We start from the raw sequence: 212,532 nt of genomic DNA, 5'->3' as shown, positions 1-212,532 counted from the left end.
AACGAAGCACGGTCATCCAGCGCCTCTTCAAGCTCCGGATCGGACAGTCCATACCATTGCTGCAGCAGCAGCGCCTTGAACATCAGCAGCCGCGGATAAGCCGGCGCCCCGCGCTCCGGTTCCGGCAGGCCGCGCAGCACGCGCTCCACTGCTGCCCAATCGACCAGTTCGCCAATCCGCCTTAGTACCGGATTGGCTTTCCCCTGCCGCGACACCAGCGCGTCCGCAAAGCTCGGTTGCCCCACCTGCCGATATGCCATTCCCGTCCCCTCCAACCGGTCCAGGGAATCGCAGATTCGCCGATTATGCAAAGTTCTCGCTTGCGGGAGAGGGTTGGGGAGAGGGTGTCTCCGCAATGGGACAATCCCCAAGAGGAGAAAGCCCTCACCCGGCGCTTCGCCGTAGCCGAGGCTTTGCCTCGGCGTGGCTTGAGATGACGGCCGCCGGAGGCGGCCTACGCCTCTCCCGCAAGCGGGAGAGGTGAACCACCCGCGGCTTTAGTCACTGCCGGCTCGACAGATTGAAGGCGAGCGCCACCGCGCCTACCAGAACGAGGCTGGCCGCCCAGATCATATCCAGATTGAACCAGCTTCGCGAGACAAACCTCAATCCGAGATAGCGGTAGACCAGCCACGCCAGACATCCGCCCGCGCCGATCATGGCGGCAACGTGCACCAGTGACACCAGCACCGCCATCCCGAGACTTGCCTTCATTAGCGCGCCAGCGGCCTCATGGCCGGCATCGAGTTCGAAGGCCTGGCAGAGACCGAGATAGATCGGCACGAGCATCAAGGCGGCGCCGTGAGCAATGGCAACGGCAGATGACCAGAGCGCCAATTGCGTTTGCGGAATTCGGGCCAGCGCGCGCGGATGACGCCGGTCGATCAGCCGATAGACGCCAAAGCCGATGACGAGAAGGCTCGCACCGATCTGGATCGAGCGCTGCCACTCGGCCAGCACGAGCAGCAGCGCGAACGGCAGCAGAACGAGAAGCGTTGCCAGGAGATGTCCGGCCGCCAGAGCCCACAATGCACGGAAGAGCGCGCGTGGGCTCTTGTCCAGGAGCCCGGCCGAAACGGCGAGCGGCCATCCCATTCCCGGATTGATCCCGTGATAGAGACCGCTCGCAACAAGCGCGAGCCAGAGCCAGCCAAGCGCCGGGCTCGCGTGTCCCCAATCTAGGCCGACGGGTAGCAAAAGGAGTCCGTCGAACAATCGCCGCCCTCCAGCCTGATCTGGTGCGCACGATATCCGTCAGGGAAGGTCACGAAGTAATCCTTGTCGAGCTCGAGGCCGCCGTCGCGACCGACATTGGCCATGACCTCCACGCCCGGAACTCCGTCGGGATAGAACTGGTCATCCCAGGTGGAATAGAGCGAATTGGTCCAGTACACGCGCCTGCCGTCGCGGCTGATCTCGACCATCTGCGGACCTGCCGCGAATGCCTTGCCGTTCGGATGCGGCGTGCGGCGCGCGATGCCGCCGATGTGGACCGAGCCTGCATGCTTTGGCTTGCGCGGATCACTGACGTCGTACTGGCGCATTTCACCCGTTCCCCAGCAGGAGACATAGAGAAAGCGATCGTCCATCGACAGGTCGATATCGGTCACCAGCGGCGGCACGGCGCCAAAGCCCTGCAGCAGCGGCGGGAGCTTCTCCTTTGGCGCGGGCTCGGGCGGGATCGTCGCCGTCTTCTCCACGTGGAATGTCCCGCCGTCTCGCCACCAGGTCCAGATCGATGCTTCGAGATTGGTGGTGTCGACCACGACACCGACGAAGCCGTACTCGCGAACCGGATCATGCGCCGGTCGTACTTCCAGCGCCATCTGATGATTGGCGCCGAGGTCGATGGTCTGGACGTTGCGACGGGCGCGAAGATCCCAGAAGTGGAGACGATGGCCATATTTATTCGCAAGCAGATCTTCCGGGACGATCCCGTTCTCGAACTGCGGCGGCAACGCCCATTCACTCGTCACCATGTAGTCGCGCGGCAGGTTCCACCAGAAATCATAGTGCAGCGTCTGCGGACCGCGGTCGATCTCCCATCGTCCCAGGACCTCGAACGTCTCGCAATCCATGATGAAAACACCTGGAGGACCGTTGGTGCCGTCCTTGCCGCCACCGCCCAGCGTGCTCACATAGATGCCGTCCGGCCCGCAATGGATGGTATGCGGCCGCGAGTAACCGGTCTTCTTGAAGACTTCATCGGGCTCGATGATCTTGTGGATCTTGGCTTTGGTCGGATCCGGCTTGGTGTCGATGATGTAGATCCGCGACGAGCGCAGTCCGGGGATGATGAGATAGCGCCGCTCGATGAAGGCATGTCCGGCGAGTGGCGACAAGGCGGAGGAGCAGGCATTCCAGCCGAAGTGATGAAACTCATCGCCCTTGTTGGGCATCGTCACGGTGTGGACGATCTGGCTGTAGGTCGGCGATCCCGGCTTGACGTCGATGACCGCGAGAGCATCGGGTTTTGAGAAATCTGGACTGAGCAGCAGCGTGTAGGCAAAGTTCTCCGCTGGTGCTTCCATCGCAAGCTTGGGCGATGCGTGAAAGGTGGGATCCGGCCTCATCGTCATGGCACTGCCTCCCTGTTCTGTCGGTTCGCTCCAACCTGGCTCGGGATAACGGCATAATGAAGAGGTGTTACGCGATGTCTCGGGATTGCTCCGCGGGCCCTGGTTGGCGAGCGTATAATATGTCATCGCCGGGCTGCGGGAAACGGGCGGAATCGCGTTAATTCGACGCCGTCGGGCGAGATGGGCTGATGAGATGAGGGATGGTGCTCGAGTGTGCACCTCCCCCTCGCTGTCGTCCCGGCTAAAGCCGGGACGACAGCGGAGTATATTTGCGCCCTACTTCCCCCACCGCAGCGCCAGCGCATCGCGCTCCTTGGCCAGCTCCAGTAGCCCCGCGCGCGTCGCCGGATGCAGCGGCTGGAGCGGATGGCGCACCGTGTCCGACTTGATCACGCCGCCGGCCTGCATCATCACCTTGCAGGCGATCAGGCCGCATTGGCGGTTCTCGTAATTGATCAGCGGCAGCCAGCGCTCATAGGCGGCTTTCGCTTCCTCGCGCTTGCCGGCGAAATAGGGATCGATGATCTGGCGGATGCCGTCGGGATAGCCGCCGCCGGTCATCGCACCAGTGGCGCCAGCGTCGAGATCGGCCAGCAGCGTGATCGCCTCCTCGCCGTCCCAGGGACCCTCGATGTCCTTACCGCCCGCCTCGATCAGGCTGCGCAGCTTGGCAGCGGCGAAGGGCACCTCGATCTTGAAATAGCGGATGTTGGCGAGCTCCCGTGCCAGCCGCGCGAGCAGCTCGACGGAGAGCGGCGTGCCGGCCACCGGCGCATCCTGGATCATGATGGGAATGTTGATCGCGTCCGAGAGCACCTTGAAGAATTCGACGATGCCTTTCTCGGGCACGCGGAAGGTCGCGCCGTGATAGGGCGGCATCACCATCACCATGGCTGCGCCGGCCGCCTCGGCCTGCCGGCTGCGCGCGGCGCAGACGGCCGAGCTGAAATGCGTGGTGGTGACGATCACGGGAACCCGGCCCGCCACATGCTCCAGCACCGTATGCATCACCGTTTCGCGCTCGGCATCGGTGAGCACGAACTGCTCGGAGAAATTGGCGAGGATGCAGAGGCCGTTCGAGCCGGCATCGATCATGAAATCGATGCAGCGACGCTGGCCCTCGAGGTCGAGCTCGCCGCGCTCGTCGAAGATGGTGGGCGCGACCGGGAACACGCCGCGATAGGGGCGCTGGACCTTGTGTTGTGGCGTGACCGGCATCGAACTCTCCATCCCTGATGTCTCTTACGTCTGTCTCAGCGCTCGCGAAGCGAGCCGGCACACAGATGTACCCGCCGCGCGGACCGGCGGCAATGCCCGCGCGACGTTGGATGGAAGAACTGAGAGGGACTACGAGGCGACTACGCGGTCTTCACGGCGCCCAAGAAGCCCTCGACCGCGACGCGGAGACGATCGGCGTCGGCCGACATCTTCTTGACGGAATCCGACAACACCGTGCCGGCGTTGCCGGTCTCCTGGTTCAGCCTGGCGACGCTGCCGATGGTGTCGGTGACCTCGCGGGTGCCTTGTGCGGCCTGCTGGAAGTTGCGCGAGATCTCGGTGGTCGCCGCGCGCTGCTGCTCGACGGCGGCGGCAATTGCCGTCATCTTCTCGTCGATGCCGCTGATGGCGCCGCCGATCGAACGGATGGCGGCCACGGCCTGCCCGGTGGCGCCCTGGATTTCCTCGACCTGGCGCGAGATCTCTTCGGTCGCGGTTGCAGTCTGCGCCGCAAGGCTCTTGACCTCGCCGGCGACCACGGCAAAGCCGCGGCCGGCCTCGCCGGCACGCGCGGCTTCGATGGTGGCGTTCAAGGCCAAGAGGTTGGTCTGGCCGGCAATGGCGTTGATCATCTTCACGACCTCGCCGATCCGGCTCGCGGTCTGGTCGAGGATCTCCACCGTCGCATTGGTCTGCTCGGCCTGCGCAACGGCCTCGCGGGCCTCGCGGGCGCTGGACTGCACCTGCGCGGAGATCTCGCCGACGGATGCGGAGAGTTCCTCGGTCGCGGCCGCGATGGTCTCGAGATTGTTGGTGGCCTGCTCGGCCGCAGAGGAGACCGCCGCGGTCTGGCTGCCCGATTCCGAAACCAGCGAGCGCACGTCAGTCGCAGTGGCATCGAGCTCCTTCGTCGACGCTACGACGCTCTGGATGACCGCCTGCACCGTATCGTCGAAGCTGCGGCAGGCCGCATCGACGGTGCCGGAGCGGGCGAGCTGGAGCGCCTGCTGCGATTCGCGCTCCTGGCCCAGGCGTTCGGCGGTCGCCGCGCTTTCGCGCAGACTTTCGAGCGCGGCGGCCATGGTGCCGAACTCGTCGGGATGCCGGGATTGCGGCACCGCAGTCGCATAGTCGCGCGCGCTGATGCGGGCGATGGCATCGAGAATGGCGCGCACCGGGCGCATGAGGCGATTGCGCACCACGAACACGCCGGCCAGGGTCACGGCCAACGCCAGTAGGAACGCGAGCGACTGCACGATCAGCTTGGTGAGGGCTTTCTGCTGAACCGTCTCCGCGCGTGCGATCGACTGGTCGAGGGCCTTGTTCGCGATGGCGACGATGGACGCGAACGGCGACTGGCACAGCGTGTTCCATTCCGCGGCGGGCATCGCAGGACGGCCGCTGCCGTCGAAGCTTTTGGTCAGCTCGCCGATCTGCTTGAGGACACCGTTGGTCTTGGCGCGCGCCTCCTTGGCCGCGTTGACGAGGTCCGCAGTCACGTCGGGCGCAGCCAGCAACTCGTCCATGCCGGTCCAGCCGGCGGTGACGATGCCGTTCCAGCCGGCCACGGTCTGCCTCTGGGTCTCGTCCAGCGGCTTGGAGCTGTTGACGTTCGGGCGCAGGGTCGAGCACTGGATGCCGTAGCGGTCGCGCACCTGCCAGGCGAGGCGGCGGGCCTGGATCATGCGGGCGATGAAAGGATCGTTCATCCAGGCGCGGTTCGACACCGCGGTGGACGCGAGATTGGCGGTCTCGATCACCTTGGTGACGGCATCGTACCAGGCGGCGGTGCGCTCCACCTTGCGCTCGCCGCGCGGCAGCTTGGCCTCGTCGTAGAACAGCTGGAATTTCGGCGCGGCCTCGCTCCAACGCTGTTTCAGCGTGCTCGCAAGCTCGTCCCGGCGGGCGAATTCGACGGTGGAGAGCGCGGCCATGATGGCGTCAAAGCCGGCCTGCTCTGCCTTCTCGGCGGCGCCCAGCTTGGCGCGCGGATCGTCCTCGCCGAGCAGCGCGCTCTGAGCATCGCCGCGATTGTTGCGCAAGGACAGCACGCCATGGAAGATCGCCTTGTCGGCGTTCGCGAGCCGCTCAGTCTCCAGACTGTCGCTATAGCGGCCGAAGGCCCCGAGCATCTGGATCGCCGTGCTGGTCAGCGCACCGACCGCCAGCAGCGCCATCAACACCAGGAGAAGCGTGCTTACCGATTTCTTAAACATTGCCATGGGTCGGGGCCTACTCGTCACGAATAGGCCACCTTGCATCGCGACATGCCAAGGTTTGGTTAAGGCTTTAATCAAATACCGCGGTTGTGCCTGCCGGTAGGCCGCGTTCCTTCACCCAACCTTGGTGAAATCAGGCGGACGGCGCTCGGCAAAGGCGGTGAATGCCTCGCGCGCTTCGGCGGTGCGCAGGCGCTGCGCGAACTGCTCGCCCTCCGCGTTCATCTGCGCGACCAGCGCCTCGCCATTGCGCATCAGCTTCTTGGTGGCGATGAGCGCGCCGGCCGGCTGGCGGACCAGACGCTGGGCGAGTGCGAGGGCCTCGGCATCGAGCTGGTCGAGCGGCACCACGCGGTTGGCGAGGCCCCATTCCAGCGCGGCCTGCGCCGGGACCGTCTCGCCGAGCGCGAACATCTCGTAGGCTCGGGCGTAGCCGATGCGCGCCGGCATCAGCAGGCTGGACGCCGCCTCCGGCACCAGCGCCAGGCTGACGAACGGCGTCGACAATTGCGCATTGTCGGCGAGCACGACGAGATCGCAATGCAACAGCATCGTGGTGCCGACACCGACGGCGCGGCCCTGCACGGCCGCAACCAGCGGCCGGGTGCATCGCGCCAGCGACTGGATGAAGCGCACGACGTTGCGGCTGCCTTCCGACTTGCCCGCAGCGACCGCTGCGAATTCGCCGACGTCGTTGCCGGCAGTGAACATGTCGCCCTCGCCGCGGATCAGGATCACGCGGGCCGACGGATCGAACTCGGCGGATTCGATGCTGTCGGCGAGCTTGCCGTACATCGCATCCGTGAGCGCGTTCTTCTTGTCGGGGCGCGCCAGTGTGAGGATGAGAATTCCACCATTGCTCTCGATCCGGACGTGCTCGGTCATTCCTCTACCCCTCTTGGAAACTTGTCCTGAATGCTCGTCAGCCAGCGCGCGACGATGTCGATCTCCGCACTGGTGAATCCTTCCGTCAGCGCCGCGTTGACTTCCGCGGCGCCTGCTTTCGCCTGCGCCAGCGCGGTGCGCCCCTTCGGCGTCAGCCAGATCCGCCAGGCGCGCCCGTCCTCGCGGTCGGCTCGCCGTTCGATCAGTTTGGCGGCCGCCGTGCGGTCGACGAGGCCGGAAATGCCGGCCGGGCCAAGATCGAGCGCCGCGCCGGCCTCGCCCATCAGGACGCCGTCCTGTCGGCCGAGGATGAAGAGCAGCCCGGCCTGCGCCGGCGTCACCTCGCTCTCGGGCCGAGCCGCCATCCAGCGCTGCAACCGGCGTTGCGCGACGCTCAGCAGGTAGATCAGCCGATGGTGCGTGGGTGCACCGACATTATTTCGCATGCGAAATATCTAGCTGAGCGCAAGGCGGCTGTCAAACGAGCCGTTTCGCTACGGCGCACAGGTAAAGCTCGAGGCCTCCGTCACCGGGCCGCTCTTGTAGTGCGGCCAGGCCGGCCAGCGGCACAGCGGCAGCGCGCGGGTCACCGCAAACGACGGCGCCTCGACCTTCTGCTCGGTGACTTCGAGATCGCCGGGCGCCTTGCCGTTCTCGACCCAGTCGACCAGCGCGCTCAGCATGTCGACATTGGCCGGCGCCCCGGAGCCGACATGGTCGACACCGGGGGCGGTGTAGAGCCGCGCAAACTCGGCCGTCTCGGCCTTGCCGAGCTTGCGCTCGACGCTCTCGAAATAGCGGATGCCGGCATAGGGGCTCTGTGCGTAGTCGGCCATGTGCTCGAGCATGATCAGCCGGCCGCCGCGCATCCGGAAGCGGCTGAGATCGGGATCGGTCGAATCCATCAGCTTGGAGACTTCGAGCAGCCGCGCCTTGTGCTCCTCCAGCTTGTAGGTGGTGACGTCGAGCTTGGGATCGCGCGCGAACACATATTGAATGCCGCCGGCACCGTAAATCCAGGCGATGCCGTTGTTGGGCGCAGGCGGCTGCGCGGGTGGCGCGGTGCCGAGCCACCAGGCCACCCAGCCGCCGGTCGGGCCGATTGCCGGCGTGTCCTCGCCGGAGATGCCCCAACCCGGATAATCGTCGAGACCATTGGCGAGCGCGAACGGGAATTTGTAGGTGCCATGCAGCGTGTTCACGGCCTTGATCTGCGCCTCGGTGAGGCACTGATGGCCGCTCTGGCCCGCCGCGCAGCGCAGCATCTCGACCTTGAACGCCGCCTTGCAGGCGACAGGATCCTGCACCAGCGCATCGTCGGAGCCATCGGCCTTGTCGCAGGCCACGCGCACGGCATCGCCGACGAGCTTGACCTGCGCCGGATTGATCCAGCCCTCGCCCATGGTCGCGAGACCCGAGCGGGTGCCGGCATGCTGCAAGCCGACCCAGTTGATCACGGGCACACGGGCGAAGATGCCGTCGAAATCGTCGGGGTAGCGCTGGGCCATGGTGAGGCCTTCGCGGCCACCCTCGGACGAGCCCATGAAATAGATCTTGTCCGGCTTCCTGCCGTAGGCGCGCTGCATCAGCGCGACGGCGGCATCGCGCACCTTCTTGTAGGCGCGATGGGCGAAATTCTCGAACGCCTCATCGTTGAGCGCGAACAGCTGCGGTGGCTCGCCCTGCTTGGTCTCGTGGCCGGAATCGGTGCCATAGGTGACGAAGCCGCGCGCCAGCGGTGACGGCTTGTCGAACGGATAGGCCGGCGGCAGCGCAAGTCCCGTGATCAGCACGCCATTAAAACCGCCGCCGCCATATTGCAGCGAGCGCCCGTTCCATTCGCCGGGAAGGTTGACCTGGAATTTGATCGGCGGCGCCTTGGGATCGGTGGGATCGATGTGTCCGAGCACCTTGCAGAAGCGCGGATTGGCCGGCGTGATGCGTCCCGACGGCGTCGGCCCACGCTCGGCGACAGCAAGCTGCGACGGCGCCTGCAGGGTCGCGGAATCAATCTTCACGGCGTCCGTGCCGCCGACGAGCGCCTTGCAGACGGCATCTGCATCTTCCGCCAGCGTCGCCGCCGACGCGCTGCCCGCAGTCAACGCAGCCGCGGTCCCTACGAGCAAGACACAGAGCTTCGCACGCATTTGCGCCATCGTTCCCCCCGTTTTCTATTCTCGTTCGATCCGTCAGGAAGCCGCATTGAAGGCGACCTCCGGCCGGCCGTCAATGACGCGCTAGTGCTCGAACACCAGCCGCGCGCCGACCGTGCCGTCGAGGGCGCGGATCTGCTGGAGCAGCGCGGCTGAATCCTGACCGCCGAGGTCGGCGTCGAGCACGACATAGCCGAGGTCGCCGGCGGTCTCCAGATATTGCGCGGCGATGTTGATGTCGCGCTGGAGGAAGACTTCGTTGAGCCGGCGCAGCATGCCAGGCACGTTGCGATGGACGTGGCTGAAGCGCGCGCCGGAGGGGCGTAAGTGCAGCTGCACCTCGGGGAAGTTCACCGCGCCCATGGTCGATCCCGTGATGAAATAGTCGATCAGCTTGCGCGCGACCTCACCGCCGATGCGCTCCTGCGCCTCCTCGGTCGAGCCGCCGATATGCGGCGTGAGGATGACGTTCTCGAGGCCCTGCACCGGACTCTTGAACCGGTCCGCGTTCGAGGAGGGCTCGACCGGAAACACGTCGACGGCCGCGCCGGCGAGATGACCATCGCGCAAGGCGCGCGCGAGCGCATCGAGATCGACCACGGTGCCGCGGCTGTTGTTGATCAGGAACGAGCCTGACTTCATCGCCCGCAGCTCCTTCTCGCCGATCATGCCTGATGTCTCCGGCGTCTCCGGCACATGCAGGCTGACGATGTCGCTCTGCGCCAGCAGCTCTTCCAGTTTCTCGACCGGCTCGGTGTTGCCGTGGCGGAGCTTGTCGGTTCGGTCGAAATAGATCACGCGCATGCCCATGGCTTCGGCAAGCGTCGAGAGCTGCGAGCCGATATTGCCGTAGCCGACGATGCCGAGCGTGCGGCCGCGGACCTCGCGGCTGCCGGTCGCCGACTTGTCCCAGCCGCCCTCATGTGCCGACACCGAGCGCGGAAAGATCCGCCGCAGCAGCATCACGATCTCGCCGATCACGAGCTCGGCGACGCTGCGCGTGTTGGAGAACGGCGCGTTGAAGACGGGAATGCCGCGCTTGTGCGCCGCGGTGAGATCGACCTGATTGGTTCCAACGCTGAAGCAGCCGACTGCGAGGAGCTGGTCGGCGGCGCCAAGCACCTCGTCGGTGATCTGGGTGCGCGAGCGGATGCCGAGCAGCGACACGCCCTTGAGCGCCCGCCGCAGATCTTCGCCGTCCAGCGCCTTGGTCAGGCGCTCGACATTGGTGAAGCCCGCGCTTTTGAACAGGTCGACAGCGCTGTCATTGACGCCTTCGAGCAGCAGCGCCTTCGCATTCCGCTCGGGGCTTTGGCCTGGGGCTGGCATGGTGTCTCCGTAAGTAGCAGCTTTGCCGCAGCTCATAGACCGCGGACGGTCCGCGGCACAATAGGGATTGGATGCGGGGAGAAGATGGCGGCGGCCGGTAAGCAGGGAGGCACCGCTCTCAGCTTCAAAGTCGTCCTGGCGAAAGCCAGGACCCATTATCCCAGACGCCTGGTGTCCGGCAATCTGGGGCCACGAGATCCCCAGACAACACGGGACGGTGGTAATGGGTCCTGGATCAGCGCTCGCTATCGGACAACGCTACGCGTTGCCAAGCGCTCGCTTGTCCAGGACGACGAAGAAGATTTGTTGCGCGGCAACAGAGTCAAATCACATAAAACCCGTGCGTTCCATCCCGGCGGAGCTGCTCGACGAGACCATACTCCCAATCCAGATAGGCCTGCATCGCGGCTTGCGCGACGTCGGTGCCTTCATAGGGCCGGCGGTAGCGATGCGCCGGATCGGGCTTGGGCAGCAGGCGCGGCGGACCAATTTCGAGCGCACCGTCATAGCCACCTTCGAGCACATAGACCTCCCAGCCCATCTGCGCCAGCCAGGACGCCGTCATGTCGGCACGCACGCCCTTGTCGTCGGTCAGGAGGATACGCGCCCCGCGCACCGGCGCGGCCATGTCGGTCTCCTGGACCAGCTGGCCGCCGGGATAATGACGGAAGCCCGGCAGATGGCCTGCGGCATATTCCTCGGCGTCGCGCACGTCGAAGCGATAGAGCGTGCGATCGGTCTGCGCGACAAGCGCCGCCGCCTCGCTCGCGCCAATATGACGAACACCGGCGCGATAGGCGACGTCGCGGGCATTGGCCGAGCCGCCTTCGAACGGCCCGATCGCGCCGCGCCTGTCAGCGCCGTGATCGAGCGTGTGGCGCGCCAGCGTCCAGCCGATGGTGCCGTTGCGCAGCGCGCGCACCTTGTTGGGCACGCCGGCATTGATCAGCGATTGGGTGCCGATGATCGAGCGGGTGCGGCCGGCGCAGTTGACGATGATGGTGGTTTCAGGGTCGGGCGCGGCCTGCCCGGCCCGCAGCACCAGCTCCGCGCCGGGCACGCTGACCGAGCCCGGAATGTTCATGGTGGCATATTCGTCGAAGCGGCGAACATCGAGAATGGCGATGTTGGCCTTCTCGGCAATGAGTTTTGCCACCTCGTCGGCGCTGAACGAAGGCGTGTGGCGGCGCGCCTCGACCAGTTCGCCAAATGCTTTTGAATAGGAATTGACGTCCTCGAACACTTCGTAGCCCGCCGCGTGCCAAGCCTTTAGCCCGCCTTCGAGCACGCTGATGTTGCTGTAGCCGAGCGCGGCCAGCCGTTCGGCCCCGGTTGCGACCAGCCCCTCGCCGTCATCATAGAGCACGATCGCCACGTCCTTGCGCGGCAGCCTGACCTCGGCTTCGACCGCGATCCGGTCGGCAGCCATGTTGGCGGCGAACAGCGGATGACCGGTCGCGAACGCCGCCTCATATCTGAGATCGAGCAGCGCGATCTCCTCGCGCAGGAGCAGCGCGCGGCGGATCTCGGCGGCAGTGACGGTGGGAAGCTTCATGGCGTGGACCTTGACGAGAGAGGTCATGCGCTTTTGAACGATTGTCGCGCGCTTGGCTAGCCTACGCGTCCGCTCACTCGCCCGGAACGAGCCGCCCGAGCGGCGGCTGCGCCGGGCGCCGCAGCTTGCGGCGTGACATATAGAGCTGAATGCCGGTGACGGCGAACAGCGGCATCAAGGCCGCGGCAATCATGAAGGCGAGCTTGCCGGGCCAGCCCAGGATGGCGCCGCGGTGGATGTCGTAAATGGCCGCGATGACCTTCTCGCCGAACGTCTTGTCGGAATAGCGCTCCGCGGAAGCCAGCTGACCGGTGACCGCGTCGATACGAAACTCGTCGCGCGTGGCCTCGAGCGTCATGTCCGTCCCCCACGACCGGATCCGGATCACCGTGCCGGGGCTCGCCGGCAGCGTCAGCAAAGCCCTGGCGAAGCGGCCGCCCTCCTCGCGCTGGAACGTCGTCCATGCCTGATCGAAGCCGATCGGCTGCGCCGGCTCGGGACGGCCGGCCGCGCGCGGCGGGTTTGCGGGCATCATCTTCGCCGCCGGGCTTTGCCGCCGCGACAACAACCACACGACGCCATCCTTGTACCAGTCGAACGAGTACCAGAGTCCGGTGAGCGTCATCACCAGATAGATCGGCAGGACCCAGGTGCCGATGACGGCATGCAGTGACCGGTGCAGGCCGCGGCCACTGAGCGAGAGATTCGGCTTCAGCCACATCTTCGCGCGGCCGGCGCGACGCGGCCAGCGCAACACGAGGCCAGAAACCAGCATCACGATCAGGCCGAGTGCGGCCGCGCCGGTGATCTGACGTCCCCAGCCCTTGGCGTCTCCAGGGATGAGCAGCCATCGATGCAGCCTGCGCACGGTTGTGAAAAATTCTTCGCCGCGCGGCGAGCCCAGCACGCGTGCGTCATAGGGGTCGACATAGAGCGAGGCCGGCCTCCCGCCCTGCTCGTCGCGCCCGAAGCGGACACGCACCGCCGCGGACGGATCGCCCGACAGCATGACAGCCGAGACTTTGCCAACGTCCTGCGTTGCCTTCAGCCGTGCAACCAGCTCGTCCGGCATCAGCGCCGGCGCGGGCCGCGGCACCACCAGCATGATGCCAGCGTTGAGATGGTCGACGATCTCGTCCTCAAAACTCATGATCGCGCCGGTCAGCGCGATCAAGGCGAGCAGCAGCGCGAGCGCGAGCCCCGCGATGGAATGGACCTGAAGCAGGATGGACTTAAAGGCAGGCCAGGACTCACGCATCGGCACCGACCCCTCTGGTCGGGACGATCCGCAAATCGGCTTCGGCGCGCTGCGGCCCCATCACTAGAACTTCACCGTCGCCGACAGCGAGAAGCGACGCGCGTCACCAGCAGCACGGCCGCTCCGATGAGAAGACCTGCACGGCTCTTGCCGGCGTGGGGTCGACGACCGTTCACGCGCAGGCCGTCCAGATGAGCAGGCACGTTCGATTCACTTCCAAGTCAGACACAGCATTGAAGCTGGCGCGTCTAACAGACACGGTGCGCGAAGAGAACCGTCGGCGGAGTTGAATCGCTCTAGTGTTGAACGGTTCTAAGAACGGAGCGGCAGCGGACGGCAATCTCCAATTGCCGTCGTGCCAACCGCGACACGTCGTGCGCGCGTTCGCGGCGACGTGTAACGATTTTGTGCGGTCTCACGCGATCGCGGGTGCCGTCAACTCGTCAAGCTTGCGCTTGAACGCGGAGCCGTCAGACGAGGCGCGGAGCGGCGGACGCACGCGCAGCCAGGCGGCATCGCCGGTCTGCGCCGCCAGGATCGCCTTCAGCGTCGCGGTGAACGACGGCGTCTTCAGCACGATGTCGATCGCGGCCTGCATGCGCGCCTCGACATCCTTGCCCTCGACCATGCCCTTGACCAGCTCGGGCACGACATTGGCCATGCCGCAGATGGTGCCGGCGCCGCCGGCAGCGATCGCTCGCGTGATATCGGCTTCGTTGCCGACGGTAATGGCGAGCTCGGGCGCGGTTTTGCGGAACGCCTGGAATTGCTTGAAGTCGCCACTGGAGTCCTTCAGGCCGGCGATAATCTTGCCGTAGCGCTTGCGCAAGCTCGCGGCGACGCTGGTCGGAATCGCAACGCCCGACGTCTGAGGGATGTGATAGAGATAGGCGCGCAGTCGATCGTCGGCGACGCCGTCGATGATGGCGGCGAAGGCATCCTCGATGCCTTCGGGCGTGACGCTGCGATCGAAGTAAGGCGGCAGCAACAGGACGTGGCGCAGGCCGAGGCCGAGCACGGCGCGCGTCAATGCGATGCTGTCGGTGATGGCGGGGAAGCCGCCGCCGATGCCGATGCGTTCCGGGGCAACGCCGGCCTGGAGCACGGCTTCGATGGTCGCGATGCGCTCGGCGACGTTGAAGGAGGCGCCTTCGCCCGTGGTGCCGAACAGCACGACGCCGTCGACGCCCTTGCCGAAGAGCTGCCTGGCGTGAGCCGCGAGCTTTGTCGAATCCACGCTGCCGTCGGCCGCCAGCGGCGTCGCCGACGCCACCCAGAACCCGCGAATTGCCTCCGTCATCACACCGCCCTTTGCTGCGACCTCGAGCGACGCCTCTGATTTCCAACGGATCTCAAAGCGGCTAATCGAGCCTTGTTTTTGCTTTACTTTCCATCTTGTACCTTACATACAAGATAGAAGCAAATCCTTTCAGCGCGCCATGGCGCAGTCAGATCTAAGGAGGTCTCGCATGGACATGGTGACCCCGAATGAGCGTCCTGACCAACTGCTTGGCGCATTGCGCGACAAGCTCGGCGCGGCCGCGGTGCTGACCGGCAGCGACGTGCCGGCGCGCAATTGCAACGATTGGAGCGCGAGCTTGCCGCAGACACCGCTCGCGGTGATCCGCCCGCTCGATGCGCAGGGCGTTGCCGATGCGATTCTGACCTGCCGGCAGGCGCGACTTCCCTTCGTGCCGCAGGGCGGATTGACCGGGCTGTGCCGCGGCGCCTCGCCGGAAGCAGGCTGGGTCGCGATCTCGCTGGAGCGCATGACCGGGATCGAGGAGATCGATCCTGCATCGGCGACGATGACGGTGAAGGCTGGCACGCCGCTGGAGACGATCCAGAAGGCCGCGGACGAGGCCGGCTTCTTCTTTCCGCTCGATCTCGGCTCGCGCGGCTCCTGCGCCATCGGCGGCAATCTCTCGACCAATGCCGGCGGCAACCGCGTGATCCGCTACGGCATGACGCGCGAGCTGGTGCTCGGGCTCGAAGTGGTGCTCCCCGACGGCACCACCATCATCACTGGCCTCAACAAGCTGATGAAGAACAACGCCGGCTACGATCTGAAGCATCTCTTCATCGGTTCCGAAGGCACGCTCGGCATCATCACCCGCGTGGTGCTGCGGCTGTTTCCCAAACCGCGCTCGACCATGGCCGCGCTCTGCGCGCTGAAGGATTATGCCGCGGTGATCGCCCTGCTCGGCGCCGCGCGCAGCGGGCTCGGGCCGCTGCTGTCGGCCTTCGAGGTGATGTGGCCGGACTATTGGGACGTGATCACGACGCGCGCCGGCGTAAAGCCGCCGGTCGCAGCAGGCCACGGCCTCTACGTGCTGGTGGAGGCGCAAGGCACCGACGAGAGCATCGATGCACCGCGCTTCCAAAACTGGCTGGAAGAGCTGATGGAGCGCGGACTGCTGGCGGATGCCGCCGTGGCGCAATCGCTGGCGCAAACGCAAGCCTTCTGGCGCGTGCGCGACATCTGCGCCGAATTCGGCCAGGTGCTGGGGCCGCACATCTCCTACGACATCGGGCTTGCGGTGGCGCGGATGGACGAGTTCGCGACGCGCTGCAAGGCCGCACTCGCAAAAGGCATCAAAGGCTGCGAGAGCGTCTATTACGGCCATATCGGCGACGGCAATCTGCATCTCGTCTCCTGGGTCACGGGTCTCTCCGTCGCGCAGCAGCCGAAGGAGGAGATGGACGCGATCATCTATGGTCTGGTGCGCGAGATGGGCGGCAGCGTCTCCGCCGAGCACGGCATCGGCACGCTGAAGAAGAAGTGGCTGGATCATGCCAGGAGCGAGCCCGAGATCGCGCTGATGCGAACCCTGAAGGCCGCGCTCGATCCCGAGCATCTGCTCAATCCCGGCAAGGTGATCTGACCGGAGAGCCCATGAAGTCGCTGAAGCTCGATACGCCGAAATCGCTGTCGCAGCGGGTGATGCAGCGGCTGCGCCAGGCCATCATCGACGGCGAGTTCGCGCTCGGCGCTGCCATCTCCGAGGAGATGGTGGCAAATTCCTTCGGCGTCAGCCGCACGCCGGTGCGCGAGGCGATGGGCCTATTGCAGGCGCAGGGGCTCGTGGTGATCCGGCCGCAGGTCGGCAGCTTCGTGTTCACGCCGAGTGCGGAAGACATCAACGCGCTCTGTACCTTCCGCATCGCACTCGAGCCGAAAGCGGCCGAGCTCGCCTTCGGCCACGATCGCGACGGCGCAATCGCGACAATGAACGCAGCGATTGCCGCGATGGAGCCGGCGATCGCGGTAAAAGACAACATCGCCTATGGCCGCGCCGACGCCGCTTTTCACGAGGCGCTGGTCGCCCATTGCGGCAACCGTTACCTCGCCGAATCCTATCAGCTCGTCTCCGGCCGCGTCGCCGCGCTCCGCACCAATTTGACCTCGCCGATCGACGTGCGCACCCGCTCGTCCTTCGACGAGCATCGCAGGCTGCTCGATCTGTTCGCGCGGGGCGAATTCGCGGCCTTCGAAGCGCTGATGACGACGCACATCACCAATTCGGGCGTTGTCTATGCCAAGGCGTTGAAAGTAGAGGCACTGAAAGTGGAGGCGCCGCAGATGGACGCGCCGAAGGTGGATTGAGCGCCGTCACGGTCCCTCCCTCGGTCCCGGCCTGTCCAGAAAATCCAGCGCGGTGTTGATCTGTTCGAGCTGGTGCTCGAGCCTGTCGCGGTCTTCGACCGACTGCGTCGTCTCGAGCTGTTCCACGAGCTTCTGCTTCCGCATCAGCAAGTTCTCTATGACCGTGCTCACAATTCCCCCATCGCCAGAGGCGAAGATCAGGGCAATGTCAAACCCGGACGCGAGCGCGCGCGACCCGGGCCGCATCGCCCCTCCATCAGAATGTTCGCGGAGGCCGATGGTTCCTGCGGGTGAACCACGACGCGATCGCCGAGGTCCGGCAGTTGCTCGCGGGCGGCTGAAGCTTGGCTGGCACCCCGGGGAACCCCGACCTTTCACGCGCCCGTCGGTTGAATTCGGAGCTCCGGGGTCTTATCCGTAGGTCCCCATGGACACCCAGATCATCACCGCCGAAAAACCCCTGATGGCGCAGGCGCGCCCGCGCAAGCCGGCGCCTTTCCTTCCCATGAGCCGCGCCGAGATGAACACGCTCGGCTGGGATGCCTGCGACATCGTGCTGGTGACCGGGGACGCCTATGTCGACCATCCGAGCTTCGGCATGGCGATCATCGGCCGCCTGCTGGAGGCGCAAGGTTTTCGCGTCGGCATCATCGCGCAGCCGGACTGGCATTCGGCCGAGCCGTTTAGGGCGTTGGGCAAGCCGCGCGTGTTCTTCGGCGTCACCGGCGGCAACATGGACTCCATGGTGAACCGCTACACCGCGGACCGCCGTCTGCGCCATGATGACGCCTATACGGCTGGCGGCGAAGGCGGCAAGCGGCCGGACCGCTGCACCATCGTGTACGCGCAGCGCTGCCGCGAGGCGTTCAAGGACGTCCCCATCGTGCTCGGCGGCATCGAGGCCTCGCTGCGCCGGATCGCGCATTACGACTACTGGTCCGACAAGGTGCGCCGCTCGGTGCTGGCCGACGCCAAGGCCGACTTGCTGCTCTACGGCAATGCCGAGCGCGCCGTGGTCGAGGTGGCGCAGCGGCTCGCCGCCGGCGAAGCGCCGCGTGATCTCGACGACATCAGGGGCGTCGCGCTGTTCCGCCGCGTGCCCGAGGATTATTCCGAGCTGCACGCCGACGATCTCGATTCCGCTGATGAGGGTGCAACGCGCCAACGCGGCTTAACCGTAATCCGCCTGCCGGCGCTGGAGCAGGTCGAGCAGGACCGCGAGGCCTATGCGCGCGCCTCACGCGTGCTTCACCGGGAGAGCAATCCCGGCAATGCGCGGCCGCTGGTGCAGCGTCATGGCGATCGCGATCTCTGGCTCAACCCGCCGCCGATCCCGCTGACCACCGGGGAGATGGACGCGGTCTACGATCTGCCTTACGCGCGCGCGCCGCATCCGTCCTATGGCGATGCAAGGATTCCGGCCTGGGAGATGATCCGGTTCTCGGTGACGATCATGCGCGGCTGCTTCGGCGGCTGCACCTTCTGCTCGATCACCGAGCATGAGGGCCGCATCATCCAGAACCGCTCGGAAGGCTCGATCCTGCGCGAGATCGAGAAGATCCGCGACAAGACGCCGGGCTTCACCGGCGTCATCTCCGACATCGGCGGCCCCACCGCCAACATGTACCGGATGGCGTGCAAGGACCCGAAGGTCGAGGCGGCGTGCCGGCGGCCGTCCTGCGTCTTCCCCGAGATCTGCCCGAACCTCAACACCTCGCATGACGATCTGATCCGGCTTTATCGCAAGGTGCGCGAGACCCGCGGCATCAAGAAGGTGATGGTCGCCTCCGGCGTGCGCTACGACCTCGCGGTCGAGAGTCCCGAATACATCAAGGAGCTGGTCACCCATCACGTCGGCGGTTATTTGAAGATCGCGCCGGAACATACCGAGCGCGGCCCGCTCGACAAGATGATGAAGCCGGGCATCGGCGCCTATGACCGCTTCAAGCGGATGTTCGATGCCGCCGCCGAGCAGGCCGGCAAGAAATATTACCTGATCCCCTATTTCATCGCGGCGCATCCCGGCACGACCGACGAAGACATGATGAACCTCGCGCTCTGGCTGAAGAAGAACCGCTATCGCGCCGATCAGGTGCAGACCTTCCTGCCCTCGCCGATGGCGACGGCGACCGCGATGTACCACACCGGCGTCAATCCCTTGCGCGGCGTCCGCCACGGCGGCAGCGACAAGGTCGAGGCGATCAAGGGCCTGCGCCAGCGTCGTCTGCACAAGGCGTTCTTGCGTTATCACGACCCCGACAACTGGCCGCTGCTGCGCGAGGCGCTGAAGGAGATGGGCCGCGCTGACCTCATCGGCTCGCAGCCCCACCAGCTCGTCCCCGCCCACCAGCCCCCCGGCACCGGCAAGGCCGCCGGCACCAAGCGTCCGCTGCGGCCAAGCGGCAGGACGCATCGGTTCACGACCAAGGGCCTGCGGGTGATGAAGTAGCGGGCGAGTGAGCTTTCGTGCCCCCGCAACAAAAAATATCGAAACAACCCCATGCACAGTAGCCGGCCCTAGCGGGATCAACGACTTAGACGCTTTGCAGAGACGTTGACGCGTCGGGCAAAAAGTCGTTGCCCCGTCGGGCAACACAGGCGCATGATGGCATCATCGGACGTATGTAGGGCGTTCAAGCGGCACACATTCCAATTGGATTGTTCGCGAGGAAAGTGACCTCTCAAGCGGCCTCGCCGTCATCTTTATCGGGTCTCGCATCGAATGGCGACAGGTCCATACCGCCAGCTCTGCACAACCCGATGAGCGTTCGCATCTGATCTCTGACCAGCGCAATCGGTTGCTCCGAGGCGATCTCTCTGAGGAGCAGTTCTTCGTCATAGTCGTAATCCGCGGAGTACTGAAGCGCGCCCTTGATCAGCTCAGGAACCGAGTAGCCGTCCCAACCCTCAAAGGGGGTGCGCATGTACGCGATCCGCGCGACAGCATCGCGCTCCGCTGGAGTAAAGCCAGCCGAGGAATGATCTCGCTGCAACAGCTTCTCAAGCCATTGGCGCTGAGGTTCGTACCCGCGCCAACTGTATGGCGCCGCCAACAGAGAATCGATCTTGAGGCGAAGCGCTTCGGCCCCGCGCTGTTCCTTCGGTAGTTGCTTCATCGCTGCCTCTCGGTGAAAGGGGGGACGCGACTGGCAGTGCACAACCTGTGGAGAGGCGGTGAATATAGGTGATTCGAACGGGGCGAGTTGCCGTCAATCGGCAGTAAAGTAAGGCAGCTGTGGACCACAAGAGCCTTTTGTGCGCCTAAGTCCACTACTAGAGCCCGGATGTTCAAAACTCCGCGCCGGATCTTCGACCTTGAGTCTATTTTCCTTTTTCAGAACTATCGACAGTTGCCAGCAGTACGGGATCGATGGCTTAAGCGATTGGCGCACCCGCACTGGACGTGTTCGCGACGCTCATCGACGCCTACGAAGCCGAGCACTATCCGATGGATCCACCCGACCCCATCGAGCCGATCAAATTTCGCATGGAGCAGCAAGGGCTGACACGGCGGGACCTGGAAGAGACCATTGGGACGCGGACCCGCATCGCTGAGGTTCTGAACCGGAAGCGTGGGCTGTCGATTACGATGATTCGCCGTCTTCACGAACGCCTCGGCATCTCTGCCGACGTGCTGATCCGTCCAAGCCAGAAAAAGGCCGCGTAAGGTGACGGCATTGCCGGGTATCGCAAATCACCGCGACCATCCCTAGATTGCCCTCATGAAAAAGATCGGATTCCTCTCCTTCGGGCACTGGACGCCCTCGCCGCAGTCGCAGACCCGCTCTGCTAGCGATACGCTGCTGCAATCGATCGAGCTTGCGGTCGCGGCGGAACAGTTAGGGGCGGACGGCGCCTATTTTCGCGTGCATCACTTCGCGCGGCAGCTGGCCTCGCCCTTTCCGCTGCTCGCCGCCGTCGGCGCCAAGACCAGCAAAATCGAGATCGGCACGGCCGTAATCGACATGCGCTACGAGAACCCGCTCTACATGGTGGAGGACGCCGGAAGCGCCGACCTCATCGCCGGCGGGCGGCTCCAGCTCGGCATCAGCCGCGGCTCGCCCGAGCAGGTGATCGACGGCTGGCGTTACTTCGGCTATCGCCCGGCCGAGGGCCAGAACGACGCCGACATGGGCCGGCGCCATGCCGAGGTCTTCCTCGACCTGCTCCGCGGCGAAGGTTTTGCCGAGCCCAATCCGCAGCCGATGTTTCCCAATCCGCCCGGGCTGTTGCGCCTCGAACCGCACGCGCAGGGTCTGCGCGAACGCATCTGGTGGGGCGCCGGCTCGAACGCGACCGCGGTGTGGGCGGCCAAGCTCGGCATGAACCTGCAGAGCTCGACGCTGAAGAACGACGAGACCGGCGAAGCCTTCCACGTGCAGCAGGCGGCGCAGATCCGTAGCTTTCGCGCCGCATGGAAGGAAGCCGGCCACAGCCGCGAGCCGCGCGTGTCCGTCAGCCGCAGCATTTTTGCGCTGATCGACGATCGCGATCGCGCCTATTTCGGCAGGAGTGGCGAAGGCGAGGACCAGATCGGCTTCATCGATCCGCGCACCCGCGCGATCTTCGGCCGGAGTTATGCAGCGGAGCCGGATGTGCTGATCGAGCAGCTGCGCCAGGACGAGGCGATCGCCGAGGCGGACACGCTGCTGCTGACGATCCCGAACCAGCTCGGCGTGGCCTATTGCGCGCATGCGATCGAGGCGATCTTGACGCATGTTGCGCCTGCGCTGGGGTGGCGGTGACTGCGGTGCGTGCTCCGGCTCGGTGCCGGCGACAGACAAATCGACAAAAAGAAAGCGCCACGACCGCCACGAGAGAGATGCGAGGCATCGCAACCGCTACCATCTCATGAGATGCTGCCCCTTGCTTGTATCTCAAAAATGAGATAAATTGGGCTTGTGCCTTGGCGAGTTGATATCCTCAACGAAACGGTTGCCGCGGAGATCGCCGCTTTGCCGGCCGACATGCAGGCACGCTTTCTGCGACTTGCCGAGCGCATTACCTCGGCTGGCCTGGAAAGCCTGGGCGAACCGCACGTCAAGCACCTTGAAGGGAAGCTTTGGGAGTTGCGCCTGACGGGGCGTGACGGAATTGCGCGCGCCCTCTACGTCACCGCAATTGGCCGGAGAGTTGTCGTCGTGCGTGCGTTCGTGAAGAAAACGCAAAAGACTCCGCGGGCGGAAATCGAACTCGCGTTACGGAGAGCAAATGAGATCGCATGATGATCTCGTTCGAACAATTGAGCGATTTTTGCCCCCGCGCGAGTGGGCGCAACTGGAAAGGACATCACATGACAATCCCGTTCGAGAAGCTCAAGGCTCGTCTTCTTGCGAACCCGAAGGTCAGGGCCGAGTACGATGCGCTCGCCCCGGAATTCGAGATCGCCGCTGAATTGCTCAGGGCTCGTTTGCGGGCCGGTTTCTCACAGTCCGAGCTGGCTGCTCGAATGGGCACCAGCCAATCTACGATCGCCCGACTTGAAAGCGGACAAACCCTGCCGAGCACAAAGACACTTTTGCGCTATGCAGAGGCGACCGGCAGCAAGTTCCGTGTACGACTATCGGCAGCCTGATGCAGCGTCTGCGCGCATGCGATCGAGGCGATCCTGACCCACGTCGCGCCGGCACTTGGGTGGCGGTGACACGAACGGCGATATATCCCTTGGCTCACCCCGTCTTCGTCCCCGTGATGACGGCAAGCGCCTCGACGAAGCGGTCGAGATCGGCCTCATCGGTAAAGAGCGCCGGCGTCACACGGATGCACTGACCCTTGGCGACGCCGGCCCGGCGCACCGTCAGGATCTTGTAGTCGTCCCTGAGCTTCGCGACGACGGCGTCGTTGTCGGCCTTGCTGGTCTTGCCGGCGAGGCGAAAGGACGTGATCGCGCCGTATGAGCCGACTTCATCCGGCGTCAGGATCTCGATGTCCTTGAAGCCGCGGGCGCGGCTCACCCAATAGTCGCGCAAATAGCGCAGGCGGGCTTGCTTTGCCGACGCGCCGATCTGCTGATGCAGCGCCACGGCCGTGGGCACCGTCAGTACCGTCGCGAAATTGACCGTGCCGGTATGCACCCGCGAGCGGATATCGGTCTCGGCAAAATCCTCGTCGCCCATGTCGCGGTCGATGGCGGGGAGACGGTCCTTTCTGATGTAGAGGAAGCCCACGCCGACCGGCGCGCCGATCCATTTGTGCAGGTTGAAGCCGACGAAATCGGCCTCGAGCTCACCCACCTTGAAGTCGATCTGCCCCCAGGAATGGGCGGCGTCGACGATGACGTCGATGCCCTTGGCTTTGGCCATGCGGGCGATCTCGGCGATCGGCATGACGAAGCCGGTGCGATGGCTGACATGGGTGAGGAGGAGAAGTCTTGTCTTCGGGTTCGCCTCGATAGCGCGGGCATAGGCGTCGAGCACGGCCTGGCGGGTGGCGGGCTCGGGCACATCGAACTTGATCACGTCGACGCCGTGGCGCGCCTTCAGCGCGTTCATCGCATACTGCATCGAATCATAGTCGAGGTCGGCGTAGAGCACGCCGTCGCCGGGCTTCAGCCTGTTGTAGCCGCCGATGAGAAGCTGCAGCGCTTCGGTCGCGCCACGGGTAAGCGCGATCTCCTCAGGTGCCGCGCCGACCGCCTCCGCCACCTTGGCGCGCACGGCCTCGAAATCCGCACCCGCGCGCTGCCGCGCGTAGTAGGTGTTCTGATAATTGACCATGTCGGTTTGGCGAATGAACTCGCGCCTCACCGGCTCGGCCATGATGCCCCAATAGCCGTTCTCCAGATTGACGACGTCAGGCGTCACGGCATAGAGCCCCTTCACGGCCGTCCAATAGGCCTTGTCGGTGGCTATGGCGAGGGCCGAACCGGCTGGCTGTGCCGGAAGGCCTTCAGCCGCCATGGCCGGTGCTGCCAGCGACGTGACCGCTGCGGCCGCGAGGCCCTTCAGGATCGACCGGCGGTCGGACGACATTGTCTGAATCAGATGCATATCAGCCTCCACGATGCGCGGCGAAGGGAGCAGCGATCGATAGAGCGCGAATGACGGAGCGATGACAATTCGATGATGCTCGGCCCGCCGGTTACACGCCGACCATTGTCTCGTGGATCGCGTGCTGCGCCGATGGCGCAAGCCGCTGCGAGCGATCTTGAACCGAAGGTCAGGCTGCCGCCCGCCGGAATGGGCGATGCCCATGCAGGCAAGAGCCGCGCTGGCGAAGATTGCCGGCGCAAATGACCGGCGGCCACGCTCAGCTGATGTTCAGAAGGATGCGCCCCGACTTGCCGCTGCGCATCAGATCCAGCGCGTCGTTGATGTCATCGAGCGCGAACTCGTCGGTGACGATGCCGCGGTAACTGACCTTGCCGGCTTCGTCGAGGCGAACGAGACGCGGGATATCGCGCGCCGGCTGGCATTGCCCGCCTTCCGAGCCCTTCAGCACCTTCTCGAAATGGAGCGGCAGCGTGTAGATCTCGACCTTGTCGCGGGGAACACCGACCAGGATGCAGCGACCCTTCTTGGCGGTGATCTCGTAGGCGAGCTCGATCAACCGGCTGACGCCGGTGGTCTCGACGACCTTGTCGGCTCCGTCGGTACCGGTGATGGCCTGAACCTCGGCGGCGAGATCCTTCACCGCGTCGGAGTTGATGGTGTGGGTGGCGCCGAACTGCCGGGCCATCTCGAGCTTGTTGTCGAGACGGTCGATCGCAACGACCGGATAAGCGCCGACCATTGCGGCAAATTGCACGATGTTCAAGCCGACGCCGCCGACGCCGAACACGACGACGGCTTCGCCGATGGCGACCTGCGCATCGTTATTGACGACGCCGAGCGCGGTCGTCACCGCGCAGCCGAGCAGCGGCGCGCTCCTGCGATCGATCGAGGCCGGAACGGGCGTGACGCGATTTTCCGACACCACGGCATATTCGTTGAACGTGGTGACCCAGCCCGCGTTGAGGCGCTTGCCGCGCCAGGAATAGACCGGCGTATTGGACTGGATGCCCTTGCCCGGCCGCCAATGCATGATGACGGTGTCGCCCTGCTTGCAGGAGACGACGCCGGGTCCGGTTTCGACGATGGTCGCCAGCGCTTCGTGCCCCAACAGATGCGGCAGGAACTTGTCGACGCCCTTGACCGCGTCGATCTCGTTGATCTGTGCCCCGCAGATGCTCGACGTGTGCACGTGCGCAAGCACCTGGCCGTGCTCGAGCGTATCCGGCAGGGTGAACTCGTCGACGATCAGCGGCTTGCCGGACTCGACGAGAATCGCCGCCTTGGCTGTCTTGATATCCATGCGTCGCGCCCGGTCACTCGAAATAGATGAATTCGTAATCGCCGGTGTAGCCGAGCTTGCCGTAGAGCCAGATCCATTCCGATGTGTGCAGGATGGATTCCGCCGTCAGCGCCCAGCATTCGAGATTGTGCAGCTCGGCGACGTTGCGGTAGCCCTCGACCATGACGTATTTGTTCTTGCCGACCCGCTCGATCTCCTTGAGCGCCGCCTCGAGCTCATAGAGCCTGAGATTGTGCAGGGTGCCGAGCGAGATGACGAGGTCGAAACTGTCGTCGCCATAGGGATAGACGTCCTGGGCGCGATAATTGAACAGATACGGTTTCACCTGCTCGTGCGCATGTGCGAGGCCGTGTTTGGAGATGTCGAAGCCGACGATCTTCAGGCCCGGCAGGATCTTCTGCATCTCGTAGAACAGAAAGCCCTTGCCGCAGCCGACGTCGAGCACGCTCGACCCATCCTTCAGACCATAGGTCTCGATCAGCGCCTTGGCGACCGGCGCCCAGCGCCCCTCGATGAAGCGGTAGCCGCCATAGCCGAAACGGCGATCACCATCCCAATAATCGGCCTCGTATTCCCGCGCCTTCAGCGAGCAGGCGATCTTGTCGTCGTTCATGCGGCCCATGTAGTCGCGCTTGGTCGCCGTATGCAGCGGCGTCACGATATTCAGGAGTCGTCCCATTGAGCCCTCGGATTCCAACACACGCTGAGATTGTCTCGACCGGCCCTTGGAGCCTTGCGCCGCGACCTGCGACTCGGCCTAGCATTTGTGCCGAAGACCATCATTGTTTCAGATCAATGATGTGGACATCCGTAGCCGCAACCGCCCACGTGTCCAAGCCTCGCCTTTGTTTGGGATGCGAGGTCGGGCGAACCTTGATTCCACGCTCCGCCGCGGTATACGTTCCTCCCATGATGTTCATGTCCACATTCTTCCCGCTGATCTGAACGGTTGACGTCGTTCCGGCGCATCCGCGCCAATCAGATCAGACGGCTGTGCTTGATGCGTAGCCGAACGGAGAATGTGCAATGCCCAAGACCGAGCAGGCTGGCCTGACGCCCCGTCAGGTCCAGAACTTCATCGACGACGGTTTCATCAAGATCGAACATGCCTTCAGCGCCCAGCTTGCAAAGCGGTGCAGGGACGAGCTGTGGGCGGATATTGGCCTGTCGCCGGACGAACCCGAACACTGGACCAAACCCGTTATCCGGGTGGGCGCCAGGGCTTCGCCCCCATTCACTGAAGCCGCGAACGGGCCGTCCCTGCACAAAGCCTACGATCAACTCGCGGGCGAAGGGCGCTGGCTTGCGCCCAGGGCTCTCGGAACCTTTCCGATCCGCTTCCCTTCCGCGGAATCCCCCAGTGATGACGGCTGGCATGTGGACATGAGCTTTGGCACCGCCACTCCGGATTTCATGGAGTGGCGTGCCAATGTGAAAAGCAACGGACGTGCGCTGCTGATGCTCTTCCTGTTCTCGGATGTCGGCCCGGATGATGCGCCCACGAGGATACGGAAAGGCTCGCATGCCACCATCGCGCGGGAGCTGCTGCCCTATGGCGACGCAGGCGCGACGCTCCGGCAGCTCTCTGCCGAGGACTACGCCTCGACCGCAGATTGCGAGGTCGAACTGGCGACCGGTGCGGCAGGCAGCGTCTATCTGTGCCATCCGTTCCTTGTTCATGCCGCGCAACCCCACCGGGGGAAGCGGCCGCGCTTCATGGCACAGCCTCCGCTGCTGCCGAAGGTCGAGTTTGATCCGGCGTTGCCACCTTCGCCGGTTCAGATCGCCATCCGGCAGGCGTGTGGGCTGGCGTTGTAGTCGGACAACATCCGGGACCGCTGGGGCGGCTGATGTTCCGGTTGCTCCCGGCGTTTCACGGGGCAACGGGTTGAAGGGCCGAATGCTGAGTCCGGTGGCACAGGTGTTTGCCGATTGCGTTCGCGAAATTGCCAAGCCGCTTGCCCGCAACCGAGGGCACGGCGTGATGACCGCGGCGAAATCGTACTGAAGCGCGTTGAATTGGAAATGGCGCGCCGTTCAGAACAAAACAACGAACTCATACATAATTGAAATTGCATGTGATTTTTCCTGCTCCAGGCGTTCGACCGCCGTCCGCGCAGACTTCGGGTCCACCCGCTGTCGTCAAGAAAATTCAACACACCTCACGACAGCGTGCACCTTTCGCTCTTGGAACGTAGTATGTTGCCGGAAGCCGTCGACGCTTCGAGACCGAGACTTTCGCGTGGCACTCGATCGCGGCGCTCGAAGAGATGCACTCCAGAATCAAGCTGATGATCGCGGCAGCGGTCGGACGGCGCGGCAAATGGAGGACACGATGGTGTGGCGTGACGACAAGGCCCGGGCAACCCTGATCCGCGATGCAGCAGGCAGCGTGCCAGCAGGCAAGAGCCCCCGGGCCTTTGCCGAGCCTCTGTTCGGCTACACCAATGCCGAGGACCTCGCCAATTACGATGCAGCCTCGCTTGCTCTCCTGGCGGAGCAAGCCTGGGAGCACGTGCAGCGGCGCACAGCCGGCCGCGCCGATATCCGCGTCTTCAATCCGGTGCTGCCCGACGGACGCGAGATTTCCGTGCTCGAAATTCTCAACGACAACATGCCTTTCCTGTTCGACTCCACCATGGCGGAGCTCATCGAGCAGGGCATCGAAGTCACCCTTGTCGCTCATCCGATCATCGCCGTGGAGCGCGATGACCAGGGCAAGCTGCTGCGCTTCTACGGCGAATCACTGCCGGAGGGAGCAAAGGGCACGCGCGAAAGCCTGATTCATCTCCACATCACTCGCCTGGACGCCGATGCGGATCGCAAGACGCTGATCGAGGGCCTCACCAGCACGTTGAACGACGTCCGCGCCTGCGTCACCGACTGGCGCGCCATGCGCGACCGCGTCGAGGAAGCGATCAAAACTTTCTCTTCCAATCCGCCGCCGCTGCCGATCGACGAGGTCGCCGAAGCAAGCCAGTTCCTGCAATGGCTCTGCGCGGACAATTTCACCTTCCTCGGCGTGCGTGAATATCGCTTCTCGTCCGACAGCGATGCGTCCGACGACATTACAACCGGCGAAGGCCTCGGCATCTTGCGCGATCCCGACGTGAAGGTGCTGCGCCGCGGCACGGAAATGGTGGTGATGACGACGGAAATTCGCGAGTTCATGCGCGAGCCGACGCTGCTGATCGTCATCAAGGCCAATGTCTCCAGCCGCGTCCATCGTCGCATCCGGATGGATTACGTGGGTATCAAGCTCTATACGCCCGACGGTCGGCTCGAGGGCGAACTGCGCGTCGTCGGCCTTTTCACCTCGGGCGCCTATACCCGTTCGGTACGACAGATCCCCTATGTCCGCCACAAAGTTTCGGGGGTGCTCCAGCGCGCGGGCTTCGACCCGAGCGGCCATTCCGGCAAAGCGCTCATGCATATTCTCGAAGAATATCCACGTGACGAACTATTCCAGATCGACGTCGACACTCTGAACAATTTCGTCATCGAGGTCCTGATCCTCTACGAGCGCCCCCGCGTCCGGGCGCTGGCGCGGGTCGACAAGTTCGATCGCTTCGTATCCGTCCTCACCTTCATTCCACGCGACAAGTACGACACCAATGTGCGCACGCGTGTCGGCGCCTTCCTGGCGCAGGCCTACAAGGGGACCCTGTCGGCCTCCTACGTAGCATTCCCTGAGGGGGCGCTTGCGCGCGTCCACTACATCATCGGGCGCTATGAAGGCAAAACTCCCCTCGTCGAACGCGCCGCGCTCGAAGCCGGAATCAGCGCCATTGCCGCAACCTGGGCCGACAAGCTGAAGGCCGCGCTCACTGCGTCGACCGATGGCATGCGGGCACGCATGCTCGCCAATCGCTATGCCCAGGCCTTTAGCGGCGGCTATACCGAGGTATTCACGGCAGAACAGGCGATCGCCGATATCGCGACCATCGAGAAGCTCACGCCAGCGCGCCCGGTAACGATTTCCGTTCACCGCTTCGGAGGCGAGGGCAATCCCAGGCGCTTCGGCCTCAAAGTTTTCTCGGACGCCGCACCGCTGTCGCTGTCCTACCGCGTGCCGGTGATCGAAAATCACGGCCTGCGCGTGGTCAACGAACGCACCTATCAGATCGTGCCCGGTAACCGGCCCGCCCCGGTCTGGCTGCACGACATGACGATCGACACCAGCGACGGCCAGCCGATCGAGATCAGCCCGGACTTCAGCCATCGCCTAGAAGCCTCGATCATGGCAGTGGTCACCGACCGCGCCGAATCCGATGGGTACAATGCCCTGATCCTGCGCACGGCCCTGGGCTGGCGGGAAGTCTCGACCATCCGAGCGCTGTCCCGCTATTTGCACCAGATCCGTGCCCCGTTCACCCAGGACTATATGTGGGAGACCTTGCGCAAGAACGCCGCGATCACGGCCAACCTCGTCGCACTGTTCCAGGTTAGCCGCGATCCGCATCTTATCCTTACCGATCGCGAACGTTCAGCGCGCGAGGCAACTCTCCTTGCCGAGATCGAGGAGCAGCTCAAATCCGTCGCCTCGCTCGACGAAGACCGCATCCTGCGCCGCTTCACCAATCTGGTGCAGGCAACCGTTCGCACCAATCTGTGGCAGATCGGCGAGGATGGACATCCGCGTCCGGTGATCTCCTTCAAGTTCGAGGCGCGCCGGATCGACGACTTGCCCGCTCCACGACCTCTCTACGAGATCTTCGTCTATTCACCTCGTGTCGAAGGTATTCACCTGCGCTTCGGCAAGGTTGCGCGCGGTGGCTTGCGCTGGTCCGATCGGCCGCAGGATTTTCGCACCGAAATCCTCGGCCTGGTGAAAGCGCAGCAGGTCAAGAACGCCGTGATCGTGCCGGTCGGGGCCAAAGGCGGCTTCGTACCCAAGCGCCTGCCACCGCCCTCCGATCGCGAGGCGTGGCTAGCGGAGGGCACAGAAGCCTATCGCATCTTCGTTCGTTCGCTGCTCGAACTCACCGACAATCTCGGCGGCGACATCGTGGTGCCGCCCGACCTGACAATGCGGCATGACGGTGACGACCCCTATCTCGTCGTAGCCGCCGACAAGGGCACCGCCACCTTCTCCGACGTCGCCAACGCGATCTCGGCTGAGAAGAACCATTGGCTCGGCGATGCCTTCGCATCCGGCGGCAGCCAGGGTTACGATCACAAGAAGATGGGGATCACGGCGCGCGGCGCCTGGGAGGCGGTCAAGCGCCACTTCCGCGAGCTCGGCACCGACATTCAGACCACGCCGTTCACCGTTGCCGGCGTCGGCGACATGTCCGGCGACGTCTTCGGCAACGGCATGCTGCTCTCGCCGACGACGAGGCTCGTCGCGGCTTTCGATCACCGCGACATCTTCATCGATCCCTCGCCCGATCCGGCGATCAGCTTCCATGAGCGTAAGCGTCTGTTCGACCTGCCGCGGTCGAGCTGGCAGGACTACAACAAGTCGCTGATCTCGCAAGGCGGCGGCGTGTTCTCGCGCTCGCTCAAGGCGATCCCGCTCGCTCCGGAAGCGCGCACCCTGCTGGATCTCGCTAAACCGCAGGCGACGCCGTTCGAGGTGATGACGGCAATCCTGAAAGCGCGCGTGGACTTGCTGTGGTTTGGCGGCATCGGCACCTATATTCGCGCGTCGGCGGAGAGCGACGATCAGGTTGGGGACCGCGCCAACGATCCGATCCGCGTCGCGGGTGGCGACGTGCGCGCGCGGGTGATCGGCGAAGGCGCCAACCTCGGCGTCACTCAGCGTGGCCGCATTGAAGCGGCGCAGAAGGGCGTCAAGCTCAATACCGACGCTATCGACAATTCGGCCGGCGTGAACACGTCCGACGTCGAGGTCAATATCAAGATCGCGCTGGCTCGCCCCGAACGCGAGGGACGCCTCAGCTTCGCTGACCGCAACAGCCTGCTTGCCGCAATGACCGACGAAGTCGGTACGCTGGTGTTGCGCAACAACTATCTGCAGACGCTGGCGCTCTCGCTCGCCGAGCGCAAGGGCGTGGCCGAGGCCGGCTTCCTCGCCCGCCTGATGCAGTCGCTCGAGCAGCGCGGCTTGCTCAGCCGCGCGGTGGAGTACTTGCCCGACGACGCAGCGCTCACCGAGCGCACCCGGCGCGGCCAGTCCCTGACGCGGCCCGAGCTTGCGGTGCTGCTCGCCTACGCCAAACTGACCCTCTACGATGACCTGCTCGTCACCAGCGTGCCCGATGATCCCTATCTTGCCCGCGAGTTGTCTCAGTATTTTCCGCGCGAGATTCAGGACAAGTTCCCGACAGCGGCCGAACTGCATCGTCTGCGGCGGGAGATCATCGCGACCAGCCTCGCCAATGCGGTGATCAACCGCGGCGGCCCGGCCTGTGTCGTACGCCTGATCGACGAGACGGACGCCGATATCCCGACCATCGTCATGGCCTACGTGGCGGTCGATGAATGCTACGGTCTGAAGGGGCTCAATGACGCGATCGATGCACTCGACGCCTGCATCGACGGGCAGGTGCAGCTGTCCCTCTACGCTTCCGTGCAGGACCTCCTGCTCTCGCGCATGGTCTGGTACGTGCGCAATGTCGATTTCAAGGGCGGGCTGGAGGCCGTGGTCGCGCGCTTCGGCCCGGCGATCCGCCAGATTGTCGCCGCGCTCGACACTACCCTGCCGCCGGACTTGCAGGCCGCACGCGCCAAGCGTCGGCAGGACCTGACCGACGCTGGCGTCCCGGCCGGCCTTGCCGGCGAGCTCGCCGATCTCGACGCCCTGGTCTCGGCACCCGATATCGTGACGGTCGCCGAGCGCACCACCCGCCCCATTGGCGACGCCGCCGCGACCTTCTTTGCCGCCGAGGCGAATTTCCGTCTCGACCGCATCATCGCCGCCGCGCGCCACGTGCCGGCAAACGACTATTTCGAACGTATAGCCATCGATCGCGCCGTTGAGCAGATCGCTGGCGCCGAAAGAAGACTGGCCGCGGATATGCTGGCGACCGGCCAGTCCGGCCAGCAGGCCGTCGAGACCTGGCTCGCGGCTCACCCCCAAGCGACGCGCATCCGCAGCTCGGTCGAGGAGATTGCTGCCAGCGGCCTGACGCTCGCCAAGCTGACGGTGGCGGCGAACCTGCTGGGGGACTTGGTCAAGGGCTGAGGGCGTAGCGAGGCAGCGATGTGAAAGGGTCAATGCTGGGCAGGTTGTCAGCCGGCGAATGGAGGAATCCAATGATCCACGCTACTTGCCATACAGCCGATAATGTCCGCTGCATCGAGTTCGATGCCACACCCTGGTTCAGCGAGGCTGACGCTCCGAGCATTATCGACTTGGCCCAACGAGGATGGGCCAGTACCGCGATTGCCGATTCCCTCGAGGGCCGACGCGGATACGAACGGCTGCACGACCTCGTTGAGTATGCGGCGAAGCGACTGCAATCAGAATCCCTGGAGGACCCGACCTGGGAAACCTTCGAGTGCGTCGTCGACGGACCGGAGGCCGTGGCCTGGCTCGAGAAAAACCGACCCGACGTGGTGACAAGGATCCGGTAAGCCACGCAAAGCGCTGCAACGGCGGCGCTTGATTTTTGCGATTGCAAACGAAAGAGATGGCGCTCCCTGGGGACGGGCCAGAAGCGAGTGATTTCAGTGGACTAAAGAACAGTTTTGGGCAGCAACAGCCTCATTGCTTTCCAAAGCGTTTCAGCGTGGCTGCCCAAACGTGCCCTAAAGGCGATGAAAGCCGCGCCTCGCCGCCAATACTGCAGACTCACCGGCGACGACGGCAGTTGAGCAGCTCACCGCGCCTCATACCGCCAGGCACGGTCGCTACGACTGCAAATCAATTCGGGCGTAAAGCTTCACTCATCCAATTTCTTGTTCAGTTCAGGATCGAGCTTGGTCCGGTCGACGGACTGATAGAACGTGATAGGCCTGCATTTTCCGTCGAAATCCGCGAGGACGACGGCAGTCCACGGACTCGTGGTCTCGCCCGAACCGTCGCGGGAGTCCGGCATGACCTTGCGCGCAGCGACGACATACCAAGCGCGACCAGCCGTTGCCGCCTTCGCAGCCGCAGCGAACTCATCCAATATTCCGCGCAGATTTTTGCGCATTTCTTCTTCCGTGTCCCCGCGGAGGTATTTTCGAGACGACTTTCCCGCCTCCCCGTACTCATGCTGAATGTTCAACTGCAGTCGGGCATCGTCCACTTCGATCTTGGTCACCCGTGTCACCGCTCCGCCCTCGCGAAGATAATCTCGCACCCGGACGTCGCAGGCCAAAAATCTGTCCGTGGGCGGCTGAGCGACGCTAGCTGCAGGGGAGACTGCGGCAAGTGTCCGGCTGTGCTTTTTTCGAGGAGCAGCGTCCGCAGGCATCGTGGCGACGGCGACGCTGAGGAGCGCCACGGCGAGCACGACTGGAAGAGGGGCATTCATGAGTGCGCTGCCAATTCGGTCTTTCTAAAACGCGCGGGCCTCGGCATTGGTTCCGCGGCGCGGCCAGGTCGGAGCAATCATGAAGGACCGAAGAAGCGAGCGGCGGCACTTCAGGAACTTTTTCCTCAACACAGTCTTGTTTGTTCTACGACCTTGCGGAGGCGGCTTTTCGACCGTCGGCCGGTCATGGACTCGATACTCATCAAGATCTTCGCCACGGCGCTTGCCTTCAGCCAGGTCACTACCCGGCCGGATGGGATCAAGACTGAGTTCGATGCGGTGCGCGACCGCTCCGAGGTGGCACAGCTTTTGAGTGCCGGCTGCGCCCACATGCGCAAGGCTTTCGACATCGAGGACATCAACCTGGACGATCTGATTGCCACTGCCATGGATGACAAGGAGGCGTTGAGCAGCGAGATCAAGGCGCTCAAAGGACTGAATCTGGCCGACCTCCAGGTGGCCTATAGGCAGTTCTGCAAGGTCGAAAACGTGGAAGACTCTCCGGTCGATCTCGGTCAGGTCATCACCTTCTACAACAGCGCGGTCAAGGATCTGCCCGACGCGGCGCAGCTTGAGCACCTCAGGCTTTCTGGCACCAGCGAAGTCCTCGACAACAAGGGCGAGCAGCTTGCTGAGATTTACGCGCCTAACAACCGCCGCATCTCGGTCAAGCTTGCGGATATACCGGAAGCGGTACGCAACGCATTTATCGCCGCCGAGGACAAGCGCTTCTTCCAACACGCCGGCATTGACGAGCGCGGACTGGTCCGCGCCTTCATCGGCAACTTCACGCACCCGGGCCGGCCGCAGGGAGGCTCGACCATTACGCAGCAGGTCGCCAAGAACCTGCTGGTTGGTAACGACATCACTTACGAAAGAAAATTGCGTGAAATGATCGTTGCCTCGCGGATGGAGCGCGCCCTGACCAAGGCGGAAATCCTCGAGCTCTATCTCAACTCGATTTATCTCGGTCGCGGAGCCTGGGGCATCGAGCTCGCGGCGCGCAGCTATTTCGGCAAACCGGCCAAGGCGCTCTCCGCCGTCGAGGGCGCCCTCCTCGCCGGGCTCGCCAAGGGACCGAACTACTTCAACCCCGACCACCACCCCGAGCGCGCGCGCGAGCGCCTTGCCTACGTGCTCGGCCGCATGCGGGACGACGCCATGATCGACGCCGACGCGGCGAAAGCAGTATTGCCGCAGCTGGTCGAGTACCGGCCGACGCGACGGGACTTCGGCTTTCACTTCGTCGATCACATCGCCCGCGAGGCAAGGTTGGTCGCGGGTCTTGATACTCTCACCAACGCCTCCTACACGGTGCGCTCGACCATCAACTCGGCCTTGCAGCGCGTAGTCGAAGCGACATTGCAGGAGGGCCTCGCGCGGTACGAGCTGAAGACCGGCCGCTACAAATTTGAGGGACCCGAGGCGAACATTTCCGATGCCGTCCGTCGCATTGCGGCAGACCTGAAGGCCACGGAACCGGCTTGGCTCGCGGCGTTGAAGGCGACACGGCTACCTCTCTACGACGTTCACTGGGACTCGGCGGTCGTCCTGGAGAATGCGCGTGGCAAGCGTGGCCACGCGATCAACGTCGGCCTGACCGACGGAAGAATCCTGCCGCTGAACACGTGGAGCGCCGCGATCCAGCGCGGCCTCAAGCCGTACGATGTGGTCTACGTGCAACTGCGCGAAGCCAGGGGCAAGGAAGCGGCGCGTGCCGATCTGCGTATTCGACCGAACGTGCAGGGAGCGGCCCTCGTACTCGGGAACGAAACCGGCCGCATTCTCGCGATGGCGGGCGGCTTTTCGTATCCCGCAAGCCAGCTCAACCGCGTCGTCCAGAGCCTGCGCCAACCCGGCTCCACCTTGAAGCCGCTGACCTATCTCGCCGCCCTTCGCAAGGGATTGCAGCCCAACACGCTGGTGATGGACGAACCCATTACGCTGACACCGATCGGCGCGACGGTCCACCCGCGCCGGGGCGATTTCTGGTCGCCGAAGAACTATGACGGCGGCGCCTTGGGTGCCATTACACTGCGGCGTGCGCTGGAAAACTCCCGCAATCTCGCCACCGTGCAACTGCTCGCGTCCGGTCTCGACGACAGTGCCGAGCGAGGCCTCGACCGGGTCTGCGAGCTCGCGATGGAAGCGCAGCTCTACAAGGACTGCATGCGCTACTACCCGTTCGTGCTCGGTGCACAAACCGTGCGGCTCATCGACCTTGCGGCGTTCTATGCAGCGATCGCCAACGAGGGCGCCCGGCCCCGGCCCCATGCGATCGAAACGATCGAACAGGACGGCCGACCAATCTACCGGCACGATCCGCGTGCGGTGGACTGGATCGGTTCGGCCGACCGCGCATCGTTTTACCAGTTGAAATCAATGCTGCAGGGCGTGCTCGCGCGCGGAACCGCGCGCGTGGTGAAGCATCTTTCGCCCTTTGTCGGCGGCAAGACTGGTACCACTGATAATGCGGTCGACGCCTGGTTCGTCGGCTTCACAAATGACGTTACCGTCGCCATCTGGGTCGGCTACGACAACAGCGATGGCGGGCGCCGCTCCCTTGGCAGCGGCCAAACCGGATCAAAAGTGGCGCTGCCGATGTTCGAGCCGATCGTGCAGGCGGCCTGGGAGCTGCACGCTCCCAAGATGGCATTGAACGGCCCTTCGCGCGAAGCACTGCGTCAGCTCGTTCCTCTGTCGATCGATCCCCATACCGGCGATCCTTCACCGCCCGGCACCGGCCGCGCTTTCACCGAGTATCTCAAGAGAGATCCGTCGGGCAGAATCGACGATACGCAATTTCGGATCGTCTCGCGTGCAGAAAGCTACGCCCATCGTGGCGGCCGTGACGAAGACGACGGACCATTCCAGCAGTGGTCCGACGACAACCGCCATTACGGCGACAACCGGTCGCCTTTTCCATTCCCGACCTGGCGTCTTGGTCCGCGCGAATATCCCTCCTGGCGCGGACCTCCCGATGACGAGGACCGCCTCCCGCGACCGCCGCTCCGAGTCGATCCCGATTATTTCTGGCGGCGGCTGAATTGAGCATTGACCCATGAGACTTCACCGTGCCGCAGTCCTCATCGCCGCCTGCGTGGCCGCTTGCACAGGTGCGGTCGCGCAGGAATTCCAGCTGGAGGACGTGGCCGCCGTCGCCAGCATTCCGATCGCACAGATCAAACCGCGCACCGTCGTCTTCGCCGACCAACGCAACGACAAACTCGCCGATTCTTCGACCGAGCTCATTCCTTTCGACGATTGGGCCCGCTCACGTCCGGTTCAGCGGCGCTTCCTCTCGCTCTTCCCGAGCTTCGTTGAGCCCATGCTCAACCAGCAAACGAAGCTGAAGCTCTCGGTCTACCAGGCGGAGGCCCGGTTTCGACTTCCAAAACCGGCAGCGGCATTGGATCTGTCGCGGTATGCGAATGTCGCGTTCCTTGAGCAGATCGATCCGGCAGTCAAGCACTGGCCGATCACGGCGGTCGATGATGTTCCCAACAAAGACGCGGGCGCCGCGCACAACCGTCCGCCGGATCGCCGCTGGTGCGAGGACGCGAACGCGATCTGCGTGCGGTCCCGCTACATGTTCGAAGGGAAAATTCCGGCGGGCATTCAGCTGGCCAACAAGCTGCGCGAGGAGAGCAAAAGACCGATTCCGGATTTCATCGAGTTCCAGAGTGAGATCATGTTGGTCACGCAGCCGCGCCTTGCCGAACTGCCGACCCTGACAGGCCTCGACTCCCCAGTCACCAGCGCGCTCGAGCAGAACATCTTTTGGGTGAACCAGGTCATCCAGTTCGGCAAGCTGCTTGCGGTTCTGCAACAGCATCCGACCGAGCGGGAAGCCGCCATCGCAACGGTCTACATCCTGATTGCGGTCAGGAACGACGTGCTAAACAAGCAAAGGGAATACAGCAATACACCCGTTCTACGAAACCTCGTGCCCGCGCAACTGCTCATGGGCAAGAGCTCCTTCAACAGCGGCGATTCGCTGAGCGCCGGCCTTCCGAAATACGCCAGAAGCCGCATCAAGGCGATCGCCAACATGATGGAGCGGGAATGAGTAGATCGTGTGCGGCAACGACAAATCGCGTTTGCAGTCGACAGGTGTCTGAGAAACCCCGAAGAACTGGCAAATAGTCTCCGAGCCAGGACAAGACTCCTGCCCGCCACCCCTTGCAAGATCAGTCGATCAAGAGACTGGCACTTCCGATCGGGACTCTCATCCCAAAATGTCACGGAATATCGTGCATTTGGCGCACCACGGCCGATGAAGATGGGCACTATTCGCCGTGGCGCTATGATGGGGCGCCCGCCCAAGCGGTCGAGCTGGATAACCCGCGACGGAATGCGATCTTGCGCTATGCCTCATAGAGCTGTCCTCCCGATTTCGCGGTTGGTCCGGTTACCCTTCGGCTGCTGCCATTTCGACCAATCCCGAGAACGGCGCGATGGGCCAAAGCAGAAGTGAACCCGATTACAGCGAGGTCAACGACCGGCGTGCCATCGAAAACAAGCCTATAGACCAGCAGACCGGGCATCCTCGAAAGGATATCAATGATACTAGCCCCAGGGTGACGGAACCTAGTACTGCAGGCCAACCTGCGTCTGTCCCGACCCACACTGCCGTCGAGAGAGCTCCAATTCCGACAAAACCTCGGATAAGGTGCTCGGTGAGTGAACTGCTGGCGAACATTCTTACTCCTCAGCGCATCATATATTCACGCACGAGCGCTCGACCGCGATGCAGTCGAGCCTTCACAGTTTCTCGGGTTAGCTCCAGCGATTGCGCTATTTCGCTAATCGTCATTTCGTCCACATCCCGCAAAATGAGCACCTGCCGGTAGTGGCTTGGCAGCGACTGGATCGCGGCAGCTATATCGATGCGAAGTTCTGATTCCGGCCTCTTCGAAAGCTGCAAGTCATTTTCCAGCGAAGAGAGGTCGTCGGGAAGGCCCACATGCTGCTTGGCCAATCTCAAGCAAGTTCGATGAACTATCTGAAAAAGCCATAGGGAAAAGGCTCCGGCGCGTTGGAGACGACCAATGCGACGGTACACGATCCACAACGTTTCCTGAACCGCGTCTTCCACATCGCTTGTCGTGCGGCAGGTTCTTCGCGCGTACCGGCGTATCTCGGGCTGCGACATTTTGAGCAGCGTCAGGATGGCGTCAGCGTCCCCGCCTATTGCCGCTTCCATCGTGCTCCGCGATGAAAAAGGTGTGCTCATGGTTCGGCGCGCAGCTTTCGACTTGCTACGGCGCATGCCGGGCAGTATCCGAAAACGCCTGTAAGCCCGGTCAGGACCCCGACACCGGCGATCAAGTATCCAACGGGCATACCTTTAAGACCTAGTAGCCCACAAGCAATCATAATTGCCCCAGCCAAGAGCCGGACCCAACTTTCCCATCCAGCCACGTTCTTCTTGTACAGCATAGCAACCTCCTGCCTTTGTAGCGTCGTTTCTGACGACCCTAGAGACTTAGAGGCTTGAAAAATGAGAAACGGTTCGCGACTCCGAAAAAATAGTCTAAGTTCGGCTGGGGTCAAAAGGCGGTGGGCGGGCTGCGTGAAAAGGTCTGCTCCGGGTCATTCGCGTCGATATTGCCAAGTCCGCCTTCTGGTCCGCTATCGACAATACCCGACCTTACCCACCGAGGGCTGGGCGCGGATCTCGACCGACTAGGACGGCAAGATAAAAGCGACGGTGTCACTCCGTTCCGTCGGGGGTCGTAAGTGTTTGTCTGCACATTGTTTTGGATGGCACTACAGCGGCACCGTATGAAGCGGCCTGGTGCCGCTCGAAGCGAGAAAGTATTCAAAATCAACGTTCCGGCCGCCATCGTTCGCAGCATAGCGTCTTGTTGCGCGTGCTCGGCGGGATGTCCGGCCATGATCGCATGGGAGGCCACTGGCGGACCAACGGAGCGCCGTCAAGGCTCGCGCTGCGCGCGACCGGCTCCGCCGGCTCGCGGCCTTGACTGCAATCCGCTGGCCCGGCTCCTTTGCTTCCATGCGTTCATGGCCTGCTCTGCGCGATCGCGCTCATGCTGCAAACTCAAGCGGCTGTACGACGCCATCGAAAACGGGGTCGCCGACGTCTCCGATCCGCTGCTCAAAGAGCGCGTACCCGAGCTGAAGTCCATCCGCGATCAGGCCCGCGCCGACGCAGAGCGGGCCAAGGGCGCGCTTGATCGGGCTGGGCCGAGCATCACACCCCAGGCACTCAAAACCTTCGCCGGCCAGGCCCGTAGGCGGATGCGAACCGAGGCGGGCGGCTACCGGCGCGACCACCTCCGTGCGCTGGCCCAGCGCGTCGAAGTGGACGCGAAGGAAGTTCGCATCATGGGATCGAAAAGCGTGCTCTTGCGCACTCTCATCGCCGCGTCCGGCGCAAAAACGGCAGGTTTTGGAGTGCCCAGTTTTGTACCGAAGTGGCGCGCCCGGAACGATTCGAACGCCCGCCCCTCAGATTCGTAGTCCGATGCCCTATCCGGCTGAACTACGGGCGCGTTTTCGCGAACAGCGATGGCGGGCTTGGCCCGCGACGCCCCGGTTCGTGAACCGGAATGGCATGGCGGCCGACGAAGATGGGCATCTTGCATCTCCCTGGCCTCCGCCTGTCCGATAGAGAGCGAAGAATGAGACGGCAATTTTCTTTGGTGATTCTCGTTGCGGCTCTGCCGATCCTGTCGGCGTGCGGGCAGCCGGTGCCGGACGACAAGGCCGCTTATGTCGGCGAGTGGCACGCGCAGGCGATGGACGTTGAGCTCACGAAGGACGGGACCGTCCGCTACAAGCGCGTCAGGCGCAATACCACGGCAGGCAGCACCACGATATCGATCGACGCTCCGTTGCGGCGGTTCGAGGGCGACAATTTCGTCGTCGGCATTCCATTTCTCACGGCGACATTCGAGGTATCGACGCCGCCGCACCAGGAGGCGGGGACATGGAAGATGGTGGTCGATGGCGTCGAGCTGACCCGCATTCCCTAGCCGGACTTCTCCGCCGGAAACCTGACGGCCCAACCCCAATGCTCAGAGAACGGCCCTGACTTCAGGCGGGGTCGTTTGCGGAGCCCAGGTCGGGACGAATGCCGTAGCGGCGCAGCTTGGCATAGACGGTGCTCTTGGCGAGACCGAGCGCGGACGCGGCGGCTGCCACATGACCATTGCATGAGCGCAGCGTGCGCGCGATGAGATCGCGCTCGGAAGATTCGGCGAGCGACAGGCCCTGGTCGTCTCCGGCACGCAATTCCGTCTGGGGGATGACGTCGGGCAGGTTCGAAACTTCGATCACGTCCCCGTCCCCGGTCAACATCAGGCTTTCGACCAGATTACGCAGCTCGCGCACGTTACCCGGCCAGTCATAACCTTGCAGGCGCGCAAGCGCCTGCGGCGTGAAACTGCGATCGCCGAGGCCATAGCGCGTCCTTGCCTGAGCAACGAAGTGTTCGACCAGCATCGGAATGTCATCCGGCCGCTCCTTCAAGGGAGGCACGACGACCGGGACCACCGCCAGCCTGTAGTAGAGATCCTTGCGGAAGCGCCGTTCATTGACCTCGATTTGCAGCTCGCGGTTCGTTGCAGCGACGAGCCGGAAGTCCACCCTGCGCGTCGTGGTCTCGCCGATGCGGTTGATCTCGCCGCTTTCCAGCGCCCGCAGCAACATGGGCTGGAGGTCGAGCGGCAATTCGCCGATCTCGTCGAGGAAAAGAGTTCCGCCCGAAGCGGCTTCGATCTTTCCGGCGGAGCCGCCGCGACGCGCGCCGGTGAAAGCACCCTCCACATAGCCGAACAGCTCGCTGGCGAGCAGCTCGCGCGAGACGCTGCCGCAATTGACGACGACGAAGGGACGTTCGCGCCGAGGCGATGCCGCATGGATGCCTTGGGCAAAGATCTCCTTGCCGACGCCGGTCTCACCGAGCAGCAAGACGGGCGCGGAGGTCGCGGCGACGCGACGGCACGTCTCGACCACCGCATGCATCCTCGCATTGCCGTGGACGACGCTTGCGAATGCATGCGTCCCGTCGCGCGTAAACGGCAGGGACGTCCTGCTCGCGGCCACCGGCTTTGGCGCGACCATGACCGTGCCGAGATGTTCACCCTGGTAGACCACCGGCCGCAGCCACTCCTCCTTGATCCAGGCCGGGCGTGAAGTACCCCAGGGACGGTCATCGCTGGTCCCGATCTGAGGAAAGTCAGGCTGGCCCCGTGGCGCGCCGAGGTCGCGCATGATCTGCGCCATCTCGCCGTTGGCCTTGAACGGGCGCCCGGCACTATCGAACAGCACCGTGTGGTGGCGGTCCGCGGCAGGCACCATCCAGAAGCACTGATCAAGCAGCCGGTAGCGGGCGTCCATCTCCATCTGGAGCAGATGTGCCTCGATGCGCGCGGCCGCCGAGATCGCCAGTGCGAGGGCCTGCCGTCCGTAGGAATCGGACAGCCCGGAAATGTCGATGGCCCCGATGACTGCGCCGTCGATGGGATCGCGGATGACGGAGGCCGAGCAGGTCCAGCGCTGGATCCCGGAGCAGAAATGTTCGGTGGCATGGACCTGGATAGCCTGGCCGGTCTGCAGCGCCGTGCCGATCGCGTTGGTGCCGCAAGTCGCCTCACTCCAATTGCTGCCGGGCAACAGGTGCGTCTTCTCCACGGCATTGCGCAGCGCGAGCCTGGTATCGCCTTCCAGGCGCAACACGATGCCATCGGCATCGGTCAGCACCATCACCGTGCCGGTTTCCAGCATGTAGTCGCGCGCCAGCGCCATGGTCGAAGCGCCGGCGTGGACCAGGCGGGTGCGCTTGTCGAGCAGGCGGTGCAGCCGGTCGTCGTTCATCGGCAGAGGCGCCTGGCTGCGCCGATAGTCCACGGCCGATTGCTGGCTCCGCCGCCAGGACTCGTTGATCGCGGGCCGAACGACCTGCCCGCCGGCGCCGCTCCCGGACATGAAGCGCTCCCAGCTGGTCAGGACGGCGCGTTCAATGCCTGGATTGGCAAAGGCTTCCTCCGGTGTCTGCCCCAACACGCTTCCTCCTTTGACGCGCTGAGCGGTCCAAGATCTTCTTGTTGTTGGGGGACCCCAAGCTTTATCGCATGATTTTGAAACCATTCCATGCCGAGGCGCAACTGACAACCGGATCAGGGCGCAACTTAGGCGCGCCTCCGACCGCACTGCGAAAGCCGTGAAGCCGAAAGGCGCGCCGAATGCCCTAACCTGACAACGCGCTTACGCGGCCTTGCGCCGGTGCAGGGCGTCGTAGAAGGCCGTCTCGAAACGCATATATCCGGTGAACGAAGCCGGATCGCCGAACGGCAGGATCTGGGTTGCCCAGTAGCCGCCGAAGCCATTCTGCCGGTCGATCCAGTAGAACAGGTTTGCCAGGCCCGCCCAGCCGAGCGCACCCGCGGGGCGGCCCGTCGGTGCCTCCTCGTCATTGACCATGAACGTGAACGCCCACGATTTCGATTGTCCCGGGAAGAACTCGGCATCGTTGGAGAGCGACTTGATCACGCCCGGCAGCGCCGTCACCTTGAGATCGCCGAGATGGTTCTTTTCCGCCATCTGCACGGTCTCCGCTTTCAGCACACGACCGTGCGGGCCGTTGCCGTCGTTCAACCACATCCGGATGAACCGCATGTAGTCTCCGACCGTGCTGTAGAGGCCGTGCCCGCCCATATGGACCTCGGGGCTCGCCGGCAACTCGAAGTCCATCGGCGTGAGCGAGCCGTCGGCGTTGCGGGCGTGCACGCCGGCAAGCTTGCTACGGACGGCGTCGTTGATCTCGAACGTCGTGTTCGCCATTCCGAGCGGCTTGAAGATGCGCTCGGCGAAGACCTCGCCCAGCCGTTTGCCGGTAATGCCCTCGACGACCTGCCCCACCCAATCGATGTTCGTTCCGTACTCCCACCTCGAGCCGGGATCGAACAGCAGCGGCGTCATGAGCGAGGCCTTGGACGAGGTGATCACGCTCGGCTGTCCGTGCTCGGTCGCCAGGCGCAAATAGTTTTCGTTGAAGAAATCGTAGCCGAAGCCGCCGATGTGCAGCAGCAGCATGCGCGTGGTCACCTCGCGCTTCGGCGCACGCAGCCTGGGCTGGCCCTTGGCGTCGAAGCCGTCGATCACCTGCAGCTTGCCGAGATCGGGCGCATATTTCTTGGCGGGAGCATCGAGATCAAGCCGACCCTCTTCGATCAGCTGAAGGGCGGCGGTGCCGGTGATTGCCTTGGTGGTCGAGAAGATGGCGAAGCTCGAATCGGTCGTCATCGCCTCCGGCTTGTCGCTCCGACGCTTGCCTGCGGCGCCTTCGTAGATGTTGCCGTTGCGATCCGTCACCATGGCGACGACGCCCGGCACACCGTTCCCGTTCGTGACGGTCTCATTGAGGATTGCGTCGGCGTCTACAGCGAATTCCTTGCGCATGTGTTTCTCCGTTCTTTGTTGGCGAGGTGCAAAAAGCGAGGCCGCGCTCACGCGACGGATCGCGCGGCCTTCGCGGGGCTTATTGCTTGGCGAAGCCCTGGTAGCCGGCGGCGGCGACTTCATCGCACTTCTTGCGATAGGTCCCGACGCCGCCGATGTAGGACAGCAGTCGGCGCGGCTTGCCCTCGACGTTGGAGCCCATGTACCAGGAGTGAGTCTTGGTCACGAGAGTCGCGCTCGCGATCTCGTCGTGATGGGCGACCCAGGCATCCTGCGCTTCCCGCGTCGGCTCGATGACGCTCAGCTCGTTCTTGCGCAGATAGCCAATGCAGTCGCTGATCCACTCGACCTGCTGCTGAAGACACGTCGTCATGTTGCACAGCGCGGTGGAGGGTGCCAGCGGCGCGCCGGTCGTGAACATGTTGGGATAGCCATGGACCTGCAACCCCATGGTGGTACGGATATCGCGGCTCCATTCGTCCTTCAGCGAACGGCCGTCGCGGCCGCGGATGTCGATGCGGGTAAGCGCGCCCGATCCGGCGTCGAAGCCGGTCGCAAGGATGATGACGTCGAAATTGTACGTCGTCCCATCGGCGAGCTCGAGGCCTGCGGGCGTGATCCGCTTGATCGGATTGTCCTTGACGCTCACCAGCTCGACATTCGGCTGATGATACGCTTCGAGATAGTTGGTCTCGAGCGGAACGCGATGCGTCCCGAAGCCGTAGTCGGTCGGAATCAGCGTCTCGCACAGTTTCGGATCCTTGAGTCGCGCGCGCATCTTCTTGCGGACGAATTCGGAGATTTCCTCGCTGACGTCCTCCTCGAAGAACATCTCTGCGAACGAGGCGAGCCACAGCCGCAGCGAGCCCTCGTCCCAGATCTTCTCCAGCACCGCATGGCGTTGCTCGCTGGTCAGATCCTTCCAGTTGCCGTTGGTGAAGTCGTACTCGAAGCCGGTGAAGCTGTGGGGGAGCGTCTCGCAGAACTCCTTGAAGCGCGCTTTGTAGGCCTCGACCTCCTTCGGGCCATATTTCGGATTCTTCATCGGGATGATGTATTGCGGCGTGCGCACGAACACCTTCAGGCTGCCGACCTCGCTTGCGATGGTCTGGATCACCTGGATGCCGGTCGCCCCGTTACCGACGACGCCGACGCGTTTGCCGGCAAGATCGAGATCCTGCTTCGGCCAGCGGCCGGTGTGAACGAGCTTGCCCTTGAACGTCTCCTGTCCGGGAAACACGGATGTCAGTGGCGCCGACAGCATGCCGGTGCACGTGACCAGGAATTGCGTGTCAATGACCTCGCCGCTGTCGGTCGTGATCGTCCAGCGCTGCGTCGCCTCATTGTAGACGGCGGAGGTGATCGTCGTGCTGAAGCGGATGTCCTTGCGCAGGTCGAGCTTGTCGGCAACATAATTGAGCCAGCGTTCGATCTCGGGTTGGCCGGGGAAACGTTCGCTCCAGCTCCAGCCCTTGTAGAGCTCTTCGGAGAACAGATACTGGTAGATGTAGGCCTCGGAGTCGAAGCGCGCGCCAGGATAGCGATTCCAGTACCACGTTCCACCGACACCGGTTGCCGCGTCGAACGCCTTGACCTTGAGACCCAGCTCGTCGCGCAGCTTGTAGAGCTGGTAAAGGCCAGCCACGCCCGTACCGATGACCACCGCGTCGAGACTCTCGTGTCGACGTGCGGAATTGGTCTTGTTCCCACTCATGCATTCCTCCCAATCTCGCTTGTTGTCCTCCCCCGCCGCAAGGCGTGAGATGCGAGTGGGAAACGCAGATTGTGTGCCAGCCCCGGCGCGCGGCTCTAAGCACTTGCGATGATTGAGTTTATGGTTTGCCGGCTGCGGCGCGGCGCGTTCGAAAATCGAACTGGAGGAGAGGCGCGAGACCGAAATCTGATCGCGCATGCGCGTTCACGGTTTCCGGAGACCCGTGCAACTCATTCGGCGCAAACGAGGCGGCCCACGCAGGATTCCGCGGGCCTGAAGCAAATTCCTGTCAAAGCCGCAGCGCGTTCACGAGTGCAGCCAGCGCAGCTGGCTGATGTTGACGACTGGGGTAATACATGAAGAAGCCGGGAATTGGCGGCGTCCAATCCTCCAGGACGCGGATGAGCCGACGCTTCGCCAAGTGCTCAGCGACCTGCTCTTCATAGGCGAGCCCGATGCCAATTCCAGCGAGCACCGCCTGAATCACCAAGTGCGTATCGTCGATGATGAGCGGGCCGTTCACGCTGACCGTGACCGACTTTCGTCCCTGCTCGAATTCCCATCGATATGGACCGCTCGGAAGACGCAAGGTTATGCAGCGATGATCATTGAGATCCTTTGGTTTTTGCGGAATGCGTCGTGACGCGAAATAGCGAGGCGATCCAACCACCGCCAGTCGCAATTCCGGCGTGACCCGCACGGCGATCATATCCTTTTGAATGTACTCGCCGAGCTGAATACCGGCATCGAACTCGCCCGCAACAAGGTCTACGGGGCCGGTGACGGTGACAACGTCGAGGATGATGTCAGGATAGGCCTCGACGAATGCCGTCAGCTTCGGCAGCAATACCATCACCGCCGCCGACCGGGACATTACAATTCGAAGGCGCCCTGCAGGTCGCTGACGAACGCTTCGGGCTTTGTTGAGAGCACGATCAATTTGCTCGAGTGCCGGAGACAAGTCGTTCAAAAGGGCGGCCCCTGCAGCGGTTGGCGCGACACTCTTGGTTGTTCGAGCAAGAAGCTGCAGCTCAAGCCGTTGCTCAAGTCTCCGGATCGTATGGCTGAGAGCAGACTGTGACACGCCGAGCTTTACTGCGGCCCGCGTAAAGCTTCGTTCATTCGCGACGACTGCAAAAGCCGTCAGCTCGTTCAGTTCGTTTCTCATGATTTATGAATATCACTCATGACTCTATCCCATGCAACAGGTCTAGCATCATAAGCCGCTTGGCCCTAGGTTCGGCCAACAGGGAGCATGAGGCACCTTCGACACATTCCGGGCGCTTAAGACTCTCGGCACGGCAGGCGGGCCGCGCGTGTCGGTCCGTTGTAACGATTTTTGCGGGATGACTGATGGACACGGATGTTCACGCCTTGCGCTCCCTGGCGCAGACCTATTTCGACGCGGCCTATGAAATGGATGCCGAGAAATTTGCATCCATATTCCATCCCTCGAGTTCCGTCACAAAGGTCGGTGACGATGGCAACGTGGCTGTGACGCCGATTGCCGCGTGGCTCGCAGCTGTCCGCAACCTGAGAGCACCGAAAGAACAGGGCCTCGAACGCGACGACCAGATCGTGTCAATCGACGTCGAAAGAGAGCTCGCGCTCTTGAAGTTGAAATTTCAGATTCCGCCTCGTTACTTCACGGACATGCTGTCATGCTTAAAGGTCAACGGGGCCTGGAAGATCGTTCAGAAGGTGATGACTTCGAAACCGTAACAATTGGCGGAACCTCCGCCACGGAACGGCATGTACGCGGGTCGCGGGAAGGCGTATGGTTGTTGGGTCCTTCTCGCACGACGATCAACATGACGTGGAGGTGGCCATGAAATATGTGCTGCTTGGTAATCTGAGCCCGGAGTGGGCGAGCAAGCAATCGGAGCGGATCGGCAAGGCCAAGGCAAAGCTCGACAATCTGGGTATCAAGATCGAGTCGATCCACTACACGCAGGGCTACTACGATTTCGTCGACATCATTGATGCCCCGAATCCGGAAGCGGTGCTCGCGTTCTCGGTCTGGTACTCGACCCAGGGTCTGGGGCGGATCCAAAGTATGCCAGCCTTCGACGCAAAGAGCTTCGAAGCCGCGATCAAGAACGCAGCAGGCTAAGCGCTGCCGGCTCACGGATCGCAGATCGAGCGACGGCAAGATGAAAGCGACGGTGTCGCTACGGGCCGTTGTGCGCGGCGTTGATGAGACCATCGCGCTTCACGCTCCGATCCACGAGACGATCTATTGCGACTCGACGCTCGAAAACGAGGTGGTCGCCATTGGCGATGGCGTGGCCGTCGCACATGGAGCCGTCTCACGGTTGGCGCCGGGCATCCCGCCGGACCACATTCCGTGGACACCTTGATCCAAGCGGTACTGACCCGCTGGGACGGCAAATGGCTGATCAAGGCGCTCGAAAACGTGACCTTGACGTACCCACGCACCGGCGAGCCGGTCCTGCGAAAGTGACGTCGGCGGAGAGATTTCCGGAGCCGACGCGCGTTGGAGGCGACGATGAAGACGATGGAGGCGAACGTCAGGAAGCTGTTCGAGCAATATGAGAGTATCTCCAAGGCTTCTTTGCGCGGCGACGTCGACATGGACGACGTCGCCGCGCTCTACGCCTCCGAGTTCGTCGCGGCCACGCCGGCCGGCGTGATGACTGGGAAGAACGACGAGCATCTCAAGCAGATCATCGCCGAGGGCTATGCCCACTACCGGGCCGTCGGAACAAAGGAGATGCACATGCGGGGACTCCGCATCTCGCCGATAGACGAACACCATTGCGTCGCCCATGTCGCCTGGAGAGCGACGTATGTCCGCAAGAACCAATCCGACGTCGTGATTGATTTCGACGTCCACTACCTCGTCCAGCAGTTGGGCGCAGAGCCCAAGGTCTTCGGATGGGTGTCGGGGGACGAGCAGGCGCTGCTGAGGGAGCACGGCGTCATTTGACGCTGACTAGGCCCCTCACGCACATCTGATACCGAAATGGCGCGCCCGGAACGATTCGAACGTCCGACCCTCAGATTCGTAGTCTGATGCTCTATCCAGCTGAGCTACGGGCGCGTTTTTCGCAAACAGCGATGGCGGGCATGACCCGCGACGCATCTCCCGGAGGGCCGGGTGCGAAAGAGCGCTCTGACTAGCCGCTCTTGCCGGCGTTGGCAAGGTCCGGGATGGGGAGATTTTTGCAAGGAGATGACGGTCAGCATGGCCATTCCGGGGCTCGCGGAGCGAGAAGTGTGGAATCTCGCGCCGAAAACCTCTGGATTCCGGGTTCGGCGCTTCGCGCCGGCCCTGAATTACGGACTCAGCTCGGCCGCTGGCCGACTTACGCCCTTGCCCGCTCGTTGCGGATGGAGAGCAGTTCCACGGGGCGGTCGGGGATGACGATGCGGAAGGTGGCGCCGATGGTGCCTTCGACGAGGTGGATGTCGCCGCCATGGGCGCGGACGAGCTCGGCCGCGATGGCAAGGCCGAGGCCGCTGCCGCCGGGGCGGCCGGAGGTCTGGAACGCCTCGAACAGGTGCTCCCGGGTCTTCTGGGGAACGCCTGGACCGGTATCGGAAACCTCCAGGATGGCGACGGCGCCCTCGCGTTTTCCGGTGATCCGGATCTGCTGCACCCCGCCATCGCCGGACGAGGCATGGGTTTCCAGCGCCTGGGCGGCGTTGCGGACGAGGTTGAGCAGCACGCGGAACAGCTGGTCGGGATCGGCATCGACCGAAAGCCCGCGCTCGATCGCGGCGACCCAGGCGATCGTGGCATCGCTGGCCAGCCCCGCGGTCTCGCGCACCTCCAGCACCACCGGCTCGATCAGAATCATGCGGCGGTCGGGCGCGGCCTCCTGGGCGCGGCCATAGGACAGCGTCGACTGGCAGAAGGCGATGGCGCGCTCGAGCGAGCGCACCAGCTTCGGCGCAAAGCGCTGCACCCGCGGATCCGGCACGCTGGCGAGCTGGTCCGACAAAAGCTGCGCCGAGGCCAGCAGGTTGCGAAGATCATGGTTGATCTTGGAGACGGCGAGGCCGAGGGCAGCGAGCCGGCTCTTCTGATTCAGCATCGACATCAGATCGCGCTGCATGTCCGACAATTCGCGCTCGGCCACCCCGATCTCGTCGCTGCGCTGGCTCGGCACGATGATCCGCGCCGCGCTCTCGGGATTCTCGTGGAAGCCGACCAGGCTGGCGGTGAGCCGCCGCATCGGGCGCACGAACAGATAATGCAGGGCGAGATAGACGAGGCCCGCGGTCAGCGCCGCGATGATCAGCGCGACCACCACTACGTTGCGCGAGAAGCGGTACATCTGCTGCCGCAGCGGCAGCTCGTCGGTCACAATCTCGATGAATTGGGCATTGCCGACGCCGGGCCCGACGATGCGGATGGCCTGGTTGCCGGTCTCCAGCATCATCCGGAACGAGCCGGTGATTGCGTCCCAGGCCGTCATGTCGCGCAGATCGATGTCGTGCTCGATGGCCGAGGGAAGGTTGTCACTGGCGAGCAGCCGGCGCTGCTGACCCATCTTGATGGCGACGGCGCGGGCATTGATGCTCTTCAAGATCTGCCGCGACAGCGAATCGGGAACCATGCCGAGCGGCGCGGCATCCAGCACCAGTGCTGCCGTATTGGCCGCCGCCACCCGGTCGTTGAGCCGGTTGACCCAGAAGTTGGCGATGGCGGGCACGTAAAGCAGGCTGGCCGCAATCATCACCAGGGGGATGGTGAGCAGCAGCAGCTTGCCTGACAGCCCGAGCCCGCCCGACCCACGCGGCCGCATCGCCGGCTGGTCCGGCTGATCCAGATCCTGGATCGGCTGGCGATCTGTGGCTGCCACGAAATTCGCCCCTGTTGACCTTGGCTGATGCAGGATGCGACCCGTCCCGGGTCCGGTCAAATTACGGATCGCTAATCTGCCGAGGTGAGATGTAAGCGCTGGTAAAGCGAGTCGCCACCTCAAGGGTTAAAAACCCCGCACAAACAGCGATATTCATCGGAAACGCGCGCTTGTGCGGCGTTGACGAAAACAAGGCGCTCCCTTATAAGCCGCGCGAATTGTCCGCGATGACCCGGTGCGACACCGGGAGCGGCTCTCTTGGGGCCGGAAACGGCCCGTTTTGGGCCGCATCTTCGGGACTTTACCATCAATTCTACAGGCAAATTGCCCGGTCAGCGGAGAAAAACCCGTGAAGCGGACTTATCAACCCAGCAAACTGGTGCGCAAGCGCCGTCACGGCTTCCGTGCCCGTCTCGCCACTGCCGGCGGCCGCAAGGTTCTCGCCGCCCGCCGCGCCCGCGGCCGCAAGCGTCTGAGCGCCTGAGCCGGACCCCCTTTTTGGGATTTCATCATGGATCGGCTGAGGCAGCGGGCGGATTTCCTCGCCGTTGCCAATGGCGCGCGGGTGAATAATCCCGCGTTCGTCCTGCAAAGCCGCCGCCGGGACGACGGCGGCCCGATCCGGATCGGCTTCACCGCTTCCAAAAAGAACGGCAACGCCCCCGAGCGCAATCGTATCCGGCGCCGGCTTCGCGAATTGGTGAAGCGGCTCGATCCGGTGTCGATGCAACCCCATCATGATTATGTGCTGGTCGGACGAAGGGACGCGCTCTCGCGCGACTTCGCGACCATGCTCGACGATCTGCGCATAGCATTCACGAGGCCGGCGCGGCATACGGCCAAAGGACCGGCCAAGGCGCGCGGCCAGAGGCCGGATCGCGCCACAGCGACCAGCCGCAAACCGGATTGATGACGAGACAATCGAGATGACCGACAATCGCAATACCATCCTCGCCGTCATTCTATCCGGCCTGGTGCTGATCGCCTGGCAATATTTCTACAACGTGCCGCAGATGGAGAAGCAGCGCGCCCAGCAGCAGGCGCAGACCGAGCTCCAGAAATCCACGCCGCAGCCGACGGCGTCCGCAACGCCGGGTACCACGCCGCAGGCGGGCGGCGCGACTCAGCCCTCGACACCGGCCGCGAACCAGCAGCAGGCCCAGCCGGTCGTTGCCCGAGACGCCGCGATTGCGGCCAGCCCGCGCGTGAAGATCGACACGCCGCGGATTGCCGGCAGCATCTCGCTGAAGGGCGGCCGCATCGACGACATCGCGCTGGTGCAATTCCGCGAAACGGTCGACCCGAAGTCGCCGCCGATCATCCTCTATTCGCCCTCGGGCACGGCGGAGCCCTATTACGCCGAGTTCGGCTGGGTGGCGGCGACGGGCGTGACGGCGAAGATGCCTGATGCCCAGACCGTCTGGCAGCAGGACGGCAGCGGCAGCCTGACGCCATCGACGCCGGTGGTGCTGAAATGGGACAATGGCGAGGGCCTCACCTTCCGCCGCACCATCGCGGTCGACGACCATTATCTCTTCACCATCAAGGACGAAGTGAGCAATGTCGGCAACGCGCCGGTCACGCTCTATCCGTTCGCGCTGATCTCGCGCCACGGCGCGCCGCAGGTCTCCGGCTACTACATCCTGCATGAAGGCCTGATCGGCTATCTCGGCGACCAGGGCTTGCAGGAATACGCCTACAAGAAGATCGACGAAGCCAAGACGGTCAACTTCAAGGCCACCAATGGCTGGCTCGGCATCACCGACAAGTACTGGGCCTCGGCGCTGCTGCCGGACACCAATGCGCAGCTTCAGGCGCGCTTCTCGTCGAACCCGGTCGGCAACGTCCACACCTACCAGACCGACTATCTGCTCGATCCCGTCACCGTCGCGATCGGCGGCACCGCGACCGCGAATGCGCGGCTGTTCGCCGGCGCCAAGGAAGCCGGCGTGGTCGGCGTGTTCCCGTTCGCCGGCCTCGGCGGCTACAACAAGGCGCTGGGGCTCAACCACTTCGATCTCTTGATCGACTGGGGCTGGTTCTACTTCATCACCAAGCCGATGTTCCTCGGCCTCGACTTCTTCTATCGCTTCTTCGGCAATTTCGGCATCTCGATCCTGCTCGTGACCGTGATCGTGAAGCTGCTGTTCTTCCCGCTGGCGAACAAGTCCTACGCCTCGATGGCGAAGATGAAGTCGATCCAGCCGCAGCTGCAGGCGCTGAAGGAGCGCTATCCCGACGACAAGGTGAAGCAGCAGCAGGAGATGATGGAGATCTACCGCAAGGAGAAGATCAATCCGGTCGCCGGCTGTCTTCCCGTGGTGATCCAGATCCCGGTGTTCTTCTCGCTCTACAAGGTGCTGTTCGTCACCATCGAGATGCGGCACGCGCCGTTCTACGGTTGGATCAAGGACCTCTCGGCGCCCGACCCGACCAATTTGTTCAACCTGTTCGGACTGATCCCGGTCGACCCGACCACGATCCCCGTGTTCGGCCACTATCTGGCGCTCGGCATCTGGCCGATCATCATGGGCATCACGATGTGGTTCCAGATGAAGCTGAACCCGACGCCGCCGGATCCGACGCAGCAGATCATCTTCAACTGGATGCCGCTGATCTTCACCTTCATGCTGGCCGGCTTCCCGGCGGGCCTCGTGATCTACTGGGCCTGGAACAATCTGCTCTCGGTGGTCCAGCAGAGCTTCATCATGCGCCGCAACGGCGTGAAGGTGGAGCTGTTCGACAATCTCAAGGCGACGTTCGCGAGGAAGGCGACGTAGGCGCCCTTGCCGGGCGCAAATGCCTCCACATCGTCATGCCCGGGCTTGTCCCGGGCATCCACGTTTTTGGAGGCTCGTTTCGTGACTAAGACGTGGATGGCCGGGACGAGCCCGGTCATGACGAGAGGATAGACCGCTCGCATGAACGACAAGACCGACGAGCGACTGATCGAGGCCGGGCGAAAACTGTTCGCCCGCGACTGGCAGTTCATCTGGGCCTCGCCCTCGATTGCCACGCTGCCGCCGATGGCCGGGCTGGAGATCGCCTTTGCGGGACGCTCCAACGTCGGCAAGTCCAGTCTCATCAACGCGCTGACCGGCCGCAACGCGCTGGCGCGCACCTCACACACGCCGGGCCGCACCCAGGAGCTGATCTTCTTCGAGGTCCCCGGGAAGAGTGACCTGCGCCTCGTCGACATGCCCGGCTACGGCTATGCCAAGGCGCCGAAGAGTCAGGTCGCGTCCTGGACCGAGCTGATCCACAAATTCCTGCTGGGACGTGCCTCACTCGCGCGCGTCTATGTGCTGATCGACTCGCGGCATGGGATCAAGGACGTCGATCTCGAAGTCCTGAAGACGCTCGATCGCTCCGCCGTCAGCTACCAGATCGTGCTGACCAAGGCCGACCAGGTGAAGGCCTCCGAGCTGCAAGCGCGCATCGTCGAGACCGAGGCCGCGCTGGCCAAGCATCCGGCCGCATTCCCGAACGTGCTCGCGACCTCGTCGCGCAGCTCGACCGGCATGGAGGGCTTGCGCGCCGCGATGGCGAAGCTCTTGGAAGAGCGGGCTTCGTGATGGCGGCGCAACGCCTGCTGATTGGGCTTGCCGGTTTGATGGGCGCCGCCGGCGTCGCGCTGGCGGCCGCCTCCGCGCATGGCGCCGATGCGAGCCGGCTGGCATCGGCCAGCGCCATGCTGCTGTTTCATGCAACTGCCATCCTTGCGACCGTCGCGTTGCTCGCGCGCGGCCTTCTGCACGGTGGAATTGGACTTGCCGCCGCGTTCGGCTTCGCAGCTGGCGCCGCATTGTTCGCGGGCGACCTGACCTTGCGGCAATATGCGGGGCACGCGCTGTTTCCCTACGCGGCGCCGACCGGCGGAACGGTGATGATCTTGGGCTGGCTGGCGGTGACGTTGGCGGCGGTGGTGGCCAAGCGCAATCCGTAGCGCCCGTAGCCCGGATGGAGCGCAGCGCAATCCGGGACAGGTGTCTGCGGTACCCCGGATTTCGCTTCGCTGCATCCGGGCTACATATCAGCCACACTTTGCGCCGCGCCCGCCAATCGGATAGAACGCAGGCCGCGTTAGTCCCGCCAGCGAGATCCGCCTCATGACCGACATCTCCCCGCTCGACCAGGCCCGCATCCTGTCCGAAGCGCTGCCGCACATGCAGCAGTATGACGAGGAAACCATCGTCATCAAATATGGCGGCCATGCCATGGGCGACGAGGAGACCGCCAGGAACTTTGCACGCGACATCGTGCTGCTGGAGCAGACCGCGATCAATCCGGTGGTGGTGCATGGCGGTGGGCCGCAGATCGCGACCATGCTCAAGCGCCTCGGCATCGCCTCGGAATTCGCCGCGGGCCTGCGCATCACCGATGCCGCGACCATCGAGATCGTCGAGATGGTGCTCGCCGGCTCCGTCAACAAGCAGATCGTCGGCTACATCAACGAAGCCGGCGGCAAGGCCGTGGGCCTGTCGGGCAAGGACGGCAACATGGTGAAGGCGTCGAAGACGACGCGGACCATCATCGATCCGGGCTCGAACATCGAGAAGGCGATCGATCTCGGCCTCGTCGGCGACCCCGAGAAGGTCGATCTCACTTTGCTCAACCAGCTGATCGGCTACGAGCTGATCCCGGTGCTGGCACCGCTCGCAACCTCCAAAGAAGGCCAGACCCTGAACGTCAACGCCGACACGTTTGCGGGTGCCGTTGCCGGCGCGCTGAAGGCCAAGCGCCTCTTGCTGCTCACCGACGTGCCAGGCGTGCTCGACAAGTCGAAGAAGCTGATCCCGCAATTGTCCGTCAAGGACGCGCGAAAGCTGATCGCCGACGGCACCATTTCCGGCGGCATGATCCCGAAGGTCGAGACCTGCATCTACGCGCTCGAACAGGGCGTGCAGGGCGTCGTCATCATCGACGGCAAGATGCAGCATGCGGTACTGCTCGAGCTCTTCACCAACCAGGGCACGGGAACGCTGATCCACAAGTGATGGGCGAACGCGAGCAGCGGAAGATGGTCGTCATGCCCGGGCTTGACGGGTTGAGACAGCGGAGGCCTGGCCGTTCCGCCCTGACCCGCTTCCTGATGACGCTGCCCGCCGCTGCCGTCTCGTTCGTCTTCTCCTCCGCGCCGGCTTTCGCCGACCTCAAGATCTGCAACCGCATGTCCTATGTCGTCGAGGCCGCGATCGGCATCGACGACAAGGCGGCGACCGCGACGCGGGGCTGGTTCAGGATCGATCCCGCCACCTGTCGCGTGGTGGTGCAGGGCACGCTGACGGCCGACCGCATCCTGCTCAACGCCCGCGCGCTCGGCGTCTATGGCGCCTCCCCGATCCCGCAGAACGGCCGCGACATGCTGTGCGTGGCGCAGGACAATTTCGTCATTGCGGCGGCGCGGCAATGCCGCAGCGGCCAGGCCCAGGCCGCCTTTACGCAGGTGACGCCGACACAAGGCGCGGACGGCAACCTCATTGCCTATCTCGCCGAGGATTCCGAATATGACGACGAGCAGGCGCGCCTTGCCGGCATCCAGCGACTGCTGGTGATCGCGGGTTACGATGTCGGCGCGATCGACGGCGTCGACGGGCCGAAGACGCAAGCAGCGCTGGCCGCCTTCCTGAAGAGCCGCGGGCTGTCGTCCGACGTCGTCTCGTCGCCGAATGTGTTCAAGACCATGGTCGATGCGGTGCAGACGCCCTCCGCGACCGGCCTCACCTGGTGCAACGACACGCCGCACAAGGTGATGGCGGCAGTCGCGAGCGACGACGGCAAGTCGGTGACGAGCCGCGGCTGGTATCGTATCGATCCCAAGACGTGCCTGCATCCTGACGTGACCGGCCAGCCCAGGCAGATCTTCAGCTTCGCGGAAGCTGTCGATGCCGACAACCGCGTCATCAAGCTGAAGGACCGGCCGCTGAACTGGGGCGGCGACAAGCAGCTCTGCACGCGCGAGACCAAGTTCGAGACGAGCGAGCAGATCGATTGCGGCGCGCGCGGATTCGCCGCGACCGGTTTTGGCGCGGTGGACATGTCGAGCGGCAGCAAGACGCTCCGGTTTGCGATGCCGTGAGGGGTGGGATTGCTGTGACGATTGTTGCGGTGACCGCGCCACAAACTCCACCGTCGTCCTGGCGAAAGCCAGGACCCATTACCCCAGGATGGGGTTTGGCGAAGAACGACAACCAGAGTGCCCCATTGATAGGTCACGGCGTATGGGTCCTGGCTTTCGCCAGGACGACGATTGAGGGTGAGGCCACAGCGCCGCCCAACGGATAGAGAGTTTTGATGCCCCTGCCCCGCACCTTCGCCCATGTCGACACCTGGGTGTTCGATCTCGACAACACGCTCTATCCGCATCACGTCAATCTGTGGCAGCAGGTCGATGCGCGGATCGGCGAGTTCGTGTCGAGCTGGCTGAACGTGACGCCCGAGGAGGCGCGCAAGATCCAGAAGGATTATTACCTGCGCTTCGGCACCACCATGCGCGGCATGATGACCCTGCACGGCGTCTCCGCCGACGACTACCTTGCCTACGTCCACAAGATCGACCATTCGCCGCTGGAGCCGAACCCGACGCTCGGTGCAGCCATTGCCGGGCTGCCGGGGCGCAAGCTGATCCTGACCAACGGCTCAGTCGACCATGTCGATGCGGTGCTGGCGCGGCTCGGCTTCGCCTCGCATTTCGACGGCGTGTTCGACATCATCGCCGCCGAGTTCGAGCCCAAGCCGGCGCCGCAGACCTACCGGAAGTTCCTGAGCGACCATGCAGTCGATCCGGCCCGCGCCGCCATGTTCGAGGACCTCGCCCGCAACCTCGCCGTCCCGCACGAACTCGGCATGACCACGGTGCTGGTGGTGCCCGACGGCACCAAGGAGGTGGTGCGCGAGGATTGGGAGCTGGAGGGTCGGGATGCAGCCCATGTCGACCACGTCACGGATGATCTGACGGGGTTTTTGGCGCGGTTGTCGGGGTGAGAATTGCTGTCGTCCTGGCGAAAGCCAGGACCCATTACCCCAGGGCGAGGTTGCCGGGCGAGACTGACACCGCGAATCTTCGTCCAACTACTCCCTGTGGTAATGGGTCCTGGATCGGCGCTCCGCTCTGGACAACGCTGCGCGTTGCCGGGAGCTACGCTTGTCCAGGACGACGGTGGAGCAAGGAGGGCCACAGCGGAGTATGCCTTGACTCCACCGCTCCAAATCCCGAAAAAGCGCCCCAATCCATCAAAATTCCCGCTTTCAGAGGAAATCCCGATGTCCCTTGCAGCCCTCGAATCCACCATCAACGGCGCCTTCGACGCGCGCGAGACCGTCTCGACCACGACCAAGGGCGAGGTGCGCGAGGCCGTGGATCAGGCGCTGGAGATTCTGGACAAGGGCGAGGCGCGTGTTGCCGAGCGCGGCAGCGACGGCAAGTGGAAGGTCAATCAATGGCTGAAGAAGGCCGTGCTGCTGTCCTTCCGCCTCAACGACATGGGCGTCATTCCCGGCGGATCGGGCAAGGCGACCTGGTGGGACAAGGTGCCCTCGAAGTTCGAAGGCTGGGGCGAGAACCGTTTTCGCGATGTCGGTTTCCGTGCCGTCCCCGGCTCCATCGTGCGCCGCTCGGCCTTCATTGCCAAGAACGTCGTGCTGATGCCGTCCTTCGTCAATCTCGGCGCCTATGTCGATGAGAGCACCATGGTCGACACATGGGCCACCGTCGGCTCCTGCGCCCAGATCGGCAAGCGCGTGCACATCTCCGGCGGCGCCGGCATCGGCGGCGTGCTCGAGCCGCTCCAGGCCGAGCCCGTCATCATCGAGGACGACTGCTTCATCGGCGCGCGCAGCGAGGTCGCCGAAGGCGTGATCGTGCGTAAGGGCGCGGTGCTGGCGATGGGCGTGTTCCTGGGCGCCTCGACCAAGATCGTCGATCGCGAGACCGGCGAAATCTTCATGGGCGAAGTGCCTGAATATTCGGTGGTGGTGCCCGGCGCGCTGCCCGGCAAGCCGATGAAGAACGGCCAGCCCGGCCCAAGCACCGCCTGCGCCGTCATCGTCAAGCGCGTCGACGAGCGCACGCGGTCGAAGACCAGCATCAACGAGCTGCTGCGGGATTGATCGGACGCGCATGACCGATGCTCTCTCCATTGCCCGCGATCTCATCCGCTGCCCCTCGGTAACCCCGGCCGATGCCGGTGCGCTCGGGGTGCTTGAAAAAGCCCTCAGCGCCGCCGGCTTCACCTGCCACCGCGTGACGTTCAGCGAGCCCGGCACCGCCGACGTCGACAATCTCTATGCGCGGATCGGCAGCGAGGGCCCGCACATCACCTTTGCCGGCCACACCGACGTGGTGCCGCCGGGCGACGAGAGCGCCTGGAGCGTCGGCGCATTCTCGGGCGAAGTGAAGGACGGTTTCCTGCACGGCCGCGGCGCGGTCGACATGAAGGGCGGCATCGCCTGCTCGGTCGCTGCGGTGCTGCAGCATCTCACCGCCAATGGCGGCAAGCCGCGCAGCGACGGCAAGGGTTCGATCTCGTTCCTGATCACCGGCGATGAGGAAGACGTCTCCATCAACGGCACGATCAAGCTACTGAAATGGGCCGCCGAGCGCGGCGAAAAATTCGACCATTGCGTGCTCGGCGAGCCCTCCAATGTCGAGACGCTCGGCGACACCATCAAGGTCGGCCGCCGCGGCTCGCAATCGGGCACGCTCTATGTCGACGGCGTGCAGGGCCATGTCGCCTATCCGCATCGCGCCTCCAACCCGGTGCCTGATATCGCGCGGCTGATCGTGGCGATCTCCGACGAGCCGCTCGATCATGGCAGCGCCCAGTTCCAGGCGTCCAATCTCGAATTCACCTCGGTCGACGTCGGCAACAAGGCCAGCAACGTCATCCCCGGCGAAGCCCGCGCGAAATTCAACATCCGCTACAACGACAACCACACCCAGGCGAGCCTGCGCGAGCTGGTCGAGACGCGCCTCGCCAAAGCCTGCGGCAACCGCATCCGCGCCCGCATCGTCTGGGAGCCCTCGAACTCCAACGTGTTCGTGACCAAGCCCGGGCCGTTCACCGATCTCGCGGTGTCCGCGATCGAGGAGGTGACGGGCCGCAAGCCGGAGCTGTCGACGAGCGGGGGTACGTCGGATGCGCGGTTCATCTCCAGCTACTGCCCGGTGATCGAGTTCGGCCTGGTCGGCCAGACCATGCACCAGATCGACGAGCGCGTGCCGGTGACGGATCTGGAGAAGTTGACGCGGGTGTATCGGGGGATTTTGACGCGATATTTTGGGTGAGGCGCTGGCGCCTTCCGCTTCGCCCTCACCTGCCACTCCGCTGTCATCGCCCGCGAAGGCGGGCGATCCAGTATTCCACCGAAAGCAGTGATTGAACCGATAGGCCGCGGCGTACTGGATGCCCCGACGGAGCCTGTCATCGGGCTCGCCGGAGGCGAGGCCCGGTGGCGGGGCATGACACCGAGAGCGTGGCGCGGGCGCGCGCGCCTCACATCTCAGTAGTCCACCTTCGCCAGATACAATCCCTCCGGCGGGGCGACGATGCCGCAGGCGGCGCGGTTGCGGGCTTCGAGTGCGGCAGAGAGATCATCCGCGGTCCAGCGGCCCTCGCCGACCCAAACCAGCGAGCCCACCATCGAGCGCACCTGGCTGTGCAGGAACGAGCGCGCCGAGGTGAGAATCGTGATCTCGCGGCCGTGGCGCACGACGTCGAGCTGGTCGAGCGTCTTCTCCGGCGACTTGGCCTGGCACTCGGTGTCGCGGAACGTCGTGAAATCGTGCTTGCCGAGCAGGCGTTGTGCCGCCGCATGCATCGCATCGGCGTCGAGCCGGCGCGGCACGCGCCAGGCGTGGCCGACGTCAAGGGTGAGATTGGCGCGGGTGTTGACGATGCGGTAGCGGTAATGGCGCTTGATGGCCGAGAAGCGCGCCTCGAAGGTCTCGGGGACGATCTCGGCCTCGAGCACCGCGACCGGATGCGGCCGCAGATGCGCATTGAGCCCGTCGCGAAAACGATCCGGCGCAAATTGCTTCGCGATGTCGACATGCGCGACCTGGCCGAGCGCGTGCACGCCGGCATCGGTGCGGCCGGCGCCATGCACCCGCGCGTCCGCGCCGGTCATCGCCTTGACGGCGGCTTCCAGCGCCCCCTGCACCGAGGGCAGCGTCTCCTGCACCTGCCAGCCGCAGAACGGCGCGCCGTCATATTCGATGGTGAGCTTGTAGCGGGGCATCTTGTCCGGTGTCATCGTCCGCGCAGGCGGACGATCCAGTACGCCGTGACGGTTCGGTTCAATCTCAAAAGTCTCGGCGTACTGGATACCCCGCCTTCGCGGGAGATGACAGTCTCAGGTGAATTTCGATCCCGCCTTCAGCGGCACGCCACGCAAAAAGTCAGCGGCCTGCATGCGGGCCTTGCCTTCGCGCTGGAGCTCGATGATGCGGATCGCACCCTCGCCGCAGGCGATGGTGAGGTGGTCGTCGAGCACCACGCCGGGCGCAGCTGAGCCGTTCGCCAATTCACATCGCAGGATTTTGACGCGCGCATTCTCGCTGACGTCCGCGAGCTCAGCCCAGGCGCCGGGGAACGGCGACAGGCCGTGGATGTGGCGCAGCACCGCGCGTGCGGGTTTCGTCCAGTCGATCCGCGCCTCGGCCTTGTCGATCTTGGCGGCATAGGTGACGCCGTCCTCGCTCTGCTTTTTGAGCTGAAGCCCGCCGCGTCCGAGCGCGGCCATGGCGCGGACCATCAAATCGGCACCGAGCCGTGAGAGGCGATCGTGCAGATCGGCCGCGGTCATGCTGTCGGTGATCGCGAGCCGCTCGGCCATGGCGACATCGCCGGTGTCGAGGCCGACATCCATCTTCATCACCATCACGCCGCTCTCGGCATCGCCTGCCATGATGGCGCGATTGATCGGCGCGGCGCCGCGCCAATGTGGCAACAGCGAAGCGTGCAGGTTGTAGCAGCCAAGCTTTGGCGCATCGAGGATGGCCTGCGGCAGGATCATGCCATAGGCGACGACGACCGCGGCATCGGCATCGAAGGCGCGAAATTCGTCGAGCGCCTCCTGCGTCTTCAACGTCTTCGGCGTCAGCACGGGAACGCCGAGTTTTCGCGCAGCTTCTTCAACCGGCGTGGGCTGCAATTGCAGGCCGCGCCGGCCGCCCGGCTTCGGCGCGCGGGTGTAGACGGCCGCGATCTCGTGGCCATGCGCGACCAGCTCGAGCAGCGTCGGCACGGAGAAATCGGGCGTGCCCATGAAGATCAGGCGGAGAGGCATATGAAAACCTGCGAAGGACCAATCGGTGACCGTCATTCCCGGGCCGGCTCGACGAGCCAAACACGGTGCGCAATTGCGCGCCTGAGAACCTCAAGGTTCCGGGTGCGATGCTGCGCATCGCCCCGGAATGACAGAGACTACTCCCCCGCGCGCTTGGCGGCTTTCTCGAACTTCTTCATCACGCGGTCGCGCTTGAGCTTCGACAAATAGTCGACGAACAAGACGCCGTTGAGATGATCGATCTCGTGCTGGATGCAGGTGGCATAGAGGCCTTCGGCATCCTCCTCGTGCACCTTGCCGTCGAGGTCGGTGAAGCGCACACGCACCTTCGCGGGACGCTCGACCTCCTCGTAATATTCGGGGATCGACAGGCAGCCTTCCTCGTACACCGAAAGTTCCTCCGAGGAGGAGAGAATCTCCGGGTTGATGAAGACACGCGGCTCGTGCTTGGTCTCGCCGTTCTCGTCGCGCTTGGCGAGGTCCATGGTGATCAGCCGCAGCGGCTGCGCGACCTGGATCGCCGCGAGGCCGATGCCGGGCGCATCATACATGGTCTCGAACATGTCGTCGGCAAGCTTGCGGATCTCCGGCGTGACCTTCTCGATCGGCTTGGAGATCAGACGCAGCTGCTTGTCGGGCAGGATGATGATTTCTCTGAGGGCCATGGCGGCGATTTAAGCTGCGCGCCGGATGCGGTCAATCCGGCGAGGAACTTCGTTAACCCTCCGCTAACCATAAAACTTCAGGTTTCGTTAACCATAAAAATTAGTGGGTCCTTAACCACCTGCGTTCCCTCTTCGTTCGCGCATTCCGGCGAATCGGGTAGAAGGGGCTGCATGAACGAGATCATTGTCATGCTGGGCGACTGGCCGGTGCGCACGATCGATGCGCTGATCGGCTTCGGCGCCCTCGTCCTCATCCTGCTGGTAGTGATTGCCGTCGTGATCGCGCGCTCCGGGCGGCGCGGCGCGGAACTCGCGATGGCGCATGCGATCCGGGCCGACGAGCTCGAGGAGCGCCTGAGCGAGGTGCTGCGGACCCAGAGCGAGGCCTCGGGCCGGGTCGACGCCATGACCCAGGCGCTGGCCGGCCGCCAGGCCGAGATGGCGCGGGCGGTCAACGAGCGGCTGGATTCGGTGACACATCGCGTCGGCCAGTCCATGGAACATTCGACCCGCAACACCATGGAGAGCCTGCGCGCGCTGCACGAGCGGCTCGGCATCATCGACAGCGCGCACAAGAATCTCACCGACCTCACCACACAGGTGACGACGTTGCGCGACGTGCTCGCCAACAAGCAGTCGCGCGGCGCCTTTGGACAAGCGCGGATGGAGGCGATCGTCCAGGACGGTCTTCCCAAAGGCTCCTACGAGTTCCAGTTCACGCTCTCGACGGGCAAGCGCCCCGACTGCGTCGTGTTCCTGCCCGACCAGCGCCCGCTCTGCATCGACGCGAAATTTCCGCTGGAGGCGATGACGGCGCTGCACGACGCCCGCACCGACGAGGAGCGGCGCATCGCCACGCAGCGCCTGCGCGGTGACGTGATGAAGCATGTCAGCGACATCGCCGAAAAATATCTCGTCACCGGCGAGACCCAGGAAATGGCGCTGATGTTCGTGCCGTCGGAATCGGTCTACGCCGAGATCCATGACGGCTTCGACGACGTGATCCAGAAGGCCTATCGCGCCCGCGTCGTGCTGGTGTCGCCCTCGTTGCTGATGCTCGCGATCCAGGTGATGCAGCAGATCATGAAGGACGCGCGCATGCGCGATGCCGCCGACCAGATCCGCACCGAGGTGATCAAGCTGGGCGACGACCTCGGCCGCCTGCGCGACCGCGTGCTGAAGCTGCAAAAGCATTTTGCCGACGTGAACGAGGACGTGCGGCAGGTGCTGATCTCCGCCGACAAGATCGAGAAGCGCGCCGGGCGAATCGAGGAGCTCGATTTCAGCAAGGCGGATGCGCCCGAAGGCCCACATTTGGTGGCCACCGGTGCGCCGGAGCTGTTTCCGAGGAAGCTCCAGGCGGGGGAGTGAGATTAAGGCACATTGTCATGCCCCGCGCAGGCGGGGCATCCAGTACGCCGTGGCGGTGGTGATTGAATCGAGAGGCTGGTGGTTACTGGATCGTCCGCCTTCGCGGACGATGACAGCGGAGGGGAAGACGGCAGATGAGCGCACGCCACTACTACGTCTACATTCTCGCCAGCAAGATCGGCGGCACGCTCTATATCGGCGTGACGAATGACCTCGTCCGCCGCATCGCCGAGCACAAGTCCAAACTCATCGAGAGCTTCACAGAGAAATATGACGTCGCCCGGCTGGTCTACTTCGAGCAATTCGATGATCCCGAGAATGCGATCAAGCGAGAGAAGCGGCTCAAAAAGTGGAACAGGGCCTGGAAGGTTCGCTTGATCGAGCAGCAGAACCCAAATTGGGATGATCTTTATCCCGGGATAGCCGGGCCACCATGATGCCGTCATGCCCCGCGAAGGCGGGGCCTCCAGTACGCCGCAGCGGGGGTGATTGAGCCGAGACGCTGGTGGATACTGGATCGTCCGCCTTCGCGGACGATGACAGCCAGCGCGCGTTGAGCGCTTTCCACCCCACTAACCGCGGCCAGAGTCTTTTCAAACAGAATCTGCTAACACCACCCCATGACCGCACCCGACGCGACCTCCTCCGCTGGCGCTCCCGCCGCCTCCTGGCGTGACAGCCTTGCCGTGTACCTGCAGCCGCGGGTGCTGATCGTGCTGTTCCTCGGCTTCTCCTCAGGGCTGCCGCTGGCGCTGTCGGGCTCGACGCTGCTGGTGTGGATGCGGGAGGTCGGGGTCGATCTCAAGACCATCGGGCTGTTTGCGCTGGTCGGCACGCCCTACACGCTGAAATTTTTGTGGGCGCCGCTGGTGGATGCGATCCATGTGCCGCTGTTCACCCGCGCCTTCGGGCGGCGGCGCGGCTGGCTCTTGTTCTCGCAGCTGCTGCTGATCATCGCCATCCTGCTGCTGGCGCTCACCGACCCCGCGCGCTCGCCATTCTACGTCGCACTCGGCGCGCTGCTGGTCGCAACCACGTCCTCGACCCAGGACATCGTGGTCGATGCCTTCCGGGTCGAGAGCCTGCCGGAGAGCGAGCAGGCGGCCGGAATGGCCGCTTATGTCGCGGCCTATCGTATCGGCATGCTGGTGTCGACCGCGGGCGCGCTGTTCATCGTCTCCGGCTTCGAGGGCACCGGCATTACGCGCCACTCGGCCTGGATGTGGGGCTATGTGGTGATGGCGGCGATGGTGCTGATCGGGACGCTCACGGCGCTCGTCGCAACCGAGCCTGAGCAATCGACAAAGGCGGAAGCGGCGACGCACGCAGAGCCGGCCTTCCATCGCGTCGTTCAGGCCGCGATCGGCGCCTTCGCCGAATTCCTCTCCCGCAAGGACGCGCTCGCCGCGCTCGCCTTCGTGGTGCTGTTCAAGTTCACCGATGCTTTCTCCGGCACGATGACGGCGCCGTTCGTGATCGACCTCGGCTTCTCGCGCAACGATTATGCTGCGATCGTGAAGGGCGTCGGGCTCGCCGCGACGCTGATCGGCGGCTTTGCCGGCGGTTTTGTCGCGCGGCGTTATTCGCTGGCGACCAGCCTCTGGATCGGCGGCGTGGTGCAGGCGCTCGCCAACCTTTCGTTCTCCTGGCTGGCGTTCGTCGGCACCAGCCAATGGGCGCTCGCCTTCGCCATCACGGCCGAGAACTTCACCAGCGCCATCGGCACCGTGATCTTCGTCGCCTATCTCTCCGCCCTATGCAGGAACCCGCTGCACACGGCGACGCAATACGCGCTGCTCACTGCGCTTGCGGCGGTGGGACGAACGTATCTGTCATCAGGTGCCGGCTTCGTGGCTGATACGACCGGCTGGGCGCTGTTCTTCGTGATCTGCGTGCTGGTGGCGATCCCGAGCCTGGTGCTGCTGGCCTGGCTGCAGAAGCGCGGGCATTTCGAGACGCTGGGGCCGGTGCGGGTTTGACCGCTCACATCTCGCCTCGTCATTGCGAGGAGCTCTTGCGACGAAGCAATCCAGACTTTTTCCGCAGAACGATTTCTGGATTGCTTCGCTTCGCTCGCAATGACGACGGAGAAGGCGTCGCCCGCCCCCTACTGCTTCTTGATCAAGCTCCACTTCGTGATCACGGCCTCGCTCATCTGGCCGGCATCGCTGGCGCAGGCGATCTCGTCGACCTTTACCGAGATCTCCTTGCCGACGAACGATTTCAGCTGCGTGGCCTGCGCATCGCTGGAGGTGACGAGCTGGAAGGTTTCGGGGCCGGTCTCGAGGTTGCACAGCCCGTTCGGCGGCGGCAGGCGGCGCGGCTCGGACGTGATCTGATAAGTCGCGACGCGCTTGCCGTTCTTGGCATCGCGCACCTTCATCGCATTCAGTTCGCCGGAGAGCACGTCGCCGGTGTTGATCGGCTTGCCGGGCTTGGACGGCGGCGGCGTCTCATCGCCCTGCTGCGCGGAGATGGCCGGGCTCACCAGCACCATCATCGTCGCGACCAAAGCCAATCGTGTGGCGAAAAGTTTCGTCATGTCGTCCGTTCCGTAAAGTCTGGATGGCTAGAACAGGGTGCGCTGCCGCATCGCAGCCGATAGCGTACCTTCGTCGAGATAATCAAGCTCGCCGCCGACAGGAACACCATGGGCGAGCCGCGTCACCTTCACATTGGCGTCCTGAAGCAGGTCGGTGATGTAATGCGCCGTGGTCTGGCCGTCCACCGTCGCGTTCAGCGCCAGGATGATCTCCTGCACCTGCGAATCATGCGCGCGCGCCACCAGCGCGTCGATGGTGAGGTCCTGCGGGCCGACGCCGTCGAGCGGCGACAATGTCGCGCCGAGCACATGATAGCGCCCCTGGGTGGCATTGGCGCGCTCCAGCGCCCAGAGATCGGCGACGTCGGCGACGACGACGATGATGGAGGGATCGCGCTTCGGATCGGTGCAGACGGTGCAGGGATTTTGTGTGTCGATGTTGCCGCAGGTCTTGCACACCTCGACCTTGTCGAGCGCAACCTGCAAGGCCGACGACAGCGGCATCATCAGTGCCTCGCGCTTCTTGATCAGATGCAGCGCCGCGCGTCGCGCCGAGCGCGGGCCGAGGCCCGGCAGCCGCGCGAGCAGCTGGACCAGCCGCTCGATTTCAGGACCTGCAACGGCGCCCATCTGCTCTAAGCCATGCTGCTACGATTGCGCGGCAACGACGGTGGCAAACCTCTCCCATAGGGAGAGGTCGCGCCGAAGGCGCGGGTGAGGGGTTCGGTACCCTCGTGGGACCTGAGCCCCCTCACCCGATTTGCTGCGCAAATCGACCTCTCCCCGATGGGGAGAGGTGAGTCGAGATCACGGACAGTTCTATTCAACGAGAAAATCCTATTACTGGCCGAACAGCCCCGGCGGCAGGCCGAGCCCGCCGGTGAGGGCCTGCATCTTCTCCTGCATCGCAGTCTCCGCCTTGCGGCGGGCATCACTGAGTGCGGTGACGAGCAGGTCTTCCAGCACCTCGCGCTCTTCCGCCTTCATCAGCGAGGGATCGATCTTGATCCCCTTTACGTCCATCTTCGCGGTCATGCGCACGGCGACGAGGCCGCCGCCGGAGATGCCTTCGACCTCGACGTTGGCGAGCTGGTCCTGCATCTCCTGCATCTTGGATTGCAGCTGCGCCGCCTGCTTCATCATGCCGAGAAAATCAGCCATAGCTCGCGTGTCCTTGAAAGAGGCTAAGGCGCTATGAATCATCATCGCGCCTTAGCATATTGTTTGCGCATGATCTTATCGGAAAACCGCTTCGCACTTTTCGCTACGCGGCCCTTCGGTCCGGATCATGCGCTAGAGATCGTCGCCGTCGGAACCCTCTAGCGGATCGTCACTGCCATAGTCCGAGTTAATATTGGTTTCCGGCGTCTCGGGGGCAAGCCTGCGGACCTCGACGACCTTCGCACCGGGGAAACGCGACAGCACCTCCTGCACGCGCGGGTCGGCCTCGGCGGTGCGCGCATGCTCCTGCTTCGCGGCCTGGTTCACCGAGCGCAGCGTCGGCTGGCCCTGTTCGTTGGAGACGATCACGGTCCAGCGCCGCCCGGTCCATAGCTCGAACTTCTTCGCGAGCTCGGAGATCATGGTCTTGGAGGCGTTGGGCTCGAGCGCGACTTCCAGCCGGCCTTCCTCGAAGCGGACGAGGCGCATGTCGCCTTCGAGCGCGCCCTTGGTCAGGAGGTCGCGCTTTTGCCCCGCCAGCGCAACGAGCTGGGTGAAGCTGGTGACGCGCAGCACCGGCGCTGCGCCTTGCGGATCGGGCGCCGGCGCCGCCATCTGCGGCCGGGCACCGCCACCGCCGAACGAGGACGGCGAAGATGTCGGCATGCGAACCGGGGCCGTGGAAGCAACCGGCGCCGAAGGCGCGCTGCGCGCGGCACTGCCGCCGCTCACGATCGGCGAGCCGCCGCCGTTCTGCTCCAGCATCCTGATCGCTTCGTCCGGCGTCGGCAGGTCGGCGACATAGGCGATGCGCACCAGCACCATTTCGGCGGCCGCGGCGGGACGCGTCGCGGCCTGCACCTCGGTGATGCCCTTGAGCAGCATCTGCCACATCCGCGACAGCACGCGCATGGAGATCTTCGAGGCGAAATCCTTCGCGCGAACCCGCTCGGTCTCGCCATAGGCGACGTTGTCGGCGGTCGCCGGAACGATCTTCACGCGGGTGACGAAATTGACGAACTCGGCGAGGTCCGAGAGCACGACGATGGGATCGGCGCCGACGTCGTACTGGTCGCGGAACTCCCTGAAGGCGGCCGCGATGTCGCCGCGCGTCAGCGAATCGAAGAGATCGATGACGCGGGTGCGATCAGCGAGGCCCAGCATCTGCCTGACGGCATCGGCCTTCACCTGCCCCGCCGCATGCGCGATCGCCTGGTCGAGCAGCGACAGGGAATCGCGCACCGAGCCTTCGGCGGCGCGCGCGATGATGCCGAGCGCCTCCGGCTCGATCTCGACGCTTTCCTTGGCCGCGATGTTGGCGAGGTGCTTCATCAGCACGTCGGCCTCGACCCGGCGCAGGTCAAAGCGCTGGCAGCGCGACAGCACGGTGACTGGAACCTTGCGAATCTCCGTCGTGGCGAACACGAACTTGGCGTGCTCCGGCGGCTCCTCCAGCGTCTTCAGGAACGCGTTGAACGCCGCCGTCGACAGCATGTGGACTTCGTCGATGATGTAGACCTTGTAGCGGGCGCTGGCGGGTGCGTAGCGCACGCTGTCATTGATCTGGCGGACGTCGTCGACGCCGGTATGCGACGCCGCGTCCATCTCCAGCACGTCCATGTGCCGGCTTTCCATGATCGCCTGGCAGTGCACCCCCAGCGCCGGCATATGGATGGTCGGGCCCTTCACCGAACCATCCGGCATCTCATAGTTGAGCGCACGGGCGAGAATGCGCGCAGTGGTGGTCTTGCCGACCCCGCGGACGCCGGTGAGGATCCAGGCCTGCGGAATGCGCCCGGTCTCGAACGCGTTGGAGACGGTGCGAACCACCGCCTCCTGGCCGATCAGATCATCAAAAGAGGAAGGACGGTATTTGCGCGCCAGCACCCGGTAGGGCGTGCCCGGCTCGGCGCCGAGTGCGAAGCCAGCCTGGCTGGCGCTGTCGGGATTGGGAGGGGCGCCAGCGTCGGTCATCGGTCGATCCGCAATGAAATCTCTCTCGGCCGGCTTTTGCGGAAAGGAGCGCGCCAGCGGGGAGGCCCGCCGGCGCAATTCGCTCGAAAAACAGGTAGGAGACTGACGAGCGACCCGATCCAGACCTCGTTAGGGCTGCTTCCTTCCGGACCTGACCCGGTTGGCGAGTGGCTCGTCCACCGCCAATCTCCCGGTCCCTATTTGGGGCCAAAGGGAGCGGAAAGCAAGCGGGTATCGGCTTGAACCGGTTGAGTGTGCCCAGCATCCGGGCAATTCCAGATCTGCCCAGCCGATAGGCTGTGCTTTCGCTGCTGGGACCACCTTGCTAAGAACGCTTGGCGGAACTCCATCCCAACCAGAAAAGCGATTGATCCCAATGGTTACACGTCGTGATGTTGCATCGATTGTCGGACTTGGCGCCATTGGTGCGGCGGCTGCAGGGGCGCTGGCCTCCCCGGCCGTGGCCCAGGCGGCCGATCCGAACGAATCGACCTTCGCCCGCATCCGCCGGACCAAGAAGCTGCGGATCGGCGCGGTCGGCGGCGGCGCGCCCTACTACATGAAGGACCTCGCTTCCGGCCAGTGGAAGGGTTTTTACATCGACATTGCCAAGGGGCTCGCCGACGACATGGAGGCCGAGCTCGAGATCACCGAAACCACGTGGGGCAATTCGGTGCTCGATCTGCAGGCCAACAAGATCGACATCTTCTTCGGCCTCAACCCGACCCCGAAGCGCGCGCTGGTGGTGGACTTCTCGGTGCCGGTCTTCAACAACGCCTTCGCCATCCTCTGCAAGAAGGACTTCAAGCCGAAAAGCTGGGCCGAGCTGAACTCGCCCGACATCAAGATCGCGGTCGACCAGGGCTCCTCGCACGACCAGGTCGTCAGCCGCCTGACGCCGAAGGCGCAGATCACGCGGCTGAAGACCGCCGATGACGCCACCGCCGCACTCCAGACCGGCCGCGTCGACGCGCAGTGCCTGATCACCATGCTGTCGCTGACCGTGCTGAAGAAAAACCCCTCGCTCGGCCAGCTCGTGCTGCCGACGCCGATCTTCGCCACCACCTCCAATGCCGGCTTCCGCCGCGAGACCGACAAGACCTGGCGCGATTACGTCAACACCTGGATCGACTTCAACAAGGGCCTCGGCTTCATCCGCAACGCGATCATCACCAACATGGAGCTGGTGGGCGTGACGGAGGCGGACATTCCGCCGGGCGTGTCGCTGTAAGCGATGGGTTCAGGGCTGGCTCGCTCCGCGCACTCCGCTCTGCCCCCTCTCCCGCCTGCGGGAGAGGGTCGGGGTGAGGGTGTCTCCGCTAGAGAGACTCCCCAAGAGGATGGAGCCCTCACCCGGCGCTTCGCGCCGACCTCTCCCGCAAGCGGGAGAGGTGCAGCGAGCGCGCGGCTCGAACTTTCCAAGCCATTTCCGGACTGAGGCCCAAGCGAATATGTATCAGTGGGACTTCGGCATCCTCTGGGGCTATCGCTGGCTCTTTCTCAACGGGCTCGGCGTCACCGTCGGCTTCACCGTGGTCATCGTCGTCTGCGGGCTGCTGTTCGGCCTGCTGGGCGCGTTCGGCAGCCTGTCGCGCTTCAGGGCGCTGCGCCTTGCCGCGCTCGCCTTCATCGAGGCGTTCCGCTGCACGCCGATCCTGGTGCAGCTGATCTGGTTCTATTACGCGCTGCCGATCCTCGCCGGCGTCGAGATGACGCCGATCACCGCCTCGGCTCTGGCGCTCTCGCTGTATGGCGGCTCGTTCTATTCCGAGATCATTCGCGGCGGTATCGTCTCGATCGACAGCGGCCAGTCCGAAGCCGGCGCCGCGCTCGGCATGACGCCGATCCAGACCATGCGCCGCATCGTGCTGCCGCAGGCGATCAAGCGCATGATCCCGGCGCTGATGAACCAGTCCATCATCCAGTTCAAGAACACCTCGCTGGTCTCGGTGCTGGCCGTGCCCGACCTCGTCTATCAGAGCCAGGTCGCGGCCCACGACAGCTACCGGCCGCTGGAAACCTACACCGCCGTCGCGGTCGCCTATGCGGCGATCCTGATTCCGCTGACCATCATCGTCCGGCGCGGCGAGAAGCGATTGGCGGTCAGCGAATGAGCGAGACGAAGAACACCTCGAAGATCGAGATCCGGGCCTTGCGCAAGAGCTTTGGCAGCAACGAGGTCCTGAAGAACATCAATCTCGACGTCGCCAAGGGCGGCGTTGTCGCGCTGATCGGCCCGTCCGGCTCGGGTAAATCGACGCTGCTCCGCTGCATCAATCTCCTGGTCGTGCCCGACGGTGGCAGCGTCCGCGTCGGAGACACGCGCTTTTCATTTGGCGACGGTTCGAGACTGCCCGACGTGAAGACGCTGGCAAGATTCCGCGCCACCACCGGCATGGTGTTCCAGCATTTCAACCTGTTCCCGCACATGACGATGCTGCAGAACGTGATGGAGGGGCCGGTCACGGTGCGGCGGATGACCAAGGCGGACGCCGAGAAGCTCGCCCGTGCGCAGCTCGCCAAGGTCGGGCTTGCAGAGAAGGCCGACCAATATCCTGCGACGCTCTCCGGCGGGCAGAAGCAGCGCGTCGCGATTGCACGTGCGCTCGCGATGGAGCCTGATGTCATGCTGTTCGACGAGGCCACCTCGGCGCTCGACCCTGAATTGGTCGGCGAGGTGCTGAACGTGATGCAGCGGCTGGCCTCCGAGGGCATGACCATGGTGATCGTGACCCACGAGATCGCCTTCGCGCGCGAAGTCGCCGACCGCCTCATCTTCATGCGCGACGGAATCGTCGTCGAGGAAGGCCCGGCACGGCAGGTCATCGACAATCCCAAGGAAGCCGCGACGCGCGCCTTCCTCAGCCATTTCCACCGCACCGGCGCACTGCCGCCGGCCAACGCGACACCATGATGCCTGATATCGAACGCGTCTATCTCGTCACCGGTGCCGCCAGCGGCATCGGCCGCGCCACCGCAAAACTGCTCGCCGCGCCTGGTGTTGGGCTCGTTCTGCACACACGCTCGAACGAAGACGGACTTAAGGCGACCGCGGCGGAGGCGAAAGCCTGTGGTGCGGCCGTTGCAACATGCCTCGGGGATCTCGCCAACGAAGTAGCCCTGACGCTTGCATGCGCAACTGCGCATCTCAATTTCGACCGGCTTGACGGATTGATCCTGATTGGAGGCCACGCCCGCCGCGGCAGCGCGATCGGCACGCCCGCAGATCAATTCCTGCAAGCAATGGACGAATCCGCTCTCGCCTTCACGCGTTTCGTCAAGCTTGCGCTTCCGCAACTCCGTGCTGGGCGAGATGCGCGGATCGTCGCCGTGTCTTCCTTCGTCGCGCACGCGATCCGGCCCGAGTTCGCGCCCTTCGCCGCGACCGCCGCGAGCCGTTCCGCGCTGGAAGCGCTGGTGCGGCTGACTGCGATCGAGCTCGCGAAAGATGGCATCACCGTCAACGCGGTTGCGCCGGGCCTCATCGTCAAGGACAAGCCGAGCGAGAGCCGGCTCTCGCCCGAGCAGATCGCCGCGACCGAGGCGCTGATCCCGATGCGCCGCCGCGGGCGGCCGGAGGAAGTCGCCGAGATCATCGCCTTCCTGGCATCACCGAAGGCGTCCTACGTCACCGGCCAGGTCTGGCACGTCAATGGAGGCCTGACATGACCGAAGCGACCATCGAACGTCTCAGGCTGTTCCTGATCGAGAGCCCGATCAAGATGGCGCGCCTCCAGGGCGTCGGCAACGTCAAGGGCACGGTGAAGCGCGTGCTGATCGAGCTCACCGCGAGCGACGGCGTAATCGGCTGGGGCGAGGCGGCGCCGTGGGAAGTGTTCACGGGAACGCCGGAAGCCGCGTTCTCGGCGCTCGACATCTACTTGCGCCCCATCATGCTCGGCAAGCCGGTGCGCCGTATTCGCGCGCTGATGGCGGAGCTCGATCGCGCGCTGGTCAGCCACGCCGAAGCAAAAGTTGCCATCGAGATGGCGCTGCTCGACATCGTCGGCAAGTCGTCGGGACTGTCGGTCGCCGACCTCCTCGGCGGCCGGGTGCGCGACACGATTCCCCTCTCCTTCTCGATCGCCGATCCGGATTTCTCCGCCGATCTCGAACGCATGCGAAACATGGTGCCGGACGGCAATGTCATCTACAAGGTCAAGACCGGCGTGAAGCCGCATCGCGAGGACCTCGACCACCTCGAGGCGATCCGGAAAGAATTCGGCGACAAGGTCGATTTGCGCGTCGACTACAACCAGGCCCTGGCGCCGTTCGGCGCCATCAAGATTTTGCGCGACGTCGAGCAATTTGCGCCGACCTTCATCGAGCAGCCGGTGCCGCGCAAATATCTGGACGTAATGGCGCAGCTCACTGCGGCGCTGGAAACGCCTGTGCTCGCCGACGAGAGTTGTTTCGATCGCCGCGACATGATGGAGGTGGTGCGCCGCGAGGCGGCCGATGCCGTGTCGATCAAGCTGATGAAGGCCGGCGGCCTGTTCGAGGCGCAAGCGATCATGGCGATCGCCGACATCGCCGGCCTGCCCGGCTATGGCGGCACGCTGTGGGAAGGCGGCATTGGGCTCGCCGCCGGCACGCAGCTGATCGCGGCGACGCCGGGCATCTCGCTCGGCTGCGAGTTCTACATGCCGCATCACGTGCTGACCGAGGACGTGCTGGAAGAGCGCATCGCCAACCGCGGCGGCCATGTCGTGGTGCCCGACGGCCCCGGCCTCGGGATTCGTGTGAGCGAGGCGTCGATCCGCGCCAATGCGCGGGTGCTGGCGGAGGCGTAACTCGCTGTCGTCCTGGCGAAAGCCAGGACCCATTACCCCAGGGAGCAGTTGTGGTCCGAGCTGGTCACCACAAATCTTCGCCAAACTACTTCCTGGGGTAATGGGTCCTGGATCTGCGCTTCGCTTGTCCAGGACGACAACGGTGCATGAGGCCCCTGCGGAGCCCCAACCTTTCCCTCGCTAACTCCCTATCGTATGGTCGCCCCCAACACGCCCGCCCCCCGGCTATCCGGAAAGACATATGCCCGAACCCGCCTGGTCGCTGCACTCCCGCCTGAAAGAGGACACCATCGACATCGGCGATTTGCCGCTGTCGAAGGTGCTGGTCATCAAGGACGCGCATTATCCCTGGCTGCTGCTGGTGCCGCGGCGGGTGGATGCGGTCGAGATCATCGATCTCGACGAGGTGCAGCAGGCGCAGTTGATGACCGAGGTCTCCCGCGTCTCGCGCGCGCTGAAGGAGATCACCAAATGCGACAAGCTCAACATCGCAGCCCTGGGCAATCTCGTGCCGCAGCTTCACGTTCACGTCATCGCGCGCCGGACCAGTGACGCGGCCTGGCCGCGGCCGGTGTGGGGGGTGATGCCGCCGCTGGCGCACGACGCCACTGAAGTGCAGAATTTCATCAGCGCGCTCCGCCGCAAGATCTGGTTGGGTTGAAAGAATCATAATGTCAGCATTCGACGCGTTTCCGCTGGGACAGCCGGCCTTCGTCACCAACGTCCTCGACCGCGCCGCGCATCTGCGCCGCGACGACGAAAAGCTGTTCGCGATGGAGCAGAAACCGTCATCGCGCGCCTATGTCGTCTATCGCGACTCGCTCCTGGTGAAGCGCGAGGGCGACATGGTTCGGGCGCTGCTGGGAATCGACGAGGCGCTGAAATGCGGCGCCAATCCCGGCACGGTCTTCTTGGGGCTGCGTGACGGCGCGGCGATGTTCGGCATGGGAATGTCGCAGGCGGCGGCCGAGAAACTGGTCGGCCGCGACGACTACACCGTGACCGAGCTGCGCGGCATGGCGATGCAGGGCGCGGTCCCACCGCAGGAGCTGTCCGCGATTGCGATGGCCAAGTCGATGGTGGGCTGGCATCAGCGCCACGGCTATTGCGCCAATTGCGGCGCACGCACCAGCATGAAGGAAGGCGGCTGGAAGCGCGACTGCCCCGCCTGCAAGGCCGAGCATTTTCCGCGCACCGATCCCGTCGTGATCATGCTGGTCGCCTCCGGCGACAAATGCCTGCTCGGCCGCCAGAAGCAGTTTCCGCCCGGCATGTATTCGTGCCTCGCCGGCTTCGTCGAGGCGGCCGAGACCATCGAGGACGCGGTGCACCGCGAGATCCTGGAGGAGTCCGGGATCCGCTGCACCGACGTGAAGTATTACATGACACAGCCCTGGCCCTATCCGTCGTCGTTGATGATCGGCTGTAGCGCGCGGGCGCTGAACGAGGACATCGTCGTCGATCGCATGGAGCTGGAAGACGCGCGCTGGTTCACGCGCGAGGAGGCTGCGCTGATGTTGACGCGGACGCATCCGGACGGGCTCGCCGGCCCGCATCCGTTTGCGATCGCCCATCATCTGCTTGGCCGCTGGGTGCACGATAAGAGCGGCGCTTGAGCTGAGAGCGCCGATGACCGCAGCGGGACTCGCGCCGCGCATCCTCTGCATCGGCATTCCCGTGCGAGACCTCACCTTTCGCGTCGAGGCCGTGCCCGAACGCGGCAGCAAGGCCAACGCGAGCCAGCTTGCGGAGATCTGCGGCGGCAACGCGCTCAATGCCGCGATCGCCATCGCCCGTCTCGGCGGCCGCGTCGCGTTCGCCGGACCGATGGGCGATGCCGGCGAGACGTCGAGCAGCTTCATCCTCGAACGGATGGCGCAGGAGGGCATCGAAACCACGCAGATCGTGCGCATGCCGGGCCTGGCCACGCCGGTCTCGGCGATCATGATCGAGCCCTCCGGCGAGCGGACCCTCACGATCTATCGTGATCCCGCTTTGTGGACCGTGAAGCTGGCGGACGCGGACGAATTGCTCGCCGATTGCCGTGCGGTCCTCGTCGAAAGCCGCTGCGCTTCGTTCGCGACCTCGCTCTGCACTGAGGCGCGCCGGCGCGGCATTCCCGTCATCGTCGGCGTCGACCGCGCGATGTCGCTGCAGGACGGCTTGCTCACGGCTGCCACGCATCTGCTGTTCGCCAGCGAACAGGCGCAGGAGACAGCCGGCATCGCCGACGACGGCGAGGCCTTGAAGCGCCTGGCCGGGCTGACGCCAGCCTTCCTCGCCGCCACCCGCGGCCCCCGTGGCACGATCTGGCTGAACGAGGTGGGCGAGTTGGAGGAGACGCCAGCCTTCCCGATTCAGGCGGTGAATACGCTCGGCGCCGGCGACGTCTTCCATGGCGCCTTCGCGCTTCGCCTCGCCGAGGGCAAGGGGGCGCGGCAGGCGCTGCGATTTGCCGCGGCCGCCGCAGCGCTGAAATGCGGCCGTCATGGTGGTGGCCTGGCCGCACCACAACGCGTTGAAGTTGAAGAGTTTTTGAGCGAGCAGCCGGCGGCGATGCCCGGCCGGCCGCCAACATTTTAGACTTGCTATAGAATGATTTTCTCTATATCAGGGAAATCTGCCCCTGAAATGGAACAAAGTTCTTCAAATGACCGATCTTGCCGTCCAGATTCCCGAGACCAGCCGCCGCCTCGATGCCATCGACCGCAAGATCCTGATGGTCCTCCAGGAGGATGCCTCCCTCTCTGTCGCCGAGATCGGCGACCGCGTCGGCCTGTCCTCGACCCCCTGCTGGAAGCGCATCCAGCGGCTTGAGGCCGACGGCGTGATCATCAAGCGCGTCGCCCTCGTCGACCAGAACAAGATCGGGCTCGGCATCTCCGTGTTCGTCTCGGTGGAGAGTTCCGACCATTCCGACGCCTGGCTGAAGCGGTTCGCCGAAGCCGTCAGCGCCATGCCGGAGGTGATGGAGTTCTATCGCATGGCCGGCGACGTCGACTACATGCTGCGCGTCGTGGTGGCGGACATGCAGGCCTATGACGTGTTCTACAAGAAGCTGATCAGCGCCGTGCCGCTGAAGAACGTCACCTCGCGCTTCGCGATGGAGAAGATCAAGTCGGTCACCGCGCTGCCGATCCCGGCGGTGGTGGCGGCTTAGGTCGCGCCACACAGACGCTGTCATCGCCCGGCTTGACCGGGCGATCCAGTAGTCCGAGACGCCTGCGATCGAATCGAGAAGCTGCGGCGTACTGGATGCCCCGCCTGCGCGGGGCATGACAGCGGTGTGTGTGGCGACTTGCAGCTACGCCTCAAATCTTCTGGTTGTACTCGCCGACTTCGGGATGGGTGCGCAGCACGCTGTTCACCATCTCGAACATGTCGTGCATGCGCTGCTCGGAGACCGGGCTCTCGACCACCACGACGAGCTCAGGCTTGTTGGAGGAGGCGCGCATCAGGCCCCAGCTGCCGTCTTCGACCGTGACGCGCACGCCGTTGACGGTGACGAGATCGCGGATCGACTGGCCGCCGATCTTGGCGCCCTTCGCCTGCAAGCCTTCGAAGTGCTTCACCACCTTGTCGATGACGCCGTATTTGACCTCGTCGGCACAGTGCGGCGACATGGTCGGCGACGACCAGGTCTTCGGCAGCGCGTTCTTCAGGTCGGCCATCGACTTGCCGGGCGCGCGGTCGAGCATGTCGCAGATCGCGATCGCCGACACCAGGCCGTCGTCATAGCCGCGGCCGAACGGCTTGTTGAAGAAGAAGTGACCCGACTTCTCGAAGCCCGCCAGCGCGCCCATCTCGTTGGTGCGGCGCTTCATGTAGGAATGACCGGTCTTCCAATAGGCAACCTTCGCGCCCTGCTTCTGCAGCACGGGATCGGTGACGAACAGGCCGGTCGACTTCACGTCGACGACGAACTGCGCCTCCTTGTGGATCGCCGACATGTCGCGCGCCAGCATCACGCCGACCTTGTCGGCGAAGATCTCCTCGCCGGTGTTGTCGACGACGCCGCAGCGGTCGCCGTCGCCGTCGAAGCCGAGGCCGACATCGGCCTTGTGATGCAGCACCGCGTCGCGGATCGCGTGCAGCATCTCCATGTCCTCAGGGTTCGGATTGTATTTCGGGAAGGTGTGGTCGAGCTCGGTGTCGAGCGGGATCACCTCGCAGCCGATCGCCTCCAGCACCTGCGGCGCGAACGCACCGGCGGTGCCGTTGCCGCAGGCTGCGACGACCTTCAGCTTGCGCGTCAGCTTCGGACGAGAAGTGAGGTCGGCGATGTAACGCGCCGGATAATTCTCGTGGAATTGATAGGAGCCGCCGGCCTTGTTCTTGAACTCGGCATTGAGCACGATCTCTTTCAGCCGCGTCATCTCGTCGGGACCGAAGGTCAGCGGGCGATTGGCGCCCATCTTCACGCCGGTCCAGCCATTGTCGTTGTGCGAGGCCGTGACCATGGCGACGCAGGGCACGTCGAGATCGAACTGTGCGAAATAGGCCATCGGTGTCACCGCAAGCCCGATGTCGTGCACCTTGCAGCCGGCCGCCATCAGGCCGGAGATCAGCGCGTATTTGATCGAGGCCGAATAGCCGCGGAAATCGTGGCCGGTGACGATCTCCTGCTTGACGCCGAGCTCGGCGATCAACGCGCCCAGCCCCATGCCGAGCGCCTGCACACCCATCAGGTTGATTTCCTTCTGGAACAACCAGCGCGCGTCGTACTCGCGAAAGCCCGTCGGCTTCACCATCGGCTCGGATTCGAAGGCATAGGTGTTGGGCAACAATACGGATTTCGGCTTCGGGAACATTAAGATGGTCTCGTGAAAAGGGAGGCAGGATTTGCTGCAGCCTTAGCGAATGCCGGGCCGCAGCGGAAGGCGGGAATGAAGGCTTATGGCCGATAATTGCGGCAGTTTGGTAACGAAGAAACGTTACCGCGGGGGCGGTGAAAGCAAAGATATTTTCTTGAAATGGACGGCGGCGTGATCGCGCGGACTGCGCCTACTGCTCGAGCACCATCTGGCCATTGGCGTATTCGAAGCGCTTCAGGCGGGACAGGAAAGAGAGGCCGAGCAGGTTCTCCGACAGCGCTGCGTCCGGCAGCACCATGGCATCGACGTCACGCACGATAAGGCCGCCGACCTCTAACATGGCGATGCGGGTGCGCGCGGCCTTGACGGTGCCGTTGGCAGTCGAGACGGTGGCGTTGTACTCGCTGCGCGAGGGACGCAGGCCAAAGCGTGCGGCCGAGGTCTCGTTCAGCGCAACGACGGAGGCGCCGGTGTCGACCATGAAGCCGATGCGCTGGCCCTCGATCCGGCCCTCGGCCTGGAAATGACCGCGACCGTCGCGGGAAATGGCCAGGCTGCGGCCACCGGCGGGCGCGGTGGAGGCGACTGCCACCGTCGTCGTGCGCGGCATCGAGGTGGCGGAGGCGGAGCTCATCTTGTCCGCCATCTGGGCCATAAAGGTGCCGAGGCCGATCATGACGGCCGCGAAGATCACTATGTTACGCATCACACCACTTCCGAGCCGAAAGCTCGATTTCACCACGCGGCGCGCCCGTCCGCGAGCGACGGCACGCCGGGGCTCGTGTCATTTTGACGAAAAGGATGAGCGGATGGTTAATGCGGTCGCTTGAACTTCTGCCCGCCTGCGGCAGGGGGAGAGGACCTCTTACGTCCCCCGCGGCTTCGCTCGCCTGGTCGGCAGCGCGCTGGCGGGATCGTCGGGCCAGGGATGGCGCGGATAGCGGCCGCGCAGATCGGAGCGTACCGCGCTGTAGCTGCCGCGCCAGAAGCCGGGGAGATCGCGCGTCACCTGTACCGGGCGCTGCGCCGGCGACAGCAATTCCAGCACCAGCGGCACCTTGCCGGCGGCGATCGAGGGATGGGTGTTGAGGCCGAACAACTCCTGCAGCCGCACCGCGATGGTTGGCCCCTGCTCGGCTTCGTAGTCGATCGCGAGCATGGTGCCGGTGGGCGCCTCGAAATGCGTCGGCGCCTCGCGGTCGAGGCGCGCACGCATCTCCCAGGGCAGCAGCGCCATCAGCGCATCGGAGAGATCGCCGGCGGAGATGTCCTTCAGCGCTATCTTGTCGTAGAGCGCGGGCACCAGCCAGTCGTCGCGGCGCGCGATCAATCCGTCGTCGGAGAGATCCGGCCAGCTGTCGCCCTCGGCCTTGCGCAGGAACATCACGCGGTCGCGCCACTGCTTGGCGGCCTTCGACCAGGGCAGCCGGTCGAGGCCCGCGGCGATCAGGCCATCCGCGAAGATGCGCGCGGTATCCTCCGAGGGCGACACGGCAAGTGTCGCCTCGGAGAGCGTGATCGCATGGAGCGCGCGCTTACGCCGCGCCCGCAGTGCCATGGCGCCACGATCGAACGAGATCTCGTCGGCGGTCTCGATATGTTCGGCGAAATGCCGCTCGATCTCGTCCTGCGTGATTTGCGCGGCGAGCAGGATGCGTCCGCTCGCCGCCGTTCCCGTCATTTCGCCGATCGCGATGTAGGGCGCGCGGGCGAGCGAGGAAATCTGCTCGACGGAAGCACCGCGGCCATTGGCCAACACGAAACTGCCATTGCCACGGTTGCGCGCGACGCGGTCCGGAAAGGCATAGGCGAGCATCAGGCCGCTCGAGAGATCCTCCTGCTCTGCCGCCTTCTCCGAGGCCGCCACTTGCGAGGCCCAGCGCCGCGCCAGGTCACGCGCGCTCGCCGCGCGCGGCGAGCGATCGCGGCGGAACTGGTCGCGCCTGTGCTCGAGATCGACGCTGTCGCCGCCGAGCCCACGCTCGGTGATGATCGCCGCGATCTCGGCCGCGGCCTCGCCGCTGCCTGCACGATGCGAATCCACGATCATGCGCGCTAGGCGCGGCGGCAGCGCCAGCGCGCGCAGGCTCTTGCCCTCCGCGGTGATGCGGCCGTCGCCATCGAGGGCGTTGAGCTCGGCAAGCAGGCTCTTGGCTTCCTTCCAGGCCGGCTGCGGCGGCGGATCGAGGAACGACAGCGCAGTGGGATCGGTGACGCCCCATTGCGCAAGATCGAGCACCAGCGACGACAGATCGGCGCTGAGGATTTCCGGCTGGGTGTAAGGCGCGAGCGAAGCCGTCTGTGGCTCGTCCCAGAGCCTATAGCAGACACCAGGCTCGGTGCGGCCGGCGCGGCCGCGGCGCTGGTCCACCGCCGCGCGCGAGGCGCGCACGGTCTCAAGCCGGGTCAGCCCGATGTCGGGCTCGTAGCGCGGCACGCGGGCAAGACCGGAATCGACGACGATACGCACGCCTTCGATGGTGAGCGAGGTCTCGGCGATCGATGTCGCCAGCACCACCTTGCGCGTGCCCTTGGGCGCCGGCGCGATGGCGCGGTCCTGCACGGCAGCATCGAGCGCGCCGAACAGCGGCACGATCTCGATGGAAGCGTCGCGGACGCGTTCGCCGAGGAAGTTCTGGGTACGGCGGATCTCGGCGGCGCCGGGGAGGAACGCCAGCACCGAGCCGCTAGCGGCGCGCAACGCCGATGCGATCGCATCCGCCATCTGCCGCTCCACCGGCGCATCCGCCTTGCGGCCGAGATAGCGCGTCTCGACCGGAAAGGCGCGGCCCTCGCTCTCGACGACGGGCGCCTCGCCGAGCAATCTTGCCACGCGCGCGCCATCGAGGGTGGCCGACATCACGAGGATGCGCAGATCCTCGCGCAGGCCGGTTTGCGCATCGCGCGCCAGCGCGAGGCCGAGATCGGCATCGAGCGAGCGCTCGTGGAATTCATCGAACAGAACGGCAGCGATGCCGGAGAGTTCGGGATCGTCGAGGATCTGGCGGGTGAAAATGCCTTCGGTCACCACTTCGATGCGCGTCGCGCGCGAGATCTTGGAGCCGAAGCGGACGCGATAGCCGACGGTCTCGCCAGTACGCTCGCCGAGCGATTTTGCCATGCGATCGGCACTGGCGCGCGCCGCGATGCGGCGCGGCTCCAGCACGATGATCTTCTTACCCGTGGCCCAGGGCGCATCCAACAGCGCCAACGGCACCCGCGTGGTCTTGCCGGCGCCCGGCGGCGCCACCAGCACGGCCGCGTTGTGCGCTTCCAGCGTGCGCGACAAATCGTCGAGCACGGCATCGATCGGAAGGGGCGTGTCGAAGCTGCGGGGCAAAAGTCTCGGTCCGTCATCGTCTGCCCTGTGCGCAATTGCGCACTGGGGCCGGCGATCCAGTAACTCGGATCCCAATTATTACGAAGGTCACGGGCTACTGGATACCCCGCCTTCGCGGGATATGACAATCATGTGTAGCTATCAGCCCTGCACCGACGGGCGGCCGATGCTCTCGTAGACGAAGCCGGCGGCTTCCATGTCCTCGGGCCGGTAGACGTTGCGGAGGTCGACGACGACGGGCTTTGCCATGGTCGCCTTCAGCCGGTCGAGATCGAGCGCGCGGAACTGCACCCATTCGGTGACAATGACGAGCGCATCGGCACCTTGCGCGCAGGTATAGGCATCCTCGCAATAGGTGATGTTGGGCAGCTCGCTCTTGGCCTGCTCCATGCCGACGGGATCGAATGCCTTCACGTTTGCGCCCATGTCGATCAGGCCGGTCACCAGCGGGATCGACGGCGCATCGCGCATGTCGTCGGTATCGGGCTTGAAGGTGAGGCCGAGCACCGCGATGGTCTTGCCGCGCAGCGAGCCGCCGAGCGCCTGGCTCACTTTCCGCGCCATCGCGCGCTTGCGGTTCTCGTTGACGGCGAGCACGGATTCGACGATGCGCAGGGATACGTCGTAGTCCTGCGCGATCTTGATCAGCGCCTTGGTGTCCTTCGGGAAGCACGAGCCGCCGAAGCCGGGACCGGCGTGCAGGAATTTGGTGCCGATGCGGTTGTCGAGGCCAATGCCGCGCGCGACCTCCTGGACGTTAGCGCCGGCTTTTTCCGAGAGATCGGCGATCTCGTTGATGAAGGTGATCTTGGTCGCCAGGAACGCGTTGGCGGCGTATTTGATCATCTCGGCGGTGCGGCGCGCCGTGAACATCAGCGGCGCCTGGTTCAGCGACAACGGACGATAGATGTCGCCCATCACCTTGCGGCCGCGCTCGTCGGAGGTGCCGACCACGATGCGGTCGGGGAATTTGAAGTCGCGGATCGCGGCGCCTTCGCGCAGGAATTCGGGGTTGGAGGCGACGACGACGTCGGCCGACGGATTGGTCTCGCGGATGATGCGCTCGACCTCGTCGCCGGTGCCGACCGGCACGGTCGACTTCGTCACCACGACGGTGAAGCCGGTGAGCGATTGCGCGATCTCACGGGCGGCGGCGTAGACATAGGACAAATCGGCGTGACCATCGCCGCGGCGCGAGGGCGTGCCGACCGCGATGAAGACGGCATCGGCCTCCGCGACCGGCTTGGACAGGTCGGTGGTGAAATCCAGCCGCTTGGCTTTCACATTGTTCGCCACCAGCTCGTCCAGCCCGGGCTCGTAAATCGGGATTTCGCCGCGATGAAGGCCAGCGATCTTCTTCTCGTCCTTGTCGACGCAGGTGACGTCGTGACCGAAATCCGCAAAGCAGGCCCCGGACACCAGTCCCACATAGCCCGTGCCGATCATCGCGATGCGCATGAAAATCCCTGTTTTAGATTGGTTAATGAAGCCCCGACGCTTTGCGGTTTAGCATTTTCCTGAGGGGAGGGAACAGTGGCGCATGCAAAAAAGCGGTACGGAAATTGAACCGGTAAAGAAGTCTGAAACCGCAACGCGCCACACTGCCCCGCTGACGGACAGGGACTGGCGGAATACGCCTCAAAAAGGGACATCATGGCACGATCAGGCACAATCGCTGCGGGCGGGCGTTCCAACGCCCCTTCCGCCGCGCGTGTCGACTGGGTCGACTACGCCAAGGGCATCTGCATCGTCATGGTCGTGATGATGCATTCGGTCCTCGGGGTCGAACTCGCCGCCGGACAGACCGGCTTCATGCACGTCGCCGTGGCCTTCGCAAAGCCATTCCGGATGCCGGATTTCTTCCTGATTTCGGGCCTGTTCCTGTCCCTGGTGATCGACCGGGACTGGCGAACCTATCTCGACCGCAAGGTGGTGCATTTCGCCTATTTCTATGTCGTCTGGGTGACAATCCAATTCGGCTTCAAGGCGCCGGCCTTCGCGGCAGAAACGAGCTGGCGCGAGGTTGGCCTCTTGTACCTCGAATCCTTCATCGAGCCGTTCGGCACGCTGTGGTTCATCTATCTGCTGCCGATCTTCTTCGTCGTCACAAAACTGACACGCAAAATCCCGCCGCTCGCGATCTGGATCGTCGCCGCCGCGCTGGAGACGGCACGCGTCACGACCGGCTGGACCGTCATCGACGAGTTCTGCGCGCGTTTCGTTTATTTCTATTCAGGCTATCTGTTCGCGCCTTACGTGTTCGCCCTGTCGGATCGCGCACGGAAGCATCCGGTCCTTGCGCTTGCAGTGCTCGCGACCTGGGCGCTGGTCAATGCCGGACTGGTCACATTCGGCGCCAGCGAATGGAAGATCGTCTCGCTCGTGCTCGGCTTCGCCGGCGCCTGCGCCATCATCACCATGGGCACGCTGCTCGCGCGCGCGCAGTGGCTGAATTTCCTCCGCTTCTGCGGCGAGCATTCGATCGTGATCTATCTCGCCTTCTTCCTGCCGATGGCGGCGACGCGGACGCTGCTGCTGCGCACCGGCGTCATTGCCGATATCGGCACCGTATCGCTGGTCGTCACTGTTCTCGGCGTGCTCGGGGCGCTCGCGATCTGGCAGGCCGCGCTGCGGCTCAATGCCGGCTTCCTGTTCGAGCGACCGGACGCGTTCTGGATCGCGCCGAAGAAGGCGGGGGCGGTGTTGCAGGCGGCGGAGTAATCGAGATCGCTGTCGTCGCCCGGCTTGACCGGGCGACCCAGTATCCCAGAGACAGTCGTCATCGACCGATAGGCCGCGGCGTACTGGATTCCCCGCATTCGCGGGGAATGACAGTGGGGATAGTGGCGCCAGCGAGCCAAAAATCCGCCTTCCAAGGCTGTCAAAGCCCGCAAAAATTCATACATTGCGGCCATGCCCAAAACATCGCCGAAGACATCCCCGAAGACCACCGCCAAAGCTGAAACCAAGGCTGCCGCGCCCAAGGCGGCCGCCGAGAGCAAATCCGCTGCTGCCAAAGCTACTGCCAAACCGGTCGCGGCGAAGGCGGCCGGCAAGGGCGACCATGTCTTCCTGGTCGACGGTTCCTCCTACATCTTCCGCGCCTATCACGCGCTGCCGCCGCTGAACCGCAAGTCCGACGGCCTCCAGGTCAACGCCGTGCTCGGCTTCTGCAACATGCTGTGGAAGCTGTTGCGCGACATGCCCGAGGACAACCGGCCGACGCATCTGGCGATCATCTTCGACAAGTCGGAAATCACTTTCCGCAACAAGATCTATCCCGAGTACAAGGCGCACCGGCCACCGGCGCCTGACGATCTGATCCCGCAATTCGCGCTGATCCGCGAGGCCGTGCGCGCCTTCGACCTGCCCTGCCTGGAACAGGTCGGGTTCGAGGCGGACGATCTGATCGCGACCTATGTGCGGCAGGCCTGCGAGCGCGGCGCGAGCACGACCATCGTGTCCTCCGACAAGGACCTGATGCAGCTCGTCACCGATTGCGTCACCATGTACGACACCATGAAGGACCGCCGCATCGGCATCCCCGAGGTGATCGAGAAATTCGGCGTGCCTCCGGAGAAGGTGGTGGAGGTGCAGGCGCTCGCCGGCGATTCCACCGACAACGTGCCTGGGGTGCCCGGTATCGGCGTCAAGACCGCGGCGCAGCTGATCACCGAATACGGCGACCTCGACCAATTGTTGTTCCGCGCCGGCGAGATCAAACAGCCGAAGCGGCGCGAGGCGCTGCTCGAGAACGCGGAGAAGGCACGGATCTCGCGGCAGCTCGTGCTGCTCGACGATAAGGTCGACCTCGAGGTACCCCTCGATGACCTCGCCGTCCACGAGCCGGATGCACGCAAGCTGATCGCCTTCCTCAAGGCGATGGAATTCACGACGCTGACGCGGCGCGTCGCCGACTATTCGCAGATCGATCCCGCCAACGTCGATGCCGATCCCGGCTATGCCAAGGGCGCCAGCGTATTCTCGCCGCTGCCGCCCTCGGATGTCGTGCCCGCGCCGGGAACCGGCACGCCGGCGCAAGCTGCTCCGCGCGAGCGCAACAAATCGGCGAGCAAGGAGGACAAAGCCGCGAGCCCGAAGGGTGCGCCGATCTCACTGGCCGCCGCGCGCGAAGAGGCGCTGCGCAAGCTTCCAGTCGAGCGCGGCAAGTATCAGGCGATCAAGACGCCTAATGAGCTCAATGCCTTCATCGCCCGCATCCATGACGTCGGCCATGTCGCGATCGAGATGAGAGCGAACTCCATCAATCCGATGCAGGCCGATCTCTGCGGCATCGCACTGGCGGTGGCGCCAAACGAGGCCTGCTATGTGCCGCTGGCGCACAAGCAATCCGGCGGCGGCGCCGGCCTGTTCGACGCGGGCCTGGCACCCGACCAGGTCAAGCACGACGACGCGATCCAAGCGCTGCGGCCGGTGCTGGAATCGTCAGGCATCCTCAAGATCGGCTTCGACGTCAAGTTCACCGCGGTGATGCTGGCACAGCACGGCATCATCTTGCGCAACATCGACGACGCGCAACTGATCTCCTACGTGCTCGACGCCGGCCGCGGCTCGCATGCGATCGAATCGTTGTCCGAGCGCTGGTTCGGCCATGCCATGCTGAAGGAGAACGAGCTGCTCGGCAGCGGCAAGGGCAGGATCACCTTCGATCAGGTGCCGATCGACAAGGCCGCGCCGCTGTCGGCGGAAGGTGCCGACATTGCCCTGCGCGTCTGGCGCGTGCTGAAGCCGCGCCTCGTCGCCGAGCACATGACCACCATTTACGAGACGCTGGAGCGGCCGCTGGTATCCGTGCTCGCGCGCATGGAGCGGCGCGGCATCTCGATCGACCGCCAGGTACTGTCGCGGTTGTCGGGCGAATTCGCCCAGACCGCAGCGCGGGTCGAGGCGGAGATCCAGGAGATCGCAGGCGAGCCGGTCAATGTCGGCAGCCCCAAGCAGATCGGCGACATCCTGTTCGGCAAGATGGGACTGCCAGGGGGCAGCAAGACAAAAACCGGTGCATGGTCGACCACCGCGCAGGTGCTCGATGAGCTCGCCGAGCAGGGCCACGACTTCCCGAAGAAGATTTTGGAGTGGCGCCAGGTTTCAAAGCTGAAATCGACCTATACCGACGCGCTGCCGACTTACGTCAATCCACAGACCCATCGCGTCCACACCACCTACGCGCTGGCCGCGACCACGACCGGCCGGCTGTCGTCGAACGAGCCGAACTTGCAGAACATCCCGGTGCGCACCGAGGACGGCCGCAAGATCCGCCGCGCCTTCGTTGCGACGCCCGGGCACAAGCTGGTCTCCGCCGACTATTCGCAGATCGAGCTGCGGCTGCTGGCCGAGATCGCCGACATTCCCGTGCTGAAGCAGGCGTTCCGCGACGGGCTCGACATTCACGCCATGACCGCGTCCGAAATGTTCGGCGTCCCGATCAAGGGCATGCCCAGCGAAATCCGCCGCCGCGCCAAAGCGATCAATTTCGGCATCATCTACGGCATCTCGGCGTTCGGCCTCGCCAACCAGCTCGGCATCGCGCGCGAGGAGGCCTCGGCCTACATCAAGAAATACTTCGAGCGCTTCCCCGGCATCCGCGCCTATATGGACGAGACGCGCGACTTCTGCCGCAGCCACGGCTACGTCACCACGCTGTTCGGCCGCAAATGCCACTACCCCGATATCAAGGCCTCCAACGCCTCGGTGCGCGCTTTCAACGAGCGCGCCGCGATCAACGCCCGGCTCCAGGGCACCGCCGCCGATATCATCCGCCGCGCCATGACGCGCGTGGAGGATGCGCTGGCCAAGAAAAAGCTGTCGGCGCAGATGCTGCTCCAGGTGCATGACGAATTGATCTTCGAGGTGCCGGACGCCGAGGTCGAGGCGACGCTGCCCGTGGTGCAGCACGTGATGCAGGACGCCCCGTTCCCGGCCGTGCTGCTGTCGGTGCCGCTGCATGTCGATGCGCGTGCGGCGACGAACTGGGACGAGGCGCATTAATCTCACCTCCTGCGTCGTCCCGGCCTAGTGCGCAATTGCGCACGGGGGCCGGGACCCATTACCACAAGATGCGGTTGGGCGAAGATTGCCCGCTACCATCTCGCGCCACACTTCTCCCCGGGGTATGGGTCCCGGCGTTGAGGTGAGATATGAGAACCTAATTGTCCTCCGTGCAATTGCGCGATGGCCCCACTTCGCCGCGCATATTAGAACCATCGCGTCCTTCGCACCGGTTCACCCATGCCTCACACACCTGCCCTGCTCGGCTTTGCCCTCGTCTGCCTTGGCCTCGTGCTCACGCCCGGGCCGAACATGATCTACCTGATCTCGCGCTCGATCACGCAGGGCCCAGTGGCGGGCATCGTCTCGCTCGGCGGCGTGGCGCTGGGCTTCGTGTTCTACATGCTGTGCGCGGCGTTCGGCATCACGGCACTGCTGCTCGCCATTCCCTTCGCCTATGACGCGCTGCGCTTCGCCGGCGCCGGCTATCTGCTGTGGCTCGCCTGGCAGGCGGTGAAGCCGGGCGGGCGCTCGCCGTTCCAGGTCAGGAAGCTCGCGATCGACAGCCCGCGCAAATTGTTCGCGATGGGTTTCGTCACCAATTTGCTCAACCCGAAGATCGCGATGCTGTATCTGGCGCTGCTGCCGCAGTTCATCGATCCCACTGCCGGCACCGTGCTGACACAGTCGGTGGTGTTAGGGGCGATCCAGATCGCGATCAGCGTCAGCGTCAATGCGATGATCGCGCTCGCGGCCGGCTCGATCGCGCTGTTCCTCGCAAGCCGGCCGAGCTGGATGCTGGTGCAGCGCTGGCTGATGGGCACGGTGCTGGCCGGGCTCGCGGTACGGATGGCGGTGGAAGCGAAGAAGGTGTGAGGAGAGCGCCCGGTCAAGCACAGCCAATCCACTCCGCCGGTTCATCATCATTCAGCCGCGCCACCGCATCGGCACGCCGCGTCAGCACGGCGCGCTGGTTGATGTAGCCCTTGTCGGTGATCTCGCCGTCGTCGACCGACGGCGGTTCGGCGAGCAGCAGCGCGCGTGTGGCATGGCCGGAGGAGTTGCCGCTCTGCTGTTTCAGTCGTGCCAGACCCTGCGCGATCGCGGTCCTGACCTTGTCATGTGCCAGCACGTCGTTCACAGTTGCCGTTTCGCCCAGCCCGGCATGGGCGCGGCAGGCAGCGATGTTCGGGAACACCAGGAAGCGCACCTCATCGCCGCCATGGCCGGTGACGACGATGTCCTGCGCGAGCGGCGCCAGCGCGGCTATGCCGGCGACGCGCAGCGTGCCGACGCTGACCCAGGTGCCGGAATTGAGCTTGAAATCTTCCGCGACGCGACCATCGAAGAACAGGCCGCGCTCGGGCCGCTTTGCGTCGGCAAACTTCACGGCGTCGCCGATGAGATAGAAGCCTTCTTCGTCGAACGCCTGCTTCGTCAGCTCCGGCGCCTTCCAATAGCCCGGCGTGACGTTGGGACCGCGCACGCGCACCTCCAGCTTGTCAGCGGAAGTGACGAGCTTGAGCTCGGTGCCGGGAATGGGCACGCCGATATTGCCCGAGCGTTGTGCGAGGAAATGGCAATCGGTCGCGAGCGGGGAAGTTTCGGTCGAGCCCCAGGCCGAGACCATCGGCAACGCACGGCCGACCGTCTCGATGGAAAGCTGCTCCAGCGCATCCCACAGATTCTGCGGCAGCGCCGCGCCGGCGTAGAATGCGAACTTCACCTCGCCGAAGAAGCGGCGGCGCAGCTCCTCGTCGCCGCGGAGTGCCGCGATCAGCATGTCGAAGCCGCGTGGCACGTTGAAATAGACCGTCGGAATTACGCTTCTTAGATTGGCGAGTGAGGTCGCAAACAGGCCCGGAGCCGGTTTGCCGCCGTCGATATAGAGCGAGCCGCCATTGCGCAGCACGAGGTTGAAATTGTGATTGGCGCCGAAGGTGTGGCTCCAGGGCAGCCAATCGAGGATCACGAGATCGCCGCGGCCCGGTTCGAGGAACGTCCAGGTCTGCGCCTTGGCCTGCTGGCTCGAGGTCAGCATGCGTTGGGTGTTGACGACCGCCTTGGGCGTACCGGTCGAGCCAGAGGTGAACAGGAATTTTGCGATCGTGTCCGGCGTCACCGCGGCGAAGGCTTTTGCGACGTCGGCCGTTTCGGGCGTCGCCGCGATGGTGCGGAACGACAGCGCGTCGACATCGTCGGCATTGCCGCTGATGATCTGCGCCGTGTGCAGCGGCCTGATCGCATCTAGCGCCGCCGCAAATGGCTTCATCGCGGAGACATAGATCGCGCCCGGCTCGAGCAGCGCGATCATGCTCCTGAGCTTGTCAAAGTCTTTCGACATCAGCGAATAGGCAGGCGAGATCGCCGCCGAGGGCACGCCGACATGCTGAGCGGCGAGCGCGAGCAGCGCATGATCGATGCTGTTGTCGGAGAGGATGGCGAGCGGGCGCTCGGCACTGAGGCCCCGCGCCAGGATCCAGGACGCGGCCGCCCGCACCTGCCGCAGCGCCTGCGCATAGGTGACGGTGGTCCAGGGCGCTTCGGCGCTGCCGCGCTCGGCGAGGAAGATCGTATCCGGCGTTTGCCGCGCCCATTGCTCCAACCAGTCGCCGGTGCAGCGCGCGCTCTCGCCAAGCGGCTCGGGTGAGCGCAGCACGATGCTGCCGTCGGCGCGATGCTCAGCGACGGTATTTGGCGTTGCGAACAGGCTTGCAGCATCACCGCGTGAGGCGGTTGTCATCGGGTTTCCTCCTCGCCCCGGATTCGGGATCGGCCGCAGCCTCGTTCCGGGCTGCTTTGGCCACAATGTTGGGCACGACAATTGTTGTCGTCAACAACAATCTTTCACCCCGAGCGTCGAGGCGCTAAGGTTGGGCGGAGGGAGACACGATGTGACAACCAGCGCAGCCCAGATGTTCCCACGCAAACGCGCCGGCAACGGCGCTGCGCAGCGGAACGACGCCGACGAGGTCGGCCTCGACGCGCTGGTCGGCCACGCCGGCTATGTGGTGCGGCGCTTCCAGATCTGGATCTTCCAGGACTTCATCAAGACGCTCGGCGAGGTCGATATCCGGCCGACGCAATATTCGGTGCTGACGGTGATCGGCGCCAATCCGGGCCTGTCGCAGATGGCGGTGGCCAAGCGCCTCGGCATCGAGCGCGCCCGGCTGGTGCATCTGCTCGACAGCCTCGAACGGCGCAGATACGTGAAGCGGATCAAGTCAAAGACGGACCGGCGCTCGCACGCGCTGTACCTTACCGCGCCTGGCGCAGCGGCGCTGAGCAAGTTCAAGCGCCTCGCGGCCGAACACGAGCGGCATGTCGAGGCGAAGCTCGGCAGGGAGAATAGGCAGCACCTGCTCCGGATCCTCGCCGACTTTACCTGATCTCGGCTGCCCACAATTTAAGCAGATGCCTGCAACCGAGCGCTTGAGCTCGGCCTCCAGCTCTCCGCAAGCCACTGATCTCACGATGATATCCGGAGCACCCGCCCTGCCCTGACGCTGTACACAATGGCACATCGCTTGCTTCAAGCCGGGTAAACCAGTTGCCGGAGTTTTGTCGCCATGGGGGCTGAGCAGTCTGAAACGATCGCCGCGATTGTGGCCGCGCATCGCGCGGGCACCCTGACGCCGGCGCAGACGGTCGCGCGGACTTATCAGCGCATCCGCGACCACAACGATCCCGCGGTGTTCATCAGCCTGCGCGACGAAAAGGATGCGATCGCGGAGGCCGAGAGACTTGCCCCGAAGGATGCCGCGAGCCTGCCGCTCTATGGCGTGCCGGTTGCGGTGAAGGACAATATCGACGCGCTGGGCTTTCCGACCACGGCGGCCTGTCCGGCCTTCTCCTATACGCCGACGCGCGACTCCACCGCCGTGGAGCGCCTGCGCGCCGCCGGCGCCATCATCATCGGCAAGACCAATCTCGACCAGTTCGCGACCGGCCTTGTCGGCGTGCGCTCGCCCTACGGCATTCCCAGGAATGCGATCCGCGAGGATCTCGTTCCCGGCGGCTCGAGCTCGGGATCAGCGGTCGCCGTCGGCGCGGGGCTGGTGCCGCTGTCGCTCGGCACCGACACCGCCGGCAGCGGCCGCGTGCCGGCGATGCTCAACAACATCGTCGGGCTGAAGCCGAGCCTCGGCATGATCTCGACCGCGGGCCTGGTGCCCGCCTGCCGCACGCTCGACTGCATCTCGGTATTCGCCTTGACCGTCGACGACGCAGCGCTGGCGCTCTCCGTGATGGCGGGGCCGGACCAGGCCGACCCGTTCTCGCGCGACCGGCCGCTGGGGCCGATCACGCCGTTCCCGGCGAATTTGCGCCTCGGCGTGCCGCGCAACGGACAGCTGATCTTCTTCGGCGACAAGAAGGCGGAAGCCGCCTACAGCGATGCGCTGAAACGCTGGACTGCGCTTGGCGCTGAATTGATCGAGTTCGATCTCGAGCCGTTCTACGAGACGGCGCGGCTGCTCTATGAGGGGCCGTGGGTCGCCGAGCGTTATCTCGTGATCAAGAATCTGCTCGCGTCCGCACCCGATGCGATCCATCCGGTGACGCGCGAGATCACGGCGGCCGGCGCGCGGCTGACGGCGGCCGAAACCTTCTCGGCGCTCTATCGCCTGCAGGGCCTGCGCAAGGTCGCCGAATGCACTTTTGCGCATATCGACGCGCTGGTGCTGCCGACGGCGCCGACCGCTTATACGACCGCGCAGGTGCTGGCCAATCCGATCGAGCTCAACAGCCGGCTCGGCACCTACACCAACTTTGTGAACCTGCTCGATCTTTGCGGCCTCGCCGTGCCGGCTTCGATGCGCGCGGACGGCATTCCATTCGGCATCACGCTGCTCGCCCCCGCAGGATGCGACGCGCTGCTCGCCAGCGTCGGCCGGGTGTTTCATGCGGATACGAAGCTGAGTCTCGGCGCAAAGCGCATGGCGCAAGCACCGCTCGCGCCGCTTCCCGCAAGCAGCGGCGACGAGATTCCGATCGCAGTCGTCGGCGCCCATCTGTCCGGCATGGCGCTGAACGGCGAATTGAAGGCCCTGAACGGGAAGCTGGTCGAGGCGACCAAAACAGCGCCGGACTACAAGCTCTACGCACTCAAGACCACGCCGCCGAAGCCCGGCATGCTGCGCGTGGAGGCCGGCAAGGGCGCCGCGATCGAGCTGGAGATCTGGTCACTGTCTGCGGCGGCGTTCGGCAAGTTCGTCAATGCGATTCCCGCGCCGATGGCGATCGGCACGATCCGGCTCGCCGATGGCCGCAGCGTGAAGGGCTTTCTCGTCGAGCCTGAGGTGCTGGGCGAGGCGCGCGATATCACCGCGTATAGTGGCTGGCGCGCGTATATGAAGGAAGCTGCGACGGCTTAGGTCCTGTAGGGTGGGCAAAGCGAAGCGTACCCACCATCAAATAGGAAAGACGGTGGGCACGGCGCTTAGCGCCTTTGCCCACCCTACGGCACCGCGCGCGCCGCGCTACACCGACACCGCATAGATCTCATACTCGCCGCGTACCAGCTCGATATGCGCCCGCATAGCTGCCGCTGCCCCCTGCTTGTCGCCGCGCATGATGGCGACGACGACGCGGTCGTGCTCGGCTTGCGACTTTGCCAATCGGCCAAGATTGCGGAACTGGGCGCGGCGGAACGGCTGCACACGGACGCGGGTGGCGAGCGTGATCTCGGCGATGTAGCCGTTCTGCGATCCCGCATAGATCGCGTTGTGGAAGCGCTCATTGACCTCGTGGAAACGCTCGGGATTGCCGGCATAGCTCAGCACCCGCAGCTCTTCGTGGATGGACTCCAAGCCATGTCGCTCGGCGGCGGACATGCGCTCGGCGGCAAGGCCGGCGCACAGCGCCTCGAGCTCCGCCATCGCCTCGAACATGCTCTTGAGACGTTCGATCGAGGGCTGCGCCACCACCGCGCCGCGATGGGCGCGCGCCTCGACGAGGCCGCTCGCCACCAGCTGGCGCAACGCCTCGCGCACCGGCGTGCGCGAGACGCTGAACCGTCGCGCAATATCTGTTTCGTCCAGCGGTGCCCCCGGGGCCAAGGTTCCACGCACGATCTCATCGGCGAGCTGAAGGCGCAGCTCCTCGGCGCGCGTGACCTTCTGCACCGACGGCGAAGGACGGTCGACGCGCGGCACCACCGGCTCGGCCGGCAATGTTCCCTGCGGAAAGTCGTCAAGCGTCATACGGTCTCTTTCGGCTCGTCGATGATGCTGACATGGGCGGCGACGACGCGCCAGCCCTCGGGGAAACGAATCCACGTCTGCATCTGCCGGCCGACCTTGCCGGGCGCCGTGTCGCGATAGAACAAGGTGGAGGCCACGGCCGCCTCGCGGCCATAGCTCGTGATCACGGTCTTCGCAGTCCGCCGGTTCAGACCGACCGGCGAGCGGCCGGCGCGGAAACCGGAGATGGCCTCATAGCCATAGAGGTTCTCGCCGATGCCGTAGCGCAGCGTGCGGGGATCGTTGCGGAAGAGCTCGCCGAGCACGGCGACGTCGTTGCTGACGAGGGCCTGCTCATAGCGCTCGAATGCGGCTTTGACTTCCGCGATCACGTCGGGGAGATCGATCTCCATCTCAAATTCCTCTTAAAGTCCCCTTGGCGACGGCGCGGATACCACGCCCATCTTCTCCAATGCGTGCGCGACGCGCAACGCGATGTCCTCGCGCCAAGGCGCGGCGATGATCTGCACGCCGATCGGCAGCGGCTCGAGGGGCACCGGCACGGCGACGACCGGCAGGCCGATGAAGGAGATCGGCTGGGTGTGGATGCCGATATTGGCGCGCACCGGCAGCTCGACGCCATCGAGCGTGAAATTCACCTGGCCAAGCTTCGGCGCGGTGCACGGCGTTGCCGGCGCAAGCAGCACGTCGACCGACTTGAAAATCTCGGCGAGCTGAGCGCGATACCAGCGGCGGAATTTTTGCGCGCGATCGACCAGCGGCGCCGGCACCATGGCGCCGGCGATCAAGCGGTCGCGCACGGCCGGATCGAAATCGTTCGGGCGCTTGCGCAGGCGGTCGAGATGCAGCGAGGCGCCTTCCGTGGTGGTGATGACATAGGCGGCCGCACGGGCGCGCGAGGCTTCGGGGACATCGACGACCGCAGTCGCGCCGAGCGCCTTGGCAACGCGACTGACGGCTTCGACAGCTTCGGGAAACACGTTGTTCTGAAAGTGCCCGCCGGCGATCGCGATGCGCAGGCCTGAGATGGACTCGCCGAGCAGCGGCGCCACCTGTTCGGCGCCACGCGTGGTGCAGGCGCCATCATCGGCATCCGGTCCCTGCATGACGTCATAGGCGAGCGCGAGGTCGGTGACCGAACGCGCGAAAGGGCCGAGATGATCGAGACTCGCCACGAACGGGAACGAGCGCGCCCGCGACAGCCGACCATAGGTCGGCTTCAAGCCAAAGATGCCGCAAAACGAGGACGGCACGCGGATCGACCCATTGGTGTCCGAGCCGAGCGCGATCGGCACCAGCGCGCCGCCGACGGCGCTGCCGGAGCCGCCCGACGAGCCGCCGGTCATCCGCGTAGTGTCATGTGGATTGCGCGAGGGGCCGTCATGGATGTTCTCGCCGGTGAAGTCATAGGCGTATTCGCCCATGTTGAGCGCGCCGACCAGCACGGCGCCGGCCGCTTCCATCCGCTCGATCAGGGTGGCGTCGCGTGTGGCCGGCGCGAGGTCGCGGTTGATCTTCGAGCCGGCGCGCGTGACGAGACCTACGACATCGAACAGGTTCTTCACCGCGAAGGGCACGCCGGCGAGCGGGCCGACTTTCTTGCCCGCGGCGATGTCGGCATCGATCGCGCGCGCCTTGGCACGGGCGCGGTCGGCGGTGACGTCGGTGAAAGAATTGAGGATGGTGTCGTGCTGCTTGATGCGCGCAAGCGCCGCTTCGATGGCAGCGAGCGCCGACATCCTGCCGCCCGCAACCGCACCTGCGATCTCGGAGGCCGTCATCTCTGGCTTGGTGGTCATGGCGAGGTCAGGCCGTGAAAATCGGCGCCGGCTCGGTCTCGTCCGGCAGCGCGAATTCGTCGACGAGGCGGCCAAGCCGCAGCGAGACTTCGAGGTTGGCGCGCACCGCCGGCCTCCAGGCCTCCTCGACCGGCAGCGCCAGCGCTTTCGATACGGCGTCGATATAATCGTCCAGGGGTTCGGCCATCACTCTCTCGAACAATCAGTGGGCTCTTAGTGTATCTGCAACGGCGGATGCGGGATCGCCGTCAGCAGCTCCTTGGTGTAGTCGTCCTGCGGATCGCTCAAGACCTTCTCGGAAGAGCCTTCTTCGACGATCCGTCCCGTCCGCATCACAATGACACGATCGCACAACAAGCGCACCACATTCAAATCATGCGAGACGAACAGATAGCTCATACCTAGCCGCGCCTTGAGGTCCTGAAGCAGGTTCAGCACGACGGCCTGCACCGAGACGTCCAGCGCCGCCGTCGGCTCGTCGAGGATGACGAGCTTGGGATGCAGCGCGATGGCACGGGCGATGCCGATTCGGGCTTTCTGGCCGCCGGACAGTTGGTGCGGGAAGCGGTCGAGCAGGTTGTGTGGCAGGCCGACCATGGTGGCCAGCTCCTCGCAGCGGGCGCGGAGCGCGTCGCGGCCCCTGATGTCGCCGAGTTGCATGATCGGGTCCGCGATGGCGCGCGCGGCGGTGAAGCGCGGGTTGAGGCTGTCGGTCGGGTCCTGGAACACCATCTGGATCCGGCTGCGCTGCGGCAGCCGGGCGAAGGCGGCAGGCGCGATGCCGGAGATCGCCTCGCCGTCGAACTGGATCAAGCCGGAGGTCTGGTCCAGCAGGCGCATCACCATCATCGACGTCGTCGATTTGCCGCAGCCAGACTCGCCGACGAGGCCGACGCTCTCGCCGACGCCAATCGAGAAGCTGATGCCGTCGACGGCGCGGAACACGTCCGGCTCCACGGGCGGCTTGCGGCCGAACAGTTTTCCGAACACGGCGGTCGCGCCCTGGCGGGGATACTCTTTCACGAGCTTTTCGATGCGGAGGAGGGGCATCTTCTCCCCGCTTGCACTGGTGTGCTCCCTCTCCCCGTTCTTCACGGGGAGAGGGTTGGGGTGAGGGGCTGCATCCACGAGCATGGTGCGTGGAGAGTCCCCCTCACCCGCCGCGCTTTGCGCGTCGGCCTCTCCCCGCGTGCGGGGAGAGGCGAAGGAAGCCGCCGCATTCGTATCGTCCTCAGGCAGCAAGTCTCGCAGCGATACACCGAGCCGCGGCGTCGCGCGCATCAGCTTCTTCGTGTAGGGGTGCTGCGGGTTGGCGAAGATCTCGGCGGCGTTCGCGGTCTCGACCACGCTTCCCTTCTCCATCACCACGACGCGGTCGCAATAAGCGGCGGCCAAGCCGAGGTCGTGGGTGATCAGGATGGTCGACATCGCGCGACGCTTGGTCAGCTCGACGATCAGGTCCATCACCGCCTTCTGCGTGGTGACGTCGAGACCGGTGGTCGGCTCGTCCGCGATCAGCAGCTGCGGATTGCAGGCGAGCGCGAGCGCGATGACGACGCGCTGGCACATGCCGCCTGACAGCTCGAACGGGTAGGCGTGGTAGCGCTCGCGCGGGCGGGCGATCTTGACCTGCTCCAGCGCCTCGATCGCTTTCTCGCCGCGATCGGCGACCTGGGCCTGCTGCACATGGGTGCGCAGCACGTCCTCGATCTGGTCGCCGACCTTGCGGATGGGATTGAGCGCTGCGCGCGGGTTCTGGAAGATCATCGAGACTTCGCGGCCGCGCAGGTCGCGCATCTGGTCCTCGGTCGCCGCCTTGACGTCGATGCCCGAGAACATCACCGAGCCCTCGGCGATCCGTCCCGCGCGGTCGAGGATGCGCATCACGGCATAGGAGGTCACCGACTTGCCGGAGCCGGACTCGCCGACGATGGCCAGCGTCTCGCCCTTGGCGACGGCGATGTTGACGTGCTGCACCGCTTTCACGATGCCGCGGCGGGTGGTGAACTCGACGGTGAGGTCCTGGATGTCAAGCAGCGGCTGGGCGATCAGGGGTGCCTCCCAAACAAAAATGGCAAAAACAACCCCATGCACAGTAGAATGGGATTGAAATCATTGGAGAATTTCTGCGGCGAATTTCGACCTGCGCTAGCCATCACGTCCTCCGCTGGGGGTCGACGATGTCGCGCAGGCCGTCGCCGAGGAGGTTGAAGCAGAACACCGCGATCATCAGCGCGAGGCCCGGGAATAGCGCGATCCACCATTCGCCTGAGACCATGAAGCCCGCGCCTTCCGCGACCATGATGCCCCATTCGGCGGTGGGCGGGCGGACGCCGAGGCCGATGAAGGAGAGGCCGGCGGCATTGAGGATGGCGTAGCCCATGGTCAGCGACATCTGCACGATCATGATCGGCATGATGTTGGGCAGGATATGCACCAAGAGGATGCGGAATTCGCCGTTGCCGGAGAGGCGCGCGGCCTGCACAAAGCCGGCGTTGCGGCGGACATTGGCTTCGGCGCGCGCGACGCGAGCATAGAGCGGGAAGTTCACGATGGCGGTGGCCAGGATGATGTTCTGCACGGTGTTGCCGAGCGCGGCGACGATGCCCATCGCCAGCACGAACAGCGGGAAGGCCATGATGGTATCGGCGACGCGGCCGACGATGCGGTCGGTCCAGCCGCCAAAATAGCCGGCGGCGATGCCGGCGAGCCCGCCCATCAGGAACACCAGCGCGACGGAGGCGATCGCGATGAAGGTGTCGAGTCGGGTCGCGACGATGACGCGGCTAAAGATGTCGCGTCCCAACTGATCGGTGCCGAACCAGTGCGCCGCCGACGGCGACTGCAACGTCGCCGCGGTGTCGGAGGCCAGTGGGTCGTAGGGCACCACATAGGGACCGAACACCGCGGCGGCCAGGATCAGGATCAGCAGCGCGAAGGCAAAGCCCGTGACCTTGTTTTCGCCGAGGACATAGCGGGTCTGTTCGAGGATCGCGACGAGGCCCGAGGTGCGGGCGGGACCGACCGGTTCAACAGCAGGCGCAACAGAGCTCATGAATGCCCCCTACCCCTCCAACCTGACGCGCGGATCGATCACGCCATAGAGGATATCGATCACGAGATTGAGCAGCACGTACATGACAGCCATGGTCAGCACGAAGCCCTGCACCGGCGCGAAGTCCGACGAGATCAGCGCTTCCACCGCATAGGAGCCGATGCCGGGCCAGGCGAACACTTTTTCCACCAGCACGTTGGCGCCCAGGAGGAACGAGAACACCATGCTGAGCGTGGTGATGACGGGCAGCATGGCATTGCGGAAGGCGTAGGTGACGATGACGGTCGACGGCGACAGGCCGCTGGCGCGGGCGGTGCGAACGAACTCGGAGGCGAGCACCGCCAGCATCGAGGCACGCGTCATGCGCGCGATCGGCGCCAGCGAGAAGATCGCAAGCGTCGTCGCCGGCAGGATGAGCTGGCTCAGCGCCGAGCGGAACGCCTCGACGTCCCGCGCGAGCAGCGTGTCGATCAGATAGAAGCCTGTCACCGTCGGCGGCGCGCTGTAGAACACGTCGAGCCGGCCGAGCGGTGCCGGAGACCAGCCGAGCCGGAAATAGAAGACATAGACCAGCACGAGGCCGGTGAAGAACACTGGCAACGACACGCCGGCCGTGGTCGTGACCCGGCAGAGATGGTCGACCCATGATCCCGGCCGCGTCGCCGCCAGCACGCCGAGCGGGATGGCGATCACGATCGAGACGATGAGGCCGAGCAGCGTCAACTCGGCGGAGGCGGGCAGACGATTGCGGATTTCGGTCGCGACCGGCTGGCCGGTGGTGAGCGAGTTGCCGAAATCGCCATGGGCGAGATCGCCAGCGTAGCGGAAGAACTGCTCGATCAGCGGCCGGTCGAGGCCGAGTTTTTTCCGGATCTGCTCGACGGCTTCCTTGGTTGCGGCGGGACCGGCGAAGTACGCCGCGGGGTCACCGGGCAGCGCGCGCGTCAGTAGGAAGGTGACGATGACGACGCCGATCAGCGAGGGAATCGCGAACATCAGGCGCTTGCCGATCATGGTCAGCATGGGGTGCTCCGCGGGCTTGCTTCGCCTCTCCCGCTTGCGGGAGAGGCCGACGCGCTCGCAGAGCGCGGCGGGTGAGGGCTCTCGCCGCGCGGGGACACCCTCCGCAATCCCTGCCAATCCCAAAGCGGAGACACCCTCTCCCCAACCCTCTCCTGCAAGCGGGAGAGGGAGCCCAGTGCCGATGCCGATGCGTCGCTGACGACCAGCATGCCCTCTCACCCCTTCGCCATCGCGCGATAATCGAGGCGGCGGTGGAACCAATATTGGTAGCCGCTGATGTTCTTCTGCATCGCGACGTTGACGAATGGTTGGTAGAGCGGGATGCGCGGGATGTCGGCGTAGGCGAGATCGACGAAGCCCTTCACGTCGGCATCGTACGCCGCCTTGTCGCCGGTCGCGGCGGCGGTGCGCGCGCCGTCGATGAGCTTGTCCATCTCCGCCGACTTGTAGCTCATGGTGTTGAAGACGGAATTGTTGCCGTGATAGCACCAGTAGAAGAAGTATTCGGGGTAATCGAGCCAGCCCGAGAACACGTTGGTGAAGAGCGGCATCTCCTTCTTGTTCAATTCGGTGCGCCAGTTGGCGCCGGGCACCTTGTTGATGGTGGTCTTGATGCCGAGCTGCGCGAGGCTCTCCTGCACCAGCACGCAGAGCGGCTCGTTGACGCCGGCAAAATTGAGGTCGAACGAAATCGTGGCCTCGAAGCCGTTGGCATAGCCGGCTTCAGTGAGCAGCGCCTTCGCCTTCTCCATATCGGTGTTGTATTTGTGCGGCTGCGGCCAGGCGACTTCGGTCGGCTTGTCTTTGGCAGCGCCGAACATGGGATTGCCGAGGCCGAACAGCACGGCGTCCATGATCTTCTGGTACGGCATCGCATAGGCGATGGCCTGCCGCACCTTCGGATTGTCGAACGGCGGCTTGGTCACATTCATGCCGATATACTGGATGCCGTTGGAGAACGGCAGCGACACCACGTTGAGCTTGCCGTTCGCCTTCATCTCCTGGAAATCCCTGAACGGCAGCTCATAGGAGATGTCGGCATCGCCGCGCTCCAGGAGCGCGCGGCGGTTGCCGGCCTGCGGCACCATGCGCCAGATCACGCGCTTGATCTTGGGCAGGGGACCGCCGACCCAATCCTCGTTGCGCTCCATGACGACTTCGGTGCCGGCGGTCCACTTCGTCACCTTGTAGGCGCCGGAGCCCGCGGTCTGCTGCTTGGTGAATTCGAGGCCCCATGGATCCTTCTCGCTGGCGTTCTTCTTCACCAGCTCGGAATTGACGATGCAGGGCACGATGACCGCGAGATCGGGGATCGTCAGCCTGTCCTTCTTCAGGAAATCGACGCGCACGGTGTGGTCGTCGATCACGACGAACTGCTCGGGCTTGGTCAGTGAACCCGCACTCATCTGGAAGGTCGGAAAGCCGCCGACGCTGACGGCGCGGTCGAGCGACCACTTCACATCCTTCGCCGTGACCGGCGCACCGTCGTGGAATTTGGCGTTCTTCTTCAGCTTGAAGGTGACCGACATGTCGTCGATCCTAAAGTCCTCGGCGAGCTCGCCCTTGAACTTGTCGCGGTCGTAATAGGGCACGCCGCCGGGACCGCTCTTCATCTCGTGGCTGATCAGGCGGTCGTAGCAATTCCACGACACCTCGTAGCCCGGCACGTTGGTGCCGACGCCATGGATGTCGAGATTGTTCGGGCCGCCTTCCGAGACGATCAGCAGCGTCTCCGAACGCGCATCGGCCTTGGCGGAGGAGATCACAGACGGCATGGCCGGAAGCGCCGCGCCAGCGGCCAATCCGGAAACGGACTTAAGGAAATCGCGGCGCTTCATGAAATCGCTCCAACGCAAAGGTTTTTGGTTGGAACCGGATTCGCAAGGTTCGTGCCAAGGGTTAATGGAGCGCTGGCCAGGGCGCTAATCCGCTGAAATCGCGGGCGAAAGGTCGGATTTGCGGTCTGAAGGACGACAGCGCAAATCACTGCCATTGCATACAAAGCGGGGCATTTTGCTTATTATGTAGGCTATTCGATATAGCGGCTCGTTTGGCGGGCACGCCTACCTCTCCGCTGTCGTCCTGGCGAAAGCCAGGACCCATTACCCCAGGGAGGAGTTGCAGCGCGAAGCTGGTAACAACGAGTCTTCGCCAAACTTCTCCCTGGGGTAATGGGTCCTGGATCGGCGCTCCGCTTCGCTGCGCTGGTCCAGGACGACGGCGGAGGTTGGAGCGCTCGTGTTCACTCCGCCCAGATCAGCTCCTGCAGCTCGACCAGATCCGCCGCCATATCCTGCCAGCCCTCGATGCAGATGTGGCTGTTGAGGTCGCTGGCGCGGTGCAGCAGCATCAGGGCCATCAGGCGGCGCTTCAACTCGAAATCCGGCTTCGCATAGCCGAAGCCTTCGAGCAGGCTGCGCACCCGGCCCGGCCGGCCCGCCGCCATGAAGGCGCTGGGGCCGAGCAGATCGTAATCGCGCCATCCTGCGAGGACGTCGCCGAAATCGAACAGGCCGGCGAGCGACCATTGATCGTTCCGGCAGGCGAGCAGGAAGTTTTCCGGAATGTATTCGCCGATCAGGATCACCGGCGGCGCATCCAACGGAATGAGCTTTGCCGCATCCCGCAGGAGATCATCGAGACCTCTCAGGAATTTCGGCGCAAGGCCGAGACGCTCGTGCCTGGCACGGCACCCCTGCATCTGCTGAAGCATGAAGCCATCCCAGCGCGGCTCGATGTGCGCGAGCTCTCCGAGCGGCGCGCGCTGCACGGCGGCGATGGTCTCGCCGATCTGGCGCAGCACGCGCTCCTTCTGGTCTTCCGCCAATTGCGGCCACACCTCCGAGCCGAGCGTGCCGGCAAGGCGGGTGATGATCAGATAGGGCCAGCCGTCGCGCTCCCCTTCGGCGACGATCTCGGGAATCGGTAAGGTAAGACGGCCGGCAAGTTGCGCCAGCGAGCCGCGCTCGGACACGAATTGCGCGCGCAGCAGCGGCGGGAAGATTTTCAGGATGAGACGCTCGCCGAGGCCGACTACGAGATTGGTGCCGGTCGAAAATACATGCGGTGCGCCGATATCGAGACCATGGCCGCGCGCGATGTCGAGCGCGATTCCCAGCCATTGCGCCGGGTCGGAGCGCCAGGCGCGGAAGCTTTTCGCGTCGGCGAAGTGAGGCAGTTGTTGCGACGGCGTGATGGTCATCTGCATTCGCGTATCGAAAGCAGGGTCAACTTTGGTTGGCTCTGTGCAAGCCAAAGAGGCGGTGCACCTCTCCCGCTTGCGGGAGAGGTCGGCACGTAGTGCCGGGTGAGGGCTTTCTCCTCTAGGTGATTGTCCCGATGCGGAGGCACCCTCTCCCCAACCCTCCCCCGCACGCGGGGGAGGGAGGGCACCTCACGCGCGGTCGCGGCGATGTCTAATCGCGACATTCTACCGCTCGGGACTGGCGCGCTCGAACTGGCGCAGCAGCTTGTTGCCGCGCTCGACGGCGGAATCCAGCGCTGCTTGCGCGCTTTTGTGGCCGGCGAAGGCCTGCTCCAGCTCGTCCTCGATCGCGCCGCGGATCAGCACGAAGGAGCCGAGCCGGACGCCCTTGGAGTTCTCCGTCGGCGGATGCAGCGTGATCTCCTCGAAGGAGATCGCCGAACCAGGATTGCGCTCGTAGAATCCCTGCGACCGCGTCAGCTCAAAGGCGGCGCGGGTAACAGGCAGATAGCCGGTGTTCTGGTGCCAGGCGGCCTGCACCCCGGGCTGCGACAGATAGGCGAAGAACCGCGCCACGCCCTTGTACTCCTCGCGCGGCCGGTCGCGCAGCACCCACAGCGTGGCGCCGCCGATGATCGAATTCTGCGGCGCGCCCTTCACGTCGGGCCAGTACGGCATCATGCCGTAGCCGATCTCGAATTTCGAATTCGCCTTGATGTCGGCCCGCGTCGCCGAGGAGCCGATGAAGATGCCGCATTCGCCTTTCTGAAAACGCGGCTCGGCCGCTTGTCCGCGGCCGCTATAGTCGAACAGTTTTGTCTTTTGCCACTCGCTGAGCTGAGCGATGTGTTTGACGAGAACCGGATTGTTGATGGTCAATTCCGCATCCAGCCCGGCAAAGCCGTTCGCCCGCGTCGCCAGCGGTAGATTGTGGAAGGCGGAGAAATTCTCGACATGAATCCAGGACGGCCAGGAGGTGGTGAAGCCGCAGGCCGCACCGCGTTCGCGCAGGCGCTTGGCAGCTAGCCCCAATTCCGGCCAGGTCTTCGGCGGCGTCTCCGGATCGAGGCCGGCATCGCGGAACATGGTCTTGTTGTAATACAGGATCGGCGTCGAGGAATTGAACGGGAACGACAACAGATTGCCGGCCGCATCGGTGTAGTAACCGGAGACGGCGGGAAGGTAATCGCCCAGCGAGAACGGCTCGCCCTGGTCCCGCATCAGGCTGAACACGGGATAGATCGCGCCCTTGGCCGCGGTCATCGTGGCGGTGGCGACCTCGTTGACCTGGACGATGGCAGGCTGGCTGCGCGAGCGGAAGGCGAAGATCGCCGCCGTCACCGTCTCGGTGTAGTTGCCCTTGTAAGCAGGCACGATGCGGTAATCGGACTGCGAGGCGTTGAAGGCGGCGGCGAGCTTGTCGAGCTGCCGGCCGAGCTCGCCGGACATGGCGTGCCACAGCGCAATGTCGGTGGCGGCACGCACTGGCGTGGCCATGGTGACAGCCGCAAGGACGGCGACGACCTGCAAAAAGCGCAATGCTGAAATCACGATGGCTCTTCCCGTGTCGCACGCCTAAAGGGCGGCTGCCCTGCTTAAGGCGCGGCATTGGCAGTTTCAACCGGGAATGCGCGGCGGCCGCGCCGCACAATCGGCCCGACGCCCGGAGCGGGATGGCCTTCCCTTTACCATTTGCTAGATTGCGTTGAACCTTTTCCTTCCGCCATAGACTCCACCACTGAGGGGTTGAGTGTGCCAGTGTTGAGCCGTGCCGAACTCTCGCGGACCGGGGTGATCTTCGTCGCGCTTCTGCTTGCCGTCTGTACGACGGACGCGGTCGCACGCGAATTTCGCGCCGCCGACACCCAGACCGAGGATTACCCGACCGTCCAGGCGCTGCGCTACATGGGCGCCTTGATCGCCGAGCGCACCGGCGGCCGGCACGAGATCAAGGTGTTCCACTCCCGCCAGCTCGGTGAGGAGAAGGAGACCATCGAGCAGACCCGGGCCGGCGCCATCGACCTCAACCGGACCAACGTCGCCCTGATCGGCAATTTCGTCCCGGCGATGAACGTGCTGGCGATGCCGTTCCTGTTCCGGTCCATCGAGCACATGCAGAAGGTGCTGGACGGGCCGATCGGCAGCGAGATCTTGAACAGCTTCGAGCCCTATGGCTTCGTCGGGCTCGCCTTCTACGATTCCGGCGCGAGGTCGATCTACAACAGCGTCCGGCCCGTGAGGAGTGTCGCGGATCTCAGGGGATTGCGGATCCGGGTACAGCAGTCGGAGTTGATGAGCCAGATGATGCGCGCGCTCGGCGCCGAACCGGTCGAGCTGCCTTACGGGCAGGTGCTCACCGGGCTTGCCAACCACCTGATCGACGGCGCCGAAAACAACTGGCCATCCTTCGTGACGACAGACCATTACAAACAAGCTGGCCATTACGCGCTCACCGAGCACACGATGAGCCCGGAAGTGCTGGTGATCTCGCTGAAGGCCTGGGAAAGCCTCTCGGCGGAGGAGCAGACGATCTTCAAGGAGGCCGCGCAGCGCTCCAGCCGGTTCATGCGCGAGAAATGGCGCGACCTCGAGGAGCAGTCGCAGCGCAAGGCCCAGGACGCGGGCGTCACCATCATCAACGACATCGACCGCAAGCCGTTCGAGGAGGCGATGACTCCAATCTATGCCAAGGCCGGGCGCGATCCGGCCGCGGCCGCGCTGATCGAACGCATTCGCAAGGTGGAGTAGAGCCTCTTGGCCGGGCTTGGACACAGCGAGACCACAGAGAGGCCGCCCGGCCCGATCGGGCGCCTGCGCGCGCGTCTCGTCGGCGCGCTGCGGGCGGTGCCGATCCGCTGGCGCATCCTGTCGATCGCGGCGCTGAACTCCGCCGTCGTTGTGGTGCTGGTGGCGATGATCTGGAACGGCGCGCAGGTGCTGGGCTCGGCCTGGGACGACGTGCGCCAGGTGCGCGAGTCCGACCGGATCCTGGCACTGCTCGAAAGCGAGACCGGGCGGCTGCAAAACCTGATCCACCGCTACATCAACCAGCCGAGCCCGGACCTGTTCGCCGAGATCCTGCTGCTGCGCGAGGCGGTGCTGGGCACGCTGGCCAACCGCGCCACCAAGGATCCGATGCTGTCGGGCTCGGTGGAGGAGCTCGAGCGCACCACCGACCGCTTCCTCAACGGCTTTGGCGAACTGCGCAGCGTGCAGGCCACCATCGCCAAGACCTACGAGGAACAGGTGCAGGGCCCGGCCAAGGACATGGCGGGCCTCTATTCCATCATCGAAGGCGCCACCGGCCATCGCGACGCGCTGATCTGGCCTTCGCTTGGAAAATCCCGCGAAGCCTTCACCGCGATGCTGGTCGCGGCCAATTCCTACTATCTGTCGCTGTCGCCGGGCGCCGCCGACGACGCGCGCCGCAACACCGAGACGATCGAGAAGACCATCCCGGTCATGATCGATCTCGCCGACAACGACCTTCAGCGCATGGCCTTGCGGCGGCTCGCGGACCGCACCGCGTCCTTGCGCGAGGGCTTTGCAAAGCTCTCCGAGCAGCTGGCGAGCCGCACCGATCTGTTGCGCAACACCATCGACGCCAGTCAGGCCGAAGCGATCGGCGCCATCGACGACCTCTCGACCAAGATGCGCCAGCGCGAGCAGAAGGCGCAGGCGACTTTTGACCGCACGCTGGCCGACATTTCCCGCCGCGTGCTGTCGATCGCGGTGATCTTCCTCGGCGTCATCCTCACCGCGGGCGTGATGATCGCACTGTCGATCCGCCTGCCGCTCCAGCAGCTCATGGCGGCGATGCGCGCGATCACGCTGGGCGATCTCGACCGCGAGGTGCAGGGCACCAAGGCACGCGACGAGGTCGGCGCCATGGCGCGCGCCGTGGAAGTGTTCCGCGAGAACGCGATCGCCAAGCGCCAGACCGAGGACGAGCTGCGCGCGTCGAAGGAGAAGGCCGAGAGCGCGCTGCTCGAGCTCAACACCGCGCAGCAGAATCTGATCGACGCCGAGCGGCTCGCCGCGCTCGGCGGCCTCGTTGCCGGCGTCGCCCACGAGGTCAACAACCCGATCGGCATCAGCCTGACCGTTGCATCGAGCTTTGCCCGGCGCAGCGAGATCTTCGAGGCCCAGCTCAAAGGCGATGGGGGCTTGCGCCGCTCGCAGCTCGAGGAATTCGTGCAGTCCTCGCGCGACGCCTCGCAGCAGCTCGTCGCCAACCTGCAGCGCGCCGGCGAGCTGATCCAGTCGTTCAAGCAGGTCGCGGTCGACCGCTCCCATGCCGAACGGCGGCAGTTCAGCTTAAGCGAAGCCACCGACCAGATCATCGCCAGCCTGCGCCCAGTGCTGAAGCGCTCGCCGATCACGCTTCAGGTCGACGTGCCCGAGGGGCTGCTGCTCGACGGCTATCCCGGCTCCTACGGCCAGATCCTAACCAACCTCTTCCTCAACGCCGCCAACCACGCCTTCGCCGACGGCCGCGCCGGCACAATCGCGATCTCGGCCCGGCCGCGCGGGGCCGACGACATCGAGATCAGCTTCGCCGATGACGGGGCCGGTATGACCCCGGACGTGCAGCGCCAGGCCTTTGACCCTTTCTTTACCACCCGGCGCAATGAAGGTGGCACGGGACTTGGCCTGCATATCGTCTATAACCTCGTCACCCAGCAGCTCGGCGGCCGTATGATGCTGGAATCCAAGCTGGGACAAGGCACTACTTTTCGCATTATCATGCCCCGCATCGCCAAGGGCGCGCAAAGCACAGAAAGTGACGGGACTTCTCAATGGCCGAACAGGACGATGTCCTCCACCTGATCGACGACACCGGTACCGCGTCGGAGGATGCCAACGCCCGAAAATGGAAGATCGCCGTCATCGACGACGATCCGGCCGTGCATGACGGCACCCGCTTCGCGCTGTCCGACTACAGCCTCAACGGCCAGAGCCTGGAGATCCTGTCGGCCTATTCGGCGGCGGAAGGTCGCAAGCTGATGGCCGAGCACGGCGACGTCGCCGCCGTGCTGCTCGACGTCATCATGGAGACCGACGTCGCCGGCCTCGAGCTCGTCGAATTCATCCGCAACGAGATCAAGAACGAGACCGTCCGCATTATCCTGCGCACCGGCCAGCCCGGCCAGGCGCCAGAGCGGCGCGTGATCGTGCAGTACGACATCAACGACTACAAGGCCAAGACCGAGCTCACCGCCGACAAGCTGTTCACCTCGCTGACCGCCGCGCTGCGCTCCTATCAGCAGCTCGAGCGCATGGTGCAGACGCGCCGCGGGCTCGAGATCATCATCGACGCGGCCTCGACGCTTTACGACTTCAAGTCGATGCAGCGGCTCGCCGAGGGCGTTCTGACCCAGCTCGCGTCGCTGCTCAATGTCGACTGCGCCGGCATCTTGGTCCTGCGCGACAATGGCGGGGTCGACCCCGAGCTCTCGGTGCTCGCCGGCAGCGGCTGCTACAGCCGCTTCATCGGCACCACCTCATCAAAGGCGCTCGACCCCGAATTGCGCGAGATGGTGGAGGCCGCGTTCCAGCGCCGCAAGAACGAATTCGCCGACCACCGCAGCGTGATCTATTTGCGCACCGGAAGCGGCCGCGAGGTGGTGGTGCTGCTGCAGGCCGAGCGCGAGTTGTCGGAGACCGACCGCTCGCTGGTCGAGATCTTCTCCAGCCGGCTCTCGATCGCCTTCGACAACGTGATCCTCTACCAGCAGCTCCAGGACGCCAACACGCAGCTGGAGGACCGCGTCGCCCAGCGCACCCGCGCGCTGATGCAGGCCAACCGCCGCCTCTCCGCGCAATGGCTGCGGCTGCAGCGCGCCAACGGCTTCAAGAACGAGATTTTGGGCACCGTCGCGCACGATCTGAAGAATCCGCTCGGCGTCATCCTCGGCCGCACCGAGATGCTGAAGGAGCTGATCTCGACCGGTGCCTCGCAAAGCGGCGTGGTCGCCCAGGTCGATCACATCCGCGACGCCACCAAGCGGCTGACCACGATGGTCGATCATTTGATCTCGGACGCGATGGCCGATGCCTTCGACATCACCATCCGCCGCGAGCCGGTCGACGTCGCGGGCCTGGTCAAGGAGGTCGCCGAAGCCAACCAGCCGCTCGCCGTCAACAAGCAGCAAACGATCAGCGTCGCCGCGCCGCCCAACATCGTCACCATGTGCGACACCGACCGCATCCGCGAGGCGATCGACAACCTCATCAGCAACGCCATCAAATACTCGCCGATCGGCGGCAAGATCGCCGTGGCCGTCACCCATGAGGGCAGCGAAACCATCGTCCGCGTCAGCGACGAGGGCGCCGGCCTGTCGCCGGAGGATCTCGGCCGCCTGTTCGGCCGGTTCCAGCGGCTGTCAGCAAAGCCGACCGCCGGCGAGAGCTCGACGGGGCTTGGGTTATCCATCGTGAAGCGTATTATCGACATGCATGGCGGCGAGGTGACGGCCGACAGCGACGGGCCCGGCACGGGCTCGACCTTCACCATCACGCTCCCCGCGACTGAAATGCCGTGATCTCAGGACCATGACCCAAAGCCAGCACATCATGATCGTCGACGACGAGGCCCCGGCCCGGGAGATGGTCGGCGATTATCTCAAGATGCACGGCTTCACCGTGACGCTATGCGACGGCGGCAAGTCCTTGCGCGCCGCGATCCAGGGCAGCATGCCCGACCTCGTCGTGCTCGATCTCAACATGCCTGAGGAAGATGGGCTCTCGATCATCCGCGACCTTAAGAGCCGCATCAACGTGCCCGTGATCATGCTCACGGCGACCGCGAGCCCGATCGACCGCGTCGTCGGGCTCGAGCTCGGCGCCGATGATTACGTGGCAAAACCCTGCGAGCTGCGCGAGCTGATGGCGCGCATTCGTTCGGTGCTGCGGCGGAGCGGGCCGGCCAAGGCTGTCGCGCCGGACGCCGCCGTTGCGAAATCCGACAAGGATCAATTGGTGCGCTTCGGCACCAAATGGCTCGATCTCGAAGCGCAGGCGTTGCGCGACGACGAGGGCAACGAGCATCCGCTGACGGCGTCCGAGTTCGGTCTGCTCAAGGTGTTCGCGGCCAATCCGAAGCGCGTGCTGTCGCGCGAGCGGCTGCTGGAGCTCGCCAATGCGCGCGACGCCGAAGCCTTCGATCGCGCCGTCGACCTCCGCATCATGCGCATCCGCCGCAAGATCGAGCCCGACCCCGCCAAGCCCGCCGTGATCCGCACCATCCGCGGCGGCGGCTATCTGTTCTCGCCGGCCGGCGAGAAGGCGTAGGGCGGCATCCTCCGAGGTCGTCCTGGCGAAAGCCAGGACCCATTACCCCAACGGGCCGTGGGCGCGTGGGCTGATAACCACGAGTCTTCGCCAAACCCAATCCTGTGGCTATGGGTCCTGGCTTTCGCCAGGACGACGCTTGAGGCGGCAGCGAACGCAACACCCCCAAATTCGTTCCTCACTCCGCCAATCCCCACCCCCGTATTTCCCGTACATTGAAATTCCACGCTTTTTTGCTCCGAATGTTTCGTCGCACCCCTTTCGACGAAACAATTTGGCAGCGCACGAAACCATTTTCCGCTTTTCGTGCAGACGTCCCGAAACGTTGGCTGATTAACACTTTCCCTCAAGGAAACGCCGCTCGGTCGCGGCGCTACGGGGAGCTAGTTTCATGCCGAACGTCATTGCCATCAACGCCCAGGCCAGCCAAAGCATCATTGCCGTTCAGGCGACTTCGGACGACATGCTTCTCGAAAGCATTGCCGGCGGCAACCGGACGGCCATGCATATCCTCTATTGCCGGCACAATGTGCGGGTTTACCGTTTCATCCTGCGCATCGTGCGCGATGCCACCACGGCGGAAGACCTCGTCAGCCAGGTGTTTTTGGACGTGTGGCGGACCGCCGGCCAATTCCAGGGCCGCTCGCAGGTCTCGACCTGGCTGCTCTCGATCGCCCGCTTCAAGGCGCTGACCGCGATGCGCCAGCGCCGTTTCGAGGACATCGACCAGGAGGATGTGCGTCAGATCCCCGACGATTCCGACACGCCGGAGACCTCGCTCGATCGCAGCGACACCAGCGCCATCCTGCGCGCCTGCGTGCAGAAGCTGTCGCCTGCGCATCGCGAGATCATCAACCTCGTCTATTACCATGAGAAGTCGGTGGAGGAGGTCGGCCAGATCATCGGCATCCCCCAGAGCACGGTGAAAACGCGAATGTTTTACGCCCGCAAGCAGCTCGCCGATTTGCTTAAGGGCGCCGGCGTCGATCGCTTCGCCGCTTAAACTCAATGGATTCAATGGGATAGGGCCGCGCCTTTGGCCCTGTCCCCGGACACGGAAGTGTTACCGCCGACGAAACAATTGAAACAAAGCACAACATCAGGCGGAAAAACTTCTCTCCTATAAAGCTCACATACGGTTTTGGTTAAACCTCCCAAGGACCTCCAACGACCCGGACGGGATGCCCCCCTCCGGGTCGTTTTGTGTTTGCGGGGAAAAGGTGTGGCGGCAGGCTCCCGCCTCTCCCGCGTGCGGGAGAGGCCGACGCATTCGCAGAGTGCGGCGGGTGAGGGTTTTTCCATCTTGGGGAGTGTCCGTTGCGGAGACACCCTCTCCCCAACCCTCCCCCGCAAGCGGGGGAGGGAGCAGACCGCCGTTGTCGCCGACGCAATTGCCCTACAAAGACAGCGGCTTCGTCACGAGCGCGTGACGGCGCGTAACGATCCACGCATCCATCCCGAACAGCCCTCGTACCCCTCTCCACGAGTGCCCGATGCTCGAACTTCTCTTCGCCGTGCTTGCCGGCATCCTCACCATCGCCGCGCCGTGCACGCTGCCGATGCTGCCGATCCTGCTCGGCGCCTCGATCGGGCGCGCGGGGCACTTGCGGCCGGCGATGATCGCGCTCGGCTTCGTCATCTCGTTCTCGGCGACCGCGCTGCTGCTCGGTGCGATCACGCGGCTGTTCGACTTCGATCCGAACGTGCTGCGCGAGGCGGCATCCATCCTGCTGCTCGGCTTCGGCCTGTTGATGCTGTGGCCGGCGCCGTTCGAATGGCTGTCGATCCGGCTCAACGGCTGGCTCGATCTTGGCAATTCCAGCGCCACCCAGCGCGAGGGCGCGCTGGGCGGGCTCGTGCTCGGCACCACGCTCGGCCTGGTCTGGACGCCCTGCGCCGGTCCCGTGCTCGGCTCGATCCTGACGCTGGTTGCGACCTCGAAGAACTTAGGCTGGGCCGGGACGCTGCTGGTCGCCTACGCCATCGGTGCGGCAATTCCGATGCTGGCGATCGCCTATGGCGGCCAGGCCGCGACCACGCGGGTGCGCAGCCTCGCCCGCATCTCGCCGCGGCTGCAGCAGGGTTTTGGAATCGTTGTGATCGCCTTCGCGGTCGCCGCCTATTTCCAATACGACACGCTGCTCGTGGCGTGGCTCACCGGCTTCTATCCCACCGGCCAGATCGGCCTGTGATCATCGCGCATCGCAACCGGAGGACTCGTTCATGACTTTCAAACTGCTCACCGTGGCCGCCGCCCTGATCGGCATGGCCGGATCAGGCGCCGTCATCCCCGGCATCTGCGACGAGGCCGCGCGCGCCGCCCCCATCGTCACCGCCGCCGCGAGCCAGCAGACCGCGCCCGACTTCACCGGCATCAACAACTGGTTCAACTCGAAACCGCTGAGCATGGCCGACCTGCGCGGCAAGGTCGTGCTGGTCGACTTCTGGACCTATGGCTGCGTCAACTGCGTCAACACACTGCCGCACGTCACCGACCTCTATGCCAAGTACAAGGACAAGGGCCTCGTCGTGGTCGGCGTGCACACGCCGGAATTCCCGTTCGAGCGTTCCGCCTCTAACGTTCAGGCTGCGCTGAAACGCCACGGCATCACCTATCCGGTGGCGCAGGACAATGATTCCAAAACCTGGAACGCCTACCGCAACCGATATTGGCCGGCGCAATACATCATCGACCAGACCGGCAAGATCGTGTTCCAGCACGAAGGTGAAGGCAGCTACGACCAGATCGACGGTACGGTGGCGCGGCTCCTGAACGTGAACAGCTGATGCCGCGCCGACATCGCGCGGCCGGATTCATCTGTCGTCCTTGTTGCTTGACTCCACGGACTCGTCCGTGGAGTTTCGCATCGACGAAATCAGCCGCCCGTGATGGACGACGCGACCACCAGCAACGACATCCGCCTTCGTGAAGGCTCCTCGATCGCGCAGCGGCTGATCATGGCCGGCTCTGCGGCCGCGGTTGCGCTGTGCTTCACGCCCGGCCTGTTCACGCACGACACACTGGAAGTGATCATCTCGGTAGCCGCTCTCCTCCTGGGCGCGGCATTCGTCTGCGGCATCATGCTGGCGCCGGCGGTGGTGTGGATCATCACCCCGAACGAGATCCTGATCGGGCAACAGCGTCCCTTCGGAAAGCTGCGTACGCGGGTCGTCCCCAAGGACGACATCAGGGAATTGCAGGTTCCCGGCAGCAAGCGGGCGAAAGCCCGTTTCCAGCTGGCCTTCACGCTGGCCTCCGGGGAACGCTTGACGTCCCCGCCGATCTCCGACGTCACGCATGTGCGCGACACCGTGGCCCGGATCGCCGCGCAATTCGACGTTCCCAACGTCGAGGCACCTCGCAATCCGCTCGATGCCAGCAATCCCGAGATGCATCTCGGCGAACCTCTCGAGCCGTTTCCCGCGCGCGACATCCGCATCGTTGCATTGATCGCCGTCGCACTGTGCGCCGTTCCCTACGCCTACAAGCTCTGGCGCGGCCTGCCGCCCGGCCCGATCGACATCATGCTGCTGCCGGTTGGTGCGATCGCCGCGTTCGCCGTGCACAGATATGCCAATCTCGTGACCGGCGCCTTCTGGATCATCCGGCAAGGGGACATTCGCGTCGAACGCCTGTGGGGCGACGGCACGCCGCGCGCCGACCATATCGCGGGGCACGACGTGAAGACGATCACGGTCGAGCGCCGCGGCCGGTCCGAGGACGAGCATTGCATCGTGGTGATCCGGCTGCACTCCGGACAGCGCTTTCGCAGCCCCCGCATCGGGTCGCGGCTCGAGGCCCGCGCCGTGGGCGCCGAGATCGTCCGGCGGCTGGGAATCGCGGCGGAGAGCAACCGGATCTGATTGGCGTCTAGCGCCAATTGTCGAAGTTGATCTCACCGCGAGTTCGGTCTGAGCCTCTCCCGCTTGCGGGAGAGGTCGGCGCGCCCAAGGCGATGCGCAGCATCGTCCCGCGCGCCGGGTGAGGGTTCGCTCCACATCGGGATTGCCCCATCGTGGAGACAGCCCTCTCCCCGGCCCTCCCCCGCAAGCGGGGGAGGGAGCGCACGAGCCGGGGCGCCACGATCACTGCTTTTCGCGCCATCCCCTGTTTGTGGCATTGCGCGGCGCGTCAAAAAACCAAAGCATTGCCGTGACATACCAGGGCGGCGCGCCATCAACTTGCCATGAACTTGCCCCTCAGGTTTGATGGTCTTGAATGATTTGCGCTGTGGCAGCGGGGAGAGCTTTACATGACGGATTTTCGTCGCCTGACCGGGATGCTTGTGGCAGCAATCGGCCTGATCCTGTCAGCGCCCCAAGTCTTCGCCCAGCAGCCTGATCGCGGCGACGAGCCGGGCCTGATCGCCGACGACGCCTACCAGCTCGATCCGGAATGGCAGAAGCAGGTCGTGTACTTCCGCACCACCGAGGCGCCCGGCACCATCATCATCTCGACTGCCGAGCGTCATCTTTACCTGGTGCAGCCGGGCGGGCGCGCGATCCGCTACGGCATCGGCGTCGGCCGCGATGGTTTTCAGTGGCAGGGGCTGGTGAACATCACCAACAAGAAGGAGTGGCCGGACTGGACGCCGCCACCGGAGATGATCCAGCGCCAGCCCTATCTGCCGCGCTTCATGGCCGGCGGCCCAGGCAATCCGCTAGGGGCCCGCGCCATGTATCTCGGCACCACCGTCTACCGCATCCACGGCACCAACCGTCCTGACACGATCGGCACCAAGGTGTCCTCGGGCTGCTTCCGTCTCGTCAACAATGACGTTGCCGATCTCTACGATCGCGTCCCGGTCGGGACCAAGGTCGTCATCCGGCAGAAGCCCGAGCTCTAATCTTCCTCGCCTTCGCGAATATCCCATTTCCCGATTTTTCGAGAGAGCAACATGATGCGCACTTTTCGAGGCGGCCTGCTGATCGGGCTCGCGGCCGCCGTGCTGGTCGCCGTCCTGGCCATCGTCTATGAATTCTACGACACCCGCACGCTGAAGCGCACCGTGCGCCGCGGCGAAGTGCTGTGCGGCGTCAACAAGGGCCTGCCCGGCTTCTCGATCCCCGACGACAAGGGCAACTGGACCGGCTTCGACGTCGATTTCTGCCGCGCGGTGGCCGCGGCGATCTTCAACGATCCGGCCAAGGCGAAGTTCGTCGCACTCGACGCCAGCGAGCGCTTCAAGGAATTGCAGAGCCGGAAGGTGGACATCCTCTCGCGCAACTCGACCTGGAGCATGGCGCGCGAGCTCGACTACGACCTCTATTTCCCGGCCGTCGCCTATTATGACGGCGCAGGTTTCATGCTGCCGCGTTCGCGCAACAAGGAGACCTCGCTGGACCTGACCGGCAGCAAGGTCTGCGTCCAGTCCGGCACTACGACGGCACTCAACGTCGCCGATTACTTCCGTGCCAACAACATGAAGTATGACGAGGTGAAGTTCGACAAGCTCGACGACGTCGTGAAAGCCTACGACACCGGCAAGTGCGACACGCTGAGCGCCGACGTCTCCCAGCTCTATGCGCTGCGGCTGAACCTCGCAAAACCCGCCGACCAAATGATCCTGCCGGACATGATCTCCAAGGAGCCACTCGCCCCCGTCGTGCGCCAGCGCGACGACGACTGGATGATGATCGTGAAGTGGACGCTGTATGCGATGATCAACGCCGAGGAGCTCGGCGTCACCTCGGAGAACATCGACGAGGCGCTGAAGTCGAAGAAGCCGGAAGTGATGCGCCTCGTCGGCACCGAGGGCAATTACGGCGAGCAGCTCGGCCTCACCAAGGACTGGGCCGTCCGCATCATCCGCCACGTCGGCAATTACGGCGAGATGTACGAGCGCAACATCGGCGAGAAGTCGAAGCTGAAGATCCCACGTGGCATGAACCAGCTGTGGAATGCGGGTGGCGTGCAGTACGCACCGCCGATGCGGTAAGACGGCCTACCATCGTCATTGCGAGCGAAGCGAAGCAATCCAGAATCTTTCCACGGCGGCAGCCTGGATTGCTTCGTCGCAAGAGCTCCTCGCAATGACGAGCTTGGGGCAGGCGCTTTCCACACTCTCAACTGTCATCGCCCGGCTTGACCGGGCGATCCAGTATTCCGAGACGCCGATCGTATGCGGAGAAGCCGCGGCGTACTGGATCGCCCGCCTTCGCGGGCGATGACAGCGGAGAACGAGGCGGCTGCCTCGTCTCAATACCCCCGCGCCCGCGCCAGCTGCTCGGTGTGATAGTTGGCGTCGCCGAACAATTCCTCGCACACGCGCGCGCGCTTCATGAAGAAGCCGATGTCGAACTGGTCGGTCATGCCCATGCCGCCGTGCATCTGCACGCCTTCCTGCACTGCGCGGGTGGCGGTGGTGCCGGCGCGGGCTTTTGCCACGGCGACGATTGATGCAGCCTTGGCGACATCAGCATCCAGCGCTTGGAGCGCCTTCATTACGGCGGCGCGGGTGATCTCGATGTCGACATAGATCTCGGCGGCGCGGTGCTGCAGCGCCTGGAATTCGCCGATCAGCTTGCCGAATTGCTTGCGGCTCTTCAGGTACTCGACGGTGCGGCCAAAGACCTCGTCGCTGAGGCCGACCATTTCGGCAGCCACCGCGCCGCGGCCGATATCGAGCACGCCGTCGAGCTGGCTTGCGGCCTGCTCGACCTCGCCGAGCACGCTGTCGGCATTGACTTCGACATTGGTGAATTCGATTCGCGCCGCGTTGTGCGCATCAACCATGATGGTGCGCTCGACCGCGACACCCTTCGCCTTGGGGTCGACCAGGAACAGCGTCAGGCCTTCACGCTCGCCGGCGGCACCCGCGGTGCGCGCGGCGACGATGAGGAGATCAGCGACGTGGCCGTCGATAACCAGCGCCTTGGCGCCGGAGAGCTTGAAGCCGTTGCCGGCGCGCACGGCCTGCAAGTTCGTCTGGAGCGGGCGATGCTTTGCACCCTCGTCGATCGCCAGCGTCGCGAGCAGCGATCCGTTCGCGATCTTCGGCAGATATTCCGACTTCTGCGCCGCGTTACCGCCGCGGTTCAGGGCCGAAGCTGCGACCACGCTGGTGGCGAGGAAAGGTGAAGGCATCAAGGTGCGGCCGATCTCCTCCATGACGACACCGGCTTCGACGTGGCCGAGACCAGAGCCGCCGAACTCTTCCGGCACCAGCAGGCCGGCAAAGCCCATCTCCGCGAAGGAATGCCAAAACTCCTTGGAGAAGCCGGTGGGATCCTTGCTGTCGCGCAAGTGCCGCAGGTGCGACACCGGCGCCTTGTCGCTGATCAGCCCGCGCGCGCTGTCGCGGAGCATCGATTGTTCTTCGGTGAGGACGAGGGCCATGTTCTTGTTTCCGAATTCGAAGTCTAACTATGTTCGTCATTCCGGGATGGCCCGAAGGGCCAGGCCCGGAATCCATCAAGCGGCGGAATTGGTGGATGAATGGATTCCGGGCTCGCGTTGCGCGCCCCGGAATGACGCGTGGTGACAGTGTGCCTCACGCCCCCGGCAGATCCAGGATGCGCTTGGCGACGATGCCGAGCATGACCTCGGACGTGCCGCCTTCGATCGAGTTGGCCTTGGTGCGCAACCAGGCGCGCGGGCGGGCGCCCTGCTTGGAGCGCTCGCTCTCCCATTCCAGCGCATCGACGCCGCCGGCCGACATCAAGATCTCGTAGCGGCGCTTGTTGAGCTCGGTGCCGTAATATTTCATCGCGGAGGAGAATGCCGGGTGCGCCTGGCCCGCCTTGGCGAGATCGACTGCGCGCTCGGCACAGGCCGCAAGCGCGGCCTCATCCACATCGAAGCGCGCGATCTGGCCACGCAGCATGGCATCGTCGAGCCGCCCCAGCGCATCGGAGCCGACGGAATCCGCCGCGATCTGGCCGAGCGGACGGCCGACGCCGCGCTCGCCCATGCCCGAGATCATCGCGCGCTCGTGCTGGAGCAGATACTTTGCGACGTCCCAGCCGCGGTTGACGGTGCCGACCACGTGCGACTTCGGCACGCGGACGCCGTCGAAAAAGGTTTCGCAGAACGGCGAGTAGCCGGAGATCAACAGGATCGGCTTGGTCGAGACGCCCTTCGAGGTCATGTCGAACAGGATGAAGCTGATGCCGTCGTGCTTCTTGGCAGTGGGATCGGTGCGGACCAGGCAGAAGATCCAGTCGGCGTAATTGGCGTAGGATGTCCAGATCTTCTGGCCGGTGATGATGAAGTCGTCGCCGTCGCTTTCGGCGCGGGTCTGCAGCGAGGCGAGATCGGAGCCGGCGTTCGGCTCGGAATAGCCCTGGCACCAGCGAATCTCGCCCGCGGCGATCTTCGGCAGATGTTCCTTCTTCTGCGCCTCATTGCCGTATTTCAGCAGCGCCGGCCCGAGCATCCAGATGCCGAAGCTCGACAGCGGCGGCCTTGCGCCGATCCGCGCCATCTCCGCGCGTAGCACCTTGTGCTCGGCAGCGCTCAGGCCACCGCCGCCATACTCCTTCGGCCAATCAGGCACGGTCCAGCCCTTGTCGCGCATGCGTTCGAACCAGATGCGCTGCGGCTCGGACGAGAATTTTGCGTTGCGCCCGCCCCAGAACACGTCGGTATCGGATGTCGCGGGCTTGCGCATCTCCGGCGGGCAATTGGCTTCCAGCCAGGCGCGCGTCTCGTTGCGGAATGTTTCAAGATCGGCGGTTTCAGAATCTGTCATGGGTCGTTTCCATCAATCAAAATCGACTTGTTGCCGCCGACTCTGAGCCATCGCCTCGTGGAATTCAACCACTTCCGCAGCCCGCATTCGGCTATAGTCGCCGCCACGGCGAGCCTTGAAAACAAAGAGGAAACAACAATGCGCCTAAAGCTTCTTTCGCCTGGCGAAATGAACGAGAGCCAGCGCCAGACCTATGACGAGTCGATTGCCGGCAAGCGCGGCAAACCGCCGGCGCCGATGATGGCCTGGCTCAACAGCCCGGAGATGGCGCGTCACGCCACGCGGCTCGGCGAAGTGCTGCGCTTCGACACGATCTTCCCGGCCAAGCTCTCGGAGATCGCGATCCTGGTCACGGCGCGGCACTGGACCGCGCATTACGAATGGTATGCGCATAAGCGCCTGGCGCTTGCGGGCGGCATGAAGCTTGAGATCATCGAGGCGATCCGCGACCGCCGCACGCCTGAGTTCGACGATGCCAAGGGCAAGATGATCTACGACGTCGCGAAATCGCTGCATGAGGTCCACAGCGTCGAGAAGGGCCTCTATGATGCGGCGGTCAAGCTGCTCAGCGAACGCGGCGTCGTCGAGATCATCGGGCTGTGCGGCTATTACACGCTGGTGTCGATGACGCTGAACACGTTCGAGTTTGGCCTGCCGGAGGGCGAGGTCTCGGAGCTGGCTTAGTTTCCCATTCGGAAACGAAGAGTTTCAGGGTGAGCCGGTAGCACTGTCCCGAGGCTCGCCTTATGTGGAGTCCATCAACGGAGCAGCCACATGTCGCAGAACCAAGCCGTCGCCGCCGGCACCAGGATCGGCCACGTTCACCTCAAGGTCGCCGATCTCGATCGTGCGCTCGGCTTCTATTGCGGCGTGCTCGGCTTCGAGCTGATGCAGCGCATGGGGTCGGGCGCGGCCTTCATCTCGGCCGGCGGCTATCACCACCACATCGGGCTCAACACCTGGGAGAGCAAGGGCGGCTCGCCGCCGCCGCCGGGCACGACCGGGCTCTATCACACCGCGATCCTGTATCCGACCAGGCCGGCGCTGGCGGATGCGCTGCACCGGGTGCTCACGGCCGGCATCGCGCTGGATGGTGCCAGCGACCACGGCGTCAGCGAGGCGCTGTATTTGCGCGACCCCGACCAGAACGGCGTCGAGCTGTATTGGGACAAGCCGAGGGAGCAATGGCCGTTCGGGCCGGACGGGAAGCTTGCGATGTTCACGAAGCGGCTGGATGTGGAGGATTTGCTTAAGCAGCGGGAGTCGTGAGTTCCGCTGCATGCTCGAACACCGTCATTGCGAGCGCAGCGAAGCAATCCAGACTGTCACCGCGGCGGCAGTCTGGATTGCTTCGTCGCATCAGCGCAAAATTGTTCCGCAATTTTGTCGCGAGCTCCTCGCAATGACGGAGTCTGTTGAGGCGACGTCGCGTTATTGGGACGAATATCCCGTAGTCCCGTAGGGTGGGCAAAGCGGAGCGTGCCCACCAAATCTTGCGGCACGCGTGGAGAGACAGATGGTGGGCACGGCGCTATGCGCCTTTGCCCACCCTACGAGAGCTTCGATTGCGGCCTCCCCCGCACCATGATCAGCGCCGCTGCCGCCACCTCCAGCGCGATGCAGAGATAGAACGGCAGCGCGTACCCTCCGGAGAGATCGCGCAGGAAGCCGACGACGCCCGGGCCGAACGCATAGGTCACCTGATTGATCGCGGTGTTGAGGCTGATCAGCACGCCGAACGAGGCGGAATCGAACTCCTGCTGCACGATCAGCGACGGCAGCGTGATGAGGTTGCCGACGGAGAAGCCGAACACCGCGCAGGCCGCGATCAGCACATAGTCGTTGTGCAGGTTGATGACGACACACAACGCCGCGGCCTGGCTGAGGAACGATAGCGCCGAGGCCAGCCGCTGGTTGAGGCGGTCGATCACCAGCGAGAACAGCACGCGGCCGACCACGGCCATCGCGGTCAGCACGGCGACGGCGACCGCCGCGCGCTCGCGGCCGATCACGGGATCGAGGAACGAGATCAGGTGCACGATGAAGCCGACCTGCGCGAACAGCACCAGCGCGAAGGCAATCGTCACCGAGAGGAAGCCGACGTCACGCAGCGCCTGCGCGCGGATCTGCGTCGACGATTGCAGCTTCGGCTTCGCCGCTGCATGCCAGCCGTGAAGATCGGGCGGCCGGCCGACGAGAACGAGAATCACCGGCAGGAGCAGCACCAGCATGGCCCCCGCAGCGGCGTACATCGCGCTGGCGAAGCCGAATTGGCCGATCAACGCTACCAGCAGCGGCACGCCGACGATGCCGCCAAAACTGGCACCGTTCAGCGCGAGGCTGATCGCCATGCCGCGCTTGGCATCGAACCACAGGCTGATCGTGTTGGTGATCATGGCGAGACTGGTGCCGGCCCAGCCGAAGGCGAGCACGGCATTGGCGAGATAGAGCTGCCAGGGTTCGCGCACCGCGCTGATCGCGATAGCGGCCGCTGCCATCGCCAGCGTGCCCGCAATCAGGCAGAGCCGCGGACCGTATTTGTGGACGGCTTCTCCGACGAAGACGACCAGCAGCGCGCCGAACAGATAGAAGAAGGTCGTGCCCGACGAGATCAGTGAGGCCGACCAGCCGTGCGCGCGCTGGAGCTCGGCGACATAGACGCTCTGGCCGTAGAAGCCGAGCCCCCAGCCGAACGTCGCGAGCAGGAAGCAGACCGCGACGATACGCCAGCCTTCGTAGCGGAGGGTGGATTCGTCGACGGGAGCGGCGTGACGGGGGTTATCGAGCATTCGCGCTTCTCCTTGGTTTCCCCCGCGAGCGCTTGCCTGGCTACGCTCGTCCAATCGATGACGAGCATCATGTAACAACCCGGCCTCCGAAAATCACTTCGACGGCGATCGAAACATCAACGCTGCTGACAGCCTCCTGCCAGTCAGATCGCGTCCGGGAACTCGCCCATCGCCGCGTCCAGACGAGCCTTGCGGCGACGCGCCCAAGACGCCAGCGACAGCACGGCGAGGCCGAGCACCACCGGCGGGAACACCACCATGTTCACCGCGGACCAGCCGTAATTGGCGAGCAGCTGGCCGGAGGAGAACGAGCCGATCGCCATCATGCCGAACACCAGGAAATCGTTGAACGCCTGCACCTTGTTGCGCTCCTGCGGACGGTGCGTCTCCAGCACCAGCGCGGAGGCGCCGATGAAGGAGAAATTCCAGCCGACGCCGAGCACGATCAGCGTCGCCCAGAAATGCATCGCGGTGATCCCGGAAAGGCCGATGCCGGCGGCGCCTGCCTCCAGCAGCAGGCCGGCCGCGACGACCTTCGGAGCACCGAAGCGCGCGATCAGCGCACCCGTGAAGAAGCTCGGCCCGTACATGGCGACGATGTGCCATTGAATGCCGAAATTGGAATCGGACACGCTGAGGCCGCAGATCTTCATGGCGAGCGGCGCCGAGGTCATCACCAGGTTCATCATGGGATAGGCGATGACGCCGCACAAAGCGGCCGCGATGAAGCGCGGCTGGGTCACGATGTCGAGCAGCGGGCGTCCGCCATGCAGATCGGCCGGTCCGGGCTTGGGCATGTCGACACCGGCGACGATGCCCATCGCGACCAGCGCCACCGCCGCCTGCACCAGGAAGCTGAAGGCGAACAGATAAGGCTGCCAGACGTCCATGGTCCACTGCACGAGCTGCGGACCGAGCACGCCGGCGAACACGCCGCCCGCCATCACCCAGGACACCGCCTTGGGCCGGTACGCCGCGCTGGCGCCGTCGGCAGCGGCGAAGCGATAGGATTGCGCGACCGCGCCATAGAGGCCGCCGAGGAAGGTCGCGATGCAGAACAGCGCGAAGGAGGCGTGCAGGATCGCGAAACAGCCGGTGAGGCCGGTGAGCGTGCCGAGGCCCGTGCCGATGACGAAGGCGGCGCGTCGACCGAAGCGGCGCGAGATCGCGCCGGTCGGCAGCGTGCCGGCGGCGAGCCCCAGCACGTACATCGACAGCGGCACGGTCGCGAGCGACATGTCGGGCGCGAGCGTGGCGCCGACGATCGAGCCGGTGGCGAAGATCACCGCCGAATTGGCGCCGGTCAGCGCCTGCGCGGCGGCAAGGCGCACCACATTGGCACGCGCGCGCGTGTCGTCAGCGATTTCGGCAGTCGCGGTCACATCTAACATCGGTATTTCCGCCCGAAAGGGCTCTCGTTGATTCCCGGCACTATGGAGGGGCGCTGATGGGCGGGCAACCAGCGCAAACGGACGCGGGCCATGCCTCTGACGCAATCGGACGGATGATAGCGGGCCGCGCCCTTGACGGCTTGCGCTCGATCAAATCCTATCCGCCGCAATCTTCCTGGAGTTTTGGTCATGACCGTCGACGACAGGCCTACGCTCAGCGCTCCCGACGACGATCCCTGGCTGTGGCTGGAGGAGATCGAGGGCACGCAGGCGCTCGATTTCGTCGAGCGGCAGAACCAGCTGACGCTCAAAGCGTTCGGCGGCAAAGCCTTCGAGCACGACCGCGACATCCTCGCGGCGATCTACGATCGGCCGGACAACATTCCCTATGTCAGCCGGCGCGGCAGCGATCTGCACAATCTCTGGAAGGACGCCACCAATCCGCGCGGCCTGTGGCGACGGACGACGCTGGCGGAGTTTCGCAAAGCGAACCCAGCGTGGGAGACCATGCTGGATATCGACCAGCTTGCGGCGAGCGAAGGCGAGGACTGGCTGCTGAGCCAGATCGTCACGATGCCGGGACGCTCGCGGGCGATACTGAGCCTGTCGCGCGGCGGCAGTGATGCCGTGACGTTGCGCGAGTTCGACATGGACACCAAGAGCTTCGTGGCCGGCGGGTTCACGCTGCCGGAAGCGAAGGGCGGCGTGGATTGGCTCGATGCGGACACGCTGCTGCTGTCGAGCGCGCATGGCGAGGGCATGGCCACGAGCTCGGGATATGCACGGACTGTTCGGCTGTGGCGTCGCGGCCAGACTGTCGATCAGGCAGAGGTCATCCTCGAGACCGCCGCCGATCGCATGATGATCTATGGCAGCGCCGATGACACCGGAGCGGAGCCACGAGTCTGGCTCGTCGATCAGATCGACTTCTTCAATCACGCCATCTGGCTGCGCGATGCGACTGGTGCGACAACGAAGCTCGACCTGCCGACCGGCATCTGGATGCAGGCGCATGGCGACTGGTTCGCGATCAAGCTGCGCAGGGACTGGTCCATCGAAGGCCGGACCTATACCACTGACACGGTGCTCGGCATCTCGCTGTCGGCGTTCCTCGCCGGCAGCCGCGATTTTTCGGTGCTGTTCGAACCGGCGCTGCGGCGCGCGTTGCAAGGTCTGTTCTGGGCGGCGGGCAAGCTCGTGCTGTCAATCCTCGACGAGCTGCGCCCATGCTTCGAGATCTGCACACCATCCGCTGCCGGCTGGAGCCGCGACACGCTTCCCGGCCTGCCGCGGATCGGCGTGGTCGACGTCTGGCCGCTCGATCGGCATCCGTCCGAGAGCAATGGCGATCTGCTCGCCAATGTGCAGGATCCGCTGACGCCGCCGTCGCTGCTGCTGATCGCACGCGGCATCGCCAGCCCGACCGTGCTGAAGCAGGCGCCGAGGACGTTCACCGCCGATGGTCTCGTGGTGACGCAGCACGAGGCCATCTCGATCGACGGCGAGCGCATTCCTTATGTCCAGACTGGCCCCGCGGCCGAGACCGGCGATGCACCGGTCTATATGAGTGCCTATGGCGGCTTCGCCCATTCCGTGAAGCCGTATTACAACCCCTCGCTCGGCAAGCTGTGGCTGGAGCGCGGCGGCACGACGGTGCAGGCCAATTTGCGCGGCGGCGGCGAGTTCGGCACGCGCTGGCATGATGCCGGCCGGCTCGCCGGCAAGAGGCTGTCGCATGACGATTTCGCCGCCGTCGCCGCCGATCTCGTCCGCCGCGGCGTGACGACAGCCAAGCGCATCGCCGCACAGGGTGGATCGAACGGCGGCATCCTCGTCACCAACATGCTGGTGCGCTACCCCGAACGTTTCGGCGCGCTGTTCTGCACCATCCCGCTCATCGACATGCGCCGCTACACGAAGCTGCTCGCGGGCGCGAGCTGGATCGCGGAATATGGCGACCCCGACAAGGTGGAGGAATGGGCGTGGCTGAAGACCTATTCGGCCTATCACAATGTGAGGAACGGTCAGGCCTATCCGCCGATCCTGATCGCCACCACGCGGCGCGACGACCGCGTCCACCCCGGCCACGCGCGCAAGATGGCCGCCAAGCTTCAGGCGATGGGCTATGAGGCCTGGTTCTACGAACCCGCGGCAGGCGGCCACGGCTACGGCAAGGACAACAAGGAGCGCGCCGGCTTCGAGGTGCTGGGTTTCCGGTTCTTGAAAGAGAAGATCGGGTGGAAAGATGGCGAGGCCTGACGGCCTCGCGCTCAGTCCCGCGAAAACACCAGCGTGAGGTTGTTCGCCGGCATCTCGATGGTATCGACGAGGCGGAGGCCCACGCCTTGCGCCAGCGCCTCGACGTCGCCGATGTCGCGCACGCCCCATTCGGGATTGCCCTCGCGCAAGGACGTGTCGAACACGGCGTTGCTGAGCGCGGTGTGCTTGCCGTGGCGCTTGAACGGGCCGTAGAGGAACAGCTTGCCATCGGCCCGTAGATAGCGGCCGGCGCCGGCGAACAGGCCCTCGGCCACGCTCCATGGCGCGATGTGAATCACGTTGGCGCAGAACACGGCGGCGAGGCTGGTCGGCCCCTGCCCGCTTTTCATCTCCGGACTCCAGTCGGGATCGCTCAGATCGATCCGCAGCGGACTACGGATGTTTGCGAGCCCCGAATGAACGCGCCAAGCCTCGATACTCTTGAGATGGCGCTGGTTGAGGTCGCTCGGCCACCAGATCAGGCCGGGCGTGTGACGGGCGAAATGAACCACGTGCTGCCCGGTTCCGCTGCCGAGCTCGACCACGTTGCCGGTCAAGCCGGCGAGATGTTTTTCCAGCGCCGCCCAGATCGGCTCGTGATTGCGATGGAACGCCGGCGCATCGAGCCGGCCGTCCGGCTCGACCCGTCCGCCGTCCCTGCCAAATTCGACGAGATATTCAGCCAAGTGAGGTCCCCTTGAAAACACGAGAACGCGTTGAAAACAGGATGGGCACCAAAGCGCCCTGGAAAAAGCCGGCCCGCGCCCATTGTCCTAATTGTTGGGGCCAAATCGGCCGAACCAATAATCTCTTTAATTACAATGCGGAAGATATTAACTCCATTTTCCTCCGTGCATAGTCTCGATTGTCAGGCGATGCCCTTTATGCTTTGGAACGCCTTTATTTCCGCGATCAGATCATCGCCATAACGCCTCGGAATACCGCCTTGACTGCCTTGTCCCGGACGTCCGTCCTGTTCCTCCTGCTGGCCATTGCCGCCGGCCTCGCCGGCCCGGCGCGGGCGCAGTCCGCCGTGGCCGAGGGCCGGAAGCTCGCCTTCGAGCGCGGCAAGGGCAATTGCCTGACCTGCCACGTGATCAAGGGCGGCGACCTGCCGGGAACGATCGGGCCGGAGCTGAAGGACATCAAGGCAAAGTACCCCGACCGCAACGAACTGGCCGCGATCATCTTCGACGAAACCAAGCGCAATCCGCAAACCATGATGCCGCCGTTCGGCCGGAACCGGATTTTGACCGAGCAGGAGATCAACGCGATCGTTGATTTCCTGCAAACGCTGTAACGGCCGGCACGCCAGGAGACCTCTGATGACCACGACCACCGGCCCTCATCCGACGCGGCGCCTGATCCTTCAGGGCGCGGCCTCTGTCGCGCTGATCGGCCTTGGCAACCTGCCGTTCGCAGCCAGCCCTGCGCGCGCGGCGGCGAACGACAAATATCCGGAAGAGGCCTTCAAGCAGAAGAGCGAGGCCGACGCGATCAAGGCGCTCTACGGCAAGGCGGCCGAGCCGTCCGACAAGGTCAAGCTGGATGCGCCGGAGATCGCCGAGAACGGCGGCGTGGTGCCGGTCTCGGTGACGACGACGCTCGACAAGGTCACCTCGATCTCATTCTTCGTGGCCGAGAACCCGTTTGCGCTCGCAGCGTCCTACAAGATCGCCGACGGCACGATTCCGGGCGTCGCCAACCGGCTGAAAATGGCCAAGACCACCAAATTGGTCGCCATCGTCGAGGCCGACGGCAAGCTCTACAGCGCGACCAAGGAAGTGAAGGTCACCGTCGGCGGCTGCGGCGGCTAAGGAGAACCGAGATGGCATCCAGCATTCGCGTACGCGCCACCGCCAACGGCGACATCACCGAGGTGCAGGCGCTGATTCAGCACCCCATGGATACCGGCCTGGTCAAGGATCCCAAGGGCGAGCTGATCCCGGCGCACTTCATCCAGGAGCTGAAGTTCGAATGTAACGGCAAGGACGTCTTCGTCGCCAATTGGGGCACTGCGGTCTCCAAGGATCCTTACGTCAAATTCAGCTTCAAGGGCGCCAAGAAGGGCGACGAGCTCAAGATCTCCTGGACCGACAACAAGGGTGCGTCGGATACGACCACCGCGAAGATTTCGTGATGAAGACCCGATCTGCCCTCCTGCTGGGCTCGCTCAGCGCCGCGCTCGTTGCGTTCGCCCTCACCTCTCCGCGCGTGGTCGCGGCCGACAAGGTCGATCCCGTCGCCGATGCCAAGGCGTTCCAGAATTTCTTCTTCCAGAAGTTTCCGAATGTGAAGCACGAGGATTTCGTCAACGGTCCTTATTCCATGAACGAGGACATGAAGCGGCAGTGGCAGGAGAAGGAGGAATTTCCGCCTTATGAGTTCGCGCTCGACGCCGGCAAGGAAATGTTCGCCACCCCATTCAAGAACGGCAAGACCTATGCCGATTGCTTCCCGAATGGCGGCATCGGCATCCGTCAGAACTATCCCTATTTCGACACGAAGGAAGGCAAGGTCGTCACGCTGGAGCTCGCGCTCAACCGCTGCCGCGAGGCCAATGGCGAAGCGCCCTACTCCTACGTCAAGGACGAGATGGCTTCGCTGACGGCCTACATGGCCTTCACCTCGCGCGGCAAGCCGATGGACATCAAGATCCCCGACGATCCGCGCGCGCTCGCGGCATTCGAGAACGGCAAGCGCTATTTCTATACGCGCCGCGGCCAGATGAACTTCTCCTGCGCGAGCTGCCACGTGCAGAGCCCGGGCGAGCGCATCCGTGCCGAGACCCTGGCGCCGGCGCTCGGCATCCTCAACGCGATGCCGATCTACCGGTCCGAATGGAGCGGCATGGGCACGACCAGCCGCCGCTTCGTCACCTGCAACAGCCAGACCCGCGCGGTTCCGCTGGAGCCGCAATCGGACGAATATCGCGACGTCGAATATTTCCTCTCCTACGTCGCCAACGGCCTGCCGATCTCGGGGCCGGGAGCGCGGCCATGAAGCGGACAGGTCTCCTCGCCATATTGCTTGCGTTAACCATCGCGCTGCCCTCGGCGCACGCGGCAACGGAAGCGGACTACAAGGCGGCCTATGCCGCCGCGGAAGCCGCAGCCAAGGAGGCGGCCGGCCTGCGTCACCAATGGACCACGACGGTCTCGACCCTGGCGGCGGCGAAGAAGGCGGCTGAGGGCGGCGATTTCGACCGCGCATTCGCCGCAGCGAAAGAGGCCGAGGCGCTGGCGAAGGCGTCGATCTTTCAGGCAAATTCCGAAAAAGAGGCCTGGAAGGCGATGGAAATCCGCTAGACTGGGCCTGGCGCGCGAGAACATCGTGCTCCAGATCATTCTTTGAGCACGATCTTGTCGGAAAGCCGCACCACACTTTGCGCTAACACGGCCCTTCGGGTCCGGATCATGCTTGTGGAACAGTCGACAGCGTCGGGGGCGCGGAGAATTTGAGATGGCTATCCGGCGCCGCGATTTCCTGAAGAGCGCAGGTCTTGCCGTCGCATCTGTTGGACTGCCGCGGCTCGCGCGCGGCGCCGACACCGCGAGCATCTATGACATCGAGCGCTTCGGCAATGCGCGCATTCTGCACATCACCGACACGCATGCGCAGCTCAACCCAGTCTTTTTTCGCGAGCCCAGCGTCAATATCGGCATCGGTGAGATGGCAGGGCGGCCGCCGCATCTGGTCGGGCGCGCCTTCCTGGAGCGCTTCGGCATCCGGTCCGACAGTGCGGATGCCTATGCCTTCACCTGCTTCGAGTTTGAGAAATCCGCGGGCCGCTTCGGCAAGCTCGGCGGCTTTGCCCATCTGAAGACGCTGGTCGACCGCTTACGCGCCGACGCCGGGGAAAAGCATTCGCTGCTCGTCGACGGCGGCGACCTCTGGCAGGGCACGGGGCTCGCCAACGTCATGCAGGGCCGCGACATGGTCGAGGTCGCCAATCTGCTCGGCATCGAGGCGATGACCGGGCATTGGGAATTCACCTATGGCGAGCAGGCGCTGCGCGACAATCTCGAGCGCTTCAAGGGCGAGTTTCTGGCGCAGAACGTGTTCCTGAGCGAAGAGGCCGCGTTCAACGACGCCCCCGCCTTCGACAAGGCCAGCGGGCGCGTGTTCAAGCCGTCGATCATCAAGGAGCTCGGCGGCCATCGCGTCGCAATCGTCGGCCAGGCTTTCCCCTATGTGCCGATCGCGCATCCCAAGCGATTCACGCCGGACTGGACCTTTGGCATCCGCGAGGAGGAGTTGCAGAAGCATATCGATGCCTTGCGCGGCACCGACAAGGTCGATGCCGTCATCCTGCTGTCGCACAACGGCATGGACGTCGACCTCAAGCTCGCAAGCCGCGTCACCGGCATCGATGTCATCCTCGGCGGCCATACCCATGACGCGGTGCCGCAGCCGATTCCCGTGAAGAACGCTGGTGGCACCACGCTCGTCACCAATGCCGGCTCCAACGGAAAATTTCTGGCCGTGCTCGATCTCGCGATCGGCAAGGGCAAGGTCAGCGACATTCACTATCATCTGCTGCCGGTCTTCTCCGAGCTGCTGAAGCCGGATCCAGGGATGGCCGAGCTGATCGGCCGGCTGCGCGCGCCGCACGTGACCGACTGGTCGGAGAAGATCGCAACGCCCGATCGCCTGCTCTACCGCCGCGGTAATTTCTCCGGGCCCGTCGACGAGCTGATCTGCACGGCGCTGCGCACCGAGCTCGATGCCGAGATCGCGCTGTCGCCGGGCTTCCGCTGGGGCATCACCGCGCTGTCAGGCCAGGCGCTGACCATGGAGGATCTGCTCGCGGAAACCGCGATCAGCTATCCCGAGACCTATGTGCAGGAGATGACCGGCGCACAGATCAAGGACGTGCTGGAGGACATCTGCGACAACCTCTTCAACGCGGATCCCTATTACCAGCAGGGTGGCGACATGGTGCGCGCCGGCGGGCTCAGCTACACCTGCACACTGGACGCCGCGATCGGCAGCCGCATCTCCGAGCTGAAGCTCAGTAGCGGCGAGGCGCTCAGCGCCAGCCATCGCTACAAGGTCGCAGGCTGGGCCTCGATCAACGGCCAGCAGGGCGCGCCGGTGTGGGACGTCGTCGGCAAATATCTGCGCTCGGGCCGGATGTTTCAGGAGCGGCTCGGCTCCGGCGTCACGCTGAAAGGGGTCGAGGGCAATCCAGGAATTGCAGCAAAGGGATGATGCGGTCGCAACACTTATCCGCGATGCTTCTGGCAGTGCTCGTCTGGGCAGCGATCCCACAGGCTTCTGCCCAGCAGGTGCCGCTGCAGGACAAGCCGTTCGCCGAGCACAAGGTCGTGCTTCAGCTCTCCGACGGCGATGCGAGGAAGCAGGCGCTGGTCTTGAGCGTCGCCAACAATCTGCTGAAGGCTTACGACCCCGACAAGATCGCGATCGAGGTGGTGGCATTCGGTCCCGGCATCGATTTGCTGCTATCCGGCAGCGAGCGCCGCAAGCAGGTCGAGAGCCTGATCGCACAGGGCGTGCGCTTCGACATCTGCCTCAACACGGTCGACACGCTCGAGCGGGAGACCGGCAAGCGGCCGGAGTTCATCCAAGCTGCGACACCGGTGCAGGTCGGAGTCGGGCAGATCCTGTTTTTGGCGGAGAACGGGTACACGGTGGTGCGGCCGTAGGGGCGGCTGTCCGGAGTTTGTGGCACGCCGCCGCAACGCCCTCGCTGTCATTCCCCGCGCAGGCGGGGAATCCAGTACGCCGCGGCCCTTCCGTACCCTTCGCCGTCTCGGAGTACTGGATCGCCCGCCTTCGCGGGCGATGACAGCGAGCGTAGGGTCGCCCGCACCCGCAATAAAAATCTTCCAAATTTTCTTGTCTACACAGTGAATTGCTTCTCTTCCTGGCCCTCGACGTAGTAGAATCCTCGAAATCAGTTCCACGCCGGGTCCTGCCATGATCTTCCGCCAGCTCTTCGACAGCGTTTCGGGCACCTACAGCTATCTCGTTGCGAGCCGTCCAGGCGGCGAGGCGCTGATCCTTGATCCCGTGCTGGAGAAGGTCGATCGCTACTGCCAGCTGCTGCGCGAGCTCGACCTCAAGCTGGTCAAGGCGGTCGACACCCATCTGCACGCTGACCACGTCACCGGTCTCGGCGAGCTGCGCGACCGCACCCATTGCATGACCGTGATGGGCGACCAGACCAAGGCCGACGTCGTGGCGATGCGGGTCGCCGACGGCGACAAGGTGACGATCGAGGGCCTGTCGCTCGACGTGATGTACACGCCCGGCCACACCGACGATTCCTACTCCTATCTGATGGGCGACCGCGTCTTCACCGGCGACACGCTTCTGATCCGCGGCACCGGCCGCACCGATTTCCAGAACGGCTCATCGCGCGCGCAATACGACTCGATCTTCAACCGCCTGCTCAAGCTGCCGGACGAGACGATGGTGTTCCCGGCGCATGACTACAAGGGCGACACCGTCTCCACCATCGGCGAGGAGAAGCGCTACAATCCGCGGCTCCAGGTGCGCTCGGTCGATGAATATATCGAGCTGATGGCCAATCTGAAGCTGCCCAACCCGAAGATGATGGATGTGGCGGTCCCCGCCAACATGCATGTCGGCCTGCATCAGGAGGAGCTCGAGAAAGAGGGCCGCGTGCTCAGCGCGATCGAGGCGATCCGCATCCTCGGCCGTCCCGACGTCCTGCTGGTCGATCTGCGCGAGACCAACGAGCGGATGAAGCACGGCATGCTCGAAGGCGCGCTGCACACGCCCTATCAATCCGTGGAGGAGAGCCTCAAGCCCGGCGGCATGCTGCGCGAAGTCGCAGCCGCCACCGGCCGCCGCGTCGTGTTCTTCTGCGCCTTCGGCGAACGCTCGGCGATGGCGGTGGCCGCCGCCAAGGAGGCCGGCCTTTCCAACACCGCCCATATCGCCGGCGGCCTGGATGCCTGGAAGAAGGCGGGCGGCCCGGTGATGCACTGAACGGCCGCCCCTTCTTGCGATAGGTCGGGTACCGCACATATTTTCCGGATAGGATCGGGTGCAGCATCACCATCCGGGACCAGTCATGGCCAAGACCGGCAAGCCGAGCCAGCCGTCCAAGATCGCTAACGACAGGGCGCCGAGCGACAAGGCGAAAAAGCCCCCGCCGCCGCGCGAGATCGACGACGATTACGAGGACGGCGACATCGCAACGCCGAAGCGCGACCGCTACGGGCCGGACGACGAGCCGTTGTGAGGGCGGTGCCGGGTTGAGTTTGACGGCGCACTGGCGCCTCGCCCTCTGCCGTCGTCCTGGCGTAAGCCAGGACCCATTACCCCAGCGCGGAATGGTGGGGCGAGGAAGCAACTCCGAATCTTCGCCAAACTGCTTCCTGGGGTAATGGGTCCTGGATCGGCGCTCCGCTCCAGACAACGCTGCGCGTTGTCAGGAGCTGCGCTTGTCCAGGACGACTATAGGGAGGCGTTCTCACGTCCACCGCCCGCACTACCTGCCATGCGCCTGCGTTCATGGACAAATAACCGCTCTGCCCGATAGTTTGCGCCTCCCTTTCGGACGCAAGACGGAACTGCAATGGTCGACGTTCTCGCCGCAGCGCAGCAAGGCAAGGCGGACAGCGCGCTGCGCACGCTGACGGGGATTTCGATCGCGCATTGGGTCAGCCATTTCCATCTGCTGGTGCTGCCGATGCTGTTCCCGTTCCTCAAGAGCCAGCTCGGCGTCGGCTATATCGAGCTCGGCTTCGCCCTCACCGTGTTTGCGGTGGTGTCGGGATTGACGCAGGCGCCGACCGGCTATCTCGTCGATCATTTTGGCGCGCGGCGAATTCTGCTGGCCGGACTCGCGCTCGGCGGCGTCGCGCTGATCCTGCTCGGCCTGCACCTCAGCTACGCCTCGCTGGTCGCCTGCGCCGTGCTGCTGGGCCTCGCGAACAGCGTCTATCATCCCGCCGACTACGCGATCCTGGCCGAACACATGGACGAGGCGCGCATGGGCCGCGCCTTTTCGATCCATACCTTTGCCGGCTTTCTCGGCGGCGCCGTCGCACCGGCCATCGTGGCCGCGCTCGTCACATTGTCCGGTGGCACTGGGGCGCTGATCGCCTCGGGCGCGATCGGTGTCGCGGTGGCGCTGCTGCTGATCGCCATGAACATTCCCGATGCCGGCGCGCATAAGAAGAAGCCGGGCAGCGCGAATGCGCCAAGACAGGCCGTCATCACGCCGGCGCTGATCAGGCTGACCGCGCTGTTCATGCTGCTGAGCCTGTCGGTCGCCGGCATCAACAATTTCGGCGTGGTGGCGCTGATGAGCGGCTACGGCGCCTCCTACTCCGCCGCCAACGTCGCTCTGACGGCATTCCTTGGCGCCAGCGCCATCGGCGTGCTCGCAGGCGGTTTCCTCGCCGACCGGACCGAGCGTCACGGCCAGGTCGCTGCGGCCTGCTTTGCCGCGAACGCGGCGATCGTGCTGCTGATCGCACTCGCTACGCTGCCGGGCTGGGCTCTCACCACTGCTATGACGGCCGCGGGTTTCCTCAGCGGCGTGATCGCCCCCTCACGCGACATGCTGGTCCGCAATGCCGCGCCTGCCGGCGCCGCGGGCCGCGCCTTCGGCATCGTCTCCACCGGATTCAATCTCGGCGGCATCGTCAGCCCGCTGCTGTTCGGCTGGATCATGGATCAGAGCGCGCCACATTGGGTGTTCGGCGCCTCCGTGATTTTCATGGTCGCGACGGTGGTGCTATCACCGTTCACGGAGCGGAAGCGGCAAGCCGCGGCGTAGCCACGAATTCATCTGTCGTCCTGGCGAACGCCAGGACCCATTACCCAGGAAGGAGTCGTCGCGCGAGACTGGTCACTCCGAGTCTTCGCCAAACACAATTCGGTGGTTATGGGTCCCGGATCTGCGCGCGCTTGAGGCGCGCTTGTCCGGGACGACGAGTAGAGAGAATTGCGTAAACAACAACAAAACAGACGGGAAGAAACGCATGACCAATCCTGATCTCGTGATCCGCGGCGGCACTGTTGCGGATGGGCGCGGCGGCGAATTGTTCGAGGCCGACGTCGCCATCACCGGCGGCAGGATCAGCGAGGTCGGAAAGGTTTCGGCCAAGGGCAAGGAGGAGATCGACGCGCGCGGAAAACTGGTGACACCGGGTTTCGTCGACGTGCACACCCATTACGACGGGCAGGTCACCTGGAGCCAGGACATCACGCCGTCGTCGCAGAACGGCGTCACCACCGCGATCATGGGCAATTGCGGCGTCGGATTTGCGCCGTGCAGGCCTGCCGACCACACCCGCCTGATCCAGCTGATGGAAGGTGTCGAAGACATTCCCGAGCCGGTGCTGAGCGCCGGCATTCCCTGGGCCTGGGAGAGCTTTCCGGACTACATGGACTGGCTGTCGAAGCGCGATTTCGACATCGACGTCGGTGCGCAGCTTCCACATGCGGCGCTGCGCGTCTATGTCATGGGCGAGCGCGGCGCGCGCCGCGACCCCTCGACCACCGAGGACAATGCGGCGATGGCGAAGCTCGCGGGCGAGGCGGTGCGCTCCGGCGCGCTCGGCTTCTCGACCTCGCGCACGCTCAACCATCGCACCTCGACCGGCGATTTCACGCCGACCCTGAAGGCGGGCGAGGACGAGCTCACCGCGATTGCCGGCGCGATGCATCGGCAGGGCCGCAGCGTGCTGCAATTCGTGCTCGATCTCTCCACCATCCACGAAGACCTGCCGATGATGCTGCGGGTGGCGGATGCCACGAAATGCCCGATCTCATTCTCGATCACCCAGAACGACAAGGCGCCGCAGCGCTGGCGCCAAACGCTGGACGAGATCAATGCGGCCGCCAAACGCGGCCTCTCCATCACCGCGCAGATCGCGGCGCGCCCGGTGGGCCTGCTGCTCGGGCTCGAGCTGTCGCGCAACCCGTTCCAGACCCATCCGAGCTACAAGGCGATCGCGCATCTGCCGCTGCAGGCGCGCCTCGCGCGGCTGCATCAGAGCGACGTGCGCAAGGCGATCCTGAGCGAGACGGCGACCGCGACCGACGATCCGCTGTTCTTCCGGCCCAACTACGACAAGATGTTCCTGCTCGGCGATCCCCCTGATTACGAGCAGCCGCCGGAGAACGCGCTCGGGCCGCAGGCGCGCAGGCAGGGCCGGCAGCCGGAGGAGCTCGCTTACGATGCGATGCTGTCGGACGAAGGCCGCGGCATGCTCTACGTGCCCTTCCTCAACTATTCCGACGGCAACTTAGATGCCACGCGCGAGATGCTGATCGATCCGCAATCGGTGCCCGGCCTGTCCGACGGCGGCGCGCATTGCGGCATCATCTGCGATGCCAGCTTCCCGACCTATCTGCTGACGCACTGGACGCGGGACCGCAAGCGCGGCGAGAAGCTGTCGATCCCGTTCGTGGTCGCGGCGCAATCGCGCAGGACCGCGCTCTCGGTCGGCCTCACCGATCGCGGACTGATTGCGCCCGGCTACAAGGCCGACGTCAACGTGATCGACTACGACCGCCTGCATCTGCATCCGCCGAAGGTGCATTACGATTTGCCGGTCGGCGGCCGGCGCTTGTTGCAGGATGTCGACGGCTACGAGGCGACGATTGTGTCCGGCGTGGTGACGCGGCGGCACGGCGAGGCGACCGGGCGCCGGCCGGGGAAGCTGATTCGGGGCGCGCGGGGGGCGGATTAGCGACGGTGATTGCTGGCTTACCCTCCCCTGGAGGGGGAGGGTCGGCTCACATTGAGCGCAGCGAAATGTGAGACGGGGTGGGGTGACGGTCTCTCCGCATCGAACACTGCCCGAGTGGAGAGATCACCCCACCCCGCTCGCGCTTCGCGCGATCGACCCTCCCCCTCCAGGGGAGGGTGAGAGAGAGCCCCCCTTACGTCGGCGACACCGCGCTCTTCAGCGCGCTCGCCTGCGGGGCACCACCGGTCAGCCTGGCGCGTTCGGTGTTCGGCCAGAGCAGGAGCAGACCGAGCAGGCCGGAGCCGACCATGATCGCGGCGTTGATGGTGAAGCCGGTCATGTAGCCGTCGAGCATGCTGCCGGCGTGCTGGATCACGGTGCCCATCACGGCGGGTGCGATGATGCCCGAGAGCGTATAGAGCGCGCCGTAGATCGCGAGGATGGCGCCGCGCTGCGAGGTCGGCGTGAACTCGCCGAGCATGGGCGGGCAGACGACATAGATCGCGCCGCACAGGCCCGTTCCGACCACGAGCAGCGCGAGCTGAAGGCCGGCGCCCTGGACATGCGGCATCGAGGCCAGGATCAGGCCGCCGACGACCAGCGGCACGGAGCCGAGCACGCCGCGGGCGACGCGCGTGGTCGAGCCGCGGACCATCATCAGTTGCGAGATCCAGCCGGTCAGGATCACGATGGTGGCGCCGAAGATCCAGGGCAGGGTCGAGATCCAGCCGGCCTGGCTCTGCGAGAAGCCGAGACCCTTGATGATGAACGGCGTGAACCAGGTCAGTCCGAGCGACAGCGCCCAATAGGCGCCGAAGGTGGCGGCGACGCAGCCGAGGAAGGTGCGCGAGGTGAGAAGCTGAATGTAGGGAATCTTCGTTTCGGTGGCGGCGAGGGTCTGCGTGTCCTCCAGCGGGCCTTCCTTGCTGAGCGCGAGCCAGGCACAGACCCAGATCAGGCCGATGACGCCGAGCGCGCCGAAGGCATAGTGCCAGGAATGGTTGACGATGATCCAGTTCAGCGCCGGCACCGCGATGATCACGCCGAAGGCCGAGCCTTGCGACAGGATCGCGGTCGGCAGCGTGCGCTTCTCGTCGGGGAACCATTTGTAGATGGCGTGCGCGGCGACCGAGAAGGCCGGGCCTTCGCCGGCGCCCAGCACGATGCGGCAGATCAGGAGCGTGGTGAAGGAGACGGTGCCGACCATCGGAAACTGCGCCAGCGCCCAGACCACCGCGAGCGCCAACAGCACCCAGCGCGTCGGCACCTTGTTGACGATGAAGCCGACCACGATGGCCGAGATCGAGAACAGGAAGAAGAACGAAGAGCCGAGCAGGCCGAATTGCTCCGGCGTGAGCTTGAGGTCCGCCATGATCGGCACGCCGGCGAGGCCGACGACGATCTTGTCGGCGAAGTTCACCAGCATGAACAGGAACAGGAGAAAAGTGATGGTCCAGGCGCCCTTCGGCGTCCCGGTCGGCTTGCTCGCCGCGGACGGCGTTCCCTGAGCGCTCATAAATCTCCCCGTTTATGTCTTTGCGGCACTTTTTTGATTTGGCCGTCTTGGGAGCTAACAACGGGTTCGAGACCAACGCAACCCGGCATTTCCGCAGCAAGTGTGCTACGCAGCATTCTTACCTCTCCCCACAGGGGAGAGGTCGATTTGCGCAGCAAATCGGGTGAGGGGGTTCAGGTCCCACGACAGGCCTTAACCCCTCACCCGCGCCTTCGGCGCGACCTCTCCCGACGGGAGAGGTGAAAAAAAATGGCAGGCCCGTGCTGAGCATCAAGAATCTATCCAAGACCTTCTTCTCGGCCGGCGAGCCGGTCCACGTGCTGCGTGGCGTCGATCTCGACCTCCGGGCCGGCGAGCGCGTCGCGCTGACGGGAGAATCAGGCAGCGGCAAGAGCACGCTGCTGCACCTCATCGCCGGCCTCGATGCTGCCGATGGCGGTTCGATCCGGCTGGTGGATATCGAGGTCACCAAGCTGTCAGATGCAGGACGCGCGGAGCTGCGACGCGACCGGATCGGCCTTGTGTTTCAGCAATTCAACCTGATCCCGAGCCTGTCGGTCGCGGACAATCTCGCCTTCCAGGCCCGGATCGCGGGCCGGCATGATGCGGCCTGGACGAAAGAGCTGATCGAACGGCTCGGACTTGGCAGCCTGCTCAAACGTTATCCAGAGCAATTATCGGGCGGACAGCAGCAGCGGGTCGCGATCGGCCGGGCGCTGGCCACAAAGCCCTCGCTGCTGCTGGCGGACGAGCCGACCGGCAATCTGGACGAAACCACCGCCGAGGATGTGCTGGCGCTGACGCGCGATCTCGTGGCGCGCACCGGCTGCGGCTTCCTGATGGTGACGCACAGCCTGCATCTGGCAGCAACGCTCGACCGCCATCTCACTTTGCATGGGGGGCGCATCGCATGAGGCGCGCGCTGTGGGTCCTCGCCGTACTGCTGAGCCATTGGCGGCGCCACAGGATGCAGTTCGCAACGCTGCTGATCGGACTGATCGCGGCGACCGCGTTGTGGAGCGGCGTGCAGGCGATCAACCAGCAGGCCCGCAGCGCCTATGACCGCGCCGCGGCGACATTCGGCGGCGCTCGCACCGCGATGCTGGTGGCGCCTGATACCGCGACCTTTTCCCAAGAGCTGTTCATAGCACTCCGCCGCGCGGGCTGGCCGGTCTCCCCGGTGCTGGAAGGACGCGTCCAGATCAATGGACGCTCGGTGCGGCTGCTCGGCATCGAGCCGGTGACGCTGCCGGCCGACGTCGGCAATGCACCGCGCCTTGGCGCATCTGATTTGAGCGGCTTCGTCGCACCGCCGGGCCAGACGCTGGTGGCGCAGGAGACGCTGACCGACTTGCAGGAAATAGAAGGCGCGGCGCCGGCGATCAGCAGCGGCGCGAAACTACCGCCACTGCGCGTGCTGCCGCAGCTCGTGCCCGACGTGCTCGTGGTCGATATCGGCGTGGCGCAGCGGCTGCTCAACAAGCCGGACCAGGTGTCGCGGCTCCTGATCGGCAAGGCGAAGGGCAAGCCCGCGCCGCTGACGAGTGTTATCGGCGAGCAGTTGCAGCGGGTCGAGCCGAATGCGGAGACGGAGCTGGAGCGCCTCACCGACAGTTTTCACCTCAATCTCACCGCCTTCGGTCTGCTGTCGTTCTTCGTCGGTCTCTTCATCGTCAACTCGGCCGTCGGCCTCGCCTTCGAGCAGCGGCTGCCGATGCTGCGGACAATGCGCGCCTGCGGCGCGTCGGCCCGGCTGGTCAACACGGTGCTGGTGGTCGAGCTGGTCGTATTGGCGCTGGTCGCCGGGCTGATCGGGCTCGTCTGCGGCTATTTCATCGCGGCAGCGCTGTTGCCCGACGTCGCGGCGTCGTTGCGCGGGCTCTATGGCGCGCAGATTCCGGGGCAGCTGACGCTGCGTCCCGAATGGTGGCTGGCTGGTGTCGGCATCAGCGTTGCCGGCGCGCTGGTGGCGGCGGCGACCAGCCTGATCAAGGCGATCAGGATGCCGGTGCTGGCAACGGCGCAGCCGCGCGCCTGGCAGCAGCGGCAACGCCGCTGGCTGATCCTGCAAAGTGCTGCCGCGTGCATGGTGTTCGCGGTCGCGCTGCTGCTGCTTCACTATGGGCAATCGCTGATCGCCGGCTTTGGCGTGCTGGCGGCGCTGATGTTCGGCGCGGCGCTGATCCTTCCGGCCTTTCTCGAACTCATCCTGCTCGTCGGCCAGCATTTTGCGCGTAAGCCGCTCGCGCTGTGGTTCTGGGCCGACAGCCGGCAACAACTCTCCGGATTGTCGCTGGCGCTGATGGCGCTGCTGCTTGCACTCGCCGTCAATGTCGGGGTGTCCACCATGGTGGAGACGTTCAGCCGGACCTTCATCGGCTGGCTCAATGGACGGCTGGCGGCCGACGTCTACATCAGCGCGTCCGACAATGCGCAAGCCGTTGCGATCCGGAACTGGCTGCGCGAGCGTAGCGACGTCCAGGCGATCCTCTCGGGCGGACGTGCGGAGGCGCATGTTCAGGGCCAGCCGGTGGAATTGCTCGGCCTGCCCGATCACGCGCTCTATCGCGAGCGCTGGCCGCTCTTGGAAGCCGCGCCGCGTGCCTGGACCCGGCTCGTGCCGGGCAATGCCGCCTTCATCAGCGAGCAATTAAGCCGCCGGCTGAACGTCCGCGTCGGCGACGTCGTCGAGGTGCCGGCGCCGGGCGGGACCTGGGAGCTCGACATCGTCGGCATCTATGCCGATTACGGCAACCCCAAGGGACAGCTCGCCGTCAATGTCGCTGCGCTGATCCGGCATTTTCCGCAGACGCCGCAGACGCGGATCGGGCTCATCGTCGCGAAGGAAAACATCCCTGGCCTGATCGCGGCCCTGCAGACGCAGTTTGCGCTCGACGATCGCAGCGTCGCCGACCAGGCGACGGTGAAGGCGGAATCGATCCGCATCTTCAACCGCACCTTTGCGGTGACCTCCGCGCTGAATGCCTTCACGCTCGGCGTTGCCGGCATTGCGCTGCTCACGAGCCTGCTGACGCTGGCCAATTCCCGCCTGCCGCAGCTCGCGCCGCTGTGGGCGGTCGGCCTCACCCGCCCGCGCCTTGCCGCGATCGAGCTGACCAAGACGCTGTCGGTGGCGCTGTTCACATCGCTGCTGGCGGTGCCGCTCGGCCTGTTGGTGGCGTGGTGCCTGATCGCGATCGTGAACGTAAAGGCGTTCGGCTGGCGGCTGCCGTTCCATGTGTTTCCGCTGCAGCTGGTCGAGCTGGTCGCGGTCGCGCTGCTCGCCTCGCTGATTGCCGCACTGCTGCCGATGCTACGGCTGGCACGGATGCAGCCAGCGAACCTCGTCAAGGTGTTCGCCAATGAGCGCTGATCGGATCTCACGGCGCGCCTTCGCCGGCGGCGTTGCCGCGCTCGCCCTCGCGCGCCGTGCACGCGCGCAAGGCTATGCCGGGCTCGGCGAGACCGCTGATGGCTTTGCCAAGGTGACGCCGGGGAAGGTCTTCACCTTTCCGAGCGATCACGGGCCGCATCCGGAATTTCGCATCGAGTGGTGGTATGTCACGGCGAACCTCGTCGATTCCAGCGGCGCGGCTTGCGGCCTGCAATGGACGCTGTTCCGCCAGGCGACGCAGCCAGGTCCGCAAGCCGAAGGCTGGGCCAATCAGCAGGTATGGATGGGACACGCGGCGGTGACGTGCGCCGACACCCATCGCTTCAACGAGACGTTTTCACGCGGCGGTGTGGGGCAGGCCGGCGTCATGGCCAAGCCGTTCGATTCCTGGATCGACGATTGGGAGATCAAGGGTCTCGAGCGCACCGACGATCGCACGCTGGCGCCACTGACGCTAAAGGCCACCGCCACCGACTTCAGCTATGCGCTGACGCTGGAGGCCGATCGTCCGGTGGTGTTGCAAGGCGACGGCGGCTACAGCCGCAAGTCCGAGCGTGGGCAGGCGTCCTACTATTACAGCCAGCCGTTCTACCGCGCGCGCGGCACGCTCACCATCGATGACAAGCAGGTCGAGGTGTCAGGCCAGGCCTGGATGGACCGCGAATGGAGTAGCCAGCCGCTCGATGCCGATCAGACCGGCTGGGACTGGCTGTCGCTGCATCTCGCATCCGGCGACAAGCTGATGCTGTACCGGTTGCGGCAGAAGGACGGCCAAAACTATCCGTTCGGCAATTGGATCAGCGCCGCCGGCGAGACGCAGATGATTGCGGGGAGCGACATCCAGATGATGCCGAAGGCAACCGCAGACGTTGCGGGACGCAAGCTGCCGGTGGAATGGCAGATCGCAATTCCCTCGCGATCGTTCTCGATCCTGTGCAAGCCACTCAATCCAAGGGCCTGGATGGGGACCGGCTTCTCCTATTGGGAGGGACCGATCAGCTTTTCCGGCACGCATGACGGCGTTGGCTATCTCGAGCTGACCGGCTATTGAAGCGCGATCTCTGCGAAGGAACCAACGATGTATCATCTCACCGCCCTCGTCACGCTGCTGGCGATCGCATTTTATTTCTTCACCTGTATCAACGTCGCGCGGTCGCGCGACAAGACGGGCGTCAAGGTGCCGGCGATGTCGGGCCATCCGGATTTCGAACGCGCCTTCCGCATCCAGATGAACACGCTGGAATGGATGCCGATCTTCCTGCCGGCGCTGTGGCTGTTCGCGACCTATATCAGCGACGCCATCGCAGCCGGCATCGGCGTCGTCTGGATCATCGGCCGCTTCGTTTATTTCGTCGGCTATTCCAAGGCGGCGGCAAAGCGCAGCCCGGGATTTGCGATCCAAGCCCTCGCCGCCATCGCGCTGTGGGCGGGCGCGTTGGGGGCGGTGGTGTTGCGGCTGGTGTAGCCCAACCACGGCCGTCGTCCCGGACAAGCGCGTCCCAAGCGCGCGCCGATCCGGGACCCATAACCACAGAAAGTGGTTTAGCGCGAGTCGATCACTCCGAGTCCCTGTAACCACTTCTGCCTGTGGTTATGGGTCCCGGATCGGCGCTCCGCTCCCGACAACGCTGGCGCGTTGCCAGGGCTGCGCTTGTCCGGGACGACAGCGAGGGTGTGGTGCTCGCTGTGACCCTTCTCCCTACTTCGTCAGCGGGCAGCCGCTTTCCTTGGCGGTGAAGAAGGCCTTGTCGCCGGGGACAGTGGCGAGCAGCTTGTAATAGTCCCAGGGCTTCTTCGATTCCGAGGGCTTCTTGACCTCGAACAGATACATGTCGTGAACCATGCGGCCGTTCTCGAGCACCTTGCCGCCTTGCGCGAAGTCGTCGTTGACCGGCAGCTCCTTCAGCTTCTTGGCGACCGCGTCCGGATCCTTGGTGCCGGCGGCCTTGACCGCCTTGAGATAGCTCAGCGTCGCCGAATAGGTGCCGGCGTGGATCATGCTTGGCATCCGCCCGGTGCGCTTGAAGAAGCGTTCGCCGAGATTGCGGGTCTTATCGTTGAGATCCCAGTAATAGCCCTCGGTCAATACGAGGCCTTGCGCGGCCTGAAGGCCGAGGCCGTTCACCTCGGCGAGCGTCATCAGGAGGCCCGCGAGCTTCTGGCCACTGGCGACGATGCCGAACTCAGACGCCTGCTTGATCGAGTTGGTGGTGTCGAGGCCGGCATTGGCGAGGCCGACGATCTTCGCCTTCGAGCTCTGCGCCTGGAGCAGGAAGGAGGAGAAGTCCGACGAGTTGAGCGGCACGCGCACCGAGCCGACCACCTTGCCGCCGTTGGCGGTGACGATCTCGCTGGTGTCCTTTTCCAGCGCGTAGCCGAAGGCATAGTCCGCGGTGAGGAAGAACCAGGTGTCGCCGCCGGCCTTGGTCAGCGCACCGCCGGTGCCGACACCGAGCGCGCGGGTGTCGTAGGCCCAGTGGAAGCCATAGGGCTGGCAGGCATCGCCGGTGAGGCGCGAGGTCGCGGCGCCGACCACGATGTCGATCTTCTTCTTTTCCTTGGAAAGCTCATGGATCGCGAGCGCGACCGAGGAGGTCGTCAGCTCCGTGATCATGTCGACATTCTCGACGTCGTACCAGCGCCGCGCGATCGAGCTGGCGAGATCCGGCTTGTTCTGGTGATCGGCGGTGACAAGCTCAATCTTGTGGCCGAGCACATCGCCGCCAAAATCCTCGATCGCCATCTTGGCGGCCTCGACCGACCATTTGCCGCCGTAGTCGGCATAGACGCCGGACTGGTCGTTGAGGATGCCGATCTTGACGCCCTGCGCCGAGGCAGGCACCGCCAACAATACGGCAGACGCAGCGGCCGCCAAAAATGCTGATTTCATATGTTATCTCCCGACAGTCTTCTGTTGTGAAATCGCGCGGATAGTAGTGAAGAACCCCACGCGTGCCCATCCATTTCGGCGTAGGTCGTTAGTATGGGCGCGCCCAGAAAAATGGCGTCGTCCCGGCCTAGTGCGCAATTGCGCACGGGGGGCCGGGACCCATAACCCCAGGGAGCAATTATCGCGCGCAGCTGGTCACCGCGAGTCTTCGCCAAACTCGATCCTGTGGCTATGGGTCCCGGATCTGCGCTTGCGCTTGTCCGGGACGACAGCGTGATTGTGGCTACGCTGATGGACTCCCGACGATGGTCAGCCCGCGACCTCCGCCTTCTTATCCCGCCGCCCCTCCGCCAGGTTGCGTACCACCACGTAGAAGATCGGCGTGAACAGAAGTCCGAACAGGGTGACGCCGATCATCCCGAAGAACACGGCGACGCCGACGGCCTGCCGCATCTCCGAGCCGGAGCCGCTCGAGATCACCAGCGGCAGGACACCGAGGATGAAGGCGAAGGACGTCATCAGGATCGGCCGCAGACGCAATCGGCAGGCCTCGATGACGGCCTCGAGCCGCGGCTTGCCTTCGTTCTCGATATCGCGCGCAAACTCGACGATCAGGATCGCGTTCTTTGCCGCCAATCCCACCAGCACCACGAAGCCGATCTGGGTGAGGATGTTGACGTCCTGCCCCATGATGCGTACGCCGATGGTGGCGGCGAGCAGGCACATCGGCACGATCAGGATCACCGCGAACGGCAAGGTCCAGCTGCCATATTGGGCGGCGAGCACGAGATAGACAAACAGCACGCAGATCGGAAACACGTAGAGACCGGCATTGCCGCCGGTGACCTGCTGATAGGACAGGTCGGTCCATTCGAAGCTGAAGCCGCTCGGCAGCGTGTCGTCCGCGAGCTTCTTGATGGTGTTGAGCGCGGTGGTCGAGCTGGTGCCCAGCGCCGGCTCGCCCTGCAATTCGGACGCCGCGTAAAGATTATAGCGCGCGACGCGGTCGGGACCCGACACATCCCTGAACTCGACCACGCTGCCAAGCATCACCATGTCGCCGGAGGCGTTGCGCGTGCGCAGGCGTGCGAGATCGCTGGGCTCCTTGCGGTAGGGGAAATCGGCCTGCGCGGTGACGTGGTAGGTGCGGCCGAACAGATTGAAGTCGTTGACATAGGTCGATCCGAAATAGGTCTGGATCGTGTCGTTGATGTTGGAGATAGGAACACCGAGCTTCTGCGCTTTGGTGCGGTCGATGTCGACGAAGAGCTGCGGCGTGTTGGCCGTGAACGGCGAGAACACCGAGGTGAGACTTGGCGCCTTGCGCGCGGCGGCGACCAGCTCGTCGGTCGCGGCGGCGAGCATTTCAGGCCCGCGACCCTGGCGGTCCTGGACGCGGATGGTGAAGCCGCCGCCGGTGCCGATGCCGGGCACGGCCGGTGGCGGAATCACGATGATGAACGCGCCCTGGATCGCGGACAGACGCTTGCGCAGCTCGGCTGTGATGGCGTTGGCGGACAGCCCCTTCTTCAGCCGCGCCTCGGGTTCGTCGAACACCGGAAACAGCGCCGCCGCATTGCCGGCCTGAGTGCGGGTGGCGCCGGAGAAGCCGGCGAAGGCCGCAACGCGGACGATGCCCGGCGTATCCAGCGAGATGCGCTCGATCTCGCGCACGACCTCGGTGGTACGTGCCAGTGACGCCGCACCCGGCAACTGTACAGAGATGATGACGTAGCCGCGATCCTGCGCTGGAATGAAGCCCTGCGGCGTGGTCACGATCAGCCAGCCGGCGCTGCCGATCAGCACGACGTAGATCAGGAGCATCACAACGGAGTGGCGGATCACGAAATTGGCAAGACCGGCATAACCATGCGCCAGCCGCTCAAACACGCGGTTGAAGACGCCAGTGAAGGCATCCCAGCCCCGCGCAATGACGTTCCAGGCGGCCGGCGGCTTCTTCTCTTCGTGCGGCACCAGGATCTGCGAGGCCAGCGCTGGCGACAGCGTCAGCGAGCAGAAGCAGGAGATCGCAGTCGCGACCGCGATGGTGACGGCGAATTGCTGGAAGAATTGGCCGGAAATGCCGCCCAGGAACGCGGTCGGCACGAACACCGCGCAGAGCACCAGCGCGATCGAGACCAGCGCGCCGCCGACCTCTTCCATCGTCTTCAGCGCGGCGTCGCGCCGGCTCATGCCGTGCTCGAGATGCCGCTCGACATTCTCGACCACGACGATGGCGTCGTCGACCACGATACCGACGGCGAGCACGAGGCCGAACAGCGTGAGATTGTTGATGGAGAAGCCCAGCGCCGCCATCACCGCGAAGGTGCCGACCAGCGACACCGGTATCGCGATGATCGGGATGATCGCGGGCCGCCATCCCTGCAGGAACACCAGCACCACGACGACCACGAGCAGCATGGCCTCGTAGATGGTCTTGATCAACTCGTGGACCGACTGCGCGATGAACTCGGTCGGATTATAGCCGATATTGTAGTCGAGACCGCGAGGGAAGCTCGCCTTGAGCTTCGTCATCGTGTCGGAGATGTTTTTCGCCGTCGCGAGCGCGTTTGATCCGGGCCGCTGGGTCACCAGCATGGCCACAGCCGATTTGCGCAGCAGGAAGCTGTTGGTGGAATACGCCAGCGCCCCTAGCTCGATGCGGGCAACGTCGCGCAAACGAACGACCCTGCCGTCGGAGCCGGCCTTGATCAGGATGTCCTCGAACTGCTTCTGATCCTTCAGGCGTCCCGTGAAGGTGAGATTCGGCTGGAAGGCGCGGTCGGCGATCGGCGGCTCGGCGATCTGGCCGCCGGCGATCTGCAGGTTCTGGGCGCGGATCGCCGCGAGCACCTCGGCCGAGGTCAGGCCGAGATTGGCGATCCGGTCAGGATCGAGCCACAGTCGCATCGAATAGTCGCGCGCGCCAAAGATCTGGATGTCGCCGACGCCGTCGAGACGCAGCAGCTGGTCGCGGACCTGGAGCAGCGCGTAATTGGAGATGTAGAGCTGGTCGAAGGTGTCGTCGGGCGACAGCATGAACACGACCATCAGGATGTCGGGCGAGTTCTTGCGCGTGGTGACGCCGTTGCGCTGCACTTCCTCCGGCAAACGCGGCTGCGCGATGGCGACGCGGTTCTGCACCAGCACCTGGGCCTTGTCGAGATCGGTGCCGAGCTTGAAGGTGACGGTGATGGTGAGCTGGCCGTTCGAGGTCGCCTGGCTGTAGAGATACAGCATGTCCTCGACGCCGTTGATCTCCTGCTCGATCGGAGCTGCGACCGTGTCGGATACAGTCTGCGCGGAGGCGCCGGGATATTGCGTGGTGACGACCACGGTGGGCGGCACCACTTGCGGATATTCGGAGACCGGCAGCGTGGTGTAGGCGATCGCGCCGACGATCAGCAGCACGATCGACAGCACCATCGCCAGGATGGGCTGGTTGATGGAGAGGCGGCCAAGATTCATGACTTGCCACCGGCCGGGGCTTGCGGGGTTTGCGGGGCGACCTTGGCGCCGACGCGGGCGCGCTGGATGCCGTTGACGATGACGCGGTCCTCCGCCTTCAACCCTTCGCGGATCACGCGCAGGCCGTCATCGAGCGGCCCGAGCACCACCGGACGCGCCTCGACCGTGTCATCGGGCTTCACCACGAACACGATCTTGCGAGACTGGTCGGTCGCGATAGCGACGTCCGGGATCAGCAGCGCCTCATAGGGCGCGCTGCCGATCAGGCGGACGCGCCCGAACTGGCCGGGCAGGATCGACAGGTCGGTGTTCTTGACCACCGCGCGGCTGCGCAGCGTGCCGGTCGAGACATCGAGGCGGTTGTCGAGGAAGTTCACGGTGCCCTCATGCGACGGCTTGGTTTCACCGGCCAGCGTCACCTGCACCGGGTTCGCGGTGTCGCGCGAGCTTGGGCGCCGCCCCTCGAACCACAGCTTGCTGTATTTGATGAAAGTCGCCTCATCCATGTCGAAATAGATGTAGATCGGATCCAGCGTGACGATCGAGGTCAGCAGCGTCGAAGCGCCGTTGTCGCTGCCCTGCACGAGATTGCCGGGACTGACGAGGTGGCGGCTGACGCGACCGGTCAGCGGCGCCGTCACATGAGTGAACTCGATGTTGAGCTTGGCGGCCTTCAGCGCGCCCTCGGCCTGCGTCTCGGCGGCATGTGCGGCCTGCAAGGCCTGGCGGCGCTGATCGACGACCTGCTCCGAGACCGCGCTGGTCTGCACCAGGTTGAGGCCGCGGTCGAGCTCGCGCTTGGCAAGCTCCACTTTGGCCCGCGCATCCGACAGCTGACCCTCTGCCTGCGTAGCCACCGCCTCGAACGGACGGGAATCGATCACGTAGAGCAGATCGCCCTGACGCACGATGGCGCCGTCCTGGAACTCGACCGAGTTGACGAAGCCGCCGACGCGGGGGCGCACCTGCACCTCCTCGACCGCCTCGAAGCGACCGGTGAACTCGTCCCAATCAGTGACAGTGCGCTTGACCGGTTGGGCGACCGTCACCGGCGCCGGCGGCGGGGCAGCGGCCTGTGACGCCAGCTTGTCGCAGCCGGACAGGGCGAATGCCGCGGCAAGAAGCCCGGCAATTGCGCTGTGCTGAACGAAATCGTGCTTTTTGACAAACTGCTCGCTTCCGTCCGGTCCAGTCATCCCAGGTCCTCGCATAAAAGCCGCGGAAAATGCGGGATAAGCGCCCACTCGCGGGGGACACAACATGGGCGGCAATGATGAACTCTTCAAGACCAATGCACGCGCAATGCCCGGCCGCATGCCCTGACCGGATGGCGGGTTGACAGGGGGACCAGCCGGCCTCGCACGCGATGATTAGCGGGCGGAATTCGATTGGACTTATTCGCGGGGCTCATGAATGGAGGAGGCGCAGTCTTCGCCTCTCCCCGCGTGCGGGGAGAGGCCGGATCGCATCGCAAGATGCGATCCGGGTGAGGGGGAGCTTCCGCGAGTCCTATCATCACCTTTCTTGCGGAGGGCCCCCTCACCCCAACCCTCTCCCCGCAGGCGGGGAGAGGGAGAAGACGCGGCCAGCGTCTTCGCGCATGACGGGCGCGGCGGGCTCGGCTAGACTTCTCCTTACAAAAACAAGACGAATTGTCCGGGGAGGACAAGCGTGCACCAGGGACGTGTCGTTTATGGCGCGATCGAGGAGGTCGTGTTCGGCCATCCCGCAGCCGAAGCCATCGTCGCGCAGATGGACCGGCTGGGAACGCGCCGCGCCTTCCTGATGGTCTCGGGCACGCTCAACCGGCAGACCGACGAGATCACGAAGATCAGGGAGGCGCTCGGCGAGCGCTGCGCCGGCCTGTTCGACGCCATGCCGGCGCATACGCCGCGCGAGGCGGTGATCGCCGCCACCCATGCGGCGCGCGAGGTGAATGCCGAGCTGATCGTCACCGTCGGTGGCGGCTCCATCACCGACGGCGCCAAGGCGGTGCAGCTTTGCCTCGCCAACGGCATCGACGATATCGGCGGCATCGAGCGCATCCGCGTGCACAAGGGCGTCGCACCCGAGATGACCGCGCCAAGCGTGCGCCAGATCAGCGTGCCGACCACGATCGCCGGCGGCGAGTTCAGCGCGATTGCGGGCGTGACCGACCGCAGCACGCATGTGAAACAGATGCTGCGGCATCCGCTCATGGTGCCGCGCGCGACCATCCTCGATCCCGCCATCACCGTGCACACGCCGGAATGGCTGTTCCTGTCGACCGGCGTCCGCGCCGTCGACCATTGCGTCGAGGCGATCTGCTCGCGCGAGACGCATCCCTATGCCGACGCGCAATCGGTGAAGGGCCTCGCCATGCTCGCCGACGCGCTGCCGCGGGTGAAGGCCGATCCCACCGATCTCGACGCGCGGATGGATGCGCAGATCGGTACCTGGCTGTCGATGGGCGCACTCGCAGCGGGCGTGCCGATGGGTGCGAGCCACGGCATCGGCTACGCGCTGGGCGCGGCCTTCGACGTGCCGCACGGTTACACCTCCTGCGTCATGCTGCCGGCGGTGATGCGCTGGAATGCGCCCGACAATGCCGAGCGCCAGATGATCGTCGCGGCCACCATGGGCTTTCCTGGCCGAGATGCCGCCGACGTGCTCGATGCCTTCATCCGTTCGCTCGGCATGCCGCGCAGCCTCGCCGAGGTGCGCGTGTCGCCGGAGCATTTCGACGCCATCGCCGCACAGGCGATGCGGACGAATTGGATCCCGCACAATCCGCGCAGGATCGACAGCCCGGCGCAGGTGCGCGAAATCCTGCTTCTTGCCGCATGATCCAAAAGCCGGAGGACTGATGTACCCAGGTCAGCATGCCCGCCTACGCCCGCTCCAGCCTGCCTTCATCATGGCGGCGACGGGCGAGACCGTTACCTATCGCGAGCTGGAGGCACGCAGCAACCGCCTCGCGCATCTGTTTCGCAGGCACGGCCTGAACCGGCTCGATCATTATTCAATCTTCATGGAGAACAATTCGCGCTATCTCGAGGCCTGCGGCGCAGGCGAGCGCTCTGGCCTCTACTACACCTGCATCAACTCCTTCCTGACACCGGGCGAGCTCGCCTATCTCCTCGTCAACAGCCAATCCAAGATCCTGATCACGTCGGTGGCGAAACTCAACATCGCGCGAGAGGCGATCCAGGCCTGCCCCGACGTCAAGCTCTGCATCGTCGCCGATGGCCCGGGCGAGAGCGACCGCATCGTCGGCCTTGCCGAGGTGACCGCCGATCTGCCGACGACGCCGATCGCAGACGAGTGGCTCGGCACCGCCATGCTGTATTCGTCGGGCACGACCGGACGGCCCAAGGGCATCCTGCGGCCGCTGCCGGAGGAGCCGCCAAAGCACAATCTGCCGCTGTTCGATTTCCTGACGAAACTTTGGCACTACCGCGAGGGCATGGTCTATCTGTCGCCGGCGCCGCTCTATCACTCGGCGCCGCAGGCGGCGGTCAATCTCACGATCCGCATGGGCGGCACCGTGATCATCATGGAGAGTTTCGATCCGGAGCGTTACCTTGAGCTCGTCGAGCAATGGGGCATCACCCACACCCAGCTGGTGCCGACGATGTTCTCGCGCGTGCTGAAGCTGCCGGAGGAGGCGCGAAAGCGCTACGACCTCTCCTCGCTGGAGATCGCGATCCACGCCGCGGCGCCCTGCCCGGCCCTCGTCAAGGACGACATGATCAAATGGTGGGGCCCGATCATCCACGAATATTACGGCGCCACCGAGGGCCTCGGCTTCACCGCCTGCAACAGCGAGGAGTGGCTGGCCCATCGCGGCACCGTCGGCAAGGTGCTGCTCGGCGACCTCCACATCCTCGACGAGAACATGAGGGAATGCCCGACCGGCACGCCGGGCCAGGTCTGGTTCAAGACCGCCTCGCCGTTCGAATATTTCAACGACCCCGAGAAGACCCGGGAGGCGCGCTCGGCCGACGGCAGCATGAGCACGGTCGGCGACGTCGGCTATGTCGACAAGGACCGCTTTCTCTACCTCACCGATCGCGCGACCTTCATGATCATCTCCGGTGGCGTGAACATCTACCCGCAGGAGTGCGAAAATCTGCTGATCACCCACCCGAAGGTCGCCGACGCCGCGGTGTTCGGCGTGCCCAATGCCGATCTCGGCGAAGAGATGAAGGCGGTGGTGCAGCCGATGCCGGGCGTGGTGCCGGGCCCCGCGCTCGCGGAAGAGCTGATCGCGTTCTGCGCAAAATCGCTGTCGCGGCAGAAGGTGCCGCGCTCGGTCGATTTCGAAAAGGAATTGCCGCGGCTGCCTACGGGGAAACTGTACAAGCGGCTGCTGCGGGACCGGTACTGGGGGAACAAGGCATCGCGGATCGTGTGAGGCGCAGCCACACTCAGCCGTCGTCCCGGGGCGCGACGAGGTCGCGAACCCGGGACCCATAGCCAAAGGGAACAATCGTCGCGCGGGCAGGCAACTCCGAAGTCTTCGCCAAACCACTCCCTGTGGCTATGGGTCCCGGATCGGCGCGCGCTTGGGGCGCGCTTGTCCGGGACGACACCGGAGTTTGTTGATGTGGCTTGCGCCCTAACATCGATACAGGAACCGTCCCTTCGCACCTGCACTCTCGCATCGTGAGAGAATGAAGCCCTGCGGCCTTCCGTCATCCGAATTGTCGAGAGCGTGGACGGCCTTGCCGGTTGCCTCCCTCCACGCCCATCGCTATCGTCCCCTCAAACAGGCCAAAAGGCCGATGTCCAGGGAGGACGAGGATGCGGAGCGTGCGGGCGCTCGCCGCGACGGCGGCGCTATCTTTGCTGGCGTTTTCGACCATTGCGCTTGCCGGCGAGCCCAAGCAGGGCGGGATCCTGCGGATGTATCATCGCGACAGCCCGGCCAATGCGTCCATCCTCGAGGGTGCGACCTATTCGATCAACGTGCCCTTCATGGGGGTGTTCAACAATCTGGTCATCTATGACCAGCACATCGCGCAGAACAGCCCTGATACCCTGAGGCCAGAGCTGGCCGAGAGCTGGTCCTGGAGCGGCGACAACAAGAAGCTGACCTTCAAACTGCGCCAGGGCGTCAAATGGCATGACGGCAAGCCGTTCACGTCGGCCGACGTCAAATGCACTTTCGACCTCCTGATGGGCAAATCGCAGCAGAAGCTGCGGCAGAATCCGCGCAAGGCCTGGTACAACGAGGTCAACGACGTCAGGCCGAATGGCGATTTCGAGGTCTCCTTCGACCTGAAGCGGCCACAACCGTCGCTGCTGGCGATGCTCGCATCCGGTTATACGCCGATCTACCCCTGTCACGTCTCGCCGGCCGACATGCGCACCCATCCGGTCGGAACCGGCCCGTTCAAGTTCGTCGAGTTCAAGGCCAATGAATCGATCAAGCTGACGCGAAACGCGGACTACTGGAAGAAGGGCCTGCCCTATCTCGACGGCATCGAGTACACGATCATCACGAACCGCTCGACCGCGATCCTCGCCTTCGTCGCCGGCAAGTTCGACATGACCTTCCCGACGCACATCACGATCCCGCTCCTCAAGGATATCAAGTCACAGGCGCCAAACGCGATCTGCGCAGTCGAGCCGACCAACGTTTCGACCAACATCATCGTCAATTCGACTTCCGCGCCGTTCGACAACATCGACATCCGCCGGGCGATGGCGATGGCGCTCGACCGCAAAGCCTTCGTCGACATCCTGTTCGAGGGCCAAGCCGATATCGGCGGCACCATGCTGCCGCCGCCGCAGGGCATCTGGGGCATGCCCAAGGACAAGCTGGAGACCATCCCAGGCTATGGGCCGAACGTGAACGCGAGCCGGGAGGAGGCCAGAAAGCTGATGCAGAAGGCCGGCTACGGCCCCGACAAGCACCTCGCCGTGAAGGTCTCGACACGCAATCTCGCGGAATATCGCGATCCCGCGGTGATTCTGATCGACCAGCTCAAGAACATCTATATCGACGGCGAGCTCGACGTCGTGGAAACCGCGAACTGGTTCCCGAAGGTCGCACGCAAGGATTACATGCTTGGCCTGAACCTGACCGGAAATTCCGTCGACGATCCCGACCAGTCTTTCTACGAGAACTACTCTTGCGGCTCGGAGCGGAACTACACCAATTATTGCAACAAGGAGATCGAGAAGCTGTTCGACGTGCAGTCGCAGGAGATCGATGTTGGCAAGCGCAAGCAGCTGGTCTGGGACATCGACAAGAAGCTGCAGGAGGATGTTGCCCGTCCGATCATCTTCCATGCGCGGGCCGGCACCTGCTGGCAGCCCTATGTCAAGGGGATCACGATCATGTCGAACAGCTCTTATAACGGCTTTCGCTATGAGGACGTCTGGCTCGACAAGTAACGCGGGCGGCTGAGGCGTTCGACAGGAGGCGGTGCATGTTTGCCTATCTGGTGCGACGCCTGTTCCTGATGCTCGTGACCCTGTTCGGGATCTCGATCGTCATCTTCTTCCTGCTGCGCGTCGTCCCCGGCAACATCGTCGACATCCTGTTCGCCGCGGCCGGCTATGTCGATCCCGCCGACAAGGCCAATCTGGAGAAGGAGCTCGGCATCGATCAGCCGCTGATCGTGCAATATTGGCACTGGATCAGCGGTCTTCTGCGCGGCGACTTTGGTTACTCCTACGTCTCGGAGAAGCCGGCGCTTCAGGAGATCCTGCCGCGGATTCCGATCACGGCGCGGCTTGCTGGCCTCGCGCTGTTGTTCTCGGCGTCCATCGGCATCCCGCTCGGCGTCATCAGCGCCGTGAAGCAGGGCACCCGGCTCGACTATGCGCTGCGTGTCGTCAGCCTCAGCGGATTGTCGCTGCCCTCGTTCTGGCTCGGCCTTTTGATCCTCACCGCGTCGGTGGCAATGTTCGGCCAGATGCCGATCTTCAATCCCAATCCGCAGACTTGGCTCGAGGCATTTGCCACCTATGCCGTGCCGGCGGCCGCCGTTGGCTTCCGCAGCGCCGCGCTGACCATGCGCATCACCCGCTCCTCCATGCTGGAGGTGCTGCGGCAGGATTATATCCGCACCGCCCGCGCCAAGGGCGCATCCGATGCCGCCGTGAACTATCACCACGCGCTGAAGAATGCGATCCTGCCGGTCATCACCGTGATCGGCATCGAGGCGGCGTTCCTGATCGGCGGACTGATCGTCACCGAGACCGTGTTCAACATCCCCGGCGTCGCCCGCTTCCTGGTCGAGGCGATCCGCTGGCGCGATTATCCGATCGTGCAGAACCTCGTGATGTTCATCGCGGTCGTGGTCGTGTTCGCGAATTTCACCGTCGACATGCTCTACGCGGTGTTCGACCCGCGCATCAGGTACACGGATTAGGAGATCAGTTTGGCCGCGATCGACTTTGACGTTGAACTGAGACGGGCCGGGGCGCATGCGACCGGCGGCTGGCGGCGCGTGCTGTTCATGGCGCAGCGGCACGTACTTGGCGCGGCCGGGCTCGTCATCATGACGGTGTTCGTGCTCACCGCAATCTTCGCCGATTTCATCGCACGCTACGATCCACTGACGGTCGACTCCGCCCGCGCGCTGGCGCGCCCGAGCCTGGCGCACTGGATGGGCACCGATTCCTTCGGCCGCGACGTGTTCAGCCGCATCATCCACGGTGCACGGATCTCGCTCGCGGTCGGGCTTGGCTCCACGGCGCTCGGCGGCTCGATCGGCGTGATCGTCGGCCTCACCTCCGGTTATCTCTCCGGCTGGGTCGACCTCGTGTTCCAGCGCGTCTCCGACGTTCTCCAGGCGCTGCCCCTCTTGGTGCTGGCGCTGGTAATGACCGCCGCGCTTGGCCCGTCGCTGCCGAACGTGATCATCGCCATCGCCATTCCGCTGATCCCGACCGTCGCGCGCGTCATCCGCGCCAATACGCTCGCACTGCGCGAACAGCCCTTCGTGGAGGCCGCGAAATCGATCGGCATGAGCGAGATGCGGATCGCGCTGCGCCACGTGCTGCCGAATACGCTGGCGCCGCTGATCGTGCTGGCGACTGCCCAGCTCGGCTCGACCATCCTCACCGAGGCTTCGCTGTCCTTCCTCGGCCTCGGCATTCCCGAACCTTATCCGTCGTGGGGGCGTATGCTCTCGGAATCGGCTGCCGAATATGTCCGCACCGCGCCGTGGCTGGTGATCTTCCCGGGCATCGCCATCAGCCTCGCCGTCTTCGGTGCCAATCTGTTCGGCGACGCCCTGCGTGACATCCTCGATCCCCGGCAGCGCGGCTGATGGCTGATAAATCCGACCTCGTGCTCGACGTGAAGAACCTGAAGACGGTGTTCTTCACCAATTCGGGACTCTTCAAGGCGGTTGACGACGTCTCCTTCAGCGTGAGGCGCGGCGAGACGCTGGCGATCGTCGGCGAATCCGGGTGCGGCAAGAGCGTCACGGCGCTGTCGCTGATGCGGCTGGTGCCTGATCCGCCGGGCCGCATTGTCGGCGGCTCCGTCATGCTCGAAGGCACCGATCTGCTGGCGCTGGATGAATCGAAGATGCGTGCTGTCAGGGGCAACCGCATCTCCATGATCTTTCAGGAACCGATGACCTCGCTCAATCCGGTGATGCGGATCGGCGACCAGATCGTCGAGGCGGTGCGCCTGCACCGGAACTTGTCGGCCAAGGAGGCCGCGGATATCGCAGTCGAGATGCTGCGGCTGGTACGCATCCCCGAGCCGGCGCGGCGCGCACGCGAATATCCGCACCAGCTCTCCGGCGGCATGCGCCAGCGCGCGATGATCGCGATGGCGCTGGCGTGCCGTCCGGCGCTGCTGATCGCGGACGAGCCGACCACCGCGCTCGACGTCACGATCCAGGCACAGATCTTGGCGCTGATCCTCGACCTTCAGAAGGAGCTCGGCACTGGGCTCGTGCTGATCACGCACGATCTCGGCGTCGTCGCGCAGACCGCACAGCGCGTGATCGTGATGTATGCGGGCCGCAAGGTCGAGGAAGCCAGCGTCGAAGCGCTGTTTGCATCGCCAAAGCATCCCTATACGCGGGGGCTGATGGCTTCGATTCCAGCCGTGCCGGCGTCCGGCGTCGCCGCGCCGCCGCGGCTGAACGAAATTCCCGGCACCGTGCCGTCGCTGGTGCGGCTGCCGAAAGGCTGCGCCTTCGCGCCACGCTGCCCGCTCGCGATCAAGCGCTGCCAGGACGAATATCCGCCGCTTGCCGATTGGGGCGGCGGCCATCTCGCCGCCTGCTGGCGCGCGGAGGAAGTGGCGGAGGTCGCATGAGCGAGGCGCTGCTCGAGGTCACGGACTTGATCAAGCACTATCCCGTGCGCGCGGGCGTGCTGCGCCGGCAGGTCGGCACCGTGCACGCGGTCGATGGCGTCTCGTTCGCGCTTGGTGTTGGCGAAACGCTTGGCCTCGTCGGCGAATCCGGCTGCGGCAAGTCGACCGTGGCGCGCAGCGTGCTGCGGCTGGTCGAGCCGACCTCGGGCCAGATCCGTCTGGAAGGCGAAGACATCACCCATCTCTCCAAGACGGCGCTGCGGCCGCACCGCCGCTCGATGCAGATCGTGTTCCAGGATCCATTCGCCTCGCTCAATCCGCGCATGACCGCGGGCGACATCGTCGGCGAGCCGCTGGCCGTGCATGGGCTCGCCACCGGCAAGGCGCTGGAGGCGCGCGTCGCGAGACTGTTCGAGCAGGTGGGCCTAAGACCCGATCAGATGCGCAATTTCCCGCATCAATTCTCCGGCGGCCAGCGTCAGCGCATCTGCATCGCGCGGGCGCTTGCGCTGGAGCCGCGGCTGATCGTCTGCGACGAGCCGGTCTCCGCGCTCGACGTCTCGATCCAGGCGCAAGTGATCAATCTTTTGATCGACCTGCAGCGGCGGCACGGCTTCTCCTATCTCTTCATCGCGCACGATCTCGCCGTGGTCGCGCATATCAGCCACCGTGTCGCGGTGATGTATCTCGGGCGGATCGTCGAGATCGCCGACAAGGACGAATTGTTCCGCAACCCGCGGCATCCGTACACGCAGGCGCTGCTGGCCTCGGTGCCGGTCGCCAATCCGCTCGCGAAAAAACTTGCGCCGCTGGTCGATGGCGACGTACCGAGCCCGGTCAATCCGCCCTCGGGCTGCGCGTTTCATACCCGCTGCCGGTTCGCAATGGAACGGTGCAAGACGGAACGGCCGGCCCTGGTGGAGGCGGCTGGCGGACATCGGGTGGCGTGTTTGCTCAATGAGGGAACGGGGCGACCTCTCTAATGTCTCTAATGTCGTCCCGGCGAAGATCCCGTAGGGTGGGCAAAGCGAAGCGTGCCCACCATCCCAGACGCAACCGCCGCACGACGGTGGGCACGGCGCTATGCGCCTTAGCCCACCCTACGATACTGCGCTCGCCGCCCTAACCTGCCCCGATCTCCGCCACGATCCTGCCCATGGTCACCTGCTCGCCCTCGGCGACGTCGATCGCCTCAACCACGCCGTCAATGCCGGCCTTGTGGACGTGCTCCATCTTCATCGCTTCCAGCGTCATCACCGGTTGACCGACAGTGACGCGATCGCCCGGCTTGACCAGGACGGCGACGACGCGGCCGTTCAGGGCAGCGCGGACCTTGCCGTCACCGCCGTTGCTCGCGGCAGCCTTCGGCGCGGCTAGCGTGAGATCATTTACCGCGAGCGGGATACCGCGATGCTGGAGGTAGAGCCGATCGCCATCGCGCAGGAATCTTGCGCTGTCCATTACGCTGTCATGGCGGAAGCGGATGGCGTCGGCATCGAACTGCTCGATCTCGAACCTGTCCTGACGGCCGTCAGCAGCGACGGTGTAGCTGCCATCGCGAGCGCGGGTGACTTCGAGTTCGTGTATCTGGCCGGCGATCTCGATTTTCGCCGGCAGTGGGAACGTTGCCGCGAGGCTCCGTCCATCACGCCACGATGGTGCCTGCGGGCTGGTGACGTAAAGCAGCAGGCCCGCGAGTGCGACGCCGAATGCGCTGTCCGCGCGCGGTGTCAGCAGCTCGTCGCGATGCGCGCCGATGAACGCCGTCGTCGCCTCGCCCTTGGCAAAGCCGGAATGACGCAGGCACGACATCAGGAACGCCTGGTTTGTGGTCACGCCAAAAGCCGTGAGCTGCTCCAGGCCAACGATCAACCGCCCCCTCGCCTCCTCGCGCGTTGTGCCATGGCTGATCACCTTGGCGATCATGGAATCGTAGAACGGCGGGATCTCCGTATCCGACTGTAGCGCATGCTCGATGCGCAATCCTTCCGGCACCTGCCAGCGCGCCATGCGGCCGGACTGCGGCATGAAATCGTGTGCGGCATCTTCCGAGCAGAGTCGCACCTCGATGGCGTGGCCTTCGAAGCGGATATCCTGCTGCTTCACCGGCAATTGCTCGCCGCGCGCAACGCGCAGCTGAAGCTCGACGAGGTCGAGCCCGGTGATCGCCTCGGTCACGGGATGCTCGACCTGAAGCCGCGTGTTCATCTCCATGAAGTAGAACTCGCCGCTCGCATCGAGCAAAAATTCCAGCGTGCCGGCGCCCTCATAGCGCAGCGCCTTCACGGCCGCGACGGCCACCTCGCCCATTTTCGCGCGCAGCTCCGGCGTCACCGCGGGCGACGGCGCCTCCTCGATCAGCTTCTGGTGCCGCCGCTGCACCGAGCAATCGCGCTCGCCGAGATGGATCGCGTTGCCGTGGCTGTCGCCGAACACCTGGATCTCGATATGGCGCGGGTTCAGGATCGCCCGTTCGAGGATGACCGTGGGATCGCCGAACGCGGCCTTCGCCTCCGACCTTGCGCTGCGCAGGGCATCGGGGAAAGATGCGGCGTCGGTGACGAGCCGCATGCCACGTCCACCGCCGCCGGCCACCGCCTTGATCATCACGGGGAAGCCGATCTTTTTGGCCTCCGACAGCATCACCTCGTCACCCTGGTCGACGCCCTGATAGCCAGGCACGACGGGCACGCCCGCCTTCCTCATGATCTCCTTGGCGCCGGCCTTGTTGCCCATCGCCTCGATCGCCTGCGGCGACGGGCCGATGAAGACGAGGCCAGCATCCTTGCAGCCTCTCGCAAACTCCTCGTTCTCGGCAAGAAAGCCATAGCCGGGATGCACGGCGTCCGCGCCGCTCGCCCTGGCCGCGGCAATGATCGCGGGGATGTTGAGATAGGAGTGCGCCGGCAGCGCTTCGCCGATGCGCACGGCCTGATCCGCCTGCCGCACGTGGAGCGCATCGCGATCGGCATCCGAATAGACCGCGACGACGCCGAGGCCGAGTTGCCGCGCGCTGCGCATCACGCGTAGCGCGATCTCGCCGCGATTGGCAATCAGGACCTTGAAGAACGGCCGGTGCTGCACTGATCCGTTCCTCATGGGCGAGCCACCGAGAACTGCATGCGCTGGGGTGTGCGTGCATCGCCCTCGCGGCAGATCGCGAGCACCTCGGACAGAACCGCGCGGGTGTCGCGCGGGTCGATCACGCCGTCGTCGAGGACGCGCGCGCTGGTCGAGAACACGTCCATCTGGCCGTCGAACACGCCGATAATCTGCGCCTTCATGGCCTCTAACTTGTCCTTCTCGACCGGTTTGCCGCGGCGCGCGGCGGCGGCCTCGGTCACGATCGCCATGGTTTCTGCAGCCTGCTCACCGCCCATCACGGCGGTCTTGGCGTTCGGCCAGGAGAAGCAGAAACGCGGATGGAAGCCGCGCCCGCACATGCCGTAATTGCCGGCGCCGAACGAGGCGCCGCAATAGATGGTGATCTGCGGCACCGTCGCCGAGGTCACCGCCTGGATCATCTTCGAGCCGTGCTTGATCATGCCGGCTTCCTCATAGGCCTTGCCGACCATGTAGCCGGTGGTGTTGTTCAGATAGAGCAACGGCGTGCGGGTCTGGCAGCAGGCCTGAATGAAATGCGTCGCCTTGTTGGCGCCGGCGGGATCGAGCGGACCGTTGTTGGTGATGATGCCGATCGCCTGGCCTTCGATGCGGGCATGACCGCAGACCGTGGCGGGACCGTAGTTCGGCGCCATCTCGGTGAAGTCGGAATCGTCGACGATGCGCGCGATCACCTGTTTCATGTCCACCGGGCGCTTGTGGTCCATCGGCATGATGCCGAGCAGCTCGTCCTGGTCGTAGCGCGGCGGCTTGAACTGCGCAGCCACCCTGCCCGGCCGCTCCCATTGCAGCGCCGCCATGATCTCGCGCGCGATGCGAAGTGCGTCGCGATCGTCCTCGGCGAGATAGTCGCCGAGGCCGGACACCTGGGTGTGCATCTCGGCGCCGCCGAGCTCCTCCTCGGTCGCGATCTCACCGGTCGCGGCTTTTAGGAGTGGCGGCCCCGCAAGGAAGGCGCGGGTGCGGCCGCGGACCATGACGATGTAGTCGGAGAGACCAGTCTGATAGGCGCCGCCGGCGGTGGACGAGCCGTGCGTCACGGTGACGACGGGTAATCCCGCAGCCGAGAGCCGCGCGAGATTGCGAAAGATGTTGCCGCCGCGGACAAAATCCTCGACGCGGTAGCGCAACAGATTGGCGCCGGCGCTTTCGACGAGCTGGACGTAAGGCAGCTTGTTCTCCAGTGCCAACTCCTGCACCCGCAGCGTCTTGTCGAGACCGTAGGGTTGCAGTGCACCGGCATCGATACCGGAATCACTAGCACTGACCATGCAGCGGACGCCCGAAACAAAGCCGATGCCGGCAATGACGCCGCCGCCGGGCACGCTCTTGGCCGGATCCGGAACGTCGAACATGTAACCGGCGAGCGTCGACAGCTCAATGAAGGGCGCGCCGGGATCAAGCACCAGCGCGACGCGCTCGCGCGGCAGCAGCTGGCCGCGCTTGTGGAAGCGGTCCTTTGCTGCGGCGGACGCTGCCCGCGTGCGCTCTTCCAGCGCGCGCATGCGGTCGATCAGCGCAAGCATGCCGTCGCGGTTGGCGTGGTAGGCGGTGCTGCCGGGCGAGATAGTGTTTTCGAGAATGGACATAAATCTATCCTACCCGTCATTGCGAGGAGCGAAGCGACGAAGCAATCCAGTCTGTTTCCGCGGATGCACTCTGGATTGCTTCGCTGCGCTCGCAATGACCGTGAGGCGATACCTTACCGATTCGTCCCAAAGATCTTCCGCGCCTCGGCGGGGCTTGCGATCTCGCGGCCGGCACGGCGGGCGCAGGCGGCGACCGCTTCGATCAGCTGGCCGTTCGACGTCACCTTCTTGCCGTCGGCGAGATAGAAGGTGTCCTCCAGCCCGGTACGCAGATGACCGCCGAGCTCGGCGCAGCGCTGATGCAGCGGCCAGATCTCTTCGCGGCCGATGGCGGTGACCTGAAAATTCGCTTCGGGCCGCTTCAGCTTGATCAGGATCGGCAGCAGCTCGGGATCAGCAGGCATGCCCGAGGCGACGCCCATCACGAAGTTATATTCGAGTGGCCCCTTGTACATGCCGACCTGGTGATACATCCCGACGCAGCGGACGATGCCGACGTCGAAGCATTCGAACTCGGGGATGGTGCCGACCGCGTTCATGACGTCGAGATAGTCCTTCACCTTCTCGACCGCGTTGTCGAACATCATCGGCGGCCAGGCCCAGGTGTTGTCGGCCTTGACCTTCAGATAGTTCAGCGAGCCGGCATTGCAGGCTGCGATCTCCGGCTTCGTCTCACGGATGCAGTCGAGCGCGCCTGAGTAGTTCGGCCCTGACACCCCCGAGGTGTGGTTGATGATCACGCCCGGACAGGCCTCGCGGATCGCCTGCTGGATCTCCTTGCTGACGCTGACCTCCCAGGACGGAAGATGTCCCTTGTTCGGCGCCTGCTGGCGCAGATGGATGTGCATGATGGACGCGCCGGCATCGAACGCAGCCTTGGCCTCGCGCGCCATCTCTTCGGGCGTCACAGGCACGTTGTGCTGCTTCGGATCGGTGAGCACGCCGTTCAGCGCGCAGGTGATGACGGCCTTGTCGCTCATGCCTTGACGCTCATGACTTGGATGTCTCGCATGTTGAGAATTCAACACTTGCGATCATGTGATGGGCGGCATGCAGCTTCTTGCGCGGAGAAGCTAGCTAAGGACGAGCTATCGTAGGGTGGGCAAAGGCGCTTTGCGCCGTGCCCACCACATCTCGGTGTTTGGTGACGATGGTGGGCACGCTTCGCTTTGCCCACCCTACGAGAGCGGCGCTAACCCACCCTACGAAGCCTCCGCGAGCCGCACCGTCTCGGTGCTGCGATAGATCGCAAGATCGCGCGAGCCGACGAAGATCGCGCGCGGCTTCAAGCCGTAGAAGCGGCGGATCGAGTGGCTGAAGTGGGTGGAATCGGGATAGCCGATGTCCTGCGCGAGGTGGGCGAGATTGAGGTCCTGGTTGGCGAAGTGCAGCAAATGCCGCGCGCGCTTCCAGGCGCGGAAAGACCGGAACGAGATGCCCGTCTCTTCCTTGAACAAATGCAGGAAGCGCGAGGCCGAGAGGCCCGCCTCGGCCGCACAGGTATCGGCCGTGACCGGCTCGCCGGAGAAGCGCTCGATGCGCGCGACGGCACGCGTGACGCGTGGGTCGAGCACGCGGCGCGGCAACGCCTCGCCAAAACACATCTCGTCGAACTCGGCGGTGGTAATGTCACCGTAGCGGCGCTGACGCAGCAGCGCATAGGCGGCGAGGATCTTGCGGGCATAGACGGCACTGTCCGGTCCGGTCAGCCGCTGGGCCAAGGCCTCCAGCACGCCGTCCGGCATGCTCTCGGGTTCGAGCGTCACGCTGATTGCAGTGCGATAGTCGCTGGCGATGGAATGCCGCTGGTTCGGCAGGGTGACGAACAGTTCGCCGGTGGCGAGGACATCGTCGATCGTCAGATGCAGATTGCCCTTCACCGCCACATAGACGTGGCAACAGCCGGGGGTCCGTTTGCGGGGGCGTCCGAGCAGGCCGGCATAGAATACCCGCTCCGGCGTGATCAGCATCAAATGGTCGGATTCGCGACCTTTATCTTCCATGGGGATCCTCCTCGCGCGGCTCTCTGGCCGCTGCGGACGGAGGTCACCTTAGCGGAAATTTGAGCGCTGTCACGGTGAGATAGCGCTGTCATTGACGCGCAAAGATCGGCGTTCCCGGAGGGCAAAGAAAGACCCGGAACTCTTGGTCGTCCCGGCGGAGGCCGGGACCCATACCGCGAGGTCTATCGATGTAGGCGATATCAATCCCGAACGACCAATCTTCGCAAAACATGTTTCTGGGAGTATGGGTCCCGGCCTTCGCCGGGACGACAACTACGCCCGCACCCTGGGCGCGACGTTCTGCTCGGAGCCGGCCTTTTGCTCCGCAGCAACGGCGCGCTTGAAGCCGTCACGCTGCTGCAAGCGCGCCCAATAGGCTGCGACATTTGGCCCAAAATCCTTGGCCAGCCCAATGTTGTCGGCGAGGCGGAGCGCATAACCGATGACAATGTCAGCGGCTGTGAAGCGGCCGGCGCACAAGGTTTCGGCATTTGCGGTGGCTGCCTCGACGGCGCGCAAGCGTCCCAAGAACCATTTCGCATAGTCGCCGGCGACCTGCGGATTGCGGCGCTCCTCCGGCTCGAGCTGGGTGTATCTGAGCACCAGCGTCTGTGGGAAGGTTAACGTGGCGTCGCTGAAATACATCCAGTTCAGGAACGCGCCATAGGCGGGATCCTCAGATCCGACCATCAGCGGCGTCGGACCATATTTGATGCCGAGATAGTGGCAGATGCCGGAGGACTCAGTCATCCGCGTCTCGCCGTCGATCAAAAAGGGGATAGTGCCGAGCGGATTGATGCCGAGATAGTCCTTGGCGAACACCCGCGGCGGGAACGGCAGCATCTTCAATTCATAAGGCAGCCCCATCTCCTCCAGCATCCAAAGCGGACGGAACGAGCGCGCAGCGTCGCAGTGATAGAGCGTGATCATCAAGCACTTCCTTTGCTGCCGGGCAGCGTGCCCATCATCTTACACAGGACCATCAGCATGACCTCGTCGGCGCCGCCGCCGATCGAGGTCAGGCGGCTGTCGCGATAGGCGCGGCTGACCGGCGTCTCGTTGGTAAAGCCCATTCCACCCCAATATTGCAAGCAGGCGTCGGTGAGCTCCCGGCCAAGTCGCCCGGCCTTCAGCTTGGCCATGGTCGCAAGCCGCGTCACGTCCTCGCCGGCGACCAGCTGCTCCGCGGCCCGATAGATCAGCGCGCGCAGCAGCTCGACCTCGGTCTGCATCTCCGCCAGCTTGAAGTGCACGACCTGATTGTCGAGGATCGACTTCCCGAACGCCTTTCGGTTGCGGGTGTATTCGATGGTCTGATCGATGATGTATTCATGCGCCTTGAGGCAGGCGGCCGCGCCCCACAGCCGCTCCTCCTGGAACTGGATCATCTGGTAGGTAAAGCCTGTGCCCTCCTCGCCGATCCGGTTGCGCTTGGGCACGCGGACATTGTCGAAGAAGATCTGCGCGGTGTCCGACGAGCGCATGCCCATCTTGTCGAGTTTTCGCGCGACGGTGACGCCTTTGCTCTTCATGGGCACGCAGATCAGCGACTTGTTGCGGTGAACGGGCCCCTCGCCGGTGTTGGCGAGCAAGCAGATCCAGTCGGCCTGGGTGCCGTTGGTGATCCACATCTTGCCGCCATTGATGACGTAATCGTCGCCGTCGGAACGCGCATTGGTCTTGATCGAAGCCACGTCCGACCCGGCGCCGGGTTCGGAGACGCCGATGCAGGCGACATAGTCGCCGGCGATCGACGGCGCCAGAAACTCGCGCCGCACCTCGTCCGAGCCGAACCGCGCCAGCGCTGGCGTCGCCATGTCGGTCTGCACCCCGATCGCCATCGACACGCCGCCGCAGGTGATGGCCCCGAGCTCCTCCGCCATCATCAGCGCATAGGAATAATCGAGGCCGGAGCCGCCGAACTCCACGGGCTTGTTCAGGCCGAGGAAGCCGAGGCTGCCCATCTTCTTGAACAGCTCATGCGCCGGGAAGATGTCGGCCTTCTCCCAGTCATCGACGTGAGGGTTGATCTCGTTGGCGATGAATTTCTGCAAGGACCGACGGATGTCGTCGTGGTCTGCGGTGAACAGCATTTTTGTCAGCTCAGCTCTCGGTATCTCTGATGTGCTCGTCATGGCCGGGCTTGTCCCGGCCATCCACGCCTTCGTCACCCGGCAGCAAGAACGTGGATGCCCGGGACAAGCCCGGGCATGACGGAGGAGACTTTCACAACCCCATCTGCCTCGATGCCAAATCCTTCATGATCTCCTCGGTACCACCGCCGATGGCGTTGACCTTGACCTCGCGGTAGATGCGCTCGGCCTTGATGCCACGCATGAAGCCGGCGCCGCCGAAGATTTGCACGGCTTCCGAGGCGCAGAATGCCATGGTCTGCGTCGCCTGATTCTTCATCATGCAGATTTCAGCGACCGGGCTTTCGCCCTGCTCCAGCCGCCAGGCCAGCATCTCCAGCATCGCTTGCGAAGCCGCGACCTTCTGCGCCATGTCGACGATCTTGTGGCGGATCACCTGATGCTGGGCCAGCGGCTTGCCGAACGTCTTGCGCTCCTTGGCGTAGGCGATCGCCTCATCGAGACAGACGCGGGCGAAGGCGGTGCAGCTCGCGGCCATGCCCATGCGCTCGCTGTTGAAGTTCTGCATGATGATCTTGAAGCCCTGACCTTCCTCGCCGATCAGATTCTCGGCGGGCACGCGGCACGCGTCGAAATGTAGCGTCGCGGTATCGGAGGCCCACCAGCCCATCTTCTTCAGCTTGGTGCGCGACAGGCCGGGCGTGTTGCCTTCGATCAGGAGCAGGCTGACGCCGCCGGCGCCCTCGCCGCCGGTACGCACTGCAACGGTCAGATAATCGGCACGCATCCCTGAGGTGATGAAGGTCTTCTCGCCGCTCACGACGTAGTGATCGCCGTCGCGCCGCGCTCGGGTGCGCAGGTTCGCGACATCGGAGCCGCCGCCCGGCTCGGTGATCGCGAGGGCGGAAATCTTTTCGCCTGATAGCACCTGCGGCAGCACGCGTGCCCTCACCTCGGGGCGGGCCGCGCGGGCGATCGGCGGCGAGCCGATGGTGTGGCTCATCAGGCTGGCGCTGACACCGCCGGCGCCGGCCTGTGCGAGCTCCTGGCTCGCCACGATTTTCATGAACTGGTCGGCGGCGATACCGCCATATTCCTCAGGGAATCCCAGCCCCAACAGGCCGATCGCGGCCGCCTTGCGATAGAGCGCGCGCGGGAATTCACCAGCCTCGTCCCACTCATGAGCGAAGGGCGTGATCTCCTTCTCGACGAAGCGGCGCATCATTTCGCGGAAGGCATCGTGCTCGGCGGTATAGAACGGGCTCTTCATGGCACTCTCGCCTCGTACGGATTCGTCTCGGCCACCATGGACGGAACTTTGTTGGTTTCACTTGCGCCAAGTGGCTGGCCGGACAGGCCAGTTCCGCGTGAAGCCGTAAGCCCAGCAACTGAACGCAAGACGATTTTCGCTCCTCGCAGGCCAACTCCGGATCAAAAAAGATGGTGCACAAAACTCCGGCTGGCCCACCAAGGCCACGCCGGCCTGGTGCATGGCAATAAGTAATACAGCGGCGCAAGACCGCCGAGGGAGGGATTTTTGGCCGTTCGTTACTACGACTGGATCGCTCATCATGGCCGGCGCACGCCTGGCAAGGTTGCGGTCATCGACCTCGCGAGCGAGCGCCGCTTCACCTATTCGCAGCTCGATGCCCGCGTCTCGCGCCTCGCCTCATTCCTGCACCACACGCTGAACGTCTCGCGCGGCGACCGCGTTGCGGTGCTGGCGCTGAACACGACCGATACGCTGGAGGTACAGTTCGCCTGCGGGCGGTTAGGTGCCATCTTCGTGCCGCTGAACACCCGCCTCACCGTTCCCGAGCTCCAGTTCATCACCGGCGATTGCGCGCCGAAGGTGATGATCCACGACGCCGACCTGGCCGAGACGGCGCTGAGCGTGGCGAAGCTTTGCGGGGTCGCGACCAGCCTGCTGCTCGGACCCGGCCGATCCTATGAGGCCGGCATCGCCGCCGCCAAACCGCTCGACCGCGCCGAAGAAGTCACGCTCGATGACGTCTCGACCATCATGTACACGTCGGGCACGACCGGACATCCGAAGGGCGCGACCATCACCCATGGCATGACCTTCTGGAATTGCGTCAATCTCGGCGGCCCCGCCTGCATCGGGCCGGCCTCGGTTCTGCTCACCGTGCTGCCGCTGTTCCACACCGGCGGGCTGAATTGCTACACCAATCCGGTGCTGCATGCCGGCGGCACCGTGATGATCATGCGCACCTTCGATCCCGGCACGGCGCTCGGCCTGATCAACGACCCCGCGCAGGGCATCAACGTGTTCTTCGGCGTGCCCGCGATCTATCAATTCATGGCGCAGCACCCGGCCTTCGTGATCACCGATCTCAGCCGGCTGATCGTCGGCGGTGTCGGGGGCGCACCGATGCCGGTGCCGCTGCTGAAAGTCTGGGAAGCGCGCGGCGTCGCGCTTCAGCAGGGCTACGGCATGACCGAGACCTCGCCGGCCGTGCTGGTGCTCGATCGCGAGGACGCTGCGCGCAAGGCTGGCTCCGCCGGCAAGCCGGTGCTACATACGGAGGTACGCATCGTGCGGCCCGACGGTAGCGATGCCGATATAGGCGAGCTCGGCGAGCTCTGGGTCAAGGGCCCGAACATCACGCCGGGCTACTGGAACAGGCCCGAGGCCAACAAGACCTCATTCACCGACGGCTGGCTCCATACGGGCGATGCCACACGCGTCGACGAGGAAGGTTTTTACTACATCGTCGACCGCTGGAAGGACATGTACATTTCCGGCGGCGAGAATGTCTATCCGGCCGAGGTCGAGAACGTCCTGCATCAGCTCGACGCCATCGCGGAAGCCGCCGTGATCGGCATTCCCGATCCGCAATGGGGCGAAGTCGGCCTTGCCATCGTTGCGGTCAAGCCGGGCCAGAAGCTGACCGAGGCTGATGTGTTCGCGCATTGCGCGGCCAACCTCGCGCGCTTCAAATGCCCGCGCCAGATCCGCTTCGTCGATGCGCTACCACGCAACGCCACCGGCAAGATCCACAAGCCGACCTTGCGCAAGGAGTTCTCGGTGGCTTCCGAAGTCGACAACAAAGTCGCCAGTGCCTGACCGAAGCGCCCTCGCGGGCGCTTTTTCTTTTCGAAGTGCCTGCTCCAACCCACAAGAAACCCCAAGGAAATTGCCATGAATAACAAGAAACTCGCCCTGCTCGCCGTGGCAACGGCGCTGACATTGCTCTCAATACAAGGCGCCTACGCGCAAAAGAAATACGACACCGGCGCCAGCGACACCGAGATCAAGATCGGCAATGTCGAAGCCTATTCCGGCCCGGCTTCCGCCTACGGCATCATCGGCAAGACCGAGGAAGCCTATTTCAAGATGATCAACGACCAGGGCGGCATCAACGGCCGCAAGATCAACTGGATCTCCTATGATGACGGCTATTCGCCGCCCAAGACCGTCGAGCAGGTCCGCAAGCTGATCGAGAGCGATGAGGTGTTCCTGGTCTTCAACGCGCTGGGCACCCCGACCCAGACCGCCGTGCAGAAATATCACAACGCCAAGAAGGTGCCGCAGCTGTTCCTCGCCACCGGTGCCAGCAAGTGGAACGACCCGAAGGGTTTTCCCTGGACCATGGGCTTCCAGCCGAGCTATCGAGTCGAGGCACGGATCTTCGCCAAGTACATCTTGCAGGCGAAGCCCGATGCCAAGGTCGCGATCTTCTATGCCAATGACGATTTCGGCAAAGACTACGTCGCCGGCATCAAGGAGATCTTTGGCGAGAAAGCCTCTTCGCTGATCGTGGCGGAAGAGAGCTACGAGACCACCGAGCCGTCGATCGATTCCCACATCGTCAAGCTGAAGGGCACCGGCGCCAATGTCCTCGTCAACATCTCGACGCCGAAATTCGCGGCGCAGGCGATCAAGAAGATCGCCGAGCTCGAATGGAAGCCGATGCATGTCATGACCGACGTGTCGATCTCGATCGGTGCGGTGATGAAGCCCGCCGGCCTCGATGCTTCGGAAGGCGTGCTGTCGGCGACCTATTTGAAGGACGCGTCCGACCCGCAATGGAAGGACGACGAGGGCATGAAGAAGTTCATGGCCTTCATCTACAAGTACATGCCCGGCGCCAACATCTCCGACACCAATCTCGTCTACGGCTACGCCGCCGCGCAGACCCTGGTCCAGACGCTGAAGCAGTGCGGGGACGTGCTGACGCGGGAGAACGTGATGAAGCAGGCTGCCAGCCTGAAGGGCTTTGCGCCGGATACGCTGATCCCCGGCATCAAGATCAACACCGGCGCCAACGATTTCGTGCCGATCGAGCAGCTCAAGATGATCCGGTTCAAGGCTGGTCAGTGGGAATTGTTCGGCGACATCATCAGCGCGGAAACGGGCGGCTAGACCGCATCCGCGCAACATGCCCAAGCAAGATAGCGGCCCGAAGAGGCCGCTATCCCGGCAGGAAGAGCGCAAAGGGCTCCTCCACCGTTCGGCGCAGATGCTTTCGATACAAAGCATGGCTGGCGTCATCGGGCCCGACCCGCCCCAAAGACGGCTTCGGAACGTTTTTGAGCGGCACGTAGGCAATTGGCGCCGCGATCGGCGTGAGCTGCGAGCCAGGGCCGGCGCGGAGCGTCGAGATGATGCCGTACATCTCACCGGCGACGGTCGGCCGTGACACCGTGATCACGCGGTGCTGGCCGTGCTTGATGATGACGAGGTAGATGAAGCCGGACTGGTGGGGAACGGCGACCTCGCCGGTATGTTCATAGGCGGCATCGGTGCGATCGCCCTCACGAAAGACCAGCGAAGAGACTTTCGGCTCCCAGACGATCTCGGTGCGATAGGCGAAGATCGCGTCCTTGTCGCCGAACGACGGCCGCAGGGTGACGTAGACGTCCTCGAGCCAGGTCACCGCGCGATGCGCATAAGAGCCGAGGCTGTCGGGCGCGACATCGTTTGTGGCCGGCGGCGTCACCACGACGGCACTTCTGCGCAAGGAGACGCCCAGTGCCTGCTCCAGCCGGATCGTCGTCGCCAGTGTGAACGGCCGCCGGCCGCCGAGCACCTTCTCCAGCGTCGACAGGCTGAGCTTGGCCTGCTCGGCCAGCGCCTGGCGGGAGATCCGGCGTCTGGCGAGCTCCTCGCGAATGGTCTCCGCGATCTCGCGGCTCTGCTCGTCCGAAAGCTGCTTGTCGGTGAATTTATCCTGCGTCTGCATCGTCGACCCTGCCTTGGAAGTGCCATTCTAGCAGGGCGGACAAACCAGCACAAAACCGCACATGACCGCCCCGGCGGCGGTGAGCCCGGGCCGGTCGCGGCGGAACATTGCCGATCATTCTGCTCGCGAAATCAGGCCCTCCCGGCGGATGCTGAGAGCCAGCAAACGTCCTCCGGGAGCAGGCCAGATGGATATCTACGGCACAGCCGACCACGACGATCACCCCATGTTGAACCGGCTGATCAAGCTCGGATTGTTTCTTCTCGCGCAGGGCATCGCGGTGATGCTGATGGCTTTCGTGGCCCTGCTCGTCAGCTTCGGGACGAGTTGGTCGGCAACGACGGAGCAAGCAAGCCTGCTCCAGCCCGGCGATGCCAGGTCCGGGAGCCTGCTCCTGAAAGGCGACGGCGCCACCACCGAAGCAATCCGCCTCGGCATCGACATCGACGTCACAGTGTCCGGCCCGACGCTGCGCGCCCGGGTCACGCAGGTCTTCCGCAACCCGACCAAGGACTGGGTCGAGGCAACCTATGTCTATCCGCTCGCGACCGGCGGCGCCGTGGATACGCTGAAGATGGTGGTCGGCGACCGTGTCATCGTCGGCGACATCAAGGAGCGGCAGCAGGCCCGCGTGATCTATGAAGAGGCGCGCCGCGGCGGGCAGAAGGCCGCGCTCACCGAGCAGGAACGGCCGAACATCTTCACCAACTCGGTTGCCAATGTCGGTCCCGGCGAAACCGTGCTGGTGCAGATCGAATACCAGGAGCCGGTGCATCAATCCGGCAACGAATATTCGCTGCGCCTGCCGCTGGTGGTCGGACCGCGCTACAGTCCGGCGCCGATCGTGCAGAGTGTCGACTTCCGCAACGACGGCTCGGGCTGGGGCGCGACCCATTCCGACCCGGTTCCGGACCGTGACCGTATCTCGCCTCCCGTGCTGGATCCTGCCAAGAATGCGCCGGTCAATCCGACCAGCATCACGGTGCGCCTGAAGTCCGGCTTTGCGCTCGGCGAGGTCAAGAGCCACCACCACAACGTCAAGGTCGAGAGCCCGGACAACACAACGCGCGTCGTCACACTCACCGAGGGTGCCGTACCGGCCGATCGCGATTTCGAATTGACCTGGAAGCCGGCCGCAGCGAAGGCGCCATCGGTCGGCCTGTTCCGCGAGCATGTCGGCGATGCCGATTACCTGCTCGCCTTCGTTACCCCGCCCAGCGCCGAACAGGCGATGCAGAAGCCGCTGCCGCGCGAGGTCGTATTCGTGATCGACAATTCGGGATCGATGGGCGGCACGTCGATCGTTCAGGCCAAGGCCAGCCTGACTTACGCGCTCTCTCGCCTCCAGCCGACCGACCGTTTCAACGTGATCCGCTTCGACGACACCATGGACGTGCTGTTTCCGGCTTCCGTGCCGGCGGATGCCGCCCATGTCGGTGAAGCCACCTCCTTCGTCAGCGCCTTGCAGGCGCGCGGCGGCACCGAGATGGTTCCGGCGATGCGCGCGGCGCTGACCGACAAGCTCGCCGACACCAGCATGGTTCGCCAGGTCGTGTTCCTGACCGACGGCGCGATCGGCAATGAGCAGCAATTGTTCGAAACCATCACGGCGATGCGCGGGCGATCGCGCGTCTTCATGGTCGGCATCGGCTCCGCGCCCAACACCTATCTGATGACGCGCGCTTCCGAGCTCGGCCGCGGCGCCTTCACCCATATCGGCTCCGTCGAGCAGGTGGAGGAGCGCATGCGCGGCCTGTTCGCCAAGCTGGAAAATCCGGCCGTGACCGGTCTCAGCGCAAAATTCTCGGAGGCCAAGGCCGATGTCACCCCGGCGATCATTCCCGACGTCTACCGCGACGAGCCCTTGGTGCTGGCGGCAAAACTCGACAAGCTCGCGGGCTCGCTCGAGATCAAGGGCCGCGTCGGCGATCGCCCGTGGTCGGTGACGCTGCCGCTACAAAATGCCGCCGAAGGCAAGGGCCTGTCAAAACTCTGGGCCAGGCGCAAGATCGGCGATGCCGAAGTTGCGCGCACCCTGCGCGAGATGACGCCAGAAGAATCCGACAAGGCGATCCTGGCGCTGGCGCTCGACCATCAGATCGTCACGCGGCTGACCAGCCTGGTCGCGGTCGACAAGACGCCGAGCCGCCCCGAAGGCGAGCCGCTCAAGCTAAGCGAATTGCCGATCAACCTGCCCGCCGGCTGGGATTTCGAGAAGGTGTTTGGCGAACGACAGCAATTGCCGGCACAGCTGCGCGAGCGCCATGCTGATGCGCGCAATCAGCCGGCGGCGAGGCGGCCGACACCTGCTGCGCCCGATGCGATCCGTCTGCCCAAGACCGCAACCTCGGCCGAGCTGAAGATGATCGCGGGCCTGATCCTGATCGTGCTCGCCCTGATCCTGTTCGTGTTCAACCGGCGTCAGCCCTTGCTCACTGATGCCGCTTGAGAGAGGAGCCACCCCGAACTCCTCTGTTAGCGCGCGCGGCTGCCCGTCCCATACCAACGGCCGCGCGCGCCTTTTTTTGGATCGTCATTGCGAGGAGCGAAGCGACGAAGCAATCCAGACTACCGCTCCGAAGACGGTCTGGATCGCTTCGCGGAGCCTGTCATCGGGCCGCGCTTCGCGCGGACCCGGTGGCTCGCAATGACGGGAAACGAAACACAATGCCCCGCTTCATCTCTCCCTTGGCTCTGGCGCTGATCGGCCTCATCCTGTTTGGCGACGGTGCCTACATCCACGCCAAGGCCTGGCTCGCCCAGGTGCTGCTGGAGCGTGCGTTCGATCGAAGCGTCGCGACGGGAGAGCTGGTCAAACCATGGTCATGGGCCGATACCTGGCCGGTTGCGCGGATCGAGGTGAAGCGGATCGGCGCCAGCGCGATCGTGCTGGAGGGCTCGAGCGGTCAGGCGCTCGCTTTCGGACCCGGCCATGTCGAGCGGACGGCCGATGCCGGTGAACGCGGCGTTGCCGTCTATGCCGCCCATCGCGATACGCATTTCCGCTTCTTGCGGAATATTGCCATCGGAGACGTGATCGAAATCACCCGCCGCGACGGCAAGCATTTCCGCTATCGCGCGGATTCTTCGGCCGTCGTCCGTTTCGACGCATCGGGCATCGATCCCGCGACACAGGATTTCGAGCTCGTGCTCGCGACCTGCTGGCCGTTCGACGCCGTTACGTCCGGCCCTGAGCGTTATGTCCTGCATGGCGTCCTGATTGGAGCTGATGAATGACGGCGATGCATCGCTCATTCCATCACGCGGCATACCATGTGGTTGCTACTGCGAAGAACTCGCCATAGAACAGAGTGACGCGCCACCAAGAAGAACAACAGGTGAGGTCACGCCATGGAAGCTCGCGTATCCGCTGCATCCCTCTCTCCGCGCCCATGGTCTCCGCCACCTGACGCCAGCGACGTGGTCAAGAGCATCCATGCCATGCTGCACCCGCGCAACATCGTGCTGGTGGGCGCGACCGACAAGCCCGGCAACTATGCCGAGCGCATCTGGAACAATCTGATCAAGTACGGCTACGAGGGCGGACTCTATCCCGTCAACGCCAGGCGCGACACCATCTGGGGCGTCCCCTGCTACAAGGACTTTGCCAGCCTCCCCGAAAGGCCCGATCACGTCCTGGTGCTGGTGCCGGCACGCTCTGCGGTGCAGGTGATCCGCGATGCCGCTGCGGCCGGCGCACGTTCGGCCACCATCGTCACCTCGGGCTTCAGCGAGTTGCAGGATGAGGAGAGCCAGAAGCTCGCCGCCGAATTGCAGGCCGCCGTGCGCGAGACGGGGCTTGCGGTCACGGGGCCGAACTGTCTCGGCAATCTGAGCGCCGGCGAAAAACTCTTCACCAACATCGACGACCGTGTCGTCACCATGGAGCAGGGGGCGGTGGCGATTGCCGGACAATCCGGCGCCATCGTGATGGCGATTCGCCAGGCGCTGGAAGATCGGGGCGTCGGCGTCGGCTACATGGTGACGACCGGCAACGAGACCGGGCTGGAGACGCCGGATCTGATGCGCTATTTCGCCGAGGACCCGAGCATCAAGGTGATCGTCGTCTATCTCGAAGGCGTGCGCAACACCAAAGCCTTCCGCGATGCCTGCAAGGCGGCGCGCGCCGCGAGCAAGCCCGTGATCGCGCTCAAGCTCGGCTCGTCCGAGGGCGGCCGCGCTGCGGCGATGGCGCATACCGGCGCGCTCGCCGGATCGATCGAGACGTTCGACGCCGTTGCAACGCGCGAAGGCGTCATTCGGGTCGGTGGGCTTGACGAGCTGATCGAGAGCACCGAGTGCTTCGTCCACGCCGTGGCACCCAGAGGCGACCGGCTCGCCGCAGTTACGCTCTCCGGCGGCAAGCGCGGCATGCTGATCGACGCTTTCTATGCCGCGGGCCTGAACTTCGCACCGCTGAGCCCGCATGTCAGCTCGGAGCTGGCAAAGATGCTCGGCCCCGGATCGATCGTCGGCAATCCGCTCGACGCAGGCTTTGCCGCCGTGGTGGATCCCTCGGTCTATATGAAGTCGATCAAGCTGATGATCGACGATCCCGATATCGACGTCGTCATCATCGACGCCGAGCTGCCGAAGGCGTCGCATGAGCTGCGCGAGCGCAATTTGCGCATCGTCAACGAGATGGCGAGCAGGGCCGCAAAGCCCGTGATCTATATCAGCGCGATGTCGATCGGCTTCACCGAATTCACTAAATCCTTACGCAAGTCGCTACCGCATCTGGCAGTCATGCAGGGTATGGACCGCGCGGTGACCGCGATCAAGTCGCTGCTCGACTATGCGAAGCTGCGCAAGGAAGTGCCGGACATCGCCTCACGCTCGAAGCCGGCCGCACGTGCCGTGCTGGAGAAGACGCTAAAATCGGCGAACGGCGCGGCGCTCGACGAGGTTGCCTCCAAGAAGCTTCTGAAGGCATATGGCATCCCGATCTCGAAGGAGGCAATTGCGCAGACGGCGACGGAAGCCGCGAAGATCGCCAAGCAGATCGGTTTCCCGGTTGTCGCGAAAGTCGTCAGCGCCGAGATCCTGCACAAATCCGACATCGGCGGCGTGGTGCTGAACCTCAACAATGCCGCCGAGGTGAAGAAGGCGTTCGCCGACATCACCGCGCGGGTGGCGAAGCTGAAGGGCAAGCCGAGGCTCGACGGCATCCTGATCGCGCAACAGGTCAAGGCCGAGCTCGAGCTCGTGGTCGGCGCTTCGCTCGATGCCGAGATGGGACCGGTCGTGCTGTTCGGCACCGGCGGCATCGATATCGAACTGATGAAGGACATCGCACTCGCCGGCGCGCCGCTTGATGAGGCCGAGGCGCGGCTGCTGATCGGCCGCACCAAGGCCGGGATCAAGGTGCGTGGCTATCGCGGCAGGCCGGCGCTGCATGAGACCTCCGCGGTGAAGGCGCTCGTCGGACTCTCCAGCCTGATCGCAGATGCCGGCGACCGGATCGCCTCGATCGACATCAACCCGTTCCTGATCAACACCAGGACGGGCGTGGCCGTCGATGCCCTCATTGTCCTGAATAACGCTGCGGCAAAGCGCGCGGCCGGGCATTGACGGTCCGTAGGACGGATTGGCGCAGCGTGATCAGCCATTGTTCGCGATAGACGCGCAGAGCAGTGGCGGGTTACGCTTCGCTAACCCGCCCTACCTAACATGCGACCGAAGCCATCCCGGCTTCTTCCAACTTCCCCGCTTTGGCCGTAAAATCGCCCCTGCATGGCACGCGCGAGCAATCTTGTGATCGGAACGGCGACGCTGGCGGTGATCGCCGTGGCATTCGGCGGCCTGCTCGGCGTGCAGAAATGGCGCACCATCCAAAGCCGCAGCCAGTTGCGCGTGGTGTTCGAAGGCGGCTCCGCCAGCGGACTGCGTCGCGGCGGGCCGGTCAATTTCGACGGCGTGCCTGCGGGCCAGATCCTGTCGATCAAGCTGGACAGTCCCCGCAGGATCGTGGCGCTCGTGATGCTCGACAACACCGCACCGATCCGCAAGGACACCGTCGCAGGCATTGAGTTCCAGGGTCTCACGGGCGTTGCCGCGATCTCGCTGATCGGGGGTGCTCCCTCCGCGCCGCCGGTGCCGCTGGACTCGGACGGCATTCCCGTACTGACCGCCGATCTCAGCGACGCCGAGTCCATCGTGGAGACTCTGCACAGTGTCGACCGTACGATCGTGAGCAACGCCCCTGCGATCAAGGAGGGCCTGCGCACATTCGAGAACCATACTGCCGATCTCAGGAGCAAGGGCGGCGAAATCGACTCCGTCATGGCCAAGGTCGACAGCGCCTTCGCGGGCTTCGACAAAGCGGTCACGAAGATCGAGGGCGTGGTGCCCGGCTTCGTCAATGGCAAGGCCGACGAGCTGTTCGAGAAGATACAGGGGCTGCACGAGCTCGCCGACACCATGAAGAAGAAATCGGCGGGGTACCTCGAGGACATCCGCCGCTCGCTGCTCGATATCAGCGAGACCGCCAACAAGATGGCGGGAACGCCCGTGGCGCCGCGACCGCCGCGCAGGCCAGAGCAGCAGCGGTGATGCTTACCCTCTCCTGGAGGGGGAGGGTCGATCGCGCGCAGCGCGAGCGGGGTGGGGTGATCTCTCAACTCGGGCAGTGAAAAATACGGAGAGACTGTCACCCCACCTCGGTTCGCATTGCGCTCCGCTACATGCGAACCGATCCTCCCCCTCCAGGGAGGATGGCAGTCCCACCGTGGCCTATAGGCAGAACCTACCACGCGTAACGGACGACGCCCTTGCCGGCGTAGTAGCGGGTGACGTTCGAGAACTCGCCCTCGAACGTCGCCGACGCGGACCAACCGTTCATCCAGTTCATCTGTACCGACGCCGTGGTCAGCGCGGAATCGCGCGCCTGCGCGGCGCCGTTCACGACAAACGCCGTTCCCGGCAGCGTCTGGAACACCGCGCCGATGGTGCGATCCGGATTGTAATCATGTGCCCAGGCGACGCGGCCGCGCAGGGTCATCAAACCGCCGGCTGCGGCAAAGGATTTGTCCGCGCGCAGGCCGAGCTCAGTGCGGGTGCTGGTCACGTCCTTGGCGGCATAGTTGAGAGCGAAGAGGTTGCTGCCGACCACAGCGAACTCTGAATAGCTCGGAAGGCTGAACATGGTGGCCTCGAGCGCCGCATAAGGCGTGAGGCCGATCCATGATATCGCGTGGCGATAGCCACCCTCGATGCGGCCCGAAAACGCGTTGGCATTGAACTGGGCGCGCAGCTGGTCGACCCCGGCCGCGGTGACGACGCGATTGATGGTGACATCCTGCCAGCCATAGGCCAGCGCAGCCGTGATATAGGCCGGTCCGGAGGTGTGACGAACAAAGGCACCGGCCTGGAACAGATCGGAGCGGCCCCAGCCGAGGCCGTTGACGCCGAAGCTGGTGCCGCCGCCGGCAAGCGCGAAGCCGGCGACGGTCGACGGCGAGAAACGGTAGTCGAGACCGACGGCCGTGCCGTAGACGCTGCTGGTGGTGTTGTTCGAGCCGAGGCCGGCTTTGCCGTCGGTGGTCTGCGAGCCGCCGTAGCCGGCCGCCCACACGTCCCAGCGCTGCTCGAAAGTCGCGACCGGTGCCTTGCGGTAGATCGACGCGAACGCGTCGCGCGCGCTCTTGTCACGCGGGGACTTGCCGGCCGCGGCATGAGCATTTGCGCTCGCGTCATCGGCATATGGCGTCGCACCTGAAGTGCCACTGCGTCCCGAGCCGTAGACATCGGTCAGCAGACCGAGGAACAGGTTCATCGCGTTGAATGTCGTCTGCTGCGATCCCGTCGCCGGCTCGCCGGAGGCCTGCGTCAAGCCATTGGGGCCGAGACCCGCGAATTCGGCTTGCAGGAAGCCATTGCTGTTGAAGAAATTCTGAAGCGTCGTGGCGACGTTCTTCTGGTTGACGTTGAGAGCGTACTTCGCGCCATAGTCCAGTGTGAAAATTGAGATAGACGACGCCAGCGGGATCGATCGTCGTCGTACCAAGCAGGCCGCCGGGAGCGGCGACCCCGGCAAAGTTGCCGGTGGCACCGCCGGAGAACTGCATGATCTTATACTGCGGCACTACAGTGCTGCCGGCATGCAGCGAGACGCCAACGGTGCCATTCAGGGTGACGTTGCCGAGAACATTGGCAAAGCTCGCACTGGCTCCGCTGCCGGTCTGCACGAGGTAAACCGCACCGGACTGGAAAGCAAGGTCACCCAGAACCAGCATGCGCGAGCCCGGGCCACCATCACCGGGCGCATAGATGCCACCGGCAGCGATGGTGGTGTTGCCGACGATTCCTGCGCCGAACAGCGCACCGCCCGCATTCACTGTCGTCAGGCTCGATTGGGAGATATCGCCATCGACCCGCAGGATGCCGCCATTCACCGTGGTGGTCCCGGTGTAGGTATTCGTGCCGGAGAGGATCAGCGTTCCGCTGCCGACCTTCTCCAGCGAACCCGGGCCGGCGGGACCGCAACCACAAGGATCGAAATCGCCGATGACACCGCTGACTTCGGTCGAGCGGTTGTTGCCTCCGACGACGAGGGTGTTGCCGCCGCCGATGTAGTAAAAGCCGCTGCCTTCGATCGAACCAGCCGTGATGCGGCCGTCGCTGTTCGGGCCAACGCTGACCCCGAAATCGACAATGCCTGTCCCGGTGGTGATGAAGCGTGCGTTGCCACCGGTGGAGTTGTCGAAGAACTCGGTCTTGCCGCCGTCCTTGGTGATGATGGTGGCATTGCCGGCCGTGGTGAACGCGCTGAAATTGGTCCGGCCGCCGGATTCGTTGGTGATCGTCGCGTTGCCCGCGGTCGCGGTGTCGGACCCGCTCAGCGTACCAAACACGGTTCCGCTGAGATCATTGTTCACGATGGTGGCCGAGCCGGCCGAGGACTGTTCGAGGAACGCCGCGCCGCCGCCATTCCGGTTGGTGATGCTGGCCGTGCCTGCATTGCTCCGGGCAAAGAAGCCGGTCAGGCCGCCGTCATTGACGATGGTCGCCCGCCCGGCCGTCGCGGTGTCGGTCCCGCCCCCGGCCGGATCGCCGAAATACACTTGGCCGCTGTTGGTGATCACCATCGAGCTGGCGGAGGTCGCGTTGAGGAACATCGTCAGGCCCGAGAAGTCGTTCACCAACGATGTGACGCTCGACATGTCGGCGTTGACGATTCTGAAGAGGCCCTCGTTGGTGACGGCGCCGACAATGCTGGCCGTATGGGTCGCGTCGCCAAGCTGCAATGAGCCGCAGTTGCAGATGAAAGTGCCGCCGGTATAGGTGTTGGCGCCGAGCAACGCCAGGAAGCCGGGTCCCTGCACGGAGATGCCGCCGCTGCCAGTGATGCGAGACGCGATCGCGGCCGAGGGATCGCCGGTGCCGGTGACATCGTTGGTGAAGAACGTCGTGCCGCCAGGGGCCAGCCTGAGGTCGCCACCCTGGATCGTATAAATCGAACCGTCGGCAGTGAGGTCGAAGACCACTTGGCTCGTGAGCTGTACGCCGCCTGGCGTGACCGTCACCGTGCCGCCTGTTGCCGGCGTCGAGGGACCCCCGCTGCCGAACACGGTGCCAGACGATGACGACGGATCGTAAGCGGTGCTGATCGAACCGGAGGAGTCCGTCCAATTGGTGGTGGTTGCGTCCCAGACGCCGCCGCCGCCATTGACGGCACCGTTCGGCGTGGTCTGCGATCCGTTGAAGAATTGCTGGGCGCCGGCGGGGCTCGTCGCGACAGTCGCGCCCAAGGTAAGGCTCACCCAGAACACCGCGCGAATGGCCGCGGTGCTCCGGCGCGAGCAACCCTGCCCACTCGATGGCAACCAAGCCCCCACGCTCTTCCCCGCACCCGCGCGCTCCCCAGCGGCGCCGCGTAGAACTTAGGCCATGAGGATGGCAGGTAGAACTACGGGGCATCGAGAATCCGCCAACGGGACCGCAACTTGGGCCGATTCAACGGTCCATGTGGCAACCGCGCCACGGTTTTGCCGGGCGCTATTCCCATTCCGCGCATGCGCAGACATGTCAGAACGTCGACGCCTATGGATGGCCATTCACATCAATGGCTGATCATCCCGGCATCAAGCTCCGCTCAACCTGTTCTGCCGCCAATGGCTAGTAGTTGGACGCCGCAGCTTCATTCGGGATGCCGTCGATCGGGCACTCCTCGGTCCCCGGCGTCGAGCGTGTCATCGCCTCGACCATGTCGCGCGTGCCTTCGGGATCGGCGATCCAGTTCTTGTAGAAATCATAAGGACAGGCCGCGACGCCGCGCGGGCTATCGCCGGAGTTGATCATGCCGGTGTAGCCGCGGTGGACCAGCTTGTAGAGATGGTTCTGCGACTGACCGTTGCGGCGCGCATCGCGGATCAAATGTTTCGAGAGCTGGGCATACTGGATGCCGTACTCCTCCTCGCCGCACTCGCCGAGTGTACGCCCGTCGAAGCCGATGATCGCGGAGTGACCGAAATAGGAATAGACACCGTCGAAGCCGGCCGCGTTGGCGACCGCGACATAGACATTGTTGGCCCAGGCCATCGCCTTGGAGATCATGACCTGCTGCTCCTTGGCCGGATACATGTAGCCCTGGCAACGCACGATCAATTCGGCGCCCTTCATGGCGCAGTCGCGCCAGATCTCCGGATAGTTGCCGTCGTCGCAGATGATCAGGCTGACCTTCAGGCCCTTAGGTCCGTCGGAGACATAGGTGCAATTGCCGGGATACCAGCCCTCGATCGGCACCCACGGCATGATCTTGCGATATTTCTGCACGATCTCGCCCTTGTCGTTCATCAGGATCAAGGTGTTGTAGGGCGCCTTGTGCGGATGCTCCTCGTGGCGTTCGCCTGTGAGCGAGAACACGCCCCACACTTTCGCCTTGCGGCAGGCCTCGGCGAAGATCGCGGTTTCTTCACCGGGCACCACGGAGGCAGTCTCATACATCTCCTTGGAGTCGTACATGATGCCCTGGGTGGAGTATTCGGGGAAGATCACCAGATCCATGCCGGGCAGACCGAGCTTCATGCCGACGATCATGTCGGCGATCTTGCGGGCATTGTCGAGCACCTCGGCCTTGGTGTGCAGGCGGGGCATCTTGTAGTTGACCACTGCGACGCCGACGGTGTCGTTGCTGCTGGAAATGTCACCGTGAAGCATTTGAATTGCTCCTCTGCTCTGTTGGAGATTGGCGCGTGAGTTAGTGGCTGATCATCCAGGGCCGTGCGGTGGGAAAGCCCTTGGCGCCGCTCTTGGTCTTGGTTATCAGACGCGCGGGCTTTTTCTTGTCTGACGTCGTCTTGCCCGTGGAGCAGCAGCCGCAGCCGGGACCGTGCGCAGCCTTGAATTGCGCCAGCGTCTGCGGCGCATGCGTGCTGCGCTCGTTGACGGCATGCGCCTTGCGCTTCTCCGCCGGCATGCAGAAGAAATTCGGTGCGGTCAGGATCACGCGCGGCGCCATGGTCTCGCAGTGCGGACAGCTTTGCGGATCGTCGCATGCCGCCATCGGCCTGAGGTCCTTGAACGGACCGCAATCGTCACAGAGATATTCATAGACCGGCATCGCATCATCCCCACGCCATTGTCTGTTCAACACAGCTCGCTGCCACCGCTCGAGCGGAGACAGCCCCTCACCCCAACCCTCTCCCCGCAAGAACGGGGAGAGGGAGCGCAATGTCACTTGTCCGGCGAGATCGGCATCTGGATATCGCCTGTGATATGCTTGATTGGGCCCACCGCCGACGGCATCACGTCGAAGTCGAAGATCTCCGTCGGCAGCCACAGCGTGGCGCAGGCGTTGGGCACGTCGACCACGCCGGAGATGTGGCCCTGGCACGGCGCAGTGCCGAGGATCGAGTAGGCCTGCGCGCCGGAATAGCCGAACTTCTTCAGGTACTCGATCGCGTTGAGGCAGGCCTGGCGGTAGGCGATGTGGACGTCGAGATAGTGCTGCTTGCCGGCTTCATCGACCGAGATGCCTTCGAAAATGAGATAGTCCTTGTAGTTCGGCGTGATCGGCGACGGCTTGAAGATTGGATTCTTGATGCCGTATTTCGCCATGCCGTCCTTGATCACCTCGACCCTCAGATGCAGCCAACCAGCCATCTCGATGGCGCCGCAGAAGGTGATCTCGCCGTCACCCTGGCTGAAGTGCAGATCGCCCATCGAGAGACCGGCCCCGGGCACGTAGACCGGGAAGTAGATCTTCGAGCCGCGCGACAGATCCTTGATGTCGCAATTGCCGCCGTGCTCGCGCGGCGGCACGGTGCGCGCGCCTTCCGCACCGATCTTGGCCTTCACGTCGCCCTTGGCGCGGCCGCCATGGGCGGTCGGTGCGAACGGCGGATTGGCAAGGCCCGGCACTCGGGTCGGGTTGGTCGAGATCAGTTCGGCCTCGCGCTTGTTCCACATATCCAGCATCTTCGGATCCGGCAGACAGCCGATCAGGCCGGGATGAATGAGGCCGGCGAAATTCACGCCGGGCACGTGGCGCGACGAGGTGTAGAGGCCTTTGATGTCCCAGATCGACTTCTGCGCCAGCGGAAAATGGTCGGTGAGGAAACCGCCGCCATTCTGTTTGGAGAAGAAGCCGTTGAAGCCCCACATGCTCTCCTTGAGCGGACCGACATCGAGTAAGTCAACCACCAGCAGGTCGCCAGGCTCGGCGCCCTTGACGCCGATCGGACCGGAGAGGAAGTGCACGATCGACAGATCGATGTCGCGCACGTCGTCGGCGGAATCATTGTTCTTGATGAAGCCGCCGGTCCAGTCATAGGTCTCGATGATGAAATCGTCGCCGGGATTGACCCAGGCCACGATCGGGATGTCCGGGTGCCAGCGATTGTGCACCATGTCGTTTTCATAGGCCGACTTGGTGAGATCGACCTTGATCAGTGTCTCTGGCATCGAGATGCTCCCCTTTTACACGGTTGGTTAGACGGACAGATATTTCGAGACCTGCGCGGCATCGACGGCGTCGCGCGGGTCGTCGCGCACGATCTCGCCGTTTTCGATCACCAGCACCCGATCGGCGATATCGAGCGCGAAGCTCAGGACCTGCTCGGACACGACGATCGAGAGCCCCTTCTCGTCGCGGATCCGCTTGAGGGTGCGCGCCATGTCCTTGATGATCGACGGCTGGATGCCTTCGGTGGGCTCATCTAGCAGCAGAACCTTCGGCTTGGTCGCGAGCGCGCGGGCGATCGCGAGCTGCTGCTGCTGGCCGCCGGAGAGATTGCCGCCGCGGCGGCCTCTCATCTCCAGCAGCACCGGAAACAGTTCGTAGATGTCTTCAGGCACCTCGGATCTACCGGAGACGACGAGACCGGTCTCGATGTTCTCCTTCACCGTCATGGTTGAGAAGATCATGCGGCCCTGCGGCACATAGGCGAGTCCCATGGCGACGCGCTCGTAGCTCTTGAGGCCGCCGAGCTCGGCACCGTCCATGGTCACCGAACCGCTTTTCGCAGGCAGGATGCCCATCAGCGACTTCATCAGCGTGGTCTTGCCCATGCCGTTGCGGCCCATGATCGCCACGATCTCGTTGGGCGCGACCTTGACGTTGAGCCCGTGCAGCACCTCGCTCTGGCCGTAGGCGACGTGAAGATCGGAAATTGCCAGCATCGTTGGCTCCTAAGCTCGGTATGCCTTCCTTCTCTCCTTGTGGGAGAAGGTGGCGCGGGCGAAGCCCGCGACGGATGAGGGGTATGCATCAGCGGATTCGAGAGGCAGTTTGATGCGCGGAGAGATACCCCTCACCCGGATCGCTTCCGCGATCCGACCTCTCCCACAAGGGGAGAGGTGCACCGTCAATGCCGCTGCGGACTCGCTGGTTTTCGCCATCGTCAGTGCCCCAGATAGACTTCGACGACTTTGGGATCGTTCTTCACCTTCTCCATGGTGCCCTCCGAGAGGATCTGGCCCTGGTGCAGCACGGTGACCTTGTGCGCGATGTCCTCGACGAACTTCATGTCGTGCTCAATCACCAGAACCGAGCGGTTCTTGATGATGCGGTTGAGCAGCTCGGCAGTCTTGGTGCGCTCGGATACGCTCATGCCGGCAACGGGCTCGTCGAGCATCAGGAGGTCCGGGTCCTGGATCAGCAGCATGCCGATCTCGAGCCACTGCTTCTGGCCATGGCTGAGCTCGTCGGCATAGGTGTCGAGCTTGTCCTTGAGGAAGATCATCTCCGCGACCTCCTCGACCCGCTCCTTGACCGGCTGGTCACGCTGAAAGGTCAGCGAGCCGAACACGGTGCGACCGCGCGGAAACGAGATCTCGAGATTCTCAAAGACGGTGAGATCCTCGAACACCGACGGCGTCTGGAATTTGCGACCGACGCCGGTCTGCACGATCTCGTTCTCCTTCATTTTCGTGAGCTCCTTGCCACGAAACTGAATGGAGCCCGAGGTCGCCTTGGTCTTGCCGCAGATCAGGTCGAGCACCGTGGTCTTGCCGGCGCCGTTGGGACCGATGATGACGCGGATCTCGTTCTCCTCGACGTAGAAGGAGAGATCGTTGACCGCCTTGAACCCGTCGAACGAGACGGTCAATCCGGAGACCGCGAGCAGGAATTCCTTGGGCTGATGACCGATGAGCATGATCTATCTCCTCACTGCCAGCGTGGCATCGGCATCGTGATGTCTAATGAGCATGATGGCCTCCTCACTCTGCCGGTGCGCCGTCGGCGACCGAGTTGTCGTTCCAGCCCGACTTCGACTTGCGCGAGGCGAACAGCCGATCGATGCGCGGCTGCACGTAATCGGCCCAGAGCCCGGACAGACCGTTCGGGAAGGCGAGCACGACCGCGATGAACAACGCACCGAGGCCGAACAGCCAGAGCTGCGGAAAGGATTCCGACAGGCTGGTCTTGGCAAAATTCACCAGGATAGCGCCCCATATCGCGCCGAAGATCGACATCCGTCCGCCGACCGCGGTGTAGATCACCATCTCGATCGACGGCACGATGCCGACGAAGGACGGCGACATGAAACCGACATTGAGCGCGAACATGGCGCCGCCGATCGCGGCGAAGACCGCGGCCATGCAGAACGCAAAGATCTTGAAATTGGCGACGCTGTAGCCGGAGAAGCGGACGCGGTCCTCCTGCTCGCGCATCGCGACCAGGATGCGGCCGAGCTTGGTCAGGCGGATGAACTGCGCGATGCCGATGCAGGCGAACAGCAGCACCACCTCGACGAAGTACAGGATGACCTTGGCATGGTCGGGCCGGATGTCCCAGCCCTTGAGTGTGCGCAGGTCGGTCATGCCGTTGATGCCGCCGGTATAGCCCTGCTGCCCGACGATCAGGATGGTCAGGATGGCGGCGACGGCCTGGGTGATGATCGCGAAATAGGTGCCGCCGACGCGACGCTTGAACATGGCGGTGCCGATGATCAGAGCGAAGAGACCGGGGACCAGGATGATGGCGAGGATGGTGAAGGTGAGGCTGTGAAATGGCTGCCAGAACAGCGGCAGTGACGTGATCTGATTCCAGTCCATGAAGTCAGGGATGCCGGGCGTCGACTGGATTTTCGTGTTCTCGACGCTGGACGCCTCGAGCTTGAGGAACATCGCCATGCAATAGCCGCCGAGGCCGAAGAACACGCCCTGTCCCAGGCTTAAGATGCCGCCATAGCCCCAGCACAGCACGAGACCGAGCGCGACAAAGGCGTAGGTCAGATACTTCGCGACCAGATTGAGGCGGAATACGTCCAGCGAGAGCGGCAGGATCACGAACAGGATTGCGGCCAGAACGATGAAGCCCATGAGCTCGGATCGATTGAAGAAGCGTGAGTTGATGATCATGACTTGCCTGCTTCTCGTTACTTGCGGACTTTGAGGGCGAAGAGACCCTGCGGCCGCAGCATCAGGATGCCGACGACGGCAAGCAGCGTGAGCACCTTGGCCATCGATCCCGACATGAAGAATTCGAGCGTCGATTGCGTTTGCGAGATCGAGAACGCCGAGGCGATGGTGCCGAGCAGGCTGGCGGCGCCGCCGAACACGACGACGAGGAAGGTGTCCACGATGTAGAGCTGGCCCGAGGTCGGCCCGGTCGAGCCGATCATTGTGAAGGCGCTGCCGGCGACACCGGCAATGCCGCAACCAAGGCCAAACGTGTAGCGGTCGACCTTCTCGGTGTTGATGCCGACCGCGCCGGCCATGATGCGGTTCTGCACCACGGCACGGACCTGGCGGCCCCACCGCGACATATAGAGAACGTAGGCCACTGCGATGGTGATCAGCACGGTGAGACACATCACGAAGACGCCGTTGATCGGCACCTCGATGCTGTCAGTCACGTGCAGCGACCCGAGCATCCATTGCGGCAGCTCGACGCCAACCTCGCGGGCGCCGAACACGGAGCGATAGGCCTGCTGCAGCATCAGGCTGAGGCCCCAGGTCGCGAGCAATGTGTCGAGCGGACGCTTGTAGAGATGCCGGATCAGAACCCATTCCACCAGCATTCCCAGCGCGCCTGACGCGACAAAAGCCAGGATCATCGCGAGGAAGAAGTAGCCGCTGAACAGGCTCGGCAAATAGGCCTGGAAGAAGCTTGAGGTCATCCAGGTGACGTAAGCCCCCAAGATCATGAACTCGCCGTGGGCCATGTTGATGACGCCCATCTGGCCGAAGATGATCGCCAGTCCCAACGCCATCAGGACGTAGACCGAGAACAGGATCAGTCCCGCAAAGCCTTGCATGACGAAGATGGAGCCAAGGTCACCAAGCGAGTAGTCGCCGAACATCGATGTCCTCCGTCGGGGAAAGGGTCCCGCGTCGCGAGCAGATTCGCGACGCGGGGTCTTGGGCATGGATTTGCGATCCACGCCAGGGAGAGGCTTGTGTCTTGGAGAAAAAGCGCGAGCGGCGCTGTGTCCTTACTGGTAGCCCTTCGGGAACGGATCCGGCTCGACGAGATCGGCGGTCTCGTAGATCAGCTCAAACTGGCCATCGAGCTTGGCGCGTCCCACCCGGGTCTTCGACCAGAGGTGATGGTTTTCGTGGATGCGCACGTAGCCCTCCGGCGCGCCCTTGAACTCGACGCCCGGCGAAGCGGCGGCGATCTTATCAACGTCGAAGGAGCCGGCCTTCTCGACCGTCAACTTCCATAGCCACGGGCCGAGATAGGCAGCCTGGGTGACGTCTCCGATCACGGTCTTCTCGCCCCACGCCTTCTTGAACGCCGGCACGAACGCCTTGTTGTTCGGATTGTCGAGCGACTGGAAGTACTTCATGCAGGCGTAGGCGCCGGCAATGTTCTCGCCGCCGATGCCGTCGATCTCATCCTCGGTCACCGAGATCGTGAGCAGCGGCTGCTTGGCGAGATCGATGCCGGCGGCCTTGAGCTGCTTGTAGAAGGCGACGTTCGAGCCGCCGACGACGTCGGTGAAGATCACGTCGGGCTTGGTCAGCTTGATCTTGTTGATGACCGAGTTGAACTGGGTACTGCCGAGCGCATAGTACTCTTCGCCGACGACCTTGCCCTTTAGCACGTTCTCGACATGCTTGCGCGCGATCTTGTTCGAGGTGCGCGGCCAGATGTAGTCGGAGCCGATGAAGAAGAACGACTTCGCGCCCTTCTCCTTGGCGATCCAGTTCAGACCGGCGAGAATCTGCTGCGTCGCCTCCTGGCCGGTGTAGATGACGTTCTTGGACTGCTCGAGGCCCTCGTAGAAGGTCGGATAGTAGAGCATGCCGTTATACTGCTCGACGACCGGCAGCACCGCCTTGCGCGAGGCCGAGGTCCAGCAGCCCATGATCGCCGCGACCTTGTCGTTGACCAGCAGCTTCTTGGCCTTTTCGGCGAAGGTCGGCCAGTCCGAGGCGCCGTCCTCCTGGATGAACTTGATCTTGCGCCCGAGCACGCCGCCGGCGGCATTGATCTGCTCGATGGCGAGCTTCTCGGCTTCGATCGAGCCGGTCTCGGAGATGGCCATGGTGCCGGTCGCCGAATGCAGGATGCCGACCGTCACCTCGGTGTCGGTGACCGCAAGACCCGTGGTGTTGACAGCCGAGGTCGCCGAAGCCTGCGCAAAAGATGCCCGTGGCAGCATCGTGATAACAGGCGCGGCCGCCATTCCCATCAACAGTTTACGCCGGAGCGGCGACAACAGCCCCTTGTTTGCTTCGTCTGACATGAGCACCCCACTTTTGTTCGAGGACACGCGTTGGTGCCGTGAGGATGGCTCGAATTTGTGCAGCTCAAGCATACGCAAGATCGCGTATACTGCACCGCAAAATGCCGACGTAGGCTTTTTTGGTACGGAAATTGCGAGGGGCTCCGGGTCCGTATCTGGAGTGGGGTAAAGCGTGGCAGGGCGGCAGCGAATAGACCGCGTCAGGCGCCAGTACAACCAATGGGTCGCCAACCAGACGCTGGAAGACTACGCGCTGCGCTTCACGGCGAAGAGCGCGCGCCGCTGGTCCGCCGCTCGCGTCGCCAATACGGCGCTCGGCGCGATCTCCTTTCTGGCGCTGGAAGCGATCGGCGGTACTATCACGCTGAACTACGGCGTCACCAACGCCAGCGCCGCGATCCTCGTCGTGTCCACCATCATCTTCTTCTGCGGCGTGCCGATTGCCTATTACGCGGCCAAATGCGGCATCGACATTGACCTGCTCACACGCGGCGCCGGCTTCGGCTATATCGGCTCGACCGTCACCTCGCTGATCTACGCCTCTTTCACCTTCATCTTCTTCGCCATCGAAGCGGTGATCCTGGCCACCGCGCTCGAGATGTGCTTCGGCATTCCGCGCCCGATCGGCTACCTCATCAGCGCGGTCGCGATCATCCCACTCGTCACCTACGGCATCACGCTGATCAGCCGTTTCCAGCTCTGGACGCAGCCGATCTGGGTCATCCTGCATATCCTGCCCTTTGCCGCGATCGCCTGGGCCAATCCCTATTCGTTCGCGGAGTGGCGCAAGTTCGCCGGCGAGCACGGCGATGCGAACGGACATTTCGACCTGTTGCTGTTCGGCGTCGCATCTTCCGTGGTGTTTTCATTGGTGGCGCAGATTGGCGAGCAGGTCGACTTCCTCCGGTTTCTGCCGCGCGACCGCCGCACGTCGCGCACCTCATGGTGGATCGCCCTGCTGATCGCAGGTCCCGGCTGGATCATCTTCGGCGCGCTGAAATTGCTACTGGGCTCGTTTCTCGCCTTCTTTGCGCTGAGCCACGGCCTCTCCAGCGAGCTGGCGGCCGAGCCAGCGCACATGTATCTCGAAGCATTCCGATACGTGCTGTCGCAGCCGGACATGGCGCTGGCGCTCACCGGCACGTTCGTGATCCTGTCGCAGATCAAGATCAACGTCACCAATGCCTATGCCGGCTCGATTGCCTGGTCGAACTTCTTCTCGCGATTGACGCACAGCCATCCCGGTCGCGTGGTATGGCTGGTGTTCAACGTCATGGTGGCGCTGCTCTTGATGGAGATCGGCGTCTACAAGGCGCTGGAGCAGACGCTGGCGCTCTACTCGAACGTTGCGATCGCCTGGGTCGGCGCGCTGGTCGCTGATCTCGTCGTCAACAAGCCGCTCGGCCTGCGCCCGCCGCAGATGGAGTTCAAGCGCGCCCATCTCTACGACATCAACCCGGTCGGCGTCGGCGCCATGACGATCGCGACCATCGTCTCGATCGCGGCATTCTATGGCCTGTTCGGCCCTGTCATGAAGGCGCTCGCGGCGTTCGTCGCATTGGCCGTCGCCTTCGTCACCGCGCCTGTCATCGCCTGGCTTACCGACGGAAAATACTACATCGCGCGCAAGCCCAAAAAGAGCTGGGCCAATATCGAGGCGATCCAGTGCTGTATCTGCGAGCACAGTTTCGAGCCGGAAGACACCACCTCCTGTCCGGCCTATGCCGGCCCGATCTGCTCGCTATGCTGCTCGCTCGATGCCCGCTGCCACGATCTCTGCAAGCCGCACGCGCGCGCTCAGGTGCAGTTCTCCGACGCGCTGAGCAGGATCTTGCCGCAGCCGATCTATCGGCGCATCAATTCGCAGTTCGGGCATTATATCGGCGTGTTCGTGGTCTCCGCGGGTCTGGTCGCGCTGGTGCTGGGGCTGATCTATCTCCAGACCTCGGCGACCGTATATGGCGAGAACATGCTCGTTTCCAACGTGCTCTGGAAGGTGTTCTTCTCGCTTAGCATCATCATCGGCGTCGTGGCCTGGCTGTTCGTGCTGGCACAGCAGAGCCGCCGGGCCGCGGAAGCTGAAACCAAACGGCAGACCGCGCTGCTGATCCAGGAGATCGACGCGCACAAGCGCACCGATGCCGAGCTCCAGCGCGCCAAGGAAGTCGCCGAATCCGCCAACCTCGCCAAGAGCCGCTATGTCGTCGGCCTGAGCCACGAATTGCGCTCGCCGCTGAACGCCATCAGCGGTTACGCCCAGCTCCTGGAGCAGGACGCAACGCTCGCGACCAAGCCGCGCGACCAGGTCCGTGTCGTCCGCCGCAGTGCCGATCACCTCTCCGGCCTGATCGACGGCATCCTGGATATCTCCAAGATCGAGGCGGGGCGGCTGTATTTGTCACGCGACGAGGTGCGCCTCAGCGAATTTCTCGACCAGCTCGTCGGCATGTTCCGCCTTCAAGCCGCCGCCAAGAGTATCGACTTCGTGTTCAGGAGGCCCGCCTCGCTGCCGCTCGTCGTCTATGCCGACGAGAAGCGGCTGCGCCAGGTGCTGATCAATTTGCTCTCCAATGCGATCAAGTTCACCCAGGTCGGCAGCGTGCAGTTCGTGGTGCACTATCGCAGCCCCGTCGCCGAGTTCGAGGTGATCGATACCGGTCCCGGCATCCGAAGCGACGATCTCGAGCGCATCTTCGCGCCCTTCGAGCGCGGTGCGCTCGGTGTCTCGCAGCCACAGACCGGAACTGGACTAGGCCTCACCATCAGCCGGCTGCTCGCCGGCGTCATGGGCGGCGACATCAAGGTCATGAGCACGGTCGGCGCCGGCAGCACGTTCAAGGTCAAGATCCTGCTGTCGGAGGTGACCAATCCTCAGCGTATCGCGCCGGTAGAGGCGCCGGTCTCGGGCTATCGCGGCGCGCGCAAGACCATCCTCATCACCGACGACGACCCCGTGCATCGCGACCTCCTGCGCGAGGTGCTGACGCCGCTCGGCTTCATCCTGCTCAGTGCCCCCGACGGCCCGGGGTGCCTCGCGCTGGCGCAGCATTGCCGGCCTGATCTGTTCCTGCTCGACATCTCCATGCCGGCCATGGACGGCTGGGCCGTGGCCGAGGCCTTGCGTGCGAGCGGCCATCACCAAGCGCGTATCCTGATGGTGTCGGCGAGTGCGTTGGAGGCCCACGGCACGCCGCTGGCGCAGCCCTTCCACGACGGCTATCTGATGAAGCCGATCGACATCCCGCGGCTGCTGGAGACGATTCGCCAGCTTCTCAAGATCGAATGGCAATACGGCTCGGACGAAGTCGCGGCACCGTTCTGGCGGCCCGAGAGCGGATCAAAACCGCCGGTGCGGCACATCGAGGCGCTGATCGGCCTCGGCCAGATCGGCTACGTCAAGGGTATCCAGCTGAAGCTGGACGAGATCGGCAGCGAGCATCCCGAGCATGCCGACTTTGTCGCGGAAATGCGGTTGCTGGTCGACCGCTTCGATCTCGACCAGTACATGGCCACATTGAAGGCATTGCATGCGCATGAGCATTGAGTCGAGGAAGCGCGATGTCGCGCTCGTTGTCGATGACTCCCCGGAAACGCTGCGGCTGCTCACCGACGCGCTCGACGGCGCCGGGATGACGGTGATGGTGGCGCTCGACGGCGCGGCCGCGATGCGTATCGTCGACCAGATCACGCCCGACATCGTGCTGTTGGATGCCGTGATGCCCGGTATGGACGGATTCGAGACCTGCCGCCGCCTGAAGCGCGATACAGGCCTTGCCAATGTTCCGGTGATCTTCATGACGGGGCTTGCTGAAACCGAGCATATCGTGCGCGGGCTCGAGGCCGGCGGCGTCGATTACGTGACAAAGCCGATCGTGATCGAGGAGATGCTGGCGCGCATCCGCGTGCATCTCGGCAACGCCCGCCTGACCCAGAGCGCGCGCGCCGCACTCGACGTCTCCGGGCGCTTCCTGTTCGCGGTCAACCGGCAGGGCAACGTGCTCTGGGCAACGCCGCAGGCGCAAAAGCTGCTGTCCGATCACAACGGCCCGCAGGCCGACGACTTCGTCCTGCCGCCATCACTGCTGCAATGGCTGGATCAGGCCAGGGGCAAGGGCAGCTCGAAATCTCAGGTGGCCTCTTTGCCCGACAATCCGCAACTCCGGTTCTACTACATGGGCGAAACCGCGCCGAACGAGTTCCTGCTGCGGCTGTCCAAGGAGTCCGGCGCCGCGCCGCCGCCCGAATTCACCAGCGAGCTCGGCCTCACCACCCGTGAAGGCGAGGTGCTGGCCTGGCTCAGCAAGGGCAAGACCAACCGCGACATCGCGCAGATTTTGGGACTGAGCCCGCGCACGGTCGACAAGCATCTGGAGCAGATCTACGCCAAGCTCGGCGTGGAGAACCGGACGGCTGCGGCGGCGATTGCGACCAATGCGACGCGGCGGAATTCGTGAGCGTATCGCGCGAGTGAGTTGAGGCGCCGCTTGCGCAATAAATGGTGTGGTCCTGGACAAGCGCAGCAAAGCGGAGCACTGATCCAGGACCCATAACCACAGGGAGAAGTTTGACGAAGGCTCGTAGTTACCTGCTCGTGCCACGACACCTCCCTGGGGTAATGGGTCCTGGCTTTCGCCAGGACGACTGCGGAAAGTGTGGCACCAGGCTAAGAAATTTCACCCATACACAAACGCCGCATCGTCCAGATCCGTCTTCGGGATCTCGTCCTTCTCGGTCCAGTAATCCTGGCTGTGCTGCCATTCCGGCTTGTCGCCGCGCTTGGGCAGCAGGTCCATGTTGCGCATCATGTAGCCGGGGTTGAAGTTTTCCGGATCGATCCAGGGCAGGATCGGCATGTTGTGGTCTTCGGGGCGCAAGCTCACTTCGACCTTCTTGGCGCGCTTGGCCTTCATATGACCGAGCAGCCGGCAGACGAAGTCGGCGACGAGATCGACGCGCAGGGTCCAGCTCGCGCGGAAATAGCCGAACACCCAGACCATGTTCGGCACGCCCGTGAACATCATGCCGCGATAGGTGACGGTGTCGCCGAAGGCGAGCGGCTTGCCGTCGATCTCAAAGGCGATGTCGCCGAGGGCGGCGAGATTGAAGCCGGTCGCGGTGACGATGATATCGGCCTCCAACAGCTTGCCTGATTTGAGCTGAACGCCGTTCTCGACGAAGCACTCGATCTCGTCGGTCACGACGGAGGCTTTGCCGCTCGCAATGCCCTTGAACAGATCGGCATCCGGCACGAAGGCGATGCGCTGCCGCCACGGCCGGTATTTTGGCGTGAAGTGGGTCTCGACGTCGTAGTCGGGACCGAGGACCGCGCTGATCTGGCCGATCAGCTCCTTCTTGACCTGCTCCGGCTTGGAGACGCAAAGCTTCGTGAACGCATCCTGCTCGAACAGGATCTTGCGCCGCACGATCTCGTGGATCCACTCCTCGTCGACCTGCAGCCGGCGCAGCTCTTCCGCGATCTCGATGGCGTTGCGGCCGAGGCGGAAATAGGTCGGCGAGCGCTGCAGCATGATGACATGCGCGCAACTGTCCGCGATGTTCGGCACCAGAGTCGCCGCGGTCGCGCCCGAGCCGATCACAACCACCTTCTTGCCCGCGAGATCGATATCATCCGGCCAGGTCTGCGGATGGACGATGCGACCCTTGAAGCGGTCCATGCCCTTCCATTCCGGCGTATAGCCCTCCGAATGGCGGTAATAGCCCTGGCACATCCAGAGGAAGTTTGCGGTAAAGGTCTTTGCCTCGCCCGTATCGGTGGTCGTCGCCTCGATTGTCCAGAGATTCTGCTCGCTCGACCAGCTCGCGGAATTGATCTTGTGCTTGTAGCGGATGTTGCGGGCGATATCGTTGTCGTCGATCACCTCTTTCATGTAGGAGAGAATCTCCTCGGCGGTCGCGATGGGCGGGCCGACCCAGGGCTTGAAGCTGTAGCCGAAGGTGTGGAGGTCGCTGTCCGAGCGGATGCCGGGATAGCGATGCGTGTTCCAGGTGCCGCCGAACGTCGCCTGCGTTTCGAGGATGACGTAGCTCGTACCCGGCAGCTGCTTTTCGATATGATAGGCGCTGCCGATGCCGGAGATGCCGGCGCCGACGATCAGTACGTCGAAATGTTCGGAAGCTTGCTTGGTGGCGGTGTGACCGCGAACAGCGACATTCATTGTTACTTATTGCCTTGCTTTGTTTTTGTGGCCGGCCTTGATCGGACGGCGCGTTTCCCCCGCGACAGGCAGTGTCGCCCATCGCGCTTCCGCTTCAAGATGACATAGATCAGGTCGCGGTCAAATCACAGTGCCGCACCCCAGCTCCGTGCGGTCTGCAAGATCCAATCGCGGTAGAGCGTGAGCGGCGTGACGCCGGTCAACCCGCCGCAACCGTCGGCGCCGTTTGGCCCTGTCGACCAGCTGACGATGCCGACGAGCACAGCGCCATTCGGCTTGTCCTCGAACACAGGACCGCCGGAATCACCGGTGCAAGCGCCGATTCCGTCGCGAACACCGTTGGTTACGGGATCGACCAGCCGGATCTGGAGCGTCCCGGGCTGGCCGGTGGCGACAAGCGCAGCGACACGCGTGATGCCGCCGCTCTTGCCATCGCCGCGAACTGTGACGCCGATGCCGGCGATGGTAAAACGGCTGCCGACGCGGATCGGAATATTCGGTGCACCGACTGGCACCGTCGATTTTCCCTTGGGTGGAATTTCCAGTTGCAACAGTGCCACGTCGGCGGTCGCCCGATGCGCCTGCATCGCCTGCATGTTGAAGTTCGGATGGATCGCGACGGTGCGGACGTTCAGCAATTGCGGCTGGCCGTCGGCGCCGCGATCGACGATCTTGTAGTCCGCGCCGGGCTGCACGCAGTGAGCGACGGTGAGCACAAGTTTTGGTGCGATCAGGCTCCCGGTGCAGAAATTGCCGCGCGAGCCGACGATCGTGACAATGACGCGCGCGACACCGTCCGCCTGCGGCGTGCCGCCGCCGACGATGGCGTGAGCAGGCGTGGCGAGCAGCAGAGCGGCCGTGATGAATGTCGTAATTGTTTTCATGGGAACGTCTTGGCTGTCGGTTCGGTCAGGGGCGGAGTTTGCTTCAGGCTGGCCCTTGCCGATAGCGCGTGCTAGCCGTCTTGTCAGCCATCTTGGCACTGAATTGACGAGGGCGGGACTTTGACGATCGAAGCTGTGATCTTTGATTTTGGCGGCGTGTTGACGAGCTCACCGTTCGAGGCGTTCGCCCGGTTCGAGACCGAACGCGGCCTGCCCATCGACATCATCCGGCGAACCAACGCCTCCAACCATCTGGAAAATGCCTGGGCCAGGTTCGAGCGCGCCGAGGTGGATATCGACGCATTCGATCATTTGTTCGCCGAGGAATCACGTGCACTTGGCGCGGAGGTGCGCGGCCGCGACGTGCTGCCGCTGCTCCAGGGCGATCTGCGTCCCGAGATGGTCGAGGCGTTGAAGCGCATCAAGGCGCAATTCAGAACCGGCTGCATCACCAACAATTTGCCGGCCAACGCCATCGGCAGCATGACGGGACGTTCCCTCTACATCGCCGAGGTGATGGTGCTGTTCGATCACGTCATCGAATCCGCCAAGATCGGCATGCGCAAGCCCGATCCGCGTATCTACCGGCTGATGGTCGAGACGCTGAAAGTTGACCCAAACAATTGTGTTTATCTCGACGATCTCGGCGTCAACCTCAAACCCGCGCGCGAGATGGGCATGACCACGATCAAGGTGACGAGCGGAGCCCAGGCCATCGCCGAGCTCGAGGTCGCGACGGGGCTGAAGCTGAGCTAGCGCGTCATTCTCCGCCATTGCGAGCGCAGCCGTAGGGTGGGCAAAGCGAAAGCGTGCCCACCAAGCTCGCGCGGCGCGGAATGAAGATGGTGGGCACGGCGCGATGCGCCTTTGCCCACCCTACGGGATAGAACTATTCCGCCGCGGCGGCGATCCGCTCGGGAAAGGCGGCCGCGAGCGAGGCGCGGTCGGGCTTCAGCACGCCACGCTCGGTGATCAGGCCGGTGACGAGACGCGCCGGCGTCACGTCGAAGGCATAATTCGCGACGGGCGAACCCTCCGGCACGATACGCACCGTCTCCAGCCGGCCGTCCGCGGTGCGGCCGGTCATGTCGGTGACCTCCACGCCGCTGCGCTGCTCGATTGGGATGTCGCGGATGCCGTCATGGACGGCGAAATCGATCGTCGGCGACGGCAGCGCGACGTAGAACGGCACGCCATTATCGTGCGCGGCGAGCGCCTTCAGATAGGTGCCGATCTTGTTGCAGACATCGCCATTGGCGGCGACGCGGTCGGTGCCGACGATGGCGAGATCGACCATGCTGTGCTGCATCAGATGGCCGCCAGTATTGTCCGGGATCACCGTATGCGGCACGCCGTGATGGCCCAGCTCCCAGGCGGTAAGCGAGGCGCCCTGGTTGCGCGGACGGGTCTCGTCGACCCAGACATGGACCTTGATGCCGCGCTCATGCGCGAGATAGATCGGCGCCGTCGCCGTGCCCCAGTCGACCGTCGCAAGCCAGCCGGCGTTGCAATGGGTCAGGACATTGACCACCTCGCCGGGCTTCTTCGCCGCAATCGCCTCGATCAGCTTCAGGCCATTGCCGGCGATGCCGCGGTTGATCTCGACGTCCTGCTCGACGATCCCGTCGGCACGCGCGTAGGCCGCCTCCGCCCGTTCGACCGGATCGATCGGCGCCAGCGCCGCGCGCATCTCGTCCAGCGCCCATTTCAGATTGATCGCGGTCGGCCGCGCCACGACGAGCGTCTCATAGGCACGCTTCAGGCCGGCGTCGGAGGCGTCCTCGCGCATCGCCAGCGCCATGCCGTAAGCCGCGGTGGCGCCGATCAGCGGGGCGCCTCGCACCAGCATGTCGCGGATGGCGACTGCCGCGTCTTCGCATGATGTCAGCTTCGCAATGGCGAACTCGTGGGGCAGCCTGCGCTGGTCGATCGCGCCGACCGACCAGCCGTCACGCTCACGCCAGATGCTGCGAAAATGCTTGCCGTCGACCTTCATGGCATTCTGCCTTTCGTCTCAACCACGCAGGATGCGCCCTGCCACCGCATCGAGCTTCTTCAAAAGCTCGGGATCACGCGCCTCGGGCGCCGTGATCAGCGCGGTATCGAGCGCACGATCCGAACCGATCGGACACGGCTCATGCTCGCGCGGAAAATCCTTCGCCAGCCGCGCCACCAGCGCTTTCGCCTTGTCGGCATTCGAGTTCAGCACGCGGATGATGTCCTGCACGGTGACCGCATCGTGGTCGGGATGCCAGCAGTCGAAATCCGTCACCATCGCGACGGTGGCGTAACAGAGCTCCGCCTCACGCGCGAGCTTCGCCTCGGGCATGTTGGTCATGCCGATCACGGAGTGGCCCAGCGTCTTGTACGTCATGCTTTCCGCATAGGTGGAGAATTGCGGCCCTTCCATGCAGACATAGGTACCGGCCCGCGCGATTGCGATGCCCTCGGCCTCGGCGGCTGCGGCCAGGTGAATGCGCAGCCGCGGCGAGACCGGATGCGCCATCGACACATGCGCGACGCAGCCTCGGCCGAAGAACGAGCTCTCGCGCTTGTGGGTGCGATCGACGAACTGATCGATGAGAACGAAGGTGCCGGGCGGCAGTTCCTCTCTGAAGGAACCGCAGGCCGACAGCGAGATCAGGTCGGTGACGCCGGCCCGCTTCAGAACGTCGATATTGGCGCGATAGTTGATGTCGGAGGGTGACAGCCGATGGCCCTTGTCGTGCCGCGGCAGGAACACGACCGGCAGGCCCGCCATGGTGCCGCGCCGCACGGGCGCGGACGGCTCTCCCCAGGGGCTCTTGATCACCTCTTCGCGCGCACCCTCCAGGCCCGGCAGATCATAGATGCCGGAGCCGCCGATGATGCCCAATACCGCCTGCGTCATGTCTGCTCCATCCCGTCCGCCACGTGCGACATGGTTAAGCTATGCCAGTTTTGCAGCGGATTTGAAACGGGGGGTGGAGAGGGGATGGAGGGACTGTGAGGAGTGCGCCTCACACTCGAAGTCGTCCCGGCGAAGGCCGGGACCCATACCGCGTGATCTATCGGTTGCGAACGGTCGTTGCAGTGAACGACGAGTCTTCGCCAAACCACTCCCTGGGGTTATGGGTCCCGGCCTGCGCCCGGACGACGCTGGGGGTGAGATTGGCGCGTTTAACTAAGCCGCCGTTGCCGGCTGCAGCTGCGTCGCGACCATGCGCTCCAACGTTTCGACGGACTGGAAGTTCTCCGGCGTGATCTCGGCTTGCGGGATGGTGAAGTCGAACTCGGCCTCGACGCCGAGCATCAGATTGACCATGTCCATCGAAGTCAGGCCAACGTCGACGAGCTTCGCCTGTGGCGTGATGTCCGCCGTGAGCGAGTTCTGTTCGAGGATGCCCTTAACCAGCTTGATGATGCGATTGCGCATGTTGGTATCGAAGGCCTGCATCGGCAAATTTCCATCTGTCTATCGGATACGAACCGGACTGCCGGCTACGATGGGCACGGCCAGTCGATCCCGCAATGGGCGCGAGGGTTACTTCGCTTTTCTTAGTAAACGATGACTCAGATTGACTAAAATTCAGGCCTCTTCCAGATCACTAACGCGACCATGGAAATTCCGGTGATGCAAACAACCGGACCTTAACTGTTCGTTCGGAATTGGGATTTGTTTACCCTCTATTTCATCGACGAATTTGAATTAAATCCGTAGCCTCGTCTCACAAGCAAAGATGGTCGGAGGATCGCTGGCGGCATCGCGAATGATGGCGGCGATCTCGAACGGCAAACCGGAGGCGGACGAGAATGAACGTGCGTGAAGCAGTCCTCACTGTCGACGAAACGCAGATGAGCTTTCTCGAGCAGGGTCCCTCCCTGATCGAGCGTGCCGCCCGGACCGCCGCTGCCGCAGCGGCCGATGCAGACGGGGTCGATCGCGACGCCCGCTTCCCCCACAAGGCTTTCGATGTCGCGCGCGAGCAAAAGCTGCTCGGCGTCATGATCCCGGTCGAGTTCGGTGGCTTCGGCGCTTCGATCTATGACATCACCGACATCTGCTACACGCTCGGGCGTGCCTGCGCTTCCACCGCGATGATCTACGCGATGCACCAGACCAAGGTCGCCTGCGTCGTCAGGCACGGCCACGGCATCCCCTGGATGGAAACCATGATGCGCCGGGTCGCCCGCGATCAGTGGCTGCTCGCCTCCTCCACCACCGAAGGCCAGAACGGCGGCAACATCCGCGCCAGCGCCGCCGCCGTCGATCACGCCGGCGATACCGTGTCGCTGGTCCGCGACGCCACCGTGATCTCCTACGGCGCCGAGGCCGACGGCCTCGTCACCATCGCCCGCCGCGCCACTGACGCTGCTGCCTCGGACCAAGTGCTGCTGGCGCTCGCCAAGGACGATTATTCGCTGAAGCGGACGCTGGGCTGGGAAACGCTCGGCATGCGCGGTACCTGCTCGACCGGTTTCGAGCTGAAGGTCGATTGCCCCGCCGACCGCGTCTTCCCGGAATCCTACGACAAGATCCACGCCCAGACCATGACGCCGTTCGCGCATTTGTGCTGGTCGTCGGCTTGGGCCGGCATTGCCGCCGCCGCGGTGACCCGCGCGCAGGCCTTCATCCGCAAGGCGGCCCGCAGCTCCGGCGGACAAATGCCGCCGGCCGCGGCGCATTTCACCGCCGCCAAGATGTCGCTCGCCAAGCTGCGCGCGCTGATAGCAGCCAATATCGACGCTTTCGACCGCGCCGAGCATGACGAGCGCGCGCTCGGCTCGCTCGACTTCCAGTCCTCGATCACGCTTTTGAAGGTGCAGGCTTCCGAGCTCGCGGTCGAGACGGTGATGCATGCGATGCGCACCGCGGGTCTTTCCGGCTACCGCAACGACGGCGAATTCACGATGGGCCGTCACCTGCGCGACGTGCTGTCGTCGCCGATCATGATCAACAATGACCGTATTCTCGCCAACGCCGCGACATCGACGCTGATGAGCGGCGTGCCATTGAGCCTTCGTGACTGAACCAACAAGAACAATTTTGAGATAGCAGGACATCGACCCATGAATATTGCCGTCCTCCCCAATTCGCCCGAGACCGCGCCGCAGATCATCGATCCGCTCGATCATCTCGCCGACAAGCTGTTCCACCGCATGGGCTCGGACGGGGTCTACGCTCGCACCGCGCTCTATGAAGGCATCGTCGAGAAGCTCGCCACGCTGATCACTGGCCATCGCGAGGCCGGAACCGAGGTGATGCGCTTTCCGCCGGTGATGAGCCGGGCTCAGCTGGAGAAGTCCGGCTACCTCAAGAGCTTTCCGAACCTGCTCGGCTGCGTCTGTGGCCTGCACGGCACCGAACGCGAGATCAATGCGGCGGTGAGCCGCTTCGATGCCGGCGGCGACTGGACCTCATCGCTCTCGCCGGCCGACCTCGTGCTGTCGCCGGCCGCCTGCTACCCCGTCTACCCGATCGCGGCAAGCCGCGGCCAATTGCCGAAAGGCGGTCTGCGCTTCGACGTCGCCGCCGATTGCTTCCGCCGCGAGCCATCGAAGCATCTCGACCGGCTGCAATCGTTCCGGATGCGCGAATATGTCTGCATCGGCAGCCCCGATGACGTCGCCGACTTCCGCGAGCGCTGGATGGTCCGCGCGCAGGCGATCGCCCGCAATCTCGGCCTCACCTTCCGCGTCGACTATGCCAGCGATCCCTTCTTCGGCCGCGTCGGCCAGATGAAGGCGGTGAGCCAGAAGCAGCAGCAGCTGAAGTTCGAGCTCCTGATCCCGCTGCGCTCGGAAGAGCAGCCGACCGCCTGCATGAGTTTCAACTATCACCGTGAGCATTTCGGCACGACCTGGGACATTAGGGACGCCAATGGCGAGCCGGCCCACACCGGCTGCGTTGCCTTCGGCATGGACCGGCTCGCGGTCGCCATGTTCCACACCCACGGCACTGATACCGCCGCCTGGCCGGCCAAGGTGCGCGACGTCCTGGGCTTGCAGCCGCATGTTGCGGCCGAGGCCCACGGCGAAGGCTGGCGCTAACGGAATTCACGAGGCCGATCATTTCCACGGGCAAGACGAGCGTGATCCACACCAAGGTCCGATGCCGCGAAATCACCGAGTCCGATGTCGAAGCCATCGCGGACCTGCTGACGCGCGGCTTCGTCGGCCGCTCGCGTGACTATTGGATGCAGGGCCTGCGCCGGCAGGCTTTCCGGACCGTGCCAGAGGGCTATCCGCGCTTCGGCTACATGCTCGAGGATGACGGCACACCGGTCGGCGTGCTGCTGCTGATCTACACGGCGCGCAAGAACGGCGAAGAGACCGCCATCCAGTGCAATTTGTCGAGCTGGTATGTCGATCCGGCCTATCGCAACTACGCGCCGCTGCTGACCAAGATTGCGCAGCGGCACAAGGACGTCACTTACCTCAATATCAGCCCGGCGCCGTGGACCTGGCCCATCATCGAGACGCAGGGCTTTCGTGATTACTGCCGCGGCATCTTCTTCTCGGTGCCCGCGCTGGCGCGCGCCCCGCGCTGGAGCCAGATCGAGGTGATCTCGCAGCACGCCAAGGCGATCGAAGGGCTCTCCGACGCAGAGACCGAGCTCTTGACACGTCATGCGCGCTACAATTGCCTCAGCCTGGTCTGCCGCACGCCGCAGGGAACGTTCCCCTTCATCCTGCAACCGGTGCGCATCCGCCGCGGCTTCATCGCGCCGCCCGCGATGAAACTGATCTACTGCCGCAACATCGCCGAATATGTCGCCTGCGCCGGCCGGATCGGCCGGCTGCTGCTGCGGTTCGGCAAAATCTCGGTGGCCGTCGATTGCAACAGCCCGCTTTCCGGCCTCATCGGCCTCTACACAGAGCGCCGCGGCCGCAAATATTTCAAGGGCCCGCATCGGCCACAGCTTGCCGATCTCACCGATACGGAGCTCGTGCTGTACGGGCCGTAGCGCTAATCTATCCCCTATTGTCGTCCCGGCCTAGTGCGCAATTGCGCACGGGGGGCCGGGCCCCATACCGCGTGATCTATCGATAGGCGCCGGTGTTTGTACCAAACCTCTTCACTACCGATCTCCGCCAAGCTTCTCGCTGTGGTTATGGGTCCCGGCCTTCGCCGGGACGACGGGCAATGTTGGGCGCACTCCGGCCCCGAGATACACGCGTCTCCGCATCGCCAGGCCTCTTCGCTACCCTCGGCAGCTGAATTACGTTGCGTTAAGTCTATTGCCCGCCGAGATCCGCGACTCCCATGACGTCGACCTGCGACAACGAGCATGGTGCACACCGCGAACAGGCCCCCGCGGCCCTGATCGCGCTCGGCCAGCTTGCGCTCGACCACATGGAGCAGGGCGTCTGCGTCTACGATGCCGACAACCGGATCGTGCTGGTCAATCAGCGCTATCTCACGCTGTTCGACATGTCGGCCAATATCGTGCGGGTGGGCACGAGCTATCGCGAGGTGCTTGCCCACAGCGCGACACGCGGAAACTTCCCCCAGGACGAGCTTGATGCGCTGTATTCGGCGCGGATTGCGCAAATCGCAGCGGGCAAACCATTCCGCACCGAACAGCGGCTTGCAAGCGGCCTCGTCATGGCGCTCGAGTTGAAGCCTCTTCCCGGCGGCGGCTGGATGACGATCTGCGACGACGTCACTCGTCTCGCACGGCTCGAGGCGGAATTGCGCGTGCAGACGGAGCGCAGCCAGCACGCGCTCGCAAACATGTCGCACGGCCTCATCATGTACGATGCCGACAGCCGCGTCGTCGTCTGCAACGAACGTTTCCTGAAGCTCTACAACCTCGACCCCGAGATCATGAAGCCGGGCGTCACGCACAGCGCGGCCATCGACCACTGGCTTTCGCGCGGCAACCTGCCGGGCATGTCGGCCGATGAATTCCATGACAGCAGGCTGGGCGACGTGCGCGCCAGGAAGGCGAAAACCCTGCTGGTGATGCGCTATGACGGGCGGATGGTGCAGGCGGTCTCCCGCTTCCTGCCCGACGGCGGCTGGGTGACGGTGCACGAAGACGTCACCGAGCGGCTGCAATACGAGGAGACGCTGAGGAAGCAGAACTTCATCCTCGATGCAGCGCTGGAGAACATGGCGCACGGACTCGCCTTCTACGACAGCGACATGCGGCTCCGCGTCTGCAATACGAACTACCGCAAGATCTACCGGCTGTCGCCCGAGGAGACCCGGCCCGGCACGCATCTTTCCGAGCTGATCGAGCGTTCGATGGCGAACGGCGCGTTCGCTTCCGAATACAGCCCGCAACAGCTCCTGGAAGCCGCCAGCGCGAGGATCGCGAACCGCGATTCCTCGTCGATGCGACGGCGCATGTCCAATGGCTCCGTGATCTCGGTGCGTTACTGCGCGCAGCCAGACGGCGGCTTCGTCGCCACCTACGAGGACATCACCGAACGCGAACGCGCGGTTGAGGAGCTGAGCGAGCAGTATCGACGTTTCGACGCCGCGTTGAACAACATGAGTCAGGGCCTGTGCATGCTCGATTCGAGCCTGCGCATCATCGTCTGCAACCGGCGCTATATCGAGATGTACGGGCTGTCGCCCGAGATCGTGAAACCGGGCGTCTCGATGCGCGAGATCATGGAGCATAGCTGCGAACTGGGCAACCATCCGAACACCACGGGCGCGCGGCTCTATGCCGACTATGTCGAGAGGCTGCGCGAGGGCGAGCACACGCTGCACCGCCATTTGACCGACGGCCGCATCATCAAGCTCAATCACAAGCGGATGGAGCTTGGCGGCTGGGTCGTCACCTATGAGGACGTCACCGAGCGCCACAAGGCCCAGGCCCGCGTCGCGCACATGGCGCGCCACGATTCGCTGACCGACCTGCCCAACCGCACGCTGTTCCGCGAGAAGATGGGCGAAGGGCTGAACCAGGTCGCGATCGCCGGCGGCGCGATGGCCGTGCTGTGTTTCGACCTCGATAATTTCAAGACCGTCAACGACCGCCTCGGCCACGCCGCAGGCGATCGCCTGCTGCGCTGGGTTGCGGCGCGACTGAAGGAGAATGTCGGCGAGCATGATACCGTCGCGCGGCTCGGCGGCGACGAATTTGCCGTACTCCAGCGCGGACCGCAGCCGCAAGCGGCTGAAAAGCTCGCCCGTCGCCTGGTCGAGATCATCGGCCATCCGCCGCCGCTGGAAAGCCAGTCGATCCATGTCGGCGTCTCCGTCGGCATCGCGATCGCGCCCGATCACGGGCTCGATGCCGACGAGCTGATGAAATACGCCGACCTCGCCCTCTACCAGGCCAAGGCCAAGGGACGCGGCGCCTATCAGCTGTTCGAGCCCGAGATGGAAGAGGAGGCGCGCAGCCGGCACGCGCTGGAGCAGGATCTGCGCGGCGCGTTGGAGGCACGTGAATTCCATCTCGTGTTCCAGCCGCAGGTACGGCTCGACAGCTCCGAGCTCACCGGCTTCGAAGCGCTGTTGCGTTGGAAGCATCCCTCGCGCGGCTTCGTTTCGCCGGCCGAATTCATTCCGATCGCGGAAGAGACCGGGCTGATCGTCCCGATCGGCGAATGGGTTCTGCGCACCGCCTGTGCGACCGCCGTCTCCTGGCCCGAGGTCACCGTCGCGGTAAATCTGTCGCCGGTGCAGTTCCGCTCGCGCGGCCTGGTGGCGATGGTCACGAGCGCACTTGCGGAGGCCGGCCTGCCGCCACAACGACTCGAGCTCGAGGTCACCGAGACGGCGCTGCTCGACGACAGCGAGGCGACGATCGAGATCCTGCACCAGCTCCGCGCACTCGGCGTACGGGTCAGCCTCGACGATTTCGGCGTCGGCTATTCCTCGCTGAGCTATTTGCGCAAATTTCCGTTCGACCGCATCAAGATCGACCGCTCGTTCGTCGGCACGCTCGGCGAAAGCCCGGAGAGCGTTGCCATCGTCCGCACCATCGCCAGCCTCGGCTCCGTGCTCGGCGTCGAGACTACGGCGGAGGGTGTAGAGACCGCGGAGCAACTCGACTTAGTGCGCGAATGCGGCTGCACCGCCGTGCAGGGCTATTATTTCGGCAAGCCGTGCCCGGCGGCCGAGGTCGGCGGCACCATCGAGACGCTGAGCGCAGTCCGCCGCGTGGCGTAGCGGCTTTCCCCACTCAAATTCCGTATCTCGGCACGCCTCCAAACGACCAATTGTCGCATGGATGGTTTCCGGGGGAATTGCCATCTCGCGCAGGCCTGGCACACGCGCAATGGCGCTTTTCTTCTCTCGTGATTTCGGAAACAATCGCCCCACAAGAACGAGAGACGGCGGCCCAAGCGAGGCCGCTGCGAGGGAGGCGTTTCGATGTCGCGATACGGGCTGAAGACGATTGCCTTTGCCGCCATACATGCGGTCATGGGCGCAGTGCTCTCCACTGCCGCCAGTGCGCAGGACTATCCCACCAAGCCGATCACGCTGATCGTGCCATGGCCGGCCGGCGGTTCGACCGACATCTCGATGCGCGCGATCGCCGACAGCGCTTCGAAGGTCCTGGGTCAGCTCATCGTGATCGACAACAAGGCCGGTGGCGGCGGCACGGTGGGACCTGCGACCATGGCCGCGGGCGCGAAGCCGGACGGCTACACCATCTCGCAGATCCCGATCACCGTCTTCCGCCTGCCTCTGATGCAGGAGGTGTCGTGGAATCCGGCGAAGGATTTTACCTACATCATCCATCTCACCGGCTATACCTTCGGCGTCACCACCAACGTGGAATCCCAGTTCAAGAGCTGGAAGGACGTGGTGGAATTCGCCAAAGCGAACCCGGGCAAGGTGACCTACGCGACGCCGGGCACCGGGACCTCGCTACATATCGGCATGGAGCAGATCGCGGCGATGTCCGGAATCAAGCTCACCCAGGTCCCCTTTAAGGGCGGCGCGGAAACCAACGCCGCGGTCCTGGGGCAGCATACGATGCTGCAGGCTGATTCCACGGGATGGCGGCCGCTGGTCGATGCCGGCAAGCTGCGGTTGTTGATGGTGTGGACCGGTGCCCGATCGCCGAATTACCCTGATGTGCCGACACTGAAGGAGCTCGGCTATCCCATGGTCTATGATTCGCCGTTTGGCATCGCCGGCCCCAAGGGGATGGATCCGAAAATCGTCGCCAAGCTGCACGATGCCTTCAAGAAGGCCGTCGAGGACCCCGCCGTCGTGGCAACGCTTGCCAAATACGACATGGTGCCGAACTACAAGAACACCGAGGACTACAAGAAGTTCGTCGTCGAGGTCACGGAGTCCGAGCGCAAGGTGATCGATACGCTCGGGCTTGCGAAGAAGTAGAACTGAGCCACCTCCGTGTCCCGGACGCGGTGCAGCGCCTCTTCAGCGGTGCACCGCAAAGCCGGGACCCACTCTTGCCACGCATCCATGGACCCCGGATCTGCAGCGCACCGCTTCGCGCTGCGCAGCGTCCGGGGAACGGCCGAGAGGGCGTCGATGACCAACCAAACCAACGTCAAACTCCGCCTCAGCAATTCCGAACTTTGGGGCGGGCTGATCGGGCTCGCGCTCGGGGGCTTCGTGATCTGGTCGGGGCTGAAGCTCAAGCTCGGCACCATCAACGATCCCGGCTCCGGTTACGTGCTGTTCTACACCGGCATCCTGATCTGCGTGTTCGCAACCTCCATCATCATCTCGGCCATCACCGAGGGCGGGCCAACGCTGGCCTCCCGCTGGGAAAATGTGCGCTGGAGCAAGCCGCTCCTCGTCATCGCCTGCCTCACCGCATTCTCATTCGCGTTGGAGCCGCTGGGATTCCTGTTGTCGGCGATCCCGTTAATGCTGCTGCTGTTGCGCCTGATCGATCCCGTGCGCTGGACGCTGGCGATTCCGATCGCGGTGCTGGTGCCATCAGGCATGTGGTGGGTGCTCAAGCGGCTGCTTTTGATCCAGCTGCCCTCGGGCCTGTTCGGGATCGGCTGATCGCATGGATACGCTTGCCAATGTCGCCCATGGGTTCGGCGTCGCGCTGACCGGGATCAACCTGCTCTATTGCTTCATCGGTGTCTTCATCGGCACGCTTGTCGGCGTGCTGCCGGGCATCGGGCCGATCTCGGCGATGTCGCTGCTGCTGCCGGTGACGCTGTCGGGCACGCCGGAATCCGGCATCATCATGATGGCCGGCATCTATTACGGCTCGATGTATGGCGGATCGACCACCTCGATCCTGGTCAACATCCCCGGCGAAGCGGCCTCCGTCGTCACCTGCATCGACGGCCACCAGATGGCGAAGCAGGGCCGCGCCGGCCCCGCGCTCGGCATCTCCGCGTTCGGCTCCTTCATTGCCGGCACCTTTGCGCTGGTCGCGCTGATGCTGGTGGCGCCGAGGCTTGCCAGCATCGCCATCGCGTTCGGCCCGGCCGAGTATTTCAGCCTGATGGTGCTCGGCCTCGTCGTGCTCACCTTCCTCACGCAGGGCTCGATGCCGAAGGCGCTTCTGATGGCCTGCATCGGCGTCGTGCTCGGCCTGATCGGCCTCGACAGCATCACCGCGCAGCCGCGCCTCACCTTCGGCCGCATGGAGCTGATCGACGGCATCGGCCTCGTGCCCGTCGTGATGGGCCTGTTCGGCGTCGCCGAGGTGCTGCTCAACACCGAGCAGGCGATCAAGCGCGACATCATCAACGCGAAGATAACGCAGCTCTTGCCCAACAAGACCGACTGGCAGGCGAGCGCCGGCCCGGTGGCGCGCGGCACCCTGCTCGGCTTTCTGCTCGGCATCCTGCCGGGCGGCGGTGCCGTGGTGGCCTCGTTCGCGTCCTATGCGCTGGAGAAGCGGCTGTCGAAAACGCCGGAGCGGTTCGGCCGCGGCGCGATCGAGGGCGTCGCGGGCCCCGAATCCGCCAACAACGCGGCGGCCGGCGGCGCGTTCATTCCGCTGATGACCTTGGGCATCCCGCCGAACGTGGTGATGGCGCTGCTGCTTGGCGCCTTCGTCATTCACGGCCTGCAGCCGGGACCGCTGCTGATCACGCAGAATCCCGGCCTGTTCTGGGGCATCGTCGCCAGCATGTATATCGGCAATGTCATGCTGCTGATCCTCAATCTGCCGATGATCGGCATGTGGGTGCAGCTCTTGAAGCTGCCCTACAACATCCTGTTCCCGCTGATCATCCTGTTCACGATCCTGGGCGTCTATTGCTCGAGCAACAATGTGTTCGACGTTTACGTCATGATCGCGTTCGGGATCATCGGCTATTTCATGCGCAAGCTCGGCTACGAGCCGGCGCCGCTGGTGCTCGCCTTCGTGCTCGGCCCGATGCTGGAGAACAATCTGCGCAAGTCGCTGATCCTGTCGCAGGGCGATCTCTGGACCTTCGTTCAGCGTCCGATCTCGGCGGCCTGCCTTGCACTCGCCATGGTGCTGCTGATCGCGCCGCTGTTGCCAGCGCTGCGCAAGAAGCGCGAGCTGGTGGCATTGGACGAAGGGGCGTGAGAGATTTCGTAGGGTGGGCAAAGGCGCGCTTGCGCCGTGCCCACCATCTTTCCACGATACAGCACGATGGTGGGCACGCTTCCGCCTTCGCTCTTCGAGCTACGGCGGACAAGTCGCTTTGCCCACCCTACGGCTTCTCAGCTTGCAGCAGGCAGCGCACTATCCGTTGAAGCCGCCCACGGGCGCTCGGCAGACGCCAGTCCAATCAAACGGCCCTGGATGTAGTCGCACCCCCAATCGCGCAGCATGCTTGCGGCCTCTTCGTCCTGCACCCATTCGGCGACCGTCTTGATATCGAGGCGTCGGGCGAGATCGATCAGGGTGTGCACGAAGGCGCGGTCGTCGGCGGAATGGGTGATGTTCTGCACGAACGCGCCGTCGATCTTCACGATATCCACGCCGAGCTTGCGCAGGTTCCTGAAGGAGGTGTAGCCGGCGCCGAAATCGTCGATGGCAATGCGGCTGCCGAAATTCTTCAGCCGCGTGACAAAGCCGCGGACGTCGTCGATGTCCTGGATCGCGACCGTTTCGGTGATCTCGACGATCAGCCGCTCGGCGACGCCGGGATGGGCCAGCATCAGCGATTCGATCCCCGCCCACCAGTCCGGATCCATGGTCGTATCAGGCGAGATGTTGAGGCTGAGGCAGATGTCGGGCGCGGCCGCAAGCTCGGCGACCACGAGCTCGAGCACGCGATGATCGACCAGGCGAATCAGGCCGAGCCGTTCGGCGACCGGCACGATGTCGGGTGCGAGCAGCACCTGGCCATCGCCCTGATCCATCCGCACCAGGCACTCGTGGAAGGCGCGCTCGCGCGAGGCGGCCGAGACCACCGGCTCATAGGCGAGCTTGATGCGGCGCTCGTTCAGCGCGGTGACGATCTCGTCGGTGACGCGGATATTGACGCGGCGCTGCGCGTCGCGCGCGGCATCCGGGCGCCATGTCGCGAACGAGCCGGCGCGGCGGCTTTTGGCGGCATCCAGCGTCTCATGGGCGCGGTTGACCGCCTCATCGGTGTTGCGGGCATAGCGTGGCACGCTGACCGCGCCGATCGACGCGGTGACCGAGACCGGGCCTGATTTCGTTGGCACTACCTCGTCGCGGATGCCGGCGAGGAAGCGCTCGGCGGCAACGTTCATGTCGTCGACGGTGCAGTTCTTCAGGATCAGGCCGAACTTGTTGCCGGAGAAGCGGCCGAGCACGTCGCCGCCGCGCAAGCGCGCACGAATGCGCTTGGCGACGTCGAGGATCACCGCGTCAGCGACGTCGAAGCCGAAGGCGTCGTTGACGCGGGCGAGATGATCGATGCCGACCAGCATGAAGGCTGCGGTCGAGCGGAAGCGGGTCGTCTCCTCGATCGCCTCGGCCAGCGACGCGATCAGATGGGAGCGGTTGAGCTCGCCGGTCAAGGGATCGAGCCGGGCCAGCTTCCTCAATTCCTCGTCGCGGGCATGACGCTCATTGTTGATGCGAACGGAGCCGATCGCGCGCGTGGGGCGGCCGTCGGGACCGGCAAACCAGCGGCCGGTCTCCTCGATCCAGACCACGGGATCGGAGGCACTCATGCGCACGCCGTACTCGACCCGGTAAGGTGTGCCGTCGGCACCGTGCACGGCGGAGGTCTGTGCCAGCGCAGCGGTCCGCAGCGATTGCGCCGGCTCGATCAGCTTGGCGAATTCGGCCCCGGTGGCGAGCCGCTCGGCAGGAATGCCCGGGAAGACGGCGCTGACCTGCTCACCCCAGACGATGACGTCGCTGGCGATGTCCCAGGCGAACACGGCCTGGCCGAGCGCGGCCAGGATGTCGGAGGCTTGCGGCAATGCTGGGGTCAAAATCGCCTCGTTTCGGGACAGTGGGAAAGTCCTGAGCCGGCACAGAATAAAGCCAGATTCGCCCTCGACCCTAGGCAAAGTTGATAAACAATTTGGAAACCACGTTTGCCGACCTCGGGGAACCAATCAGGCGCGGCCGGCATAGGGCTTGCGAGTACATGACACGCACCGGCGCCAGCGTCCCGAAATGCGACAACTCGGCCGGATCAACGGTGATTGCGATGTTGAGTACTGATCGATCGGACGCGGCGGACAACGGCACAGGCACGGGCCTGGTGCCGCTTATGCCGACGTTGCAGTGGGTCCACAAGGCGCCACTGCCGCGCCCCGATCCCAGCTTCGTCACCCAGCTGATCGCCAATGCCGAGCACATGCCCCAGACGAGCCGGCTTCGCCGCGCCTCGTCCGAAGATGCGCTGATGGCCTATGGCAGCAAGCGCCCGCTGCAAAGCGTCAGCGCGCGGACACGGCAGGTGGCTTGAGATTGATTTGAAGTGAGACGGCGCTTCTTACCTCTCCCCGCTTGCGGGGAGCAACTGTGTTGAAGTAGCCCGGCGATCGGCCGGCCTCAAGGCTGGCGCTTGCGCGCCACCGCCTCCGGCGGCTGACGGCCTTGACCC

Annotated in this window: 172 protein-coding genes, 2 tRNA genes, 1 other RNA gene and 2 pseudogenes; 96 read left to right on the top strand and 81 right to left on the bottom strand. The window is 64.4% G+C overall.

Annotation, left to right across the window (positions count from 1 at the left end; translation table 11 throughout):
• The 12 genes from BLV07_RS50095 to BLV07_RS16455 form a co-directional block, all read right to left on the bottom strand.
• The coding region (locus BLV07_RS50095) for a transposase (protein ID WP_143035434.1) at nt 1–260 on the bottom strand (260 nt) is incomplete at its 3' end.
• Between the two features lie 241 nt (nt 261–501).
• Nucleotides 502–1,095 carry a hypothetical protein gene (locus BLV07_RS16505; RefSeq protein WP_091887381.1) on the bottom strand — a complete coding sequence of 198 codons (594 nt, stop codon included), beginning with the start codon at nt 1,093–1,095 and terminating at the stop codon, nt 502–504.
• 83 nt (nt 1,096–1,178) lie between these two features.
• The gene (locus BLV07_RS16500) at nt 1,179–2,579 is read right to left on the bottom strand and encodes a selenium-binding protein SBP56-related protein (protein ID WP_091887379.1); all 1,401 of its coding nucleotides are present in this window, start codon (nt 2,577–2,579) and stop codon (nt 1,179–1,181) included.
• A 276-nt stretch (nt 2,580–2,855) separates the two neighbouring features.
• Nucleotides 2,856–3,797, bottom strand: a complete 942-nt coding sequence (locus BLV07_RS16495) for a dihydrodipicolinate synthase family protein (protein ID WP_091887423.1) — start codon at nt 3,795–3,797, stop codon at nt 2,856–2,858.
• Nucleotides 3,798–3,937: 140 nt separating this feature from the next.
• Entirely contained in the window at nt 3,938–6,019 is a 2,082-nt protein-coding gene (locus tag BLV07_RS16490; protein ID WP_176945573.1) for a methyl-accepting chemotaxis protein, read from the bottom strand.
• Nucleotides 6,020–6,130: 111 nt separating this feature from the next.
• Nucleotides 6,131–6,901: an enoyl-CoA hydratase gene (locus tag BLV07_RS16485; protein ID WP_091887376.1), complete on the bottom strand. Its 771-nt coding sequence runs from the start codon at nt 6,899–6,901 to the stop codon at nt 6,131–6,133.
• Nucleotides 6,898–7,347: a MarR family winged helix-turn-helix transcriptional regulator gene (locus tag BLV07_RS16480; protein WP_091887374.1), complete on the bottom strand. Its 450-nt coding sequence runs from the start codon at nt 7,345–7,347 to the stop codon at nt 6,898–6,900. Before BLV07_RS16480 ends, BLV07_RS16485 begins: the two co-directional genes overlap by 4 nt.
• 48 nt (nt 7,348–7,395) lie before the next feature.
• The gene (locus tag BLV07_RS16475) at nt 7,396–9,057 is read right to left on the bottom strand and encodes a tannase/feruloyl esterase family alpha/beta hydrolase (RefSeq protein WP_091887373.1); all 1,662 of its coding nucleotides are present in this window, start codon (nt 9,055–9,057) and stop codon (nt 7,396–7,398) included.
• 81 nt (nt 9,058–9,138) lie between these two features.
• Nucleotides 9,139–10,383 carry a phosphoglycerate dehydrogenase gene (gene serA / locus BLV07_RS16470; RefSeq protein ID WP_091887371.1) on the bottom strand — a complete coding sequence of 415 codons (1,245 nt, stop codon included), beginning with the start codon at nt 10,381–10,383 and terminating at the stop codon, nt 9,139–9,141.
• Between the two features lie 322 nt (nt 10,384–10,705).
• Nucleotides 10,706–11,938, bottom strand: coding sequence for a rhodanese-like domain-containing protein (locus BLV07_RS16465; RefSeq protein ID WP_176945578.1), 1,233 nt, complete (start codon nt 11,936–11,938; stop codon nt 10,706–10,708).
• A 73-nt stretch (nt 11,939–12,011) separates the two neighbouring features.
• Nucleotides 12,012–13,196 (bottom strand): PepSY-associated TM helix domain-containing protein, encoded by a 1,185-nt coding sequence (locus BLV07_RS16460; RefSeq protein WP_091887367.1) that lies wholly within the window; start codon nt 13,194–13,196, stop codon nt 12,012–12,014.
• 415 nt (nt 13,197–13,611) lie between these two features.
• On the bottom strand, nt 13,612–14,496 hold the full coding sequence (locus BLV07_RS16455) for a dihydrodipicolinate synthase family protein (protein ID WP_176945572.1): 885 nt from the start codon (nt 14,494–14,496) through the stop codon (nt 13,612–13,614).
• Between the two features lie 169 nt (nt 14,497–14,665).
• Here BLV07_RS16455 and BLV07_RS16450 point away from each other — a divergent pair, with 169 nt between their 5' ends.
• Both BLV07_RS16450 and BLV07_RS16445 read left to right on the top strand, forming a co-directional pair.
• Nucleotides 14,666–16,081, top strand: coding sequence for an FAD-binding oxidoreductase (locus tag BLV07_RS16450; protein WP_091887363.1), 1,416 nt, complete (start codon nt 14,666–14,668; stop codon nt 16,079–16,081).
• Between the two features lie 11 nt (nt 16,082–16,092).
• A complete protein-coding gene (locus BLV07_RS16445; RefSeq protein ID WP_176945571.1) occupies nt 16,093–16,803 on the top strand; it encodes a GntR family transcriptional regulator in 711 nt (236 codons plus the stop codon).
• A 6-nt stretch (nt 16,804–16,809) separates the two neighbouring features.
• On the opposite strand, the gene BLV07_RS16440 is transcribed toward BLV07_RS16445, so the two are convergent.
• The gene (locus tag BLV07_RS16440) at nt 16,810–17,049 is read right to left on the bottom strand and encodes a hypothetical protein (RefSeq protein WP_091887361.1); all 240 of its coding nucleotides are present in this window, start codon (nt 17,047–17,049) and stop codon (nt 16,810–16,812) included.
• 181 nt (nt 17,050–17,230) lie between these two features.
• Here BLV07_RS16440 and BLV07_RS16435 point away from each other — a divergent pair, with 181 nt between their 5' ends.
• Nucleotides 17,231–19,252 (top strand): YgiQ family radical SAM protein, encoded by a 2,022-nt coding sequence (locus BLV07_RS16435; protein ID WP_091887359.1) that lies wholly within the window; start codon nt 17,231–17,233, stop codon nt 19,250–19,252.
• A gap of 232 nt (nt 19,253–19,484) precedes the next feature.
• Here BLV07_RS16435 and BLV07_RS16430 read toward each other — a convergent pair whose 3' ends face one another.
• Nucleotides 19,485–19,919: a hypothetical protein gene (locus BLV07_RS16430; RefSeq protein WP_091887357.1), complete on the bottom strand. Its 435-nt coding sequence runs from the start codon at nt 19,917–19,919 to the stop codon at nt 19,485–19,487.
• A gap of 281 nt (nt 19,920–20,200) precedes the next feature.
• Here BLV07_RS16430 and BLV07_RS16425 point away from each other — a divergent pair.
• From BLV07_RS16425 to BLV07_RS16410, 4 genes and pseudogenes are all read left to right on the top strand, one after another.
• Nucleotides 20,201–20,470 (top strand): annotated as a pseudogene (locus BLV07_RS16425) (helix-turn-helix domain-containing protein); the annotation flags it as partial.
• A 55-nt stretch (nt 20,471–20,525) separates the two neighbouring features.
• The gene (locus BLV07_RS16420) at nt 20,526–21,548 is read left to right on the top strand and encodes an LLM class flavin-dependent oxidoreductase (RefSeq protein WP_091887355.1); all 1,023 of its coding nucleotides are present in this window, start codon (nt 20,526–20,528) and stop codon (nt 21,546–21,548) included.
• A 210-nt stretch (nt 21,549–21,758) separates the two neighbouring features.
• The gene (locus tag BLV07_RS16415; protein WP_349524969.1) at nt 21,759–22,028 is read left to right on the top strand and encodes a type II toxin-antitoxin system RelE/ParE family toxin; all 270 of its coding nucleotides are present in this window, start codon (nt 21,759–21,761) and stop codon (nt 22,026–22,028) included.
• A complete protein-coding gene (locus tag BLV07_RS16410; RefSeq protein WP_349524968.1) occupies nt 22,025–22,378 on the top strand; it encodes a helix-turn-helix domain-containing protein in 354 nt (117 codons plus the stop codon). The genes BLV07_RS16415 and BLV07_RS16410 overlap by 4 nt, the downstream gene beginning before the upstream one ends.
• Before the next feature lie 94 nt (nt 22,379–22,472).
• Here BLV07_RS16410 and BLV07_RS16405 read toward each other — a convergent pair whose 3' ends face one another.
• The 3 genes from BLV07_RS16405 to BLV07_RS16395 form a co-directional block, all read right to left on the bottom strand.
• A complete protein-coding gene (locus tag BLV07_RS16405) occupies nt 22,473–23,792 on the bottom strand; it encodes an aminotransferase class V-fold PLP-dependent enzyme (protein WP_091887349.1) in 1,320 nt (439 codons plus the stop codon).
• 259 nt (nt 23,793–24,051) lie between these two features.
• Nucleotides 24,052–25,095 (bottom strand): zinc-binding dehydrogenase, encoded by a 1,044-nt coding sequence (locus BLV07_RS16400; protein WP_091887347.1) that lies wholly within the window; start codon nt 25,093–25,095, stop codon nt 24,052–24,054.
• Between the two features lie 13 nt (nt 25,096–25,108).
• Nucleotides 25,109–25,795, bottom strand: a complete 687-nt coding sequence (locus BLV07_RS16395) for a class I SAM-dependent methyltransferase (RefSeq protein WP_091887345.1) — start codon at nt 25,793–25,795, stop codon at nt 25,109–25,111.
• 326 nt (nt 25,796–26,121) lie between these two features.
• On the opposite strand from BLV07_RS16395, the gene BLV07_RS16390 reads away from it, so the two are divergent.
• The 5 genes from BLV07_RS16390 to BLV07_RS16365 all read left to right on the top strand — a co-directional run bounded on the left by BLV07_RS16390 (nt 26,122) and on the right by BLV07_RS16365 (nt 37,593).
• Nucleotides 26,122–26,913, top strand: coding sequence for a phytanoyl-CoA dioxygenase family protein (locus BLV07_RS16390; protein ID WP_091887343.1), 792 nt, complete (start codon nt 26,122–26,124; stop codon nt 26,911–26,913).
• Nucleotides 26,914–27,418: 505 nt separating this feature from the next.
• Nucleotides 27,419–32,245 carry an NAD-glutamate dehydrogenase gene (locus BLV07_RS16385; RefSeq protein ID WP_091887341.1) on the top strand — a complete coding sequence of 1,609 codons (4,827 nt, stop codon included), beginning with the start codon at nt 27,419–27,421 and terminating at the stop codon, nt 32,243–32,245.
• 71 nt (nt 32,246–32,316) lie between these two features.
• The gene (locus BLV07_RS16380; RefSeq protein WP_091887339.1) at nt 32,317–32,637 is read left to right on the top strand and encodes a hypothetical protein; all 321 of its coding nucleotides are present in this window, start codon (nt 32,317–32,319) and stop codon (nt 32,635–32,637) included.
• Between the two features lie 155 nt (nt 32,638–32,792).
• Nucleotides 32,793–36,575 (top strand): penicillin-binding protein 1A, encoded by a 3,783-nt coding sequence (locus BLV07_RS16370; protein ID WP_349524965.1) that lies wholly within the window; start codon nt 32,793–32,795, stop codon nt 36,573–36,575.
• Between the two features lie 97 nt (nt 36,576–36,672).
• Nucleotides 36,673–37,593: a hypothetical protein gene (locus BLV07_RS16365; protein ID WP_210187798.1), complete on the top strand. Its 921-nt coding sequence runs from the start codon at nt 36,673–36,675 to the stop codon at nt 37,591–37,593.
• Between the two features lie 642 nt (nt 37,594–38,235).
• On the opposite strand, the gene BLV07_RS16355 is transcribed toward BLV07_RS16365, so the two are convergent.
• From BLV07_RS16355 to BLV07_RS16340, 3 genes are all read right to left on the bottom strand, one after another.
• Entirely contained in the window at nt 38,236–38,796 is a 561-nt protein-coding gene (locus BLV07_RS16355) for an RNA polymerase sigma factor (protein WP_502690038.1), read from the bottom strand.
• A complete protein-coding gene (locus BLV07_RS16350) occupies nt 38,757–38,903 on the bottom strand; it encodes a DUF2892 domain-containing protein (RefSeq protein WP_244551126.1) in 147 nt (48 codons plus the stop codon). Before BLV07_RS16350 ends, BLV07_RS16355 begins: the two co-directional genes overlap by 40 nt.
• 1,062 nt (nt 38,904–39,965) lie before the next feature.
• A tRNA-Arg gene (locus BLV07_RS16340) sits at nt 39,966–40,042 on the bottom strand.
• A 129-nt stretch (nt 40,043–40,171) separates the two neighbouring features.
• Here BLV07_RS16340 and BLV07_RS16335 point away from each other — a divergent pair.
• On the top strand, nt 40,172–40,525 hold the full coding sequence (locus BLV07_RS16335; protein ID WP_091887324.1) for a lipoprotein: 354 nt from the start codon (nt 40,172–40,174) through the stop codon (nt 40,523–40,525).
• Nucleotides 40,526–40,586: 61 nt separating this feature from the next.
• On the opposite strand, the gene BLV07_RS16330 is transcribed toward BLV07_RS16335, so the two are convergent.
• From BLV07_RS16330 to BLV07_RS16315, 4 genes are all read right to left on the bottom strand, one after another.
• Nucleotides 40,587–42,557 (bottom strand): sigma-54-dependent Fis family transcriptional regulator, encoded by a 1,971-nt coding sequence (locus tag BLV07_RS16330; protein ID WP_244551124.1) that lies wholly within the window; start codon nt 42,555–42,557, stop codon nt 40,587–40,589.
• A gap of 201 nt (nt 42,558–42,758) precedes the next feature.
• Nucleotides 42,759–43,952 carry a methyl acetate hydrolase AcmB gene (gene acmB / locus BLV07_RS16325; RefSeq protein WP_091887322.1) on the bottom strand — a complete coding sequence of 398 codons (1,194 nt, stop codon included), beginning with the start codon at nt 43,950–43,952 and terminating at the stop codon, nt 42,759–42,761.
• Nucleotides 43,953–44,031: 79 nt separating this feature from the next.
• Nucleotides 44,032–45,666 (bottom strand): flavin-containing monooxygenase, encoded by a 1,635-nt coding sequence (locus BLV07_RS16320; protein WP_091887320.1) that lies wholly within the window; start codon nt 45,664–45,666, stop codon nt 44,032–44,034.
• A gap of 289 nt (nt 45,667–45,955) precedes the next feature.
• Entirely contained in the window at nt 45,956–46,834 is an 879-nt protein-coding gene (locus BLV07_RS16315; protein WP_091887318.1) for a LysR family transcriptional regulator, read from the bottom strand.
• Nucleotides 46,835–47,019: 185 nt separating this feature from the next.
• Here BLV07_RS16315 and BLV07_RS16310 point away from each other — a divergent pair, with 185 nt between their 5' ends.
• The 4 genes from BLV07_RS16310 (at nt 47,020) to BLV07_RS16295 (ending at nt 48,616) form a co-directional block, all read left to right on the top strand.
• The gene (locus tag BLV07_RS16310) at nt 47,020–47,388 is read left to right on the top strand and encodes a nuclear transport factor 2 family protein (RefSeq protein ID WP_091887316.1); all 369 of its coding nucleotides are present in this window, start codon (nt 47,020–47,022) and stop codon (nt 47,386–47,388) included.
• Nucleotides 47,389–47,494: 106 nt separating this feature from the next.
• The gene (locus BLV07_RS16305; protein WP_091887314.1) at nt 47,495–47,779 is read left to right on the top strand and encodes a GYD domain-containing protein; all 285 of its coding nucleotides are present in this window, start codon (nt 47,495–47,497) and stop codon (nt 47,777–47,779) included.
• A gap of 40 nt (nt 47,780–47,819) precedes the next feature.
• The gene (locus BLV07_RS48325; protein WP_210187797.1) at nt 47,820–48,026 is read left to right on the top strand and encodes a hypothetical protein; all 207 of its coding nucleotides are present in this window, start codon (nt 47,820–47,822) and stop codon (nt 48,024–48,026) included.
• 158 nt (nt 48,027–48,184) lie between these two features.
• Nucleotides 48,185–48,616 carry a DUF6841 family protein gene (locus tag BLV07_RS16295; RefSeq protein WP_091887419.1) on the top strand — a complete coding sequence of 144 codons (432 nt, stop codon included), beginning with the start codon at nt 48,185–48,187 and terminating at the stop codon, nt 48,614–48,616.
• Between the two features lie 37 nt (nt 48,617–48,653).
• Here BLV07_RS16295 and BLV07_RS16290 read toward each other — a convergent pair.
• Nucleotides 48,654–48,730 (bottom strand) — tRNA-Arg (locus tag BLV07_RS16290).
• Nucleotides 48,731–48,995: 265 nt separating this feature from the next.
• A complete protein-coding gene (locus tag BLV07_RS16285) occupies nt 48,996–50,498 on the bottom strand; it encodes a sensor histidine kinase (RefSeq protein WP_091887313.1) in 1,503 nt (500 codons plus the stop codon).
• A gap of 349 nt (nt 50,499–50,847) precedes the next feature.
• Here BLV07_RS16285 and rpmH point away from each other — a divergent pair, with 349 nt between their 5' ends.
• The 10 genes from rpmH (at nt 50,848) to dapE (ending at nt 59,784) form a co-directional block, all read left to right on the top strand.
• Entirely contained in the window at nt 50,848–50,982 is a 135-nt protein-coding gene (gene rpmH / locus BLV07_RS16280; protein ID WP_008542748.1) for a 50S ribosomal protein L34, read from the top strand.
• A 27-nt stretch (nt 50,983–51,009) separates the two neighbouring features.
• On the top strand, nt 51,010–51,408 hold the full coding sequence (rnpA, locus tag BLV07_RS16275) for a ribonuclease P protein component (RefSeq protein ID WP_091887311.1): 399 nt from the start codon (nt 51,010–51,012) through the stop codon (nt 51,406–51,408).
• Between the two features lie 16 nt (nt 51,409–51,424).
• On the top strand, nt 51,425–53,278 hold the full coding sequence (yidC, locus tag BLV07_RS16270) for a membrane protein insertase YidC (RefSeq protein ID WP_091887309.1): 1,854 nt from the start codon (nt 51,425–51,427) through the stop codon (nt 53,276–53,278).
• 141 nt (nt 53,279–53,419) lie between these two features.
• Nucleotides 53,420–54,073, top strand: a complete 654-nt coding sequence (yihA, locus tag BLV07_RS16265) for a ribosome biogenesis GTP-binding protein YihA/YsxC (RefSeq protein WP_091887306.1) — start codon at nt 53,420–53,422, stop codon at nt 54,071–54,073.
• Nucleotides 54,073–54,444: a DUF423 domain-containing protein gene (locus BLV07_RS16260; RefSeq protein WP_176945568.1), complete on the top strand. Its 372-nt coding sequence runs from the start codon at nt 54,073–54,075 to the stop codon at nt 54,442–54,444. The genes yihA and BLV07_RS16260 overlap by 1 nt, the downstream gene beginning before the upstream one ends.
• Nucleotides 54,445–54,607: 163 nt before the next feature.
• Nucleotides 54,608–55,495 (top strand): acetylglutamate kinase, encoded by an 888-nt coding sequence (gene argB / locus BLV07_RS16255; protein WP_091887302.1) that lies wholly within the window; start codon nt 54,608–54,610, stop codon nt 55,493–55,495.
• A gap of 95 nt (nt 55,496–55,590) precedes the next feature.
• Nucleotides 55,591–56,577: a DUF1036 domain-containing protein gene (locus BLV07_RS16250; RefSeq protein ID WP_091887417.1), complete on the top strand. Its 987-nt coding sequence runs from the start codon at nt 55,591–55,593 to the stop codon at nt 56,575–56,577.
• Between the two features lie 215 nt (nt 56,578–56,792).
• Complete coding sequence (locus tag BLV07_RS16245; RefSeq protein WP_091887300.1) at nt 56,793–57,482, top strand: pyrimidine 5'-nucleotidase; 690 nt, start codon at nt 56,793–56,795, stop codon at nt 57,480–57,482.
• Nucleotides 57,483–57,761: 279 nt separating this feature from the next.
• The gene (gene dapD, locus BLV07_RS16240; RefSeq protein ID WP_091887299.1) at nt 57,762–58,607 is read left to right on the top strand and encodes a 2,3,4,5-tetrahydropyridine-2,6-dicarboxylate N-succinyltransferase; all 846 of its coding nucleotides are present in this window, start codon (nt 57,762–57,764) and stop codon (nt 58,605–58,607) included.
• Between the two features lie 10 nt (nt 58,608–58,617).
• Nucleotides 58,618–59,784 carry a succinyl-diaminopimelate desuccinylase gene (dapE, locus tag BLV07_RS16235; RefSeq protein WP_091887297.1) on the top strand — a complete coding sequence of 389 codons (1,167 nt, stop codon included), beginning with the start codon at nt 58,618–58,620 and terminating at the stop codon, nt 59,782–59,784.
• 215 nt (nt 59,785–59,999) lie between these two features.
• On the opposite strand, the gene truA is transcribed toward dapE, so the two are convergent.
• The 3 genes from truA to def form a co-directional block, all read right to left on the bottom strand.
• Entirely contained in the window at nt 60,000–60,737 is a 738-nt protein-coding gene (truA, locus tag BLV07_RS16230) for a tRNA pseudouridine(38-40) synthase TruA (RefSeq protein WP_091887415.1), read from the bottom strand.
• Nucleotides 60,738–60,851: 114 nt separating this feature from the next.
• The gene (gene fmt, locus BLV07_RS16225) at nt 60,852–61,787 is read right to left on the bottom strand and encodes a methionyl-tRNA formyltransferase (protein ID WP_091887413.1); all 936 of its coding nucleotides are present in this window, start codon (nt 61,785–61,787) and stop codon (nt 60,852–60,854) included.
• A 137-nt stretch (nt 61,788–61,924) separates the two neighbouring features.
• On the bottom strand, nt 61,925–62,452 hold the full coding sequence (gene def, locus BLV07_RS16220) for a peptide deformylase (RefSeq protein ID WP_091887295.1): 528 nt from the start codon (nt 62,450–62,452) through the stop codon (nt 61,925–61,927).
• Between the two features lie 171 nt (nt 62,453–62,623).
• Here def and BLV07_RS16215 point away from each other — a divergent pair, with 171 nt between their 5' ends.
• The 3 genes from BLV07_RS16215 (at nt 62,624) to BLV07_RS16205 (ending at nt 65,802) form a co-directional block, all read left to right on the top strand.
• Nucleotides 62,624–63,823, top strand: a complete 1,200-nt coding sequence (locus BLV07_RS16215; RefSeq protein ID WP_091887293.1) for a DNA recombination protein RmuC — start codon at nt 62,624–62,626, stop codon at nt 63,821–63,823.
• Nucleotides 63,824–63,957: 134 nt separating this feature from the next.
• The gene (locus BLV07_RS16210) at nt 63,958–64,260 is read left to right on the top strand and encodes a GIY-YIG nuclease family protein (RefSeq protein ID WP_091887291.1); all 303 of its coding nucleotides are present in this window, start codon (nt 63,958–63,960) and stop codon (nt 64,258–64,260) included.
• Nucleotides 64,261–64,443: 183 nt separating this feature from the next.
• Nucleotides 64,444–65,802: an AmpG family muropeptide MFS transporter gene (locus BLV07_RS16205; RefSeq protein WP_091887289.1), complete on the top strand. Its 1,359-nt coding sequence runs from the start codon at nt 64,444–64,446 to the stop codon at nt 65,800–65,802.
• 128 nt (nt 65,803–65,930) lie between these two features.
• Here BLV07_RS16205 and BLV07_RS16200 read toward each other — a convergent pair whose 3' ends face one another.
• The 5 genes from BLV07_RS16200 to ffs form a co-directional block, all read right to left on the bottom strand.
• Nucleotides 65,931–66,365: a hypothetical protein gene (locus BLV07_RS16200; RefSeq protein ID WP_091887287.1), complete on the bottom strand. Its 435-nt coding sequence runs from the start codon at nt 66,363–66,365 to the stop codon at nt 65,931–65,933.
• Nucleotides 66,366–66,392: 27 nt separating this feature from the next.
• Complete coding sequence (gene recR, locus BLV07_RS16195) at nt 66,393–66,995, bottom strand: recombination mediator RecR (RefSeq protein WP_091887285.1); 603 nt, start codon at nt 66,993–66,995, stop codon at nt 66,393–66,395.
• Between the two features lie 210 nt (nt 66,996–67,205).
• Nucleotides 67,206–67,526: a YbaB/EbfC family nucleoid-associated protein gene (locus BLV07_RS16190; protein ID WP_061879603.1), complete on the bottom strand. Its 321-nt coding sequence runs from the start codon at nt 67,524–67,526 to the stop codon at nt 67,206–67,208.
• Nucleotides 67,527–67,658: 132 nt separating this feature from the next.
• Entirely contained in the window at nt 67,659–69,500 is a 1,842-nt protein-coding gene (locus BLV07_RS16185; protein WP_091887282.1) for a DNA polymerase III subunit gamma/tau, read from the bottom strand.
• Between the two features lie 94 nt (nt 69,501–69,594).
• Nucleotides 69,595–69,691: signal recognition particle sRNA small type (ffs, locus tag BLV07_RS16180), an RNA gene on the bottom strand.
• Between the two features lie 185 nt (nt 69,692–69,876).
• Between ffs and BLV07_RS16175 the strand changes: the two genes are divergently transcribed.
• From BLV07_RS16175 to BLV07_RS16130, 9 genes are all read left to right on the top strand, one after another.
• Nucleotides 69,877–70,731, top strand: a complete 855-nt coding sequence (locus tag BLV07_RS16175; RefSeq protein WP_091887280.1) for a transporter substrate-binding domain-containing protein — start codon at nt 69,877–69,879, stop codon at nt 70,729–70,731.
• A 220-nt stretch (nt 70,732–70,951) separates the two neighbouring features.
• The gene (locus tag BLV07_RS16165) at nt 70,952–71,614 is read left to right on the top strand and encodes an amino acid ABC transporter permease (RefSeq protein ID WP_091887276.1); all 663 of its coding nucleotides are present in this window, start codon (nt 70,952–70,954) and stop codon (nt 71,612–71,614) included.
• Nucleotides 71,611–72,414 carry an amino acid ABC transporter ATP-binding protein gene (locus BLV07_RS16160; protein WP_091887274.1) on the top strand — a complete coding sequence of 268 codons (804 nt, stop codon included), beginning with the start codon at nt 71,611–71,613 and terminating at the stop codon, nt 72,412–72,414. The genes BLV07_RS16165 and BLV07_RS16160 overlap by 4 nt, the downstream gene beginning before the upstream one ends.
• Entirely contained in the window at nt 72,414–73,169 is a 756-nt protein-coding gene (locus BLV07_RS16155) for an SDR family NAD(P)-dependent oxidoreductase (protein ID WP_091887273.1), read from the top strand. The genes BLV07_RS16160 and BLV07_RS16155 overlap by 1 nt, the downstream gene beginning before the upstream one ends.
• Nucleotides 73,166–74,293 (top strand): muconate cycloisomerase family protein, encoded by a 1,128-nt coding sequence (locus tag BLV07_RS16150; protein WP_091887271.1) that lies wholly within the window; start codon nt 73,166–73,168, stop codon nt 74,291–74,293. The genes BLV07_RS16155 and BLV07_RS16150 overlap by 4 nt, the downstream gene beginning before the upstream one ends.
• A 241-nt stretch (nt 74,294–74,534) precedes the next feature.
• The gene (locus BLV07_RS16145; protein ID WP_091887269.1) at nt 74,535–74,954 is read left to right on the top strand and encodes an HIT domain-containing protein; all 420 of its coding nucleotides are present in this window, start codon (nt 74,535–74,537) and stop codon (nt 74,952–74,954) included.
• Nucleotides 74,955–74,964: 10 nt separating this feature from the next.
• On the top strand, nt 74,965–75,909 hold the full coding sequence (gene nudC, locus BLV07_RS16140; RefSeq protein ID WP_091887268.1) for an NAD(+) diphosphatase: 945 nt from the start codon (nt 74,965–74,967) through the stop codon (nt 75,907–75,909).
• Between the two features lie 13 nt (nt 75,910–75,922).
• The gene (locus BLV07_RS16135; protein ID WP_091887266.1) at nt 75,923–76,876 is read left to right on the top strand and encodes a PfkB family carbohydrate kinase; all 954 of its coding nucleotides are present in this window, start codon (nt 75,923–75,925) and stop codon (nt 76,874–76,876) included.
• 67 nt (nt 76,877–76,943) lie between these two features.
• Nucleotides 76,944–77,453, top strand: a complete 510-nt coding sequence (locus tag BLV07_RS16130) for an Lrp/AsnC family transcriptional regulator (RefSeq protein WP_008542650.1) — start codon at nt 76,944–76,946, stop codon at nt 77,451–77,453.
• 151 nt (nt 77,454–77,604) lie between these two features.
• Here BLV07_RS16130 and BLV07_RS16125 read toward each other — a convergent pair whose 3' ends face one another.
• The 4 genes from BLV07_RS16125 to BLV07_RS16110 all read right to left on the bottom strand — a co-directional run bounded on the left by BLV07_RS16125 (nt 77,605) and on the right by BLV07_RS16110 (nt 83,905).
• Nucleotides 77,605–79,104 (bottom strand): phosphomannomutase/phosphoglucomutase, encoded by a 1,500-nt coding sequence (locus tag BLV07_RS16125; RefSeq protein ID WP_091887264.1) that lies wholly within the window; start codon nt 79,102–79,104, stop codon nt 77,605–77,607.
• Between the two features lie 193 nt (nt 79,105–79,297).
• Complete coding sequence (locus BLV07_RS16120; RefSeq protein ID WP_176945567.1) at nt 79,298–79,813, bottom strand: TIGR02281 family clan AA aspartic protease; 516 nt, start codon at nt 79,811–79,813, stop codon at nt 79,298–79,300.
• Between the two features lie 159 nt (nt 79,814–79,972).
• Nucleotides 79,973–82,447, bottom strand: a complete 2,475-nt coding sequence (gene hrpB, locus BLV07_RS16115) for an ATP-dependent helicase HrpB (protein WP_176945566.1) — start codon at nt 82,445–82,447, stop codon at nt 79,973–79,975.
• Between the two features lie 141 nt (nt 82,448–82,588).
• Nucleotides 82,589–83,905 (bottom strand): UDP-glucose dehydrogenase family protein, encoded by a 1,317-nt coding sequence (locus BLV07_RS16110; protein ID WP_091887260.1) that lies wholly within the window; start codon nt 83,903–83,905, stop codon nt 82,589–82,591.
• A 195-nt stretch (nt 83,906–84,100) separates the two neighbouring features.
• Between BLV07_RS16110 and BLV07_RS16105 the strand changes: the two genes are divergently transcribed.
• From BLV07_RS16105 to BLV07_RS16095, 3 genes are all read left to right on the top strand, one after another.
• On the top strand, nt 84,101–85,168 hold the full coding sequence (locus tag BLV07_RS16105; protein WP_091887258.1) for an acyltransferase family protein: 1,068 nt from the start codon (nt 84,101–84,103) through the stop codon (nt 85,166–85,168).
• A 192-nt stretch (nt 85,169–85,360) separates the two neighbouring features.
• Entirely contained in the window at nt 85,361–88,456 is a 3,096-nt protein-coding gene (gene polA / locus BLV07_RS16100; protein ID WP_091887256.1) for a DNA polymerase I, read from the top strand.
• A gap of 240 nt (nt 88,457–88,696) precedes the next feature.
• The gene (locus BLV07_RS16095) at nt 88,697–89,332 is read left to right on the top strand and encodes a LysE family translocator (RefSeq protein ID WP_091887254.1); all 636 of its coding nucleotides are present in this window, start codon (nt 88,697–88,699) and stop codon (nt 89,330–89,332) included.
• 13 nt (nt 89,333–89,345) lie between these two features.
• Here BLV07_RS16095 and BLV07_RS16090 read toward each other — a convergent pair whose 3' ends face one another.
• Nucleotides 89,346–91,199: a feruloyl-CoA synthase gene (locus tag BLV07_RS16090; RefSeq protein ID WP_176945565.1), complete on the bottom strand. Its 1,854-nt coding sequence runs from the start codon at nt 91,197–91,199 to the stop codon at nt 89,346–89,348.
• A gap of 151 nt (nt 91,200–91,350) precedes the next feature.
• On the opposite strand from BLV07_RS16090, the gene BLV07_RS16085 reads away from it, so the two are divergent.
• Together BLV07_RS16085 and atzF are read left to right on the top strand one after the other, a co-directional pair.
• Nucleotides 91,351–91,845 carry a MarR family winged helix-turn-helix transcriptional regulator gene (locus BLV07_RS16085; protein ID WP_244551123.1) on the top strand — a complete coding sequence of 165 codons (495 nt, stop codon included), beginning with the start codon at nt 91,351–91,353 and terminating at the stop codon, nt 91,843–91,845.
• Between the two features lie 180 nt (nt 91,846–92,025).
• Complete coding sequence (atzF, locus tag BLV07_RS16080; RefSeq protein WP_091887248.1) at nt 92,026–93,831, top strand: allophanate hydrolase; 1,806 nt, start codon at nt 92,026–92,028, stop codon at nt 93,829–93,831.
• 105 nt (nt 93,832–93,936) lie between these two features.
• Here the strand turns inward: atzF and BLV07_RS16075 are convergent, their stop codons facing one another.
• The 10 genes from BLV07_RS16075 to ugpB all read right to left on the bottom strand — a co-directional run bounded on the left by BLV07_RS16075 (nt 93,937) and on the right by ugpB (nt 105,289).
• Nucleotides 93,937–94,659, bottom strand: coding sequence for a GntR family transcriptional regulator (locus BLV07_RS16075; RefSeq protein WP_091887246.1), 723 nt, complete (start codon nt 94,657–94,659; stop codon nt 93,937–93,939).
• Nucleotides 94,656–95,051 carry an oxalurate catabolism protein HpxZ gene (hpxZ, locus tag BLV07_RS16070; protein ID WP_091887244.1) on the bottom strand — a complete coding sequence of 132 codons (396 nt, stop codon included), beginning with the start codon at nt 95,049–95,051 and terminating at the stop codon, nt 94,656–94,658. Before hpxZ ends, BLV07_RS16075 begins: the two co-directional genes overlap by 4 nt.
• A 12-nt stretch (nt 95,052–95,063) precedes the next feature.
• Nucleotides 95,064–96,458: an AtzE family amidohydrolase gene (locus BLV07_RS16065; RefSeq protein ID WP_176945564.1), complete on the bottom strand. Its 1,395-nt coding sequence runs from the start codon at nt 96,456–96,458 to the stop codon at nt 95,064–95,066.
• 7 nt (nt 96,459–96,465) lie between these two features.
• Nucleotides 96,466–96,645 (bottom strand): DUF4089 domain-containing protein, encoded by a 180-nt coding sequence (locus BLV07_RS16060; RefSeq protein ID WP_128930863.1) that lies wholly within the window; start codon nt 96,643–96,645, stop codon nt 96,466–96,468.
• A gap of 26 nt (nt 96,646–96,671) precedes the next feature.
• Nucleotides 96,672–98,510: a dipeptide ABC transporter ATP-binding protein gene (locus tag BLV07_RS16055; RefSeq protein WP_091887405.1), complete on the bottom strand. Its 1,839-nt coding sequence runs from the start codon at nt 98,508–98,510 to the stop codon at nt 96,672–96,674.
• A gap of 103 nt (nt 98,511–98,613) precedes the next feature.
• Nucleotides 98,614–99,513: an ABC transporter permease gene (locus tag BLV07_RS16050; protein WP_091887242.1), complete on the bottom strand. Its 900-nt coding sequence runs from the start codon at nt 99,511–99,513 to the stop codon at nt 98,614–98,616.
• Nucleotides 99,514–99,522: 9 nt separating this feature from the next.
• The gene (locus BLV07_RS16045) at nt 99,523–100,536 is read right to left on the bottom strand and encodes an ABC transporter permease (protein WP_091887240.1); all 1,014 of its coding nucleotides are present in this window, start codon (nt 100,534–100,536) and stop codon (nt 99,523–99,525) included.
• A gap of 215 nt (nt 100,537–100,751) precedes the next feature.
• The gene (locus BLV07_RS16040; protein ID WP_091887239.1) at nt 100,752–102,374 is read right to left on the bottom strand and encodes an ABC transporter substrate-binding protein; all 1,623 of its coding nucleotides are present in this window, start codon (nt 102,372–102,374) and stop codon (nt 100,752–100,754) included.
• A 404-nt stretch (nt 102,375–102,778) separates the two neighbouring features.
• Nucleotides 102,779–103,738, bottom strand: coding sequence for an aminoglycoside phosphotransferase family protein (locus tag BLV07_RS16035; protein ID WP_091887403.1), 960 nt, complete (start codon nt 103,736–103,738; stop codon nt 102,779–102,781).
• Nucleotides 103,739–103,966: 228 nt separating this feature from the next.
• Nucleotides 103,967–105,289 (bottom strand): sn-glycerol-3-phosphate ABC transporter substrate-binding protein UgpB, encoded by a 1,323-nt coding sequence (ugpB, locus tag BLV07_RS16030; protein ID WP_502690041.1) that lies wholly within the window; start codon nt 105,287–105,289, stop codon nt 103,967–103,969.
• A 204-nt stretch (nt 105,290–105,493) separates the two neighbouring features.
• Between ugpB and BLV07_RS16025 the strand changes: the two genes are divergently transcribed.
• The 10 genes from BLV07_RS16025 (at nt 105,494) to BLV07_RS15975 (ending at nt 116,973) form a co-directional block, all read left to right on the top strand.
• The gene (locus BLV07_RS16025) at nt 105,494–106,489 is read left to right on the top strand and encodes a TRAP transporter substrate-binding protein (RefSeq protein WP_091887401.1); all 996 of its coding nucleotides are present in this window, start codon (nt 105,494–105,496) and stop codon (nt 106,487–106,489) included.
• Nucleotides 106,490–106,495: 6 nt separating this feature from the next.
• Complete coding sequence (locus BLV07_RS16020) at nt 106,496–108,571, top strand: sensor histidine kinase (RefSeq protein WP_244551121.1); 2,076 nt, start codon at nt 106,496–106,498, stop codon at nt 108,569–108,571.
• Nucleotides 108,541–110,286: an ATP-binding response regulator gene (locus BLV07_RS16015; RefSeq protein ID WP_091887234.1), complete on the top strand. Its 1,746-nt coding sequence runs from the start codon at nt 108,541–108,543 to the stop codon at nt 110,284–110,286. The genes BLV07_RS16020 and BLV07_RS16015 overlap by 31 nt, the downstream gene beginning before the upstream one ends.
• A gap of 10 nt (nt 110,287–110,296) precedes the next feature.
• Nucleotides 110,297–111,034 carry a response regulator gene (locus BLV07_RS16010; protein WP_091887233.1) on the top strand — a complete coding sequence of 246 codons (738 nt, stop codon included), beginning with the start codon at nt 110,297–110,299 and terminating at the stop codon, nt 111,032–111,034.
• A 391-nt stretch (nt 111,035–111,425) separates the two neighbouring features.
• On the top strand, nt 111,426–112,037 hold the full coding sequence (locus BLV07_RS16005) for a sigma-70 family RNA polymerase sigma factor (protein WP_091887231.1): 612 nt from the start codon (nt 111,426–111,428) through the stop codon (nt 112,035–112,037).
• A gap of 490 nt (nt 112,038–112,527) precedes the next feature.
• The gene (locus BLV07_RS15995) at nt 112,528–113,226 is read left to right on the top strand and encodes a cytochrome c biogenesis CcdA family protein (RefSeq protein ID WP_091887229.1); all 699 of its coding nucleotides are present in this window, start codon (nt 112,528–112,530) and stop codon (nt 113,224–113,226) included.
• A 31-nt stretch (nt 113,227–113,257) separates the two neighbouring features.
• Nucleotides 113,258–113,821: a thioredoxin family protein gene (locus tag BLV07_RS15990; protein WP_091887228.1), complete on the top strand. Its 564-nt coding sequence runs from the start codon at nt 113,258–113,260 to the stop codon at nt 113,819–113,821.
• A gap of 102 nt (nt 113,822–113,923) precedes the next feature.
• Nucleotides 113,924–114,898, top strand: coding sequence for a hypothetical protein (locus tag BLV07_RS15985; protein ID WP_091887226.1), 975 nt, complete (start codon nt 113,924–113,926; stop codon nt 114,896–114,898).
• Between the two features lie 389 nt (nt 114,899–115,287).
• Nucleotides 115,288–115,881 (top strand): L,D-transpeptidase, encoded by a 594-nt coding sequence (locus BLV07_RS15980; protein ID WP_091887224.1) that lies wholly within the window; start codon nt 115,288–115,290, stop codon nt 115,879–115,881.
• A gap of 54 nt (nt 115,882–115,935) precedes the next feature.
• Complete coding sequence (locus BLV07_RS15975; RefSeq protein ID WP_091887397.1) at nt 115,936–116,973, top strand: amino acid ABC transporter substrate-binding protein; 1,038 nt, start codon at nt 115,936–115,938, stop codon at nt 116,971–116,973.
• A 260-nt stretch (nt 116,974–117,233) separates the two neighbouring features.
• On the opposite strand, the gene BLV07_RS15970 is transcribed toward BLV07_RS15975, so the two are convergent.
• Together BLV07_RS15970 and BLV07_RS15965 are read right to left on the bottom strand one after the other, a co-directional pair.
• Nucleotides 117,234–118,373, bottom strand: a complete 1,140-nt coding sequence (locus tag BLV07_RS15970) for an acyl-CoA dehydrogenase family protein (protein WP_091887222.1) — start codon at nt 118,371–118,373, stop codon at nt 117,234–117,236.
• A gap of 154 nt (nt 118,374–118,527) precedes the next feature.
• A complete protein-coding gene (locus BLV07_RS15965; RefSeq protein ID WP_091887220.1) occupies nt 118,528–119,727 on the bottom strand; it encodes an acyl-CoA dehydrogenase family protein in 1,200 nt (399 codons plus the stop codon).
• 138 nt (nt 119,728–119,865) lie between these two features.
• Between BLV07_RS15965 and BLV07_RS15960 the strand changes: the two genes are divergently transcribed.
• Nucleotides 119,866–120,411, top strand: coding sequence for a carboxymuconolactone decarboxylase family protein (locus BLV07_RS15960; protein ID WP_091887218.1), 546 nt, complete (start codon nt 119,866–119,868; stop codon nt 120,409–120,411).
• A gap of 90 nt (nt 120,412–120,501) precedes the next feature.
• Nucleotides 120,502–120,996, top strand: coding sequence for a VOC family protein (locus BLV07_RS15955; protein WP_091887216.1), 495 nt, complete (start codon nt 120,502–120,504; stop codon nt 120,994–120,996).
• 281 nt (nt 120,997–121,277) lie between these two features.
• Here the strand turns inward: BLV07_RS15955 and BLV07_RS15950 are convergent, their stop codons facing one another.
• Nucleotides 121,278–122,516 (bottom strand): MFS transporter, encoded by a 1,239-nt coding sequence (locus BLV07_RS15950; protein ID WP_091887214.1) that lies wholly within the window; start codon nt 122,514–122,516, stop codon nt 121,278–121,280.
• 143 nt (nt 122,517–122,659) lie between these two features.
• Entirely contained in the window at nt 122,660–123,907 is a 1,248-nt protein-coding gene (locus tag BLV07_RS15945; RefSeq protein ID WP_091887212.1) for an MFS transporter, read from the bottom strand.
• A gap of 189 nt (nt 123,908–124,096) precedes the next feature.
• Here BLV07_RS15945 and BLV07_RS15940 point away from each other — a divergent pair, with 189 nt between their 5' ends.
• Nucleotides 124,097–126,166, top strand: a complete 2,070-nt coding sequence (locus tag BLV07_RS15940; protein ID WP_091887210.1) for a prolyl oligopeptidase family serine peptidase — start codon at nt 124,097–124,099, stop codon at nt 126,164–126,166.
• An 11-nt stretch (nt 126,167–126,177) separates the two neighbouring features.
• Here BLV07_RS15940 and BLV07_RS15935 read toward each other — a convergent pair whose 3' ends face one another.
• Complete coding sequence (locus BLV07_RS15935) at nt 126,178–126,852, bottom strand: DUF938 domain-containing protein (protein ID WP_091887208.1); 675 nt, start codon at nt 126,850–126,852, stop codon at nt 126,178–126,180.
• Nucleotides 126,853–127,112: 260 nt separating this feature from the next.
• Here BLV07_RS15935 and soxX point away from each other — a divergent pair, with 260 nt between their 5' ends.
• From soxX to BLV07_RS15880, 11 genes are all read left to right on the top strand, one after another.
• Nucleotides 127,113–127,466 carry a sulfur oxidation c-type cytochrome SoxX gene (soxX, locus tag BLV07_RS15930; RefSeq protein ID WP_091887395.1) on the top strand — a complete coding sequence of 118 codons (354 nt, stop codon included), beginning with the start codon at nt 127,113–127,115 and terminating at the stop codon, nt 127,464–127,466.
• 25 nt (nt 127,467–127,491) lie between these two features.
• Entirely contained in the window at nt 127,492–127,983 is a 492-nt protein-coding gene (soxY, locus tag BLV07_RS15925) for a thiosulfate oxidation carrier protein SoxY (protein WP_091887206.1), read from the top strand.
• Between the two features lie 11 nt (nt 127,984–127,994).
• Complete coding sequence (soxZ, locus tag BLV07_RS15920; RefSeq protein WP_091887204.1) at nt 127,995–128,306, top strand: thiosulfate oxidation carrier complex protein SoxZ; 312 nt, start codon at nt 127,995–127,997, stop codon at nt 128,304–128,306.
• Nucleotides 128,306–129,169 (top strand): sulfur oxidation c-type cytochrome SoxA, encoded by an 864-nt coding sequence (gene soxA / locus BLV07_RS15915; protein ID WP_164934866.1) that lies wholly within the window; start codon nt 128,306–128,308, stop codon nt 129,167–129,169. The genes soxZ and soxA overlap by 1 nt, the downstream gene beginning before the upstream one ends.
• A complete protein-coding gene (locus BLV07_RS15910) occupies nt 129,166–129,474 on the top strand; it encodes a hypothetical protein (RefSeq protein ID WP_091887201.1) in 309 nt (102 codons plus the stop codon). Before soxA ends, BLV07_RS15910 begins: the two co-directional genes overlap by 4 nt.
• Before the next feature lie 154 nt (nt 129,475–129,628).
• Nucleotides 129,629–131,380: a thiosulfohydrolase SoxB gene (gene soxB, locus BLV07_RS15905; RefSeq protein WP_091887199.1), complete on the top strand. Its 1,752-nt coding sequence runs from the start codon at nt 129,629–129,631 to the stop codon at nt 131,378–131,380.
• Entirely contained in the window at nt 131,377–131,835 is a 459-nt protein-coding gene (locus tag BLV07_RS15900) for a DsrE family protein (protein ID WP_091887197.1), read from the top strand. The genes soxB and BLV07_RS15900 overlap by 4 nt, the downstream gene beginning before the upstream one ends.
• Before the next feature lie 274 nt (nt 131,836–132,109).
• On the top strand, nt 132,110–133,147 hold the full coding sequence (locus tag BLV07_RS15895) for an MBL fold metallo-hydrolase (protein ID WP_091887195.1): 1,038 nt from the start codon (nt 132,110–132,112) through the stop codon (nt 133,145–133,147).
• An 85-nt stretch (nt 133,148–133,232) separates the two neighbouring features.
• Nucleotides 133,233–133,403, top strand: coding sequence for a hypothetical protein (locus BLV07_RS47570; protein ID WP_091887192.1), 171 nt, complete (start codon nt 133,233–133,235; stop codon nt 133,401–133,403).
• A 336-nt stretch (nt 133,404–133,739) separates the two neighbouring features.
• Nucleotides 133,740–134,948 (top strand): MFS transporter, encoded by a 1,209-nt coding sequence (locus tag BLV07_RS15885; RefSeq protein WP_091887189.1) that lies wholly within the window; start codon nt 133,740–133,742, stop codon nt 134,946–134,948.
• Nucleotides 134,949–135,153: 205 nt separating this feature from the next.
• Nucleotides 135,154–136,869: an N-acyl-D-amino-acid deacylase family protein gene (locus BLV07_RS15880; protein WP_091887187.1), complete on the top strand. Its 1,716-nt coding sequence runs from the start codon at nt 135,154–135,156 to the stop codon at nt 136,867–136,869.
• Nucleotides 136,870–137,062: 193 nt separating this feature from the next.
• Here BLV07_RS15880 and BLV07_RS15875 read toward each other — a convergent pair whose 3' ends face one another.
• The gene (locus BLV07_RS15875; RefSeq protein ID WP_091887185.1) at nt 137,063–138,385 is read right to left on the bottom strand and encodes an MFS transporter; all 1,323 of its coding nucleotides are present in this window, start codon (nt 138,383–138,385) and stop codon (nt 137,063–137,065) included.
• A gap of 260 nt (nt 138,386–138,645) precedes the next feature.
• On the opposite strand from BLV07_RS15875, the gene BLV07_RS15870 reads away from it, so the two are divergent.
• Genes BLV07_RS15870 through BLV07_RS15855 form a run of 4 tightly spaced genes read left to right on the top strand, consistent with a single transcriptional unit; the run spans nt 138,646 to nt 143,244 of the window.
• The gene (locus tag BLV07_RS15870; protein ID WP_091887183.1) at nt 138,646–139,299 is read left to right on the top strand and encodes an ABC transporter ATP-binding protein; all 654 of its coding nucleotides are present in this window, start codon (nt 138,646–138,648) and stop codon (nt 139,297–139,299) included.
• Nucleotides 139,296–141,758: an ABC transporter permease gene (locus tag BLV07_RS15865; protein WP_091887181.1), complete on the top strand. Its 2,463-nt coding sequence runs from the start codon at nt 139,296–139,298 to the stop codon at nt 141,756–141,758. Before BLV07_RS15870 ends, BLV07_RS15865 begins: the two co-directional genes overlap by 4 nt.
• A complete protein-coding gene (locus BLV07_RS15860) occupies nt 141,748–142,830 on the top strand; it encodes a lipocalin-like domain-containing protein (RefSeq protein ID WP_091887179.1) in 1,083 nt (360 codons plus the stop codon). Before BLV07_RS15865 ends, BLV07_RS15860 begins: the two co-directional genes overlap by 11 nt.
• Nucleotides 142,831–142,857: 27 nt before the next feature.
• Nucleotides 142,858–143,244 (top strand): MAPEG family protein, encoded by a 387-nt coding sequence (locus tag BLV07_RS15855; RefSeq protein ID WP_091887177.1) that lies wholly within the window; start codon nt 142,858–142,860, stop codon nt 143,242–143,244.
• Nucleotides 143,245–143,478: 234 nt separating this feature from the next.
• Here the strand turns inward: BLV07_RS15855 and BLV07_RS15850 are convergent, their stop codons facing one another.
• The 3 genes from BLV07_RS15850 to BLV07_RS15840 form a co-directional block, all read right to left on the bottom strand.
• The gene (locus tag BLV07_RS15850; protein WP_091887175.1) at nt 143,479–144,669 is read right to left on the bottom strand and encodes an ABC transporter substrate-binding protein; all 1,191 of its coding nucleotides are present in this window, start codon (nt 144,667–144,669) and stop codon (nt 143,479–143,481) included.
• Between the two features lie 309 nt (nt 144,670–144,978).
• Nucleotides 144,979–148,137 (bottom strand): efflux RND transporter permease subunit, encoded by a 3,159-nt coding sequence (locus BLV07_RS15845; protein WP_091887173.1) that lies wholly within the window; start codon nt 148,135–148,137, stop codon nt 144,979–144,981.
• Nucleotides 148,134–149,333, bottom strand: coding sequence for an efflux RND transporter periplasmic adaptor subunit (locus BLV07_RS15840; protein WP_176945563.1), 1,200 nt, complete (start codon nt 149,331–149,333; stop codon nt 148,134–148,136). The genes BLV07_RS15845 and BLV07_RS15840 overlap by 4 nt, the downstream gene beginning before the upstream one ends.
• 475 nt (nt 149,334–149,808) lie before the next feature.
• Here BLV07_RS15840 and BLV07_RS15835 point away from each other — a divergent pair, with 475 nt between their 5' ends.
• The 7 genes from BLV07_RS15835 to BLV07_RS15805 all read left to right on the top strand — a co-directional run bounded on the left by BLV07_RS15835 (nt 149,809) and on the right by BLV07_RS15805 (nt 158,397).
• Nucleotides 149,809–150,963: an iron-containing alcohol dehydrogenase gene (locus BLV07_RS15835; protein ID WP_091887168.1), complete on the top strand. Its 1,155-nt coding sequence runs from the start codon at nt 149,809–149,811 to the stop codon at nt 150,961–150,963.
• 19 nt (nt 150,964–150,982) lie between these two features.
• Nucleotides 150,983–152,533 (top strand): AMP-binding protein, encoded by a 1,551-nt coding sequence (locus BLV07_RS15830; RefSeq protein ID WP_091887165.1) that lies wholly within the window; start codon nt 150,983–150,985, stop codon nt 152,531–152,533.
• A gap of 389 nt (nt 152,534–152,922) precedes the next feature.
• Nucleotides 152,923–154,521, top strand: coding sequence for an ABC transporter substrate-binding protein (locus BLV07_RS15825; protein ID WP_091887162.1), 1,599 nt, complete (start codon nt 152,923–152,925; stop codon nt 154,519–154,521).
• A gap of 35 nt (nt 154,522–154,556) precedes the next feature.
• Nucleotides 154,557–155,504, top strand: coding sequence for an ABC transporter permease (locus tag BLV07_RS15820; protein ID WP_091887160.1), 948 nt, complete (start codon nt 154,557–154,559; stop codon nt 155,502–155,504).
• A 9-nt stretch (nt 155,505–155,513) separates the two neighbouring features.
• The gene (locus BLV07_RS15815; protein ID WP_091887158.1) at nt 155,514–156,407 is read left to right on the top strand and encodes an ABC transporter permease; all 894 of its coding nucleotides are present in this window, start codon (nt 155,514–155,516) and stop codon (nt 156,405–156,407) included.
• Complete coding sequence (locus BLV07_RS15810) at nt 156,407–157,414, top strand: ABC transporter ATP-binding protein (protein WP_091887156.1); 1,008 nt, start codon at nt 156,407–156,409, stop codon at nt 157,412–157,414. Before BLV07_RS15815 ends, BLV07_RS15810 begins: the two co-directional genes overlap by 1 nt.
• Nucleotides 157,411–158,397, top strand: coding sequence for an ABC transporter ATP-binding protein (locus BLV07_RS15805; RefSeq protein ID WP_091887154.1), 987 nt, complete (start codon nt 157,411–157,413; stop codon nt 158,395–158,397). The genes BLV07_RS15810 and BLV07_RS15805 overlap by 4 nt, the downstream gene beginning before the upstream one ends.
• Nucleotides 158,398–158,536: 139 nt before the next feature.
• On the opposite strand, the gene BLV07_RS15800 is transcribed toward BLV07_RS15805, so the two are convergent.
• The 7 genes from BLV07_RS15800 to BLV07_RS15770 form a co-directional block, all read right to left on the bottom strand.
• Entirely contained in the window at nt 158,537–160,513 is a 1,977-nt protein-coding gene (locus tag BLV07_RS15800) for an acetyl/propionyl/methylcrotonyl-CoA carboxylase subunit alpha (protein WP_091887152.1), read from the bottom strand.
• Nucleotides 160,510–162,126 (bottom strand): acyl-CoA carboxylase subunit beta, encoded by a 1,617-nt coding sequence (locus BLV07_RS15795; protein ID WP_091887150.1) that lies wholly within the window; start codon nt 162,124–162,126, stop codon nt 160,510–160,512. The genes BLV07_RS15800 and BLV07_RS15795 overlap by 4 nt, the downstream gene beginning before the upstream one ends.
• Nucleotides 162,127–162,239: 113 nt before the next feature.
• On the bottom strand, nt 162,240–163,106 hold the full coding sequence (locus BLV07_RS15790; RefSeq protein WP_091887148.1) for a beta-keto acid cleavage family enzyme: 867 nt from the start codon (nt 163,104–163,106) through the stop codon (nt 162,240–162,242).
• Nucleotides 163,107–163,328: 222 nt separating this feature from the next.
• Nucleotides 163,329–164,129 carry a helix-turn-helix domain-containing protein gene (locus tag BLV07_RS15785; RefSeq protein ID WP_091887146.1) on the bottom strand — a complete coding sequence of 267 codons (801 nt, stop codon included), beginning with the start codon at nt 164,127–164,129 and terminating at the stop codon, nt 163,329–163,331.
• 273 nt (nt 164,130–164,402) lie between these two features.
• The gene (locus BLV07_RS15780; protein ID WP_091887144.1) at nt 164,403–165,059 is read right to left on the bottom strand and encodes a glutathione S-transferase family protein; all 657 of its coding nucleotides are present in this window, start codon (nt 165,057–165,059) and stop codon (nt 164,403–164,405) included.
• Entirely contained in the window at nt 165,059–166,222 is a 1,164-nt protein-coding gene (locus tag BLV07_RS15775) for an acyl-CoA dehydrogenase family protein (RefSeq protein ID WP_091887142.1), read from the bottom strand. The genes BLV07_RS15780 and BLV07_RS15775 overlap by 1 nt, the downstream gene beginning before the upstream one ends.
• A gap of 133 nt (nt 166,223–166,355) precedes the next feature.
• Nucleotides 166,356–167,492, bottom strand: a complete 1,137-nt coding sequence (locus BLV07_RS15770) for an acyl-CoA dehydrogenase family protein (protein ID WP_091887140.1) — start codon at nt 167,490–167,492, stop codon at nt 166,356–166,358.
• A 267-nt stretch (nt 167,493–167,759) separates the two neighbouring features.
• Here BLV07_RS15770 and BLV07_RS15765 point away from each other — a divergent pair, with 267 nt between their 5' ends.
• Together BLV07_RS15765 and BLV07_RS15760 are read left to right on the top strand one after the other, a co-directional pair.
• Nucleotides 167,760–169,310, top strand: a complete 1,551-nt coding sequence (locus BLV07_RS15765; protein WP_091887138.1) for an acyl-CoA synthetase — start codon at nt 167,760–167,762, stop codon at nt 169,308–169,310.
• A gap of 75 nt (nt 169,311–169,385) precedes the next feature.
• Nucleotides 169,386–170,609: an ABC transporter substrate-binding protein gene (locus BLV07_RS15760; protein ID WP_091887136.1), complete on the top strand. Its 1,224-nt coding sequence runs from the start codon at nt 169,386–169,388 to the stop codon at nt 170,607–170,609.
• A 49-nt stretch (nt 170,610–170,658) separates the two neighbouring features.
• On the opposite strand, the gene BLV07_RS15755 is transcribed toward BLV07_RS15760, so the two are convergent.
• Nucleotides 170,659–171,429 carry a helix-turn-helix transcriptional regulator gene (locus BLV07_RS15755; protein WP_091887134.1) on the bottom strand — a complete coding sequence of 257 codons (771 nt, stop codon included), beginning with the start codon at nt 171,427–171,429 and terminating at the stop codon, nt 170,659–170,661.
• A gap of 187 nt (nt 171,430–171,616) precedes the next feature.
• Between BLV07_RS15755 and BLV07_RS15750 the strand changes: the two genes are divergently transcribed.
• The 4 genes from BLV07_RS15750 (at nt 171,617) to BLV07_RS15735 (ending at nt 177,981) form a co-directional block, all read left to right on the top strand.
• Nucleotides 171,617–173,878 carry a marine proteobacterial sortase target protein gene (locus BLV07_RS15750; RefSeq protein WP_091887132.1) on the top strand — a complete coding sequence of 754 codons (2,262 nt, stop codon included), beginning with the start codon at nt 171,617–171,619 and terminating at the stop codon, nt 173,876–173,878.
• Nucleotides 173,879–174,096: 218 nt separating this feature from the next.
• Nucleotides 174,097–174,666, top strand: a complete 570-nt coding sequence (locus BLV07_RS15745) for a class GN sortase (protein WP_091887129.1) — start codon at nt 174,097–174,099, stop codon at nt 174,664–174,666.
• 114 nt (nt 174,667–174,780) lie between these two features.
• A complete protein-coding gene (locus BLV07_RS15740) occupies nt 174,781–177,000 on the top strand; it encodes an acetate--CoA ligase family protein (RefSeq protein ID WP_091887127.1) in 2,220 nt (739 codons plus the stop codon).
• A gap of 162 nt (nt 177,001–177,162) precedes the next feature.
• Nucleotides 177,163–177,981 carry an MlaD family protein gene (locus BLV07_RS15735; protein ID WP_091887125.1) on the top strand — a complete coding sequence of 273 codons (819 nt, stop codon included), beginning with the start codon at nt 177,163–177,165 and terminating at the stop codon, nt 177,979–177,981.
• A 193-nt stretch (nt 177,982–178,174) separates the two neighbouring features.
• Here the strand turns inward: BLV07_RS15735 and BLV07_RS15730 are convergent.
• From BLV07_RS15730 to urtA, 9 genes and pseudogenes are all read right to left on the bottom strand, one after another.
• Nucleotides 178,175–181,190 (bottom strand): annotated as a pseudogene (locus tag BLV07_RS15730) (autotransporter outer membrane beta-barrel domain-containing protein).
• Between the two features lie 355 nt (nt 181,191–181,545).
• A complete protein-coding gene (locus BLV07_RS15725) occupies nt 181,546–182,586 on the bottom strand; it encodes an aliphatic amidase (protein WP_091887124.1) in 1,041 nt (346 codons plus the stop codon).
• Nucleotides 182,587–182,626: 40 nt separating this feature from the next.
• Nucleotides 182,627–182,989, bottom strand: a complete 363-nt coding sequence (locus BLV07_RS15720) for an FmdB family zinc ribbon protein (RefSeq protein WP_091887122.1) — start codon at nt 182,987–182,989, stop codon at nt 182,627–182,629.
• Nucleotides 182,990–183,102: 113 nt separating this feature from the next.
• Nucleotides 183,103–184,332: a formamidase gene (gene fmdA / locus BLV07_RS15715; RefSeq protein ID WP_091887120.1), complete on the bottom strand. Its 1,230-nt coding sequence runs from the start codon at nt 184,330–184,332 to the stop codon at nt 183,103–183,105.
• Between the two features lie 27 nt (nt 184,333–184,359).
• Complete coding sequence (gene urtE / locus BLV07_RS15710; RefSeq protein WP_091887118.1) at nt 184,360–185,049, bottom strand: urea ABC transporter ATP-binding subunit UrtE; 690 nt, start codon at nt 185,047–185,049, stop codon at nt 184,360–184,362.
• Nucleotides 185,050–185,270: 221 nt separating this feature from the next.
• On the bottom strand, nt 185,271–186,026 hold the full coding sequence (urtD, locus tag BLV07_RS15705; RefSeq protein WP_091887116.1) for an urea ABC transporter ATP-binding protein UrtD: 756 nt from the start codon (nt 186,024–186,026) through the stop codon (nt 185,271–185,273).
• Nucleotides 186,027–186,090: 64 nt separating this feature from the next.
• Entirely contained in the window at nt 186,091–187,233 is a 1,143-nt protein-coding gene (gene urtC, locus BLV07_RS15700; RefSeq protein WP_176945562.1) for an urea ABC transporter permease subunit UrtC, read from the bottom strand.
• A gap of 17 nt (nt 187,234–187,250) precedes the next feature.
• The gene (gene urtB / locus BLV07_RS15695) at nt 187,251–188,177 is read right to left on the bottom strand and encodes an urea ABC transporter permease subunit UrtB (protein ID WP_091887114.1); all 927 of its coding nucleotides are present in this window, start codon (nt 188,175–188,177) and stop codon (nt 187,251–187,253) included.
• 132 nt (nt 188,178–188,309) lie between these two features.
• The gene (gene urtA / locus BLV07_RS15690; RefSeq protein ID WP_091887391.1) at nt 188,310–189,569 is read right to left on the bottom strand and encodes an urea ABC transporter substrate-binding protein; all 1,260 of its coding nucleotides are present in this window, start codon (nt 189,567–189,569) and stop codon (nt 188,310–188,312) included.
• 172 nt (nt 189,570–189,741) lie between these two features.
• Here urtA and BLV07_RS15685 point away from each other — a divergent pair, with 172 nt between their 5' ends.
• On the top strand, nt 189,742–193,113 hold the full coding sequence (locus BLV07_RS15685) for a hybrid sensor histidine kinase/response regulator (protein WP_091887112.1): 3,372 nt from the start codon (nt 189,742–189,744) through the stop codon (nt 193,111–193,113).
• Nucleotides 193,097–194,023: a response regulator gene (locus BLV07_RS15680; RefSeq protein ID WP_176945561.1), complete on the top strand. Its 927-nt coding sequence runs from the start codon at nt 193,097–193,099 to the stop codon at nt 194,021–194,023. Before BLV07_RS15685 ends, BLV07_RS15680 begins: the two co-directional genes overlap by 17 nt.
• A 219-nt stretch (nt 194,024–194,242) precedes the next feature.
• On the opposite strand, the gene BLV07_RS15675 is transcribed toward BLV07_RS15680, so the two are convergent.
• Both BLV07_RS15675 and BLV07_RS15670 read right to left on the bottom strand, forming a co-directional pair.
• Nucleotides 194,243–195,745: a flavin-containing monooxygenase gene (locus BLV07_RS15675; RefSeq protein ID WP_091887110.1), complete on the bottom strand. Its 1,503-nt coding sequence runs from the start codon at nt 195,743–195,745 to the stop codon at nt 194,243–194,245.
• 125 nt (nt 195,746–195,870) lie between these two features.
• Complete coding sequence (locus tag BLV07_RS15670; RefSeq protein WP_091887108.1) at nt 195,871–196,629, bottom strand: S1 family peptidase; 759 nt, start codon at nt 196,627–196,629, stop codon at nt 195,871–195,873.
• A 120-nt stretch (nt 196,630–196,749) separates the two neighbouring features.
• Between BLV07_RS15670 and BLV07_RS15665 the strand changes: the two genes are divergently transcribed.
• A complete protein-coding gene (locus BLV07_RS15665; protein ID WP_176945560.1) occupies nt 196,750–197,385 on the top strand; it encodes an HAD-IA family hydrolase in 636 nt (211 codons plus the stop codon).
• Between the two features lie 133 nt (nt 197,386–197,518).
• Here BLV07_RS15665 and mtnA read toward each other — a convergent pair whose 3' ends face one another.
• The 3 genes from mtnA to BLV07_RS15650 all read right to left on the bottom strand — a co-directional run bounded on the left by mtnA (nt 197,519) and on the right by BLV07_RS15650 (nt 200,065).
• On the bottom strand, nt 197,519–198,625 hold the full coding sequence (gene mtnA / locus BLV07_RS15660; RefSeq protein ID WP_091887106.1) for an S-methyl-5-thioribose-1-phosphate isomerase: 1,107 nt from the start codon (nt 198,623–198,625) through the stop codon (nt 197,519–197,521).
• 18 nt (nt 198,626–198,643) lie between these two features.
• Nucleotides 198,644–199,519 carry an S-methyl-5'-thioadenosine phosphorylase gene (locus BLV07_RS15655; RefSeq protein ID WP_091887104.1) on the bottom strand — a complete coding sequence of 292 codons (876 nt, stop codon included), beginning with the start codon at nt 199,517–199,519 and terminating at the stop codon, nt 198,644–198,646.
• A gap of 273 nt (nt 199,520–199,792) precedes the next feature.
• Nucleotides 199,793–200,065, bottom strand: coding sequence for a phosphopantetheine-binding protein (locus BLV07_RS15650; protein ID WP_091887102.1), 273 nt, complete (start codon nt 200,063–200,065; stop codon nt 199,793–199,795).
• A gap of 356 nt (nt 200,066–200,421) precedes the next feature.
• On the opposite strand from BLV07_RS15650, the gene BLV07_RS15645 reads away from it, so the two are divergent.
• From BLV07_RS15645 to BLV07_RS15615, 7 genes are all read left to right on the top strand, one after another.
• Entirely contained in the window at nt 200,422–201,639 is a 1,218-nt protein-coding gene (locus BLV07_RS15645; RefSeq protein ID WP_091887100.1) for an acyl-CoA dehydrogenase family protein, read from the top strand.
• A 39-nt stretch (nt 201,640–201,678) separates the two neighbouring features.
• On the top strand, nt 201,679–202,659 hold the full coding sequence (locus BLV07_RS15640) for an amino acid--[acyl-carrier-protein] ligase (protein WP_091887098.1): 981 nt from the start codon (nt 201,679–201,681) through the stop codon (nt 202,657–202,659).
• A gap of 41 nt (nt 202,660–202,700) precedes the next feature.
• Entirely contained in the window at nt 202,701–203,576 is an 876-nt protein-coding gene (locus BLV07_RS15635; protein ID WP_091887096.1) for a GNAT family N-acetyltransferase, read from the top strand.
• A 299-nt stretch (nt 203,577–203,875) separates the two neighbouring features.
• On the top strand, nt 203,876–206,743 hold the full coding sequence (locus BLV07_RS15630) for a PAS-domain containing protein (RefSeq protein ID WP_091887094.1): 2,868 nt from the start codon (nt 203,876–203,878) through the stop codon (nt 206,741–206,743).
• Nucleotides 206,744–206,947: 204 nt separating this feature from the next.
• The gene (locus BLV07_RS15625) at nt 206,948–207,925 is read left to right on the top strand and encodes a tripartite tricarboxylate transporter substrate binding protein (RefSeq protein WP_091887091.1); all 978 of its coding nucleotides are present in this window, start codon (nt 206,948–206,950) and stop codon (nt 207,923–207,925) included.
• 156 nt (nt 207,926–208,081) lie between these two features.
• Nucleotides 208,082–208,567 carry a tripartite tricarboxylate transporter TctB family protein gene (locus BLV07_RS15620; protein ID WP_091887385.1) on the top strand — a complete coding sequence of 162 codons (486 nt, stop codon included), beginning with the start codon at nt 208,082–208,084 and terminating at the stop codon, nt 208,565–208,567.
• Nucleotides 208,568–208,571: 4 nt separating this feature from the next.
• Nucleotides 208,572–210,080: a tripartite tricarboxylate transporter permease gene (locus BLV07_RS15615; RefSeq protein ID WP_091887089.1), complete on the top strand. Its 1,509-nt coding sequence runs from the start codon at nt 208,572–208,574 to the stop codon at nt 210,078–210,080.
• A gap of 137 nt (nt 210,081–210,217) precedes the next feature.
• Here BLV07_RS15615 and BLV07_RS15610 read toward each other — a convergent pair whose 3' ends face one another.
• A complete protein-coding gene (locus tag BLV07_RS15610; RefSeq protein ID WP_091887087.1) occupies nt 210,218–211,912 on the bottom strand; it encodes a bifunctional diguanylate cyclase/phosphodiesterase in 1,695 nt (564 codons plus the stop codon).
• A 221-nt stretch (nt 211,913–212,133) separates the two neighbouring features.
• Here BLV07_RS15610 and BLV07_RS15605 point away from each other — a divergent pair, with 221 nt between their 5' ends.
• The gene (locus BLV07_RS15605) at nt 212,134–212,394 is read left to right on the top strand and encodes a hypothetical protein (protein WP_164934874.1); all 261 of its coding nucleotides are present in this window, start codon (nt 212,134–212,136) and stop codon (nt 212,392–212,394) included.
• The last annotated feature ends 138 nt before the right edge of the window (nt 212,395–212,532 follow it).

The sequence above is a fragment of the Bradyrhizobium sp. Rc2d genome, from assembly GCF_900099855.1.
GTDB lineage: Bacteria > Pseudomonadota > Alphaproteobacteria > Rhizobiales > Xanthobacteraceae > Bradyrhizobium.
The sequence above is the reverse complement of the archived record's forward strand: the minus strand, read 5'-3'. Positions and strand labels throughout refer to the sequence as shown.

Coding starts and splice junctions, on each gene's coding strand:
- BLV07_RS16505 (WP_091887381.1), bottom strand. CDS start 1,095: ATGGGATGGCCGCTCGCCGTTTCGGCCGGGCTCCTGGACAAGAGCCCA.
- BLV07_RS16500 (WP_091887379.1), bottom strand. CDS start 2,579: ATGACGATGAGGCCGGATCCCACCTTTCACGCATCGCCCAAGCTTGCG.
- BLV07_RS16495 (WP_091887423.1), bottom strand. CDS start 3,797: ATGCCGGTCACGCCACAACACAAGGTCCAGCGCCCCTATCGCGGCGTG.
- BLV07_RS16490 (WP_176945573.1), bottom strand. CDS start 6,019: ATGGCAATGTTTAAGAAATCGGTAAGCACGCTTCTCCTGGTGTTGATG.
- BLV07_RS16485 (WP_091887376.1), bottom strand. CDS start 6,901: ATGACCGAGCACGTCCGGATCGAGAGCAATGGTGGAATTCTCATCCTC.
- BLV07_RS16480 (WP_091887374.1), bottom strand. CDS start 7,347: ATGCGAAATAATGTCGGTGCACCCACGCACCATCGGCTGATCTACCTG.
- BLV07_RS16475 (WP_091887373.1), bottom strand. CDS start 9,057: ATGGCGCAAATGCGTGCGAAGCTCTGTGTCTTGCTCGTAGGGACCGCG.
- serA (WP_091887371.1), bottom strand. CDS start 10,383: ATGCCAGCCCCAGGCCAAAGCCCCGAGCGGAATGCGAAGGCGCTGCTG.
- BLV07_RS16465 (WP_176945578.1), bottom strand. CDS start 11,938: ATGAAGCTTCCCACCGTCACTGCCGCCGAGATCCGCCGCGCGCTGCTC.
- BLV07_RS16460 (WP_091887367.1), bottom strand. CDS start 13,196: ATGCGTGAGTCCTGGCCTGCCTTTAAGTCCATCCTGCTTCAGGTCCAT.
- BLV07_RS16455 (WP_176945572.1), bottom strand. CDS start 14,496: ATGACGGAGGCAATTCGCGGGTTCTGGGTGGCGTCGGCGACGCCGCTG.
- BLV07_RS16450 (WP_091887363.1), top strand. CDS start 14,666: ATGGACATGGTGACCCCGAATGAGCGTCCTGACCAACTGCTTGGCGCA.
- BLV07_RS16445 (WP_176945571.1), top strand. CDS start 16,093: ATGAAGTCGCTGAAGCTCGATACGCCGAAATCGCTGTCGCAGCGGGTG.
- BLV07_RS16440 (WP_091887361.1), bottom strand. CDS start 17,049: ATGCGGCCCGGGTCGCGCGCGCTCGCGTCCGGGTTTGACATTGCCCTG.
- BLV07_RS16435 (WP_091887359.1), top strand. CDS start 17,231: ATGGACACCCAGATCATCACCGCCGAAAAACCCCTGATGGCGCAGGCG.
- BLV07_RS16430 (WP_091887357.1), bottom strand. CDS start 19,919: ATGAAGCAACTACCGAAGGAACAGCGCGGGGCCGAAGCGCTTCGCCTC.
- BLV07_RS16420 (WP_091887355.1), top strand. CDS start 20,526: ATGAAAAAGATCGGATTCCTCTCCTTCGGGCACTGGACGCCCTCGCCG.
- BLV07_RS16410 (WP_349524968.1), top strand. CDS start 22,025: ATGATGATCTCGTTCGAACAATTGAGCGATTTTTGCCCCCGCGCGAGT.
- BLV07_RS16405 (WP_091887349.1), bottom strand. CDS start 23,792: ATGCATCTGATTCAGACAATGTCGTCCGACCGCCGGTCGATCCTGAAG.
- BLV07_RS16400 (WP_091887347.1), bottom strand. CDS start 25,095: ATGGATATCAAGACAGCCAAGGCGGCGATTCTCGTCGAGTCCGGCAAG.
- BLV07_RS16390 (WP_091887343.1), top strand. CDS start 26,122: ATGCCCAAGACCGAGCAGGCTGGCCTGACGCCCCGTCAGGTCCAGAAC.
- BLV07_RS16385 (WP_091887341.1), top strand. CDS start 27,419: ATGGAGGACACGATGGTGTGGCGTGACGACAAGGCCCGGGCAACCCTG.
- BLV07_RS16380 (WP_091887339.1), top strand. CDS start 32,317: ATGATCCACGCTACTTGCCATACAGCCGATAATGTCCGCTGCATCGAG.
- BLV07_RS16355 (WP_502690038.1), bottom strand. CDS start 38,796: ATGCGCCGTAGCAAGTCGAAAGCTGCGCGCCGAACCATGAGCACACCT.
- BLV07_RS16350 (WP_244551126.1), bottom strand. CDS start 38,903: ATGATTGCTTGTGGGCTACTAGGTCTTAAAGGTATGCCCGTTGGATAC.
- BLV07_RS16335 (WP_091887324.1), top strand. CDS start 40,172: ATGAGACGGCAATTTTCTTTGGTGATTCTCGTTGCGGCTCTGCCGATC.
- acmB (WP_091887322.1), bottom strand. CDS start 43,952: ATGCGCAAGGAATTCGCTGTAGACGCCGACGCAATCCTCAATGAGACC.
- BLV07_RS16320 (WP_091887320.1), bottom strand. CDS start 45,666: ATGAGTGGGAACAAGACCAATTCCGCACGTCGACACGAGAGTCTCGAC.
- BLV07_RS16315 (WP_091887318.1), bottom strand. CDS start 46,834: ATGAGAAACGAACTGAACGAGCTGACGGCTTTTGCAGTCGTCGCGAAT.
- BLV07_RS16310 (WP_091887316.1), top strand. CDS start 47,020: ATGGACACGGATGTTCACGCCTTGCGCTCCCTGGCGCAGACCTATTTC.
- BLV07_RS16305 (WP_091887314.1), top strand. CDS start 47,495: ATGAAATATGTGCTGCTTGGTAATCTGAGCCCGGAGTGGGCGAGCAAG.
- BLV07_RS48325 (WP_210187797.1), top strand. CDS start 47,820: ATGAAAGCGACGGTGTCGCTACGGGCCGTTGTGCGCGGCGTTGATGAG.
- BLV07_RS16295 (WP_091887419.1), top strand. CDS start 48,185: ATGGAGGCGAACGTCAGGAAGCTGTTCGAGCAATATGAGAGTATCTCC.
- rnpA (WP_091887311.1), top strand. CDS start 51,010: ATGGATCGGCTGAGGCAGCGGGCGGATTTCCTCGCCGTTGCCAATGGC.
- yidC (WP_091887309.1), top strand. CDS start 51,425: ATGACCGACAATCGCAATACCATCCTCGCCGTCATTCTATCCGGCCTG.
- yihA (WP_091887306.1), top strand. CDS start 53,420: ATGAACGACAAGACCGACGAGCGACTGATCGAGGCCGGGCGAAAACTG.
- BLV07_RS16260 (WP_176945568.1), top strand. CDS start 54,073: ATGGCGGCGCAACGCCTGCTGATTGGGCTTGCCGGTTTGATGGGCGCC.
- argB (WP_091887302.1), top strand. CDS start 54,608: ATGACCGACATCTCCCCGCTCGACCAGGCCCGCATCCTGTCCGAAGCG.
- BLV07_RS16250 (WP_091887417.1), top strand. CDS start 55,591: ATGACGCTGCCCGCCGCTGCCGTCTCGTTCGTCTTCTCCTCCGCGCCG.
- BLV07_RS16245 (WP_091887300.1), top strand. CDS start 56,793: ATGCCCCTGCCCCGCACCTTCGCCCATGTCGACACCTGGGTGTTCGAT.
- dapD (WP_091887299.1), top strand. CDS start 57,762: ATGTCCCTTGCAGCCCTCGAATCCACCATCAACGGCGCCTTCGACGCG.
- dapE (WP_091887297.1), top strand. CDS start 58,618: ATGACCGATGCTCTCTCCATTGCCCGCGATCTCATCCGCTGCCCCTCG.
- truA (WP_091887415.1), bottom strand. CDS start 60,737: ATGCCCCGCTACAAGCTCACCATCGAATATGACGGCGCGCCGTTCTGC.
- fmt (WP_091887413.1), bottom strand. CDS start 61,787: ATGCCTCTCCGCCTGATCTTCATGGGCACGCCCGATTTCTCCGTGCCG.
- def (WP_091887295.1), bottom strand. CDS start 62,452: ATGGCCCTCAGAGAAATCATCATCCTGCCCGACAAGCAGCTGCGTCTG.
- BLV07_RS16215 (WP_091887293.1), top strand. CDS start 62,624: ATGAACGAGATCATTGTCATGCTGGGCGACTGGCCGGTGCGCACGATC.
- BLV07_RS16210 (WP_091887291.1), top strand. CDS start 63,958: ATGAGCGCACGCCACTACTACGTCTACATTCTCGCCAGCAAGATCGGC.
- BLV07_RS16205 (WP_091887289.1), top strand. CDS start 64,444: ATGACCGCACCCGACGCGACCTCCTCCGCTGGCGCTCCCGCCGCCTCC.
- BLV07_RS16200 (WP_091887287.1), bottom strand. CDS start 66,365: ATGACGAAACTTTTCGCCACACGATTGGCTTTGGTCGCGACGATGATG.
- recR (WP_091887285.1), bottom strand. CDS start 66,995: ATGGGCGCCGTTGCAGGTCCTGAAATCGAGCGGCTGGTCCAGCTGCTC.
- BLV07_RS16190 (WP_061879603.1), bottom strand. CDS start 67,526: ATGGCTGATTTTCTCGGCATGATGAAGCAGGCGGCGCAGCTGCAATCC.
- BLV07_RS16185 (WP_091887282.1), bottom strand. CDS start 69,500: ATGACCGACGCTGGCGCCCCTCCCAATCCCGACAGCGCCAGCCAGGCT.
- BLV07_RS16175 (WP_091887280.1), top strand. CDS start 69,877: ATGGTTACACGTCGTGATGTTGCATCGATTGTCGGACTTGGCGCCATT.
- BLV07_RS16165 (WP_091887276.1), top strand. CDS start 70,952: ATGTATCAGTGGGACTTCGGCATCCTCTGGGGCTATCGCTGGCTCTTT.
- BLV07_RS16160 (WP_091887274.1), top strand. CDS start 71,611: ATGAGCGAGACGAAGAACACCTCGAAGATCGAGATCCGGGCCTTGCGC.
- BLV07_RS16155 (WP_091887273.1), top strand. CDS start 72,414: ATGCCTGATATCGAACGCGTCTATCTCGTCACCGGTGCCGCCAGCGGC.
- BLV07_RS16150 (WP_091887271.1), top strand. CDS start 73,166: ATGACCGAAGCGACCATCGAACGTCTCAGGCTGTTCCTGATCGAGAGC.
- BLV07_RS16145 (WP_091887269.1), top strand. CDS start 74,535: ATGCCCGAACCCGCCTGGTCGCTGCACTCCCGCCTGAAAGAGGACACC.
- nudC (WP_091887268.1), top strand. CDS start 74,965: ATGTCAGCATTCGACGCGTTTCCGCTGGGACAGCCGGCCTTCGTCACC.
- BLV07_RS16135 (WP_091887266.1), top strand. CDS start 75,923: ATGACCGCAGCGGGACTCGCGCCGCGCATCCTCTGCATCGGCATTCCC.
- BLV07_RS16130 (WP_008542650.1), top strand. CDS start 76,944: ATGACCGATCTTGCCGTCCAGATTCCCGAGACCAGCCGCCGCCTCGAT.
- BLV07_RS16125 (WP_091887264.1), bottom strand. CDS start 79,104: ATGTTCCCGAAGCCGAAATCCGTATTGTTGCCCAACACCTATGCCTTC.
- BLV07_RS16120 (WP_176945567.1), bottom strand. CDS start 79,813: ATGCGTAACATAGTGATCTTCGCGGCCGTCATGATCGGCCTCGGCACC.
- BLV07_RS16110 (WP_091887260.1), bottom strand. CDS start 83,905: ATGCGCATCGCGATGATCGGCACGGGCTATGTGGGACTGGTGTCCGGG.
- BLV07_RS16105 (WP_091887258.1), top strand. CDS start 84,101: ATGGCACGATCAGGCACAATCGCTGCGGGCGGGCGTTCCAACGCCCCT.
- polA (WP_091887256.1), top strand. CDS start 85,361: ATGCCCAAAACATCGCCGAAGACATCCCCGAAGACCACCGCCAAAGCT.
- BLV07_RS16095 (WP_091887254.1), top strand. CDS start 88,697: ATGCCTCACACACCTGCCCTGCTCGGCTTTGCCCTCGTCTGCCTTGGC.
- BLV07_RS16090 (WP_176945565.1), bottom strand. CDS start 91,199: ATGACAACCGCCTCACGCGGTGATGCTGCAAGCCTGTTCGCAACGCCA.
- atzF (WP_091887248.1), top strand. CDS start 92,026: ATGGGGGCTGAGCAGTCTGAAACGATCGCCGCGATTGTGGCCGCGCAT.
- BLV07_RS16075 (WP_091887246.1), bottom strand. CDS start 94,659: ATGACGCTTGACGACTTTCCGCAGGGAACATTGCCGGCCGAGCCGGTG.
- hpxZ (WP_091887244.1), bottom strand. CDS start 95,051: ATGGAGATCGATCTCCCCGACGTGATCGCGGAAGTCAAAGCCGCATTC.
- BLV07_RS16065 (WP_176945564.1), bottom strand. CDS start 96,458: ATGACCACCAAGCCAGAGATGACGGCCTCCGAGATCGCAGGTGCGGTT.
- BLV07_RS16060 (WP_128930863.1), bottom strand. CDS start 96,645: ATGGCCGAACCCCTGGACGATTATATCGACGCCGTATCGAAAGCGCTG.
- BLV07_RS16050 (WP_091887242.1), bottom strand. CDS start 99,513: ATGAGCTCTGTTGCGCCTGCTGTTGAACCGGTCGGTCCCGCCCGCACC.
- BLV07_RS16045 (WP_091887240.1), bottom strand. CDS start 100,536: ATGCTGACCATGATCGGCAAGCGCCTGATGTTCGCGATTCCCTCGCTG.
- BLV07_RS16040 (WP_091887239.1), bottom strand. CDS start 102,374: ATGAAGCGCCGCGATTTCCTTAAGTCCGTTTCCGGATTGGCCGCTGGC.
- BLV07_RS16035 (WP_091887403.1), bottom strand. CDS start 103,738: ATGACCATCACGCCGTCGCAACAACTGCCTCACTTCGCCGACGCGAAA.
- BLV07_RS16015 (WP_091887234.1), top strand. CDS start 108,541: ATGGCCGAACAGGACGATGTCCTCCACCTGATCGACGACACCGGTACC.
- BLV07_RS16010 (WP_091887233.1), top strand. CDS start 110,297: ATGACCCAAAGCCAGCACATCATGATCGTCGACGACGAGGCCCCGGCC.
- BLV07_RS16005 (WP_091887231.1), top strand. CDS start 111,426: ATGCCGAACGTCATTGCCATCAACGCCCAGGCCAGCCAAAGCATCATT.
- BLV07_RS15995 (WP_091887229.1), top strand. CDS start 112,528: ATGCTCGAACTTCTCTTCGCCGTGCTTGCCGGCATCCTCACCATCGCC.
- BLV07_RS15990 (WP_091887228.1), top strand. CDS start 113,258: ATGACTTTCAAACTGCTCACCGTGGCCGCCGCCCTGATCGGCATGGCC.
- BLV07_RS15985 (WP_091887226.1), top strand. CDS start 113,924: ATGGACGACGCGACCACCAGCAACGACATCCGCCTTCGTGAAGGCTCC.
- BLV07_RS15980 (WP_091887224.1), top strand. CDS start 115,288: ATGACGGATTTTCGTCGCCTGACCGGGATGCTTGTGGCAGCAATCGGC.
- BLV07_RS15975 (WP_091887397.1), top strand. CDS start 115,936: ATGCGCACTTTTCGAGGCGGCCTGCTGATCGGGCTCGCGGCCGCCGTG.
- BLV07_RS15970 (WP_091887222.1), bottom strand. CDS start 118,373: ATGGCCCTCGTCCTCACCGAAGAACAATCGATGCTCCGCGACAGCGCG.
- BLV07_RS15965 (WP_091887220.1), bottom strand. CDS start 119,727: ATGACAGATTCTGAAACCGCCGATCTTGAAACATTCCGCAACGAGACG.
- BLV07_RS15960 (WP_091887218.1), top strand. CDS start 119,866: ATGCGCCTAAAGCTTCTTTCGCCTGGCGAAATGAACGAGAGCCAGCGC.
- BLV07_RS15955 (WP_091887216.1), top strand. CDS start 120,502: ATGTCGCAGAACCAAGCCGTCGCCGCCGGCACCAGGATCGGCCACGTT.
- BLV07_RS15950 (WP_091887214.1), bottom strand. CDS start 122,516: ATGCTCGATAACCCCCGTCACGCCGCTCCCGTCGACGAATCCACCCTC.
- BLV07_RS15945 (WP_091887212.1), bottom strand. CDS start 123,907: ATGTTAGATGTGACCGCGACTGCCGAAATCGCTGACGACACGCGCGCG.
- BLV07_RS15940 (WP_091887210.1), top strand. CDS start 124,097: ATGACCGTCGACGACAGGCCTACGCTCAGCGCTCCCGACGACGATCCC.
- soxY (WP_091887206.1), top strand. CDS start 127,492: ATGACCACGACCACCGGCCCTCATCCGACGCGGCGCCTGATCCTTCAG.
- soxZ (WP_091887204.1), top strand. CDS start 127,995: ATGGCATCCAGCATTCGCGTACGCGCCACCGCCAACGGCGACATCACC.
- soxA (WP_164934866.1), top strand. CDS start 128,306: ATGAAGACCCGATCTGCCCTCCTGCTGGGCTCGCTCAGCGCCGCGCTC.
- BLV07_RS15910 (WP_091887201.1), top strand. CDS start 129,166: ATGAAGCGGACAGGTCTCCTCGCCATATTGCTTGCGTTAACCATCGCG.
- soxB (WP_091887199.1), top strand. CDS start 129,629: ATGGCTATCCGGCGCCGCGATTTCCTGAAGAGCGCAGGTCTTGCCGTC.
- BLV07_RS15900 (WP_091887197.1), top strand. CDS start 131,377: ATGATGCGGTCGCAACACTTATCCGCGATGCTTCTGGCAGTGCTCGTC.
- BLV07_RS15895 (WP_091887195.1), top strand. CDS start 132,110: ATGATCTTCCGCCAGCTCTTCGACAGCGTTTCGGGCACCTACAGCTAT.
- BLV07_RS47570 (WP_091887192.1), top strand. CDS start 133,233: ATGGCCAAGACCGGCAAGCCGAGCCAGCCGTCCAAGATCGCTAACGAC.
- BLV07_RS15885 (WP_091887189.1), top strand. CDS start 133,740: ATGGTCGACGTTCTCGCCGCAGCGCAGCAAGGCAAGGCGGACAGCGCG.
- BLV07_RS15880 (WP_091887187.1), top strand. CDS start 135,154: ATGACCAATCCTGATCTCGTGATCCGCGGCGGCACTGTTGCGGATGGG.
- BLV07_RS15875 (WP_091887185.1), bottom strand. CDS start 138,385: ATGAGCGCTCAGGGAACGCCGTCCGCGGCGAGCAAGCCGACCGGGACG.
- BLV07_RS15865 (WP_091887181.1), top strand. CDS start 139,296: ATGAGGCGCGCGCTGTGGGTCCTCGCCGTACTGCTGAGCCATTGGCGG.
- BLV07_RS15860 (WP_091887179.1), top strand. CDS start 141,748: ATGAGCGCTGATCGGATCTCACGGCGCGCCTTCGCCGGCGGCGTTGCC.
- BLV07_RS15855 (WP_091887177.1), top strand. CDS start 142,858: ATGTATCATCTCACCGCCCTCGTCACGCTGCTGGCGATCGCATTTTAT.
- BLV07_RS15850 (WP_091887175.1), bottom strand. CDS start 144,669: ATGAAATCAGCATTTTTGGCGGCCGCTGCGTCTGCCGTATTGTTGGCG.
- BLV07_RS15845 (WP_091887173.1), bottom strand. CDS start 148,137: ATGAATCTTGGCCGCCTCTCCATCAACCAGCCCATCCTGGCGATGGTG.
- BLV07_RS15840 (WP_176945563.1), bottom strand. CDS start 149,333: ATGACTGGACCGGACGGAAGCGAGCAGTTTGTCAAAAAGCACGATTTC.
- BLV07_RS15830 (WP_091887165.1), top strand. CDS start 150,983: ATGTACCCAGGTCAGCATGCCCGCCTACGCCCGCTCCAGCCTGCCTTC.
- BLV07_RS15825 (WP_091887162.1), top strand. CDS start 152,923: ATGCGGAGCGTGCGGGCGCTCGCCGCGACGGCGGCGCTATCTTTGCTG.
- BLV07_RS15820 (WP_091887160.1), top strand. CDS start 154,557: ATGTTTGCCTATCTGGTGCGACGCCTGTTCCTGATGCTCGTGACCCTG.
- BLV07_RS15810 (WP_091887156.1), top strand. CDS start 156,407: ATGGCTGATAAATCCGACCTCGTGCTCGACGTGAAGAACCTGAAGACG.
- BLV07_RS15805 (WP_091887154.1), top strand. CDS start 157,411: ATGAGCGAGGCGCTGCTCGAGGTCACGGACTTGATCAAGCACTATCCC.
- BLV07_RS15800 (WP_091887152.1), bottom strand. CDS start 160,513: ATGAGGAACGGATCAGTGCAGCACCGGCCGTTCTTCAAGGTCCTGATT.
- BLV07_RS15795 (WP_091887150.1), bottom strand. CDS start 162,126: ATGTCCATTCTCGAAAACACTATCTCGCCCGGCAGCACCGCCTACCAC.
- BLV07_RS15790 (WP_091887148.1), bottom strand. CDS start 163,106: ATGAGCGACAAGGCCGTCATCACCTGCGCGCTGAACGGCGTGCTCACC.
- BLV07_RS15785 (WP_091887146.1), bottom strand. CDS start 164,129: ATGGAAGATAAAGGTCGCGAATCCGACCATTTGATGCTGATCACGCCG.
- BLV07_RS15780 (WP_091887144.1), bottom strand. CDS start 165,059: ATGATCACGCTCTATCACTGCGACGCTGCGCGCTCGTTCCGTCCGCTT.
- BLV07_RS15775 (WP_091887142.1), bottom strand. CDS start 166,222: ATGCTGTTCACCGCAGACCACGACGACATCCGTCGGTCCTTGCAGAAA.
- BLV07_RS15770 (WP_091887140.1), bottom strand. CDS start 167,492: ATGAAGAGCCCGTTCTATACCGCCGAGCACGATGCCTTCCGCGAAATG.
- BLV07_RS15760 (WP_091887136.1), top strand. CDS start 169,386: ATGAATAACAAGAAACTCGCCCTGCTCGCCGTGGCAACGGCGCTGACA.
- BLV07_RS15755 (WP_091887134.1), bottom strand. CDS start 171,429: ATGCAGACGCAGGATAAATTCACCGACAAGCAGCTTTCGGACGAGCAG.
- BLV07_RS15750 (WP_091887132.1), top strand. CDS start 171,617: ATGGATATCTACGGCACAGCCGACCACGACGATCACCCCATGTTGAAC.
- BLV07_RS15745 (WP_091887129.1), top strand. CDS start 174,097: ATGCCCCGCTTCATCTCTCCCTTGGCTCTGGCGCTGATCGGCCTCATC.
- BLV07_RS15740 (WP_091887127.1), top strand. CDS start 174,781: ATGGAAGCTCGCGTATCCGCTGCATCCCTCTCTCCGCGCCCATGGTCT.
- BLV07_RS15735 (WP_091887125.1), top strand. CDS start 177,163: ATGGCACGCGCGAGCAATCTTGTGATCGGAACGGCGACGCTGGCGGTG.
- BLV07_RS15725 (WP_091887124.1), bottom strand. CDS start 182,586: ATGCTTCACGGTGACATTTCCAGCAGCAACGACACCGTCGGCGTCGCA.
- BLV07_RS15720 (WP_091887122.1), bottom strand. CDS start 182,989: ATGCCGGTCTATGAATATCTCTGTGACGATTGCGGTCCGTTCAAGGAC.
- fmdA (WP_091887120.1), bottom strand. CDS start 184,332: ATGCCAGAGACACTGATCAAGGTCGATCTCACCAAGTCGGCCTATGAA.
- urtE (WP_091887118.1), bottom strand. CDS start 185,049: ATGCTGGCAATTTCCGATCTTCACGTCGCCTACGGCCAGAGCGAGGTG.
- urtD (WP_091887116.1), bottom strand. CDS start 186,026: ATGCTCATCGGTCATCAGCCCAAGGAATTCCTGCTCGCGGTCTCCGGA.
- urtC (WP_176945562.1), bottom strand. CDS start 187,233: ATGATCATCAACTCACGCTTCTTCAATCGATCCGAGCTCATGGGCTTC.
- urtB (WP_091887114.1), bottom strand. CDS start 188,177: ATGTTCGGCGACTACTCGCTTGGTGACCTTGGCTCCATCTTCGTCATG.
- urtA (WP_091887391.1), bottom strand. CDS start 189,569: ATGTCAGACGAAGCAAACAAGGGGCTGTTGTCGCCGCTCCGGCGTAAA.
- BLV07_RS15680 (WP_176945561.1), top strand. CDS start 193,097: ATGCGCATGAGCATTGAGTCGAGGAAGCGCGATGTCGCGCTCGTTGTC.
- BLV07_RS15675 (WP_091887110.1), bottom strand. CDS start 195,745: ATGAATGTCGCTGTTCGCGGTCACACCGCCACCAAGCAAGCTTCCGAA.
- BLV07_RS15670 (WP_091887108.1), bottom strand. CDS start 196,629: ATGAAAACAATTACGACATTCATCACGGCCGCTCTGCTGCTCGCCACG.
- mtnA (WP_091887106.1), bottom strand. CDS start 198,625: ATGAAGGTCGACGGCAAGCATTTTCGCAGCATCTGGCGTGAGCGTGAC.
- BLV07_RS15655 (WP_091887104.1), bottom strand. CDS start 199,519: ATGACGCAGGCGGTATTGGGCATCATCGGCGGCTCCGGCATCTATGAT.
- BLV07_RS15650 (WP_091887102.1), bottom strand. CDS start 200,065: ATGCAGGCCTTCGATACCAACATGCGCAATCGCATCATCAAGCTGGTT.
- BLV07_RS15645 (WP_091887100.1), top strand. CDS start 200,422: ATGAACGTGCGTGAAGCAGTCCTCACTGTCGACGAAACGCAGATGAGC.
- BLV07_RS15640 (WP_091887098.1), top strand. CDS start 201,679: ATGAATATTGCCGTCCTCCCCAATTCGCCCGAGACCGCGCCGCAGATC.
- BLV07_RS15630 (WP_091887094.1), top strand. CDS start 203,876: ATGACGTCGACCTGCGACAACGAGCATGGTGCACACCGCGAACAGGCC.
- BLV07_RS15625 (WP_091887091.1), top strand. CDS start 206,948: ATGTCGCGATACGGGCTGAAGACGATTGCCTTTGCCGCCATACATGCG.
- BLV07_RS15620 (WP_091887385.1), top strand. CDS start 208,082: ATGACCAACCAAACCAACGTCAAACTCCGCCTCAGCAATTCCGAACTT.
- BLV07_RS15615 (WP_091887089.1), top strand. CDS start 208,572: ATGGATACGCTTGCCAATGTCGCCCATGGGTTCGGCGTCGCGCTGACC.
- BLV07_RS15605 (WP_164934874.1), top strand. CDS start 212,134: ATGTTGAGTACTGATCGATCGGACGCGGCGGACAACGGCACAGGCACG.